Source organism: Bacillus sp. A1 (genome assembly GCF_042296235.1).
Taxonomy (GTDB): Bacteria; Bacillota; Bacilli; order Bacillales; family Bacillaceae; genus Bacillus; species Bacillus velezensis.
This window is the reverse complement of sequence record NZ_CP141181.1, coordinates 360,515-591,200: the sequence shown is the minus strand read 5'-3', so window position 1 is coordinate 591,200 and position 230,686 is coordinate 360,515. Positions and strand designations below refer to the sequence as shown.

The window sequence follows — 230,686 nt, the reverse complement described above, 5'->3', positions numbered from 1 at the left end:
GCTGATTATCAGCGTCTTTTTCGAAAAAATACCTGCTGAAAAAATGATTCCGTTTCGTGAGCAGATCAAGACGATCGGGACCGCCAAAATTGCCAGCGCACATCTTGTCACCTTGTTTACATTGGCGGGGCATTACACACTCTATGCCTACTTTGCGCCTTTTTTGGAAAGAACGCTTCATTTGAGTTCCGTTTGGGTCAGTGTATGCTACTTTTTGTTCGGTCTGTCAGCGGTATGCGGCGGCCCGTTCGGAGGCTGGCTGTATGACCGTTTAGGAGCATTTAAAAGCATCATGCTTGTGACCGTTTCTTTCGCTCTGATCCTGTTTATTCTTCCGCTGACAACGGTTTCTTTAATCATTTTCCTGCCTGCGATGGTGATCTGGGGATTGCTCAGCTGGAGCCTTGCGCCGGCGCAGCAAAGCTATTTAATCAAAATTGCGCCTGAGTCTTCCGATATTCAGCAAAGCTTCAACACGTCCGCTTTGCAGATCGGCATCGCGCTCGGGTCAGCCATCGGCGGCGGCGTGATCGGACAAACCGGTTCTGTCACAGCAACAGCCTGGTGCGGCGGTTTGATTGTCATTATCGCTGTCGCTTTAGCTGTATTCTCTTTAACGAGACCTGCCTTGAAAAGAAAATCCGCATAAATGTGAGACCGCAAAAAAGCCAAAGGAGTTCCTTCGGCTTTGGCGGTCTTTTTATTTTGCGGCAGCAAGCTCGTCTTCTGTCACCCATTTATGATTGGTTACTTTTTGGCCGCCGTCAGTCGGTGTATAGTCGACCATATAAACGGTTGTCTTTTTGGCTGAATCAATAACGGCTTCGGCACCCTTCATGCCTTTCATATGGGATGCCTCGATCACGGCCTTGTCACCCGGTTTTAACGTTTGATCACCGGCGCCCTTCAGCTCTTCCTGAATGACCCATTTGTGATCTTCGACGCGCTTTCCTCCCGTTTCCGGAGTGTAAGATACACTGTAAACCGTTGTATCATAAGCACCTTTTACGGTTCCTTGCGCATTTTTCATGCCTTTCATATGAGAAGCTAAAATCATGACGTCACTGCCGACTTTATAAGTCGGATTTTCGGCCTTCTTTAAACCTTTCGGCACCTCGGATGAACCTGAGTGATTCATGTCTTCGTGAGAGTGCGTTTCTTTGTCTTTCGCTTTTTCGCTTCCTCCTGAAGATTGGCTGTTGCATCCGGCAAGCGCCAGAACGGGGATCAGGAGAAACATGCTGAATAAAAATAGTCTCGCTTTCATTTCAAGAACTCCTTTGCCTTTTTGATTTTTCATTTTCCCTTTCGTTTCTTCGGTAAAACAAAAAGATGGCCTGTCATTTCTCCTAATTCTTCAACTCTCTCTTTATTGCCTTTTATCAGGTGAAATTGTTCACAAAATGTACACATTAATGGAGATGCAGTATAATTCAATTATCAGATAATAGGGGGAACTCATCATGAAAACGAAGGTTTTTGCGGTGGTATTGGGCGCTGTTTTAATGATTGCGGGGTTGGTTTTGGCAGAAGTTTCGCTTTATATGGAATACATCACAATGGTCGGAGCTATGATTTTTTCTTCTATATTTATGTCAGAGCCGAAAAGAAAATTTCGCGTCATCAAAGGGGTTTGACTTTTCTATTACCGCCGTCTTCTCAGGACGGCGGTTTTGTTTTGCATGTCACTCAGTCTATCCGCAAAGCCGTTTCTTCTGTGCCGTCCTGATATAAAACGAAATGCGGGGCTGTTTGTGCTTTATCACCTGCAAATTCAATTTCAAGCGGCAGCGCCCTGACAAAATAACGGGTTTCCGTCATTGGGAATAATTCGAATGGTGTCTGCCCGTCTATTGTAAGATACAATCGGTTTTCTTTTACCGTCACCGATGCATGTGTGTCATCCTGAAATGAGTAATTGCCGGTAAATCTGCTGTAAATCGCAGGATCGATATCTGCTTTTTTCTGATCCGCCGGACGTTTCGGAATCACGTATGGCTGATCAAATAAGATGTTTACGGCCGCGGCAATCACAGCTTGTTCAAATTGATACGATTGTTCCATATTGCTGAGATAAATCAGTGTTTTGTTCTGGTCAATATACCGGATCATCAGAGTTGAATAGCCCGGCCAGCCTCCGTCGTGACTGATAACCTTCCCTTTTTGGCGGCTGTTTTGAATCATCCAGCCAAATCCGTATCCGAATTGCTCTTCTTCATTCCAATAGCCCGGCGTAAACGCTTGATCTTTAGACTCTTTGCCGATGATTTCTTCCGTATAAAGAGCCTGATCAAACAGATATAAATCTCTAATAGTGGAGTTAACGGTTCCGTCACCTTGAATCCCGTCAAGAAAGACGACATAATCGGTTTCCTCAAGTTCATCCGGCAGCACATATTCTCTGGAATGAACATCATACACATAGCCATATGCATAGTTCGGAATGTTTTCTTTACTCAGCCTTCTGTTATAAATCCGCGTATCGTGCATACGAAGCGGATGAAATACGGCTTGTTTCATAAATTCAGCAAAACTCATGCCCGATACAATTTCTATAATAACCGCTAACACCGCATACCCCGTATTACTGTAAAGCCACTCCTTGCCCGGCGGGAAATAAGCATCCGGTTTATGCTGCTTAAGCATATCGATCACATCTTGATTAACGGCAATTCTGTCCCGGTCCCAATGTGTTAAAAATAACTCCATATAGTCCGGCAAGCCTGACGTATGATGGAGTAAATGCCGAATGGTAATGCCCGGATAAGGAAAATCAGGAAGCCACCGCTCTATCATATCGTCATAACGCAGCTTCCCTTGCTGCTCTAAAATGATAACGCCTAAAGCTGTAAACGGCTTCGATACTGAGGCCAATTCAAAGACCGATTGGTCATTCAGCATCCTCTTTGTTTTCAGTTCCGCAGCGCCGAATGAACCCTGATATAAGATGCGGCCGTTTTCCGCTGCCAATACAGCGCCGTTTATTTCATCTCTTTCGTCTAAAGTGCTGAAAAGCTGTTCAAAAGCTTGTTTTTTCTTATCGTTCATTTCACGAACCTCCATATACAAGCTGATTTACTCTTTTATACGAACGGCCGCTATAGAAGTTTCAATATTTTCCCTTCTCGAAACACCAGTCAGTATACTGCCGCTTCAGGCAGCCGCGGAGGTTTGATGAATGTCTTTTATTCACACAATACTGTGCAGGCTTCAAATTCAACATGCTTCTCGTCTTTATTTGCACCGGCAATTTCCATGGTCGAAAACATCGCGCAGACGACGGCTTTGTATTCGTTCATGACGGTTTGAATTTCAATCAGGAACCGTTCGGATGAAGCCGCGTATTCCGTTACGTACTCTTTCATTTTGCCGATAATATCATCTGCCTGACGGCTGAAGCCGGCCGCCTCCAAGTCACTCTCAAACTGGTTTTTGTTGATCATATGAATATGCATTTTTTAAAGGCTCCTTTCAGCAGCATTTTGTGGTTAGATCTACTGTAAAGGACAGGCTTGGATAAACTTTTAATAAAATATGAACAAAATATGAATTGGCTCATCGGCCTGACCGGCGGGCTTTCGGCTGTGCTCCGTTTCATTTGGACTACATGAAATAATGACTTCTTTACTCTGTTAAAAACAGCTCATATATGATCTAATACCAGTAAAATGTTTAGGAGGCGGCCTATGTCAGCAGCAGGAAATCGGCAAAAATTTTGGGTCATGGCGATGCTTATAGCGGTCTTTGCCGTGTTCGTTTTCTCTTTTTCTGAGAATCATTCACAAAAGGACTGGCACACGGCGGTTGACCAGGCGTCTGTGAATGTCTTCGGCCAGCAGATCTTTGAAAAAAACCGTCTGGCAAAAACACTCGACGCACGTGAGGCAGAATCTCTTCTGACTCTTGTGAAACTTGCAAATGAAGAACATCACATCATCTAAAAGCCATTATAAAAAGCCTGTTTCCCTTTGGCAGAGGAAACAGGCTTTTTCCATGTATTATTGAGCATGTTTTTGTTCAATAAACCGGTCGATCCGGGCGAGAACATCCTTCATGTTCGTACATTCTTTAAAGCTTTCATTAATGGCTTGAATGCCTTGTTTGTATTTTCCGTTATGCAGCACTTCTTCCGCGGCAAGCTTTACCTTTTCAGCGCTTACTTCATCTTTTTGCACGGTATAGCCTGCATCCAATTCAGTCAGGCGGCGCGCAACCATCGGCTGGTCTTTATCGTGCGGGATGACGACCAGCGGCACTTGATAATGAATGCCTTCATTTACACTGTTCATTCCGCCATGCGTGACAAACACGTCGGCCTGCTCCAGCACTTCAAGCTGCGGCACGTACGGTGCGATGATAAAGTTTTCCGGCGCCTGTTTGATTTTTGACAGATCGGCTTTTTCCCCGGCGGCAATGACTACTTTTCCTTCAAAATCTGAGAACGCGTCTATGCACAGATTGAAAAACGCTTCCGTGTCCCCGAGCACCGTTCCCATTGAGATATAAATGACTTTTTCATTCTTTAATGCGTCAATCGGGAAGTCGACGCGCCCTTTTCTCTTCGGAAAACTCGGACCGATAAATAAATACTCATCTCCGAATGTCTCACTTTCGGGCTGAAAATATCTGCTTGTATAGACGACGTTCAATTCACCTGTGTTGTTCATAAATTGAACCATGCTGTCAGGGGCGACACCGTATTTGTCTTTCATCTCGGCCAACAGCTCTTCACATTCCCTGTCCGGCTGAAACGGCACGGCCGATTCCGGGTGGAGCGGCAGTATTTTCAGACGGTCTTCATTGAACAGGAAGGACGCTGAAGAAGAGATGCCGGGAATGTTGAGATAATCCCGCACCAGCTCTCCCGCACCGAATTTATCATAATAGACGGCGTCGAATTGAATGTCCTCTGCCAGCCGCTGCACAATATGTAAAATCTCCAGTGACGTTTTGATATGAACCTTTAAAAATGCAAGTATGCCGGACGGACTGCCGGGATCAATGGGTGTCATTCTGAGCAGATCGCTGTGAAGATGAACTTTCGCCCCTACTCCTTCCAGTCTGCTTTTGTATTTTTCCGTTGAGATATAATGAACGTGATCGCCCCGTTCGCTGAAGGCCTTTGTCATACCCAATGTCGGGTTTACGTGTCCTTCTGCAGGAAAATTGATCATCAGAATATGTTTCGCCATTTTTCAAACTCCTTTGCCTTTTTTGCGTCTCTTCCATATCCATCATAAATGACGCGGAAAAAATCATGCAAGGAACATCCGTCAGGTCTTTATGACGGTTCGATGACATCGGCAAAAAAAAAGACAAGGCTTTTCACCTTGTCTATCGTGATGATTCGTCTGTTTCTTCCGCTCTCAGCACGCCTTTCAGATGTTCTTCATCATGCTTGAGATGCTCCGTCATATATTGCACGGCTTTTGTTTTGTCGCCCTTTTTTATTTCTTCAAAGATTTTTCGGTGCTCATGCAGAATAACCTCCGCACGGTCATCGCCTTTAAAATTAAGAACTCTGCAAAAATGAATCAGCACATTGACATGCTCAAGCAGCATGGCCAGCCGGCTGTTATGGCTGAAATCCACAAGGAGCTGATGAAACGTCTCGTTCAAGGAAATAATCTCAGTCTCTTTGACGCCTTTATTGATGGCTTCTTCCGTCTTGCGCAGCTGTTTTTCAATGAGGTCAATTTCACTCTCAGCCGCTTCATCAATAACCAGTTCGACTGCCAGTGATTCAAGTGACATTCTGATTTTATAAATCTCTTCAACATCCTTAACGGACAAAGAATAAATGACAAAGCCGTTTCGATCGTCTGCCGTCAGAAGCCCGTCCTTTTCAAGGAGCCGCATGGCTTCTCTGACCGGCGACCGGCTGACTCCGAAATCCTTGGCCAGCTGAGTCTCATTCAGCCGTTCACCCGGTTTAAAAATCCCGTCAAATATCATTTTTTTCAATTGGGAATAAAATTGCAGATAATACGGGATTGGCTTATCTAATTTAAAATTATCCATCTTTCCTACCTCTTCATACAATTTAGGCCTTATTGTTACCAAGATCATATAACAGTTTATCTATGGAAGCAACATTCCCGAGCTTGTCAGCATATCGGAGGTGGCGTAATATGGAATTATAATGAACGACGGTCGACGGTCTGCCGTAAACCGAAAACAATTCATTCAGAGGTGACGGAAACATGAAAACATACAAGATTGCCAGCATACCGGGGGACGGTGTGGGGAAAGAAACAGTCCCTCAAGCGGAGCGGGTGTTGAATGCGATTGCCGAATTACATGGAGGCATTGCCTTTGATTTCACTTCTTTTCCGTGGAGCTGCGAGTATTATTTGGAGCACGGGACTATGATGCCGGATGATGGATTAGAAAGGTTACAGCACTTTGATGCTTTGTTTTTGGGGGCGGTGGGGAATCAAAAACTCGTCCCCGATCATGTTTCGCTGTGGGGGCTGCTCATCAAGATACGCCGGGAATTTGAACAGGTGATTAATGTGCGGCCGGCAAAGCTCCTGCCGGGAATCACTTCCCCCCTCGTTAACCCGAAGGATTTTGATCTGATAGTCGTCCGCGAAAACAGTGAGGGCGAGTACAGCTCTGTCGGCGGCAGAATCTATCAGGGTGAGGACGAAATCGCCATACAAAACGCGGTCTTTTCCCGACGGGGTACGGAAAGAGTAATGCGGTATGCTTTCGAACTGGCGGCAAGTCGGCGGAAACACGTCACAAGCGCGACGAAATCAAACGGTATTGTTCACTCGATGCCGTTCTGGGATGACATCTTTAAAGAGGTCAGCCGGGAGTACGCCGGGATTGAGACGGATTCCCAGCACATCGATGCACTGGCGGCCTTCTTTGTCACGCAGCCGGAACGCTTTGATGTCATTGTCGCTTCGAATCTGTTCGGAGATGTGCTGACAGATATCGGTGCGGCGATTATGGGAAGCATCGGAATCGCTCCCGCAGCCAACATCAATGTAAACGGCAAATATCCTTCCATGTTTGAGCCTGTTCACGGCTCCGCCCCGGATATTGTCGGAAAAGGAATTGCCAATCCTATAGGCCAAATATGGACGGCGAAATTAATGCTCGATTCATTCGGAGAAGAGGAACTGGGCCATCTCCTCTTACAATCTATTGAAACGGTCACAAACAGCGGCATTCTGACTCCTGATGTCGGCGGAAAACATTCAACGGAAGATGTCACTTCCGCTATTATTTCTCAAATCAAGAACAGATAATACGAAAAAACCGCGGGCAGAAAAACTGCACAGCGGTTTTTTTCGTCTCAGACGGGACGGATCGCGCAGAAACAGGCCGATTCACCTGTGAAGCCCGCAATACGGCCTGATTGATCCTTTTCTACAGAAAAAAACCGCTGTATATCATGAGGAGCATCCAGCATCTGTTTTTCCAGTAATGCGGCTTTCTCTTCAGTCAGGCCTGCCCGTTCACACCAGACGGTAAATTGAAATGGTTTCAAAAAGCAGACAGCGGATTCAATCCGGAAGCCGGCTGTCTCCAGAAAACGGAGCCATTCTGTTTTTTTCCACGCCCGAAAGTGGCTCTGATCCCGTCTCTTCTCAATGTCATTATAAAAATGGTCATATTCATCCTTTTCAGGTGCGGTATTGTCAATGAGAAGCAGTCTGCCGCCCGGTTTGACAACCCGAAACGCTTCATGAACAAAGGCTCTGACATCGGGAAAATGATGCGCCGCGATTCTGCATGTGACGATATCGAAAGCAGCATCGGAAAACGGCATCTTTTCAGCATCGCCTTTTTCGAATGAAACGTTCGTCCATCCGTTTCCGGTTATAAATGCTTCAGCGGCTGCTAACATTTCTTCCGTGAGGTCATAGGCGATAACAGAGCGTACGAGAGGAGCGAGAGCGTTAGCCGTATGTCCGCCTCCCGTCGCGATATCCAGCACGTCCATATGCTTTTCGGCACCGGAAGCTGAAACGAGATACGCCAAATCCTCTCCTGCGGCGTGTCCTGGACTAGTCACATATTTCGCGGCGTTTTTGGCAAATTGCCGCTGCGCCTGCTGTTTAATTGAATCCTCCATTATACTCGGGCCCCCTTTTCTTTCTGATTGCTGCCTTAATCAAAATAAACGGGTTCGTCCGGATGTTTGAGATATGCAAACATCCTATCAATCTGACTTTTTGTATTGCGGGCTTCAGATAGCGGCGGCAGTTCCGTTTCCGCAAAAAAGCCGGCGGCGCTTGTTTCTGTTCCCTCCCTGATCCGGCCGCCGATGATCTCGCATTTGATAAACACTTTGTAAACGTGGGCGGCGGACGGCGGATGGGAATGGCATTTCTTATCCATTACAGCTAACAGTTTAACGGGCTTTACGTCGATTCCTGACTCCTCTTTTACTTCTTTGACAGCGGTCTCGCCCGGAGAAATCCCGATATCAGCCCATCCGCCCGGCAGCGCCCATCTGCCGTCGCTTTTCTCTCTTACCATTAATATGCTCTGATCTTTAAAAACTGCCGCTCTGATATCAACTTTCGGAGTGGGATAGCCCGTGTCACCGGCGAATACGTCTTTGATGACCCTTTTATCGATGCCGGTATGATGCGCCATGATATCCACGCTTATTTTTCTTATTTCTTCAAATCTCTCAATATCATATATGTCTTTGGAATAAGCCAGCCCCGCTTGCGCCGCGGATTGAAGCTGTTTTGCCCATTCAAGCCATTTTGGCTCCATTTTTTCACCGCCCGTTATGTTAATTGACGAAACCCTGAGGGTCCGAGTATTGCACCTTGAGAGTACCGGTGCCCATGATCCGTTTCTGCTCCTTGTTTTCTGTTTATGGAGGGGCGAATCCTGCCGGGAAAACAGAAAAAAGCCATTCATTTGCTGAATGGCTTTTTTTCATTTTCTATTTTTCTTTCATGACGAGAACGACGCCTGAAACAATAAGGGCCGCCCCGATCCAGAAGGTTCCTCCGATCGTCTCTCCCAGCAGCAGCCAGCCGAGCAATGTCCCGGAAAGCGGCTGAAAGAAGAAAAACAGACCGCCGCTTGCCGCATTCAGCAATTGCAATCCGCGATTCCAAAGCATGAACGCGCAGGCGGTTGAGATCACACCCAAATATAAAAGTCCGCCCCATATCTCAGGCCGGGCAAGCTGAGACAAAGGAATCTCCTGAAGCGGGCCCGCTGTAAACGGGGTCAGGATGACAAATGCGACGCAAATGGAATACGTTGTGACGACAAGCGGTGAGTAATGGCCGGGAACCCGTTTCATCAGCACGGACATCAAAGCCCATGTCAGCGCCGCAGCCAGAAGCGAGAGACCGCCGAGCTGGCTCGACATATCGAGATCTCCGTTCCCCACAATGAGCAATACTCCGATCGTCGCCAGCCCTGTCGATATTCCTTTTTTCAGCGTTAACCGCTCTTTCAACATCAGCCGGGCAAATACAACCATAAATGCGGGAGTGGATGCCGTAATAATCGCACCCATCTGCGCGGTTGATAATTTCGTGCCGATTTCCTGCGTGACGATCGAAATCGTGTTGCCGATCAATCCGATCGCAGCGATCAGTAATAAATCACGTTTATGAACTTTCCAGGATTGGCGTGTAAACAAACTGAGAATCAAAAGCGAAAGAAGCGCCACCGCATATCTCAGCCATACCAGTTCAAGCGGCGGAATGACCGCTACCACAACTTTTACAACGACATACATACCTCCCCAGATACTGGCGGCCAATGTCAAATAAATCGAACCGAACAATGTATTTTTCAATTTGATGCACCCTCCGTTATCATATTAGGTCACGTCATATGCCCTAACGGAGAGAAGCGCAGTCACTTTCCTCCATTAAGGGCGGAGAAGTGCTGCCGGTACATCATGTTCAAATAAGGGCGCTAGAAACATATCGTGTTTCACCTCAATTGCAATCTGATTTTTCTCATTATACAAGGTTTGTTAGAAGACGTAAACGAACGGCGGCACCGGCTTTATCGATTGCGGACTTGCAGCTGGATTCTTGTGATCTGATTGTCAAACCCGTCCGCCACAACCTCATCAAACATATATTCTTCATATGCATAATCGCCCATTTCCAGCCCATACTCTTCAATAAACTGCATGATGCTGCGGTAAGCCGCTTCCGCTTCATCCCCTATTTGGTACCCGACGGCATAAAGCCCTTTCGGCTTGATATGGAGGTCTCTATTCTCTATGCCTTCTTCTGTCTTCATATAAAAATGGGTGTAGTTGTAGAATTCTTTTTTCAGAATCTGCTCCCGCGCAAACAGTCCGCCGACCGGATGCCCCTGATCGAGTTCATGTACCCGCATATAGCGGATCAATTCGGAAATGGCGGCAGTGTATTGCCGTTCTGGCAAATGGAGTACGGGTCGTCCTATCATAAGTGTCTCTTCATCTAATCGCTGCAATGAGACGGAGGAAAAGTCTGTCTCCAAGGCTTGTTCGGTCAGCTTCACCTTTGTCTGAATCATCCTTTGCAGGTGCTCCAGCTTTTTGATTTTGCTTTCGATTTCTGAAGATTTCTCTTTTAAAAGCGTGATGATACCTTCAGGAGTTTTGTCTGTTAAGAGCGGTTTGATCTGCTTTAAGGGCACGCCGACCTCCTTAAACAGACCGATGACCTGGAACAGTTCGAATTGATGATAGGAATAGTATCTGTATCCATTCGCTTTTTTGATTTCCGGAGAAAGCAGGCCGATCTCGTCATAATGGAACAGGGTTTGTTTTTTTACGTGGCACAGTTTTGCAAATTCACCCGTTGTGAAGTATTTTCTGACGTCTTCGCTCATAATGCCTCCTTGACTATACGGTAACCATATCCTTTATGATGATCATTGTATCCGAGAGAAAGCTGATTCACAAATGGCTTACGCAATGAAAGCTTTACCGTCTCAAAAAAAGCGGAAGAGGAGTAACAAGTATGACGATTGAAATCAGAACAGTCACGGAAGAAAACCGTGCCGATATACTGGCGCTTCATGTAAGTGAAAGCCAGACTTCATTTATTGAAACCGCGGAAGAGTGCTTACAAGATGCTGAGGATTGCCGGCATTATCAGCCGGCCGGTCTTTATGTTAACGGGGAATTGGTCGGCTTTGCCATGTACGGATGGTTTCCGGAATATGATGAGGAAAATGAAAACGGCAGAGTGTGGCTTGACCGTTTTTTTATTGATGAACGTTATCAGGGACGGGGATTGGGCAAGCTGTTGCTTGATGCCCTAATCCGTCATCTCGCTCAAATATATGATTGCAGACGGATTTATTTAAGCCTGTTTGAAGATAACGTCCACGCATTGCGGCTTTATCAAAAATTCGGCTTCTTATTCAATGGAGAGCTGGACTCAAACGGGGAAAAAGTGATGGTGAAAGAGCTGTAAACCCTCTGTATAAAAGCGATTCGGCTTCTTGCCAATACCTTAAATTTGAGGTAACATAAAGATATTAGACGACGGTCGACGGACTACGGTCGATTATTAGAACCTGATACAGCGGAGCGGAACATGGTGATCAGGCATCTAAATGGAGGAGAAGATTGTGCTTATTATACTCGTTATGTTTCTTCTCGGGATTATTCTCGGGTTTATCGGCGCCGGGGGAGCCGGTTTTGTCATTGCACTTTTAACTATACTGTTTCACGTACCGATTCATACGGCTTTGGGCACCTCCCTCGCCGGAATGGCTTTCACAAGTTTGTCGGGGGCTTTCAGCCACTACCGTGAAGGCAATATTCAGATGAAGATCGGCCTCATCGTCGGCGTTTTTGCGGCATTCGGTTCGTTTTTCGGGGCAAGGCTTACTTCCCTTATCCCCGCAGATTTGCTGCATTACTTGACGGCGGGCATGCTGTTTTTATCTGCTCTGCTTATTTTAGTCCGGTTATTTATTGTAAAAGAAACACATGAAGATTCCGGACGGCAAAGCAATCTGAATATATGGGTGAAAGCCGTTGTACTCGGTGTCATCGCAGGAATCTTGTCCGGAACATTCGGGATCGGCTCTGCCCCTTTCATCCAAATCGGCTTAATGATTCTTTTGCGCTTATCCATCCGCCAGTCGGTCGGCACCACCATGCTTGTCATTATCCCGCTTGCGGTCGGCGGAGGACTCGGTTATGTGACGGAAGGATTTGTCGATTATATGCTGTTGGTCAAAGTGCTGATCGGAACGATGTGCGGCGCATATGTCGGAGCGAAATTCACCAACCTCGTGCCGAAAGTCATTCTGAAATCAGCCATCTTTTTAACACCGGCCATCGCCGGTCTCATGCTTTTATTTTAAACTGAAAACGGGAGGCGGCCGCCTCCCGTTTTTTTCTGTTCTTCACCTGTTTTCGAAGAGCTTTTTCAGCTTTGCTTCCGTTTCGGTATGATCTACCGGCGTATACACACTGCAGCGCAGATCACTGTTGCCCTGAACCTGAAATGAAGTCAGGTTAAAGACCATTTTTCCCGCCTTCGCGTGGCGGAACTCAATTAATACTTCGGGTGCCGAGCTGACTTCGCTCTCATTCCACAGCGTATGAAATTCCGAATACGTTTTCTCCATTTCTTCTATAAACTGAGAATACCACGTATCAGCTACATACTGGCCGTAATACGTTCTGAAAATGGCGATGAATCCTTTCACAAAGTGCTCCCAGTTCACGGCTAAACTTCTTAATTCTTTTCTGGAAAACAATAGCTCTATGAGATTCCGTTTTTCAGGAGGAATTTGTTCAAAATCTAAAAACACGTGAGCCGCGGCCTGGTTCCATCCTACGATATGACACCGCCTGTCCGAGATAATGGTGGGACAATAACGGAGCTCCTGCAGGATTTTTGAAAGCGACGGGCTGATAACCGCTTCTTCCTCCGCGGTAAACGGCTGCTTCACGCCCTCCTCAATGGCAAGCGCGTATAAATAATTTCTCTCATCTTTGTTGAGCTGCAGCGCATCGGAAACGGCGTCCAATACGGCTGCGGACACTTTAATATCTCTGCCCTGCTCCAGCCACGTATACCACGTGGTGCTTACGCCGGCTAATTGCGCGACCTCTTCTCTTCGTAGTCCGGGCGTTCTTCTCCGTGTGCCCATCGGCAGCCCGGCCATCTGCGGAGAAATTTTGGCCCGCTGCGTTTTTAAAAACTCTGAAAGCGCCTGCAATCTTCCTTCTGGTATCATACCGAATCTCTCCTCTCTTACCCTGGTATTCATTATACTAGGATAATCAACAACTTGTAATAGGATAATTGCGAGTTACAATAAATACATACCGAAGGAGGAATGACCATGAAAAGAGTTGTGATCACCGGAATGGGAGTGATTTCACCTCTCGGCAATGATGTGCATACATTTTGGAAACACCTGACGGAAGGAAAATCGGGAATCTCTTTCATCGATTCGTTTGATGTCTCCGGTTCAAAGACAAAAATAGCCGGCACCGTCCGTGATTTTGACGCAGAAGAAAGATGGGGCAGAAAAGAAGCGAGACGACTTGACCGTTTCAGCCAGTTTGCTTTAGCGGCAGCGGAACAGGCGCTTGAAAGCTCCGGGATTCAGCTCGATCAGATTGACCGTGAACGCCTCGGCGTGTACGTCGGTTCGGGAATCGGCGGCATCACGACTTTGGTTGATAACGTTCATACTTTAAATGAACGGGGAGCGCGAAAAGTGAGCCCGAGCCTTGTCCCCATGATGATCTCAAACGCGGCCGCCGCTCAAATCAGCATCAGATTAGGCGCGCTCGGCCCCTCACTTTCTCCCGTCACCGCGTGTTCCATCGGCAATACGTCGATCGGGGAAGCATTCAACGCCATTCGGAATGATGACGCAGATATCATGTTTGCCGGGGGAGCGGAAGCGGCGATTACGAATTTGTCATTAGCCAGCTTCGGCAATGCCCACGCGCTGTCAGCGAGAAACGAAGACCCCGCCGCGGCAAGCCGGCCGTTTGACGCGGATCGCGATGGGTTTGTCATGAGTGAAGGCGCGGGCATCTTAGTATTGGAATCATTGGATAGCGCAATCGGCAGAAATGCCCCGATCCTTTGTGAGGTGCTCGGCTACGGCGCAAGCTCTGACGCCTATCATATGGTAGCCTCCCATCCGGAAGGAACGGGCGCATACCTGGCGATGAAAAACGCTTTGAAAAAGGCGAACGTTTCAGCGGAAGACATTGATGTCGTAAGCGCCCATGCGACAAGCACAAAAGCCGGAGATCTTTCTGAAACATTGGCCATCAAGACATTATTCGGGGAGCTTGCCTATGACATTCCAGTTACGGCCAACAAATCAATGCTCGGCCACATGCTTGGCGCGGCAGGCGGCGTTGAAGCCATCGCTCTGACAGAAAGCCTGAGACACGGCATCATTCCGCCGACGATCAATCTGCAGCACCCTGATTCGGCATGTGATTTGGACTATGTAGCAGACGGACCCCGCCAGCAATCGTTAACGATCGGCCTTTCCAACTCATTCGGCTTTGGGGGGCATAATTCGGCGATCGTGCTGAAGAAATATGAATAGCGGGCATCAAAAAAAGGAGTGAATCATTTCACTCCTTTTTTGCTTTCTCCGGTTTTGTTGTTAAGGCGAAAAAAGCGATGGAACCGATAACGGATGTCGTGAACATTATTGCCCCCATCGGCACGGCCGTCGCTTCATTCATCCCCACAAGCGGCGACACGATGGAACCGAGAAGAAGCGGAAGCATGCCGAGCAGTGCGCTTGCGCTTCCCGCGCGGTGTCCCTGCTTTTCCATCGCCAATGTAAAGGTGCTTGTCAGCGTCATGCCGATCGTAATCATATAAATAAAAATGGAAATCACCAGTGCCGCCAGCGGCCCGTGAATGATTGTCATGACGAGCAGAACGGCAGTCGCCGTCATCGCTGTAATCACGCCGATTCTCAGCAGGCTTTTTTCGTGAATGATCCCGCCGAAACGCCCGATGATAAAGCTTCCGGTAATGATCGCCAGACCGTTTATGCCGAATAAAACACTGAATACCTGAGGCGTTACTCCGTAAATATCCTGATACACGAAAGGCGTTCCGGAGACATACGCAAAGCTCCCGCCGTGAATAAAACCGACCGTCAGCGCATAGCCGATAAATGACCGATCCTTCAGCAGGCTTCCCATTGTCCGCACGGAATTTCCGATGGAGCTCGGAATCCGCTTTTCCGGCGGCAGGGTTTCTGTCAGCTTGAGCGCAATGATGATTACAAGCAAAAAACCGATAAACGTTAAAAAGAGAAAAATCGTATGCCATGATGCAAACGGAAGCAGTAAAATCGCGCCTCCCGTCATCGGCGCCACCATCGGCGCGACGGCGGTAATGACCATCAGCAGCGAGAAAAATTTAGAAAGCTCTCTTCCCGTAAACACATCTCTGACGATTGCACGGGATAAAACGAGTCCTGCCGAAGCGGTGAACCCTTGAAGAAAACGGGCAATCACTAGTGTTGCAATGTTCGGTGCAAGCGCGCAAAACAGAGAAAACAACGCAAATAAAAAAATACATAGTAATAACGGTTTTCTTCTTCCCTTCGCGTCACTTAACGGGCCGACAACAACCTGTCCGATTGTCAGCCCGATCAGACATGCGGTTAAACTGAGCTGGACAAGCGATGCGCGGGCGCTTAAATCTTCAGCGATTTCAGGGAAACTCGGCAGATACATATCTATATTGAGCGGCCCCAGTATCGCAAGCATGCCGAGAAGAAAAGCAAGCGCAAGCCGCTCCTTACCGGTCGGATTATGCAGCATATCGTTCCCACCTTTCCTTTGTCAATCTCTCAAAACATTTGTATATTGTATCATAATTTTTTCTTTATTTTTAAAAGTTTTCAAAGGGCACAAAAAAACCAAGGGCTGTAACAGCCCTTGGTTCCGGGTCACGCGGTAAAAGGTTTTACGCGTGTTTTTCTTTAAATGCTTTTGCGTATTGATCAGCCGCTATAATGGCATCCGCCACGTCGTCAGCCGTCACGTCAAAAGCGGCATGAATCGTTTCTTCTTCAATCGTCGCGGCTTCTGCCACTTTCATAATGTCCTCTTTAGATGCGTCTTTCAATTTGATGTCTTCAAGTGTGACAGGCAGCCCCAAGCTGATATAAAACGCGGTATACCGCTCAATTTCCTCAAGCGAACGTTTTTCCAGCGCCAATTGAACGAGCGTGCCGAATGCCACTTTTTCACCGTGGGTCAAGTGATGGATTTCACCTTCAAGCGCGGTAAATCCGTTATGAATGGCATGTGCCGCAGCTAAGCCGCCGCTTTCAAATCCCAGTCCGCTCAGAAGTGTATTGGCTTCAACCACCGCTTCCAATGCGGGCGTAACGGCTTTCGCTTTCACAGACTCATAAGCGAGACGGCCGTATTTGAATAACACCGCTTCACATTTTTCCGCGATAGCTTCTCCGGCGATGGTAGGAATTCCGCCTGCCATCGTTTTACCGCCATTGGCGATGACACTGCGCGCCTCTATCCACGTCGCCATCGCATCGGCAATCCCTGATGCTAAAAAGCGCGGCGGAGCTTCCGCGACGATTTTCGTATCGACCAGAACCAAGTCAGGATTCTTATGATAGAAACGATAGTTTTCGAACGCGCCTTGTTCAGAATATACGACAGACAGCCCGCTTGTCGGAGCATCCGTTGAAGCGGCCGTCGGCACGATAACGGTGTAGCCGTTTATTTCATCTGATACGGCTTTGGCGGTATCAAGCGTTTTACCGCCGCCGACTCCGATGACAATAGTCGCGCCTGCTTTTTCTGCGATGCCGGCAATTCTTTTCATTTCTTCCTGGGAGGCTTCGCCGTTGAAAACCGCCTCTTCAGAAGAAATATTGCTTTTCTTTAATTCAGCCGTCACCTTGTGGCCCGCGATATCCCATACGGTTTTGTCCGCAATGACGACGGCTTTTTCACCAACGCCCTCCAAATGTCCGCCGATCGTTTCAATGGCGTTTTTTCCCTGCACGTATTTGGCCGGACTGATAAAAATTCGTTCCAATGTCATCATCCCTTCTTCGTTGTCTTTCATTACATTTCTCTTATTGATAGAGCAGAAATGAAAACTCTTCTGATATAATTCCTCGTTTTAACTTGATTTAAACCTCATATACACTGCAGAAAAATCAATTTTCACGGCATTGACAAGATGTGAAGGTGTCTATATAATCTTCGATATTGAAGCTGATCATTCTTTACTGAATGAACAAACGAAATTGCGAATGTTTCGTCTTAAAAATTATTTAGTTCTGCTGGATAATTTTTGAGGCGTTTTTGTTTTTTATATATTTTTGACTGCAGAGGAGGTTTGCACATGAAGAACATTTGCAAGGATATACTGATGATTATGGCCGGAGCCTTTCTTATTGCAGCGTCCGTGGAATTTTTCGTCATCCCGAATCATTTAGGGGACGGCAGCACCGTGGGAATCGCTCTCGTGTTATATTATCTTTTCCATATACCTGCAAGTATTACGACTCTGGTTGTAAATTTGATTTTTATCGGGCTGGCTTATAAATTTTTAACGAAAAAAACGATTTTATACACGATACTCGGTACGGGGATGACTTCTGTTTTTCTCAGCATCGTCAGCTTTATTCCGTTCGGCGTGCACGACATGGTGCTAGGGATTGTATTCGGCGCTCTGCTGATGGGAGCGGGGCTGGCATTGATCTTTATCGCTGACGGATCTACCGGCGGAACCACGCTTTTGGCGTATTTATTAAATTACACAAAGGGCTTTAACATCTCCAAAAGCATGTTTTATATGGATTGTGTCATCATTTTCGCATCCGTTTTAGCGATCGGCATCAATCACATGCTGTATACGTTTATATTCGTATATCTGTGCGCCAAAATCGTCGATATTGTCATTGAGGGTTTCCATAATAAAAAAGCCCTCACCATTATGTCTGACCAATACGAAGAAATCGCCAAAGCCATCACCTCCGAGTACGGCAACGCGGCGACGATTTTTTACGGATACGGGTATTACGGCAGCAAAGACAAGCGCATTATCTATGTCGTCATTAAAAAGAACGAATTGCTGAAAATCAAAAAACATGTTCAAAAAATTGACCCGAAATCATTTATCGTTATTCATGAAGTAAAAGAAGCTGTCGGAGGGCAATTCGGATTTACAAACCTGCCCGCCGCCGCGAATGAAAAATAACCGCCTGCAGTGTATAGCTGCAGGCTTTTTTTATTCGGCTCTTCTCCGCTCAAAGGTTTTTACATCTTTCAATCGAAGTAGTAAATGAAACCTTTTTTGATGGAGGAACATAAAAAATGAATATCAAAACTGACAGGCTCGTCATTCGGACATTTGAGCCGGAAGATTGGCAGGATGTCTATGCGTACACGTCAAATCCGAATGTCATGAAATATATACCAGAGGGTGTCTTTACCGAAGAAGATGCCAGGAAATTCGTTACTGAAAACAGCGGTGAACATGCCGGGAAGTTTCCCGTTTTATTGAAGGATGAGAAAACGGTCATTGGCCACATTGCTTTTTTTCAGTATTTTGGCGATCATACGTATGAAATCGGCTGGGTGTTTCACCCGGAATACCAGGGCAAAGGATATGCTTCAGAGGCGGCGCGCGCCGTGCTGGCATTCGGGTTTAACAAGATGAACTTACACCGGATCATTGCGACATGTCAGCCGGAAAACACGGCTTCGCACCGAGTGATGGAAAAGATCGGGATGAGACGGGAAGGCTTTTTTAAAAAATGCATCCCCCATGATAATGAATGGTGGGATGAATATTATTATGCCGTTTTAGAAGAAGAGTGGGAAGCCTCCAATCTGGAATAAAAAGGCTTATACCCTTTGCTTTTACAGATAAGTGTGTGCTACACTGGTTGTAACAAATACGAAGGGATGATGGGTGGACAATGATTAACTAATCTTATTTTGACCGTTTGAAATCAAATATTTCAAATCAGAAAAAATAGGATTAGTCTGCCCATTTTCTATACGATACGAAAGCTATGTGAAAATAGCTTATTTGATCATGCACAGGTACGGCTAATCCTTCCAAATCAATTGGGAGGATTTTTTTGTCCTCCCTTTAAAGCGAGGGATTGACATATGAAAGAAATGTTAAAAATAAGCGGCATCAGTTATGAAATCAACAGCGTTCCCCTTTTTGAACAGATCAGCGCGAGCGTTCAGCAAGGTGACATCATCGGCGTTATCGGTAAAAACGGCGCCGGCAAATCGTTATTGCTGCAATTGATCTGCAATCAAAAAGCGCCGTCACAAGGACAGATTCAGATGATGCAAGATGTGAACATATATATGGTGGAACAAGAAACGGAAGCTTATGATTCCGGCCATCCGGAGCCTGCGGAGGCAGCCTTGTTAGAAAAGTGGAACGTGCCCGCACGCGCCTTTTCGCAATTGAGCGGCGGAGAAAAACTGAAAGCCCGTCTTGCCAAAGGTTTCTCCTCCTCAAGCAGCCTTTTGTTATTAGATGAGCCGACGAACCACCTCGATCAGCACAGTTTAGAAATACTGCTAAATCAGATCAAGAATTACAAAGGCACCATTATTTTCGTTTCGCATGATCGTGCTTTTATAGATGCAGCGGCGACAAAAATCTGGGCCATCGAAGGAAAGAAACTCATTGAACATAAAGGGAATTATTCAAGCTATATGGAGGTCCGCAAACAGAGAAGGCTGACACAGCAGCGGGAATATGAGAATCAGCAAAATATGATCAGACGGATTGAAGCTCAAATGAACGAGCTGAGCGCCTGGTCGAAAAAAGCCCATGCCCAATCAACGAAAATAGAAGGATTTAAAGAATACCATCGCGTAAAAGCAAAACGCACGGACGCCCAGATTAAATCAAAGCAGAAGCGTCTTGAAAAAGAGCTTGAAAAAGCGAAAGCAGAACCGGTTGAAGCGGAGTATGAAGTCCGTTTTTCCATTGAGCACCGCAAAAAAGCGGGAAAGCGTTTTTTAGAAGTAAGTGATGTCACAAAGTCATATGACGGCCGAACGCTTTTCAAAAACGTGAATTTCACTGTGATGCACGGTGAAAAGATCGCGATTACAGGCCCGAACGGCAGCGGGAAAACAACATTATTGAAGGTCATCCTCGGTCAGGAAAAAGCACAGGACAGCAGCATATGGATTTCTCCGTCTGCAAACGTCGGATATTTAACCCAGGAAGTATTCGACCTCCCGCTTGATAAAACCCCCGAACAGCTTTTTTACAAAGAAACGTTCGAAGCAAGGGGAAATGTTCAATCCCTCATGAAGCATTTAGGATTTACCGCAGCGCAATGGACGGAACCCATCGGCAAGATGAGCATGGGAGAACGGGTCAAATGCAAACTGATGGCGTTTATTTTAGAGGAGAAAGATGTGCTGATTCTGGATGAGCCGACAAACCACCTTGATCTGCCGTCACGCGAGCAGCTTGAAGACACTTTGGCCCGATACGACGGAACGCTTATCATCGTATCTCATGATCGTTACTTTCTCGAAAAGACGACGGACATCCGGCTTGATATCTCAAATGGCAGCGTCCGAAAACAATGGAAAGAATCCCCCTCTGTCAGGGACGATGCTGAAGAACTGCGATTAAAGCTTGAAACCGAACGGCAGGAAGTCCTCGGAAAACTCAGCTTCATGACTCCGGCTGATAAACAATATCGTGAGCTTGATCAAAAATTCAAAGAGCTGACGGAAGAAATCAAGAAATTGAAATGAATGTAAAAACCCGTGATTGTCACGGGTTTTGTTTTGGAAAGTTCACGTATCATGAAGAATAATTTCAAACTGATTTGTACAACCTACGTTCAGATTTATTATGAGCATGGTTCAGGGGGGCAAAGAATGGCCAAACGCATCGGAATTACGGGAAACATTATGGCTGATCAATCCGGTCCTTTCCCGGGTTATAATCGGGCATATGTCAATAATGATTATATTCAGTCTGTTTCTGAGGCCGGCGGTGTGCCGTTTATACTGCCGGTGATTCAAGAGACGGCGCTTGTAAAGGAACAGGTCTCTCATGTTGACGGGATCATTCTGTCCGGCGGCCAGGACATAGACCCGCTGTTTTACGGCGAAGAACCTTTACAGGCTTTAAGAAAGACCTTTCCTGATCGGGACGCCTACGAGAAGGAGCTGATTCTCACGGCGGTTGCTTTAGAAAAGCCGATTCTGGCCATCTGCCGGGGGATGCATATGTTAAACGTCACTTACGGGGGAACTTTATATCAGGATCTGACACACGCTTCGTTTGCTGACATTAAGCATGACCAAGAAAAAGACCCGCCGTTAAAAACCCATCATGTTTCCTTTGAAAAAGGGACACGTCTCCATTCTTTGTTTGGCGATTCAGCGCGGGTGAATTCATTCCATCACCAGATCATAAAAGAGACGGCGCCTTCGTTTAAAGCCGCGGCTTATGCGAAAGACGGGGCCATTGAAGCGATTGAACGGACGGGTGAATTATTTGTCGTCGGCGTGCAATGGCATCCCGAAATGCTGACAAAAAAACATGAAGACATGAAAAAGCTTTTTTCTCTTTTCATGAATGCGATCAGCACATAAAAAAAGCAGATCATAACGATCTGCTTTTTCATTTTATTCTTCCGGTTTCTCCGGTGTTTTGCCTTGTGTCAGCTTATGGCCTTCGATATCCACATTCGGAATGATCTTATCCAACCACTTCGGCAAGTACCAGGCCGCATGTCCCATCAGCTTCATGACACTCGGAATAATGGTCATTCTTACAATGAACGCATCAAAAAGAACACCGAAGGTCATTGCCAAGCCCATGGATTTGATCGTAGCTTCTCCCGCAAAGATGAATCCCGCAAAGACGAAAATCATGATCAGTCCCGCCGCTGTTACGACAGGTCCGCTATGTTTCAATCCGGCATGGATGGCTTGTACCGGATTTTTTGTTTTGACATATTCTTCTCTCATTCTGCTGACAAGGAATACTTGATAATCCATCGCCAGTCCGAAAAGAATACCGATCGCTAAAATAGGCAGGAAGGCGAGAATCGGGCCTTTTTCCGGAATGCTGAGCAAGCCGGTGAAATTCCCATCCTGCAGAACGAATACCGATAAGCCGAGTGTAGCGGTCATCGTCAGCAAAAAGCCGACGACGGCGGCAAGGGGCACGAGAAGCGAGCGGAAAACAACGGTCAGCAATACAAACGCAAACCCGACAATGAGAATGGCGAATTCCGGAATGGCATCGTTTAACCGGTCTGAAATATCAATGTTCACCGCGGTTGACCCGGTGACGAGCAGGCGGATGCCGTTTTTGTCTGATCGTTTCCGTATATCCTGCACTAACTCTTTCGTTGCCTTATCATTCGGCCCGGTTTCAGGCACTGCCGTAATAATGGCATAGTCCCCTTTTTCGTTCGGCATGGCCGGTGTGACGCTCGCCACATTGTGCAAGTCCTTCATTTCGTTCACGGCGTCTTGAAATGCTTCACTTTTGTTCCCCTTGACCCCTTTTGCATCGGCAACAATTGTCAGCTTGCCGTTAAAGCCTTCGCCGAATCCTTTAGACAACAGATCATAGGCGCGGCGATCCGGGCTGTCTTTCGCTTTCATTCCCGCATCAGGCAGCCCCAGCTCTAAATGCATGGCCGGCAGACTGATGACGGCTAAAAGAATAATGCTGAAAATGCTTAACAGAATAGGCTTCTTTGTAACGAAGCGCCCCCAGGCATTCGTGTCGGCGCTTTTCTTTTCTTTCTTCTTGTTTGATTTCGGAATCATCCGTTTTCCTGCGATTGACAACACCGCAGGCACCAGCGTAACAGAAGCCGATACAGCCATCAGCACACTGAGTGCCGCAGTCAATCCCATGGCAGACATGAACGGAATGCCGACAACGGTCAATCCGCAAAGCGCGACGATCACGGTCAGTCCCGCAAAAACGACGGCGCTGCCAGCCGTTCCCGCGGCTTTAGCGATCGATTCATTTTTTTGTACACCTTCGCCCAAAAACTGACGATGCTTCGTAAAGATAAACAGCGCATAATCAATCCCGACGGCCAGTCCGATCATTCCGGATAATGAGAGACTGACCGAGGCTATCGTAAAGAACTGTGTCCCGATTAACGTCAGCGCGACGCTTACGCCTAACCCAATCAGGGCCGTGACAATCGGAAGCCCCGCTATGACTAATGAACCAAACGTAATAGCCAGTACGACGAATGCCAGCACAACGCCGACAATTTCAGATACACCGCCGATTTCAACACCGGCCCCCGGCACATCGCCGCTGAGCTCCGTCTGCAGACCTTTGTCTCCTGCGGCGGACAGACTGTGTTTAATATGTGAAACAGACGCATCCGTAATGTCATCCGCCGCTTTTTTGTACGTAATATCGGCATATGCTACTGATCCGTCTTTAGAAATGGTTCCTGTCTCAAAAGGACTTGCAATCGAAGCGACTGAATGATCTGTTTTGATCTTCTTTAATGTCTCTTCAATCGCTTGTTTTTCCGGTTTTGACGTCAATTTCTTCCCGTCTTCAGCTCCGAAAATAACCCGTATGCTTCCTTTATCGGGACCCTTTGAAAATTCTTTTTGAATCATATCCATCGCCTTTTCAGAAGGTGTGTCGGGAATTGACATATCCTCAGAAAAAGCAGGTTTTAACGAGATGGCGATCACAATCGAAGCGATCAGTATCACGAGCCACGCACTGATCATTTTTAATCGATTGCGGGCAGACCATCCCCCTAATTTATATAAAAAACCAGACATCGAATACTCCTCTCCAATCATTACTTTCTGCCTAATTGTAGTTCACATTCACATAAAAAAAACGTACATAGGGGCATGTACGTTTGGGCAGTTTTTCATTATATATTCAGTTTCAGAATGCCTTTTTGCATGGCAATGGTGACGGCTTCCGTCCGCGAATCAGCGCCTAATTTGTTATAAATTGATGTTAATCTCGCTTTTACCGTCCGCTCTGAGATTCCTAAATCGAAGGCGATCGCTTTGCTTTTATGTCCTTGCGCAACGGCTTGCAGAACTATGATTTCCTTGTCCGTCAGCTGTGTTTCATTGGCATTTGCCCGTTCCATTTTCATTTCCCGGAAACGCCGCAAGATGTCCGGCTGCAGAAGCACTTCTCCCCTGACTGCCGCATCCATCGTATGAAATAAGGTTTCTGAGCTTGTGTCCTTCAGCAGATAACCGTTCGCGCCTGATTCGATGCCTTCTATCATCAGATGATCTTCATTATAGGTCGTCAAAATAATGATCGGCACATCAGAATGCTCTTTTATCTGTTTAATGGCTTCCAGCCCGCTCATTTCCGGCATGTACAGATCCATGAGAATGACATCGGGCTTTAGTTCCTCTGCGAGGCGGACGGCGGTTTTCCCGTTTTCCGCTTCTCCCGTTATGGTGTAATGGTCATTTGTTTCTATCAAAAGCTTCAGACCTTCTCTGACGACAAGATGGTCATCTGCTATTAACACTTTATACATGTTCCGCCTCTCCCTGAATTGGTATGATGATCTCAATTTGAGTCCCCGCTGATCTGGCGCTTGTTATACGGAAAGTACCGTTCATCATATTGACGCGTTCTTGTATCCCAAGCAGCCCGTAATGTCCGCTTTTTCTCATTTCTGTTCCGGCATCAAAGCCTTTCCCGTCATCTTTGACGGTTATGCGGATCTGTCTCTCTTCTTCCCGAACGGACACCCAGACATTCTTTGCTTCTGCATGCTTGGCGGCGTTTGTCAGGCCTTCTCCGATCATGTAATGGCAATTCTCCGCCGTATGAACGTCAAGCACATGATGCACGCTGTAATCTAAAAAACAAGACAGCCCGGAGGCTTCTGTAAAATGGTTGATTTGTTCAGTGATGCTTTCTTTTAAGAACCCGATCTCTTCTGATTTGCTGCGAAGGTTGTCAATGGCCGAGCGCGCATCAGCCAATGTGCCCTTCACTCTGTCCATTGCCTGGCTGATGATGTCTTTCGCTCTGTCAGTGTTATCTTTCGAAAGATGAACTTGCACCGCTTCAAGCTGCATATGCAAGCTGACCAATCCTTGGGCAAGCGTATCGTGCAAGTCTCTCGCCATCCGCTGTCTTTCATTCTGAAGCGTCAGCTGTTTCACTTGCCGGTGAGCGAGCTCTAATTTTTCAAGCGTCATCTGTGTTTTTATTTTTTCATCAACTTGCGCGAAAAATGTGGCCGCATACGTGATAATCACGATCATGATGGGAGCGGCGATAACGATGAAACGCAGCAGATGATGCGGATGCTCCTGGTGCAAGGCTGTTATGGACATTAAAATGAAAAGATAGAGTATGAGCAGCGTTTTTCCCTTATCCGCCATTCCGATAATCTGCCCGATTAAAAAGGCATAGAGACCGATCACCAGCGCGATATAGCCGCCGGTCATCAAGTTAGCCGATGTATATATGATAAATCCCTGTATGATGAAATAAAGAAACGTCTTTTTCTTCACCCAGCGATGGGAATGCCAGTGCAGCACGGTAAAAATGACGATCAATATCGTGAATAACAGCTGCAAAAAAACCGTCCAGCTTTCATAAATGTACTGCAAAGAGACTGATGCGGCATATACCATTAAAATAAACGCCAGACCGGGCACCCGAAGCGCAAGCATATGCAATGAGCGTCTGTCACGGGAGACGTAGTCTTCTTGATGTTTTGTACCAAACAATCTCTGTCCACTTCCTTTTAGCCGACCGGCCTCACGAGGTTTTATTCTATTTGTCATCATACCATATGTGCCTTCTTCTCACCTTCCCCTTCTGTCCCTGCATGACGGGTGAAAGAAAAAACAGCCTGCGGGATTGTTCGCAAGCTGTTTTTGTTCATATCTTTTTTATGACCTTCCCCGGGTTTCCAGCCATGACGGGATTTGGCGGGACGTCTTTCGTAACGACTGTACCGGCCGCAATGACGGAGTTTTCGCCGATGGTGACGAAAAATGACACAGCTGCCTCCGATCGTAATCGGAATGCCGTAACCGCTTTTATTTCTTCCTCCCGGCTGTATAGATCCCGACATTCGGCCGTATCATACAGTTATCGCCTATTCGCACGTCAGCCATGTCTAAATGGTGCAATTACAGCCGGCATAAAAATGATCACCGACATGAATATTGGTTCCGATATCACAGTGAAAGTTATGCTCGATGCCCGGTTTTTCCCCTGCCGTCCCGAACAATTCTCTGATGAGCGCTTCTTTTGTTTCAAACGCTTCCGGATCGGCGTCGTTTAATTCCCGGACAAGCCTATGCGCCCGGATGTTTTTCTTCCTCAGCTCTTCCGTTTCGCGTTCATAATAGATTTTGTTATCAGAACTCATGTGTCGAGCCTCCATTTTCAGCAAGGATATTCTGTTTATTCTCCGCTTGAAAACAATGTTAACCCGTCTTGACTGATTCGGTAAGTATATTTTAAACTACTTTTAATAAGTCTTTTAAAAAGTGATTAATAAAGGGGTGCGGAATCATGGCAAATACCATTAATAATACATCCATTGTAAAAAAAACGAATGAAGAAACAATCATTGAAGCGCTGCTGAAAACGGATGCGGCCACCATTTCCTTTCTCTCTCAACAAACAGGGCTCAGCGCCGCCACGTGCGGAAACATTTTACATGAATTAAAAGAACGCGGCGAAGTTATGGAACTGGAACCGAGCGCCTCAACAGGCGGAAGAAAAGCAAGGCAGTTTACGTTAAATGCGGACAGTCATTTGGTACTCGGCATATCCGTTAAAACAGAAGGCGGCGTCCATTCGATTGACGTCGCGCTGGCAGATTGGCACGGTGACTATATTGAAAAAGACAGCCACTTTTATGATGTCATCAATTATGACGTCATCGAACGGCTTACTGACGAATGGATAAGGCGGTTTCCCAATATAAAGGCGATCGGCATGGGGGTTCAGGGTGTGGTCAGCCACGGCATCATCGGCATTTGTGACACTGAAGAGCTGTGTGATATCCCGATGCAGGAAAGACTTGAAGCCAGACATTCTGTCAAGGTCAATGTAGAAAACGAGATGCATTACGCTTTGTACGGATTTTATCGCGATCAGCAATATTCCGTCCCGAAAACCATCGCCATGGCCGCATTTGTCAAAGACAACCCTCCGGGAGCGCGCTTCGTTATAGACGGGCGCTTAGTCAAAGGCAATACGCAATTCGCCGGAGAAATTTCTTATATTCCATTTGAAACGACACGGAAGCAGCAGCTTGAAAAGCTCTATTCACCTGATTCTTTTCCGGAACTGGCTGTTAAGATGACAAGCGCCATGATTTCAATCATCAATCCGCAGGCCATTGCGTTTATCGGAGAATTATCAAAGGGATTGGATATGGAACAGGTTTATGAAGCATGCTCCGCTTTTGTCCCGAAAGAACACATGCCCGAGCTGATTCTCATAGATGACATCCAGCCCTATTATCAAAAAGGATTGATTGCCATCACATTAAAATCTCTGCGTTTTCCGCTTCATTTGGCAGAGAGGGAACTGATTTCATGAGTAAACAGGGCATTCAAAAATGGAAACTTTCCCTTTTTATTATTTTTTCGCTGCCCGGACTTGCTTTCTCATCCTGGATTTCCCGCACGCCTGAAGTCAGAGAAACGCTGAAAGCCTCGACTTCAGTGATGGGATTGATTATTTTCGGCCTTGCATGCGGCTCATTAATCGGTCTGTTAAGCGCCAGCCGGATCATCTCGCGGAAGGGAACCAGATTCGCAGCTCTGATCAGTGTTCTGATTGTCATTATCGGGATATTCGTCATCAGCGCAGGTGTTTTTGCCGCTTTCAAAAGCATCGTATTTGCCGGACTGATCATCTTCGGGCTCGGCTACGGACTTGCGGAAGTGGCCCTTAATGTAGATGGTTCCGCCCTTGAACGCGCCGCCGGGAAAACCATGATGCCCGCATTGCACGCATCGTTCAGCGCCGGCACATTGATAGGCGCGGGACTCTCCTCTCTCGCTATTTTATTCAAGGTTCCCGTGCTCGTTCACCTGCTGCTCATTGCCGGAATTGAGTTTATCCTGATTTTTACTTTCTTCCGGTTTCTGCCGGAGGACACCGGGAAAGAAGATGCCGTCTCAAGGCGGCAGGAAGTCTCAAGCGAAAAGCCGGTAAACGTCTGGACAGAGCCGCGCACACTGCTGATCGGGCTCATCGTGCTCGGAATGGCTTTCGCAGAAGGGTCGGCCAATGACTGGCTTCCGCTCACCATGACGGATGGTTTTCACGTGACGCACGCGCAAGGCACGGCGGTTTACGGGGTCTTCCTCACCGCTATGCTGATCGCCCGCATCTTTGGCGGGGCATTTTTGGACCGGTACGGACGCGTGCCCGTTCTTCGTCTCTGCACCGCCGTCAGTGTCATCGGACTTTCCCTTGTAATTTTCAGCGGAAACCTCACAGCAGCCGTAATCGGCGTCTTTCTTTGGGGAATCGGCGCCTCCCTCGGCTTCCCGGTCGGCCTTTCCGCAGCCGGCGATGACCCAAAAGGAGCAGTTAAGCGGGTCGGAGCAATCTCCTTCGTCGGCTACTGCGCCTTCTTAGTCGGCCCTCCCGTTCTCGGACTGCTCGGTGAAGAATTCGGCCTTGTTAAAGCACTGATCATCGTACTGATCGGCATCGTGCTCAGCAGGCTCGTCTCCCGCGCGGCAAAACCGCCCGCGCATCAGAAAAACGTTCATGACACCAACAGCCATTCCATGTGAACAAGAGGAAGCGATTATGCTTCCTCTTTTGCACCGTCAGACTTTTTCTCCGCTTTTTCTGATAAACAAAATTTGTAAGACTAGACCTCTTTTCTCAGGGGAAATTAATTACGTATTTTTAGAAAGGGAGGTTTCAGACGATTATGGATAAGCGTGAATTAGCGGCTCACGAGTCGCTGGACTTACATGAAATCATTAACTTCAAGACGCTTTGTGTAGCGAAATCCAAGCTCATGCAAGGGCTTGTGTTTGATCAGGATCTGAAAACGTTAATGGAAAAAGACGTTCAGCAAGCCTCTCAAGACCTGGCTGATCTGCAGGCGGTTTATGAACGGGCAACGTTTCAGGCTCCCGTTCCTCAAAACCGGCCGACTTCGATCATCAATTGAAAGGAAGGTAAGCATCATTGAATCATGACCATTTAGATCCGATCAATTCATTACATGTCCCTGAACTCGCGGATATGACATTCGCAATGGATTTTCTCATACGCGCCAAAGAAGGCGTCAGAAATACCGCCGTCGCTTTAACAGAAACCGCTTCACCTGATGTAAGAGCTTTGCTGCGCAAACAGCTCATGCAGGGAATCGCGATGCATCAGGAGATAACAGACTTGATGGTCAGCAAAAAGTGGTTTCACCCGCATGATTTGAGCGAACAGTATAAATTGGATCAGCTCTCTGCAAAAAATACCCTCATGGTCGGAAGCATGAACCTGTTTCCCGTTGAAACAAACAGAAAAGGGATGTTTGACCGCACACCTGATGAACACTAACACTGGAGGTATTACAGCATGAAGGCCGTAACGTATCAAGGAGTGAAAAACGTCGTTGTCAAAGACGTGCCTGATCCGAAGATTGAAAAACACGATGACATGATTATAAAAGTCACAAGTACGGCAATTTGCGGATCAGATTTACATTTAATCCACGGACTCATCCCGAATTTGCAGGAAGACTACATCATCGGCCATGAACCGATGGGCATCGTGGAAGAAACCGGTCCCGGCGTGACGAAAGTCAAAAAAGGCGACCGCGTCATTATTCCTTTTAATATCGCCTGCGGAGAATGCGTTTATTGTAAAAATCATCTGGAAAGCCAATGTGATCAATCAAATGAGAACGGCGATATAGGCGCTTATTTCGGCTATTCAGGAAATGCCGGCGGCTATCCGGGAGGCCAAGCCGAATATTTGCGCGTCCCATTTGCGAACTTTACCCACTTTAAAGTTCCCGAAACATGCGAAGAACCGGATGAGAAACTGAGTGTTATTTCCGATGCGATGACAACCGGCTTTTGGAGCGTCGACAATGCCGGCGTAAAAGAAGGCGATACAGTTATCGTTCTCGGCTGCGGGCCCGTGGGCCTTTTCGCTCAAAAATTCTGCTGGTTAAAGGGAGCGAAACGCGTAATAGCCGTAGACTATGTCAACTACCGTCTCCAGCATGCGAAACGGACGAATAAAGTAGAAATCGTGAACTTCGAAGACCACGAAAATACAGGCAGCTACCTGAAGGAAATCACCAAAGGCGGCGCCGACGTTGTCATTGACGCCGTCGGCATGGACGGAAAAATGACGGATCTCGAGTTCCTCGCCAGCGGATTAAAACTTCAGGGCGGGGCGATGAGCGCATTGGTCATCGCGTCCCAAGCGGTGCGAAAAGGGGGAACGATCCAGATTACGGGTGTGTACGGCGGCAGATACAACGGGTTTCCCCTTGGCGATATCATGCAGCGGAACGTCAATATCCGATCAGGACAAGCTCCGGTCATCCACTATATGCCGTATATGTTTGAATTGGTGTCAACCGGCAAAATTGATCCGGGCGATGTTGTAAGCCATGTCATTCCGCTCAGTGAAGCGAAGCACGGCTATGAGATGTTTGACACGAAAACAGATGATTGTATTAAAGTTGTACTCAAACCTTAAAGAACGGAGGCTACAGAAATGGCCAGCGCCTTACATGAATTACTTGAAATTCAGGAGATGGCTTCTTTTAAGTCCCTTTGCCTGACGAAATCCAAAACCATGAAAGCGCTCGTATCCGATCCGCAGCTGAAAGAAATCATGCAGCAGGATGTGGATACATCAACAAGGCAATTGCAGGAATTTGCCTCGATTTTATCTGATGCACAGCATGAAATGAGGAGATGAATCACGAATGAATCCGATTATTGAATACTTGACGGGAATGAATGCACTGACAGACCAAATTGTCGCAATGGATTTATTGAATTCGGCAAAAAGCGGTGTCAGAAACTATGCGATGGCGGCGACGGAAGCCGGAACGCCTGAAGTGAAAGCGATCCTCACCCGGCACTTAGAAGAAGCCCTTGACATGCACGAGCAAATCTCACGCTATATGATGGAAAAAGGCTGGTATCACCCGTGGAACACAAACGAACAAGTCCGGCTCAATTTGCAAAATATTGATACTGCGCTCCGCCTGCCCGTCCTATAAATTGTTTTGCTGCTGAGACAGCACCCCTGACTCAAGCTTCAGTATTTCAAACTGTGAGCTGCCTTTTACAGCGCCCAGGCGGCTCTCAGTTTTTTTATACCTTCTTGTATATTGGTTTCAGAAACCCCCGCGAAACCGAGAGAAACTGTTTTTTCAGGGAGCTGTTTTTGATAGGTGAGAGACACGGGATAGATTTTGACTCCTTGTTCCTCCGCCTTTTCAATCAGCTCTTTTTCACTGAAAGGCAGCTGAACGTCAAGTAAAATCCGCAGCCCGGAATTTTCTCCGCGAATCCTGACGTATTGTCCCAGCTCGCGCCGCACGGCCTCTAATAATACCGCTCTTTTTTTCCGGTACAGCTTTCTCATTCTGTTAATATGTTTCTGCCACTCTCCGCTTTTGATAAATTGAGCCAGCGTCAGCTGACTGTGGCAGGAGACGGTCTGCTTATATAAAGAAGCGATTTCCCTGCCTTTTTCGATAAGCGGCAAAGGAAGAATCATATAGCTGATGCGCAGCGAAGGAAGCAGAGATTGGGAAAACGTTCCCATATAAATAACACGGTGATGCTGATCAAGCCCTTGCAATGATGGGATCGGCTGGCCGGTGTATCGGAATTCACCGTCATAATCATCTTCTATAATGAACGATTGATGTTCCGCCGCCCATTTCAGCAGCTGAATCCTTCTGTTTACCGGCATAATCGTTCCTAACGTAAATTGATGAGAAGGCGTGACATATACAAGACGCGGCCGCTCTTCATTCAGCTTCCGGATACAAACTCCTTCATCATCGACGGGTATCTGAATGATCTTCATGTGATTGGCTTTAAAAATCTCCCTCGCTCTCGGATAACCCGGATCTTCATATCCGATGGATAGATTTGCTTTAAATATTATGCACAGCATTTGCAAAAGAGCAGGGTTTCCGGCGCCGACTATCACTTGTTCAGGAAGACAATTCACGCCGCGCGACTGATATAAGTATTCTGAAATGAGCGTTCTCAGTTCAAGCTCGCCCAAATCATCCCCGGGCCGATACAGCTCGTGCCCGTATTGATCTAAGCTTGCAACCATGCTTTTGCGCCATGCCGAAAAAGGAAAATGAGCGGCATCCACAGTGCCGTAGTGAAAATCAATCCATTGGCGGTCTTCCTTCGCCTTTGTTTGAACAGGCGAAGCGCCCGGCTTTTTCACATAGACGGCGTCCGAGTCATAATCGGCAAACCATCCGCTTCTCGGCTTACTGACAATATAGCCTTCGGCGGCAAGCTGTTCATAGGCACGCTCCACAGTCGTCTGACTGACGGAAAGCTGACTTGACAAAAGCCTTTTTGAAGGAAGCTTCAGTCCTTTAGGAATACGGCCCTGATGCATATTTTCCTTAAAATGCCGATAAAGCTGCTGATAAAGCGGAATATCCAGATCTCTATTTAAAAATGGCGTGATATCCATTTTTACTCCCTCCAAACTGGCATTCTTCTTTTTATAAAAACTGGCCATTTGTATAAGGCCAATTTCAGTTTATAGTCATTATAAACTTTGAAAATGGGTTTAGAAATATATATTGGAGTGATTGGAATGAATAAGGCCGCAAACGGCTGGATTAACGGATTTATCGGCGTGCTCATTTTCAGCGGCTCGCTCCCTGCGACCCGCTTGGCTGTAGCGGACTTTGATCCGGTATTTCTCACCGTATGCCGCGCCGCGATAGCCGGTATATTGGCAGGCGCTCTGCTCCTCATTTTTCAGGAGAAATGTCCTGCCAAAAGCGACATCATTTCACTACTAACAGTAGCGCTCGGCGTCGTGATCGGTTTCCCGCTGCTTACAGCATTAGCGCTTCAGCATGTCACATCCGCTCATGCCATTGTCTACATCGGGCTTCTCCCGCTTGCGACGGCGATCTTCGGCGTACTGCGAGGAGGCGAACGGCCCAGACCGGTCTTTTGGATTTTCTCGGCTGCCGGCAGCATCCTCGTAGCCGGATATGCTCTGCTGCAAGGAGGGGAATCCTCTCCGCTCGGTGATACGTACATGATCGCTTCGATTATCGTGTGCGGTCTCGGTTATGCTGAAGGCGCCCGCCTCTCCCGGCGGCTTGGCAACTGGCAGGTGATCTCTTGGGCTCTCGTTTTATCGCTTCCCCTTATGTTCATCCTGTCTTTCTGCTTCATGCCGGACTCATGGTCAAACATCGGCGCGCCCGCACTGCTCAGTCTTGCATATGTCTCAATATTCAGCATGCTGATCGGCTTCGTATTCTGGTATCGCGGACTCGCCCAGGGAGGCATCGCCGCGGTCGGACAGCTGCAGCTTCTGCAGCCTTTCTTCGGGCTGTTACTGGCCGCCATGATTCTCCATGAAAAAGCAGGATGGGAACTTGCGGCGGTAAACGTCGGCGTTATCGCTTGCGTGGCGGCCGCCCGGCAGTTCGCAAATCAATCAGAAAAGGCCGAACAATGAACTTGTTCGGCCTTTCATTATATTCCGCCCATAGGCAGCAGAAGTCTGCATCTCTTTCACATGATCCGAGTATTTTTCAGGCAGGCTGAACTCCCTTAAACGCACTCATCACCAGATCATGCACATAGGAATCATTCACCTCATCACCTGTGATCAACAGGCGATAGAAAATCGGTCCGTAAATGAGATCGATGCTTACGTCAATATCAAGATTCTCTCTTAATTCACCTTTTTGAATTCCCTTTTCCAGAAGGCCTTTCGCTTGGAGGCGGCGGGGCTGGAAAAATCGCGTGCGATATTCTTCCGCCAATTTTGCATCCAGCTGCCCCGCACCGATTAATTCCTTAATAACGGTTCCTTCCCGGCTCGTCAAAAACCTTGCTAAATTCGTGGCGTGGGTCAATATATCTTGCACTGTTGATCCTGTATCGGGCACAGGCAGTCTGTCCGTAGCGGTCGAAAGAAAGCTGTCCATGATAACGGCAGCCTTGTTTGACCACCATTTATAAATCGTTGCCTTACTCACTTTGGCACGCTCAGCAATTTTATCGACTGTCACCGCGTCAAAGCCATTTTCCAACAGTAGGTCATAGGCTGCAGAAAGAATCGCCTTATGTGTTCCTTCATCGCGTGGCCGTCCTCGTTTACTCTGCACATGAATCATTCCTTCCCGAATTATAAACGATACGTTCAGTATACTTAACCTGTATAAAAAAAGAAAACAGAAACCCATTTACAAAACTGAACGTTTAGTATATTATTTGCTTATAACAAAACTGAACGTTTAGTATATTATTTGCTTATAACAAAACTAAACGTTTAGTTCACAAAATAACTTGAGGGAAGTCTTGATGAAATGCAGACTCCAAAAGCCTCTGCGTAAAGGAGATGAATCAGCAAATCATTTATCAAGCATTATAAAAACCACTTAAAAAGGAGTTCATTCATATGGCTAAAGAAAACAAACAAACAGCAGATCAGGGAATTTCACCTGGTTTAACCCTTCTTCTCGCAACGGCATGCGGTATCATTGTCGCTAATCTTTATTATGCACAGCCCTTGGCAGGATTCATTAGTGCGGCAATCGGGCTTTCTCCAAGCAGCGCCGGACTGATTGTCACGCTGACTCAAATCGGATACGTTGCCGGCTTACTGTTTCTCGTCCCTTTGGGAGACATTATCGAAAACAAAAAACTTGTCGTTGTATCGCTCCTTCTAAGCGCAGCTGCTTTGACACTGACAGCATGTGTGAAGCATGGAACACTGTTTTTAGCCGCTGCGTTTTTCATCGGACTGGGATCCATCGCAGCCCAAGTGCTAGTTCCGTTCGCATCATACCTTGCACCAGATGCCGCACGAGGCCGGGTTGTCGGCAATGTGATGAGCGGCCTGCTTCTCGGTATTATGCTTTCCCGTCCGATATCCAGCCTGGTCGCTGATATATGGGGGTGGAATGCCATATTTGCTTTATCCGCCGCGTTAAGTGTTGTCCTGGCAATCGTCTTATCAAAAGTGCTTCCTGCCAGAAAACCAACAGCAAACACAAGCTACACCGTCTTACTCGGTTCAATGTGGAAGCTGCTGCGCACGACTCCGGTCTTACGCCGCCGTGCCATTTATCATGCGTTTGTATTTGGAGCTTTCAGCTTATTCTGGACGACTGTGCCTTTATTATTGTCCGGTCCTGCTTTTCATTTTTCTCAAAAGGCAATCGCGCTGTATGCATTAGCGGGCATTGCGGGTGCAGCGGCTGCACCGATAGGCGGCCGTCTGGCTGATCTCGGCTTGACCCGGCTTGCCACCGGAATCGCTCTCGGTGTTGTCATCGTTTCTTTATTACTCCCGCTCATGATTCAGAGCAGCTCCCCCGTCGGAATAGCAGTTCTGGTGGCCGCTGCTATCCTGTTGGATATGGGGGTATCTGCCAATCTCGTACTCAGTCAGCGTGCCATTTTTTCGTTGGCACCTGAATTTCGCAGCCGATTAAACGGATTATTTATGGCAATCTTCTTTCTGGGCGGTGCTATAGGATCATCAATCGGAGGATGGGCATACGCCTCAGGCGGGTGGAGTATCACATTATGGATTGGAATCGCTTTTCCGGTCATAGCATTGCTTTATTTCACCACAGAGAAATAAGCCTTTCACCAAAAATAAGCCGTCAGGACCAAGCTGACAGCTTTTTTTGGTGTATTCTTCTTTACATCCAGCCGAACAAAAAACGGATTCATAAAAAGATGATATTGATTCTTTACGCCCCGCTCACATATCAGAAACGGTAAAACCATGTCATAATATGTTAAGAAATAATTGCGCCATAGGCAGGTGAACACATGAAGAAGTATTTATATAAACACCTTTTGTTAGCTCTCGTTTCGTCCGTTTGCTTTTTATTGGTCTTTTACGTGAGTTTAAAAATGACACAAGAGGACACACCGCCGTTGTCTTCTTACCCGTTTTACCTTTTTATTTATCTCTACATAGCAGCCGGATATTTGACGGTCGGCCTTATTTTAGCTTGTATGACTGATATCTTGAAAAACCGCTGGACATTGAATAAAACGTCTTCCATTCTATTGAAACTTATCGTTTACTTACTCATACCGTATGCTATTTTTCATTCTTTCTTCATTTTAATGGCGCCGTTGATTTATGTGCTGTTTGAGTCGTTATTCATCCTGAGAAAAGCTTCGTAACCTGAAAAAACATACCGCATGCTGCCGGTATGTTTTTAGTATGCTTGTCAGTTGTTCACAGTGATCCGTTTGATGTTTTCTTCCATCAAGCCGGAAATGAGCTGTTCGTTTGTATGAGGAATCTGTTTGAGCTGTTGTACGACCAGCCCTTGTCTTGCGGCTGAATGATTTTGACTCAGCTTTGCTTTCCCCTCTATTTTGCTGATTTTGATTTTAAAACCTTTTACCCCTTTGTTCATGCCTGCCAGCAATTTCGCATCGACATCCTCTAATTTGTACGGGCTGTCGGGGCTTTCGTATTTCAATACGAGATCACTCATCGACTGCACGGTTTCTTCCTCATCCAAAAGCTCCGCCTCTCCGTAAACATGAACCGCCACATAATTCCATGTGGGAACAGCCTGATTCGTCTCATACCATTTGGGCGAGATATAACAATGAGGCCCTTGAAAAACGGCTAACACGTTTTGGCCATCAATCTCTTTCCATTGGGGATTCGGCAATGCAAAATGACCGTATAAGCATTCGTTATCCTTACTCATCATCAATGGCAGGTGGGTTGCATACGGCATGCCTTCCGCCGTTGAAAACAATGCTGCGAAACCATACTCTTTGATTACATCGCACGCTTCAGCTTCACTCAGCTGAAATGGAGCGGGAATATACATACAAAACTCTCCTCTCTGAACATGGATTGATAAAGCGCTTTCCGCTATAATAAGATATCAACTGACATTTAAAAAGGTACAGTTTTGAATAAATATACATGTCAGAGGAGAACATCTGATGAAAAATATGATTTTCGCTTTCGAAAGCGATACCCCGAAATACAAACAAATTTATGAGCAATTTAAAACATTGATTGAGCAGGGAAATATTCAGGCAGATGAGCGGCTGCCTTCAATTCGGGAGCTGGCAGATTCTCTGCGGGTAAGCCGTAATACAACGCTGATGGCCTATGATCTGCTTTTAGCGGAGGGATACATTCGCGGAGAAACACGCAAAGGATATTTTGCTAATGAAATAGAACCCTCTTTATTTCAACAAGAAAACGATGTTGTTTACGCTGAGAAAACCGAATCAACTCAGCCGATCCTGATTGATTTTCGTGCCGGAGCCGTCGATCAAAATCATTTTCCTCTGAAAACATGGAGAAAATTATACAATCAAGTTTTGACATCAGAGAAAAGCTTCCTTTACGGTGAACCGTTCGGCGAGAGAGACCTGCGTGAACAAATTGCCGCTTATCTCTTGGAATCCCGCGGAGTGAAAACAGATGCGGATTCCATTATCATCGGCAGCAGCACGCAGCAGATGCTGATATATCTCAGCCGGATTCTGAAAGAGGATTTTTCGGGAATGATCGTTGAAGACCCGGGATTTGACGGTGCCAGAGCGGCTTTTCAATTTCACGGGCTTTCTCTGGAGACGATGCCTGTCTATGAAAACGGAGCTGATTTTTCTCAATTACATGCAATGAAAGAAAAATTAATCTATGTGACCCCTTCCCATCACAGCCCTTACGGCGTAAGCATGTCCATTCAGCAGCGCCAAACTCTGATCAATTGGGTGAATCATAGAGAGGGTTATATTCTTGAGGATGATTATGACAGTGAATTCCGTTATACACAGCAGCCGTTTCCCGCTCTTGCTTCCATTCAATCAGACCGGGTGATTTATTTAGGGAATTTCTCAAAATCCTTTCTTCCTGGCATCCGCATAAGCTATATGGTTTTGCCGCAACGCCTTTTGCACCGGTATAAAAGACGGTTTATTCATTTCGAAAGCACCGCTTCTTCGCTTAACCAGCTGACCATGGCTGAATTGATGAAGGCCGGTGAATGGACCCGCCATATTAAGCGCATGCGCATTGTTTACAAGCGAAAAATGCAGCACTTGATTTCACATGTAAAGCAGCAGTTCGGCGATCATGTGACGATCATCGGCGAGCAGTCGGGATTGTATATATTGGTGAGAGTTCACCTGAACTATACAGAAGAAACATTAATCGAACGCGCTTTTCAGTACGGAGTGAAGGTGTACCCTACCGCCATTTATTTCGTTGCCCAAAAACCCGAACCGCCGACTATAAAGCTGGGTTTCGCCCATCTCGATACGGATCAGATCACACAGGGCGTACAGCTTTTGAGAAATGCTTGGCTGACATGAAAGAAAAAAGGCGCCGTTCGGCGCCTTTTGTTATCTTTTATTTCGTATTTCTTGTGAATTTCGGCAGTCCAAATATGATGGCGGCGATGCCGCAGATTCCGATGAAAACGGGATAAAAAGAGTATGGCAGGATGCTGACTGGTGAAATATTCCCGAATTTTCCGGCCGATAACAGCTGCGCGCCGTAAGGAATCAATCCTTGTATCATACACGAAAAGATATCCAGAATACTTGCCGATTTTCTGTTGTCGATGTTGAATTTATCAGCGATATTCTTTGCAATCGGCCCGGCTGCAATAATGGAGATCGTATTATTGGCCGCAGCCAGATTCGTCACGCTGACCAGTCCGGCAATGCCGGCTTCGGCGCCTTTTTTCGAACGGATTCGTTTCGTGATGAACTCCAGTAAAAAGTCGATCCCGCCGTTTTGTTTCATCACGCCGACCATCCCTCCGATCAGCATGGACAGGATGATCAGATCGCTCATTCCGGCAATTCCATCCGTAATCGCCTTAAAATAAGAGTCAAGCGTCAGGCTGCCGCCCGCTAATCCGATGATTCCCGTCAAAACCAATCCGCCGAATATGACAGCCATCACATTAATACCGATTAACGCAAAAACCAACACGGCGACATAAGGGAGCACCTTAATCCAGTTGTAAGATTCAGCACCCGTATGGCCGGCGTGGCCTGCCGGAATAAAAAATAAGATAATAACAGTCACAATGGCAGCAGGCAAAACAATCAGAAAGTTCGTTTTGAATTTATCCATCATTTGTGTTTTTTGCGTCCGGACTGACGCGATGGTCGTATCGGAAATAAAAGAAAGATTATCTCCGAACATAGCTCCGCCGACCACAGCCGCCATTGCAATCGCGCCGGAGATGCCAAGCTCTCCGCTCAAACCTGCGCTGATCGGCGCAACCGCCGCAATCGTGCCCATTGATGTTCCCATCGATATAGAAATAAAACAAGCAATGATAAACAGCCCCGGCAGCAAAAACTGCTGCGGAATAACGCTCAAAGCAAGGTTGACAGTTGAATGCACCGCTCCCATTGCTTCAGCCGCTGAAGCAAAGGCACCTGCCAATATAAAAATCATAACCATAATGATAATATCAGGATGTCCCGCACCGGAAGCGAACCATTCTATTTTTTGATTGAGCGATTTCTTCCGGTTAAATAACAGCGCAAAAGCTGACGCAATGATCGCGGCAATCAAGATCGGCAATTTATAAAAATCTCCGGTCACCAGACCAGAGCCGACAAAAAGCCCTACGAATAAGACTAAAGGCAATAACGCCCAAGGGTTCTTTTTATTGTTCATCTGGGTAAACCACCTCTTTTCAGCATTAAAGTCGCTAATCACAGTCTAAGCAACATTTCACACTTTAAAAGTCTGCAGTGAAAAAGTCAAGCTGAAAAAAGGATAAGTAATGATTGATAAGATAGAAAAAGCTGTTTTGTTTCCTCTCTTTAAAAAATAAAAAACCAAGGCTCGTTTCCCTTGGTACATTTCATGCGGCCCGGCGTCCGGGACACCTTCTCTTCATTCAGAAATACATTCAGCTTTCAATCTGTTTTTAAGTTTCGCTTCATTTTCAAGGATATCTTCGTAATCCTCAATCTTCCTGTTTAATCGTTTTATGGTTTCATCAATTTCCCTCTGTTTCTCCGTCAGCCTTTTCCTTTCATTTATCAGGATGTTTTTTCGGGGTTCGATCGTATGATCGGCTCCTTCAATAAATAAAGCGGTATATTCAATCAGCGCCTCAATCGACAGCCCGGCACTTCTCATGCATTTTATAAATTGAATCCAATTCACATCATCTTCGTCATAATCGCGGATGCCGCTTTCATCGCGTTTTACCGGAGGAATCAGTCCTATACTTTCATAATACCTAAGCGTTGCGGCTGATAACTCAACCTGCTTTGCAGCCTGCGCAATCTTCATATTCTTACCACCCGTCCTTCATACCTTTCATAAGCGTGCCATTATAGAATATCATTTCATAAAAAAATAAACCAAACTCCTTGACTTAAAGTCCGCTTTAACATTTAAAGTAAAACCGAACAGAGGATTCATCACTTTATCTTGGAAAGGAAGATAACCATGTGTAATAATCATCCGACTCGTGTATTAAGCGCTCCGCATGCAAAAGCTAAATTTGAGCGGACGACGATTGAGAGAAGAGCATTACGGCCGCACGATATCCTGATTGATATTAAGTACAGCGGGATTTGTCACTCAGACATCCACAGCGCATTCGATGAATGGGGCGGCGGAATCTTTCCGATGGTTCCCGGGCACGAAATTGCCGGAGTTGTGGAAGCCGTGGGTGAAGACGTCACCACATTTGCCGTCGGCGACCGTGTGGGTGTAGGCTGTTTTGTAGACTCCTGCGGGGAATGTGAATACTGCCTTAACGGAGACGAACAATATTGCACAAAAGGCGTTGTTCAGACTTATAATAACCTGGACTACGACGGAAACCCTACATACGGCGGCTACAGCCAGAAAATAGTTGTCACTGACAGATTCGTTGTCCGGATTCCCGATCAGCTGGATTTGGATGCTGCCAGCCCGCTATTGTGCGCGGGCATTACCACGTATTCTCCGCTGAAACACTGGAATGCCGGCCCCGGCAAAAAAGTGGCGATTGTCGGAATGGGCGGGCTCGGACATTTAGCCGTTCAATTCGCGCACGCTTTAGGCGCAGAGGTCACCGTCCTCAGCCGCTCAATGAACAAAAAAGACGAAGCGCTTGAATTTGGAGCCGATCATTACTTTGCAACAAGCGATCCGGATACATTTACTGAGCTGGCCGGACGTTTTGATCTTATTTTAAATACAGTATCCGCGAACCTTGACGTAGATGCCTACTTATCTCTGCTTCGCATTGACGGTACATTGGTAAATGTGGGGGCGCCCGCTAAGCCGGATTCATACAGTGTGTTCTCCTTAATCACGGGCCGCCGCAGCATTGCGGGTTCACTCGTCGGCGGTATTCCGCAGACTCAGGAGATGCTTGATTTCGCCGCCGAGCACGGCATTGCTCCTAAAATTGAAGTGATACCGGCCGATCAAGTCGACGAAGCGTACGAACGGGTTCTCCAAAGCGATGTCCGCTACCGTTTCGTCATTGATATTGCAACTTTATAATCGATATAAAAAACATACCACTATTTGTTGGTATGTTTTTTTCAGTTTAAATTATTTTTTATTTCAGCAGCCATCCGGGCACCGCTTTTATATAAACCAATTCGCCTATCAGCTCAACAATCGTCTGTGTGACGATAACAGCGGCGGCCAATGAGGCCCAAGCATCCGGCAAAGCCAGCGCTAACGGAAGGACTGCGAGTGAATTTCTTGTGCCTGTGCTGAAGATCAATGCTCTTCCTTCACCTGTATCCAGACAGAACGCATTTGCGATAAACCGGGAGACATACGGCATAATGAGCAGGAATAACAGATAGATCGGGATCACACGTATAATGATGTCAGCATCACTGATGACCTTGCCGATTTGTGTGGCGACGACCGCCAGTAAGACCAGAGCCATAAAAGGAACAGGCAGCCACGCCGTCCATTCCAGCACCTTTTCTCCCGCCGGCTTCTTATCAGCCCATAATTGAGTCATCACCGCCGCCAGCAGCGGCACTGCTATTAACAATAAGAATGCTTCCAGAAACGGTCCCGCATGAACAGCTCCTATCACTTCTTTCCCGATAAACAGCCGCAGGTATAACGGAAGCAATACCATCTGAACGGCGAACAAAACCGGCGTGGAAGCCAGTATTAATCTCTCATTTCCTTTGCCGAGCTGAGTAAAGACGATGACGTAATCAATACAAGGTGTAAGCAATACCAAACAAACCCCTAATAATATAGGAGGAGATTGAGGAAAAATGGCGGTTAACACCCATACAACGACAGGTACAGCTAAGAAATTACCGATCAGTAAAGCCGACATAAACTTGAGGTTTGACAAGGCTTCCCTCAGCTTCAAGAATGGGATTTGGGCAAACATGGCATACATGAGAACAGCGATAAACGGTGATATCGTCCATCCCCAGCGAAGTCCTGAATCTTTCCCGGCGATCCCTGCTATTCCTCCGATCACAAGAGTCACACCATATATCCAAATTTGCTGTTTTTCTAATGTCTCTCTGGTTATTTTCATTGGCTGACACCTCTTCTCCGCCCATTATACCTTCTTTTCTGCCGGAATTAAAAAACACCAAGGGTCTGTGACACTTGGTGTTTTTGGAACGCGGCCGAGAGTTACGGGTTGAGAACCGTTAATTCTTGTAAATAACCCCCAAAAAGTATTTTTAGCGTACTGTTCCTTATCGAATAAAAGCATCCTCTTTCATTTCCAAAGCATCATCCAGCCATCTCGGGTGCATCGGCAAGAGATGTTCAGGTAATTCATGGATATCAAAATATCTGATTTCCATGGCTTCCTCTGTGGACTTTTTCAAAGTGCCGCCGATGATGTCACATTGAAAACAATTGGTAATAAAATGGCTGACTCTGCCGTCAGGGTATATAAAGGTTTGTGAACTCGGATCAGAATAAACGCCTATCATTTTAGAGACTTTCACCACTAATCCAGTTTCCTCTTCTATTTCTCTTATAATTGCTTGTTCAACTGTTTCACCAGGTTCCACATGTCCTGAAGGAATGCCCCATAAACCATTATCAGCACGCTTCATTAATAAAACGGAACTTGATTCTTTCATTATAATTCCAGCGACTCCGGCTTTCACTTGTTCTGTCCATTGGAAATCCGGTTTTTTCCGTACTTCTGCCTTTATTTCATTATCGAACAAGTCTTTCAGATCGCGGATCACAACATCCGGATTTCTAAAATCATGTTTTGCAGGAAATAAAGTATTTTGATCAGAAACTAATACGGAAGTTATGCCTATTTGGTTTGCTCCGACAATATCTGTTTCAGGCGTATCCCCGATCATAACGCATCTCTCTTTATCCTCAAAAGGCTCTAGTACTTTTTCAAATATTGAAGACGCCGGTTTTCCAATTATCATCGGCTCTTTAGCAGCTGCTGTTTTAACAGCCGCGACTATAGCGCCTGTCGCGGGAGCTGGTCCGTTAGCGGCAGGAAATGTTTTATCCCCGTTTGCAGCGATAAATGAAGCTCCGCAACGGATGAGGTTTACTGCCTTATGCACATCCTGAAATGTAATATTTTGATCCCATCCAATGACAACAGCCTCCGCCTGATCTTCCGTAAGATCAATACCGGCCTTTTGAATTTCACTTTTAAGTTGGTCATTTCCCAATATATATGCCTTCTTTATTCCTTCACTGACAAGGTAATCAGCTGTTGCCCACCCCGCAGTAACGACTTCATCAATACTTGCTGAAATCCCCAGTTTATGAAGGCATTTCACAATCGTTTCTCTTGTAACACAAGGATCATTCGTTAAAAAGCGAATGGCTTTCTTTTCTTCACGGAGTCGTTTTAAAGAGGCCACAGCTCCTGGTAAAGCTTTATCTCCTATATATATCACTCCGTCTAAATCAAATAAAAATACATCATAATTCTTGGAGATCATCATAACACTCCTTAAGCGGTTGTCTCTTGGTTAATAGTTGAGCGATACGCAAAATGATTTGTAGGGCCTTGTCCTTTCCCGATTCCTAAGGGATGTTTAATGGCTGCTGAAATGAATTCCTTTCCAGTTGCCACTGATTCCGGTATGCTGTGCTGCTTTGCCAGCTCTGCAGTTATCACAGCTGAAAACGTACATCCTGTTCCATGAGTATGCTTTGTATCAAAGCGGGGAGAAACAAATTCCTCGAAGTCCTCGTCAAAGTACAAAATATCACGGGCTTCTCCATTCAGGTGCCCCCCTTTTACGACAGCACTTTTCGCCCCGTATACCTCCACCATTTCTTTCGCCGCATCACGCATCTGCTGTACAGTCTCGATTGATTTGCCGATGATTACTTCCGCTTCCGGAATGTTCGGTGTAATAACAGTTGTTTGGGGTATTAATAATTTCTTCAAATGATCAATGGCGTCCTTATGGAGCAGATGATGTCCGCTTTTAGCAATCATAACCGGATCCATCACATACGATTGAATATTTGCGTCTTTTAACTTTTCTGCCAGCAATTCAATAATTCCTATACTTGCAAGCATACCGGTTTTGACAGCATCAGGTTTTATATCATCCATGACACAGTCTATTTGCTGAGATATATTCTGAAGAGACATCTCCTCAAAACTTTTCACACCAAGTGTGTTTTGTGCAACAACTGATGTAATAACAGCCATTCCATATACCTTTTGTTCCTGAAATGTTTTTAAATCCGCATGAATTCCCGCCCCTCCGGAAGGATCAGTCCCAGCAATCGAAAGCGCTTTATAAATATCCGTCAATTTACACTCCTCCTTCAGGCAGGTTTCACTGCTTTAAAAATGACAAAAGGCGGATATTCCTTTTCACATTTCCAATTATTAAATTGAAACTCTTTCTCTATGGCTTTTACATGCTCTTGGTCAATATCGTTTAACGTTGGTTCTGATAAAGTTACATTTTCAAAACCTGCATGAGTTAATAGTTTATAATACATTGACTTCGGCCAATGAAAATCATTTAAAATTAAATCTGCTTGTCCCGGAACATGGAGCCATTCATTTCTTTCTTCTCCGTAAGAATATTCTTTCCCCGGTATTCCATTGCGGAAGGTTGAAAATTCAATTCCGGTTGAATCAGGATTCGTATCGAGTATGACAAATGAAGCTCCTGGTTTTAACACACGAAAAATTTCATTTATGATACCTTTGATACGCTGGTCACTATCCGTATTAATAAAAACATAACAGGCCATTGCAGCATCAACCGAGTGATCTGGTAAGAAGGAAAGATTATCGTGTTCAATTAAATGATAGTCCACATGAGGATGTTGTCTTTTTGCCTTTGCTATATCTAACATCTTCCTTGATTCATCGACTGCGATCACATTGCAGCCTATTCTGTCAGCCAGCCTATAAGCTACCTTTCCCGGACCGCATCCGAAATCGAGCACCTTTTTAATCTCCGCTTTATCAAAAGTACGAAAAACAAACTCAAAACCTAACGTTTGTTCTAAAACGTCATTATAAGCATCGAATTTACCAGCAACACTGTCTTCTTTCCATGAAGTTTTCATTGAATTTCCTCCTTTTGCTCAATTGAGAAATAATGAAACCACTTATTCCTGACGAAAAATTGATATATAGGAAGTAAACTTTGAAATAGAGAATGATCCATATCCCGTTTATATGCAATATGCTGGTATATACTGAAAAGGAAAAGAATCTGTTTCCAGTAATCAGGTAAATCAAGCATTTCAATATCGTTTTTTGTCATAGAAATTTGATCTTTCCTAAGTAATTCTTCATACTTTAAGACTGTTTCAATGGACGGCCAGTTATTTCCCTCAGGCATTTTCGGAAATTCAAATTCCCGAATATCATGGTGATTTTCAGCTTCCTCAAGCACCGTTTTCGCCCATTCATGATCTGAATCATAAATATGGATTGATCCCGCATTATGAAAATATTCTCCGACTTCTAAACGCAGTTCTCTGGCCATTAATTCCTGCATGAAGGTAAATGAGAAAAGATCACTGATCATCCCGCGAAAAGCATCATTTGCACGCATGACAGAAGACATGTATAATTCGCCTTCCCTCACAAAAAACTGCAAACCGATTGTGCAGGAAACATCTATATTTTCTGAAACGAAGAGTTCCGAAGCATCGAATATTTGAATAAATGCCCTTTTTGAATCAATATCTTCTTGTGTCAAAAGATTTTTTATTCTATTCCATTGATTTAGTTTTGCATTTCCGAATTCAAATATTTTAGGCCCATACGCAGTGCCTGTTAATGTTTTTTTATTCATTGAATATGAAGGCATTTTTTTATTGTAATAACTGATAAAATCTAAGTCGTTACTCCCCGATAAATACCATAACACTTCAGCAAAATTAAACACGATATTGGTTTTTCTTGAGGATAAATAAGTGACACGTTCTATTGGATTTTCCAGAGTCAGATGGTAGTTCAATTGTTCTCTGCTTTTTTGTCCGCGCGGTGAATTGAGAAATTCAGGGTTGTGATAGATGTCATACAGCGTTTCCGTATATGCTTCATGAAAAGTTCTCTTTCTCATTGAGATTCCGCCTTATATGCTGCAAAGATATTTTTAATGTTCTCTAATAAATCATCTGTATCTTTATAGCTGATGTACTCAACATCCGCCACTGAATTTAACCCTTGAATTAAGAAAGCATAATCCTTGTCCTTTTCTAGAAATAGCACGATCTTTTTTTTCAAGGCAGAAGCCCATCCAATTTCTATATGTGTTCCGGGAGAAGCGGGTGATCCGGGGAATGCTGCAAAAAGGTCGCAAGTGCTTATTTCATCAAAATCAATTTTAGTGCATTGAAGGGGTGTCATGAAATCCTTCCCCCACCCTTCCCGCTTGTGAGCATTATGAACCAGCCATCCTTCATTCTCAAAAAAGGAAATTAATGATTCCAGCTTTCCCCTCTCATACGTACTCATCAATCCAGTTTTCTCATCTACTAAACTTTTAAAAGGCCCTGCCAGAAAAACTTTTTTCGTCGCCACTTCATATCACCCTTTCAAAATAAATAAAGCCACTTTCCTCTATGGAAAGTGGCTTAAATATAGATAAGATAAAGAATCTCTCTAATTTTTCACTTCCCTACGCTGGTATTAACCAAATCAGGTTCAAAGGGTCAGGACGTATTGTCTCTTCTCAGCTATTAAAGCTCCCCTAGTGACTTTTTATAAATATTTACTTTAATTCTATGCTATTCCATATAAATAGTCAAACAATGACCGGCAAAAAGCGCTGCGGATATCACTGGGATTCCCCTTCAATATTGCAGCTTACCCACTAGTTTTAAAACCTTCCGGCCTCTTTTTTCCTGCCAACGAATAAGGTCACGGCAACACTCGCTGAACTGACCAAAGTCCCCAGAACGGCAGCAAGAATTGTCAAAAAGCCATGGGGAATCAGAAATCCAATCGGAATGAGGCCCGCAAACGTGAGAACGATAAAACATTGATAGACGCCGGATATGATTCTCACAACCAAGCTGCTAAAAAAGGACATGACGAATGGCGGAATGAACAAACATAAAATGATTCCGAGTGAGATCAATAAAATCATAGGCTCGTCAAAAGAAATGACACGATCGCCGGGAGACTCTTCAGCCGCCGCGAATACAGCAAATATAGACATCATCAGCGTAAGAAAAACAAGAAAAAACCTTTTCAGCAACGTTATGACTCCTTTTTATAAAAACGGGTATCCTTTTTTTTAAGACGATAACCATTTTATGTTATCAAATGAAATAATATGAAGTCAATTGATGAATGAATAACGTAATAAACGGCTTGCTGCTGTGTCGGTCTTATATCAGGAGGAAAAACAATCCGTACAGAATCTATATTGGTTTTCTCGATGTGTTTCATCAGTTTGACGGCATCACTGGTTCTTACGGCTGAAACCCCGAATATCAGTTCAACATCTTCAAATTTTCGCTGATTAACATACTCAATGATCTGAAGGCGCTCATCTATGCTGAGTGGATGCTGTTCACCAGTCGTGCCGCATATGAGAACGAATGGATACCGCTGTTTTTCAAATGTTCGACAATAGGATCAAATCCTGCTGAATATAAACGTTCATCTTCATGAAAAGGCGTAGGGATAGCAATAAAATTTGCATGAGAATGTCCTCCAAGTACATATTCTTGAATATCTGCAGAGTATCATATAACACTGTCTGACATTTAAAAAGGTACAGTTTCAGATAACTTAACATGTCAGATGTAAAGGCCGACACACAAAAAAAGCAGGCAAAGAGAGCCTGCTTCATTGCTTCGTCTTACAGCGGCCCATTCCCCGGATGGCTTGACAAATATGAGTAATAAGGCAAACTGATATAAAAATTGTGCTAATGAGGCGGGGTTAATAATTTTAGATTTAAAAGGTGAAACGCACATGGATCATCTTGTGGGAATGCTGTATTCTGCCGTTAATGAAAATGACAGCCGCTTAATATCCATTGTGTCAGACATGTCACAGCAGGAGATCGATTATAAAGGACCAAATCAAACATACAATAGTACAGCTCAGCTAATAAGACACTTAGCATATGTTGATCTCAACTGGATATTCAGAATAAAGGGTGAACCGATACCAAAGCAGCTTGAAGAGAAGTATGGACCAATGTTAGATCAGAACAATAAGATCCCTTTCATTTCCGGTGTTTCATTAAAACAAATCTCACTGATTATGAAAAAGTATTCAGCATGTTTAAGTCTGTTTGTTATCAATTAACTGACGATCAGCTGAATCATACAGTAGATTATGAAGCAGAAAAACAAGCAACCATTCAATGGGGAATATGGCATATGGCAGACCATAATAGATATCATCAAGCTCATATTCATCAGCTTCGCAAATGGTTTGAAGAGAAACAGAAACTTGGCAGTTAAAGCCGCTTATTAGGAGGAGCAAGGATAAATTCATTACAAATGTCTATTTTCACTGACTGCCAATCAATTAAAATGGTCAGACAAAAAAACCACATTTGCTGTTGAAAAGTTGTGGAATAAAGCATCGCATCAACTGCACTATGACAAGCTGAACCCGTTAATTATTTTGTGTTTCAGCCATTCAATCGCTTTATTTCATCATGCTGTCCCAATACCATTTTTTCTATAGTCTTTGCAGCAGCAAAGTCCTCTGGAATCCTACTAATCTTCCGCAGCCGCTGCATCTGCCTTTGTCACATGAACTGTACCAAACGGATGGTTGGGAGGAGCATAAATTGAATATAGTTTTAACGGCGTATTACCCGTATTAATAACATTGTGCCAAGTGCCGGCAGGGACAACAATGGCATAATCATCATAGACATTTCTTCGGAAACTTAAATTATCTTTACTCTTGCCCATTTTAACTATCCCTCGGCCTTGCTCAATCCGTAAGAATTGATCTACGTGAGGATGGATCTCCAAACCGATATCTTCTCCAATACCAAGACTCATCAAAGTAATTTGAAAATGCTTTCCTGTCCATAGGGCCGTACGGAACGTATTGTTTTGTTTTGCGGCTTTATTAATATTCACAACAAATGGTTTTGGTCCATAATCTTTCAAGAGGAGGTTTCTATCTTCGTATGAAGGATCATAGTTATTTGGAACAGTCCAATAAACAGATCTTCCATCGCTATACATCGGTACATTCACACAATAATAACATTGATGCGAAAAAGGTATATAATACATTTTTCATCCCCGCAATTTTAAATTTTTGTGATATTATCCTATGCTTTTTGTATGAGAGTGTGCCGCACTAAGGAATTCCCTTGTTCAGCCTAAAAGACTTAAGTTAGCAGAAACGTTTTGGCCACAAAATCCGTTTGCATAAAAAATACCAACTGAATATGCGCGGACTAAAATAGTTGCACTGATGGATTCATTTAGGCACATGCCCTTATCAAAAACAATCTGGGTGCATATCCGGCTCCTAAAAGTCATTCATAAAGGGAGTTTAGATATGTATTATGATTATTATCCGTATTATGTATATGATTACAGACAGCAGCCTGATTTAAGTCAGGTAAATCATAAAATGCGAAGCCATTTATCTGCGATTCAACAAATTCTAATACACTCGTCCTCCTTTCAACAATCAATGGCTGCGGTAGTGAAACACTTGCAGGCTGTCAGCAGAGCACTCGCTCTGGGATGCGGTATGAGTTCAGAATTCAGATTTCTTCCAGACACTTGGGGATTACGAGAACTTCATATTGTACACGCGAAATATCTTACTCCGTTGAGCTATCACGTTTATTCCGCTTTAGGCGCAGCAGAGCTTCTCGCCTCCGGACAAGGCCGGGCTCCTCATTTTCCTCTTATGGTTGGCTGCATGAATTCAATACTTCGTCTATGGTCAAACTTCCCCGCAGCGATAGCAGACCTGCGAAGAGCAGCCGGTCACCAATACGCGTCATCTGTAGACGAGGCGGAAAATCTCCTAAGACCAATGGTTCCAGCCACACAACAGGCATTATCCATCAGTCAATCTGCAGTGAGTCCGGCTATTTGGCAGGCTTCCTTACGTGCCGCGCAGTTAGCTCGGGAAGTACGTCAGAATGTTGCACAATCAATGAGTCAGGGATCTTCTTATTAATGATTTTTTCGGCTTTACACAGTCACATAACCGGACTTATTCAACACAAAAAAAGAGCAGGAAACCCGTAAGTTACTGCTCTCCTCAGTCTATCCGCCGTTCATTTGTTTTACAATGTATTCAGCATCATTTCCTACACCTTGAAGCAGCGCTGAACCTCGCCTATGCTGCCAAGGCAAACCAATAAAGTACAATCCCTCCGCAGCTGAAACACCCCGGTGATGTATAATTCGGCCTTCCTTATCCAAAACACCTTCTATTTTCATCCAACAAAGCGGATTCTTAAAGCCAGTTGCCCAAATGATATTGTTTACTTCTAATGAAGATGAATCTTTAAAAATGATTTCATTTTGCTTTCCGGCTATGACTCTTTGTTTTAAGATGATCTTCTTCTGTCTTATTGCATGTTTTAATTCATACCCAAATATGGGGTCGCCTTTCTTTTGAATGAACTTGCCTACTATTGATGTATGACTTGCATGTAAAACTCCTAATTTATCAAACCACCAAAAGATGCTTCTTTTTCCAATCCATAAAGGGAAATAAGCCGGTTTATTACTGCAAGCCAAATATGTAACTCTTTCTTTGGATAATTCAACAGCTATCTGAGCTCCGCTATTCCCGCCGCCGACTACCAGTACATTCCCGGGCGCCAGTTGTTTTGAATGTTTATATTGTGAAGAATGTAATTGATGAATATGATCGGCTACATCCCTTGATATTGATGGAATGTTAGGGGTATGAAAAGGACCTGCGGCCATCACAAGATTTTTCGTTTGATATTCTTCCCGGTTTGTTTTTATTAAGAAATCGTTGTTTAATTTTTGGACACTTATTACTTCTGTCCGTAATTGGATCGGGATATCAAATCTTTCTACATATTTTTTCAGATAAGCAGCAATTTCATTTTTTGAAGGGAGTCCATGCTTGTCTCCTTCAAGAGGCATTCCAGGCAAAGAGCTGTACATTCGAGAAGTAAATAAAACCAATGAGTCATACCGCTTGTTCCAGCTTTCTCCCACTTCATGACTTTTATCCAAAATGATAAACTTTTGTTTCGACTTCTTTAGATAATATCCTACTGAGATTCCTGCCTGACCGGCTCCGATTACTATCGTGTCGTACATATGAATCCCCCCTCCGGTTTTATCTTAATTGTCAGCAGACAAGTGAGTCCCTATTTCCTCCTTTAATGATGATGATGGTCACGCGGATTCTCAGTTTGGGCCTGACAAAGAATCGTATTGTCGTGATTATGCGCTGCTGTTTCCATTTGAATGGTTACATGTGTAATGCCTTTATCTCCAAGTTCATGTTCAATTTTGCGTAAAATACTTTCACTTTCAGAAATGGTCAGTTGATCGTTAACAACAGCGTGGCAGGAAAGAGCATTCAATCCGCTTGTGATAGACCATATGTGCAAATCATGAATGCTTTGAATTCCTTCTGTCTCTTCAGTTGTATGAATGATGTCAGTGACATTGATATTTTCCGGAGTTCCTTCCATTAATACGTGAATGGAGTCTTTCGTCACATGGTAACCGCTTCTCAGAACAAGAATAGCCACAATGACACTGGCCGCTGGATCTGCCCAGCTCCACCCGAAGAAGATGATAAGAATCGCAGCCAGTATGGCACCTACAGATCCGAGCATGTCACTTATCACATGTAAGTAAGCCCCTCTTATGTTCAGGTTATTCTTTGTATCTCCGCCGTTCAGCATAATCTAAGCGACCAATATATTCACAGCTAACCCGATGATACTAATCGTCAGCATGCCGGTTGTTGCTACCTCCGGCGGATGAGAGAAACGTTTGATTGCTTCATAAATGATATAAAGGGAAATCACTATTAATGCAACACCGTTTATCACAGCTGCGAGAATCTCAAATCGTTTGTAGCCGAATGTCTTATGATGACTTGCCTTTTTTTCAGCCAATTTAAAAGCAATCAGAGCAACCATTAATGAGATCGAGTCACTCAGCATATGGCCTGCATCTGACAAAAGCGCTAAACTATTGGTTAAAAATCCGCCTATCGCTTCTATTATCATATAACCTGTAATCACGATAAAAGAGATCAATAAAACCTTCTTATTGGACCCGCCAGCGTGATTGTGATTGTGACCCATAAAAATCTCCTCCTTATCTCATACACTGCATTTATTATTTCTTTTCTGTTATGAAGCATTCTAACACGGACACAAAAATAACCGTATATGATTATGTGCTCATATATGAATATATAGGTTCTTTACTGAAATGTCAAAATCTTTTCAATGAAAATTCCCGATACTTTATATTGCTCTTAATCAATGATTGCTATGAAGCCGCGGATTACAGTAATTACTTCAGGCGCAGACAATTTAGAAAAATCGCTGCACTTCTATCGGGATGGCTTGGGTCTGCCTACAGAAGGAATAGCCGGTACAGATTTGAACATGGCGCAGCTGCTTTTTTTGACTTGCAAACGGGACTGAAACTTGCCCTTTGGGACCGCAAAAACATCGCACATGAAACAAACGTTACGTTAACTGCGCCAAGCCCTGCAGAATTTACATGAGGACATAATGTTGGCAGTAAAGCTGAAGTCGATAAAGTCATGGAACAGGCAAAACAGGCAGGAGCAACGATAACTGATCCCGCTCATGATACTTTTTGGGGCGGATACTCCGGGCACTTCCAAGACCCCGATGGACACTTATGGGAAATCGATATAAGTGAATAACCACATTTCAGAAATGAATACAACAAATAAAAACACACCTGAATGTTCTGGTGTGCTCCAATAATAATGTAAATTTCGCTTCATTAACAGCTAGTATATCCCCAATTTCAACTTCCAGCCCTGTTTCTTCATATACCTCACGTACAGCTGCTTCTATTAGATTTTCATTAAGCTCAACTTTTCCGCCTGGAAGTGACCAATGCCCCTCATGATTATCTACCATTACTATCTGATTGAACTCATTTCTAATCAATGCGTATACAACTTTAACTTCTTCCATATGACTCTCCTTTACTAAAAATATTTTTTAACCGCTTATTTATATATTTACTGTAAAGAATATAAAGGGATATAACAGCTGTTTTTTTGTAATACATCAAACTTACAACCGTTCAAGCGCATCATTTGTATCGTTTTAGAACCTTTTTTAAAAACGACAGTCTATTGAGCAGAGCAAATAAGAGTAAACTTTAAAAATAAAAGAGAACATAAAAAATACCAAAGGCTGTTACACCCTTGGTATCATTGAGATGCAGCCGGGAGGACTTACGCTTCATGGGTTTTTCAACCACAGGAGCCTCGCACTGCTTTTAAACATAAGATACTATTCCCTACTTCCAAGCGACCATATCACCACCGGAATTAATAATAACGATAATATCCCTCCGCCAAGTGATAATGTCAGGTAATTGGCACCTGCTACGACCATTCCGGACAAGGCTCCGCCGGCGGCTCCGGACAACGCAATCAAAACATCCACAGTACCTTGGGTTTTAGCCCGTGTTGACGTTTCAGTTGAATCAACAATCAGTGCCGTTCCGCTTATCAAACCAAAATTCCATCCTAACCCGAGCAAAGACAGAGCAATGACCATAAGAATCATAGAATCTCCCGGTGCAAATGCCGATATAAGCCCTGCCAAAAGCAGCGTCATTCCGGAAGATACAGCCATTACAGTACGGCCTAATTTATCCGCAAGCACACCTGTCACCAAAGAAGGGAGATACATGGCGCCTATATGAAAACCGATAACAAGACCTACCGCTCCTAAGCCATGGCCGTGATGTCTCATATGGACCGGTGTCATTGTCATAATAGCAGTCATTACAATTTGAGTAAGAATCATAACCGCCGCGCCCGCAATAATACCTTTTTTGTTCTCTGTGTGTTCGTCGGCGGTCACTTGTCCTCTATCATCAGGTGTTTGGCCGGCCATTTCTATTGTTCTTGCTATGACTAAAGGGTCAGGACGTAGCATGATGAAAAGAGTAACACCTGCCAACATATATGCTGCCGCCGCTAAAATGAATGGACCCGCCAGTGACGGAACACCAATGGAGCGAGCGAAGTTCCCCATTACATTCACTAAATTCGGGCCTGCAACGGCACCGAATGTGGTAAAAACCATAGTCATACTGACAGCAGTCGCCCGCTGTTTATGATTTGCCAAGTCCGTACCCGCATAACGGGCCTGCAGATTTGTCGCTGTTCCCGCACCATAAATAATCAAAGAAGCAAACAGCAGAAACACACTATTTAAAATAGCCGCAATGATGACTCCTATCGCTCCCAGTCCGCCAATCATAAATCCGGCTGAAAGACCTGTCCGGCGGCCGTAACGCTGAGAAAGCCTCCCCACAAATAACGCGGCGCCTGCTGATCCTAAGGTAAATAAAGCAGAGGGCACACCGGCAAACGCATCTGTACCAAGCATTTGCTGTGCAATAAGCGCACCGACAGTCACTCCGGCCGCCAACCCTGCGCCGCCGAAAATTTGTGAAAGACTGACGACAAACAAAGTACGCTTATATAATCTTTTTTGTTTATCAGGAGAACCTATGAATTGCTCCAATAATGCCGATTGAGTATCTGACCCTTTTGCACTGTCTTTGTGAAGCATAATCCGACCTGCCTTTCTATAACCTCCAACAGATTTGGATTATCATAACACGCACAAAAAAACCATACAATATAATAATTGTATGGCGGACAATATTAGATGTGCTCATCCAGCAGGCGTTTAAGAATCAGCAGTCCCTGCTCAAGCTCCCCAAGCGTTTTCGGTGCACAGACAGACACCCTTACAGCCTTTTCCGGACAACTGTTCCCGACGACAAAACGTTCAGCCGCGTATACTTGCACTCCATGCTGTGCGGCTGATTTTTCAAATGCAGCACCTGTCATATTTCCGGGTAACAGTAACCATCGAAAGATTCCCGTCTCAGCACCTGCACACGTATAGCCGGTTAAATATTGATCGACCATTTTGTTTCTGCGAATAGTCTGTTCACGATGACTGTCAATTAAGATTTCAAATTGATTCGATACGATCGTCCGTGCAGTGAGTTCTGCTAACAGCGGGGAAACGGTTATATTTAAATTGTAAAGCGCCTTTGAAATCGACTCCTTATATTGACTCGGGACGGCGACATACGCCATCCTTAACCCTGGTGCCAGTGATTTTGATAAACCGGCAATGTGAATGACCTGTTCCGGTGCAAATGATGCGATGGCCGGAAGCGGATTCTTGCCAAGAAGATGGTACGAGGCATCTTCAATAATGAATTGGTTATATTTTTTTGCAATTTTCGCGATCATTTTTCGATTCTCAACAGACATAAAGGACGCTGTCGGATTATGATAATCCGGGATGAGGTAGATGCCTTTAATATTTTCATTTTTACACGCATATTCAAATGAGGCAGGGCTCATCTCATTGTTCTCTGATTTGATCGGCACAATCTGCACACTCAGCATCGAAGCGGCAGTTTTCAAGCCTGGGTATGTATGGTGATCAACTCCAATGCGGTCTCCTGGTTTACAAAGACTCGCCAATGCCGCGGCAATCGCATTTTGCCCGCCGTTTGCAAATAAAATGTGATCAACGGACGTTTCAAATCCGCCTCTTCGAATCAGCTTAACAGCCGCATCTTTCTGCCAAAGACTTTCACCCGTCCGGCCATAGCCAAACCACTTTTCATAATCTTCCTCTTGCAGCATACTTTTCAGCTGGAGCAGCAGCGGCTCATAAGAAGCCTGATCCGGAAGCGTCGCCCCCATTTCAATCAGATGCTTCGGCTTTGTATCTTCCAGCAGATACGCATTCGATAACGCATCATAAGCAACAAAAGTCCCGCTCCCGACAGAGGCACTCAGCAGACCCTTTAACTCGCAGACTTTAAAAGCCTTTGAAATGGTGCTTACATTTAAATCCAAAAAATCAGCCAGTTCTCTCTGAGGAGGCAGTTTGGTTCCGGGTAATAAAACTTCTTGTAATATATCCTGTTCTAATTTCTCTGCAATCGCTTTATAAATGGGTTTTTCCGTTTTATCAATCGCCGGCTTCCAGCTCATCGGATAATTTTCAAAAGAATTGATCGGCATGATATGCATCCTTTTTCATTCAATTATATGATCACACCGTTTATAAAACAATTTTCACTTAACAGACGCAAAAGTTGACATAAAAAAAAGCCAAAGGCGGTTAAACCTTTGGCATGATTGATACGCCAGGGAAAAATTGAACTTTCATCAGAGATATCAATGATGAGAAGAGCTTTTCTGTACGACACTCTCTATCTTCACTCTTTATCTCGATTTGTATTCCTTGATGTTCCCGTTTCCTTATTTAGAAGAAAGATCACTAACGACATCTAATAATACATTGACACCTGCAGCCAAGTCATGATCTTTCGTGTATTCTTCAGGATTATGGCTGATCCCCTCTATACTTGGAACGAAAATCATAGCCGTCGGACAGATGCGGGCCATCATTTGTGCATCGTGCCCGGCACCGGATGTCATCCGTTTTGATTCCAGTCCCCGTTTATTTGCAGCCCGCTCAATTAATGCAACAATGTTTTTATCAAATACAACGGGATTGAAACGGACTAATGGTTCAGATGTGATAGATACGTTTTCAGCCTCTTCCAAATCTTTCAGGTAATCGGCCAGTGCTGATTCTTCTTCTTGAAGTCTCTTTTCGTCCGGATCTCGCAAATCAACTGTAAGTGCTGCCAATGATGGAATGACATTGATAGCATTTGGCTCAAAACTGATTGTTCCGACCGTGGCGACAGTTTGGCCGTTAGACATATTGGCACGTTTGCGCAAATACGTTATGATTTGTGCGGCTGCATGCCCGGCATCCTGACGCATATCAGTCGGAGTTGTCCCGGCATGATTTGAAACGCCTTGAACCGTTATACGCTGCCAGGAAATCCCTTGCAAATTCTCAACGGCACCGACCGGAATGCCTGTTTTGTCTAAAATCGGCCCCTGCTCAACATGAAGCTCAATAAAGGCGTGCGGTGTTAAAAAGCCGGGCTTTTCTGTTCCCTCATATCCTATACGCTTAAGTTCTTCACCCAGTTTCGTCCCATCCGTACCGCGGGTCTGAAGCGCCTTTTCTAAAGAAAGTCCTCCGGCGAATACGAGTGATCCCATCATATCTGGAGTATATCGCACACCTTCCTCATTGGTAAAAGCCGCAATGACAATCGGACGCTCCGGTTTGAAGCTGGACTCCTTTAAAGTGTTTATGACTTCAAGTCCCGAAATAACCCCGTAACATCCATCGTAAATACCCGCGTTGATGACCGTGTCGATATGAGAGCCGATCATAATGGGCGCATCATTATTCTGATCAGAACCATACCATACCCCGAAAATATTTCCGATTTTATCAATCATAACCTCTAAGCCTGCTTTTTTCATCCATGTTACCAATAAGTCCCGTCCCGCCTTATCTTCATCGGAAGCAGCTAACCTTGTGAGTGTGTCATTGCGGTCACGTCCGATTTCACCAAGCTCCTTAAGACGGCTGAGTAAACGTTCAGAATTCATGTAAAGGTTCACATGTTCAGATGCCATTTTGCATTCCTCCCTGTACTGAGTCAATCGCTTCATTGATATAACAATAATGTTATGATATATAAGAATTCATCATCTTAATACCAATATTGGATTTAAAAATATAAGTATATTGAGGTGTTTAACATGCAAACGCAAAACTTTCTGATGGATGACAGTCTGCAAGATTTGACGAAACACCATACAATTGTTATGCCGGTTGCTTGCTATGAAAAAACCATTAAGAACCATTTGCACGGATATATTCCCCTTCATTGGCATGATGAAATTCAATTCGTGCTTATAATAAAAGGAGAAGCGCTGTTCCAAGTAAATGAGGAATGGGTGGTTGTCCGTCAAGGCGACGGGCTGTTTATTAACAGCGGCTGCCTGCATATGACAAAGGAGCATGGCAGTTCAGATTGTCTTTATATCTGTTTAAATGTCTCCCCGCATTTCGTTTTATCACAGGAACTCTACACGACCTATGTAAAACCTTTGATTCACGCAACAAATGTCCCTTACTTATATATCCACGCAGACGACCCTTTAGAAAAAAACATTCTGAATGCTGTATTAGAGATCCACAAATGCATCGAGCAAAAATCCCTCTTTTATGAAATAGATATCACGATGAAACTTACGTCTGTTTGGAAACACTTAATCGCCAATTGCTTCCACCTTGAATGTATCGAAACAGAATGGTTGAAGAACCAAAGGATGAAGAATATGCTGAGCTGGATCCATCAGCATTATGCTGAAAAAATCACATTGGAGGATATTGCGAAAGCCGGGCAGCTAAGCCGTTCTGAGTGCTGCCGCTATTTCAAGCGCTTTTTAAAATGTTCTCCGTTACACTACGTTATAGATTACAGAATTCAAAAAAGCTTATATTTATTGCAGCAAAGAGATGCGAGTGTGACAGACATTTCTTATCAAGTTGGTTTTAACAGCACAAGTTATTTCATCAGCAGGTTCAGACATGCCATGAAGATGACGCCGCTGGCTTATAAAAAACAAAAAAACAAAGAAAGACAGCACTGACTGATTCAGTAATTGCTGTTTTTCTTTGTTTCATGTGTTTTAGGATAAGCGAATTTTAACTAATTCCGCAAAATACGCTGCACCGGTTAAAAGAATGTCATCATTAAAATCATATGACGGGCTGTGTAATGGAATATGGCCCTTTTGATCATGCTCATCACCATTGCCAAGAAAAACAAATACACCGGGAACCTTCTCTAAAAAAGCCGAGAAATCTTCTGAAATCATCATCTGATTTATGTTAGAAGTGACATTCTCTTTTCCGGCTGTTTTAGCAGCAGCTTCAACAGTAAACCCGACATATTCTTCCCAATTCGTCGTTGGAGCAAATTCATGTGTATACTCAAACTGACACTCCGCACCATGCATCTCACAAATCCCGGAACTGATAGTCCTCATTTTTTCTTCGAGAAAACGTCGGGTGTCAGGAGAATAACTTCGCGTATCACCTTTGATTTCCACATAAGTCGGAATCGCATTCCTCACCCCGTCTGTTACGATTTCCGTACAGGATATAACGGCAGGAACGCTTGGATCTAAATTTCTGGACACAATAGTCTGTAAGGCGAGAATAATTTGCGACGCTATGACCAATGGATCAATACTCATATGAGGGCGGGCTGCATGAGCGCCTTTTCCTTTAATCCGGATGACAAAGTTATCTTCACCGGCCATAATTCCCCCGGGGCGGGTTGCAAAAGTACCCGCCGGCAATCCAGGCATATTATGCAATCCGTAAATTTCATCGAGCGGAAATTGTTCAAAAAGTCCATCCTCAATCATGGCCCTCGCACCCTTGCCCGGTTCTTCCGCCGGTTGAAAAATAAAACACACGGTGCCGTTAAAATGTTGTCTTTCACTCAATATTTTAGCTGTCCCAAGAAGGATTGCCATATGTCCGTCATGACCGCAGGCATGCATTTTCCCTTTATTTTTAGACACATACGAATGATCTGCTGCTTCAGTGAAGTGTAATGCGTCCAGTTCCGCTCTGATTCCTATAACCTTTGAACCTTCTCCCGCTTTTAAGGTGGCGACTATACCTGTTCCGCCCAGACCCGAACAAACGCTTACTCCCATTTTTTTTAATTCTTCAGCAATATACACTGAGGTCATGTGTTCTTCAAAAGCTGTTTCAGGTATCATGTGGAGGTCATGTCTCCATTTTATTAATTGATCTTTCATTGTGATATCATTCATAAAGACCACTCCAATATAATCATTAAATAGAAAGCGTTTACACAAATAATTAAAATAAAGCAAAAATAATTGCCGAAACAGTGATGACACCAATAATCGCAACAAAAACATTACTGATTTTATTTCGATACATTTTTAATACTGGCAGCTTACGAATGGCATACATAGGGAGCAGCAATAGAATAACAGCCCCTATCGGTCCGCTGATGCTTTCAATGATGCCTAGAATACTTGGGTTGATATAAGCTATTAGCCAGCAAGTGACAAACATAAAAAACAGAATGATAAAATCTGTTTTTTTCTTATTATTTCTTGATGGAAAAACCTCAACAATGATATCCCGCATGGCCTCATAGGCTCCTATATAATGTCCTAAAAAGGATTTCGTAATTGCGACAAATGCGATAATCGGGGAAAGACAAGCAATAAACGCTGAATGAAAATGGTTGGCGAGATAAGTGAGAATTGAGATGTTTTGTTTCTTTGCCATAGCAAGATCTGCCGGCGACAAACTGAATACACAGCTGTATACAAAAAATAAAACAGTAAGTATCATCAATATATAACTGTATTTTTGTATTTGGGCACATTTATCATCAGCAAATTTGTCTCCATAACACTGCCTTTGAGCTACAACGAATGGTGAAATCATTGAATAATGATTAAATGAAAGCACCAGGACAGGGAATGTCATCCATACCGTCATGAACATCCCTTGTCCTGATCCGGATAATGATAGGTGTGTGACATCCAAAATGGCTGTATTCCATTTAGGTATCAGATAGATCCCCATCAAACATAACGAACCTATAAATGGATAAACTAACAAACTCATAGTCTTCATGACCGCATCCTGACCAAAACGCACGATAAACAGTAATCCTGCTATCAGAAATCCGGCAGTTAAACCCCTTGGCGGCTCTGGCATGTTCATTTGATTCACAATAAAGCTTTGAGCTGTATTTGTAATGGCAACTGAATACATTAACAGGATGCTGTAAATCGCAAGAAAATAAATGACAGTGAATACTCTTCTTGCTTTCGCCCCAAAGTATTCTCCTGTCACCGCTAAAATCCCGTCTGTTGCAGAACCTGCCGATAAAACAAATCTGGCCAAAGCTCTGTGAGAAAAGTACGTAATCGGAAAAGCCAGAACAGTGATGATCATCAGAGGCAGAATGCCCCCTATTCCCGCATTAATTGGCAAAAAAAGCACGCCCGCGCCTATTGCTGTGCCAAACAGGCCTAAGACCCAAATTGTATTTTGCCTGCACCATTTAGCCGGATCTTCATAAGAGGCATTATTCGATGAAGAACTCCGGCACCGCACATCCACATCCTGTTCTATAGACATATTTATCCTCCCGAAAAAAGAATGTCATGCTCTGGAACATCACGAATTACCATGAAGCCGGGCAGCTTTTCACTCGTATATATTTATCCGGAATACGCGATGACTTCAATTTCAATCTGTACATCTTTAGGCAACCGGCTTACTTCAATTGTGGATCTCGCAGGACGATGGTCTCCAAGATATTTACCATATTCCTCGTTAACAGCTTTAAAATCACCTAAATTTTTAAGGAAAATAGTCGTTTTCACTATATTTTCAATTTTTAAATCCTCTGATTTCAGAATGGATTCAATGTTTTTTAAAACTTGAATCGTTTGTTCCCTAATATCAGCCGGAACTTCATCCGTGTTTGGATTAACAGGAAGCTGTCCTGATAAAAATAAAAAATCTTGTACTTTAATGCCTTGAGAATAAGGTCCGATCGCTTTTGGTGCTTTTTCTGTAAAAACTGTTTTTAACATAATAATCACCTTCTCCTTATTGATGTAAAATTCTAAATATTCTTCACAAAAACTGAATTGCTTTCAGTTAAAAGTAATATATCACATATCTCATATTAGTCAAACGAAAAATTCATACAAAAAAGCCTGACGAGTTGTCAGGCTTTTAATTGGCTGTTTAAAATGATTCGAGTCAGACTGTTTTCCCAGTTACTCCTTATGGCTTTCAGTCCTTGTTTAAGATCTTTATTCTTCATTGCGTCTAATATTTGATTGTGTTCACTGCAGGATGCATTCATTGCGTGATTTTGACTGAAATACCGAATTTCAATTCTCTGTATTTTCGTTTTTTGTCCTTGCAGTAATTTCTGCAGTTCAGTATTATTTGAGACTTCAATGATCTTTTGATGAAAGGCATTATCCAATTTCAGCGCTTTTACCTTATCATCCGTCTCCATTATTTCATTCATTTGCTTATTTAATTTTTCCATCTCGTCTATATGATCTTGTGTAAATCTTGAAAGTGCCTGTTCAAAAGCGAGACACTCGAGAGACCAAACGACCGAGTAAACCTCTTTCGCATTTTCCAGGTCAATAGGTGCTACCACTGTCCACCGATTGGCTTTCGTTATGACAAGACCTTCATTTTCAAGCTGAAGCAGCGCCTCCCGGACCGGCGTGCGGCTGATTCCGAGTGTCTCAGATAGATCTTGATTTCTCAGTCTTTCTCCCGGCTCAAGCTTACCTGTTATAATCCACTCTCTCAGAAACTGATAAGCTTCAACTTTCATAAATGTTCGTTTTAATTGGTGCTGTTGGTTCATTGTCACGTTTTCACCTCTTTAAAACATCATTTTACATGTAATATACCACATTTCAGTATATCGTTTGCGAAAAAGAAAAGTTGCTTTACATTCCGATCCATGTATAATGTGATATATCACATATTGGAAGGATGAAGAAATTTGTTTGCGAATATTGATTGGGTTTCGAATCATTTCAGATCTGATACGTTACCTCAGGAATCTTCCTATTTCTCTGCAGAGGAAACAAAAAAAGCGCTTCATTTTCATTCCGGCATTCCCGGCTATCAAGCAACACCGCTTCACTCGTTAAGAAGTCTCGCACAATATCTCGGCATAAACAGCCTTTATGTCAAAGATGAATCTAAACGCTTTAGCCTTAATGCTTTTAAAAGCTTGGGTGCTTCATATGCGATTGCTTCTTACTATAGTAAAAAACTTAAAATCGACCTTAATTCCATTCATTTTAACGAATTGGTTGAACTTGTAAAAAGCGCTCCTTCTGCTACATTTGCTACAGCTACCGACGGTAATCACGGAAAGGGACTGGCATGGGCGGCTTCCCTTTTTGGACAGAAAGCAAAGGTATATATGCCGAAAGGTTCTTCTCCCGCGAGATTGGAAGCCATTAAACATTTAGGTGCTGATGCGTACATTACAGATTTAAATTATGATGACACTGTTCAAATGGCGGCAGATTTATCTGAGAAACATCATTGGATTTTAGTTCAGGATACGGCTTGGGAAGGATACCAGCAAATTCCTCTCTCTATCATGCAAGGATATACAACAATTATTGCAGAAATATACAAACAAAATGAAGATTTCTTCAATACAATCAGTCATGTTATCCTTCAGGCTGGAGTGGGATCTTTCGCTGCTTCAATGGCAGCTTCCCTATTAAATGTAAAAAGCGGGAATAAGCCCAAAATCTCCATAGTTGAACCCGAAAGCGCAAATTGTCTGTACCGGTCAGCCCAAAGCGCCTCTGGATCACCTGTCCGAGTATACGGTGATCTTTCTACAATGATGGCTGGGCTTGCCTGCGGCGAACCCAACCCATTCGGTTGGAACATTTTGAGAACATGCAGTGATTATTTCTTTTCCTGTAATGACAAGATAAGCGCATTGGGGATGAGAATATTGGGTAATCCTATTGATCCGGATCCGAAGATTATTTCTGGTGAGTCAGGTTCCGTACCATTAGGTTTGCTGCATGAGTTAAGTAAGAATACTTCAATGGAACAGATAAAGAAGAAATTAGAATTAGATCAGTCATCTAATGTGTTAATGATTAATACAGAAGGTGATACTGATCCGGAAAATTATCGGAAAGCGGTTTGGGGAACAGATCATTAAAACAACGGCAACATGTTTGTTTTAATGATTTATAAAAAGCCTTAACTTTGGGTGAAGTTAAGGCTTCCGTTATTTCCCCTTCCCATGTAAAACTCAATCATTTAACTAGTCCCAAATTAAAGGCCTGTCAACCTCAGCAGTTCTGAGATAGTCTAAAAGCTGACCGGTATGTACGGACTCATGGTAAGCGATTCTTAATAACATGTCTCCTAGTTCGCGAATATATCCAACATCAGACCTGTCAATCTTTATATTTGTTAAATCTGTTTCGTTTAACGATTTGATGAATGTCAAAAACTCGGCCCGATACGGTTTTGCAAATTCTAATTCTTCGGTTACTGTGGTAAACGTTTTTGATTCATATGGGTTTTTAGATTCCTCTGAAGACTCATTCATTTGTTTTAGTAAAATGTGATGATAAAGAAATTCCGCTTCTAATACATGTCTTATCATTTCCTTACACGACATTGCTTCGGAATCGGGGCGCCAGTCCATTTTTTCCTCAGGTATAGCTGTCCATAACTTGATGCTTCGCCGTCTTACTTCTTCAAAATGTAAAACAATAAGGTCAATCGTATTCAAGTGTTTTCCCCCTTTTATTTTTAAATAATTCTCCTTTTTCCCGGAAAAAACCTCTTCAAATAAAAAACATATTCTTTCCCGACTCGCTGGATTGATAATCAAACCATTTTTAAGATAAGGAGATATTCATTCATCCATACAATAGACTCTGGCTGAACATATACTGAATGATAGTTTTCATCAGAAAGGAGAAATCAGCTTTGGCAAAATATCGGATCATGACATTTGACGGGGGCGGTACCCTAGGTGCTCTAAGTTTACAACTATTGAACAGACTGGCTGAAGAAAATCCAGCATTAATAAGTCGAACCCATGTATTTTCGGGAAATTCAATCGGTTCATTTACTGCCCTTGCATTAGCAAGCGGAAGATCTCCGAAGGAAACACTTCAGTATTTTGAGGATGAAATCCTGCCCGCATTCAGCACTTCCCGGCCGGGCGGACCTGTTTTCAATCAACAATTGCCCTATTCCGGTTTTATTAAAGCGGTACGAAACTTTTTCCCGCCAGGCCTTCGTCTTAAAGATCTTAGAAAACGAATTGTTGTCCCTTCATTCAAATTATACTCCCCAGCACTGGATCGTTGGACGCCCGTATTATTTCACAACTTTCCCGGCTCTCCCTATTTAAATGAGAAAGTGAGCGATGTCATACTGCGGAGCAGCGGTGCTCCCGCGACGCAGCGAGCCTATCAAAACTACGTGGACGGATATGTAGTGGCAACGAACCCCAGTACGGCCAGTATCGCGTTTGCGGTTGGTAAAGCCAACGTGCCACTGGATCAAATTGCGGCGCTATCCATCGGTACAGGTGAAGCCCCGACTCGGTTAAGAAGAGATACGAGGGGATGGGGAATGGTGAGTGCGGATAACATACGTCCCGAAAATCTGAAGAACCTTCCTCCAAATTGGGGAGTCCTTTTGGACAGGTCGCCTAATGAACCTTTACTGCCATTTCTTCAGATGATCTCCGGCGGAAATGGCTACTATGAATCCATGGTCAGCGCGAATCTGCTGGGAGATCGCTTTTTCCGGTTAGATCCGCGGATTCCTAACTTCTCCAAAACAGACCCTTCCGTGGTTCCCGCTGTCATTGAAATTGCGAACAAAACCAACTTACAGCCTGCTAATACTTTTATAGAGAAAAACTGGAACGACAGCCACTAAGTAAGTCAGAAGTTTACGTCATCATACAATGAACAAAAAATACCAAGGGACTCAAAACCCTTGGTATTATTAATGCGGCCGAGAGGGTTTGGACCTTCCTGGGGTATTTATACGCTGGGCATTCGATAAAGTGAAATCTTATTACCGCCCGACATTTCAAACACTGAAGTTAAGCATTACATCCAACAATCGGGCCATTTAATTGAATAGGACTACTCAGAAGTCGCTTCCCATTACGTAAGAAAAGCGACTTTTTAGATTTGATTTTCAAGTTCCTTTGACAAATTTTGAAAAGACCATTGACTATTCAGTTGAACTGTATTAAGTTTAACTATATAGTCAGACTGAATAGAGGATGAGGATATGAAACATAAATTATTACCGCTGTCTGAAACCATGCATTATATTTTATTAGCTTTGCGGGAGCCGCTTCATGGCTATGCCGCCATGCAGAAGATCGAAAAGATGAGTAACGGAACTGTTATTTTAGCAGCCGGCACATTATACGGCGCGATTGAAAACTTGAATAAGCATGGCTGGATTGAACCTGTTGGAGAGTCGGGCCGGAGAAAAGTTTATATGATAACTGCGGAAGGAAGCGCCATTTTGAAAATGGAACAAAACAGGTTACTGCATATTTTATCCCTGCACGAAGGAAGTGAATCGAATGAAGAAATTTAAGATGTTTTTTGATATTGAAAAAGAGGAGCAATGGCTGAACGAGCAATTACAAAAAGGCTATCGCTGTACAAATATCAGCGGATTAGGAATATACACTTTCGAAAAAACCGACAAAAAATATGTGATGAGACTGGATTATCAAGATTATTTATCAAAGAAAAAATTCGAAGATTACAGAGAGATATATGAAGACTTCGGCTGGAGTTATATAAATGGCCCTTGGGGGCTTGGAACTCGATATTGGCAAAAAGAAGATGATGATCAAAATGAAATCTTCTCGGATCGCCAATCAAAGAGTAATTATTATAAAAGACTAATGAGTTTTTCATCTTGTTTTGGGTTACTGTGCTTGTTTTATTGTAAGATGATTTACACGAATTCAGGTTTGTATTTAGCTGAAGGTCTGTGGAGTATGGAAGGCGCAATGTTTTGGAAAGCATTTTTATTTGAAACTCCATTTGCCCTTTTAAGGTCGCTTCCCGCTCTTATGGCCGTTCTCTTTGGCTGCAGTTTCTATAAAGCGTATCGAAAATATTCAATGTTAAAAGAACAATAACGCGGGGAAGTTACATTTAAAGAAGTAATCGAGGATCATGTATCTGCCGAAGCCGGGCGCTTTAACGGAAAAAAGCGCCCTGAATTTGCTGATTAATCAGACGGCTTATTTTGTTAATGATACATACTTATTTACAATGGCTTGAGCGAGACAAGCTGATGAATCAACAAAGGTAAGTTCGCTGCTTTTTTGATCCGTGACCATATTTAAATCCGTACATGCAATGATAACCGTATCAACCTTTTCTGCTAATTCACGGTGTAATTCATCATATAATGTACCAGCCTCATCGGTTTGACCTTGTTTAATCTTTTCTATTATGTGATCGACATAGATTTGCCAACTATCTTGATGTAAAAAATCATAACCTTCTCTGTTTAACGCTTCTTGAAATATTCCAGATTGAACCGTAGGAACGGTGGCTAAAAGAGCTGCTTTTTTTGAGCCTTTAGGTATTTTTTTTATGGTTTCATCAACCATGTTTAGTAAAGGGACTGAAAGCGATTTTTTTATTTGATTAAAATAAATATGTGCGGTATTACATGGGATTGCAATAAAATTAACACCCGTTTTTTCAAGCTTTACAGCCCCCTCAATAATTGCATTTTCCATGTCCGTATGATTGAGAGGTTTATTCATGTAGAAAGGAGTCGGACAGGAATAAATCATCATATGAGGAAAATCCATGTCGTGTATTGCTCCATATATTTTTTGGCACTCGTCTACTACTTTATCTACAAATGGCCCAGTAGATTTTGGCCCCATTCCTGCCAGTATTCCAATCATAATTGTCCTCCTCTGTAAAAATGTGTACGAATACGATCACGATGAGTTATTCTTGTGTTTCTCATCTGAATTTGCTCTCATTTCTTTTTGGCTTTCTTCTCCTATTTTATCATTTCATTAATCGAATTATCATATCTCATTCCGCCGCACGCAGTCAGCAGAATAACCGATACACTAAGGAAAATAAAAAGACTCTTCAAAGGATGGCTGGCAAACCGGACGACTTCCTATAAGCAGCGGACTCTTTTGGCCACAAAACACATGTTTTAAAAAGAAATAAAAAATACCAAAAGTTATCAAAAACCCTTGGTATCATTGAGATGCGGCCGAGAGGACTTGAATCTCCACGGGTTATTCACCCGCTGGGCCCTCAACATTTCATTGGTTATGAAAGCCGGAATCCCACAGGCTCCCTCTTGTTTTGATGCTGTTTCTTCAAAAAGTTATTGACACCAATAAACGACCATGTTATCATTAAAAATTTGATATCTCACTCCATATATGATAACCTTAAGTTAAGTTCCTATATATGGAGGTGGATGATATGTTTCAAATTGGCGATAACATTGTTTATCCAATGCACGGAGCAGGTACAATTGAAGCCATAGAAGAAAAACAATTCTTAGAGGAAAAACAACAGTATTATGTCATAAGAATGTCAATCAGTAATATGACAGTTATGATTCCAACGCGTAAAATATTGAGTTCAAATATACGGCCGGTTACTGATATACGTGCATTAAAACACATTATACACATTTTTCAGCATGGAGAATCAGATAGGTTACTGCCGTGGAAGCAAAGGTATATAGTAAACACGAACAAAATAAAAACGGGTGAAATACAAGAAGGCGCTGAAGTTGTACGTGATTTAAGGCGGATGAAGAAAGAAAAAGCACTTAATTCAAGCGAAAAAAAAATGTTGGATCATGCATATGAATTTTTGATTAGTGAACTGGAATTCATTAAAGGAATCACTGAAAAACAAATAAAAAGTTTTTGCTAAGGTTAATTTTAAATAATGTTTTGCATTCCAAAAAGCACCCGAAAGTTTTCGGAATATTACGATTAGATGTTTAACTTCTTCAACTTACTTTTAAAACATTAACCCCTTTTATTACCCCAACAATCTAATCTGTTTTATTTTTTTCTTCAACGAACATTTGAATTTTTATCAAAAAACTCGATGAAATAGTCACTTGATTTTTGTAATCCTGATTCACACTGGCACGGACAAGGAGCCGTAAGGATGGAAGAGAGGCAGGGCTTTCATTGTTTTAGGTCTAAGTGATTATTTCCAGAAGAAAAAACAACCACTCTCCTCTTTATCTTTAAGAATTTCTTACATCTGCTTCCACAGTGAATAGCAGTTGTTTATCTTCTTTTCATATTAGAGATATGCGAAATGTAACAAAGAATAACATACAGATATATTGAGAACATAAAAACAATTCATTTATATATATATTCCACATATCGTCAATCCGGTATGTTATACTGTAAACAATCCTTTGAGGTTTTAAACCTTTTTCTTACCTTGTAGCAACTGTCCCTACTCGAACGTTGAGTAGGGTTTTTTTATTCAGTATGATACAGAGAACATAAAAAAACAGGCCCTGCATAAAGAGCCTGTTTGTATAAACGATTAAAGATTAAGCAGTTTTTTGAACGTTAGCAGCTTGAGCTCCACGAGCACCTTGCTCAACGTCAAACGTTACTTTTTGACCTTCGTCTAAAGATTTGAATCCGTCACTTTGGATTGCAGAAAAGTGTACGAATACATCGTCTCCATTTTCACGTTCGATAAATCCAAAACCTTTTTCTGCATTAAACCATTTAACTGTACCTTGTTCCATTTTTGTTGCCTCCTAGTGTGTTACACATTGTATTACTATCCTTGCCCAAAGTATCATCAAGACGAAAAGTCGATATTCATACTATCCTTTACACGAACAAAAATAATTCTCCTTTATCATAGCACGAAACGGAAATAACTGCAAATTAATAATGTGTTCATTCATGTTTTATTTGTTAAACCTGTCGATACGAGTGCAAAATAAGATGCCTGTTAATAGCTATGGTTTGAAAACACCGTGAAAATGAATCACGAGTGTCTTCAAACCCAGTACTTCATATTGATTGTTAAAGGTTTCTTTAAAAAGCTCAGCTGTTTCTTGTTCAAGTACAAGATATTCTTGACTGTTCACTGGTATAGCTTTGTTTCTGCACAAGTTTCCAAACGATCACTCAAGTATACCCTTATTTTAACGGTATTAACTTGTCATGTTTGTTCCTCAAACAATCAAAGTTTACGGTCTAAATAAACTGATTCACATAGGGGAGCATGGAGAGAGTTTGGCCCGATAAAGAGCTGGGTATAATCTTCATACGCTTTTTGTATCCCGGCTGGCCATTGCTAATAAAGATTTAATCGAGATGGAGAACAGTTTCTGACCTTCAATAATTTTACATAGGATTAGGAAAGATACTTATCATACATGGAGTATGACAGCTGGGACTTCAAAGGCAATAAAACGTTTTCTATACGCAGATTAAGAACATCAGGGAAGGGGAAGCTTTTAAAAATGAATGAACAAAACCTAAGGACTTTGAGAAAACTGGTTACCCCTTATGAAAAGTCCGATTTACAAAAAAGTATTTATCAAATCATTAACACATTGGTGCCATTTTTCCTGTTATGGTGTTTGGCCTATAAGAGCTTGTCGATTTCTTATATCCTTACATCAGCGATTTCTGTCGTTGCGGCAGGTTTTTTAGTGAGAACCTTCATCATCTTTCATGATTGCTGCCACTATTCCTTTTTTAAGAACCGAAAGGCGAATCGAATCCTTGGAACAATTACAGGAATTCTGACTCTGCATCCGTTTGATCATTGGGCACACGATCATTCTGTCCATCATGCGACAAGCAGCAACCTGGACAAACGCGGTACGGGCGATATTTGGGTACTGACTGTTGAGGAATATAAAGAAGCCTCAACTAAGACAAAAATAATGTACCGTTTGTACAGAAATCCGTTTGTTATGTTTATTATCGGACCGATTTACGTCTTCGGGATTACCAATCGTTTTAATCGTAAAGGGGCAAAACGCAAAGAACGGATGAATACATATGTAACGAACCTGGGGATCGTCGCTTTGGCAGCACTTTTATGTTGGGCTATCGGCTGGCAAAACTTTCTGCTGGTCCAGACGCCAATTTTTATGATATCGGGATCCCTCGGAATTTGGATGTTTTATATTCAGCATACGTTTGAGGATTCATATTTCGAAGAAGATGAGCATTGGGAATATGTAAAAGCAGCCGTTGAAGGAAGCTCTTTTTATAAGCTTCCAAAAGTCATGCAGTGGCTGACAGGCAATATCGGTTTCCATCATGTTCATCATTTAAGCCCAAGAGTCCCAAACTATAAGCTTGAAATCGTGCATAACAACACTGAACCATTGCAAAACGTTCCGACCATCACACTGGCAAGAAGTTTTAAGTCGTTAAAGTTCCGTCTATGGGATGAAGAAGGCAAAAAATTTGTTGGTTTTAACCACTTAAAAAAAACTTCTAAAAGCCAGGTATCAGCTCGGCTAAGAACGGATTAAATAAACTCCCGTAATCGGTGATAATGGGCAGTGTATCTTGCAGAATAAAAGTGCAGACTCGCGCAAAGATTTTGTGCAGAGGTCAGCACTTTTTTAATGCCACATGCACTTACAACAAAAAAATACCAAAGGTGTCAAAACCCTTGGTATCATTGAGATGCGGCCGAGAGGACTTGAATCTCCACGGGTTATTCACCCGTTGGGCCATCAATAAAGTAAAACTGTGTTTTCTGTTATAAAACCTTTGAATATTCATATTGTGGAGTAAAAATGGAGTAGTTTTTCATTTCCAAAAAGTTACATGACATATCATTGGTGCCATGTATCTTAAAATAGCCACCGTTTTAAAGAAAAAAGATCCTTTTGAAACTGATCTTTCCCAATCTTAGATTGACCCCATTTATGACAAAAGGACAGGATCGTTCTAAAGATAAGAAGAGGAATGGATCATAATTATTCTTTACCGATCGTTCTCAATATGTTATGATTACCATCACAAGGAGGGGAATTTAGTGGCTAGAACCAAGGAATTTGATGAAGATGCAGTACTGCTTAAAGCTGTTCGTTTATTTTGGGAACAAGGGTATGAGAAAACTTCCATGACAGACTTAGTTAACCATATGGGAGTGCACAAGAGAAGTTTGTATGATACCTTCGGAGATAAGCATTCGTTATACATTAAGGCTTTAAACCGTTACACTCAATTGCAGTCGGAGAAAAAAATCAATAAAGAGAATCTTACTGCAGTTGAAGCAATCCGGCAGTTGTTCGATAGAGTCATTACTAGAGGAGAAGGCGAATACCCTAAAGGATGTTTGATCGTAAACACAGCAGTTGAACTGGCTCTGCATGATTCCGAATGTAAGGATTGGGTAGATCAACGATTAACCGATACAGAGCGTCTAATCCGTGAACTCATTGAGGCAGGTCAGCAGTCCGGAGAACTCGATAAGAGGCAAAACGCGGAATTACTATCCCAATATATAAATAATGCTTTAATCGGGCTTCGAGTGATGATCAAGACAACAGATAACAGAGATAAATTAGAGCAGATCGTGGATACGACATTATCCATTTTAAAGAAATAATTTTTTACCCTATTAAGAACGATCATTCTCAAATAAAACGGATTTACTAATAAAGTGCGAGGAGAACGAAAGATGAAGAGAATGTTTTGGATTATTCTGATGATGTCTTGCGGAGCCACTTATATTTCATCATTATTCCCTATATACGGGAGTCACTATCAAATGAGCAGCCTAGAGATTACAATGTTGTTTGCTGTTTATGCCGTTATCTTGGTTCCGACCTTGCTAATCGTAGGAGCCAAGGGGAGCTCCTGGGGATTAAAGAAGGTCCTTCGCATCAGCATCTGGCTATCCATCGCGTCAACGTTGCTTTTCATAGGGAGCCAGAACGTCTGGATGCTATTTGCGGCACGGATTTTGGAAGGCATTGCATATGGCGCTTTTACAGGAACGGCCACCACATTTTTATTATCACAAACCTCTCGCCAGCATCTAAGTACTGCTATTAAGTTATCGGGAGTATTCGTAAACGTTGGATTCGGCATGGGTCCGGCTATATCCGGTCTAGTGTTGCAATATGTGCAGGTTCAGCCGCTTCGAATGCCATTTTGGCTTTTGCTTGCCATGCTATTGAGTTCTTTGGTACTTCTGGAAATGTTACCGAGTCTTAAAGAAGAACCAAAACCGCTGAATACAAAAATTTCGCTCGGTATACCGGAAAATATACGAACCCATTTTATTTCATTTATTGGACTTCCGGCTTTTACATTCTTCATGTTAGGCGGAATCGTATTTTCCGTCATTCCTTCCTATGTCAAAAACGTCATTCACTCCTCTAATCTCTCATTAGCAGGTGTGTTGGTGTTCATACTCTTAGGCGTGGCTGCCTTGATACAATTCTTCCCGTGGGTACAGAATCCAGTTAAGCGAATGCGCATCGGAATTGTATTGCTGGCCATCGGTCCGTGGATCATTGTTTTCTCCGGACAGACAGGCGATTTATGGATGCTCTGGATTGGAATGCTTATCCAAGGGGTCGGCGCCGGTTGGTCGTTCCAAGCAGCATTAAGGTTTGCCGGACAGCTGCCTAAGCCGGAAGAACGACCGAGAGTAATATCAGCATTTTATTTGTGCGCTTATTCCGGATTCATTATCCCTCCAATTGGAGTCGGCATTTTGACCAGTTTCTTTAGCTTGAATCACTCATTAATTGTTCTAAACACATTTGCCGCACTAATCGTTATTTATGTCTTGATCTATTCAATCAAGTTTAATCAATATTATTCGAAAGTGACATTATGATTAAACTACCATGAAAATAAACTTCTGTAATTTAGAAGTTTTGACGGACCCCTTACCGTACTTAATAATAAATATCATGTTGATAGATGTATTTTAAAAAAGCCCACTCACGAAAACGAGTGGGTTTACAAAAGCTCTAACTAACCCACAAAGGTTTTAGTCAGAGCTATTTATACATATTTTTTTGGTCCAACTCACTAAGCACCTACTCTATCCTCAACTCGAATAAATCAGCTGCTCTGATTGCAAAGTTTTCAATGTCTCCGTACATTCTTAGAAGGAAGATACCATTAGCGATGACACTAATGGTACCCTTTGTTTCTACTCAATCACTTATTCAGCTTCTCCAACAACTGTAAAGCGTTCATTTATATGTTTTGGATTTTCAATTTCATCCAATACTGCAATTGCATAGTCTGCATAGCTGATATAACTTTCGCCTTTCGAATTCACAAGAAGATGATCTTTTCCTGACTGATAAAATCCAGTTCTTTTCCCGTCTGGGTCAAATACCGCTGAAGGACTGATAAATGTCCAGTTAATATCAGAAGTTTCCTTTAGTTCTTGCAAGTTACGACCTTGGCCTTTAGCTGTTGGAATAAAAATCTCCGGGAAATCAGGTGTATCCATTACACTGACAGTTTTATTTTCGTCTACATAAAGACTCCCTGCTCCACCTACAATTACGGCTCTTGTACCCGTTCCTTTTAATGCCCTAATTAATGCCCGGCCAGCATCTACATGTGCCTGTTCTTCTCCTAATGGAGCACCGAAGGCATTAACTATTACATCTAACTTTTTTAGATCATCCGATGTAAGATCAATTATATTTTTTTCAATGATTGAAATCTTTTCCTCTTTAAGTTTTGCAGCATCTCTTACAATTGCAGTTACTTCATGTCCCCTGCTTACCGCTTCTTTCATGATAAGACTTCCAGCTTTTCCGGTTGCACCAATGATTCCAATTTTCAATTTAAAGTCCTCCTAATCATTCAAAATTTTAAATGTAACCATATTGATTACATGTAATAATTTTAGTTACACCTTATTTATTTGTCAATACTTTTATCATCTTGTTAATTGAGCATATTAGAGTAAAAGAACTTGTAATACATTCAGTTACAAGTGTACTATAAAGAGTGTAACGTAATTAGGATGGTGAAGAAATCATGTCTATTAGCAGCCGTTTTGCTGTAGGAATTCATATATTGGCTCTTATTGAAATAAATGAAGACGGAATTAGCACTTCTGAATTTTTAGCTGGAAGTGTAAATACAAATCCCGCCTTCATAAGAAAAATTATGGGGATGCTGAAAAAAGCAGGTTTAGTAAAAGTTCGGCCAGGTATTGCAGGAGCTGAATTAGCGAGGGATTTAACTGAAATCACCTTACTTGATGTTTATAGAGCAGTTCATGTTGTTCAAGATAAAGAATTGTTTAGTATACATGAAAATCCCAATCCTCAATGTCCTGTAGGCCGGAACATTCAAAGTACAATTGGTCCAATATTTGAAATCGCCCAATCTGCCTTGGAAAAAGCTCTTGGGCATATCACAATTGAGGATGTGGTAAAGGATATTATTGAAAAAGAAAAATTGACCAATAATTGTTAAATGATTTCACAGAAAATCTTTTATCAGACTGAGGATAAGAAAAATGGCTTTTTCATGAACAAAAAAAGAGCAGACATAAAGTCTGCTCCTTTTGATGAAAGATTTAGATTACGGTAAGGGATATAAATATGCTTATGATACAGAGGAGAAGTTAACGACAATGCAGACGATGCCAGATTCTTTAATAGGGCGTGAGTGTTACTATCCAACAACTCAAGGTTCAGAAGCTAAGTTCAAACAAAGACTTGAGGAAATCTCGGATTGGTATAAAAGAAACCGCAAATCTTAGTTTGAACGAATATGTTCTGTATATAAAAATAATGAGGTATGGAGTGAATTGATAATGAATTATGATGAAATAAAAGATTACTGCCTAACCTTTCCAAACTCTTATGAAGACCATCCTTTTGGGGATGGTTGGACTGCAATTCGTCACAAAGGGAATAAGAAAATATTTGCACTTATCTTCACTCGCGACGAACACTTATATGTCAATCTTAAATGCGAGCCTGAAAGGGCTGATTTTCTACGTGGTCTTTTTGAAGAGATCAAGCCCGGATACCATATGAACAAGGAGCATTGGAATACTCTTACCTTAGATGAGGGACTCCCAGAGCACCAAATCCATGACATGGTAAAGTACAGCTTTGAACTGACAAAACCAAAAAGTAAAAAGGAAACATAACATCGAGGGATAGAACGCTCATTATAGATATTCATCCGGTGCAATGATACAGAGAAATATGCAAAAAACCTCAAGGCAGCAATGTTTAAATTCGTATTTACAAGATGATTTTTTCGTTATTGTTAGTCCTTTGTTTCTTGACATAGGTTGAACAAATAAAAAAGAGCAGACTCAAAGTCCACTCAATTCATTAAGATGATTGCTTATTTCATCCAGACACCTATAAAAAATGAAAGGTGACGATGATATGCCACAAAAGTCATTTAGCGTTTCATTAATACTGATAACTCACCTTCAAACACTTTTTCTTCTTTCTGATTATAGGTAGATAACAATACAGTAAGTATCCCCGTCTGGCTTTTATTTGGTTTTTTATCAATAACCTTAACAATAGTGTGCAGTTTATCATTAGGGTAAACGGGTGCTAGGAATTTTATATTATTCATTCCTGTCCCAGCAATAATATCGTCTTCATGACACCCTTCTTCAATCCAAAGCTTAAAAGTAATAGATAACGTTTGTATTCCAGAAGCAATAATTCCATTAAATCTGCCCATTTTTGCTTTTTCTTCATTTAAATGCATGTATTGTGGGTCATACACTTCTGCAAAATTCATTATATTCTCTTTTGTTAATTCAAAAGATTTAGTTTGAAAAACCTGCCCGATGGTGAATTCATCCAACTTCATAAATAAATCTCCTTGAATCTAAACTTTATTATTAAATCTACGTAGCATTTTAACATACTGGCTCTCACACAACAACTTAACGGTGAAACAATTGTTCCCCTATCAGGAATGAACAAGCACATTGTTTTTGTTTCCTTGCTTTTAACCTCTTTATAATCAGGTGTTTTCTTATAAAGACCAAGGCGGTCGCCATCACTATCACCCGGCATATGTGTCATTTTCTCATAAGAATCTCCAAGCTTCTCATAATAAGAATAAGCAGTAAGCTTGCGAGAACTTTCTTCTGGCTGATAAAACGCAAGTTGAATATACTTCCCGTCATCATATACACGAATTATGGCGTTATCTCTTTTGTGCTCATCTGAATCTGCTCGCATTTCTTTTCTGACTTTCTTCTCCTGCTTCATCACTTCATTAATTGCATTATCATATTTACTACCGCCGCACGCAGTCAACAGAAGGATGAAGGTGACTGACAAATCATACGGCCTACTATACAGTAACAGATGAATTTTCCGCAAAAAAAAATACCAAGGGCGTCTACAACCCTTGGTATCATTGATGCGGCCGAGAGGACTTGAACCTCCAAGGGTTATTCACCCGCAGGGCCCTCCATCTATATTCATAAAACTATTGCTCAGTTGTCAGCATGTTAAGTAAATTACGAATTTCCTTGTTATAACTTTTAATTTCTTCTTCATTTCAACCGGTTTTATCAAATACTGCATTAGGTATCATTCACGATTTCGTGATGCTCAACGCCTTAGCTAAAACTGAAGCTGCGCGCGGAGCAATTGATCTTGCCGCAACATGGCTGCGTAAAGGGTTTTAATTCATCTATTGTTTCGTCACTTAGAGACTGCTGCAAATAAATAAATAAAAACAAACAGATCCACTCAAATAATTGAGTGGATCGTATATTGATTCAATAACTTATCGCAAATATATTAACGTTGGAATAATGGAACTTTTGATGAGCTTTTTAATCGGGCTGGTTATTATTTTGTTGTTGAGATGTCCCTAATTGAAAAGCTAACTCCACAACAAACTCCATTTTTTCACCAGTTCACCCTCTTCATATCCAAAAAACCTTTGTTGATAAAAACAATAGGATTATTAGTTAGCGTACAAGTTCTCGTTTTCTGCTTTGGGCCCCATATAGAAAATAAAAAGCCAGCTCTCCTTCGGGAGAAGAACTGGCATAACAAAGCTTCTTATTTCTTATTTTGCTGTATTGCTCGGACCTTTTAATTTCTCTTCGTTCTTGCGTCAATGTTTTATTATTAGGACACAACCAATAAAATAATGACGATCGAGAATAGCAACGCTGCTTTTGCAAAGCAGTAAGCCCTCCAGAATATAAAAGAGCTGCAGTCATTGCTGCTCGGATAATCCCAGCTTACTCTGAGTCTGTATTTCGAGTAGCCGGTCAATTAAATGGATGTTTTTTTTATTCCTTTTCTGTTTGTTCCATTTTCCACCACAGTGAATCTTTTGGATTTTCAACAGCTTCTTGAAACTCAGCTTTAGAAGCAACTGTTGGGTAAGAACCTTTTAAAGATTTACCTGAAGTATCTTTAAATAAGGTTAACACAACTATTAAGCCAATTAAACTAACTGCTAATAAATAGAAACCCGGCGCCAAATTGTTTCTTGTCACATGGGTTAACCAAGAAGCAACTAAAGGTGTTGTTCCGCCAAAAATAGAAACTGATAAATTGAATGTCCAGGATAATGTTCGATATCTAATGTCAGTATGGAACAACGTAGGTAAAGATCCTGGCATAGTACCTTCGTATACAGATAATACAATACCTAACATTAAAAGTCCTATAAATAAGAATATTAGACTCCCCATATTAAGAAATTGAAAAGAGACAATCGAAAATACAATTCCTAATACTAATCCAATTGTTATAACTTTTTTATTTCCTAATTTATCTCCCAATTTACCAAAAGTTAAAGCGAACGGTACCATAATAATCAATACAATTGCTGTAACCGGTGTACTTATATTATCACTTATACCAAGGTTCTCATCTAAATAAGAAGGCATATAACCTAACAATAGGTAATTGGTTATATTGAAAAATGCCACAAATACGATACATAAAAAGATATCTTTTTTATATGTTTTAATGACTTCTAATAAACCTGGTTGTTGTTCTTGGTTTTCAGAGATGTCATTTTCAAAGATTGGTGATTCATCTAAATGACTTCTCAAATATAAACCAAATAATCCTATTGGAATACTTAAGAAGAAAGGAATTCTCCATCCCCAACTATTCATTTGAACATCAGATAAAGTCCAGAAAAGTACTGTAACTAAAACAGACGCTACTATATAACCAGATAATGTGCCGATTTCTAAACCGCTGCCTAACCTTATACGTTTATTATCTGGAGAAGATTCTGCGATATATACCATTGCACCAGCGTACTCTCCACCCACAGAAAAACCTTGCAGAATACGAGCTAAGAGTAATAATATAGGGGCCCATACACCAATCTGGTCATAGGTAGGAAGCACACCAATTATTAAAGTAGATAAAGCCATCATTAAAATAGTAATTGTTAATACTATTTTCCGACCAAATTTATCACCCACTTTACCAAAAATAATTCCGCCTACCGGTCTAAGTAAGAAGGCAATTGCAAATGTAGCAAAAGTAAATATTAACTTTAATTCATCGTTTTGAACCGGACTGAAAAAGTTTTTACTAATAATAACTGCCAAATAAGAATATAAAGCAAAATCAAACCATTCCATCGCGTTTCCTATCCCTGTAGCAAACACGCTTTTCTTCGCTTTTTGAATGTCTACAACGTTAATTTTTTTCTTGTTAAACTTCATTTAATAATATCGACTCCTTAATTATCAAATCCACATTATACAAGCGTATAAACGGTCCAAGCATGCAGTCCCAGAATGTATAGCGTAATGCTTCTCTAAAAGTCTGGGGGTTTCTGTTTCACCTGATGGAGAGCTAACGGCATAGTGGATGATTGGTTCAACTGTACCTTAAAAGACTAGACGAATATCCATATCAGCGCCAAATAACATTGTAAACCAGGAAAGAAGGATGAAATTCAGTTTTTTCGCTGGTTTCCTTAACTTATTTTTGCCGATTGGACTAAAAATAATACAAAAAGCAACAAAAAGAGAAACATCCAACAGATAATACCAGCCAAAGCGGTTAGTGATATATCCGTGGGCTGTGGTTGGTATTTTCTGCAGACTATTTGGAGAAATGATTCCCCTTCATACAGCTCTATTGTGAATATTATCACAATCGAAAAAAAACTTTTATTTCTTCAAAGGATCCTAAACCTATATTTTAGTTCTTCCATTACGTCTTTATTTACTGATTCTATCTTTATTACCCCGCAATCAGGTGAAACAAAACACTATAAACGTAGCATACCTTTTTAAAATCTGACAAGCCCAACAGGGTGATAGAAACCCGGCTAAAGCCAAGCTAGTCAATGGATAGAAGAAATTTTTTTGTTTTTCCCAAGGAATAACCGTCTGCGTTTAATCTAGCCCAATTAGAAAGAAAAAGAGCAGGAGTAATCCTGCTCTTTCATTCAAAACTTTAATTTGTATGAAGAATTTCGTATACCTTTTCGACTTTCTTTACCTATTAATCAGTATACAGACTACAACAGAAATAAGTAGCACCGGGTATGAAATAATGGATGCATTTAAACAAGCCAATCACCGACAATTGAATTTATTGCATGACATCTAACAAAATTATTTTTTAAATCCAGCTGTAAATAAAGAAACATTTCTTAGGTAATGGTTTTATTTTTGGTAAATCGACATGTATTTGTTTCCCCTTCCCTGTAATCCAAATGTTTCGATATGAACATTTAATCCTTTCATACATTTATCACAATTTTAACAATCTTTTAACTGAACTGGGTAAGTTGAACAAGGATTAAACATTGAATTTTGACAATCACAAACTGTCATATGTGTCCGTCATATCAAAAGAATCTCTTTAAGGTGTTGTTTAGTGCTTTCGTTACGGCGACTATCGACAAATAAGAACCAAGCAAAGTATTGTCCAGATAGTTTGAGTATTTTGATCACTTTGCAAATAAGTTATTGAAAATACACTACCTAAAATCACTGCAGCCAATAGACACCGGCTGATTTTCATCAATAATCTCCCCTTTTTTATTTTTCGTAGAGAGCATTAAGCTTCCTCGTTCATGAAAATAATCAGCGACTTCAATCGAAAAATTTTCAACATCAGCAAACATTTTCCTCGAAGTCTTGGTATTCTTCCTTGCTTAGCAGCACTTTCTCTGCTTTGGCAAATTGGAGTTTGAGGCATTAGTAACTACCTATAAAGATGAAAATATTTGTGCGATGTCTACTGCAGATGACTTACTTTAGGTAAGTGGGCAGTTTGTGGGCAGTAGATCATTTAAAAATAAGCACAAGAAAATACCAAGGATCTCTCTATTACCCTTGGTAACATTGATGCGGCCGAGAGGACTTGAACCTTCACGGGTCATTCACCCGCTGGTCCCTCAACCTAGTAAAAGCCTATCATGAGTTACAAAAGCTTTTATTCAAAGCATCTGTTTATTTTATTTATACTTATTTTCATCATTTTTCATGAATTCTGAGCACAAACTGGGCACCTATTAGAGACCAAGGAAATCTACATTTCATCAAGAAATATGTACTCATCGCCTTGCTGTAATTAGTTTCACATCATTTATTTCAGCTTTCCTCGCGTATACCGGATCAATGCTCAGCTTTAAGATAGTCAACCAATTTCTCCGCACTGTTCTTAACATCTTCTTTTGAAAGATGAAGTGTCCCATATTGTGTAAAGGCAGGAAGAAAACGCATTCCTATATAGTTAGCAGTGACTTGAAACGGTCTGATAAGCTCGCTGATCGTGATATTATATTCTCCGCCTGCTTGATAATCAGATTCCTGTGCGCCTAAGGAGATAGCTAAGAGTAGTTCTTTTCCATGCAATTTAGTACCTCCAGTTCCATAAGCCCAGCCATGTGTTAACACATCATCTTCCCATTGTTTGAGTAACGCGGGACTGCTATACCAATACATTGGGAACTGAAAAACGATACGCTCATGATCTAACAGGAGCTGCTGCTCTTTTTCTACATCAATGATAAAATTAGGGTATTCACCGTACAGGTCATGAACCGTAATGTCATTCTCTTGCTTTAAACGATTCATCCAGGTTTTGTTGACAACAGACGTTTCCAACTTAGGGTGTATAACGATAACTAATGTTTTCATTTGACTGTTATCCTTTCTTCGCCGATTAGTTATTATTGCTTTGTGATAAAGAATTGGTTCTAATTTTAAAATAACAACTTATTTACACCTATTTTATCCTTTTTCATGAATTCAGGGCAACTAATTGGACACCGATTACATTTATAGCCAAAAAAAGGCTTAACCTTTTAAAAAAGATTAAGCCTTTTCAGTACCTTTATGCCCCTGCCCTATTATCTCGTGTCTAAATTCTAATAGCTGATCATATAACAAGGCATCTTTGTTTTCCTCCATGCTTAGCAATACTTTCTCTGCTTTTGCAAATTGGAGTTTGAGGCATTAATAACTACCTATAATGATGAAAATATTTGTGCGATGTCTACTGCAGATGACTTACTTTAGGTAAGTGGGCAGTTTGTGGGCAGTAGATCATTTAAAAATAAGCACAAAAAAATACCAAAGGTGGTTAAACCCTTGGTATCATTGAGATGCGGCCGAGAGGACTTGAACCTCCACGGGTTATTCACCCACTAGGCCCTCAACCTAGCGCGTCTGCCATTCCGCCACGACCGCGTGTTATGAAGCTGTTTTTCCACTAAGCATGTAAGCTAGTGATCAGCACTTTGAAAAGAAAGTGCGGGTGAAGGGACTCGAACCCCCACGTCGTAAGACACTAGATCCTAAGTCTAGCGCGTCTGCCAATTCCGCCACACCCGCGTGACAAGTGGTGAGCCATGAAGGACTCGAACCTTCGACCCTCTGATTAAAAGTCAGATGCTCTACCAACTGAGCTAATGGCTCGCTCTAAAAGTGATTCAAAAATTTTAAATAAAATGGCTGGGCTAGCTGGATTCGAACCAACGCATGACGGAGTCAAAGTCCGTTGCCTTACCGCTTGGCTATAGCCCAACGAAGGTAAATGGTGACCCGTACGGGATTCGAACCCGTGTTACCGCCGTGAAAGGGCGGTGTCTTAACCGCTTGACCAACGGGCCGTCTGGTTGAGAACTTATCTGGCGGAGAAGGAGGGATTTGAACCCTCGCGCCGCTTACGCGACCTACACCCTTAGCAGGGGCGCCTCTTCAGCCACTTGAGTACTTCTCCATATGGCTCCACAGGCAGGATTCGAACCTGCGACCGATCGGTTAACAGCCGATAGCTCTACCACTGAGCTACTGTGGAATAATCAGACTTTCTTTATTATAAATGATGCGACATATTGTGTCAAGAAGCAACATTTATTTTTTTAAGAAAGTGTCATTGTCTCTCAACGACTTTTATAATTTAACATAGAACATTAAAATGAGTCAAGCCTTTTTAAAAAATTCTTTTGATTTTTCCTCTGCACTTTCCGCAGGCATATCTTTCCGGGTTCATTGCCCGCTTCTTTATATACTGTTGGCCGCAAGCCGCGCATCTATACATATATGTTTTCTTTTGTGGCTTTTTGGTTTGCAGCGGCGTGCAGAATCTCGGCGCTCCGACTTTCTGAAGCAGGTCTCTGAAGTCTTTGTCTCTGTGCTTGTACCCTTTTCCCTCAAGATGAAGATGATAATGGCACAGCTCGTGTTTGATGATTCCTACCAGCTCGCTCTGCCCGTGTTCGATCAGATATTTGCGGTTTAATTCGATGTTATGGGAAGACAGCATGTACCGGCCGCCTGTCGTTTTCAGCCGGTCATTGAAGAAGGCTCTGTGACGGAACGGCTTTCCGAAATCTTGTGCAGAGATGTCTTCCGTCAGCTTTTGAAGTTGTTCGTTATCCATAAGTGCACCCCGCTTTAAAAACATTGAACGGGACAATTCACCGTTCGCATACAATGAGTTAAAACCGACCTCTAACTAAAAGCTGAGGAGGAATGAGCCATGCCGAATTGGCTGATGAAACAAATGCAAAAAGCGTTTTTAGAAAAGGACAATTACCAAATCAAACTGCTGAATCAGTGCTGGTATTTCTACAGAAAAAAACACTGCTCGTAAGCAGTGCTTTTATTTTACCATAGACAGCGACACTCTGCCTTTTTGCACGTCCACCCCTTCGACCCATACGGTGACGATGTCTCCGACCGATACGACGTCGAGAGGATGTTTGACGAATTGATTGCTCAGTTTTGAAATGTGCACAAGCCCGTCCTGTTTGACGCCGATATCGACGAAAGCGCCGAAGTCTACAACGTTGCGGACGGTGCCCTGCAATTCCATTCCTTCCTTTAAATCCTCAAGCTGCAGAACGTCTTTTTTCAGCAAAGGCTTCGGCACTTCGTCACGAGGATCTCGCTCCGGCCTTGTCAGCTGCCCGCAAATATCCGTAAGTGTAATTTCCCCTATACCGAGCTCTTCAGCCGTTTCAGACAGCGGCAGTGCGCTTATTTTCTCTTTTACGTCCGCGCTTCCGATCTGATTCGCAGTGAGCTGCAGTTTTTTGAGCAGCGCCTTTGTCTCTTTATAGCTTTCCGGGTGTATCCCGGTGCGGTCGAGCGGCTCCGGTCCTCCGGGCACTCTCAAAAAGCCGATGCACTGTTCATATGTTTTTGCGCCGAGACGCGGGATTTCTTTCAGCTCTTTGCGGTTTGTGAATTTGCCGAGCTCTTCCCTTTTTTTAACGATATTGCCGGCAACGGTTTTGGATAACCCGGCTACATATTGAAGAAGCGCGGCTGATGCTGTATTGACATTCACCCCGACTTGGTTGACGACGGTCTCTACGACAAAACGGAGTGATTCATTTAAATGCTTTTGGCTCACATCATGCTGGTATTGCCCGACGCCGACGGATTTAGGATCGATTTTTACAAGCTCGGCCAGCGGGTCTTGCAACCTCCGCGCGATGGAGACGGCGCTGCGCTCTTCGACCTGAAAATCCGGAAATTCTTCACGGGCGATTTCTGACGCGGAATACACGCTTGCTCCGGCCTCATTGACGATGACATAATAAATGTCACGCTCTGTTTCTTTCAGCACATCAACGACGAATTGCTCTGTCTCCCGTGATGCCGTGCCGTTTCCGATCGCCACAACCTCGACTTCGTACCGGTCCAGCAATTCTTTGATTTTTTTCCGGGCTTCCGCTGTCTTTTTTACGGGAGCGTGCGGGTAAATGACGTCGATTTTCAACACTTTTCCCGTCTCATCAACAACTGCCAGTTTGCACCCCGTACGGAAGGCCGGATCGACGCCGAGCACGACTTTTCCCTTCATCGGCGGCTGCAGCAGGAGCTTACGCAGGTTTTCAGCGAAAATATGAATCGCCTGCGCGTCTGCTTTTTCTGACAGCTCTTTGCGGATATCGCGCTCAATAGCCGGCTGGATCAGACGTTTGTAACTGTCCTCAATGGCTTCTTTCAGCGTTTCTTTCACAGGCGTTTCACGGTGTTTGATGATTTGCTTTTCTAAATAAGTTTTTATCTGATCGGCGGGCGGTTCGATCGCAATCTTTAAAATGCCTTCTTTTTCACCGCGGTTCATCGCAAGCACTCTGTGAGGAACGACCTTTTGGATCGGCTCTTCGTACTCGTAGTACATTTCATAGACGTTTTTCTCGTCATCTGCGGCTGACTTGCCTGCCGCGGAAGTGAGAATTCCTTTTTTATACGTTTCCTGGCGAATCCACTTTCTGAAATGAGGATCATCCGAGATTTGTTCGGCTATGATGTGCTTCGCGCCTTCAATGGCTTCCTCTCTTGAAGCGACTTCTTTTTCTGCACTGATATATTGATCAGCGATGTCGGGAAGGCGGTTTTCTTTCGGGAGAGAAAGAATATAGTCCGCAAGCGGTTCAAGGCCTTTGCTTTTGGCGACGGTGGCTTTTGTTTTCCGTTTTTGTTTGAAGGGACGATATAAATCCTCGACTTCCTGAAGCTTGACCGCTTGTTCGATTTTTTGCTTCAGCCCTTCCGTCAGCTTGTCCTGCTCAGAGATCAATCTGATGACTTCTTCTTTCCGCTGCGTCAGGTTTTGTATGTATTGCCACCGCTCGGAGATTGCCTGAATCTGCACCTCGTCCATTGAGCCGGTCTGCTCTTTTCGGTACCGCGCAATAAACGGGACGGTATTGCCGTCTTCCAGCAGGCGGATGACACTTTCGACATGTTTTTGGGATAACGCTGTTTCTTCAGCAATTTGTTTTTTCAAAAGGGCTAACGTTTCCATATCACAAAAGCCTCCATCTCTTCATTCTTTCTCTAGTGTATCAAAAAACGGCGGAACATAAAAAAAGCAGCCTTACGATAAAAGCTGCCCTAGAATATAGGTCAAATCATCACGTCTGGATGTTGTGTACGGATGAAGTGATTTTGATATATCTTCTATTGAGTGTCCCTGCTTTAAGCAGGTGCGGATATGCGGGACCTCAAGCCCATCCGTGTAGATGATGAACCTCGCCCCTTTTTCGTATGATGACGTATACGTTTTGTATCTTTGCGGTTTGCCTGAGAGGTAACCCGAAATCGGCAGCGGATGAAAGACTTCGCCTGATGGGGAGTGCAGGAAGAAACGGACATTGCCGATCGAGCAGTATGTCAATTCCCTTTTGATGAAATTGATTTTTAAGATGGAGGCAGTCGCCCCTCTTTTGTTTTTCATCGCTTGATTGCAGCGCTCAATGATGCTTTCCACATCCTCATCCGCATACGTTTCCACGATGTCTTTAATGGCTGACGAGGATTCGTTGGCAAGAGATCCGCTGCCGAGACCGTCCGCTACCGCGCAAACTAATTCTTCTTCATTCGCCTTCATAAAAAAGCTGTCGCCGCATATGGACTTGCCTTCTTTATTTAATTGGTATACAAGAGTTTGAACATGTTCATTTTCTTCAACCTGAATCATTACATTAGCTCCATGGAGGGATCTCCAATCAAGGCCTCTCTCAGTTTTTTCACCGCTTTCCGCTGCAGGCGCGAGACGTGCATTTGAGATATTCCGAGAATGTCCCCTGTTTCTTTTTGGCTTTTATTTTGCACAAATGTTAGATCGATAATCTGTTTTTCGCGGTCGGACAGCACATGAAGCACGCTTTTGATCATCATCTGCTGGTTGACGCGTTCGTATCCTTCCTCCTGCGAACCGACGATATCTAAAATCGTGACGGTGCTTCCGTCCGCATCCGCTTCGATGCTGTGATCGACAGAAAGCGCCTGATAGCTTTTTCCCATCTCCATCGTTTCAAGCACTTCCTCTTCTGACACATCGAGAAAGGCTGCGATTTCTTCGACTTTCGGCGACCGCTGCGTCTCTGTCGTCAGCTGATCCACCGCCATTTTAATGCGCGGCCCGAGTTCTTTAATCCGTCTCGGGACGTGTACGCTCCATGTTTTATCTCTGAGGAAGCGTTTGATCTCGCCGATGATGGTCGGAATCGCAAATGCTTCAAAGGATTTGCCGACCTCGGGATCATACCGTTTAATGGCTCCGAGAAGTCCGATCATTCCGACCTGGCGGAGGTCTTCGTGAAAGCTTTTTCCTTTTGAATATTTCTTTGCCAGCATTTCGACGAGATTGGTATACACCTCGACGAGTGTTTCCTGGGCTTCTTTATTATCACGTGTTTGAAAGTCGCGTATGAGCCGATCAACTTCATCTTTAGTTAGTTTCGTAGTTTTTGATGGTTGTGCCATGATCAACTCGCTCCCCATTTAAATACTTTGTCATCGCCACGGTTACGCCAGAGTTGCTTTGAACTTTGACTTCATCCATGAGCGTTTCCATTAAATACAGACCGAGCCCTCCTTCTGACAATTGATCGACTGTGTGCGAAGGTGTGTACGGCCCGAGATCCTGCTGCTTCTGATCAAAATCAAAGCTGTCTCCCTGATCGGCGACAATGACCTCCAGCCGATCCTCAAACACACCGAACCGCACGGATACTTCTCCCTTATTTTCATCGTTGTATGCATGCTGGACAGCGTTTGTACAAGCTTCGCTGACAGCGATTTTTAAATCTTCAATGTCATCATAGGTATAGCCCATTCTGCTTGCGACCCCTGATAACGTAAGCCTGACGATTCCTACATATTCCGGTTCGGCCGGAATTTTCATCTCTATATAATCAACTGATGTACTCATTGCACGCCACCTTCTGACTTTGCCGAAATGTCGATGATGTCCTTAAGCCCCGTAATTTCAAACAGACGGACGAGCCGGTCGGAAAGATTCTCAAGCTTCAGAGAGCCGCCTTCCTTGCTCACCGTTTTAAACACGCCTACAAAAACGCCTAAACCCGTACTGTCCATATAGTTTACATCTTTTAAGCAGATTCTCATGTCCTTCCCCTCGTTTGCCAGGGGCATCAGCTTTTCACGAACCACCGGAGCTGAGTATACATCGATTTCTCCAGCGATATTGATTTGTATATCTGAAAGATTCTCCTTCATATCTACCGTTAAATTCATCGTATCACCTCTGAAAGTTATCCTTACTCGTGCTAATGGCTTTTTACCCGTGCTGCTGTTTTTTTAAACCTTTCTTTTCAAAACAATTAACGTAAAATCGTCATGAAGCTGAAAGTCCTGGAGTCTCAGCAGGCTGTCGTAAATATTTTTGACCATATCCTGCGCGGAGCAGTCCATATGTTCTTCCAGCATGCGCTGAATGTCGCTGCGCTCTAAGAAACCGTTTTCGGTACGGCATTCGGTGACGCCGTCAGAAAAAAGAACGATCATGTCTCCTTCGTCCATGTGCTGTTCATATTGGCTGTAATCAAAATCCTGAGAAATTCCCAGCACCAATCCTTTTGCCTCCAGATCATAAAACTTTTTTTCTTTTTCAGAGTAGTAGAAGCCCGGTTCATGCCCCGCAGAAGCATATGTAAATTGGTGATTTTTCGTATTGTAGTTTGCGTAAAACATGGTGATAAACATGCTTGAGTCCACGTTCTGTTCTACAACGCGGTTAAGATTTTTCAGCACTTGGGAGGGGTGAATGCCGGTCTCCGGAAGAGAGTCCATGGCATACTTGATCATCGACATGCACAATGCGGCGGGTATTCCTTTTCCGATGACATCGGCTATCGCGATGTTAATCGATTCCTTGTCTTTGACAAAGTGATAATAATCCCCGCTCATCTGTTTGGCGGGGACGCTGATTGCCCCGATATCCAGATCTTCTTCTTCAGGAATTTTTGTGCCAAGCAGCGTCTGCTGAACATTTGCGGCAATTTCAATTTCTGAACGAAGCTCCTGCTGGATATCTCTCAGACTTTGATGTTCCTGATAAGCCATCCCGTAGCCAATCATGACTTCTATTAAAAAATCCAGCGAATGAAAAACATCTTCCGGCAGATCCGGATACAGTTCCTTTACTACTTTTCGGTGGATGCTGATGATCTCCTCCGGAGGAACCTGATGTTCAATCGTTTTTCGGCTGAATTTTTGGGCTTGATATAAAGATGTTTCTGTTAATTCGGCTATATATCGGCTAAGCAGCTGATGATACCGCTGCTCTATAACCTCCCTGAAATCCACGTTCTAACCTCCTACCGAAGCCATTTCACGGCTTGAATCTCTGTTCCTTCCTCTGCAACAGATTGCAGGCTGAATTCGTCCATCAGCCTTTTGACGCCCGGAAGTCCCGCTCCCAGTCCGCCTGACGTTGAAAAGCCGTCTTCCATCACTTTACGGATGTCGGGGATTCCGGGTCCTTTGTCTTCTGCTATAATTTTAAGGCCTTTTTTCCCTCTGTCGTTTACTTGTTCTATGCTGACCTGGCCCTTGCCTGCATATAAGTAAATGTTTCTGGCCAATTCTGAGATAGCCGTCGTGATTCTGGCCTGGTCCACCGTGCCGAAGCCTAATTCCTTCGCAACGTTGCGGCCAAGCTGTCTGGCGGCTACGATATCCCATTCTGTCATGATTTTCACACAGGATTGGTCGTTCATCGCTATTCCCCCAATTCCCGCTTCAATGTCTCAAGCCCTTGCTCTAAATCGAGCGCCGTTTCAATTTCCTCAAGTGAGATTCCGAGTTCAATCAATGTGACCGCCACAGCCGGCTGAATTCCCGTCAATACGACATTTGCGCCCATCAATTTAGACATGGTGATGACATCGCCGAGCACTTTCGCGATAAATGAATCGATCATGTCAACGGATGTCAGGTCAATGACGACCCCGTTTGCGCCGGTTTCATAGATTTTGTTCAGCAGATCTTCTTGAAAATGCAAAGCTGTCTGGTCGTCAAGTTCCCATTGGATGGATACCAATAAGCAGTTATACAGTTTCAGGATCGGGATTTTTGGATGTCTCACAATGTTATTCCCCCAATGAAACGATTTTTCGATTTGTCATTTCAAGCGCTGTTTGAATTCCTTTTTGAAGGGTATTCTTCGTAATAACCTGCGACAAATCAATTCCCAGATTAACGATCGTCTGCGCAATCTCCGGACGGATTCCGACGAGCAGGCATTTCGCGCCGACAAGCCGCACCGCTTCTGACGCCTGGATAATATGGTGCGCCACCATCGTATCAACGACCGGCACGCCCGTGATATCAATTAATACAACCTGTGAACGGTGCTTCACGACGCCGTTTAACAGATTTTCCATAATGTGCTTTGCACGCTCCGTATCAATCGTCCCGACAAGCGGCATGACCGTTACATGCTCAAATACCGGGATCAGCGGAGCCGACAATTCCTGAAGCGCGATTTTTTGCAAAGTAACCGTTTTTTCCCAGGAGATAGAATACTGATTTAAAATTTCCGTGTTGATCGGATTGAAAAAGCTGTCTATTTCCAAAATCAAATCTGCTCTGTCCTGATCGGCCATATTAAGGTCGACCATCGTTTCGTAAAGCAGTTTCCAAAACTCTGACAGGGTGGCTGAAAGAAGTTTCAGTGACAGACCGAGCTGAACGGCTCGCAGTGCGAGCTCACTGATCTGCTCTTCCGTAGCCTCGTCATTTTTAGTCGATAATAAAAGAATGTCTATATAGTCTTTACAAATATTTTCACATATGTGATTCGTAAGCTGATAGTCTTCCTGATTGCCTACTTCTTTTAGTTTGGCTGTCCAAGTATCAAGCAGTTCATCATGCTGATCAATGATGAACTGATACACTTTCTGATTCGACATGGGTTTCACTGACCTCCCGACACAAAACAACAAATTTTGTTTGATTATCTCTTTATTATAGCGCTTATGTTTTTCGAAAACAAAAAAAGTTGCTCTATATGAGCAACCAAAATATGACTAAAAATCAATGAGTGCCAAACTGATTTGCAGGGCTTCATCAACCTTATCCATCATTTCATCATCCAGATGAGTTATTTTATCCGTTAATCTTTGCTTGTCAATCGTCCGAATTTGCTCCAGCAAAATAACGGAATCTCTTTCAAAACCGTAGCGTTTTGCATCAATTTCGACGTGGGTTGGTAATTTCGCTTTCTGTATTTGGGCTGTTATGGCTGCAACAATAGCAGTCGGGCTAAAGCGATTTCCGATATCATTTTGGATCACTAAAACCGGGCGTACGCCGCCTTGCTCTGAGCCAACAACAGGAGATAAATCAGCAAAATAAACATCGCCGCGCTTTACAATCAAAATGATTATCCTCCGCTGACTAAGCGCTCAACGGTCGTTTCTGCTTCGCACTCAGCATAGTGAGCCTCAGAAGAGATATTCAAGTTGATTTTCGCCATTTCCATATACCCGCGTCTCATCAAATCACGGTTATGGCGAGTTGTCCGTTCGCTGACATACGCTCTCACTGCTTGTGATATCAGTTCGTTTCTGCTTCGTTTCTCCCGCATCGCTACACCATCCAATTCAGCTACTAAGTTTTCGGGCAAGCTGATTTTCATTTCGGTTCTTGCGCTGGATTCAGACAAAAAACATACACCTCCACCAAACTTACGGATACGACCAATTCATCCATCCAGACATAATGATACCATTATTCAAACGTCAAGCAAAGCTGTTTTATAAATTCTCTTTTTCCGGATGACGGCTACTTGCTTGTATTATCTTGCAGTAAAGGATTTCTTACTTCCATTATACTCTCATTTTCCAAAAACATACGGGGAACGCGGGAACTAATGGTACAAGGGACCTCGTAATTAATCGTCCCAAGCCGCCCTGCGATTTCATCCATCGTGATCGTTTCTCCCTTCTGGCTGCCGATCAGGGTGACTTTGGTGCCCGGCGGATAAGATTGATCTAATTCGACCATCAATTGATCCATGCAGATTCTTCCCGCGATGTTCATCCGTTTGCCGCCGATCAGCACAGACGTGCCGCTCAGCTTGCGGAGCCACCCGTCTGCATAGCCGATGGGAACCGTTCCGATCCATTGATCCTTCTCTGCCGTATATGTTGCGCCGTAGCTGACGCTTTCCCCTTTGCGGATCTTTTTCACATGGGATAAAACAGAGTGCAGCGCAAAAGCCGGTTTTAATTGAAACGGAATTTCGCTTTGGATGTCAGCAGAAGGACGAAGCCCGTACATACTGATGCCGAAACGAACCGCGTTAAAAAAGCCTTTTTTAAGACGAAGTCCGGCAGCGCTGTTCGCGCAGTGCACCATCAATTCTTTTAAAGGAAGCGGAGCGATCAATTTTTTAAAGCGGTCAAACTGAAAGAGGAAATAATCTCTGTTTTTCTCATCCGCGGTAGCAAAATGGGTGAATACGCCTTTACAGACTAAACCGGGATTTTGATCGAGGATTTTTAACACGCTTTGGATTTCTTCCTCCGTTTTGACTCCGAGTCTGTTCATGCCGGTGTCGACTTTCAGATGAAACGGCACTGTTGCACTTCCGAGGTGGCGCGCAGCTTCCTGAAGCCATTCAACAGAATATCCCGTGAGTGTTACGTCATACTCGGCAGCTGCTTGTACATATTCGGGCGGCACGGCGCCAAGCACGAGAATCGGCGCTGTAATGCCCCGTTTTCTCAATGAAATCGCTTCATCCAGTATGGCTACGGCAAGACAAGAGGCACCCGCTTCAAGCGCGGCTTTCCCAACTTCCAAATCTCCGTGACCGTAAGCGTTCGCCTTTACAACCGCCATGAGATGGACGTTTTGCCCGATGTGTTTTTTCATATGCGTGACATTTTCTTTAATCGCGGACAGGTTGATTTCCGCCCACGTTTCTCTGTAAAAGGATGCTGTGTTCATTCGATACACTTCCTAGCATTATTTTCAATTCATATTTTTATTATCATACTAAAATTATTCTGTAAAGTGAAATGGAATCAAAAAAGAGACCGACAGCGGCGGCCTCTTTTTTGACGTTATTTTGACGACTGTCCCTGCATGCTTTTGGCGGCGGCCACCATTTCATCTTTTGTCAGATCCTGTGATGACAGAAGATAATCCACTCCGTCATATGTCCACGTTAAAGACGTATCAGATAATGCGGCCACCGTGAAGCCGAGATTAACCGGTTCGCCTTTCAGCGTGACGGCAGAGGCGGCTTTTGCGATATGGGCTTTTTCTTGAATAAGGGTGAATGATTTTTCTCCGCCGTAAGTCATGACGATCCGTTTGCCGTCCGCCGTTGAAATATCTTTCTCTTCAAGCTTTTTGACGCCGGCCGGCACTTGAAGCGGTGTTTTGACCGCAAATGAATCAGACGGCTTGGCGCTTGTGGCGACGTCCATCTGGGAAAGCGTCATATTTTTCTTCTCGTCAAAAGAGTCTTTATCAAACGGTTTGTTGAATTCAAAGCTTTTGAATTCGACTTTTACCATCACTTTCCGGTCTGTATCCATAACTTTAACGAGCGACGGGCTCATGTCCTTTTTGTTGAAAGTGATTTCCTGAGTCGGCAGCATTTTGTTGTGCTGATAGTTTGTTTTTGTTTCAAACGTGTACTTTTTATCTTTGGCGGAATAGACGGCGTCTTTGTCATGCTGCACGTCCTTTACAAGTGACTCAAACAAATATACTTGGCTGCTGTTATTCGGCCAGTCGCTTTGGAATCTGAAGCTCTTATTTAAAGACGGCGTGAGGACAAAGACTCCGTTGGCGTTCCGTAAAATGACTTGGTTTTGGTCTTTTTTCGGATTTTCCAAATAGACCCGGTACAGGGAAGGTTTTTTATGCCAGATTTCCACATTGTATACTTGCGGATCACTCCCCGTTTCGATGGTCATTTTGGCTTTCGCTTTGTACGAGGTGTATTCTTTCGCCTTCTTATCTAAACCGTTCACGATATCTTCCTGTGATTTTTGGCCGCAGGCCGAAAGAATAAGGACGGCAAGCAGTCCCGTTAAAAGCAAAACAAAGCTTTTTCTCACCTTTTTTCAACCCCTTCTTCTCAATTGATGTAAAGGGAAGAAATCGCTTGTTTGACTTTAACGGTACGCCCTGAACGGACGGACGCGTACCATAAAAGCCTCAAACAACTTGTCTCCCTTAATGCACTATCAAATATATGAAGGGGTTTCGGCTAATATGCAGACTAGCGTGACAACCTTTCAATCACGACCTGTGCCGCGGCGTATTCTTTTGTATGGGTAATGGAGACGTGAACCGCCGCGCCGTCCAGCTTGGCGCAGGTCAGCACTGGTTTTCCCGCCGTGTCGTTTCCGGTTTCAATATCCTGAAAGCTGAGCTCTTTGCCGATACCTGTGCCGTATGCTTTCGAAAAGGCTTCTTTTGCCGCAAATCTTCCCGCGAGAAATTCAATTTTCCTTTTGTCCGACAGCAATGTAAAACGGGCGTATTCAGCCTCCGTCAATATTCTTTGCGGAAACCTCGCCTGCCGGCTGAGCATGTTTTCAATTCTGTGCAGTTCAACGATGTCGATTCCGATTCCGAAAATCATGTGAATTCCTCCTAAAAGTCCGTACTAAAAAACGGTTAATGTCATAAACGTGTTACTATATATGTAACAAATCAGATGCAAAGGGGCTTGCGATGTTTATACGAACGGAAAATTTCCAGACTTTTATCAGACGTTATCCGGCCGTCAGCTGTATCTTGGCGCTGCAGGGCTTCTTATGGCTGTTTTTCAGTATGCCGCTTCATTCCGTCATGATGTGGTCAGATGCTGTGACCGGCTATAATTACGGCGTTTCCTCGGGAGAATGGTGGCGGCTGGTGACACCGATGTTTTTACACGCGAATTTCACTCACCTTTTGTTTAACTCCATGTCTCTCTTTTTATTCGCGCCCCCGCTTGAGCAGATGCTCGGAAAAGTCCGTTTTCTGATTGTGTACATCGCATCGGGCATTATCGGCAATATCGGCACGTATCTTGCCGAACCGCTTGATTATGTGCATGTCGGCGCATCCGGCGCGATCTTCGGACTTTTCGGCGTGTATGTGTTTCTGACTGTTTTCCGCAAGGAGCTGATCGGCCGGGATCAGTCGAAAATGATTATGACCCTGCTTATCATCGCGGTGCTGTCGACGTTTATCAACTCTAATATTAACATTATGGCGCATTTGTTCGGACTGGCAGGCGGATTTTTGCTTTCCTTTTTATGCGTGCAGCAAAAAAAGCGGCGGTATTAACCGTCCGCTTTTTCATATGAATACCAGCGTCCGATGCGTTCGGCATCTTCCTCGCTGACATCCTTCAGCATGACATGCTCCATGTGGTGAGCTGATTTCACTGCGGTAGCCACAGATGCGAGCCGCCTTCTTTTTTGCAGAAAGGAGCGGCTGACTTCAAACATCTGCATTCTTCTTCTCAGCATAATCGTGGTCGTCTTCCCGATCAGCCTCGTGGTGATCTGAAGCCTGCCGCCGTTTATGCACCATGACGCTGTCCTAAACGAGGCATATCCTAGCACCAGTTCGACAGGAAGCACGAGGAGCGATGCATATCCCCACGGCTTAAACAGAATACAAAGCGGGATGATCACGAAAACCGAGAAGATTATGGATCGGAATAAATACCGGCGCAGCGCCCTTTTCGGCAAATGATTCCGGTTTTCTTCCAGCACGTAATCCGGTGTGAAACCGTTCAGCATCACTCCGAGCTTTGATTTGCGGATGATCGGAAACAGAATCGTCTGTGCTCCTTCTTTCTCATTCCCCGCACTGCCGGCGCTGACAATCGCAACCGTCGCGTATCCGAATAATTGCCTGATCACATTTTCTTTCATTTTAATGGCTTGGATTTTACGGAGCGGGATTGTCACTTGATGCTTTTCAATAATTCCTCTGGTAATGACCAATTCGTGTTCCTTTTTTTCTATTTTAAAGTTGGCATGCTTGATCATCATACCGGCGATGCTTAACAGCCAGGCGATGAACAATCCTATGAAAATGATCACGGCGTATATGCCGATGCTCGCATGCTTGAGAAAGGAAAACCTGTCATAGAGCCAGTCCATCGGAAGTACTTCATCAATCTGAGAAAAGAGGGCGAATACCGCTGAGATGATGACACCGATTCCCCCGGATGTTGAGGCGGCCATAAGCAGCTCACCTACAGACAGGCGGTAAACGGATTGCACATCTTCCCCGCGCATCGGTTCCTGCTCCGCTGCGGTCTCCCCTCGTTCTTCTTGCTCCGCTTTTTGCTGAAAAACAGCCGCTCTGATCCGTTCCGCCTCTTCCACAGTAATGGCGGATAAGACGGCTTCAGCGTTTTTCCCGTCGCCGGCCGTTTCGATTTGAAGCTTAACAAGCTTAAAAAGCTGCTGAATGATGCCGGCACTCGTATTCATTGATTGAATCCGGTCAATGGAGATGTATCTCTTTTTCGTAAAAAACAAGCCTTCTTCAATTCTGAATTCTCCGTCCTCAATCCGGTATGTAAATTTTCTCCACTCAATCACACTAGCCGTAATCAGCCAGATAAGCAGGACGGCGAGCGCAATGCCTCCGTAAAAGCGGATGAAGTGGTTGGAGTTTACAATATAGACGAGAAAAAATGGCAGAATAATGTTTTTAATGGTTTCGATAATAATATGGAATAAGTTCAAAATCACGGCCGCCGGATGCAGACGTTTCGGCTCAGACATCATCTTCCGTCACCCTTGCCAGACGGGAAATGGAATCCCTCAGCCGGTCAGCTTCCTCCATATCAAGCGCCGGAATGGAATGAACGGTTGCCGCCGTGGAGATTTTGACTGAGGCCAGACGGTACTTTCTGAGGAGCGGGCCTTGTGAAGTATCTACGTGCTGCACCCTCACCATCGGCACAATGACCCGTTTGACAATAAAAATGCCGGATTGAATATCAATTTCATTTTCATGGACTTCATAGCGCCAGATCCTGTGCCTGATTTTCGGTATGGCATAGACGGATATTACTGAACCGATAACCCAAATGATGCCGAGGACTCCGGTGATCCAATACGGCCAATGGAAGAAATGGCTTAAAACAGCTGCTGCTATAACGGCCAGAAGACAGAAGGCGGACAGGATGATTTCCTGAAGACGCCAGACTTTTAAGCCGCTTGGACTGATTCGATTTTTTGGCTGTGCTCTCAACATACCTACCTCCCATTTTTTATCATACATACAAATACGGCTGATTTGCAAAAAAGATTCACTTTCCGGCATATCAAAAAAAAAGCGGACCCCGTAAAAGGGTCCGCTTCCTGTGTTTTAGTATGATTTTTTCTGGCGTCTGTCACCTGAAGAACGGCGGTCGCTTGAGCGTTTTTTATCGTAGGAAGAACGGTTGTTGTTTTTCCCTTTGCCGCCGCGGTAGCCGCCGCCTTGGCCGTCTCTGCGCTTAGAAGTACGCTGGTTTTTATAGCGTTTGCTGACCATAGGCGCTTCATCAGTGAGGCGTACAGGCGTGCTGTCCGGCTCTTTTGTCGCCATTTTAATGGCTGCAGCCACAACTGTCACTGCATCATGATCTTCTAACAATTCCGCAGCTGCCGTCATGTAGAAGTTCAGGTTGTTTTCGCTGATCGCCGTGCGCAGACGGTCAACCGTCACCTGCTGCTGTCCTTCTAATGCTTCGTCAAGCGTCGGCTCTTTCATGCGGTCCATTTTGCGTTTTGTCGTTTGTTCAATCGCGCGAAGCATGCTTTTCTCACGCGGTGTGATAAACGTCATCGCCATACCCGTTTTTCCTGCACGGCCCGTTCTTCCGATACGGTGAACGTAACTTTCAGGATCTTGAGGCACGTCAAAGTTGTAAACGTGGGTAACGCCTGAGATATCAAGTCCGCGGGCGGCAACGTCAGTCGCTACAAGCACTTCGATCGCACCTTCTTTAAACTTGCGGAGCGCAACCATACGTTTCGCCTGCGTTAAGTCGCCGTGAATTCCTTCAGCCGCATATCCGCGAAGGTTCAGGGCTTCAGCAAGCTCATCGACACGGCGTTTCGTACGTCCGAATACGATCGCAAGTTCCGGAGACTGAATGTCAAGAAGACGAGTCAGCGTATCGAATTTTTTGCGCTCCTGCACTTCCAAGTAGAACTGCTGAATGTTGGACACAGTCATTTCTTTCGCTTTTACTTTTACGTGTTCCGGCTCAGTCATGAAACGCTCTGCGATCCGTTTGATCGGCGCAGGCATTGTTGCTGAGAATAAGAGCGTTTGGTGGTCGCTCGGCACGTTTGAGAGAATGGATTCAATGTCATCAATGAATCCCATGTTCAGCATTTCATCAGCCTCATCCATGACAACCGTGTTCACGTTATTTAAACGGATCGTGCGGCGGTTGATATGGTCAAGAAGACGCCCCGGCGTACCTACGATGATATGCGGGTTTTTCTTCAATGCGCGGATTTGACGTCCGATATCCTGGCCGCCGTAAATAGGCAGTACTTTCGCACGCTTATCTTGTCCGATTTTATATAACTCTTCAGATACTTGAATGGCTAATTCACGGGTTGGCGCGATTACGATTGCTTGAATATTAGGAGACTCGGGGTTCATTTTTTCAACAAGGGGTATACCGAACGCAGCTGTTTTACCTGTACCTGTTTGCGCTTGTCCGATGACATCTTTATTTAAAAGTCCGAGCGGAATCGTTTGTGCCTGGATCGGTGTTGCTTCTTCAAATCCCATACGATTGATTGATTTCATGAGATCAGAACTTAATTGGAAATCTTGAAACGTTATAGTCAAATTATTCAAACTCCTTCTGATTGCTGTTTCAGTAATGTCGTGATTTACCACTAAAAACCGCCCTTTCATCCAAAGGACAGGATCATACGTATACAAAGCCCGAATTACTTTACGTTTAATCTTACCATTACACTATGTGTTTTTCAATAAGGCGAGATGGTCAGGCGGCCGGAAGCGGCCTGACCGGATTCTTCCCGCGAACGGGGCCGGACCCCGCGCCGGACGGGATTTCCCAGCCGGCGGTCTTTCTTTTTCATACGGACAGAATTATTTCACCCTGAATTAGTTTCTTCATTTTTGTATATTTTTATGATGCTGATCATTATTTTTTCAGTGCTTCTCTAATAAATCTTTAACGATTTCTTCGAGCTTCATACCTCTCGATGCTTTAAACAGAAGGAGATCGCCGGAAGCGGCCATATCCTGTATGGCGTGAAGCAGTTCTTTTTTGTCAAGATAATGGCTGACGCGCCCTTCTTCAAAATGCCGGCGTGCTCCGTCAGCGATGAATGCGCCGAGTGTGCCGTAAGTAAATACATGGTCGATTTCCGCCGGATTGACCGCAGCACCGCATTCTTCGTGGAATGCTTTTTCTTCATCACCAAGTTCAAGCATATCACCGAGCACGAGCATTTTCTTCCGATAGCCTTTCATCGTTTCGATTAATTCGACCGCCGCTTTCATTGACGTCGGGCTCGCATTATATGCGTCGTTTACGATCGAGATGCCGTTTTCCGTTTTGACCAGTTCCAATCTCATCCCCGTCACCTTCAGGCGGCTCAGTCCCAGAGCGGCATTTTCCGGCGTAATGCCGAAATAGATGCCGGCGGCGTATGCGGCCATGGCATTCATCACATTATGTCTGCCGAGAACGGGAATAAAGAAAGAACGGTCGATCCCGTCGATATTAAAGTACGTGCCTTCTTCCGCCTGTTTTATTTCTTTCAGGCGGAGATCATTGTCCGCGCCTGCGCCGTATGTCGTTGTCCGGCAAGTGTACGTCTTTTCGCGAAGCAGCGGCTCATCCCCGAAATAAAACAGAACGCCGTCTTCCCGAAGTCCGTTTATAATTTCAAGTTTTGCCTCCGCAATTCCTTCTCTTGAGCCTAAATCCTGCATGTGGGATTCGCCGATATTGGTAATGACGGCAGCTTCCGGTTCAGCAAGACGGCTCAGAAAATCAATTTCGCCTCTCGCGCTCATTCCCATTTCTAAAACGGCGATTTCTGTATCTTCAGGCATGGCAAGCACGGTCAGCGGCAGGCCGATATGGTTGTTGAAATTGCCGGCGGTTTTGTGAACGCGGTACTGCGTGCCGAGAACGGCGTGAAGCATGTCTTTCGTTGTCGTTTTTCCGTTGCTCCCAGTCACCCCGATAACCCGTGTGCCGAGCTCTTTCAAATAAGCTTTTGCCAATGTTTGCAGCGCCTCCAGCGTGTCATCGACCAGGATGACAGCACGCTCTTCCGGCGGATTCGGTTCAGAGCGGTCCCACAACACCGCGGAAACGCCTTTTTCAAATGCTTGCGGCACAAAGGTGTGGCCGTTAAAATGCTCGCCTTTTAAAGGAATGAACAGCTGATTTTTTTCCAAAGTCCGCGTATCGGTTGCGGCGCCCTCAATCATTGTTTGTTCAAATACGGGATTTGTCAGTGTGCCTTTGACCATATCTGCGATTCGTTTTACAGTTCGCTTTATCAAAGGTGGCACCTCGCTTTCTGAAAATGTTGTCTGTTACGGGAAAAGACACTGCCCCTTCAGGCAGTGTCCGTCTTCATTAAAATGTATGTTTAATCAGCTGTTTTTCGGCATGGCGTTCTTTTGCCAGCTCAACCAGCTGTTCGATCAGATCACTGTAATCTACGCCTGCTTCTTTCCAAAGCAGCGGGAACATGCTGAATGGCGTAAAGCCCGGCATTGTGTTCACTTCGTTAATGAGCACTTGACCGTCATTGGTCAGGAAGAAATCGGCGCGGACAAGGCCTGATCCGTCAATCGCTTTGAAGGCTTTAATCGCCATCTCGCTGATTTCCGCATATTGTTCATCCGTCACTTGCGCGGGAATCATTAAATCCGTGTCGCCGTCTTCATATTTCGCCTTGTAATCGTAAAAGTCGGTTTTCGGCGCGATTTCACCGACGGCGGAGCATTTCGGTTCGTCATTTCCGAGTACGCCGATTTCGATTTCTCTGCCGGCGATTCCTTCTTCCACCACAATTTTCCGGTCATACTCAAAAGCCAGTTCGAAGGCTTTTTCAAGCTCTTCACGGTTTCTGCATTTGCTGATTCCGACGCTTGATCCGAGGTTCGCCGGTTTGACGAAGCATGGATACCCAAGCTCCTCTTCAACCTGCTGTAAGCAGCTGTCCGGCGTCTGTTTCCAGTCCTTTTTTAAGAAAGCGGCGTACTTCGCCTGCGGAAGCCCCGCTTGAGCGAACAAATGCTTCATGATGACTTTATCCATGCCGGCTGATGATGCAAGCACCCCGTTGCCGACATAAGGAACGTTCAGCAATTCCAGCAGACCCTGAATGGTGCCGTCTTCACCGTTCGGTCCGTGGAGAAGCGGAAATACGACATCGATCGGCGCCTTTTCGTCAGGCGACGCTTCAGGAAACATTTCCCGGTTCAATGCTGATAGAGCGAAACTTTCACCGTTTTGTTCCAGCTGAAGCATTTTCACGTTGGAAACCGGCTCAGTCAGCAGCGGGCCTCTTTGCCATTCTCCTTTTTCAGTGATGTAAATCGGATGTATATCAAACTTCTCAGTATTAAGCGCTTTTGTTACAGCTAATGCTGTCTGCAGCGATACATTGTGTTCGGCTGACTTTCCGCCGTACACCAATCCTAGACTTGTTTTCAATGGATATTCCCCCCACAACAATTCATCTTTACTATCTTATCACTTTCCTCAGAAAATGATCTAATTATTTTTGGGCATTCTGAATATGAAAGCATTTGTATGTAATTCCTTTTTATTTTATATTAAAATGGCATGGAAAAGGAGATGTGTCATATGAAAAAAATCAGTACAACAGAACAATTTAATGAACTTATTCAATCCGACAAGGAAATCATCGTGAAATTTTTCGCTGACTGGTGCCCTGACTGCACGCGCATGAATATGTTCATCGGCGATATTTTGGAAGAATATAATCAAAATGATTGGTATGAGCTGAACAGAGACGAGCTCCCTGAGCTTGCCGACAAATATCAGGTAATGGGCATACCGAGCCTTCTGATCTTTAAAAACGGCGAAAAGAAAGCGCATCTTCACAGCGCAAACGCGAAAACGCCCGAAGAAGTCACAGAATTTTTATCACAGCATATTTAATTCGTTTCACGATCTTTGTTTATGACTTCAGGCTCTACATGAACATGGACATGAGTCACATCATGTTCATGTTTTATTGCATATTCGACCTCATCGGCTACTTCGTGGCCTTCTTTCACAGACAGTCCCGGATCTACCGTAATGACCATTTCCACATGAACCGTGCTCCCCAAATACCTTGCTTTCACATCCTTCAGCCTGCTGACCTCTTTTATTTCTTTCACTGTGTGTTTATACGGCTCCAAATCTTTCAGATCAAATCCGTCCGTCAATGAGTGGGATGCATCTTTGAAGATGTCCCATGCCGTCTTACAGATGATGATTCCGATCAGAAAAGCAATAACCGGATCAATCCACGGCAGATGAAGCCGGGCCGTTAAGACACCTATAAACGCCCCAATACTGACATAGGCGTCAGAACGGCTGTCTTTCGCCGCCGCATGAAGGGCAGAACTTTTAACCCGATCCGCAAGTCGGCTGTTATATACATACATGCCGTACATTACAATCGCGCTTCCGAGCGCCGTCCATGCCGCAATGAAGCTCGGCTCGGCCTCCGTTCCGCTGACAATCGCCTTTGCTCCTCCGATCAGCACTTCAATACCGACCGCCATCATAATAAAAGACGCAATTAATGAAGAAATTGTTTCAGCCCGATAATGTCCGTAAGCATGATCACTGTCCGCGGGGCGCTGGGAAATCCGGAGCCCGATCAGCACAGCCAGTGATGCGACAATATCCGTGGCATTATTTAACCCGTCCGCTCTGAGCGCTTCGGAATGATAAATAAGACCGATCACCAGTTTGACGGCGGCAAGGATGAGGTACGCGGCGATATTAAGAATCGCGCCTTTTTCGCCCCGTTTTAAGTTTGCCGTTTGATCATTCATGTAAGGACTCCTCCATTCTCATTCATAGTATGGATGGAAAAGCGGAAAAATAGCAGCTTTGATCTGACAGAAACACAATCAATTCGACAGCATTATTCCCCGGGAAACTTTTTGTCGAAAAATTGGCGGTATTTTTCCTTTACATATGAATATGCCCATTGTATACTTTCATTAACTGATAATGATTCTCAATATCATTTGATTAGGAGGGTAATCATGAGGTCTTCTCCTCAGCTCAGATCATCAGTTGAAGGACGAAAAAAACATCTGATCCATTTGCTGATCAATAACGGAATATACAAAAAGTCGGAACGGCATTTATATGAATTATCGCTCGGAGAATTAGAAAGCGAATACAAATATGTAAGGAAGGTGCGGGCTCATGGCGAAACGTAAAATAAAAACATACGAACAGCTGATAAAAGAAAACAAGGCGGCCATTATGAATAATCAAAAGCTGATGAATGTGATCTATGACAGAATTGACCGCAAGCATCAAAAACTGCTCCGGCACAACAGCCATACATAAAAAGAGCCTTTTTCAGGCTCTTTTTTTATTGCTCAAAGGCTTCCGCCGCTAATTTGCCGATGACCGCATCGTCCATCGGCGGATTGTGAAGGCCGGCCCGGGCATCCCGATAATACCGCTGAAGCGGATTATTTCGCTCCAGGCTTTTTGCGCCGGTGATTCTCATTGCTTTATCAACAACAGAAAGGACGGCATTTGTCACAATATGTTTTGCGGCGCCGAGCTCGCTTTTGATGAAAGGGCGGCGTTTCGGGTCATCATACATTTGCGCCGCCGTGAAGAGAAACTGTCTCGCTTTTAACAATTCAAGCTCCATTTCCCCGACACGCTGCCCAACGGCCGGCACGTCTTTAATCGGTCCGTTCAGGCTGTTCGGCGAATATTCGGATGCAAACCGGACGGCATAGTCCCTTGCCGCTTGAGCGATACCCAGATAAGCAGCGGGAATGTGAAGCAGCCAGCCATTCACTTTCGCCGCTCTCGGCCCGCTGATAAGCTCCACAAGCCGCTCATCACTGACCGTGACATGATCTAAAAGGAGATCATGGCTTCCGGTCGCCTTCATGGCAATCATATCCCATGTTTCTTCGACTGAAACGCCTGCCTGATCTTTATGAATGAGAAAAACACCGGTCGTTTGTTTTTCTTCAATCCATGCCGTCACAAGCATATAATCCAAAGTCAGCGAAAGGGTTGTAAAGGTTTTTCGGCCGTTCAGCACCCATTTTCCGTCTTTTTTGACAGCGGAGGTGCCGGGTCTTCCTCCCCTCGTCGGACTGCCGGTCTGCCGTTCCGTCGCTGCCCTGTTCAGGACAGCTCCCTTTTTCACCTCTTCTGTGATAAATGAAAAGACACCTTCATCCCAGCTGTTTCCTTCTCCGAGCTCACCCATGACGGATAAATGCCAGCCGATTCCGAGAGCAACGGCCGCGTCTCCCCGCGCCAGCCGTTCCTGAAACAGCACCATATCATAAACGGAAATGCCTGCACCGCCGAATGCCTCAGGTACCGTTAACGCCGTATATCCTGCGTCGCGCAGTCTTTGAATTTTCTCAGCGGGAAAACGGCCCGCCTCATCATCAAGCGCGGCTGTTTTTTGAAATTCGTCTGCAAGCAGGTCGATTTTTTCCATCCATTCCCTCTGCCGTTCATTCTGTATCCATAAAGACACTGGAATCCCCCCATTATAATTCCTATAAAGTTAATAAGTATTATAGAGATTCAAGTCTCGTTTCGCAACTGTGAGGCTGTACAAAAAAACACGCTATTCCATGGAATAGCGCGTTCAGACTGCTTCCGGGCCGCGGTCCTGCTTGAGCCCGAGATAAATCAGCATATATGTGAGATAACCCATCGTCATCACAAGCCCGCCAAAGAAAAAGCTTGAAAAAATCGGCTCTTCAAACGCGGTAACCGCCGCAAGCACGATCCAGCTTGCATACAGGTAGATGATGAAATAACGGAATCCCGACTTCATTTTATATAAGAGAAACAGCCCCACTGTAGAAAACAAACCCAGCGCAAGCCTGAAATAAACAAGATGTTCGAATTGGAACATGAATGACACAAAGGAAAAACCAAGCAATAACACAATCGGTAATGCGGTAATAAAATTTCTCAAGTGAGCACCTCCGTCATTACCTTTATTATAAATCAAAATAGCATAAATTATTGATTTATCGTGATCTTTTTCACAAAAATGTCATTCCTTTACTTTATACCCGAACATCGCGTTTGCAAAAGCTCCACCAAGCGACGGCTAAGAAGAATACGATATGGATAATGATAATGCCTGCGGAAAATAACGGCGTCATTCCCGCAAACAGCGGTTTCGCCCCGCTCATATATTGCGTCAGGTCAGTATTTGCGAACAGCAGAAAACTTCCCCATTTGTTTTGGAAGAGCGACATAATCGTCACGAGTGATTTTGCGCCGTACAGCACGATAAATGACAAAATGACGGCCATTGCGCTGTTTCGGAATACAGAAGAACACAACAAGCCAAAGCATGCCATCGCAAACGCCTCGACCCAGTTCGTGCCGATTACTTTCAGGGTGTTCATCAGAAGCGTCCCTGATTCAGATGTCACCGACACGCCGAAGAAAGCCATGCCGAACAGCAGAGACAGAATATAGTACGCCGCATACAGGTACAAGCTGACCAAAAATACGGTAATGAGTTTAGATACAAAAATCCGCTCCCGCTTTACAGGGCGGATTAACAAAAATTTGATTGTTTTTTTATCAAATTCAGCGGAAATGATCGTTGCCGCGATCACGATTGTTAACGCCTCAAGCAGAATATTCAGCCCGGGCGCGTACGCCATATAGCCGATGAAATTCTCATCCGTTCCGGAACTGATGACAAGCCGTTTAATGACAAGCGCCATAATAAATTGGAGAACGGCCATCAGAATCAGCGCCACCAATGAGACTTTTCGGTTAAAGAGTTTCATATGCTCATTCGCTGTCAATTTAAACATTCGTCTCCCCCTCCTCTTGAAGCGCCGTCGTCACTTTCATGAATTCATCCTCCAGCGATTCCGCATACGGCATGATGGAATACACGAGGAAGTCTTGTCCGACGAGCGCACGGTTTAATGCCGGGATGTCCTTCTTCGCTACGGTGACGGTAATGCCCCCGCCGTTTTTCTCCGGAGCAAATTGCTGTTGGGACAGCCATTCAAATGCTTCGTCAGCCGGCTGAATGTCGAGGACGGCTTTTTCTTCTTTTTCCTCAGCGCCGCGCAGAACAACCTCTGTTTTGATCTCACCTTTTTGAATGATGATGACACGGTCGCAAAGGTCCTCCACTTCACGCAATAAATGCGTCGCAAAAAGGATGCTCGTCCCTTCAAGCTCCGCGAGTTCCTTTAAGTGATCGCGGAAATCCTTCATTCCGCCGGGATCAAGCCCGTTTGTCGGTTCATCTAAAATGAGCAGATTCGGACGGTGAAGAATGGCCTGTGCAATCCCGAGACGCTGACGCATACCAAGGGAATACGTTTTAACTTTGTCATGAACGGCATTTGTGAGCCCGACCCGCTCGATGACTTCCTGAAGCCTGTCCTCTTTGATGTTTTTGTGCATGTTGGCAAAGTGCTTCAGATTTTCCCACCCCGTCAGGTACGGGTAGAATTCAGGATTTTCCACGATCGCTCCGACGGATTCAAGCGCTTTTTCGAAATCAGCATCGTGCTGAAAGCCGTTAATTGTAATCGTGCCGCTGTTTTTCTTTAAAAGACCGACGATGATTCGGATAAGTGTGGTTTTTCCCGACCCGTTCGGACCGAGCAAACCGATGATCTCGCCCTGCCTGACATCCATGCTGATGTTTTTTAAAATGTGCTTTTTGCCTATTGTTTTGTCAAGGCCCTCAATATGTAAAATCGGCTCAGTCATACAGCCTTCCTCCTTTTTCACAAAAAATAAACAGTGCCCGTACATAGGCACTGTCTGCATTATAACATTAGTCATATATTCGTGAAGAGCCGGAGCCGACGTTATGTCTTATCCGGGACCGGTCCGTTTTTTTCCTTCTCTTCATTATTGACGACATCCAGAATATCAAGCAGGAACACAAAAATCGGAATTCCGATAATCAAGCCCCAAATGCCGAAGAAATGTTCCGAGAAAATCAGAACCGTAAAGGTAAAAAAGATCGGCAGTTCCGTTTTCGCTGACATCAGTTTCGGATTAAGGAAGTACGTCTCAATCGCATGGATGACGAAAATGACCAGCACGATGTAGATGACATACGCAGCGCCGCCCGTCGTATACGCGATGATGCTGAGCGGAATGAGCGAAATCACCACACCCGCCACGGGAATGAGCCCGAGGAAAAAGACCATGATTGACAGGCCGAACAGCTGCGGAAAATGCAGAATCGCCAATGCGATCAAGGTGAGGATACAGTTCACCAGCGCGATAATAAATTGGGCTTCAAGCACTTTGCCGAATGTTCTCGCAAATTTGCTGCCGAAAAAAGCAAGTTCGTAGTAAAAAACAGACAGCTTGCTGTGCTGAAATTTTTTCATAAACTCCGTGAGCCGCTTTTTCTCGAACAGGAAAAACATGCTGAGAATCAGTGACATCACGACCTGCAAACCGAAAGTGCTGATATCGGCCAAGTATGTATACAGTACATTAAAACCTTCTTTTACATAGGAACCGATATTGATATCGCCGAACACGCTCGATATCTCATCATAAAACGGAATGACATCGGGATGATACGCGATGTGCTTGATCTGCTTAATCAGCTGTTCAATCTGCTTGGCAACAATCGGGTAAAAGACAAAGCCTCCGACAGTCGCCCCGACAGCCAGCGCAATATATAAAATGGTGATGACCACCCTCTGGCTGATCCGGAAAAAATGGTTCAACACGTGCCGGATGACAGTCTCCAGCCGATCCATCAGAAAAGTAAAAATAAACGTAAGCAAAATCAAATTAATCATACTTCGGAATACAACTAACACCCCAGTCAAAACAAGAAAAACCGAAAAACGTCTGACACCCGGATGCTGAAAAAATTTAAAAATAGCCGCCATTTATACACTCCTGCTAGGACAAAAAGCCCTTAGATTTCATCTTTCACTCTCTAATTGTAAATTATATAACAAAATGACGCTAAGGTCTTTGTCCACCTCCTAATAAATTTGAACAAATTTATCTTTTTTACTCATGGCGGCCGAAAAAAAGAACGGCATGCCCGATGCATGCCGTTCCTTTCCTTTTATACCGCCGTTTTCATTTCTTTTACGGCCTGTGTGCTTTTCACTTCGTCAAACTCATTTTCACTCTTGGCTACGATGATGGTGGCGATTCCGTTTCCGATCAGGTTGACGATCGCCCTTCCTTCACTCATAAAGCGGTCGACGCCGAGGAGCAGCGCCAGCCCCTCCAGCGGAATAACCTGAAGCGCCGATAAAGTGGAGGCGAGCACGATAAATCCGCTTCCGGTTACGCCCGCCGCGCCTTTTGATGTCAGCATCAGCACGAGAATGATCGTAACCTGCTGGCCGATGGTAAGGTCAACGCCGAACACCTGCGCCAGAAAAACCGTCGCCATTGAAAGATAAATCGAGGTGCCGTCCAGGTTAAAAGAATATCCCGTCGGAATGACAAGGCCGACAACCGATTTGGAACAGCCGTAGCGCTCCATTTTATCCATCATCCGCGGAAGGACGGACTCAGAAGAGCTTGTGCCGAGAACGATGAGCAGTTCATCTTTAATAAAACGGAGATAGTTCCACAAGCTGAAACCGAATAGTTTGCAAATGATATTCAAAGCGACAAATACAAACAGGAACATCGTAACGTATACAGACAGCATCAGACTCGCCAGCGGCTTGATGGAATCAAGGCCGAAGTGCCCGATCGTATAGGCCATGGCCCCGAATGCGCCGATCGGCGCCGCGCGCATGATGTAGCCGATGATTTTGAAAAAAACATGCGACAGTTTATCAAAGAAATCAATAATGCTTTTGCCTCTTTCACCGAGCGCCGCCAGGCCGACACCGAATAAAACAGAAAAGAATAAGACCTGAAGAATGTCGCCTTTTGCGAAAGCGTCAACCATATTTGACGGAACGATGTGAGTGATAAATTCAATCCAGTCAATCCCCTGTCCCCCGTTTTGCGTGTACTGGGAGACATCCCCTTTTTCAAGCTTGCTGTAATCAAGCCCCTCACCGGGTTTCATGATATTGACGACCAGAAGTCCGATAATAAGGGCGATGGTGGTCACGACTTCAAAATAAATAAATGCTTTTCCCCCGACTTTGCCGACTTTTTTCATGTCTCCCATCTTGGCGATGCCAAGCACGATCGTCAGGAATATGATCGGTGCGATAATCATTTTTACCGCATTGATAAATGTATCGCCGAGCGGCTTCATCTGCTTCCCGGCCTCAGGCCAAACGAGTCCGACAATGACGCCGATGATCACCGCCGTGATGACCTGCACCGTAAGATTTTTAAAAATTTTCATCCCTGCTCCCCCTTGCTTCTCGCTGCGTCTATACGAAAATGATAGCGTTTTCAAACGAAGATGGGAAGCTTATGATCATAACGGACATTTTGGTCTTTTTGGTCTCGGCTAGCGGACGAATTTGTAGCGGTTAACCGGCCGGCCCACTCCCCCGTATTGAATGTCGAGCTTAATCTGGCCGTCTTTCTCAAGAAAATCAAGATAACGCCGCGCCGTCACCCTGGCGATTCCGAGCGCTTTGGCGGCTTCTTCAGCTGAAAGCGGCTCCGTCTGCTGTTTCATATAGGTCAAAATTTCATTCATCGTAAAATGATTTAACCCCTTCGGCAGATCCCGGGACGGATTTTGCGGAATTTTAAGCAGCATGTCAAGCTGCTCTTGCGACATGGTGTCATGCTCTTCAATTTTCCGTTTATATTGTTTATAGTTTTCGAGCGCCTGTCTCATCCGCTCCAGCTTAAACGGCTTCAAAATATAGTCGGCCGCACCGTTTTGCAGCATAAGCTGGATTGTTTCTTTGTCTTTTGCGGCCGAGACGATGATGACGTCCACTTCGAGCTTTTGTTTTCTGATTTCCTGGAGCGTTTTAATTCCGTCTTTTTTCGGCATATATACGTCTAATACCACGAGCCCGGGCCGCAGATCTTTAATAAGCCTGATTCCCTCGTCTCCGTCAGCGGCTGTGGCGATGACGCTGAACCCCGAAACACCGGTGATAAATTCTTTATTCACCTCCTGCACCATCGGATCATCTTCAATAAGCAGCACCTTGATGTCCATCGAATGATTCCTCCCCCTTCATCGGAAATAAAATAGAAAATGCCGTTCCCTGTCCCTGCCGTGTGTCGACTTCAATAACGCCCATCCCTTTGTCGACGATTTGTTTGACGAGGTACAAGCCGTATCCCGTTCCTCCCGTTTTATTGACGGTAAACCCTTTTTCATAAAGGCGCGGGATGTGCTGATCGGAAATCCCGCTTCCGTTGTCTTCTATTAATATAGCAAGCACTTCATCATTTTGCTCGATACTGATGTCAATATGTTTGTCCTCCGTGTCCGCTGTTTCGAATGCGCCGAACGCATTTTCAATTAAATTGCCGAGCAGGACGACAATGTCATGCTGGTCGACATGCTCCGGAAATGCCGAGAAACTGCTGTTTTCATCAATTTTCACAGAAATGCCAAGCTCTTTTCCTCTTTTGATTTTGCTTAACAGCAGCCCCGCCGCAGCGTCATTCTGAATGGCCTGATGAAGAAAATCGGTGACGCTTTCTTGTTCTGATGATTCCTTAAAAGCAAGCTGGAGCGCTTTTTCTGATTTTCCGAGCTGAATGAGTCCCGCGATGGTGTGAAGCTTGTTCATATGTTCATGATTTTGGACTCTGAGCGCATCGACAAAATTTTTCACACCTGTCAGTTCTTCCGCCATTTTCGCCGCTTCCGTCCTGTCCTGAAAAATGGCGACGGCTCCGATGACCTTCTTTTTCATGACGATCGGAATTCTGCTGCTCATGATCACCTTTCCGCTGACTTGGATTTCTTCATTATATACGGCTCGGTTCCGCTCGACGATCTCAGGGAGCCGCGAATCTTTTAACACGTCCCAGATCAGCCTGCCATCGGTCTCTTGTCTTACATTGAATATCTGCTTCGCTTTTTCATTAAAAATGGTGATGTGATGCTGATTATCGATCGCGATGACGCCCTCATTCATCGAATGAAACGTAGCGGTCCGTTCCTCATACATTCTCACGATCTCATGGGGCTCCAGCCAAAACATCTGTTTTTTGATGTGGCGGGCCAGCAAAAAGGAGCCGGCCAGTCCGAACCCTAGCGCCAGCAGAACGATAAACAGTATTTCATGTTTCAGCTGAAGAAGAATTTCACCGAATCCGGGCAGCGTTTTACCGGCCAGAACGACGCCGATCTGATTCAAATCCCGGTCTTTGATGGGATAAAAAGCGCGAACGGCGGTGCCGATCTCTCCCTTTGCTTCGGAAAAATAAATGTGCTCGGCGAACGCCGCGGCTTCGTCCTCACCCCTTGAACGCTTTCCGATCATTGTGCTGACGGGATGTGAATAGCGAATATGATCCATATCCATGACGACGATGTAGTCCGCTTCATTGATGATCCTTATTTCTTCGACCGCATGGCGCACGTCTTCCCTTTGTTTTTTCTGCTCGAGGGCGCGTTTGACATCGGTCATCTCAGATACCGTCCGCGCGGTATTCATCAGCCGTTTTTTCAGCTCGCGCTCCTCTGTATGCTGAATATTGCCGATCAGCACGATGCCGACGATCAAAAAGGTAAAAAGCACGACGATATACGAAAGTATGGTGATTTTCCAGCGGATGGTGAGCTTTTTTTTCGTCATTGGCCTCTTCCTTTCCGTCTCTTTACGAAAACGGCCCGCCCGATTATGCTTGTTATAGAAAATGGCGGAGGGGGTTTTCGATGAAAAGCTTGCTGACTTGTCTCAGCCTGATGGTACTCGGTATCGGAACCGCTTTATTCATCGGCTTTCATGATCGTTTCTCAACGGAAGAACCGTATTATGATGACGAACAGGAAGGCCTGAAAGATCAAATCGTTTTCAAATTCAGCCATGTCGTTGCTGAGAACACGCCAAAAGGGCGGGCGGCGAATAAGTTTGCCGACCTTGTCTATCAAAAGTCCGGCGGCACCATTAAAGTAGAGGTGTTTCCAAACGGGAGCCTCTATTCAGATAATGAAGAAATAAACGCCCTTCAAAACGGGGACGTGCAATTCATCGCTCCCTCCACCTCAAAGCTCGGATCACTGTCTCCCGAATGGGGTGTTTTGGATCTGCCGTACGCGTTTACAAACTATAAAGCCGTGCAAGAAGGCCTCAACGGCAAAATCGGCACACGCCTGTTCGCTTCATTAGAAAAGCATCATTTGAAAGGACTGGCGTACTGGACGAACGGGTTTAAACAGCTCACGTCAAATAAAGGACCGATCTTCACTCCGGACGATTTGAAAGGACAGGCGCTCAGGATCATGCCGAGCAGCGTGATCGAAGACCAATACCGCCTGCTCGGCGCGCACCCGCGGCAGGATTCCTTTAATTCCACGTTTCAGCTGTTGGAAAGCAATCTCGTAGACGGAGAAGAAAATACGATTTCAAATATCTATTCTAAAAAATTTTATAATGTTCAAGATTATTTGACAATCAGCAATCACGGGTACCTCGGTTATGCCGTGATGACCGACGAGCATTTCTGGAATTCGCAGACAGAAAAAACGAGAACCATCTTAACGGAGGCGATGCGAGAAACGACGGAGTGGAACGAAGCCTCCGCTGAGAAAATGAATAAAGACCAGCTTGAAGAGATAAAGAAGAATTCATCCATTCATATTCATGTGCTGAGCAAAGCGGAAAAGAACACATGGATGAAACGCCTCGACCCGATTTACGAACAATATGAACAGGTGATCGGCCGCGGGCTTGTGCAGGATTTGTTATCCTTGCGCCGCGAGCCTTAGCAGGACCAATACGCCCATCTCCGTTTCATCCCTTTTCCCGCCGGGGAAGTAAATAGGGACAGATCAAAAAAGGAGATGGAGACATGTTTACACATACGAAAAAACTGCAGCATCCGGCTAAACCGGATCGTCCTGATCCGCTGTTCGCAAAAAAGATGCAGGAAATTTTAGGGGGACAATACGGGGAAATATCCGTCGCCATGCAATATTTGTTCCAAGGATGGAATACACGGGGCAATGAAAAATATAAGGATCTTCTGATGGATACCGCGACGGAAGAAATCGGCCATGTCGAAATGATCGCGACGATGATTGCGAGACTGTTAGAAGACGCCCCGCTGGCAGAGCAGGAAAAAGCGGCTGATGATCCGGTCATCGGGTCCATTTTAGGCGGCATGAATCCGCATCATGCGATCGTGTCAGGACTCGGCGCAATGCCGGAGAGCAGCACGGGCGTTCCGTGGAGCGCAGGCTATATCGTCGCAAGCGGAAACCTTCTGGCAGACTTCCGCGCCAATCTGAACGCCGAATCACAAGGAAGGCTTCAAGTCGCACGCCTGTATGAAATGACCGATGATAAAGGCGTGAAAGATATGCTCAGCTTTTTATTGGCCCGCGATACCATGCATCAAAACCAATGGCTTGCGGCCATTAAAGAATTAGAAGAACAGGAAGGTCCGATCGTTCCTTCCACATTCCCGAAGGCGCTGGAAAAACAGTCATTCTCCCATAAGCTTATTCATTTCTCAGATGGCGGACAAAGCGCTGAACAAAATTGGCTGAAGGAAACAGCGCCGGACGGAGAACCATTCGAATACGAAAAAGAACCGAAAGCGCACGGCGAAATAGCTAAGCTGGATCCCGTCCCGCCGTATGTCCACAACACGCTTCCCGGACGCGAGTAAAGACACAAGCCCAAAACAAACTGTTTTGGGCTTTCATTATGCCTTCAGAACCGTCCAGTCCGGTTCGTATCGGATGTCCGGATGATGTAACAGCTTATAAATGACAGGTTCATCCTCTTCGTACAGCATCACTTCTATTGAAAGAATCGCAGCCTTCTGCTCGTTTTCTTCGTATATGCGGTCATGTTCGTTCTCTATAAAATCATCATAGGCCTGTCTGTTCTCCCAAACGCTGATGATCTCTGCAATGAACAGGCCGTCTGCGTTTTTCCGCCAGCCGCCGGCCTGTTTGACGAAGCCATTTACACATGATAATGCTCCCCACTGTGACTGTGCTTGCGCAAATGCTTCAGCGTTTGCAGCGTCTGTTTCACATACAATCTTTTTGATCAGCATGACCGTTCCTCTGTGATGACTGTTTTCGCATGCGCATGCTCGACACAGAGATTCACGGTTCTGACGTAAGAGCGGGTGCGGTGAATCGTGCCTTTCGGGATGAGCAGGCTGTCATTTGCTTTGAGCACTGCGGTTTCTTTGTCCTTAAAATCAATCAGCAGCTCCCCCTCCAGAACGATGAACCATTCATCTGAGTCAGGGTGATGGTGCCAGTCATATTCTCCCGTAAACACTGCGAGGCGCACACAGTGGTCATTGATCTCCGCGATTGAAAAATTGTCGTGTTTTTCTTTGACTTTATTGGCGATAGCGAGCAAATTCAGCATGTCAGACACGAGTGAAAAACCCCTTTTTCATTTAATTGTATCGCAACGGCGGCTCAGATCAAGATTTTCCCAAAATAAAAGCGATCCAGCTGATGCGCCGGATCGCTTTTGATCTGCAGGTTGTCTGCCTTTATGCTTTTATTAGCTGCTTCGTCTGTTTCCGCCTTTTTGGCCGATTTCTTTATAAAAATCTTTGTCATGATTTTTGCTTGTGGCTTCTCCGCCTTTTTGGCCGATTTCTTGATAGAATTCCTTGTCATGGTTATTGCTTGTGACTTCTCCGCCTTTTTCACCGATTTCCTGATAGAATTCTTTGTCGTGATTTTTGCTTGTGGCTTCTCCGCCTTTTTCACCGATTTCCTGATAGAATTCTTTGTCGTGATTTTTGCTTGTGGCTTCTCCGCCTTTTTGACCAATTTCCTGATAGAATTCTTTGTCATGGTTATTGCTTGTCGCTTCTCCGCCTTTTTTACCTGCTTCTTCTCTGCTCATTTTGTTATTATCTTGTGCCATTTTTGAATTCCTCCTTTAATTGGTGTTGGTTGTTGGTTTCCCGATTTCAGAACTGCTAAACAAAGAAAACACATTGAATGTGTTTTCGGGTGGTTTTTTATTATTCTGTATCCTTCATGCGTTTTAGAATCCGGCGTTTTTTATAAAGCATGATGCCTGTTTCCGCGATGCTTTCTAAAGCTGAACGGTTGGCGGACGCGCCGAAGATGATGCCTGCGGCCGGAACCATTTGCAGCAGTTTTTTCGCGGCGAACGTATCGCGGTAGCTGTAAACGACTTCCCGCCAGCCTTGGATTTGCGAGGCGACGCGCTGATAGGCGCTGTCGTTTTGATCATATTGCCGTAAATCTTGCAGGATCGCTTTTTTTCCGATGACGTCACTGGATGCAAGCTGAAGCAATTTGACGATAAACACGCGTTCTTTTTTGTCTTTCGGATCAAAGCCGTAAGCAACCGCGATATCTTGCAGCGTCTTTAAGGACAGGCCGAGCATCGCCGGAATGTCTGCCGCCAGCGTGAATACACCGCCGACTCCCGTTGCGGCTCCCTGCACCGTCGCGGCCTTTACGCTTGTACGCGCTATGCCTTCTGCGATTTCGTCCATGACGGCAAGCGGCGCATTGCGGATGTCGTGAAGCGTTTGATATGTACCGTGCGGCAGCCTTTTTTGAAACTTTTTCATGATGCGCTTTTCTGATGTAAGGTACTGTCCGCCTGACTGAATAAACGTTCCCGTTTCATCGAGAATGAGTCCGATTTTCCTCTGAATAAATTGCGGTGTCAGCTTGTCCAAAAGCTGAAACGGCAAGCGGGTGAATGTTTGCCAGAACATCACCCTCTGCTGCGCCTTTTCCCATTTTTGAATGTCTCTCAGTTGTCTTTCCAGGTCTGTCCGCTCTTCTGTCACCCGTCCTGCACGTCCTTTCTGATTTCTTTGTTCATAGTATACCTTTATGGCGTTTTCTTTTTACACCCGGCCGGATTTTTTATCCGGAAAACATTTCATTGTTTAATTTCCTTCAAATTCTATATATTGTATAATTCTGAATAATACGATTGAAGGAGAATGTTGAATGCAATGGATTTATTTAAGTTTAGCGATCATTTTTGAAGTATTGGGTACGGTCAGCATGAAATTATCAAATGGATTTACAAAACTTGTCCCAAGTATTTTATTATTATTGTTTTATATCGGCAGCCTTTGTTTTCTTACTTTGACTTTGAAATATATAAGTGTCTCCATCGCGTATGCGGTCTGGTCGGGAATGGGGATCGTGCTGATTTCCATGATCGGAATTTTTTTCTTTCATGAACAGTTCTCTGTCATAAAAGCTGTCTCTGTTCTTCTGATCATCATCGGTGTCGTTTCCTTAAACTTTATTTCTGAAAGTGAAACGTCATCAAACGGCATCAGCGTTCATACGGACAGAAACAGATGATGAAAGGGTTAAAGGTTCTCTTTCTCATTACAGATATTGGATTTATCGTTTATTGGATTGTTACTTTTTTTGAGTGGATTCCAAAAAACATGGTGTTTAAAGATTATGATAACGCCATGATAATGGCCTGGAACTGGTCATTCTTTCCCTTAGATATTTTCATTTCGATAACCGGGCTGTACAGCTTGTTTCTTTATAAACGGAAACATGCGTTATGGCGCCCTTTCGCATTAATATCACTTGTGCTGACCTTTTGTTCAGGCCTGCAAGCGATTGCCTTTTGGGTATTTATCGGTGATTTTGATCTTATGTGGTGGGCATTCAATCTGTACTTGCTTCTTTATCCTTTATATTTTATTCGGAAATTGCTGGTCTCTCATAAAAATAGCTGTCATTCTTTTTGATGAGGCGGTTTTCTTTTTCTTCAGGCGGGAAACACTTTTCATAAAGGAGTGATAGACATGCCTTGGTCTATGAAGGATTATCCGCAATCATTGAAGAATCTCGAGGAACCTGTGAAGAAAAAAGCGATTGAAATCGCGAATGCGATGATAGATGAGGGTTATGAAGAAGGACGGGCCATTCCCATTGCGACAAGTCAGGCGAAAGAGTGGAAAAAAAACGCTTCTAAGGAAGAAATCGATCAGCTGATGAAACACGATGATGAAACGAAACGCGGAAATTGAATCGGAATAAAGGAAAAACCCCGCTCTCAAGAGAACGAGGTTTTTCTGATTATAAACCGTAATAATAAGATAGTGTGGTGACTGAAACGTAGCCTGTCGCTCCTGCATACGTGACTTTCAGCCATTTATTAGAATTAGTGTAGTGGCCTTGAACATATTCTCCGGTTACCCAAGAACCTGTAATTTTTTTACCGCTTGAGAATGTTGTGATCGTTGAACAGCTGACCTTAGAGCATGAGCGCATATTAGCACCGTAAATACCGACTGTACCCCCGCTGGCTAAAATGGAAACGTCCGGTTCAGCTTTAGGTTTGAAAGCTGCTGCTGATGCAGAGCCGCCAAAAGCGAATAAAGAAACAGCAAAAATCATGGCTAAAGAAATGATCGACAAACGACGTACCAAGAAAATTCCCCCTCTTTTATCATATGGCTGGAAAGCTTTCCTGACGTTATTATACTTTTTTGCCCGGGAGACTGAAATAAGTCTAATGCTCCAACTTCTTTTCTTCGCAAGTGGCCATGCCGATTCTTTATTTGATAGATAACAGCGGTTTATTGGACTGGAATCACTGATATATCGTTGATTCAAACGTTTATTCAGAGCGGCCGGAGTTTTTCCGGAGGTCATTTGAATGGTACAGAAAGGTTTTATCTTCCAATGGAAAGAAACATTATTATTCTATTTACCCGGGAAAACGGAGGAAATACAGCGTCTTTTTCTCAAATCAGTTGGGCGGACAGAAAGTTGTGAAGTGATATGGGCAAGTGTCCTCTTTTCACCTTTTTAAAAGAACGCTCCACACATTCGCGCATGATCGGACGCGGAAACACGCTTTGCGAACGGCATCGCTTCTTTCCCGGAACGATGCCGTTTTCATTTTCGGACCTTTCTTCGGCGGGATACATATCATAGATAAAACAGGGCATCAATGTGCCGGTTTATTGAACATAAAGAACTTGACATCTCATAATAGCGGATTTATGATGTAGATAAAATAATTTGCATCTAGGAAACTTTTTGTTATTTAGCTAAAAATCTATCGGAATTTAGGTGAGACATAATGAGCAAAGACATCTCAGCACAATCACTGCAATCAAAAGCCGTGCAGGATGCACTTGACGGCAAAAGCAAGGGATTCAAGCGGCTTCTGCCTTTTTTAGGCCCCGCCTTTATCGCGGCGATTGCCTACATTGATCCGGGAAACTTCGCTACGAATATCTCAGCTGGTTCGAAATATGGGTATATGCTGCTGTGGGTCATCCTCTTTTCAAACTTGATGGCTTTTTTAATTCAAGTTCTTTCCGCGAAGCTCGGTATTGCCACGGGTAAAAACCTTCCGGAAATCGCCAGAGACCGGTACCCGAAATGGGTATCCGCCGGGCTGTGGATACAGGGTGAACTGGTAATTATGGCAACTGATCTGGCAGAATTTATCGGGGCGGCGCTCGGGCTCAACCTGCTGTTCGGCATACCGATGGTTGAAGCGGCCATTATCGCGGCGATCGGATCATTCGCGATTTTAGAGCTGCAGCGCAGGGGTTACCGGGCGCTGGAAGCGGGCATCGCCGGACTTCTGTTTGTCGTGGTGATCGCCTTCGCTCTGCAAACCTTCTTTGCCAAACCTGACGCCACTTCCGTTCTCGAAGGGCTGTTTATCCCGAAAATTGACGAAATGGACAGTGTGCTCTTGGCAACCGGGATACTCGGCGCAACCGTGATGCCGCATGCCATTTACTTACATTCCGCACTGACACAGCGCCGTGTCGTCGGAAAAACGGATAGTGAGCGGAAAAAGATTTTTAGATTCGAGACGATTGACATACTTATCGCGATGGTGATCGCCGGGGCGATTAACGCAAGCATGCTCATCGTCGCTGCCGCGCTTTTCTTCAAGAACGGGCTGTATGTAGAAGATTTAGACGTGGCTTATCAGCAATTCGGCCACTATATCGGACCGGCTTCAGCCATTCTCTTCGGGATCGGGCTGCTGGCCGCAGGGCTTTCAAGCTCTTCTGTCGGCACATTGTCAGGCGATATTATCATGCAGGGCTTCATCCGTTACCGTATCCCGCTTTATTTGCGGCGTTTCATTACCATCATTCCGCCGATGATCATCATTATCTCGGGGATCAACGCCACAGAAGCGCTCGTATGGAGCCAGGTCGTTCTTTCATTCGGCATCGCCTTTGCGCTCGTGCCGCTGATTATGTTTACAAGCAACAAACGCCTGATGGGCGCCCTGACGAACCGAAAATGGGTGACGGCTCTCGCCTGGCTGATTGCGGTTTTGGTGATCGCGCTTAATCTGTTTGTGATCTACGATTCATTCCGTTAGAAAAAAACCGGCCATAGCGGCCGGTTTTTCTTTTGGCGCCGGGTGCCGTTCGTATCTTTTTCCGGGCGTTTTTGGTATGATAGAAGAAAAATCGGAGTTTTGCTTATGTCAGTATTTATCCTTTTTTATCTGTGGATTGTGCCGATTGTCATCGGCATCTTCTGTTCTCTTTTTGCTTATCGGACAACGGGTAAGAAACGTCTGATTCCCGGCTTTTTGATGATCGCATTAAGCATCGTTTCCTTAATCACGGGGCTTTGGATCGGCGGGGTGAACTATCATGTGTTCATCGGGGGCATGTTTTTATTCGGTACGTTATTGGCCGGCTCCGCCTTCCCGTTTTTCTTCGCTCTTTCACGCAAACGAAAATAAACAGGCATGCCGCCTGTTTATTTTTATTCATTAACCCTGAATTATAAACCGCTCCGATAATGTGATTCCGCCTCAATCAGCCTGTACATGTGTTATATAGGCTTCAGCACATGTCCCATCGTCGAAACTGCAGCCAAAATGAATCCTGCTAAAGAAGATTTTGAATTATAAGAAAAATACTGTATGAAAATCCTATTTACCCCAAAAATACCTATTGATAGAATGGTATCTGAGAGGGGAAAATGTTCAAAGCGGATAATAAAGGTCCCGCCTAAATACATAGTCTTTCATTTCTCTCTACACTACATTTCTAAAGGAGGATTTCCCATTAGACACGCAGCTAAAGGCATTCTGTTTGCCGCATCTTTAGCCCTTGTAACTACTACTTTTGTCCCCGCATCCTTAGCTAAAGAAAATCATAATAATACTGCCAATGCCACTGGAACGACCAAATCATTTTTTTATCAGACTGATACGCAATTTTCCTACGGACTTAAAGCACAAAGCGATGCATCTGTGTCAAAACCAGTCAAAGATGTAATCAGAGAAGTGCTGAAAAATAAAACAAAATTATTCAATCTTGTTGAAAAATTAGCAGGAAAGAAAATAAGAAATGAACTTGAATCCGTTTTCAATCAACACATAGAACCGGTTTTAAAGAAAATGCTGAACGAGTATGTCGCCTTAAGCTGGACTGACGTGGAAAAGAATCTTTATCTTTCACTTAAAAAGTCCGGACTTTCTGACATCCAGGCTAAAAACCTCGCTCATTTGACAACTTTAGCAATGAAAGCATTTTAAAATCATTCATAAATGATCATCAGGAAAATACGTATGAAGTAAATGCAAAGTGCTGTTAGATTCACTCTAATAGCACTTTTTCATTGGAGATGTCACATGACTGTCTTTTTTACTGTTTTGCTCACTTTCTTATGCTGCCTTGTGATTTCATCTCTTATTTTTATGATTCTATTAAAAAAAGAGATCGTGGATACACCGCCAAACCGTTTAGCTCATGCAGCATTCATCATACTTATTGGATTCGCCCTGTTCTTCGCTATAACTGTACCTAGCCTAGTTATTTATTTTGTAGCTATAACTGTAAATCATTTTTTCGGAGAGTATATCATCTATGGTTCACTTTCAGACTTATACATATTTTCTGTCGTCGTCAGTATTTTAGCTTTAGTTTATATGCTTATCCTTACGGCAATTGTAAAAGGAATGACTCATGTTTTGACATTGCCTGCTTGGTTAGCCTATATACTTGAATTCATTTTTGCATGGGCTGCTGTTTACTTCTCAGTTCAATACGTTTCCAATCATATCATTGAGAACATATCTATATTTCAAGGTGGAGAAGTGCTTCTTTCATTGTTCATCACTTTCTTATTTTCGGGATTGGATATCCTTTTCACTAATTTGGATAAGATCACAAAAGAGAAATTAGGTTAAGGGGGTAACAGATATGAGGATCATGACATATATATCCTACTTTTCTATTTCTTTAGTTTTGCAGGTGGTATGGCTGCTATTAATAAAAGATACTCCTAATATATTTCTGATAGATATGATTACGGTGTCCTTCTTATTCACCCTCTTTATGTTCATCTTAGATCAAATTTTCAAAAAAAAGCGGACACATTAGGGACTGTTTTTTAATAATCCTCGGGCTTCTCTTTCGTTTTGAAATTGTTCTGGAGATGTTACGGTGAGCCATTCATTAATGAATAACACCAGCCTCTGTAAAATACTTCTCCTTTTATATAACATCCTGACTTTTCCGTCATATATTCAAACGAAAAAACTGCAAAAGGGAGTAATGAAACATGATATTGTTTATTGGCAAGTTCATGTTGCTCTTTTTACTCTGTTCGCTGGCATATTATTTGTTTAAAATTGTTTATTACAATATAGGGAAGAACATTGCGCTTAAAACCCCGAAAGGGACACAGACAAACCGGACGGCACATGTGTTTGTCAAAAATGGAACTACACTGAATGAGGGAGATTACTTTATGATCGCTTTTGTGACCGCTCTCTGGCTGTTCTTGAGATGAATTGCACTGGTCCTTCATAAGTTTCTTGATCAGCCATCGCTCGCCAGCTGTGGTTTTTCACAATCTCCGTTTCCGTTTAGGGCGGCTATATGCAAGCCAAGTCGCTCAACAAACAAAAAAAATAAACAGGCATGCAGGCTGTTTATCAAGGTCGAAATCTTCTCGATAGCTCCTTTGTTTTTCCTTGAATGATTGAAGAAAGGCTTAAAAATGGACGGCGTCTTTCTCATGCATGCATAGTTCAAGAAAACACTTCACAGCAAAACGGAAAGGTGAACGCAATACACTCAGCGGTTAAGAACCATATGAGGCTGCGTATGTTGATTACTGGATAAGAAAAAGAAATCCCCCAGTCTTAAAAGGTGGAGGTCAAAAATTGGAGAACACTTAAATATTTATAGCTTTTTCAGCGATGTGGAAAGTTCCAGAATCACTCATTTCAGCAGTATAAACATTTGTTACACTTAATAATCCAGTAAAAAGAATACCGATTAAAGCGGAGCTGATTATAACCTTCTTCATGATATAGCCTCCGTAACCTTAAGTATTTGTGTTTGGGCATGTATGGTTTTCTTTAAAAAGTTTCTTCCCTCTGCATAGTTTCTCTTCTCAAAATGAAAGTCACCTAATTGTTCAGTTAGCTCTGCGAAATCAGACCAAAGGCGTTTCTCTTCTAAGTAGCCTAAGCTTTGTTTCACTGCTGTTTCATTATATTCTTCGTATAATGAATTAATGATTTTTAATTTCGCCAAATATTCTTCTTCATTAGAAGTCCGAGCACGATTTAAAGCCGTTTGTATCAATATGTTCTTTCACGTCTATTGCCTTTTTGAAATTCTCTTCAGCAGCAATCAAATTTTCCCCTCTTAAATAAACTAAGCCTAAGTTATGAAAGATCACCCGATAATCCTTTTCACTTTTTCCTCTTCCAACCCACGGGCGATACTTAATGCTTCCCGATAATATGATTCTGCTTCCGTCAGCCTGTACATATCGTACATGTTAGCACCGACCATCATATTACAGCCAATCACTTTCACTTTGTATAATTGATTTTTTTCAAACAATTGCTTGGCTTTTTTCAAATGATTGAGGGAAACAAAGTGCTGATCAATTTGATAATAGGCATCAGCTATTTTGTAATGAAATTCAGCTTGCTCCATTTCATCTGATACAGCATTCAACTCTCTCTCTGCTTTGCGATAATAGCCTATCGCTTCAACATACTCTTTATGATCAAATTCATACATTCCACGAAAAAATAATGAGTAATACTTCAAGAGGCCTGTAAGTCTTTTTTGCGGCTTTTCTATTTTTTCAAGTAGTTCGTCGACTGTGGGGCGATCTCGATATCTGTCTTCCGGCTCCAAGGAATCTAACATCAATTGGTGACGAAAGCACATCAATGAATAAAAGACAAGCAAATCCTGATCCTCTTCCATCTCCTCTATTTCCTGTTCGACTTCAGCCTTTAAAATCTCAGCATCAGGCACACTGAACTGGCGAATCATTTTGTACCATTCATTGATCTTGACACCAACTTGGGACGACGGCAAAACTTGATCCATATATACCTCTCCCTCTAATCACTATTTTTGTAATATTATAACTATTTGAACATAAAGTGAAAACGAAAAAAAACCGCAATTTACTTTTGCGTCATACTCACCTGATTAACTTGTTTTTAAGACACAGGGAAATTATACCTCAACATAAAGATACTATTTACCCAAAAAATACCTATTGATAGAATGGTTTCTGAAGGAGGTGGAAAAATATTCAAAGCGAATAATATAGGACTATCCTAAATACATAGTCTTTCATTTCGCTGGCAGATTACATTCCTAAAGGAGGATTTTTCATTAAACACGTAGCTAACGGTATTCTATTCGCCACATCTTTAGCCCTTGTAACTGCTTCTTTTGTCCCCACATCCTGAGCTGAAGAAAACCGAGATATCACTACTAATGCCACTGGAATTACCAAACCAATTTTTTATAATAATTGATAAGCCGTTTTCCTTTTAGCTTAAACTGGTTTTAAAGAAGCTATTAAACGAATATGTTGCCTTGAGTTGTATTGACGTGGAGAGAATTTTTTCTTTCACTTAAAAAGTCTGGACTTTCTGACAAGGCTAAAAGCCTCGCTCATTGGACAACGTTAGCGATGAAACATTTTATTGTTATTCATAAATTATTAGGAGGAAAATATATATGAAGAAGAAAGTAATCCCTGTAGTTTTAAGCGCAACTCTACTTACATCATTCTTGGGTACTTCAGGTGCTTTAGCAGCTGAAAACAGAACCACAACTCCTGTACCGGTAACGAAAACTGCACCAGGTACTATTCCAACTGGAATGCCTGGCACTATTCCAACCAAAGCGGCTCTCAATGGTGACTACCAAACCCAAGGTGTAGTTTCGTGGTCCTATAAGGCTTTCAGAGCTGCCTGCCGTTCAGGTGGATGGCTTTTATCAAAAGCCTTAAAGCCATTCTCCCCTAAAGCTGCGGCATGGATTAGAAAAAACTCTAAGAAGGTTGCCGACATTATGGATAAAGGTGAAAATTGGGGTGTAAAACAATTTACAAAAGCTTTTAAAGCTATCGGAGCTCCTACAGATGTAGCTACCACTTTAGCTAAATTCATTGTTGCTTTGATTTAACATATTTAAAATTTAAAGTGCTGTTAGATTCACTCTAATAGCACTTTTTCATTGGAGGTTAACATGGCTATCTTTATTACCGTATTGCTCACCATACTATGCTGTCTTGTTATTTCATCTCTTATTTTTATGATTCTATTAAAAAAGGAGATTGTGGATACACCACCCAACCACTTAGCTCATGTAGCATTCATAGGGCTTATTGGATTCTCCCTGTTCTTCGCTATAACTGTACCTAGCCTAGTTATTTATTTTGTAGCTATAACTGTAAATCATTTTTTCGGAGAGTATATCATCTATGGTTCACTTTCAGACTTATACATATTTTCTGTTGTCGTAAGTATTTTAGCTTTAATTTATATGTTAATCCTTATGGCAATTGTAAAAGGAATTACTCATATTTTTAAATTACCTGCTTGGTTAGCCTATATACTTGAATTCATTTTTGCATGGGCTGCTGTTTACTTCTCAATTAAATATGTTTCCAGTAATTTCATTGAAAACATATCTATATTTCAAGGTGGAGAAATTCTTCTTTCATTCTTCATAACTTTCTTATTTTCGGGCCTGGATATACTTTTTACTAATTTGGATAAGATCTCAAAAGAGAAATTAGGCTAATAAAAAGAAAAGCAGGCAATTTAGAGCCTGCTTTTTTATTCCCTTTTTAACATTTCTCCAAGCCTTGCTTTCGTTTTCGGCCCGTAAATGCCGTCAGCAGGCAGTCCATACATGGACTGGAATCGTTTGACCGCGTTTGCTGTTTTCGAACCGTAATAGCCATCTATTCCGTTGTTCTTTGCCCCTTTGTCCGGATAATAATAGAGAGCCGCCAAAGCTGTCTGGATCTGTTTCACGGCCGTTCCCTTAGTTAAGGGGCTTGTCACTTTAAAAACGCCCGATGGCAGCGTGTAAGATGATTTTTTTCCTTTTGTTGGAGAGCTGGCCGAGTCCGTCAGCTTTAATACTTGGCCGACTTTGATAAAATTCGGGTCCTTGATACTGTTCAATCTCTGGATGGTGGCCATGTTTACGGCAGTTTTCTGTGCAATTACAGGGAGGACATCTCCCTTCTTGACGGTGTACGTCGCCACGCCAGTCTTTGTTCCTGTTTTTGCTGATAAGGGCTGTGCGATGCTAATGTGCGAACCACGTTTGTTATGAACTGTCCTGGCCCTCCAAAAGCTTTTTTATCAGCCATCGCTTGCTAGCTGCAGATTTTACGATTTTCTTTACCGTTTCCGCAGATTTTAATACGATATACTTTCGGTTACGGTTCCCGTCCTCTAAGCTTCCAAGCGGGTTCAAACTGCTGACCACTTCCTTACCATGGAAGGGGTCAGTAAAGAAATAATCATCAATAAGAAAGCCTAAAAAAATAAACAGGCATGCTGCCTGTTTATTTTTTTATAACCGCCGGCTTCTTAAAACAGCCGTTTTAAGCTTTTCTTGAGTGACGGCATTTCGATTTTTTGGTTTTCAAAGAAGTTTTTCAGCATGTATTTGCTGAAGCCCTTCGCTTGGCCGTAAGTGATTTTTCCCGGAAGCGGCGGCTCGTCGCCGATGACGGCGTCGATGACGACCGGCTCATTTGAGTTGAGCGCTTCATGAAAAGCGGGAGCCAATTCCTCGTGTTTCGTCACTTTGATGCCTTTTGCTCCGCAGCTTTCTGCAAAAGCGGCGTAATCCATATTTTGCAGCTGGGTGACGTAGTCAATGTTGCCTTTGACCCGCTGTTCATATTCAATCATGCCTAAATTTTCGTTGTTTAATATGACAACCGTAATCGGCAGTTTATATTTAACAGCCGTCGGCAGGTCCTGCATCACCATTGAAAATCCGCCGTCTCCGCAAATGGCGATGGACTGCCGTTCAGGTTCGGCAAGGCTTGCGGCAATCGCTCCCGGAAGCCCGCATCCCATCGTGGCGAGCCAGCTTGAGACGATAAAGTCCTGCTTCTTCATCTTAAAATGGCGGGCCATCCACACCGTAACCGTTCCGACATCCACCGACAGGACGGCGTCCTCTGCGGCGGCATCCTGAAGCCGGGCAATGACCTGCTGCGGCTTGAGCGGATGAGTCGCTTCGGTTTCATCCTTTTCGATTTCCTTCCACCAATGCTTCATGTGCTCGGTGCAGGCGTCCAAAAATCTTCTGTCTTCTTTATATTCAATGTATTCCGTCAGCTCTTTCAGTCCCAGAGCCGCATCACTGACGATTCCCGCATTGACGGGATAGCGCTTCCCGATTTTCGCCGGATCCGAATCAAGCTGAATAGCAGGCGTATCATCCGGGAGATAATCCCTGTATGGGAACGACGTACCGAGCATGATCAGCAGATCGCATTCCTCCATTGCTTCGTAGGCGGGCTTTGTGCCGATTTGCCCGAGATTCCCGAGAAAGTGGGGATGGCTGTCAGGCACGACGCCTTTTGCCGGAAGGGTAATGACAATCGGAGCGGCCGCTTTATCGGCGAATGCGAGCAGCTCCTCTTTTGCTGATTTTAACCCTTGGCCGGCGAGAATGACCGGTTTTTTTGCGTTGTTAATATATTGCGCGCATGTCACGAGATGTTCTTTTTTCGGCTCTATATCAGCTTTGAGGTATATCGGCGATGTGTAAACCGGCTCCCGTTTGATTTTTTGCGCGAATAAATCATCAGAAACGGTTAAAACGGCAACGCCTTTTTTGCTGTAAGCCGTGCGGATCGCCTGATTCAGAAGATCGGGCAGCGCTTCTGCCGTATGTACTTGCTGGTTGAATACCGCCACGTCCTCAAACATTTGCTCTAATTTGATTTCCTGAAAGCTGTCACGGCCGATTTCATCGGAAGCCACCTGTCCCGCAATCGCCAGCACCGGAACGCCGTCCGCTTTGGCGTCGTATAAACCGTTCAGCAGATGAACGGCCCCCGGTCCTGCGATTGAAAGGCAGACACCGATCTGCCCGGTCAGTTTTGCCTCAGCCGCGGCGGCCAGGGCTGCGACTTCTTCGTGCCGGGTTTGGATGAATGTCAGGTTATTTCGTTCATGTCTCAGTTCTTCGATAAATTCATTAATGCTGTCTCCGGGAATGCCGTATATATGACCGACTCCCCATTGTTCAAGCAGCTCCGTCATTACGTGTCCTGCTGTTTTACTTGGCATACTGCATCCTCCTTTTACCTGTATTCATCCCCTTTTTCATACGGGTTGAAACACGGGCTATACTCTCAGCTTTTTTCTCAGCAGATCAAGGATGGATAACAGATTTCGGTCTTTAAGGACTGCCTTACGATTTGCCGCCCCATTGAGTCCGTCTTTTATTTGGAGTTTCCTGTTCGGCACCATGAACAGCGGCAGCCGGTTTGGGGAAAACCAGCGTAATGCGGCGGTTTCCGGCCCGTTCATCAGCGGTGTTCCTCCGGTAATGGCTCCGATGAAGACATGTTGTGTATCTTCAAATGCCGGCCTTTCATACTCACCGGCTTTTTTTATGATGGTCACGTTATAACCGGTTTCTTCGAAGGCCTCTCTTACGGCTGCGGATTCAGGTGTTTCACCTTCTGCGATCCTGCCCCCGGGCAAATCCCATAAGGGAATGTCTTTTCGTTTTACGAGCAATATGTCCCGCCCGTCATTTTGAATGATGACAAAAGCGCCTTGAGCCATGGCGTCCTCCTTTACAAAAAAGACCGCGGCATTTCAGCCTGCGGTCTTTGCCGTTACTTTTTAAAATGATACGGCAGGGTGGCGACGATGATGTCCTTCTTCCAAAACAGCCGGACTCGGAGTAAAAAGGCTGATTGGTTGTGAAGGATGGTCTGCCAGCGTTTTTTCGTAATGAATTGCGGAAACAGCACCATCACGGAGAACTGTTCTTTTTTCGCTTTTTGTTCGACCGTTTCTAAAAACTTATCAAACGGGTGAACCAAACTGCGGTATGAGGAATGCAGGGTGACGAGGCGGACGCCGTTATGAAGTTCTTCCCAGCGCTTTTCCACCTTTTTTTCGTTTTCTCTGTCAAAGGAAACATGAACCGCAATGACCTGATCCGATAATGATTTCGCATACTGAATCGATTTTTGGACGACGGTGGTGACACCGGCGACAGGCACGATGACGACGGTTCCCCTGATTTCCTCAGGCTGCTGATCAACGACCCGCAGCTGTTCGCCGACCGCGGTGTAGTGATTTTTAATGACGAAAAACAGCATGACGACAGCAGGCATGAATAACAGCACCGGCCAGACAAGATTGAACTTCGTCGCGAATAAAATACACAGCACCATAAATGAAATGGCGGCGCCGCATGAGTTGATCAGCATTTTTACCGCCCAGCCCTTCGGCTTCTGCCTGATCCACTTGATGCACATTCCCGTCTGCGACAGCGTAAACGGAATGAACACGCCGACGGCATAAAGCGGAATTAAATGTTCCGTGCGGCCGCCGAATAAAAGAATGAGCAAGATGGATGCGATACCGAGAAAGATGATTCCGTTTGAAAATCCTAACCGGTCGCCTCGTACCGTAAACATTCTCGGCATATACTGATCGCGCGCTAAATTAAACGCCAGCTGCGGAAAAGCGGAAAAGCCCGTATTCGCCGCAAGCACGAGAATCAAGGATGTAACGCCTTGAATGAAATAATACACCGTATGCCGTCCGAAAGTTTCCGCGGCGATTTGCGAAATAACGGTCTCGTCATGCTTCGGTCCCGTGCCGTATCCGTACGCCAGCACCGTAATCCCCGTAAATAAGATCGCCAGCAGAATCCCCATCATGGCCAAAGTGCGGGCCGCGTTTTTTGCCGGAGGATTTTTAAAGGCCGGGATCGCGTTTGAAATGGCTTCCACACCGGTCAGTGCCGAACAGCCGGATGAAAAGGCCTTCAGCAGCAAAAACAGCGTGATGCCCGCCACGGGTGTGCCGATCGGCGTGTGTTCGGCCGGATGAACCTGGCCCGTCATGAGCTTAAACAGTCCGACGACGATCAAAAGGACAAGCGCCGCCACAAACAGATAGACGGGATACGCCAAAATGGACGCCGACTCTGACAGTCCTCTCAAATTTAAAATCATAATCAGAATTACAAGCAAAACAGCAATGAGCAAATGATACGGGTGCAGGGCCGGAAATGCCGATGTAATGGCGTCAGTTCCGGCAGAAATGCTTACCGCCACCGTCAGAATATAATCAACAAGCAATGAGCCGCCCGCAATCAGACCCGGCTTCTCACCAAGGTTTTCTTTTGAAACCATATAAGCGCCCCCGCCTTGCGGATAAGCGTAAATAATCTGTCTGTAGGACAGAATCAAAGCAAGCAGCAAAATGAGAACGCCGGCTGCGATCGGAATGGAATACCAAAACGCGGCCGCGCTTACCGCAGCCAAAATGATCAGAATCTGTTCCGTTCCGTAAGCAACTGATGACAGCGCGTCTGAAGAAAGCATGGCGAGCGCCTTGAGTTTCGTGAGTTTCTGCTCTCCGGCCGCCTGTGATTTCAGCGGTTTCCCAATCAAAAATCTTTTGATTGAATGGTACATTTGTTGTTTTCCCCTTTTTTTCATTTTCCGTTTGATTTACAAACCCTTACTGCTATGATGTCTCCGAATAACGATTGCATGCCATATTTCAGCACAGCAAAAAGACACAGAGGCAAACGGATGCCCCTGCGCCATAATCGTGCACAGGTTTCATTCATCTCCTCTCATGAACGCTTACGAGGTTAGCTGTCGGATTCGGGCTGATGAGAGTTGGCCCTACCTGAAAAAGGATTCACCCCAAGCGGCATGACGCGCCGCAAATTGGTTCCCCCGCTCTGATTACAGATTAAGCGATATAGATTATAAAAGAGATCATACTCCCGTCCCGTTCAGTTGTAAAGGGGCTTTTATGCTGTTTCAAAAATAAAAAAATCACCGCCAAAAATGGAAATAAAAATACAAAAAAAGAGGCCTGTTAACGGCCTCTTTTTCCTTCATTACTCTTCGCTTTTTTCATGATCCGTTTTTCTTTTTTTCCTTCTTGCCGTCAGCCAGATCAGACCGGCCGCAATAATTATAAGCGCCGCGAAAACAGCGATATACGTGACGTTCAGTGCTGCGGAACGGCTTTTCGTATCAGGCGATGGACTGCTGTCGTCGGATTTGATTTGCTGATGGTTTGAAAACAGCTGCTTGCCGGCCGTTTCGTTGACGACGGTTGCGGCATCGCTTGTGCTGTCTAAAAAGCTGATCAGCTCTTTTGTGACAGCCGCGCCGCTGCCTGATAACGGAGCAAAAACAGCGATGCTCCGGCCGGAGTCCCAAGGTGATTCCTGGGTAAACGCGACTTGTTTCGTTGTCTCATTCAGCATCTGAAACGAAGAAACATCGTACGCGCCGCTGCGGTCTGACGGCACGAGAAGCTTAGATGCGTTTGACTTCAAAAGCGGAATTTGCGGCAGACTTCCGATAAACACAACATTCCGGCCTTTGGCATCCGCTTCCTTCATGTCTGATGCCGTCTTTACGGTAAAGCCGTTTCCAAATGAATCCGCCACCAGAGAAAGTTCTTTCAGTGTCTGTATGTTTACGTCATCCGGGATGACGATTACTGTTTTCTCTTTCACGCCGCCCGCAAACGGGAGCGGCCATTGCCCGAAATCCGCTTTCTGCGCCGCATCGCTTACCGGATACGTCAGCATGCTGCTTTTATCAATATAGACCCATTTATTTTCGTCACGGTCGATACACGGGTTGTTATGTTTCAAACCTGACGTGACAAATTGCAGATCAATGTACCTGCTGCTTCGCAAAAGCTTCGGATCAATCGGGATTGAGACGTGGTAAAAGCCGTCTTTATCTTGATTGCCGAGATCATCAAGACGCACCGCATTCGGCTGTCCGTTGACCATGACGTTCAGCTCCGCTCTCTCGGCGTCATTAGCTGAATCCGCCTTCGTCCGGATCGTTTCAGACGTCTTTAATGTAAGTGAAAGCTTGACCTTACCGTCTTTATCAACAGCGGCCGCCGCAGGGTAAAAGAAGTGCTCTGACGCCGTTTTGTTTGATCCGACCGTTACATTTCCCGCGCCGAAGTCCTCTAATGTCAGTTTATTGCCTGTCTTTTCCGCAGCGGGCTGAAGGCGGCCGATTGTCAAAGTATCTCCGCCCAGCTGGCTTGAATAAGCGCTGTCTGTGATGACGCGGATTTTATCCGCCAGCGTTTTGTCTGATTGCGCCGTGACAAACAGGACGGGCTGCCGTTTGTCCCCTGATGTCAGAACCCGTTCAGCGAGAAGAATTTTGTTGTTTTCGGCTTTGATGTTCCCGCGATCTAAAAGCTCTTTTATTTTCCCGTTCCAATGCTGATCAGCGCCGATGACAATTGACGGATTGCTGATTTTGCCGGCGTCGGATTCTTTTACAAAGGATACCTTCAGCCTGCTGTCTGCTGTTTTCAGAAATGCTTCTGTTTTGACTGCGGCTTCAGCTTCCGCCGAGGTCGGTTTGTCAGGAAGGATAATATCGGTTTCTTCACCCGTATTGCCTGATTGGGCAAACGGATACGGGAAATGGCCGAGATCCGCTCCCTTTGACTTGCTTGCTTCTGAAAGCACAAGGCGGCTGTCCGGATAAATTTTTATCCAGTTGCCTGACGTATCCTGCCTGACGCAGACGCCCTCTTTTAATACGCCGTAAAACCGTAATGATACATTGTGATAGCCTTGGGCGGATTGGCTTTTGCTGAGATTGAGCTTCACCGTTTTCCGCTTGGAGCTGCCGTCAAGCTTTATGGATTTGACGGGTTCATCATCAATGGCGATGGTTAAAGAAGACGGGGCAATTAATAAGTTTGACGCCTCGTAATCAATCAGAAGCGACTGATCGGCATTCGAAGCTCCCGCAGGAATCTGATAGGTCAGCTCTGAGCTGTCTTTCGCCCCGTACAGTGTCATCAGATCGCCAGTCAGCGCCTGCTGCTCTTTTGCGCCGGCGCTTGTCCCGAGGGCGGAACCGTCCGTTTTCAGCTCCAGGGCCGCGGCCGCCTGCCCGTTATACATCAATAGCAAAAGGCCGGTTATCAATATGATCGCTTTTTTCAAAAAGGTCACCCGCTTTTATTTTGATTGTATCGCTCCGTTTTGTACCACTTGACTTCCTGCTTGAACAAGCGGTGCTTGATCTCTGTGAATAATGACCAGATGACGAGCACGATCCAAGCCTGGGAGTATGTAAAGTACATCAGAAATACGATAAAGAAGTTTTGTTTGTTCATTTCTGTTTTTTCAATGCTCAAAGTAATCATGACCTCAGTCATAAACAGGAAAAAGGCCAGTATCCACAAAATCATCGCCAAAAACCCGACTGCCAGATGCAGGTCGTAAAAAAGATTGATGATAAAAATCGTGTTTGACATGATCACACCGAAGAAAAACAAAAAATACGTAAAAAAGAAATAAAACAGATCGAAGATGATCCGCTTGCGTTTCAGCTTGAAAAATTGGGATAAAAACTTGAGAACGACGTATTGGTTGCCGCGCGCCCATCTTGTCCGCTGACGCCACCAGACCTTCCATGTCTCAGGCTCCTGCTCCCATGTCACAGCCGCCGGGAAAAAGCGGATATGATAGCCGAGATTATACACGCGGATGGTCAGCTCGGTATCCTCCGCCAGCGCCTTATCATCCCAGCCGCCGAGCTGTTCGATAATGCTCCGCCTGATCGCGAAGTTCGTTCCCGGGATGGTGGCGATTTTGAACCATTTCCATCTGCCGCCCTGCGCCATCCACTGAAAGCAGATGGTTTCAATATTGATAAACTTCGTCAGGATCGTTTTGGCCGCATTGATGACACGGAATTTCCCGACAACCGCTCCCGCTTTCTCATCATTCATCAGACCGAGAACCAGGTAGTACACCGCCATTTTTTCCGGCGTATTGTCCGCATCATACACGCAGATCACGTCTCCGTTCGATTCCGCGAACCCTGAGTTCAGCGCCGAAGATTTTCCTTTTCCGGCGTTCGGGGGCTTTGTGATGACCATTTTAATGAAGTCATACTGACGGGAAAATTCATTGACGATGTCTCCCGTCCGGTCGGAGGAATTATCATTAACGACGATGATCTCAAGCCTGTCTTTCGGATAATACAGATTCACCATCGCCTTCAGCGTCTGCCTGATGACGACCTCCTCGTTATGCGCGGGAATGAGCACGCTGACCTTCGGGAGCTCCCCCATCTTTGCGCGCCATTTCGGAATGTTCCGTTCGAAGGTCATATAATGCCTGAATCCGCCCTGCATCAGAAACATGTGATAGAGAAGCATCACCCATATTAAACTTAATGAGATAAAAAACAGAATGTTACTCAAGGCTTCTTCTCTCCTTAAAGATTCGTTTTTTTAATGTGGCGCGCAAATAAAGAACGTAGCAGGCGAACATGATGATAAACAATAACACCACGCCGGAGAGAATCCAAAGCGCTTTTTCCAAAGGCGTCTGCTGGTGATGATTGAAAAAGGCCGTTACCGGATGAATCTTGTTCTCCACATGAATGGTTCCGTCTCCGTCCGTTTTGATCCTGACGCTGTCCGACGTTACCGTTTGCTTCGTTTTCTTCAGATCGAGCCACTCGCCTCCGGGAATCCGCTCCATCTGATTGACGAGCTCGGGGAGGTATTTCATGCCGAGATACGGATGGTAGAAACCGCCCGCCGTTCCGCCGCCGAAATCAATCATCTGCGAAATATGATTCTCCATATCTCCGAGCGGATTTTCCTTTGAGTTATCGGCATAACCGATTGTTTCAGGGTACAGCGTCATCCCGTCCAGCATAGCCGGCTTTGAGACGAACGGAGGGGCGCCCGAGGTTTTCCACGTCGTGCCGCTGAGCTGCACTTGTCCGAAAATACTGGAGAAATAAGAAGATGCGATTTTGTAGCCTTCTTCAGACATCGTGTAGTGCGGCGCTTCGAATGACAGCGGGTAAAGGCCGAGCTCTGTCAGATCGTCAATCGCCTGCTCCAGCTTCGTTCTCGTGTAGATGTTTTCTTTTTCACGGAAAGGCTTCACATACGCCCGGTACGCTTTTTCATTCGGAAAATCCTGTTCCTTTTCAAGCTTGACCGGAGTATCATCCGCATTTTCTGACGTAATCGGCTGATCCGCTTTGGCATCCCAAAATTCAAAGCCTTCTCCCGTTTCGCTGTATCGGTATGCGTGCGTGTAGCCGTGAATAATGATGCTGCCGCCCATTTGCTGAAGTTTTTTCAGGACTCGGACCATTTTCGGCTTGTCCGCCAGGTATACTTTTTCTCCGTTTTCCGGATTGAGATAGACCGGAATGACCGCCAGAATAAACGGAATGTGTCTTTTATGCAGGTAAGCGCCCGCTTCGTAAAGCAATGTTTCATCTGACATCGGACTGATGTCTTCAAGCCGTAAATAAAGGAGGGTGCCGCCCTGTGATTCTCCGAATGCGTTGCGCAGCGCTTTCGCCGTCAGAAACGAATCATTTAACAGGCTCGTCACACCGAAATAATAGTCAGAGCGCGCCGTTTTCCACATAAAAGGGCGGGTGCTGCCGTCACCGGACCGGTATGTATAAAGGGACTTTCCTTTTACTCCCGATACGCCGAGCACGGACATCCCTTTTTCAAGCGGCATGTCTGTTTTTTCTTTCTTGCCGTAAATGCGGTATACTGTTTCTTTTTCTGTCAGGGACAACCCCGCAAATTGGCGGAACTGTCCGGCGTTATAGCCGATGCTGATAAGCTGCTGCGGCATGCTGCTGATCAGTGACACAAATGATGTGCTGAGCTTTTTTTTCGTGACGCCGTAATAGATGACGCGCCGATTCTTTTTGAGGTCCGCGGCTGTGATGTCTCCGTCGCTTTTCACGGTCACGGCGGATGAGAAATGGCCCGCGGTCAGATCAAGCATTTTGACCTCAGCGGTTTCTTTGCCGTCCGTGCTTGTATAAATAATGAGAATGCCGTCCTTTTTGTCTTTTGCTTCCGCCGGACGGGGAACATAAACCGCCGAAATCATGAAGAGCGCCGAGAGTAAGAGACGTATCCATTTAGAGTTCATTCATCATCATCTCGTTTTCCAGTTCGTTTAAAAATTGCTCGGCCGTTTGTAAATCTTTTCGGTACGGCAAGTAACATACACGGAAGGTGATGGAGACGTATTTACCGTTTTGCAGCCGGTACGTATCCAATTCCTTTTTCAGCTTCGCCAGAACGGCCGGCATGTTTTCTTCAGGCGTATGGGTCAGCACGATGCCGAACCGTTCGGCGGACGGCCTGAATTTTTTGTCTGTTTCCCGAACGCTTGACCGGATTTGGCGGCTGATAAACGCCAGCAGCCGATCGGTCTCTTTTTCTCCGTACAGGGATTTGAATTCCTTGAAATAATGCATGTGCAGCAGCAAAAAGACGAAGGAATTGCCGTAGCGTTCCGCCCGCTTGATTTCCTCGGAAAGCTCCAGCTTCATCCGCAGATGGTTGTCAAAGCCGGTCACCCTGTCGACGGCGACAAAGCTCGTAATCTCTTCACGCAGCTGTTTCACTGAGCGCTCAAGCCCCTTCGCCAACTCGTGAATCCTTCCCGCTATTTAAGAAAAGAGCAGCAGCGCAATCCCCCAAATGACCAGCACCTGCAGACTTTCGGCACCGGCAGACGCCATAAAGCTCCCGGTCTGAAACCACAGGAGCAGGCTGCCGAGAACAAATAAGACGAGTAAGGTCATGACGAGCGCGTAGATTGCCCCGAACCATATGCCGGCTCCCGCAACAAGCAATGTGATGCAGGTTATCAGAAGCCCTGCGGATTGCTGAGACGCATAGTAAATAAAAAAAGACAGCAGCACCAGCATAACTGCTGTGTAGCTGCACAGTTTTTGTGATTCATTGAATGATATTTTCATTAAACAATTTCCTTTCAGCCAGAAGCGGCAGCAGGTTATCGAAAGAATGTGTATCGCTCCCGCTCATATAGCCGCCGTAATCGGGTTTCAGCGTGTCCAGTGTTTCAAATGAAGTCATTCTTTCATAAAGCGGCTTGATGACAGCCGGATCAGCTTTTTGTTCTGCTAAAAAAAGAACGGCCAGGGCGTAAACGGACGGTGATTCGTACTGAACCGCCGGCTCCTTCGTGTCTGCGCTGTATCGTCCGTACAGCTGTCCGCGCGACTTAAATTCCTCTATCATCCATTTTGACAGCGCGGCAGCCTTGCCATCGCCCCGCTTCAGATTCACGGCGGCGTACAGCTGGTCGATGACATTCACTTCGCTGTCATATTTGTATTCCTTTGTTTCGGTATTGAATGATTTCGGCAGAAAACCATTTTTCAGGGGCGCATGATTGAGAACATCAAGGTTCCGGTTTTCCGTTTTCTCATCGATAATCCCTTTTTCTCTGAGCATCTGTAAGGCGCCGGGGTCAACATAGGATAACGTCACGGTCTTTGATGCGGCATTTGAAGCGGCATCATAATAATCCGTAAAATACCCGTCATTCGTATTGTATTTTTCCAGCGCCTTCCCGATCTGCACCGCTGTTTTCCCGTATTCACTGTTTCCCCACAGGGTTCCGGCCTCATTCAGACAGTTCATGATTCTGAAATCGTCAATTAAGGCATTGGTGCCGCTCGCTTTATTCCCGTCAATCTTCCACGACACGAGCCCGTTTTTCGTCAGAAACGAATCGGTGAGAAGCTGATATTGCGCTTGAAACTGCCGTTCATCTTTCCTGTTCAGCAAAAATGCCATCCATAGTCCGAGAGACTCAGATAAATATTCCGGCTCACCGGATATGTTCGTCCGGATCATCCCCCGCCCGTTCATCAATTTATGATAAATAAAATGCTCTGCGGGCTGAAGCGGTCCGGACGGTTCGGCTGCCGCCTGTTTTTCAGTGCCGGCCTCCGCGCACCCCGCCGTCAGAACGATCGAAATCAAAAGGAGCATCAGACGAAAAACGATTTGCTTCACAGCCCATCCTCCTATTTTATAAATCCTTTTTTAGACCCATATCTTATTTTTTCACAAAGTATTTTTACTATAAAGGAAACGATAAAAGAATACTAGCATTTTTTCACATTGGAAAATTTTAAATGGGAGCGCCGCCTCTCACCTTTTCCCTCTTCGTCTGGATCGTATTCCCATTACAGTAAAAAACACAACAAAAGGCAGCATTTCTTTACAAATGCTGCCTTTCTCTGATCTATTTATCCAGGCCGAGTTTTTTCAGCTGTTCTGCCAGCGCGTTGTTCATCGGCTCCTCTTTGTTTTGGCTTTTCATATAAGAGTTGATGTCCCGCTTGGATGCGCGTCCGGATTTATCTTTCGCCTTCCGCTTTTCAAAGACGGACAGTTTCTCCCGGTGGCCGCATACACATGCGAAGGTTTGGCCTTCGCCCTGGCCGCGAAGCTCCATTTTCTTATGACAGTTCGGACAGCGGGCGTTTGTTTTTCTTGCCAGCGTTTTCCGGCTGCCGCACTCACGATCCTGACATACGAGCATCGTGCCGCGTTTGCCGTTGACTTTAAGCATCATTTTGCCGCAATCAGGGCAGGCGGTGCCTGAAATGTTGTCATGTCTGAAAGTCTGGCTGCTGTTTTTGATTTCCTTCACCGTTTTGCCCGCATATGTTTTCATGTCTTTAATGAACACGGCGGATTTCAGTTTGCCCGCTGCGATGGCGGAGAGCTTTTGCTCCCACTCAGCGGTTAAGGCCGGCGATTTTAAATCTTCCGGGACGAGCTGTAAGAGCTGCTTCCCCTTTGACGTAATGAAAATATCTTTTTCTTTTTTCTCGATCAAGAAACTGTTGAACAGTTTTTCAATGATATCAGCGCGGGTGGCGACTGTTCCGAGTCCGCCGGTTTCACCCAATGTTTTCACAAGGTTCTTCTCTTCTCCCTGCATAAAGGCGCTTGGGTTCTCCATCGCGGATAACAGCGTGCCTTCATTAAAGCGCGCCGGCGGTTTCGTCTGTCCGCTCGTTTCTTTCAATGATGAGACAGTGAGGCGCTGACCCTGCTGAAGATCCGGGAGCGTCTGGTCTTTGTCTTCCTCATGATCGTCATCATCCTCGTACATATCATACACGGCTTTCCAGCCAGGCGATTGAACCGTTTTCCCTTTTGCGGTAAATGTTTCGCCGCCGATATCGGCTGTGACCTTTGTTTCTTCGTATTCGAACGCCGGCATTAACACGGCGAGAAAACGTTTGGCAATCAGATCGTAAAGCTTTCGTTCTTTGTCGCTGAGGCTTGAAAGGATCAGCGGCTCCTCTGTCGGAATGATGGCATGGTGATCCGATACTTTCGCATCATTGACGAATCCTTTATGCGCTTTGACGCCCCGCTTCAGTATTTGATTGACGTACTGGGCGTACGGCTTAACTTCCATGCCGTTTAAACGGTCTTTTAAAGTCGGCACGATGTCTGCGGAAAGGAATCTGGAATCCGTCCGCGGGTAAGTGACAAGCTTATGCTGTTCATACAGCTTTTGAAGAACGGACAGCGTCTCTTTTGCGGAGAAACCGAAGCGCTTATGAGCGTCCCGCTGCAATTCCGTCAAGTCGTAAAGACCGGGAGCGAAGCTTTTCTTCGCCGTTTTTTTCAATTCTGAAATGACTGCCGGCTTTCCTTGCAGGCCTTTTGCCAAACGGCCGGTCACCGTCTGATCGAACGTTCTTGTCTGCTTTGTTTTTTTATCCTGCCATGTCAGCGTCATCTGATCAGCCGCCGCGCGGAGACCGTAATAAGGAACGGGTTTGAACGCCTGAATATCCGCTTCGCGTTTGGCGATCATCGCCAGTGTCGGAGTCTGGACGCGTCCGCATGACAGCTGCGCGTTAAATTTCGTGGTCAGGGCGCGGGTCGCGTTGATGCCGACGATCCAATCCGCTTCCGCTCTGGCAACGGCGGAATGATACAGGTTTTCGTACTCTTTGCCGCTGCGGAGCTTTTGAAATCCTTCTTTAATCGCCTTATCCGTCACAGAGGAAATCCACAGCCGCTTAATCGGTTTGCGGACGTTTGCCTTTTCGATAATCCAGCGGGCCACAAGTTCCCCTTCCCGTCCTGCGTCTGTAGCGATTACGATCTGGCTGACGTCTTTCCGGACAAGCTGAGCTTTGACCGCATTGAACTGTTTTCCTGTTTTTTTAATGACGACGAGCTTTAAAGGCTCCGGAATAATCGGCAGATCCTCAAGCCGCCATGATTGAAATTCTTTGCCGTATCCTTCAGGGTCAGCGAGCGTTACCAGATGCCCGAGCGCCCATGTGACGATGTAGCGGTCGCCTTCAAGATATCCGTTTCCTTTTTTATGACACTTCAGAACGCGGGCCAAGTCCCGGCCGACTGAAGGTTTTTCAGCTAATACAACTGTTTTTGACATGCTTTTCACTTCTCTTTCTTTCACACTCATCCTGTTATTATAACAGACTTCCTCACGCTCTCTCTAATCGAGGACGTTTTTTGTGTCAATTTCTGAGAAAATGACGTGGGTCACGGTTTGGGCATACGGAGAGGTGCGGTTGATGAAGTGTTCGATCGTTTCCAGACTGTCCGCGTTAATCTTCAGCATATAACACGCCGCCCCGGCGACCCGAAAACAAAATTCAATGTTGGGAATGGATTGAATGTAGGTTTTGAATTGATCATATTTTCCGTTTTTCACCGTCGCTTCGACAATGCAGGAGACGGGGAGCCCGATCTTTTTTTGATCAATGTCCAATGTATAGCGCTTAATAACGCCGAAGGATTCAAGCTGTCTGACACGCTCTGTGACGGACGGGGCTGACAATTTGATTTTTCTGCCCAGCTCCCGCATGGACAGGCGGCTGTCCCGCTGCAGCTCTTTAATGATGCTCAGATCCACATTATCTAGTTTCATGACTGTAGTCCTTCCTTACCCTTTTGGCTATATTATCAAGAGAAATCCGAAAAATGACAAGAACAACAGGCTGAAATCATGAAGGTTTTTTCAGGAACTGACGCGAAATGGTCATATTAGGACTGCCCTTTGCTTATAGTATAGAGGAAAAAAGATGTCCGACAGGAGGGAGCTGTATGTTACACACGCCGATCGGCAGACTTCGCACGATGGGGTTTATTGAAGGAATGTCGCTTTTGGTGCTGCTGTTTATCGCGATGCCGCTGAAGTATTGGGCTCATCATCCGCTCGCCGTCACCATTGCCGGTTCCATTCACGGCGGTTTGTTTATCATTTATCTGGCGGTGCTGGCGTATGCGGCATTTACTGTCAAATGGCATGTGAAATGGTCAGCCGCCGGTTTTATCGCGGCCTTTATTCCGTTCGGTAATTTTATTTATGATCGCGGCCTGAGACATTATCAATAAAAAAGCTCCTCTTCTGCAGAGGAGCTTTTTTCATGCGTTACATCCATTTCGTCACCCAGGCGATATAATAAGCGCCGGGGAGGAATACGAGCTGGGCGAGAAGCGTGCCCGCGACCCTTGATGTGACCATCGTCAATGATGTCCATTTTAAGGAGACGTAGCTGCGCTTGCCCTTCGCCACATCGTCTGCCAGTACGGAGACTTTCGGATCAACAAACACGGCCAGCAGCATAGTCGCAACTCCGTTGATTAAGCCTGATGCCATCACGGCGGTCGTGCTGTGCTCAGGCGCCAGAAGGCCGGCATACAGAGCGGACAGAACACCGATCGTGTAAATAGACGTAATGACCATATTAATGACAAACAAGCGTTTCGGGATCATTCGGAATTGAAGCCCCTTTAAATAGGAGACTGACGGCAGTCTGATATAAGAACGCGCATGCTTCAGCCCGTTCAGTGAAAATCCTTTTTTAAATACCTGCATGACGGAGCCTCCTCCGTCCGCCAAGTGTATAATCGCCCTGGAGAATAACGCGACGAATGTCGGCAAAAGACAGATGCCGAGCATCGTTCCGACCGTGGAGCCGAATATTAAAAATCGAAACTGGGCGCCCACAAGAGACAGGGCGTTTGATCCGGCGGCATCAATCAAATGTCCGGTAAACGGCTGCTGAACCATGTTTGACATGCGCGACACGATGACCATGACATTAAATAATGACAGCGCGGACGCGATAAATCCGACTCTCGCGCCGGAAAGCCGTGTTGCATAGGCAAGCGTTTCAATCGAATGTATCAGCAGCAGAAAACAGAAGATAAACAGTACTTGTGAAGTAATAACGTGCAATGTATGATTCCTCCAAATCTTTTCTACTGATTAGACTCTGCAGACTGCGGCGAGGTTTCGGCCGGTTGCATAAAAAAACCGCCCGGATGCCCGGCGCGGTTTTGTCTTATTCTTTTCTTACGCAAATAAATAATATATGGTTGCCCGCCTTAGCCCGCGGGTGATTCGTATTAACAGTTCCGATAGAATCATTCTTCGAAAGTAAACACCATGGAAGTTCTTGAACACAAGACAACGAAAGCCCTACCTCTCAATCGTCACTGCGGCTCCGAAGCCGCGCCGGTGTGAATTGTAAAACAAAAAGTCTTTTTTCCATCTCTTCGTTAGGGGCGAATGTCAGAAGGAAAAGAATAAGCTCAGCTTTTTTCAAGCTGTCCTTTGAAGCCTGAAGCTTCTATATCAAAACAGAAAAAAGAAGTTTACTTTCTTTTTTATTTGCATGTTGTCACTTAGCAATTAAGTATAACAGATTGCCCCTGAATGATCAAATGATTTTTAAAGTTCCAGCTCGGCCGGCGTTTTTTCACCCGCGTTCATGAGCTTGATCTGCTTCGGTTCAATTTCAAGAATCACCAGGTTCGGATCGTCTTTTCCGTCAAACCAGCGTTCCAGTTTCGGATCCCACAGCTTTTCTTTTAAATCGGCTGAGTTGTTCAGTTTGGCGGTTCCGGCCACTTCCACATAAGCGTCTCCGAATCCTTCACAGTCATACCCTAACAGAATATGAACATTCGGATTGTTTTCAATTTCTTCCGCTTTATGAGTGTCTTTGCTCGTCGGCGTGTAAATCGTTAAGCCGTCATGGAAAAATGTCATGTAGCGTGAATGCGGTTTGCCTTGCTCTACCGTCGCAAGCGAACCGACTTTATGATGATCCAGTACTTCAAGCACTTTTTCTTTGATTTCATTTTGATTCATGAAGAATCACTCCTTTTTAACGTCTCCGCTGTTACTTTTCCACATTGGGGAGACATTTAAACCAAGAAATGTGCTCTTCTGCCGATCTTCGCTCCATTCCCGCTTCAGCATGCTGTAGGTCACCGTGTCATGATAGGCGCCCTGTACGAAAATGCCTTCTCTCGTCAGTCCTTCTTTCTGAAATCCGAGCCGCTCCGCCACCGCCCTGCTTTTCGTGTTTTTTTCAGCCGCGCTGATCATGATGCGGTTCAGGCCGAGATCCTGAAATGCATGGGTGATGACCGCCCGGCAGCTTGCGGTGATAATGCCGAATCCTTCATGCTCTCGATCCAGCCAGTAGCCGATCTCTGCTTTTTGATTGACTGTATCGGCATTATGGATGCTGATCATGCCGCAAAACCGGCCCTTCACAAAAATTCCGGCGTCAAACCCATTCTCTTCCGCGTATTTATAGCGCCATTCGGGGATGATCACATCGCGGTACGTATCGATATCAGCCAGTTCTTCCGCCCAGCTGAGCCATTCGCTGAGATGGTTTTGATTTCGCTTCATAACAGAATACAATTCGTCCGTATCTTCTTTGGCAAGCAATCTGATCGTCAGATGTTCCCGGATTTGACAGGAAAACACGACCACACCTTCTTTCCTTTATTAGCCATTATACAGGTAAATTCATTTTTTTCCATACAAAAAAAGATGAGGCGTGCAGCCTCATCCTTAAATGCGCGGGTCGGTGAAAATATCGTGATCATCCGTGCTTGTCGATGACATTTCCGTAATGACCGCCCCTTCTTCTCCCGCTTGAAACCAATGCTTCGTATCCGGCGGAATGGTGTATTGTCCGCCCGGCTCAAGCACAATCTCATGCCAGACGGTGTAGTATTCCTTGTCTTCTTCCGGCGGGAGGACGCTTGGGTTCTCTGTCTTTTCACCTTCCACGTAGAGGTACACCTTCCCCCAGCGGCAGCGGAATGTCTCTTGTTTTCCCTTCTCGCCGCCGACCGGCGGATGGCGGTGTTCCGGACACGTCTGGCCCGGGAAGAGCACCAATTCTTTCGAACAGTAGCGGTCGGTATTCACGTAAATAAACAGCTGAAGCCCGGTTTCCTCAAGCTTGTCTAAGCCGTAATCCATGATTTGAATGTCTTCGACTTCATCATCAGTCAGAACGATTCCCGCTTTTTGATAGTATGCATTCACGTCATGTTTCGATATCGTCATGCTTCAGCCCCCTTATGTGGTCACAAATTTGCCGCCGTTGACATGCAGCGTCTGCCCGGTCATATAAGATGATTCATCTGAGGCCAAGAGCACATAGCAGCCGACATGTTCAACAGGCTGGCCTGCCCGGCCCATCGGCGTAGTCTGACCGAAGGAAGCGACTGTTTCTTCTGAGAATGTCGCCGGAATAAGCGGTGTCCAGATCGGCCCCGGCGCCACGGCGTTGACACGGATACCGTCGTTGACGAGCGCTTGCGCCATGGATCTCGTAAAACCGTTAATCGCGCCTTTCGTAGCCGTGTAGTCAATCAGCTGCGGATTGCCTGTGTAAGGATTAATGGATGTCGTATTGATAATCGCGCTGCCCGGCTTCATGTAATCAATCGCTTTTTTAGTCAAATAAAATTGTGAGTAAAAGTTTGTCTTAAAGGTTCTGTGAAGCTGCTCGCTTGTGATGTCTTTAATGCTTTCTTTCGGATGCTGTTCCGCGGCGTTATTCACGAGAATATCAAGACGCCCGAATTCTTCAACCGTTTTTTCAACGGCTTCATTACAAAAGTCTTCCTCACCGACATCGCCAGGGATTAACAGACATTTTACGCCTTCTTCTTCCACTCGTTTTTTTGTATCTTCCGCATCACCATGTTCATCAAAATAGACGATCGCGACATTTGCGCCTTCCTTCGCGTAAGCAACCGCTACGGCGCGTCCGATACCGCTGTCGCCCCCTGTGATAAGTGCGGTTTTCCCTTTTAATTTATCAGCGCCTTTATATTCTTTGTATTCGTAAACAGGCGCCGGATTCATTTCGCTCTCAATGCCCGGCTGGCGGTTTTGTGATTCCGCCGGGAATTCCTTCGGATAGTTTTCCATGTCAAGTTCCTCCTTCTTGTTCGATCTCATATTTCTTGTCTACCTCGGCTGTCTTTTGGATAAACATGAATGAGACAGTTCAAAACGTTTTCGGAGAAAAATGTTTCACATGGAACGCAAGAAAAAAACCCGGCTGGCAGCCGGGTTTTTATTTTCTATTATGAACGTACCGCTTGTTTGCGGAGCACGTCTTTTCTCACTTTTCCAAGGTTGTTTTTCGGAAGTTCGCTGACGAACTCAATTTCAGGAATTTTAAAGGCGGCAAGACGTTCTTGAAGGAATCGGGTCACTTCTTCTTCTGTCAGGCCTTCTCTGCCGTTTGTCACGATGAACGCTTTCGGCTTTTCGCCGTAGAGCGGATCAGGGATGCCGACAACCGCCGTTTCGAGAATGCCCGGCACTTGCTGAATGACCTCTTCAATCTGGTCGGGATAAATATTGTCCCCGCCGTAGATGATGACATCTTTATAACGTCCGGTGATAAAGATAAATCCGTCTTCATCCACATAGCCGGAATCGCCGGTATGGAACCAGCCGTCTTTCAGCACTTTTCGTGTCGCTTCTTCGTTACCTTCATAGCCTTTGAATAAAAACGGACTTGTCACAACGACTTCTCCGATTGAGCCTTGCGGAAGGACTTCGCCTGTTTCCGGATCTACAACGCGGACGTCCACTTCTTCCATCGGTTTACCCGCGGAAGCGGCTTTATCCATTCCCATTTGCGGATTCCAAGAGCTGATGCCCCACGCTTCCGTGCTTCCGTATCCGTGCATGAGCGGGATGCCGATGTCGAGATACTGCTGGATCAGACTGCTTGGCACCTTTGTGCCTCCCGTCATCATATAAACGATAGAAGACATGTCAGTCTGATGCGTTTCCCATGCTTTCAGCAGGTATGTGTAATAGACAGGCAGCGCCATCACGGTTTGAATTTTCTCTTTTTCGATGAGCTTCAAGTTTTCCACAGGGTCCTGATTGTCTGTCATAATGAATGTCGTTCCGCTCATCGTGCCGACCATCTGGCAGATAATCGCGCTCGTATGGTAATTCGGATGGCATGCTAAGAAGCGGACATGCTGCATTCTCCCCGTGTATGCCAATGTCGCGTTTACGTAGTTGTATATGCCGCCGTGAGTGATCATGCAGCGTTTCGGATTGCCGGTTGTACCTGAGGTAAACATCAGCAATGCCGTATCGTTTTCAGACACCGTTTCGACATCCGGTGTATCACCGGAGCCTGTCAATAAAGCGTCAAACTCAGGCGTTGTCTCCGCAGCTGTTCCTGTTACGACCTTCAGTTTAAGAGAAGATGCAAGCGCAGGAAGCACTTCTTCCATGATCTCTTTAAATTCAGTGCTGTAAAAAACAGCTTTCGGTTCACAGGCTGCTAAAATGCCTTTCATTTCGTAAGGTGTTAATTGCCAGCTGACCGGCACAACCACCGCGCCGATTTCGAGTGCCGCAAACATGACAATGGATGCCGCGTGGCCGTTTTTGCAAAGCATCGCCACTCTGTCGCCTTTTTTTATTCCTTTATCAAGAAGCGCTTGTGCAAGCTGGTTGATTCGTTTTCGATATTCCGCGTAGGTCAGGGTATGCGTACCGCTTTTTACAGCTTCGATCTCTTCGCTATTTGAAATGTCATGCAGAATCAGATGCTGTAATGTCTCCATATTTTCATCTCCCATAATGATAAATCACAAAAAAACTCTGTCAGATTTTCTTTCTCACGCAACCCATTTTAAACCAAAAAATATAACTTGTAAAACTATTTTGTTTTAGAACTATTCCATCAGTGAATGATACAATAGTCCCGTGTTTTTAGTTTCTTCCCTTCCCCTTACCCTCATACATGTACAAAAAAACACACCCCACATGAGGTGTGCGCTTCCTGTTTACCGCTGTCCTTTCTCCTGAACGAAATGATAAAACAGCTTGTTTAAACGTTTGTATAAATCGGCCTCATCCTCCGTCTGGAAGGCTTTTATACTATCTTCAGACTCGATAATGGCCGAGCTGACCGCACTTAGTATTTCCGACCCTTCTGCGGGCATATCAGCCGGCGCCATCATCACCAAAGCGCGGTCGACGGTCAGGGAATTTCCGTCCATGCCTTTGACACTGCATGGAGCTGTCAAATCATAAATTTTGAAAAAAGGCGTGACAATTTCTTCATTTTTGAGATGGTACAGGGCCATCGCCGTTCCCGGAATGCCGAGTCCGCCCTGTCGTTCACGCTCAGCAAGGCGCTGTGCGGTTTTTTGGGCATTATGAACCAATCCTTCTTGTTCCAGCATGTCAAACATACGGTTCAAAAACAGCTCATACGCCGTGTTTGAATCAATGGATTTGATCGAAAAGTTCCGCAGCACGCTTTGGATAACCGCCGCGTAATGCGCCATACGTCCGGCCGCTTCCAGCATATCAGGCGTCTCCGGCTGCTTCTCTTCTCTTTTGCCGTTTCTTTTTTTGTCAAGAATCAGCGGAATTTTTCTTTTGATGTACTGCTTGACCTGATCAGCGTCTTCTTCGTTTAAAAGCGGACTGACCATGACGTAATCAATGTTTTCATACGGGATCGGAACAGTGGATACGATCATGTCATACGCGGCGGTGTCTCGGTCCTTCAGTTCGATGAGGGAAGACATATCAAAGGAACGGATTTCCGTAAGCTCTTTTTTCAGCCTGGATGCGAGCATTTTGGACGACCCGATGCCGCTAGAACAGACGATCAGTGCTTTGATCTTCGCTTCTTCCCGTTTGATTTCCAGAGCGGAGCCGAAGTGAAGAACGATGAAAGCGATCTCATCATCAGAGAAAAGAAGCCCCGGAAAGAATTTTTCCATTCCTTCTTCTACGGCCATGTACAGCAGAAAGTAATCGCGTTTAATTTGCTCGGTCATCGGGTTGTACAAGTCGATATTTTCTTTTACCCGGTTGATCGCAGGCTCCAGATGGGCGATTAAACCGTCGTATAAAGAACCGTTTTCCGTCAGATCAATTTTAATTTTTTCAGAAATGAAGCCGATCAGCTGCTTCGTTTGCAAGGCCGTTTCAACCTCTATGTCTTCCGGTTTGAATTCCGTTTTGTATTTGCGGTTGGCGCTCCGCAAATGAATGGTGATATAACCGATCTCAGCTTCCGGAATTGAAACGCCGAACGCTTTTTCAAGCTCTTTTGCCATTTCCAGCGCAGAGCCGTACTCCTTCGTCTGCTGCAGCGCTTTTAGTTCCGAAGCCTCCATCGTGATGGTTTCTCCGAGCCTGATCCGGTCCATCGCAAAGGTTAAATGAACCGCAAGCGCCATGTATGAGCTGTCAGATAAGGCGATCGCGATTTTTTCCTTGAGCTGAATTAAGAGCCGGTCCATTTTCAAAAGTTCCGCTTTATTTACGACGCCGAACATTTTTTCAGCATCGTCCGGTTTTCCTTTAATATTCAATTCAACCGCTTCCAAAAAGCTTTGAATATCAAGGCGGTTGACGATGAGATTGCCGACGATTTTCCGTTTCGCATTTTCCGGCCCCGTCAGCTGAATGCCGAAGCCCCTTTTTCGGATCAGCGTCAAGCCGAAGGGCGCAATCCAAGTCTCCAGCTCATCCAGGTCATAGCTGATCGTCGCGTTTGTCACTTGCAGTTCGTTCGCCAGACTGTAGAGCTTGATCGGCTCTTGAGACTCTAATAGTGAACATAGAATTAAAAGTTTCCGCTCCTCAGCGCTGTATTCATGCTGTTCATAGGACAGGTCTGACAGGAGTTTTTGTTTGTCCTCCGGGTTTCCTACCGCTTTCAGTCCTTTGCCGGGCTGTTTATCAAGTGCCAGACCGAATGATTCCATCATCGGTTTGATTGTTTTCAACTCGCGGTGAACGGTTCTTGTGCTGACTTGTAAAGCTTCCGCCAGTTCATGCACTGTCTCGTACCGGTTCTGCAGTAATAGATGTTTCATTAATTTTTGTTCTCTCGCTGTCATATACATGAAACGCGCCTCCAGATTTTCTAGTTGTGAGAAGTATGGCATATGGGGAGTGCTGCCGGGGAAAGTGGTGTAAGTTATAATATAAAACGCTTTCAATGATTATTCAACCATTTTCAAATGGCAATTTGGCACTGGGCCGTGTGACAGTATTGAAAAAGAAAAATGTGTCAGATAATATGCCATGACGCTTGTTACTCTTGATCCGCACGGCTATACTTCAAAGTGACCTTACTTGTTTTTAGACATTGCACACCACATAAACAAACGCCCGGAAGATAGCTTCCGGGCGTTTGTTCTGTTTATGGAATATCGCAGCCTTGGACACCGGTATAAATCCGGAACCACTGATCATGGCTGAGTTTGTACGCGGAGGCACGCACCGCGGCGGAAATGCGGTTCTTTTTTCCGCTGCCGACAATCGGCATGATGTCCGCCGGGTGGGTGAACAGCCATGCGTACATGACTTCGTCAATGGAAGCGGCGCCGATTTCTTCCTGTACGGAACGAAGCGCGGCACGGATACGGACGTCCTTATCTGATTGTCCGGTAAAGACGCTCCCGCCCGCAAGCGGTGACCACGCCATCGGCGGAATGCGTTTTTCCTGACAGAAATCCAGCGTGCCGTCATGAATATTTTCCAGCTCGTACGCCGAGATTTCAATTTGGTTTGTGATGAGCGGATCATCCAAATAGGATTCGAGCATTCTGTACTGGTGCGCTTTAAAATTCGACACCCCGAAATATCTGACCTTTCCCGAGCTTTTCAGCGCGTGAAACGCTTCAGCCACAGCCTCCGGGTCCATAAGCGGGTCCGGTCTGTGAATGAGCAGCACATCCAGATAATCCGTATTCAGATTCAAAAGCGACTGCTCCGCCGACGCTAAGATGTGAGACTTCGACGTATTATAATGATGCGACTTGTTTCCGGGCCGTTCCGGTGATTCAATGACAATCCCGCATTTTGTGACGATTTCGATTCGCTCCCTTATTGAAGGCGAAAGGGACAAAGCGCCGCCGAACAGCTTTTCACACGTATAACCGCCGTATATATCGGCATGGTCGAAGGTGGTGATGCCTTGGCTGATACACCATTCAATCAGATTCAGCAGCTCTCCGTCTGAAACATTCCATTCGTTCAGACGCCAAAGCCCGTGTATCACTCTTGAAAATTCCAGGTCTTCAGCCAATTGAATGCGCTGCATGTGAAATCCCCCTTTTTCTTAGAGCCTCTTGTATCTCTGTTTTCAGGAATTGCCCATGCTGTTTCATTCTGCTTCGGCGGCCGATTTTCCTTTCAGCCCGCAAAAAATCGTCATTTAATGATTCTGAAACTGCTTTTTCGCTTTTTCAACGACGTAATGGCTTCCGCCGCGTTTTTTGACGTCTTGAATCATCATCGCGATCAAGAGGTCTTTCTTTTTATAATCGTAACCGACAAACCAGCCGTTTTCTTTGCCGTCTTTATCTTCTTTAGACGTTTTCAGCTCGGCTGTACCGGTTTTCCCGGCTACGGTAATGCCGCTTACGGCCGGCTGATATGCAGAGCCGCGCGGATCTTCAACGACGCCTCTCAGCCCTTTTGTGATTTCTTCGGCATTGGCTTCCGACACCACTTGCTTATGCCAGATTTGCGGTGTTTTTTCTCCGTCTTTGATCAATGTCGGTTTGACGAGATTTCCGTCTGTTACAAATGCGGTATAGTCAGCCGCTAAGTGCAGCGGAGACATCAGCATCTGCCCCTGGCCGTAGCCCGTATCTCCGAGAAGGATCTCGGAATCAAGCTTGCCGTTAGCGATTGAAGACTTTTCAATCGGAAATTGGTACGGAATCTCTTCATCAAAGCCAAATGTTTTTAATCCTTTTGTAAACGCGTCCGCTCCGGCATCTATGGCATTTTGCGCAAAGTAGATGTTGTCCGATGTGATCAGCGCGTTTTCGAGATCCACTTCATTCAGGCGCTCTGATACGCGTGTGACATGGTAACCGCCCCAGCTTGAATCTTTCTGCCACTCTTTTCCGGTGATTTTTTTCTTTTCTGACGCTTTCAAAGTGCCGTTTGTCAGGCCGACTGCCGCGGCAATCGGTTTAATCGTTGATCCCGGCGCATAAAGTTTGTTGAATTTCGCTGAAAACGGATTGTTTTTATCTTCATTCAGCTTTTTCCATTCTTTGCCGCTCCAGCCGAAAATAAAGCCGTTCGGGTCATAAGACGGTGCGCTGACGAGCGCGAGTGTCTCTCCCGTTTGCGGTTCGAGAGCGACTGCCGCTCCGCTGTCATCTTTCATAGAATCATACAGCTTCGTCTGCGTTTTCATGTCAATCGTTACATGAATATCCTGCCCGCTTTCGGCTTTCTTTTCAGCAATGACCTCACCTGTTTGCGGGACGTAAATTTTCCAGCCGGTCGTGCCGCGCAGCTTGTCTTCATATACATTTTCAAGGCCGGCGATGCCGATTTTGGAAGTATCGCTGTATTGGCCGTCTTTCGCTTTTTTCAGCTGCTCCGCTGTGATGGTTTTAATATAGCCGGTCAGATGGGCCGCTTTTTCGCCGTACGGATAGTAGCGGGAGCTGACCTTCGTTTTCGTCACGCCGTCTAATGCGAGCAGGCTTTTGACCTTGCTTTCATCATCCGGTCTGATTTTTTGAATCGGGACATAGGAGTCGTCTTTTACCCAGCCCTGGTTCAGTTTGCTTTTGATATCGTCTTCAGAAAGGTCCAGTTTTTCAGACAGTTTTTTGATCACGCTGTCTTTATCCTTGCCGAGTTTTCCAGGGATAATGCCGATTTCCGGCACCTCAGTATTCACGGCGAGACCTTTTCCGTCTTTGTCGTAAATTTGTCCGCGCTTCGGTTCTTCATTTGCGATCTGCACGGTTTTGTCATCGGAAAGCTGTTTGAAAATAAAAGAAGGATTCCAGTCGATGTTCCATGATTCTCCATCGTCTGTTTTTTCTTTTTTCAGGACGGCCGTGTTTTCAAAAGCGACCTTCCCTGCTTTTGTATCCATGCTGACCTTATAATCGATGTGCTGGAGGTCATCTTTTTTCTTGTCGTCTTCGTCCTGTTTTTCGGCAGTGACTTTCAGATTTTTAACCCCTGCTTGTTCATAAATGGTTTCATATCGCTTTACAAAATCCTTTTTGGATAGTTTTTTCTTTTCATCCTGGGTGAGGCTTTGGTACATCTTATCGTAATGACCGCCGTTCCAGTCTTTTACGAAATCTTTCATTCTGTCTTCGGCCGATTCCGTTTTCGAGCAGCCGATCAAACCTATGATTCCTGCGAGTAAAAGTAATAGGTATAACCCTTTTTTCACTGTCTATTCCCCTGCCTTCCAACTGTTATTTTCTCCTAAACCAAATCAGGCTGGCAAGGATTTTTTTCTCATAGTGTTTAAAATTTTTTTGTTTTTCCTGCCGTCACGGGCCATATTCTTATACAATGTATCTATTAAAAAAAGGGGGAATTTCAGATGATCAGAGAAGCAGCCATGCTGTATGTAAAAGAAGGTCTTGAGGGGGAATTCGAAGAGGCATTCCGCCGGGCGGAGCCGATTATCGCGGGCATGAAAGGTTATCTGTCCCATTCCTTGTCCAAATGTATGGAAAAGACGCATAAATATTTGCTGCTCGTGGAATGGGAGACATTGGAAGATCATACAAAAGGCTTTCGCGGATCGCCGGAATATCAGGAATGGAAAGCCTTACTGCACCGTTTTTATTCACCATTTCCCGTTGTGGAGCACTTTGAGGATCTATCAGACTCAGATCGCGTGAAGCGTAAAACCGATTAAGGAGATCGACCATACAAAAACGGCGGTATAGATATTGAATTTCCCGGAACCGTCGTTTTCTTTCCGTTTTTCCTCCAGCCCCTGAATGAACATGACCGCACCGAGAAACACGAGCATAACCGGCTGTATGACAGAGGTATGTTCCGCATACGTAAATGCGGCGGCCGCAAGTATAATAATCAGCATCGCGAGTGACAGTTTTAAGGCGCGCAGCAAAGCAATCCATCCTTTCTGTTATCATTTTTTGAACACAATTCTATTTCTGTCTTTATCCCCCATTATTCTAGCGTATTTTTTGCGCGGATAGAACGAAAGTCGGACAATTTTAAGTTTGTTTTAAGGAGCACGAAAAGCGCGCTCCCGATGAAAAGGAGCGCGCGTTATGAGCGGGCGAGGCTTCCGTATCCGAGCCCCCGCAGGACGCATGCCATGACTTCATATCCCTTGCTGTTGGGGTGTACGCGGTCATGAGAGAGATATTCATTCATTTTTCCTTTGAAAGCGCTGTGGACGTCGGCGATTTTGACGTGCTGCGCCGATGCGAGTGTGCTGAGGTGCGCATTATAAGAGGATATCCATTTTTCTGCAATGGAGATTCCCGGGAAAGGATTGTATAAATTAAAGACGCGGATCTCATAAGGAGACGGGTGCGGTCCTTTTAAGGCAGCGATCTTGGCTATCATCTTTTCAAAGTTCTCATGGCAGTGACTGGACACGCTGGTGAACACCGAAGCGTCCGATGTTTGCTGATATGCCTGAACCGAATCGATCAAATCGTTGCCGCAGCCTGTAATCGTAATCATATCAGCAGCCTGAATCCGCCTCTGAATGTACGGCAAGGACATAAGCCCGAGAATTTCTCCCGTCTCAAGGCCTGATTTGGCAAAGATGGATACGTCGGTTCTTGTCTGTAAATCTTCTGCCATCATACGCCCGAACCGCTGGACAAAACCGGCGGAAAACGGCCCGGATCCCCTTCCCGTCGTCAAAGAATCCCCCAGCGCCGTATAAACAAGTCCCATTTACTTTCCTCCACTCGTTACTATCGATATTGTAATGTACGCGAGTGAAGAAAAATTGGCTCGGTCAATAACCCAATTTCTCAGAAATATGCTGTGCGGCGTTTTTGACCTTTTCGGTTAAATACGGCAGCCTGTCCTCTGAAAACCGGGCTTCGAAGCCGGCGATGCTGATTCCGGCAGCCACCTTACCTTCGTGATTGAAAATCGGCGCCCCGATCGCCGCCGTGTAATCTTCTAATTCCGAATAGCTGATCGTAAAACCTGATTGTAAGGATCTTTCAATAGATTGAAGCAGTTCAGCCCGATCCGTCATCGTGCCTGAGGCGATTGCGGCAAGCTTTGTCTTCTGAATGTATGTGTCAATCTCCTCTTTTGGCAGAAACGATAAAATGCTTCTGGCGCACGCTCCCGCGTACAGCGGCGACCGGCGGCCGATTGCCGTATACAGGCGGACGGTTTGGGTGCCTTCAATTTTTTCGACGTAAATGGCTTCATCCCCGTCCCTCATGATCAGCTGAACGGCCTCATCCACTTCGCTGCACAGCTCTTCCATAATCGGTTTGGCTATTTTCCTGATGTCCAGACGTTCAGAGACGAGCTGGCCGAATTGTAAAAAGATCAGACCAAGCTGATAACGGCCGTCCGCCGCCCGGGTGAGAAACCCCGTTTCCTCCAGTGAGCTTGCCATCCGGTGAACCGAGGTCTTCGGCATTTCCGATAGAGAAACCAGCTCATTTAAGCTCAGACTCGGTTCAGTCAGAAACAAATGAAGCAGTTCCATTGATTTGATGACGGTTTTGTTTTTGTTTTCCATGGTCTTTAGCCCCTTTGTCAGATCAGCCATTCCATTTTGAGCCTTGCTTTCAGCTCCTTCAGCTGCTGTTCCTTCTCCAAAAGCAGCATTTCCGCTTCCTCCAGCGAAACGGCTCGGAACGTGATATGTTCCCCCGGCATCGTTTGGGCGACGAGAGGAAGATCGGCGGATATGATATGCGCCATCCGCGGATAGCCCCCCGTCGTCTGTCTGTCAGCCAGCAGAATAATCGGATTGCCGTCCGGCGGCACCTGCACCGTTCCGAACGTCACGGCCTCAGATACCATCTCCAGCGGCTCCCGCAATTCAAGCGGAGCGCCCTTCAGCCGGTAGCCCATTCGGTCGGATTGAGGCGTGACCGTATATGACTCTTGATAAAAACGCAATTTTGCTTCTTCTGTAAAAGCGTGAAATTGAGCGCCTTCAAGCACTCGTATGACCGGATTTTTTTTCAGCGGCAGAAATCCCCTGCTGCTGACAGACCAATCAGGCGCTGAGAAACCATGCTGTCCGAAAGAATCGCTCAGACGGTACGCGATTGATTCCGAACATGGCGTCATACGGCCGAGCGGCAGCTCATCATCTTTTTGCAGCGCTCTTCCGCAAAAACCGCCGATCCCCGCTCTGACATACGTGCTTTTGCTTTCCATGACGGCGGGCACGTCAAATCCCCCCGCGACGGCGAGATATGCGCGGCTCCCCATCTTGCACGGCCCGAACGAGACGACGCTGTTTTCCTTTATCAAAACCGGTTTCCACAGAGGAGCGGGCTCCCCATTAATATGAAGGGCAAAATCAGCTCCCGTGACGGCAATAACCGCAGGTTCTGAAAATTCAAAGGAAGGCCCGGGCCCCATGAGCGTAATTTCCAGCCCCGCCTCTTTTTCTTGATTTCCGGCAAGAAGATTGGCGATGCGCAGAGAGATCGTATCCATTGCGCCGCTTCCCAGTACACCGTATTTCTGATACCCCGTCCGCCCCGTGTCCTGAACCGTCGTCAAGAGACCGGGTTTTACCACTTTCATACTCATTCGGCTCCCTCCTTGATGCGGCTGTATTCCTCTGCCGTGATCCGGACGAATTTCACCGTATCGCCCGCTCTCAAAAGACTCGGCGGATGTTCTTCCGGCCTGAAAAGCCGGAGCGGGGTGCTGCCGATCAGCTGCCAGCCGCCGGGAGTGGATATCGGATACACACCGGTCTGCATTCCCGCGATTCCTACTGAACCGGCCGGGATGGACGGCCTTGGCGACGCCTTTCTCGGCGCTCTGATCCGCTCAGACATTCCTCCTAAAAACGGAAATCCCGGCGCAAATCCGAGCATATAAACGAGATATTCGCCTTCAGTATGAATGCGGATGACGTCTTCCGGGGTCAGATCGTTCATCTCAGCGACCTCTTCTAAATCGGGACCGAAATCACCGCCGTAGCAAACGGGGATTTCCATCACCCGGCGCTCTTCCTGGCGGTCGGTCATTATATGACTGAGACGTTCTGTCACTTCTTTCTTGACCAGGGCAAAAGGAGAGACGCCTTTTTTTATGTTTGAGACGGCATACATATCATAAAAGATCGTTAAGCTTGTGAATGCCGGAATACATTCAACGAAGCCCGGAAACGGCCGTTCTTCCATACAGGCTGCCGCCGCATGCACCCGGCTGTTGACCTCTTCGCTGATGTGCCCGCCAAAGCGGATGATAACGGCGGAATCACCGTACGGCTGTATATCAAGCGCTGTATTTCCGCTATACTGCATCATTGTCATCACCTCGTTGTATTCTTTCTCACTTACAGGACAGCAAGCGATTCATTTCGTATATCGGTGATCAGCATGTGCCCCGGTGAATGTGTTATTACGATGTCAGGCTTTGCTTCCATGATCACCGCCTGGGGTGTAACGCCGCAAGCCCAGAATACGGGAACTTCACCTTCCCGCACCGTTACGGCATCTCCAAAATCCGGCTGATGCAAATCGCTGATACCGATGCTTTGCGGATTTCCGATGCGGACGGGGGCGCCGTGCACGGCGGGAAAACGTGACGTGACCTGCGCCGCGCGGACTGCAAGCCTTTCCGGAATCGGTCTCATGCTGACGACCATCTTTCCCGAAAACGGGCCTGCGGGAACACAGTCAATGTCTGTTTTATACATGGGGACATTCACACCCTCATCGATGTGCCTGATTGGAATTTGCTGATTGATAAGGGCTTGCTCGAATGAAAAACTGCAGCCGATCAAAAACCCGACATCATCATCCTTCCAATACGGCGTAATATCCGTTACCTCTTCAGTAAGCACGCCATGCCGATAAATCCTGTATTTCGGCAAGTCCGTCCGGATATCAGCTCCCGGCGCCGCTATTGCCGGAACGGGTGAACCCGCATCCGTCACGTCAAGCACCGGACAAGGCTTTTGATTGCGCTGGCAGAATAAGAGAAAATCAAAGGCAAGATCCTTTTGCAAAACGACGAGATTGGCTTGTGCGTAAGAAGCGGCCACCCCCGCCGTCGGCCCGGTCATCTGCCCCTTCCTGATCAGCTGTCTGATTTCTTCGGGGCTCATGTCTCTCATATGTTTTTTCATATCATCAGCTCCATAGCTGCGGCATCTGCGTGAATAATGTATAGATGCCCATAACCGCCATGACAACCACTACGATCGCCCCTGCAATCGTGAGCCAGATCGGATGCTTGTAATCGCCGACGATTTTTTTCTTATAAGCGCCCAACAGAATCATCGCTAATGCAAGCGGCAGAATTAAGCCGTTAAGCGAACCGACCGCGACCAAAATTTTGGCAGGCTGGCCGATCGTGACAAAAATAAGAGTGGATACGATGATAAAGCCGATAATTACGCCATGTGAGTGCTTTTCGATTTTTGTTGAAAACGATTTGAAGAATGACACCGATGTATAGGCGGCGCCGATGACAGACGTGATAGCGGCAGACCACATGATGACGCCGAAAATTTTATAGCCTACATTTCCCGCCGCAAGCCGGAATACAGAAGCTGCGGGATTATCAGGATCAATGCTCAGGCCCTTTGAGACGACGCCGAGCACGGCGAGAAACAGGGCAATCCGCATAATCGATGTAATCAGAACGCCTGTGATGGAGCTTTTCGTGACCTGGGGGATGACTTCTTTCCCTTGGATGCCTGAATCAAGCAAACGGTGGCCGCCGGCAAATGTAATGTACCCGCCGACTGTGCCGCCGACAAGCGTCACGATCGCCAGCACACTGATATGATCAGGCATAAAAGTTTTCACAACGGCGTGTCCGACCGGCGGAGCCGTCGTTACGGCAACATACACCGTCAATACGATCATGACGATGCCGGCGATCTGCATAAAACGATCCATGACTTTTCCGGCTTCCTTTATGACAAAAATCAGCACCGCGACCGCTGCGCTGATTAAAGCGCCGATCTCCGGTTTGATCCCGAATAATACTTGAAGACCGAGACCCGCGCCGCCGATGTTTCCGATATTAAACGCAAGTCCGCCGAGCACGACCAGAAAAGCAATGGCATAACCGGCGCCCGGAAGCACCATATTGGCAATCTCTTGGCCGCGCTTTCCGGAAACCGCGATAATCCGCCATACATTGGTTTGCGCGAAAATGTCCAAAATAATAGAAATTAAAATGATAAAGCCGAAGCTTGCCGCCAATGTATTGGTAAACGTGGCCGTTTGCGTCAGAAAGCCGGGCCCGATTGATGATGTCGCCATCAAAAATGTCGCGCCTAAAAGAAGCGACCATCTGCCGGAAGCCTTTCCGGCTGTTTTTTTCTTTTGCTCCATGCTGTCTTCCTCCCTCTGCTGCTCAGTCTTTTGCAAGCGCGCTGATTTGAATGTCTGCCGCTTTTAATTCTTTTTTGATTGTTTTTGCGAATGTGAGGGCGTGGGCTCCGTCTCCGTGAATGCAGACCGTGTCCGCTTTCAGGCTTACAGCTTGTCCCTTACGTGATGTCACCGTGCTGTCTTTCACCATTTGAATCACTTGACCGACCGCTTTTTTGTCATCCTGAATCAGCGCATCCGGCTCTGAACGCGGCGTCAGCGTGCCGTCTTCCTGATAGGTGCGGTCCGCAAACACTTCGCTTGCCGTCCTCAGTCCGATTCGATCTCCCGCTTTAATCAGCTCGCTTCCGGAAAGCCCGAAAAGAATAAGCCCGGGATCAAAATGACAGACCGCCTGAGCGATGGCTTCTGACAGGCCGGGATTGACGGCGGCCATATTATATAAAGCGCCGTGCGGCTTCACATGCTGCATCTCGACACCTTCTGCTTTTAAAAAACCTGACAGCGCGCCGATTTGGTACAGCGTCAGATCATACGCTTCCTCGGGTGTAATCGCGATCTGCCGCCGCCCGAATCCCTGAAGATCGAACAGTCCCGGATGAGCGCCGATTTTCACGCCTTTTTCCGCCGCAAGCGCAACCGTTTTGCGCATCACGCTGGGATCACCCGCATGAAAGCCGCAGGCGATGTTTGCAGATGTCACATAGTCCAAAATCTCTTCATCCAGCCCGATTTTATAAGCACCGAAACTCTCTCCTAAATCACAATTGATGTCAATCTGAAACATAAGATCCCTCCTGTATTGTAAACGTTTTATATTATTATCATTCCGCTATTCGGAATGACTATTCCGAATTGTTGGATTTCTCTTCATTATATTTAATTCTGACAGGTTTGAACATCCTTTTGTCAGAAAACCTACCATGGACCTAGTCACAAATCTGACAAAACAAAAAAGAGAGAGTCTCATACTGAGACTCTCTCTTTTTTCTATTATAACACCCAGTGGCGGATCGCTTTGGCGACCCCGTTTTCCGTGTTGAGATCAGTCACCCAGTCAGCTGTTTCTTTCACAATGTCCTGCGCATTCCCCATGGCGACGCCGACACCCGCTTTTTCAATCATGGCAATGTCATTCAGACTGTCACCCATGGCCATCACATTTTCCATCGTGAAGCCGAGTTTTTCCGATACCTTCGCAAGCGCAGCCGCTTTGTTGATACCGAGGGCATTGACTTCGATGTTGATCGGACTTGAGTTTGTGATCTCGAGCTCCTTGTATTCTTTGAGCTCTTTCAGCACCTCATTCCGCACTTCGTCATCCTCGATTTCGAATCCGAACTTAAGCCACTGATGATCCGTAATCGTTTCCGGGAATTCCCCTCTCCACACTCTATCGACGGTAGAGGCCCAGAAATTCGTGTTGTGCTTATTCCGCAGATCCCATAATTTTTGAATATGATCGGTATGAAGAAGCTTGCGCTCAACCAGCTCAAAGTTGGAATCCCAGATTTCGCTGCCGTTTGCCGTGATTAAAAAGGATGACAGCTCGAGAGACTCAGCCAGTTCGCGGCAGGTCATCAGCGTGCGTCCTGTGCTGATGACGACGTGAATTCCTTTCGCCTCCGCTTCCTTGATCGCCCGCCGGTTTTCCTCCGGGATGAGCTGCTCGTCATTGAGCAGGGTTCCGTCCATATCAATCGCGATCAGTTTAATATCTGCGTCTTCTCTTTGTATCGGCATATATGTACCTCACTTTTTATAATGTAGTCATCTCTATTTTAATACATATGACCCGCAGGAACAAAAAACCGCTTCCTGCGTTTGGCGGGGAGAACGTTGAGGAAAAGAAATATTGAGGTGATGGAGGATGAAAGAAAGAAAACAAAAGAACAAACCGAATGAAAATCCTGAACATCATGATTTAACCGATCCGATTCCGCTGGAAGAGCTGAAAGAAAACGCCAATGACGAAAAACACAAACATGACCAAAGGGACAATTCACAGAGTGAAAGAGATTATGATACAAAATAACAGACTTGTCCGAAAGCCGCCGCTGAAGGCGGCTTTTTTTACGATGGCTGGATAAATATGCCAAGCCCAGCTTCCGCCACAGGCTTCCCGGCAACGGACGCTTTCGCCCGGCCGAACACAAAACCGCGTCTGATTCGCGTGACCTCAAAAAAAAGATCCAGACGGTCTCCCGGCAAAGCGGCACCTAACCTTTCCGCTTTCTTCACCGCGGATAAAAGACCGAGGCCGTCACCGCCGGTAATTCCCGCGCAAGCCGCCGTTTGGGCCATTGCTTCAACGACGAGCGAAAATGGCATCTCTCTTTGGGATTCAGTTATAAACCAGTCATTTTCACTGATGTTTTTGTAAGCAGCCGCCCATTTTCCGGCTTCACTGTTCGTCGTGCCGTCAATCAAAAGAAACGGAAAACGATGGGGCAATAGCTTCTGATTCATCACGCAGCCTCCCTTCCCTCTCATTATAACGTAAGAAAAAACCCGCGTCCCCCGACGCGGGTTCATTTTTATTGATTGAGCTTTTTGAGCACGATGCCGTGCAGCGGCTCATGCGGCTGAATACCGCAAATGTCTTGAAGAACGCCGCTCGTGCCTTTTTCCGCGATAAGCTTTTGCAGCTCAACCGCTTCCGGATCATCCTGATAGTCAAAGCGCAGGGCGGCGGCGATGCCTTCTGCCAGCGCGTTCGGTTCTTTTATTTTTTTGGCCGGCCCTACTAATCTGTCATTCGCTCCGAGTTTTCTAAGCGGTGATCTGGCGACTCTTGTCACATCATCCGTGATGTATTCATTTTCAAAGCGGCCGATGATTTTCTTCATGTACTGCTCGTGTTCGGCTTGCTTAAAGCCGTACGCTTTCACCAAGTACTCGCCCGTTTCTGAAAGTGCATCGTACACGACACGCCGGATTTCCGGATGGCCGATGGCCTCTTTGACGGTTTTTAATCCGCGCTGATAGCCGACGTACGCCGTAACGGCATGGCCGGTATTGACGGTAAACAGCTTTCTCTCGATGAAAGGCGTAAGATCATCCGTAAACAACGCACCTTCCAGTACCGGCTGGCCGCCGGCAAAGCCGGTTCTGTCTATGACCCATTCAAAAAACGGTTCTACGGATACTTTCAGCGGATCTTCATGGTGCTGAATCGGCACGATCCGATCCACCGCAGAATCCGGGAAGCCGACCGTCCGGTTCACGAGTTCCCGCTCCGCTTCCGTCAAATGTCCGAAAACTTCTTTTTTCAGAAAACTGCTGCCGCCGATCATATTTTCACAGGCAATGATATTGAGAGGCTCAGAGGACGTTCTGCGCTTCAGCCCTTCCGCGATGGACGGGGCGATGAGTCTGAGAACGTTCGGGCCCACCGCCGTCGTAATGATCGCTGCTTCATTGATCAGCCCGTACAGCTCTTGTTCTTGCACCGCGCTGTTGATGGCTGAAACGGGGCCGATGATTTCGGTCTGCCGGCCGCCGTCGGCAAGCTCCACGGTATATTCCTTCTTTTCATTGAGAAGGCTGACCATCGTTTCATTCACATCAGCGAAAACTACGTCATAGCCGGAATGATGGAGCAGGGCGCCGATAAAGCCCCGCCCGATGTTTCCCGCTCCGAAATGAAGGGCAATCATGTCAGTTCACCTCGCTGAAAATAGCGGCCAGTTCTTCTTCCGTCTTTGCACTGATCAGCCGTTCGATGTTTTCTTCCTCTGAGCAGATGATGGCGATGTTTGACAGGATGTCTAAGTGTTCATTGTTTTTTCCGGCGATACCGAAAACGACCTTTGCCGTATTGCCTTCACCGTATTCAACACCGTCCGGAATCTGGATGACGGAAATGCCTGAATGAAGCACCTCATCCTTTGCATCTTCCGTGCCGTGCGGGATCGCGATGAAATTCCCCATAAACGTGGATGATGTTTCTTCACGTTCGAACATTTTTTCCACATAGCCGTTCTTCACGTAGCCGTTATCAATCAATGTCTGTCCCGCGAGGCGGATGGCATCCTCTTTTGAGTTCACCGTCTGGTTCAGTTTGATGTTCGCTTTAGCCAATACTTCCATGATGAAGATCCCTCTTTCTGTTTGATTAGTTTTTAAGCTTTTCAATCAGTTCATCGTATTTCGGACTGTTCAAGAAATTATCAACCGAAATGTGCACCGCCTGCGGCAGCTTCGCTTTCGCGCGGTCAGTCAGGTCCTTATGCGTAATGACGATATCCGCGTCATTCGGCAGATTATTGATCGACGTATTTGTCACATCAATATCCAGGTCTGCTTTTTTCACTTTGTTTCTTAAAATGGAGGCGCCCATTGCGCTCGATCCCATACCTGCGTCGCACGCGAAGATAATGCGGCTGACTTGGTCGGCGGAAATATCAGCGGCGCTGTTTTCCGGCTCTTCCTCTTTGTCTGCCAACGCGGCCGCCGCTTCGCTTTTCCTGCCTTTCATTTCCTGCATTTTTTCCGCCGCGGCTGTCAAATCTTCTTCACCCGCTTTAGACGATTTCAGAATAAGCGCCGAAACGATAAACGATACGGCCGCGGCAACGATGACGCCCGCCAGCACGCCGAGATAGCTTCCTTTCGGCGTCAGCGCCAAAATGGCGATGATGCTTCCCGGAGATGATGCGGCGACAAGACCCGCGTTAAAGATCGAGAATGTAAGCAGTCCGCTCGCTCCCCCGGCGATCGCCGCGAGGATCAGCATCGGTTTCATTAAAATGTAAGGGAAATAGATTTCATGAATCCCCCCGAAGAAATGAATGATCGCCGCTCCCGGAGCCGTCGATCTTGAAGAGCCTTTCCCAAAGAACATATATGCCAGTAAAATACCGAGTCCCGGCCCGGGGTTCGCTTCCACTAAGAACAGAATGGATTTACCCGCTTTGGCGGCCTGCTCGATTCCGATCGGACTTAAAATGCCGTGGTTGATCGCGTTATTCAGGAACAGGACTTTCGCCGGTTCTACGAAAACGCTTGCAATCGGCAGCAAATTCGCGTGGACAATGACTTCCACACCCGCCGCCAGCAATTTGTTAAGAGACAGGACGACCGGGCCGATCGCATAAAACGCGATAATCGTCAGCACCGCGCCGATAATTCCCGCCGTGAAGTTGTTGATCAGCATTTCAAAACCCTGTCTGACTTTATCTTTAAACACACGGTCTAATTGTTTAATGAGATAACCGCCCAAAGGCCCCATAATCATTGCCCCTAAGAACATCGGAATGTCCGCTCCGACAATGACTCCGATGGCCGCCGTCGCTCCGACGACTCCCCCGCGGTGATCGTAAATCATTTTTCCGCCCGTATATGCGATTAAAAGCGGCAGTAGATACGTAATCATCGGGCTTACCAATGTATTCAGCTGCGGATTCGGAAACCATCCCGCTGGAATAAACAGCGCGGTGATAATTCCCCATGCGATAAATGCGCCGATATTCGGCATGATCATACCGCTTAAATAACTGCCGAACCGCTGTATCTTCACTTTCATGCCAGCTTGCTGCATGTTCATTCCCTCCCTGTTTGCTTGCCTTCAGATGAAAATAAATAAGACACGGGGTTTCTCTCTCCCCTGTGCCTTCATCATAAAACGCTTACAATCCCCATTCAATGAAAAGTAAAGAGGAGTTTGGCACAGAGACTGTGACAAATCCTTAACAAAAAAAAGACACCTCATCAAAGGTGTCTTACCGCTTTCTGTATATAATGTGTCCTTTTGTGACAACGAGTTTGGCAATGAGCCGCTCACTGACAATAAACACCGGATACGCACATACGAGCGCGAAAATGGCGGCCGGCACATACCGCGCTGCCGGAAACATCGGCATGACGGCGGTTCTGGCCATCTGCACAAGATAAATCAAAAGCACCGTGATCGCAATGGCCGCAGCCATAATCGGAGCGGATACTTTATATTCACGCAATTTCACATGGCAATGCCCGCACTGAAACTGGCACGGGATCATGGATGATCTGACCATGTCGCCTGTAATCGGCTTGCCGCAGTTCGGGCAGGTCGTTTCTTTCATGTTTATTCCTCCATTCAACTCTTCTATTATAACAGAGTCTGACTACGTCTTTTACATTTGTGATTGTTCAACATTTTTTCACATATTTTATCATCAGGCTCTTGTGTGCATTTGTGAAAACATCTACTCTTAGAGGGAGGTTCATCACTCATTCGCATAAAAAGGAGGATGCAGAATTGCTTCCGATTCACAGACAGCAAACCTTGCTTGAATGGCTGAAAGAAGAGGGCGCGCTGAAAATCTCTGACATAAGCGAGAGATTCGGCGTCTCCGAGATGACCGTGTACAGAGACGTCAATCAGCTGGCGGATGCAAACCGGATTATCCGGACACCCGGCGGCATTACGCTCCCGCCCGCTTCAGAACGAAGCGCCAATCAATGCGGCTATTGCCTGCGGCCGATTCAGCATTCGTATTCTGTTCAGCTTATTACCGTTTCACAAGCCGTTGAGCAGATGTGCTGCATTCATTGCGCGATTTTGCGGTATGAGGATAAAAAGGAAGAAGTGTCCCACGTCATTTGTAAAGATTTTCTTCTTCAGACGACGCTGACGGCCGCTTCCGCATACTTTTTAGTCCATGCCGATATTGACCTTCACTGCTGCCGGCCTCAGGCGATTCCCTTCTCAACGCTTGATTACGCAGAACGGTTTCAAAAAGGATTCGGCGGGGTCATTTGCACCTTTGACGAGGCGGCGGACATCATCTTACACGACAGGCAGAAGGGATGCACCTGCAGCAAGACATAACAACAACCAACCGGAAGGCGGTGTCATCATCCATGAGACAGAACAAACGCTGGCTCATCTTTTTGCTGTTCCTTGTTTTGATTCCGAAAACAAGCTTCGCCCACGCCTACATCACAAACTCAAATCCGGGTGAGAACAGCGAATTAAAACAAGCGCCGAAGCAGATTGAAATTGAGTTTAATGAACAGATTGAAGAAGGCTTCCACTCCATTAAGGTCTATAATTCATCCGGCGAACGGGTTGACGCGGGCAAAACGGTGATTCAAAAAAATGATGCCCGCATCATGACCGCGGCATTGAAAAAAAACCTGCCGCATGATATTTACAGAGCGGAATGGAACGCGGTATCGGCCGACGGACATCCGGTATCCGGCGTCATCCCTTTCAGTATCGGAAAAGCCGGCGGAGAACTTCAGGAGCAGACATCATCGCAAGCGGCGCTTCATCCCGAAGCGGCCATCGACCGCGGTATTTTGTACACCGCTCTCTCCCTGTTTATCGGCACGGCTTTTTTCCATCTGTTTTGGTACAGAAATAATAAAGATTCATCAAAAGCAAAACGAACTGTAAAGCTGCTCGTGATTTCTTTGTGTTTAACGGGGCTCGCGCTTATCTGCCAGCTCCCGATCCAGACGAAAGAAAACGCGGGCGGCGCTTGGAGCGCCGCGTTTCAGCCGGACTATGTAAAAGAAACGCTTCTGAAAACGGCAGGCGGGTACGTCTGGATGATCCAGATCAGCTTATTTATCCTGCTCGCCCTGTCCATGATCCCGCTGTTGAAGAAGAAAGCATTCCGGTCATTTGCGTACTGGACGGCGCCGCTGTTGTTCTTCTTCGCTTCGCTTTTGGCAAAAGCATTCGCCGGGCACGCGGCGGTTATCGACGAAAAAGCGGTCGGCATCGCAATGGACTTTCTCCATTTATCGGCCGCGTCTGTATGGATGGGCGGTATCGCCGCGCTTGTGCTGCTTCTTTCATCAGAGTGGAGAAAACCCGATAAAACCATCGCTTGGGAAACGGTCAGACGGTTTTCTCCTTGGGCGTTCGCCTCTGTCGGCGTGCTGTTATTTTCAGGTGTACTGAACGGATTTTTCATTATCCGCACGTTTGATTCACTCTTTCACACCGCTTACGGTAAGACGCTCCTTTTGAAAATCGGACTGTTTGTCATCATGCTTGCGCTCGGCGCCGTTCACGTATGGATGACGAAGTTCAGCAGAAAAAGGAGCATCAGCGCAACGATAAAGGCCGAATGGGCACTAGGCATCGCGGTATTATTCACAACCGCCGTCTTCACAAGCCTGCCCAGCCCGCCGCCGCCTGCGCCATTGCCTTTTAACGGCTCAGAAACGATCGGAAACGGGGAAACCCTGTCCTTGCACATTACGCCGAACCAGCCGGGTAAAAATGAATTTCAAGTCATTGTCAACGATCACAACGGCAGCTTGGTAAAAGACATTCAGCAATTTACGGTCACTGTTTACCAGACGGGCTTCAGCGGCAAACAGCATGAAAGCACCTTTGATTTGAAGAAGACGAAGGAAGGCACATTTGAAGCCGCCAACCTATCCATCACCGAAAAGGGAAACTGGAAGATCAAAGTCCACGGGCTGACAAACGATTTTAATGAAATCAACCAAATATTCTCAACGACAAACTAAGGAGTGTATCTCATGTTGAAAAAAAAGGCTTTATTATTCATATCCGCCGTGACCCTGTCACTCGTCGGTTTTACGGCGACAGCAAGCGCCCACGTCTCAGTCAAACCCGCGGAATCCGCGGCCGGTTCTTGGGAAACGTACACGATGAAAGTGCCTGTGGAAAAGAATGAGCCGACAACGAAAGTCGTGCTGAAAATGCCCGCAGGCGTTGAATTTCAGCAGTATCAGCCGATTCCGGGCTGGAAAACATCCGTATCCAAACATGATGACAAAGCGGTCTCCGTCACTTGGGAAGCAAAGGACGGCGGCATTCAGCCCGGCCAATTCCAGCAGTTCACGTTCGTTGCGAAAAATCCTGAAAAGAGCGGAGATGCCGCTTGGGACGCTTACCAATATTACAAAGACGGCAGCATTGTAGAATGGACGGGTGATGAGAAAGCCGACACGCCTCACTCAATTACGAAAATCACGAAATCGGCCAGCGTGACGGATGCGCACGGAGCTGAACAGTCAAACGAAGAAAGCAAATCCGGCGTATCAGCGCTTGATATTGCGGCCATCGTTCTGTCAGCTGCGGCGATTATCCTTTCCATCGCGGCGCTTGTAAAGAAAAAACGCGCGTAAGCAAAAAGCGATCCGGCTCTAAAGAGCCTGCGATCGCTTTTTTTCTTATCCGCGTCCTGCCTGGAATGACGGATATTTTGTCATTCCGCCGTCAGCAAACAGCGTAATGCCGGTTACGTAGCTTGATTCCTTTGAAGCAAGCCAGACGGCGACAGCCGCGATTTCTTCCGGCTCACCGATATATCCCATCGGAATCATGCTTTCCACATCTTTTCTCTGAACGGGATCCGCAAATTTTTCCGCGTTGATCGGCGTATTGATGGCGCCCGGTCCGATATTGTTAACACGGATGCGCTTCGGCGCGTACTCAAGCGCCAGCGTTTCCGTCATCAATTTGATGCCGCCTTTACTTGCCGCGTAGTGAACAAACAGCGGCCATGGAATCATTTCATGTACGCTTGACATGTTAATGACGTTTCCTTGAATATCATTCTCTACGTAATATTTAATGGCTTCGCGGCTTCCTAAGAAAGCGCCGGTCAGATTGGTATTGATGACTTTGTTCCAGTCTTTGAGCGGCATTTCATGCGACTGAACCGGATTTTCCATGCCGGCGTTATTGATCATGACATCCAATGTGCCAAATTCCTTCACTGCGGTCTGCACGATGTTTTTGACATCTTCTTCTTTTGTGACGTCTCCTTGAATGATGACCGCTTCGCCTCCCGCTTTTTGAATCTCTTCTTTAACGGTTTGGGCGTCTTTTTCATTACTATAGTAGTTAACCACGACTTTCGCCTGCTCCTGTCCGAAGCGGATCGCCATCGCTTTTCCTAATCCTGATGAAGCTCCCGTAATGGCAACGACTTTTCCTTTTAAATCCGTGTACATGTTCAAACCTCCTGCATATGTTATGAATTTGATTTCGCAACGCCTAAGAATACCGCGGCCACAATGATCAGGATAATCCCGATGGCAATGGCGACGAGCTGACGCTTCGTTTTGCTCTCACGGAGAATGAAGATTCCGCCGAGCGTGCTGATGACGATCCCCATTTGAGAGAGGGAAAAACTTGTCGCAACTCCGACGCGCGGCTGTGAGATGAACAGAAACATATTCCCGAGCGCCCAGATGATTCCCGGCAGAATGTTCTTGAGGGCGTACTTATTAAACGGTTTATGCTTGTACGTCAGGAGCAGTCCCCCGATGACCATCCCGATCGCCTGCGGCAGAAGCGCTGACCATCCGGATACGCCGAACAGCCGGGCCACAACGACATAGACCAAATAACCGAGCGTGGAGATCAGCAGGATGACAATGCCTTTTTTAAAGTTTCCCGGTTCTCCGTCCGCCCGCCCCTTTTTATCTTCTAAAGATGTGAGCACAATCCCGATGATGATAAAAATAAGGGCGAGAATACCCAGCGTAATCGCGATCGGGGTTGACCATTCTTTGAATACGATCACACCGAACAAAGAAGTCGAGACGAGCTGCATTCCCGTTGATATCGGCATCGTTTTTGAAACGCCCATCAGCTGTATGCTTTTAAGCTGATTGCTTTGGCCGAGCGACCAAAACAGTCCCGAGATGATGCCGACAATAAAAATGCGCCCAGACAGCACCGGGTGGACAAACAGATACAGCACAAACGAAACGATGAGCGCCCCGATTGTCGTTCCCAGCGTCTGGCTGTAAGGCCCGCCGCCTAATTTGACGTTAAATAACACGATGCTCCCCCAAAATAAAGCCGGGAGAAGAGCCAGTAATATATCCATGATGGCGACCTTCTTTCAATCGTATTTGCTGTTATTTTGTCTGGAATCGAACCGATTATTCCCGCAAGATCAAAAAAGCCTGCCGGCGATATTCACCGGCAGACTGCTCAATAAAAACAGCCCCGCTTAGAAGCGGGGCTTTCTTTTCGGCTCATTAAAGTCCGATAGACATGTATTTGGTTTCCAGGTACGGTTCAATGCCTTCCGTACCGCCTTCACGGCCGATGCCGCTTTCTTTCATTCCTCCGAACGGCGCTTGAACCGCGGACGGACCGCCGTCATTCCAGCCGATGATGCCGTATTCAAGCTGTTCAGAAATATAGATGCCGCGGCGGTAGTTTTCTGTGAAGAAATAAGCCGCAAGCCCGAACGGCGTATCGTTCGCAAGCTTGATCGCTTCATCAATATCTGAGAACGTAACGATCGGCGCAACCGGGCCGAATGTTTCTTCATGCATGATGTTCATGGATGTATCTACGTTTGACAGCACGGTCGGCGTCACGAAATAGCATCCTTTTTCATCGTTTTGGTCATACGTTCCGCCCGTCAGCACTTTTGCGCCTTTTTCCACGGCGTCATTAATTTGGCCGACGATTTTATCGAAGCCTTTTTTGTTGATGACAGGGCCGACGTTTACGCCTTTTTCAAGACCGTTTCCGACTTTGAGTTTCGCAGCTTCTTCACTCAGTTTTTTCGCAAACTCGTCTTTTACGGATTCGTGTACGATCAGCCGGTTCGCACAGACGCAGGTTTGGCCGGCGTTTCTGAATTTAGAGGCCATTGTTTGGGCTACCGCCAGATCAAGATCAGCGGCTTCATCCACAATCAGCGGCGCATGTCCGCCAAGCTCCATTGACATATGTTTTACGGTGTCGGCGCTGTTTTTCATCAGGATTTTGCCGACAGGCGTTGAGCCGGTAAAGGTAATTTTGCGGATTTTCGGGCTGCTGGTGAAGACGTTTCCGATTTCAGCTCCGTCACCGATCACCACTTGCAGCACGTCCTTCGGAATTCCCGCTTCATATGCGAGACGCGCAAGGGCGTAAGCGGAAAGCGGCGTATCCTCCGCCGGTTTGATGATGAACGTACAGCCTGCCGCCAAAGCGGGCGCGGCTTTTCTTGTAATCATCGCATTCGGGAAATTCCACGGCGTGATCGCGGCTACCGGGCCGACCGCCTGACGGGTGACGACAATCCGTTTGCCCGTTGTCGGCGCAGGTACGGTTCTGCCGTAAATCCGTTTTGCTTCTTCGGCGAACCATTCAATATAGCCGGCGCCGTATAAAACTTCTCCGACCGCTTCTTCGTACGGTTTGCCGTTTTCTTTCGTAATTAATTCCGCAAGTTCTTCTTTATTTTCAACAATCAGCTCATACCATTTTCTCAAAAGTGAGGCTCGTTCTCCCGCTGATGTTTTGGACCATGATTGAAACGCTTGATGTGAACGTTCAATCGCTTTTTCAACATCATCGGCCGTCTGCTGGGGGATGCTTTCGATCGCCTCTCCCGTTGCCGGGTTGTACACTGTTAATTGTTCTGGCATATTGAACATTCCTTTCTCTGCTATAGTAAAGCCATTGAATGCTTGTTGATGTATCTCACACTTTCATGATAGCAGACACATCCGCCGGCATTCCAATAATTGAACTCACAGAGCTGCTTCGATAATGGAAAGGCCTTCTTTGAGCTGCTCATCCGTCACGACAAGCGGCGTCAGGAATCTAATAATGTTGCCGTTAATGCCGGCCGTCAGCAGCAGCAGTCCGTTCTCGTTCGCCGTTTTAGCGATCGCCGCGGCTTTTGCTTTGTCCGGTTCCCGCGTGTCCGGATCTTTGATAATTTCGATGGCCGCCATCGCACCGAGTCTGCGCACTTCTCCGATACAGGCATGCTCTTTTTTCCACTCGAGCGCTTGATGCTCGATGATCCGGCCGATCTCCTCGGAACGCTGATTCAGCCCTTCTTCTTCAATAATATCCAAGACCGCGAGCGCAGCCGCACAGCCGAGCGGGCTTCCCGCATATGTGCCCCCGAGTTCACCCGGCGCGGCGGCATCAAGCATTTCCGCCCGGCCGATGACGCCGCTCAGCGGCAATCCGGCCGCAAGTGATTTGGATACGGTGATCAAATCAGGAACGGCTCCGAAATGCTCAATCGCAAAATACGTTCCCGTTCTGGCAAAACCGGTCTGGATCTCATCCGCTACAAAAACGATGCTGTGTTTTTTACAAAAAGCGGCGACGTGCTGCACGAAACGTTTTGACGGAATGATGAAGCCGCCTTCTCCCTGAACCGGCTCCATTACGACACAGGCGACGGTTTCCGGTGCAACTGCGGAGATAAAGAAATCCTCAAAAGCGCTGATGATAAAGTCGTCATACTGCTCGTCGCTCATGCCGGCCGGCTTTTGATAATAGTAAGGAAACGGCGCCTGATACACCTCTGAGGCAAATGGGCCGAAACCGAATTTATAAGGCTTCACCTTGCTCGTCATGCTCATCGTCATGTTCGTGCGGCCGTGGAACCCTCTTGTAAATGACACGACAGCCTGGCGCTTCGTATATTTTCTGGCGATTTTCACGGCGTTTTCCACCGCTTCCGCTCCCGAATTGAGAAAAATCGCTTTTTTCGCATGATCTCCCGGCGCAAGGGCGCAAAGTTTTTCGGCCAGCTCAATATAAGACGGATACATCATGACGTTAAATCCCGGGTGAATCAGATCCTCCGCCTGTTTCTTCACGGCCTCCACCACTTTCGGATGGGAATGGCCGACATTCAGCGTTCCGATCGCTCCGGCAAAATCAATGAATCGTCTGCCGTCCAAATCGTACAAAAGCGCCCCTTCCCCTTTTACGGCCATGCCGCGGTTTCCGTTGCCGACCCCCTTGGAAACGAATTGATCCCGTTTTTGCTGCCACTGGGCAGTTGTCACTTCCGTTGATGCTGTTCGACTCATAGATTCCATCCCCCTGCATTGTTTTCTTATCATTCTGACTTCTTTTTGGTATGATGAAAAGTACCAAAATCAATTTATCCATGGTATCAGAAAGGGGCAGGGTCTGGATGCTGACGATTTCCATTGATCATTCGGAAACGGCGGATTATATCTATCAGCAGATCTATCAGCACATAAAAGCGGCCGTTTTGAAGCGCAGCCTGATGCCTCATACAAAGGTGCCGTCTAAACGGGAGCTTGCCGAGACGCTGAAGGTCAGCGTGAATTCAGTGAATTCAGCTTATCAGCAGCTGCTTTCGGAAGGTTATTTATATGCAGTCGAAAGAAAAGGCTTTTTCGTGGAGGAAATTGATACGGTTTATCATGAAGAAGCGCCTTCGCTTCTATTGCCTGATGATTTGAAAGAGCGGGAGACGGATAAGAGCGGCTGGATTTCGTTTTCTCATATGAGCGTGGATACGGCGCATTTCCCTCTGAAAAGCTGGTTTCGCTGTGAGCATAAAGCAGCCGCCCGTTCATTTCATACACTCGGAGAACTCGTCCACCCGCAAGGTTTATATGAAGTCCGTGAAACAATTTCGCGGCTTATTTCCCTGACAAGGGGCGTTACATGCCGCCCGGAACAAATCGTGCTCGGGGCGGGCACGCAATTGCTGGTGCAGCTGCTGACGGAACTGCTGCCCGAAGACGCGCCCTACGCCATGGAGAACCCGGGATATATGAGGATGTACCGGCTGCTGCAAAACCTCGGGAAAAAGGTTGCAACGATCAGCCTTGATGAAAAAGGCATGTCCATGGACGAAATCGAAAAACGCCGGCCCTCTGTATTGATCACTACGCCTTCCCATCAATTCCCCTCAGGCGTGATCATGCCCGCTTCCCGGCGGATTCAGCTTTTAAACTGGGCCGCCGAACAGAACGGCCGCTTCATCATTGAAGATGATTATGACAGTGAATTTAAATATGACGCCGATACGATACCGGCGCTTCAAAGCCTTGACCGGTTTCAAAATGTCATCTACATGGGGACCTTTTCAAAATCCCTTTTCCCAGGTCTGCGCATCAGCTATATGGTTCTGCCGCCCGGGCTTTTGCGGACGTTCAAAGAGAGAACGTATGACCTGCATACGTGCAGCACGCTTGCCCAGCTCGCGCTGAAAGAATTTATCGAATCAGGTGAATATCAGAAACATATTAAAAAGATGAAGCAGCATTATAAGAACATGCGGGAACGCCTCATTTCGGCTTTGGAAGAAACATTCGGAGATAGAATCAGTGTAAAGGGCGCCAATGCGGGGCTTCATTTTGTCACTGAGTTTGACTGCGCCCGTTCAGAAAAAGAGATATTGGCACGGGCGGATGCAGAACAGCTCGATCTGTTTGCGATGAGCCGGTTCCGTCTGAAAACGGGAAGCGATTCAAATAAGCCGCAGCTCATTCTGGGATTCGCCCGCCTGAAGGAGAGCGATATTCAAGAAGGCGTCTACAGACTTTACCTGGCAGTTTTCGGCGCATAAAAAAACCCCCGGAATTCGGGGACTTATTTACCAGCGGTCCGGCTCTGTCTGCAAAATCGCCTCCAGCAGGCCGGGAAACGCCGCTTGTAAATCATCTTTGCGCAGGGAATAATAACGGTGCTTCCCGTCTATGCGCACTTGGGCGATCCCCGCTTCCCGCAGCACTTTGAAGTGATGGGACAGCGTTGATTTAGCGACCCGGACATCAGCGCAGGTTCCGCACGTTTTTTCTGTTGTTTCCGCCAATTGTTTGACCAGCTCTAAGCGGAGCGGATCACTCAGAGCATGAAGAACCTTTGTCAGCTGTAAGCGTTCGGTTTCAGGATGGTTTGGAATGTTCATGAGTCAAATGTAACACATAAAAGCGGCGGGTGACAATTTAGGCGGTGAGGGTTTTTCCTTTACCATTCGCAGCGAAACATGTTACAGTTAGTTCGATAATATTCGAACTATAACAAATTAACCCAATCAGGAGGAATAACAATGATCGTCTTACAGGCTTACATGAAAGTAAAAGCGGATAAACGCGAGGAATTTTTAGGAGAAGCGCAATCACTTGTTCAGCATTCACGCGCGGAAGAAGGAAATGTGCAATACGACCTTTTCGAAAAAGTCGGTGAGGAAAATACATTCGTCATGCTTGAGCAATGGAAAGATGAAGAAGCGATGAAATTCCACAACGCAACTGACCATTTCCAAGGATTTGTGGCAAAAGCAAAAGAACTGCTGAGTGCGCCGCTTGACGTCGTCCGCACAGAACTGTCAGAGTAACGAAAGGATGAATGACATGAACGAAGTCCTTCAATTATTAACAGACCACCGTTCCATCCGCAGCTACACAGATGAACCCGTATCGGATGAACAGCTGGACCTTATCATCCAAGCCGCTCAAGCAGCGCCGACTTCCATTAACGGCCAGCAATTTACCGTTATAGCGGTGAAAGATAAGGAACGGAAGAAAAAAATATCCGAATTGGCGGGCGGCCAGCCGTGGATTGACCAAGCGCCGGTTTTCCTTTTATTCTGCGCTGATTTTAACCGCGCCAAAATTGCGCTTGAAGAATATAATGATACACCGCTTGAGATCACGAACGGTTTAGAGTCCGTACTTGTGGGAGCCGTAGATGTCGGGATTGCGCTGGGTACGGCAACGGCTGCAGCTGAATCAATGGGACTCGGCACTGTGCCGATCGGCGCCGTGCGCGGCAAGCCGGACGAACTCATTGAATTGCTGAAACTTCCGAAATACGTTTTCCCGGTTTCCGGTCTCGTCATCGGCCATCCGGCAGACCGCTCCGCGAAAAAACCGCGTCTGCCGCAAGCAGCCGTTCTGCATCATGAAACGTATCAAGAAGAAGATGTAAGAACACATATCGAGGCCTATGACAAGCAGATGTCCGAATACATGAAAAAACGCACCGACGGACAGGAAACGAGAAACTGGTCACAAGGCATCACCTCCTACTATAAGCAGCTTTATTATCCTCACATTCGTGAAATGCTTGAAAAACAAGGATTTAAGACGGATAAATAAGCGGATCAGCCTGCCGGAACACTCCGGCAGGTTTTTTCTATTTCTCAAACAAAAGCGTTGACACTATGTAAAAATTTTTGTTAATATTTTCATCATATACTCATTGGTTTTCTGTGAACCGATGGGTTTTCTATTGTGACGAAAGAAGGAATCTGGGCTTATGAATGATAAGAAAACGGATATTCTGCTGGCGGCAAGAAAGCTTTTTTCCGGGAAAAGCTTTTCGTCAGTTTCGATGCAGGCGATCGCAGAGGAGTGCAAAGTCTCCAAAGCATCTTTATATAAGCTGTTTGAATCAAAGGAAGACCTGCTCCTGGAGCTGCTCGACTTTAACCAGAAACAGATGGTAGCCGCGGCTTCATTATTGAATGAAGAAACAAGCCTCTCCCCTGAGGAACGGTTTGCCAAAAAACTGATGGCTGAGCTTGAAGGCTTCAGGCGCAATCAGCAGTTTTTTAATATGCTGATGTACGGAAGCCCCTCTTCCATTAATGAGCGGGTAAAACGGCATATTCACAGGGCCCGCTCCACCTTTATCTGCTGGCATCGCGATTCACTGATTCAGACGTACGGCGAAGACATTATTCCTTATGTATGGGAGCTGGTGATCGTCCTGCAGGGGCTCCTGAGAGAATGCATCACGCTGATTAAGCTGGAAAAAGAACCGCTCGCCCTGGAGCCGCTCACGGAGTTTATCATCCGCCATCTCAATCTCATCGTCGAAAACAGGACAACCGAAACCGCTTTGCCTCAGGAGATGATTGACCTTTATATCGCCTCCGCTTCCTCATTTGAGCCGAAAGGCAAAACCGTATTACTGGCTGAAAGCCTGAAGGAACTGAAAGAAGCCGTCTCAGCCCTTCCGGAGGAAAAATATGACGCCGCAGGACTCGCTTCCGCGGCGGCTATGTTGGAGAAAGAATCAGCGGACAAACAGCCGCGGGATTTTCTCATCAAAGCGCTCATCGGTTATTTGGAGCAGGCCGGACCGCTGCACCAGCCGCTTGCAGCCGTTAAAACATTGCTCAAACTATAAAGAAAGAAGGAATCAGCTTGAATAAGAGTATTAAAACTGCACCATACAACCGCTCTGTCATTGTCGGGATTCTTTTGGCGGGTGCGTTCGTCGCCATTTTGAACCAGACACTGCTTATCACGGCGCTGCCGCACATTATGAATGACTTCAATATAGACGCCAACAAAGCGCAATGGCTGACAACGTCGTTTATGCTGACGAACGGGATTTTGATTCCGATTACCGCGTTTTTAATAGAGAAATTCACAAGCCGCACCCTCTTGATTTCCGCCATGAGTATTTTCACGGCGGGCACCATTGTCGGCGCATTCGCCCCGAACTTTCCGGTGCTCTTAACGGCCCGGATTATTCAGGCGGCCGGCGCCGGAATTATGCTGCCTCTCATGCAGACGGTATTTCTCACGATTTTCCCGATGGAAAAGCGCGGCCGCGCCATGGGTATGGTCGGCTTGGTTATTTCGTTCGCGCCGGCGATCGGCCCGACGCTTTCCGGTTGGGCGGTCGAAACATTCTCTTGGCGGTCTTTGTTTTATATTATCTTCCCGATCGCAGTCATCGATTTGCTTTTAGCGATTATTCTGATGAAAAACGTCACGACATTACGAGAAACACAGATTGATATTTTATCTGTGATCTTATCGACCCTCGGATTCGGCGGTCTGCTTTACGGCTTCTCAAGCGCCGGTTCATCAGGGTGGACCAGTACTGAAGTGCTGACTTCACTGCTTGTCGGAGCGGCCGCGCTGATTTTCTTTATCGCAAGACAGATGAAGCTCAAAAAACCGATGCTGGAATTCCGCGTGTTTTCTTTCGGGATTTTCAGCCTGACCACCCTGCTCGGAACGCTTGTTTTCGCGCTGCTGATCGGAACGGAAACCATTCTCCCGCTTTACACGCAAAAAGTCCGGGGCGTATCCGCGTTTGATACCGGATTAATGCTTTTGCCGGGCGCGATTGTGATGGGGATGATGTCTCCGTTTATCGGCCGGGTGTTTGACAAAATCGGCGGAAAAGGCCTTGCGATGACCGGATTCTTCATCATCCTGCTCACGTCCCTGCCGTTTATGAATCTCACGGACTCGACGTCTCTCATTTGGATTGTCGTCGTTTATACCGCGCGGCTTTTGGGAACAGCCATGATTATGATGCCGGTAACGACAGCGGGAATCAACGCCCTGCCGCGCCACTTAATTCCGCACGGCACAGCCATGAACAATACCGTCCGCCAAGTCGGCGGTTCTATCGGTACGGCGCTTTTAGTTTCCGTGATGAGCAGCCAGGCCGCGCACGCAAATGCGTCAACTCCGGCAAACGCCGCCCTGCACGGCATGAATGCGGCATTTGTCGTAGCCGCCTGCATCGCGCTGGCCGGCTTCCTCCTATCTTTTATATTGAAGAAAAAACCGCGTCAGCCCGAGCAGCAGCAGGCCGTTACGCGGTAAACCAAAAAGAACCCGATCACGTATGTGACCGGGTTCTTTTTTTACTTCTCGATTCCGTCTTTTACTTCTTTCACCATTTGCGCCATGGATTCCAGGCCGCCTCCTGATAAATACCATGTAGCTGAATCAAGGTAGACAACATGGTTGTTTTTCACGGCTTTCACCGATTTTACATAATCATTCTCAACCACTTGTTTTGTTGAAGATTTTGTGCCGATCGCTGTTCCGCGGTCAACGACAAACATGTAATCAGGGTTTGTTTTGGCGATATATTCATAGGAAATGCTTTGTCCGTGCAGTGAGGCTTCAATGTTTTTGTCAGCCGGTTTGACGCCGAACACATCATGAATGAAGCCGTATCTTGATTTAGATCCGAACGCGCTGATTTTGCCGTCGTTCGCCATCACCACTAACCCGTTTTTATCCGTGCTGCTTGTCTTTTTCTTCAGATCCGCAATAGATTTGTCAATTTTCGCTAGCTTATCTTTCACTTCATTTTCTTTGTTAAAGATTTTGCCGATCACTTCGGTGTTGTGCTTGAATCTGTCAACGTAGTTTGTATAGTCATCATCAAGATAAATCGTCGGCGCGATTTTTGAGAACTCTTTATAAGAATCAGATTGTCTGTGGGCGATAATGATTAAATCCGGATCAATATCCGCGACTTTTTCAAAATCCGGTTCTTTTAAACCGCCGGTATTGGCGTATTTATCACTTTTATATGAAGATAAGTATTTTGGAAGGTTTTGTTTCGGAAGTCCCGCCACGTGATCCTGTAAACCGAGTTCATCCATCGTGTCCAGCATTCCGAAGTTGAATACGACGACTTTTTTCGGATTCTTCGGCACTTTGACTCCTTCTTTGTTCAGGTCATCTTTGATTGTGATTGTTTCTTTTGATTTGCCTGATGTTTTGTCCCCGTTTCCGCATGCAGAAACAACAAAAATCGTAACTAGCGCAATGAATAGCAATGCGATTTTTTTCATGGTTTTCACCTCATCTGGTTTTTAAGAAAAGTACACACCGATCCGCTGACTGTCAATCTCTTGAATCGGGATGGTCATATCATAAATATCTTCAAGCACGGAGGTTTCAATGATCTCCTCCGCCGGCCCTTCTTTGACGATCCGGCCGTTTTTCAGTGCGACGATATGGTCTGAATATACGGATGCGAAGTTGATATCGTGAATCACTACGACGACCGTTTTTCCGAAGTCTTCCACAAGCCGCTTCAACAGCTTCATCATTTCAACGGAATGCTTCATATCTAAATTGTTCAGCGGCTCATCGAGAAAAATATAGTCGGTATCCTGAGCGATGATCATCGCGATAAATGCCCTCTGGCACTGGCCTCCGCTGAGCTGATCGAGGTATTTATCCTTTAAATCATCCAGCTTCATATAACTGAGGGCCTGGTTGATATGCACCCAATCTTCATCCGTCAGTTTCCCTTGGGAATACGGAAATCTGCCGAAGCTGACCAGGTCTTTAATTGTCAGTCTGATATTGATTTGGTTCGTCTGCTTCAAGATGCTGATTTTTTTCGCCAGATCGTTGCTTTTACAGGCCCCGATCTCTTGCCCGTCGACCGTGATTTCCCCGGAATCCGTCTTAATCAGCCGGCTCATGATAGACAGCAGCGTGCTTTTTCCCGCGCCGTTCGGACCGATAAATGAGGTGAGCCTGCCCTTTTGAATGGATAGAGACGTTTTCTCAAGGACGACTTTCCCTCCGTATTGTTTGCTTACATTTTTGACCTCTACCATGATTTATTCTCCTTTAACAGCAGATAGATAAAATAAATCCCGCCGGCAAAATTAATGATGACGCTCAGCGTCGTGGAAAACGTGAACACTTTCTCCACGACGAACTGGCCTCCGACGAGCGCGACGATGCTGATCAGGACAGAACCCGCGATTAAATACGTGTGCCTGTAGGTTTTTAAAAACTCTCTCGCCAGATTGACGACAAGCAGTCCTAAAAACATAATCGGCCCCACAAGAGCCGTAGAGACAGACACAAGAATGGCGACGACAATGAGCATCTGTTTCACAAGCTTATCGTAGTCAATCCCCAGGTTGACGGCGTGCTCCCTGCCGAGCGACAGCACGTCAAAAAACCGCGTGAACCGCCAGACATAAATGCCCGTCAGAAGAAAGACAGCACCGGCAAACCATAAAAGATCGGTGTTGATATTGTTAAAGCTGGCAAACATTTTGTCCTGAACAACCTGGAACTCATTCGGATCAATCAGCATCTGCATAAAGGATGACAGACTGTTGAACAGCGTGCCGAACACGACGCCGACAAGCAGAAGGAAAAACACGTTCCGCCCCTCGCCTTTAAACATGAGCTGATACAAAACGAGTGACAAGAGCACCATCAGCCCGACGGAGATGACGAAATTAAGATTTTTGTTCATCATGACGATATTCATTGAACCGAACAGGAACACGATGACGGTCTGAATGAGCATATACAGGGAATCGAGGCCTAAAATGCCCGGTGTCAGTATGCGGTTATTTGTAATCGTCTGGAAGATGACCGTTGAAAACGCGATCGCTCCTCCGGTAAGCATCATGGCAAGCACTTTGAAGCATCGTCTCGGCAGGGAGTATTCCCAATTGCCCAGTCCGTAGAACAGGAAGAATCCGATACATATCATGGCGAGCGCCGCCAGCAGCGTAATTTTTTTATTATGACTCATATGCTTTTCTCCTTAACAGCATATACAGGAAGATGCCGCTGCCGATAACACCGACCATCAGGCCGATGGAAATTTCGTACGGGAAGATGATCACCCTTCCCAAAATGTCGCAAAACAGCACAAAAACAGCGCCCAGCAGAGCGGTGTGAGGCAAGCTGCTCCTCAGGTTGTCCCCTTTGTAAATCGACACCATATTGGGAATGATCAAACCGAGAAACGGCAGCATCCCGACGGTCAGGATCACCAGTGAAGCGATGAGCGACACGATAATCAGACCGATATTAACGACGCGTTTGTATTTCAGGCCGAGATTGACGGAAAAGCTCTCTCCCATTCCCGCCACCGTAAATTTATCCGCATACACATAAGCGATGATCACCAGCGGGATACTCAGATATAAAAGCTCATACCGGCCTTTGACGACCAGTGAAAAATCTCCCTGCAGCCAAGATGACAGGTTTTGGATCAGATCGTATTTATATGCGATAAACGTGGCGATTGAGCTGACGATGTTCCCAAGCATTAAACCGACGAGAGGAATAAAAATCGCATCATTGAACTTGATTCTCTCGAGGATTTTCATGAAAAGGAAATTTCCCGCCAACGCGAAAACGAAAGCGATAGACATTTTCACAAGCGGACTCGCTGACGTAAAAAGCATTAATGAAATCAAAATTCCGAGCCTTGCCCAGTCCATCGTTCCCGCAGTCGTCGGCGATACAAATTTATTCCGGCTGATCTGCTGCATGATTAATCCGCAGATGCTCAGGCTCATGCCGGCGATGATAATGCTCACCAAACGCGGCAGCCGGCTGTCAAATAATGTACCTGCCTGTTCTTTATTTAAATGAAAAATATCCAGCGGCGACAAATCTTCTACACCGATAAATATAGAAGTACACGCCAAAACCGCCAGTAGCAAAAGTAAGTAACGTAGCTTCATGCTGCCTCCCTGCACCCATCACAAACGGTATGACTGATTGCCAAACAACTCCCATATATCCCACTCGTAATGATTATCATTATCAACGACAATTATAATCTTATCATCTTTCCAAGCGCAGTCAATACAGTTTTGCTTTCAAAAGCGGTCATCCGCGGGCCGTACACTAAATTGTCTTACAATCAGTCTATCAAGAATTTGCAGGATTTTCTATAACCTTCATTTGGCTGCTTATCATTTTTTGCACATGATGACACGCTTAAGGGAAACAAATCTGACAAACAGCGGCAAAATTCCTCCATGAAAATACAAATGTTCTCCCCACGTAGAAAAAATCCTTGATTTACATGTTTGAAAGAGAGATAATAAAAATTAAATTTGTGAGAAAATTTAAATATTAGGGGATGTAAATCATGAAAGTTGTAAAATTCGGAGGCAGCTCTCTTGCGTCAGGAGCCCAGCTTGAGAAAGTGTTTCAAATCGTGACGGCTGATCCCGCGCGGAAAGCCGTCGTCGTATCGGCACCGGGAAAACGCTTCTCGAACGATACAAAGGTGACGGATCTGTTAATCCGCTGTGCGGAGCATTATTTGCAAAAAGGTGCAGCACCCGAGCTTGCCGAAACGGTCATTGAACGGTACGCAGCCATCGCGCGGGAGCTGAACCTGGATTTCTCTATTATAGAAAGAATCCGCAGTGACCTATTCGCTCTCTTAAACAGCTGTAAAACCAATCCCGAACAATATATGGATGCGGTGAAGGCGAGCGGCGAGGACAACAACGCGAAGCTGATCGCAGCCTACTTCCGGCGCCAGGGCGTTAAAGCGGAATATGTAAGTCCGAAAGAAGCGGGGCTGTTTGTGACGAATGAACCCGGAAGCGCGCAGGTGCTCCCTGAGTCTTATGATCATTTGTACCGTCTGAGAAACCGTGAAGGCTTGATCATTTTTCCGGGATTTTTCGGTTACACGAAGGAGCATGAGATTGTGACGTTTTCCCGGAGCGGTTCTGATATTACCGGCTCCATTCTCGCCAACGGCTTAAAAGCTGACCTGTACGAAAACTTTACTGATGTGGACGCCGTCTATTCCGTCAACCCGTCAATCGTGCGGCATCCGAAAGAAATTAACGAACTGACGTATCGGGAAATGCGTGAGCTCTCCTATGCCGGATTTTCCGTTTTTCATGATGAAGCGCTGATTCCCGCATTTCGGGCCGGCATCCCCGTTCAGATTAAGAATACGAATAATCCGGATGCGAAAGGAACACGCGTCGTCAGCAGCCGTGACAATACGAACGGGCCAGTCATCGGCATCGCAAGCGACACGGGCTTTTGCAGCATTTACATAAGCAAATATTTAATGAACCGGGAAATCGGTTTCGGCCGCAAAGCCCTTCACATTTTGGAGGAAGAAGGATTGACGTATGAACACGTTCCATCCGGCATTGACGACATCACAATCATCCTTCGGCACAATCAGATGGACTCAGAACTGGAACACAGGCTCGTCACCCGTCTGAAGCAGGAGCTTCAAGCAGATGAAGTCACAGTCAGGCACAATCTGGCGCTGATTATGGTCGTCGGGGAAGCGATGCGCCATAATGTCGGCACAACCGCCAGGGCATCCAAAGCACTGTCGGAAGCCGGCGTCAACATCGAGATGATCAATCAAGGGTCCTCGGAAGTCAGCATGATGTTCGGAGTGAAAGAAGAACAGGAAAAACACGCGGTGCGGGCGCTGTATGACGAATTTTTCGCCGGAGTCTTACTCTCATAGGACACCGCCTCTTTTTTCTCTTGTCCACTAATATCCCTTACAAAGCAGCTTCTTTTACATATTGTATGGTATAGACAATATGGAGGTGAAGCTCATGTCAGGATATTCAGGAGTCAGCTCTTTCGCTTTGATCGTTGTTTTATTTATCCTGTTGATTATTGTTGGTACTGCCTTCGTTGGCGGTTTCTAAGCATCACTCCGTCTATATGAGGACGCTGCGGGTTTTGACCTGCGGCGTTTTCTTTTGTTTTCCGCCGCTGTCCGAGTCCGGCCGCGCAAAAAAAAGACTGCCGGGAACATTCTCGGGCAGTCTTTTCCTTTGTTCAGGTTATTTTCTTCTCACGTCATTCCTCTTTCAGCTACATGGAATTCAGACTGATTTGTCTGGCCTGCACCTGTCACTGTAAAAATCGCGGCGGCTGCTAAACAAATAACAAACCATTTAGATTTCAATTTCATACAAACCCTCACTCCTTTGTATTTGTTTCCTTGCCTCTTCGACTTTCAGAAAATAGTCAGAAGAAATTTTAAAGCAATTTTGTTCATAGTAATATTTAGCTGCTTCTAGTGCTAAATCCTCTATATCGGCGTATAAATTTTTATCTTCCAGGTAACGGAAACACGCGCTGATTGTTTCCTCATCCGGTTTCGCCTGATACAGAGCCTGCAGCCATTCGAATTTTACCGTGTAAACGGGATCGTCTGTTTCTTTAGCATATTCATATCCCCGCTTGTGATATTCCGACGCTTTTTCTTTTTTTCCGAGTTTAAAGTAAATGAGTGTGATTAGAAAATATGCTTGAGGAAGAGAATTGACGATTCTTTGTGATTCAAATGTATCGACCGCCCGTTCAAAGTACGGAATCGCTTCACCGATGCGGTCCTGATTGTAGTAGCACAGTCCGAGGTTATACAGCGCCCTCCCGACAAGCTGCGCTTTTTGTTCTTTTTCGGCCATTTGCAGAGCGTGCTGAAAATGTTTGGCCGCCTGTTCAAAGCGCCTTTCATCCATTAAATTGACGCCGAATACAAAATGGCATTGAATGATCCGGACGTTATATGTGTCCTGCTCTACGTAAATTTCATAAGCGTTTTTTATATGTATCAAAGAAAAATACGTTTGTTTCATATGATAATAAGCTTCGGCCACTTTAAAATAAAACTCCGCCCGTTCCACGTGGTCCGATACGAAGGCCAGTTTTTTCTCAGCTTGTTTATAATATGTAATCGCTGAGATAAATTCTCTTTTATCAAATTCAAACATGCCTTTGAAAAAGTTGACGTAATAATCGAGAAGCCCTTTGAGGCCGGCCTGGCTGTTATCAATGTTATCAAGAATTTCCGACAGGGTCGGCTGGTCTTCTATCTTCAGTTTTTCCAGCGGCTCCAAGTAGTCCAGCATCAGCTGATGGCGAAATTCCATGAGGGAATAATAAAGCACTAAGTTCGAATCAGGCTCCATACGGTCAAGCTCTTGTTTGATCTCGGCTTTCAAGATCTCCGCATCCGGCACGCTGAATGTTCTGATGTATCGATACCACTCGTTAATTTTCTGCCCGACTGCTGAAGAAGGAATTAACCCGCTCTTCATTCCTTCACCCTCCCCATCCAAGACCTGTTTACCAGTTATTTTATCACGTTTCCGTCTCTTTCCATCCCGAAAAACACGCAAACTTTGTTTCGGCAGAGCGCAATTTTCCGAGTGGAGTTAAAACAGACGGCGGCCAGACGGGACCGCCGGTTTCAAGATTATTCATTTTTCGTATTCAGCGGAAGGCGGATTGTAAAGGTCGTGCCTTTTCCTTTTTCGCTGTCAATATCTATCGTGCCTTTGTGCATTTCGACGAGCTGCCTGACGATGGACAGGCCGAGTCCGTATTCGCCGTATGCCGTATTCCTCCGGGACACGTCCGCCTTATAAAACCGCTCCCATATATGCTCAATTTCCTCTTTGGAGATGCCGATCCCGGTGTCTTCGATTTCAATCACCGTTTCTTTATAGCCTTCATACCCGCGCAGCGTGATGTCTCCCTTTTGCGTAAATTGTATGCTGTTTTTCGTGATGTTGACGAGAATCTGGATCAGCCTGTCATAATCGGCGAACACTTTGACGCCGTCCTCCACTTGAATCCGCAGCTGATTTTGTTTTTCCTCCGCCTGCTGATTGAGATGCTCTTTAATAATTTCAAACACCTCGATGAGCGGCAGGCTGAGCTTGTCCAGTTTGATTTGCTGGGATCTGATTTTTTCATAATCCAGATTTTCTTTCACGAGCCTGAGCATCCGCTTCGTTTCTTCGCTGATCAGCGAGAAGCATTTCTCTTTATCTTTTTCCGGGATGGTGTTGCTGTTAAGCCCCTCCACAAGTCCGTTAATGGTCGTCAAAGGCGTTCTCAGCTCATGGGAGACATCGGCGATAAATTGGCGCCTCCGTTTTTCCAGGCGGTCAATCTGCTCTCTTGATTGCTTTAGATTTTTGGCCATGGTGTTGAAATCGGACGCCAGCATGCCGATTTCATCGCCGCCGCTGTTCTTGAGCGAAATATCGTAATCACCGGATGCCACTTTTCCGGTCGCATCCCGCAATGTCTGAATCCGCTTGACGTGAAATTTAGATAAAAGCCAGCTCAGCAGAATCGTGATGATAAGGGTGCTGATGATCGCGTAAATCATATAGCGGTTGACCTGGCTGATCATCTGCTCGACCCCTCTGACGGGAGACACGAGCAGCACCGCTCCTTTAAATTGATCGTTGATAAAAAGCGGTTTTGCAACAAGCGATACTTCCAAGCCTTCCGTATTAAAACGGTTCATCTCCGCTCTGATCTGAACGGTTTTCCCTTGCTTCAGCATGTGCCACTCTTTACTTTTCAGCTTCTCGCGCGGCGGCATATCGTCAGGAAAAAAGTAAGGCTGCTGATGTTCATCAAAAATAATAAATCTGGTCTCGCGCGTTTTTAACATGTCCTGATACGGATACAGGCGGCGCAGATCAAGATCGCGGCTGTTCAGCTCACTTGTGATCTGTTGGGCGTAAGATGACAGCTCATCCACTTTATTTTGATACGCAAAATCTTTCACAAAGTGCGAAAACAGGGAAATGATGATGAAAAAGGCCAAAATCAAAATGCTGACATGGCTTAACAGCAGCTGATATAAGTATTTAATCCTCATCAAATTTGTATCCTACCCCCCACACCGTGTATAAAAACGGTTTTTCGTCACTGGACAGTTTTTTGCGCAGCCGTTTAATATGAACATCAACCGTACGTTCATCGCCGTAAAATTGATAGCCCCACACCTGCTCAAGCAGCTGCTCTCTCGAAAAAACCTGGCGCGGGTTTTGTGCGAGATAAAAGAGCAGATCGAATTCCTTCGGCGTCAGATTCTCGACAGGTTTTCCGTGCAGAAACACTTCCCGCGTCTTCTTATTGATTGAAAAACACGCCGTTTCGATCAAGTCGTCGCTTTTTACGGCCTGCCCCGTCGCCCGGTATCTTCTAATCACCGCTTTAATCCGCGCTACTAGTGTCAGCGGGCTGAACGGCTTGGTGACATAGTCGTCGGCCCCCATTTCAAACCCGATCACCTGATCAGACTCCGTGTCCTTTGCGGTCAGCATAATAATCGGCACACTGCTCGTCTCTCTTATTTTCCGGCAGATCGTCACTCCGTCCATGGATGGGAGCATAATGTCCAGAATGACCAAATCCCAGTCCTCTTCCGTGAACCGCTGATAGCCTTCCACTCCGTCATGGACAAATTCGGCTTCAAATCCTTCTTTAAAAAAGAACATTTCCGTCATGGTGCATACGCTTATATTATCTTCTATCATTAATATCTTCATTTGTTCCTCCGCTTATCTTGACGCTTTTTCTTATAATAGCACCATTTTACCCGGATGTTTTCGGGTTTCACAAATGTTAGTTTTTATTTCATCACCCGGAAATAGTTTGTTCATATTTTTTTCATACATTTCTCCTACTATATACATATCGGATGGCCGGTGCTAAAGAAGGCCGGTTTTACAAGATCTGACATCCATACGGAGGAACAGACATGAACTTTATAAAAAGAGCCTTTTGGAGCATGAAGGCAAAAAAGGGAAAAACATTTTTGCAGCTGGTTGTGTTTTCAGTGATTTGCATTTTTGCCCTGTCCGGTCTTGCGATCCAGTCAGCGGCAAAGAAATCAAGCGAACTGGCAAGGCAGCAGCTCGGCGGGAGCGTCACACTCCAGGCTGACCGCCAAAAGCAAATGGCGCAGCAGCAAAAAGACGGTGAAAAGAGGACGTTTGAATCAACACCGATTTCCGTCTCAGATGCCAAGAAGCTTACATCTTTACAGCATGTTAAAAATTACAACTTCCTCACGACAGCGTCAGCAAATGCAGAAAGCTTTGATGCGATAAAAAGCTCAGGCGAATCAGCCGATAACAGTTCCGGCGCCGGCCGTTTTCAAGGTGGCGGAAGACAGATGATTTCAGCGAATATCTCGATCGAAGGCGTGCTCTCTACGGCATTGCTTGATGATTTCACGGACGGGAGCTCAAAAATCACTGACGGACGCGCCATCACAAAAACAGATGCGGACGCAAAAGTCGCCGTGATTAATGAAACGCTGGCAGATCAAAACAAGCTGAAGGTCGGCGGCTCCATTACCGTTTCCTCAGCAGCGGATGATTCTGTGAAAACGAAGCTTAAAATTGTGGGAATCTATAAAACAACATCATCAGGAGACGATCAGGCACAGCATTTTTCATTCTTAAATCCTGACAATAAAATCTATACGCCTTACACCGCCGCGGCGGCGTTAAAAGGGTCTGATAACAAAAACAAAATCAGCTCAGCCGTTTATTATATGGATGATGCCAAATATATTGACTCATTCGTTGCGGCTGCGAAAAAAACATCTGTAGATGATAAAACCTACGCGCTGACGACAAATGATCAGGTGTATCAGCAAATGGTCGGCCCGATTGAAAATGTCGCGTCATTTTCTAAAAACGTGGTATACCTTGTATCCATCGCGGGCGCGGTCATTCTTGGGTTGATCGTGACGATGTCGATCAGGGAACGCAAGTATGAAATGGGTGTCTTGATGGCGATCGGCGAAAAGCGCTGGAAGCTCATCGGACAATTCTTAACGGAAATTCTGGTTGTCGCGGTTATCGCCATCGGGATCGCATCCGTCACGGGCAGCCTTGTGGCGAATCAGCTCGGAAATCAGCTTCTTTCCCAGCAGGTCAGCTCAGCCGATGATTCGCAGCAAACAAGCGGCTGGGGCGGAGGAGAAATGCCGCGGGGAGGCGGCATGTTCGGTCAGCATTCATCCGGCGCGGATGTCATCAGTACAATGCAGGTAAACGTCTCGCTGAATGACCTTCTGATTCTTAGCGGGATCGGCGTCGCAATTGCCGTCATTGCCACATTACTGCCGTCTGTATCAGTCATGCGGCTTCACCCTAAAACGATCCTGACCAAGCAGGAATAAGAGGAGGCAGCATAATGAGCCTATTAACCTTTCAACAGACCGGCTACTGGTACCAAGACAAATCACAGCCGCTGTTTCAGGATATAACGATCAGCTTTGAAAAAGGGAAGTTTTATACAATTGTCGGTGCCTCCGGAACGGGAAAAACAACGTTTCTGTCTCTGGCGGGCGGCCTTGACACACCTAAAGAGGGAAGCATCCTTTATAACGGAGAAGACATCTCCAAAATCGGATTAACCAAATTCAGAAATCAATATGTCTCTATCGTCTTTCAATCTTATCATCTGATCCCGTATATGACGGCGCTCCAAAATGTCACAACGGCGATGGAGATCACCGGCTCTAAGGAGAACAACAAAGATGCGTTCGCGCTCAGCATGCTGAAAAAAGTCGGCTTCACCGAACAGCAGGCCCGTCAGCGGGTGCTGACATTAAGCGGCGGACAGCAGCAGCGCGTTTCAATTGCGCGGGCTTTCTGCTGTGACACGGATTTGATTTGCGCGGACGAGCCGACGGGAAATCTCGACGAGGATACGTCAAAGGAAATCGTCCGGCTCTTTCAGGACTTGGCGCATAAAGACGGCAAATGCGTCATCATGGTTACGCACGACGAACAAATTGCCAAAGTTTCGGATATCAACATCCGCTTATCAAGAGGAGGTTTCACGGTAAAAGAAAACGGCACGGCCGTTTCCTGATACCGCGCCCCTGCCAGCGCAGACAGGGGCGCACCCTATATCCCCCTATTCAGCAGACAGGGGCGCACCCTATATCCCCCTATTCAATAGAAGTGAACGTAAAAAGAGCGAGGGCTGCATCCCCCCGCTCTTTTTATTTATATCAGCTGTAAATAACGGTCCATATTTGATTGTCCGGCTGCTTTGATCAATTCTTCCGCCTTTTCCTCTTCCCCCGGCAAAGCGAGCCGGAGTTTGTCTTCAATGTCTTTTTCAGAAAGGCCGTTTCCCGGCGCTCCCTTCGGACAGTCGATACGTGTTTCATAGACATGACCGCCGGAAGCCGTAACCCGTACAATTGTAAAACGGCCCTTCGGAACGGCGTTTTCAGCCGGCAGAATTTGGTCATCGGAGCTGCGGTGAATCCGCTCAAATCCTTTTTGAAAGGATTCCGGAATCGGCTCGGATGTGAAATGTTCAACTGAAAAATCCTTACCGTGCAAAGCTAAGGTGATCACATATTCCACGCTGAACCGTCCCGCTTCGCCTGTTTTCGGGCGCCGTTCTGTCAATGCGGCGTCCCCGCCCGGCGGATAAATCACGTCGATCCGTTCCGTTTGGCCGAAAGTGAGACCATGTTCGGCCTTCAGCTTGAGAATGGCGTCCGCCGCATGATGAGCCGCCGAGCAAAACGGATAAACCTTAAACCAAAGTCCCGGGCTCACAATCCGCCAAGGTTTTCCCCACCCGTTTACAAGCAGGGTTTCTGCCCGTTCAAGATCGCCGTACAGTCCGAAAAAACCTTTCTCCCCGTCGAGCGCATGAACTGAGCCGCCGAAACCGGCCTTTGCAAGCGTTACGGCGAACAACCCGGCTTGAGCAGCCAGTCCGGCGTGGAGCGGCTTCATTTCTGTCCCGAATTGCACTCTCATGCCTCCGGAGCGGGCAGCCGCAAACCCGATTGCTTTCTGCAATTGGGTTTGATTCAGATTCTCCGCGAATCCGACGGCGCATGCGGCCGCAATGGCACCTAACGTTCCTGTATTGTGCCAGCCTTTCTCGTAATGATGCCTTCCAGCTGACTCACCGAGCCGCGCCATCACTTCGATTCCCGTCACATAAGCACCGAGAAAACGGCTTTTGTCTATACGGCCGGCTGATGCGGCTGCAATCAAAGCCGGAAGGATGACTGCGCTCGGATGTCCTCTTACATCAGAATGAACATCATCAAAATCAAGCGCATGTGCGATGAAGCCGTTAATGAGCGCGGATTGGGACGGCGCGGTTTTTTGATTTCTGCCGATAAGCGGCGCTATCGGCACCCCGCCTTCTTCTTCGGCCAGTTTTACCAGCTTTTCAACTCCTTTATCCCGTCTCCCCGCAAAGGCTGCCGCTGTAAAATCAAGCAGTCCTTTGCGCGCTTCTTTCATCGCTTCAGCGGATGTTTCCGGCACAGACGACATGACGGCCTGAGCAAGCCCGGCCGTCAGATTTTCCGTATTCAATCCGTCTGCTCCAATACGTTGACGGTCAGCCGGGCGAAAAACTCAGCCGCTGCCGGGAGCGCTTTTTCGTCGAGTGTGAAGGCGGGATGGTGCCATTCTTCTGTTCCGTTTGTTCCCATCCAGACGAAGAAGCCGGGGATTTTTTCTTGATATAACGCGAAGTCTTCGCCGCCGGGCGACTGTTCTGCCCGAACGGTTTGAAGCCCGAGATCTTCAGCCGTTTGTTCCGCCGCCTGAATGAAACGGGCGTCGTTCATCACTGACGGAAGGTAAGGATACCAGCGGAATTCGGCTTCTGCCCCGAACCCTGCCGCGATTCCTTCGGCAACCCGCTTCATATGTTTCGGAACAGCGTCACGCGCTTCCTTTTGAAACGTCCGGACGGTGCCTTCCATTTCAACATGGTCCGGGATGACATTCCAAGAGCTGCCGCCCTGAACTCTTGTGATGCTGACGACGGCATTGTGAAGCGAGCTGATATTTCTGCTGACAACTGATTGCAAGCCGCCGATGATCTGTCCTGCCGCCTGAATCGGATCAATGCTGTTATCAGGGATTCCGGCGTGGCCGCCTTTTCCTTTAACAGTGATTTCAAAGCGGTCGACACTCGCCATCAGCGGGCCTTCTTTCAGACCGACCGTGCCGACGGGGAGGTCAGGTTTGTTATGCATGCCGAATATCGCCGATACACCGTCAAGCGCGCCGGCTTCAATGACCTGTCTTGCTCCGGCGGCGATTTCTTCCGCGGGCTGAAAAATAAACCGCACCGTTCCTTTCAGCTCATGCTTTCTCTCATTTAATAAAAAAGCCGTGCCGAGAATAGATGCCGTATGGAAATCATGGCCGCAGGCGTGCATCACGCCGCTGTTTCGCGAAGCAAACGGAAGGTTTGTTTTCTCTTCGATCGGCAATGCGTCGATGTCCGCTCTGACGGCGATGACGGGGCCGCTTTTGTCTCCTTTGATTTCAGCGATCACTCCGGTTTGAAGTTTCGGCACATCAAGAACCGTGATTCCTTCTTCCTCCAGCCAACGGCGGATTTTATTCGTCGTTTCGTATTCCTCGCCTGACAGCTCAGGGTGTTCATGAAGGTCGCGGCGGATATTGATTAAACGTTTGTTTAATGATTCATACGTTTCATTTGCCATTTCTTCTTCTTCCCTTCTTAGACAAGTTCGGCAGGCTCTCCCACTTGCTTAATGAATTTTTTCGTCCGTTCGTTCTGCGGATTGTCAAACAGCTCTTCCGGCGTTCCCTGTTCGATGATGCGTCCGTCTGCCATAAAAATAACCTTGTCGGCCACTTCACGAGCAAAAGCCATCTCATGCGTGACAATGATCATGGTTGTCTGTTTTTCGGCAATTGATTTGATGACTTGGAGCACTCCGGCTACAAGCTCAGGGTCAAGGGCCGAAGTCGGTTCATCCAGTAAAATCGCGTGAGGATCAACGGCCAAGGCGCGCGCAATCCCGATCCGCTGCTGCTGCCCGCCTGACATCGTAATCGGGTAGCTGTCCGCTTTGTGTTCTAAACCGACTTGCCGCAGCAGATCCATACCGATCTGTTCCGCTTCTTTTTTCGGTTTCTTTTGCGCGGTGATCAGCGCCTCTGTCACATTTTGCAGGGCGGTTTTGTTTTTGAACAGGTTGTAATTCTGAAACACCATCGCCGTCTGCTGGCGAAGCTTATGAACGTCTTTGCGCGAATAGGACGAGGCATTCAGCTTTGCATCACCGATTTCAATGATGCCGTCATCCGGGCGCTCCAGCAGATTCAAACAACGGAGGAGCGTTGATTTTCCCGAGCCTGACGGGCCGATGATGGCCGTGACTTCGCCGCTTTTGATCTCAAGATCGATCCCGTCAAGTACGGTAAGGTCTTTAAATGCTTTTCGAATATGTCTGACTTGTATCATCCTGAGCCTCCTCCTATGTGCGATAAGGCTTGCTGATCGCCCGTTCGAGCAGATCCTGCAGCACACTGTAAATAATCGTAAGAATCCAGTACATGACCGCGACGGCTAAATACGTCTCAAAATATTTGAGGTTGCCTGATGCGTACATTTTTCCTTGGGCGAACATTTCCATCACTCCTAATGTAAAGGCGAGCGATGTTTCTTTTAACAGGCCGATAAACGTATTTCCCGTCGCGGGAAGCGCGTTTCTGACGGCTTGCGGGAAAATGATCCGTCTGTACGCCTGGGATTTTGTCATTCCGACAGACAGACAGGCTTCAAGCTGCCCCTCATCGACTGAGTTGAGCGCCGCGCGGAAGATTTCAGCCAAGTAGGCGGCATTTTTCAGGCTTAACCCGATAATCGCCGCAGTTAACGCCGTCATCTTGCTCATTCCGGGAAACAGCTGAGGCAGGCCGTAATAAATTAAGAAAAGCTGCACGAGCGTCGGCACGCCCCGGAAAAATGAAATATACACCTTTGACAGCTGGTGAAGCACAGGAACACGATTTTTTGTGATAAGCGCTAATATAAGGCCGCCGATCACGGCAAATACCATGGCCGCGACGGCCATAAGTAATGTGATCGGCAAGGCTTCGATTAACGCGGGAAAAGCTGAAAACATAAATCCCCAATCAATGCTGTTCATTCTCGATTTTCACCGCCGTTTCTTAATGCTTTGCTTCCGTTGTGATATCTTCGTTAAAGTACTTTTCAGACAGCGTTTTCAGAGTGCCGTCTTTCCGCAGGTCTTCAATGGCTTTGTTTACTTTTTTGCGGATTTTATCGTGAGCCGCATCTTTCGCAAACGGGAAAGCGACTTTTTCATAGACAATCGGGTCTCCTGCTAATTTCAGAGGCAGACCGGTCTTTTTGATCTGGGCGATCAGGACGCTGCGGCTGTTTACATAAGCGTCAACCCGTCCGTAAGCCACGTCTTTCAGCGTGCCTTCTTGTGTTTCATATGTTTTAATGTTGATTTTTTTATCCGGGTCCTTGCTCTCAAGGTTTTTCGCGTGGTTTGAGCCCAGAACGGCCGCCACTGTTTTTCCTTTTAGATCGTTGACTGATTTGATGTCTTTGTTATCGTTTTTGACGACGATTTGAGTGCCCGCATACGAATACGGTTCTGTGAAGTTATACGTTTTCTTGCGTTCGTCCGTGACAGCGACCTGGTTAGAGATGGTATCGAGTTTGCCGGTCTGGAGCTCTCCCATCAGACCGCTGAATTCAAGCAGCTTCCAGTCCAGTTTCATGTTGATTTTTTTCGCGACGGCTTCCATGACATCCACGTCAAAGCCGGTCAGCTTGCCGTTTTCTTTATATGCGAACGGATAGCTTTGTCCGGTGGCGCCTACATGCAGTACGTTATCGCCGCCTTCGCTTTCTTTTCCGTTTCCGCATGCTGATAAGACCGCCAAAAGCGCGGCAGACAGCAGCAAAGCCCATGTTTTCTTCTTCATTGAAATCCCGCCTTTTCCTATTAAAATGTTAATCCTGCAATTGTTTTTTTAAATAAATGGTGATGTGCCCTTTTCCTAAATCCTTTTCGCCTGCACGGACGTAGCCTTTCCGCTCGTACATGCCGATCAGCCACGGATGCTTGTCCGCTGTGCCCAGTGACACGAAAGGCGCTTTTAATGTATCGCGGAGCACTGTATTCTCCAGCCACTCCAGCATGTCCGAGCCCGTCCCTTTTTTTCCGGTTTCAGGATCGACGGCGAACCACCAAATATGAGGGACACCATACGGCCCGGGATTCGGCCCCCACGGCATCCGCAGAGAAATCGTCGCCAGAATCCGTCCGTCTTCTTCCAAAACGTAACAGGCGTTTTTTTGTATGTTATTCAAAACGAGCTCCTTATCCGCCGTGGCAGCGGCAAAGTTGATGCCGAGCTTGCGGATCGGTTCATACGCCCGCAGTGTCAGTGAAAGCAGCTCATCAGCGTCTGCCTCCGTTGCGAGCCGGTATTGTCTTGACATGATGAGCCCTCCTTTAGCCGGCATATCGGTTTGCCGGTTTTTCCAGTCCGAAATGTTCTCTGAGCGTCGTTCCTTCATACTCTTTTCTGAACACGCCCCGTTCTTGTAAAATCGGAATCACTTTGTCTACAAAAAGAGTGAGACCTTCAGGCAAAAGCGGCGGCATGATGTTAAAACCGTCACAAGCTTGTTTTCCGACCCATTCTTCCATCTTATCGGCAAGCTGTTCCGGCGTTCCGACAAAGATATGATGGCCTCTTGAACCCGCCACATATTTGTAAAGTTCGCGGATGGTCATGTTATCGCGTTTGGCCATCTCCTGAACGAGCTTGAACCGGCTTTTAACGGCATTCGACGCATCCGCATCCAATTCAGGCAGCGGGCCGTCAAGCGGGAAGGCGGAAAGGTCGACGCCGCCCAGATAGTTTTGCAGAATGTTCAGGCCGACAGACGGAATGATGAGGTCTTGGAGCTCTTCATATTTTGCCTTTGCTTCTTCTTCGGTATCGGCGATAACGGGAAAAATTCCCGGCATGATCGCGATTTTTTCAGGATCACGGCCGAAAGAAGCCGCTTGTTCTTTAATAGATTGATAGAATTCCTGCGCGGATTCCAAATGATTTTGCGCGGTGAAAATGACCTCCGCCGTTTTGGCGGCCAGCGCTTTTCCGTCTCCTGATGATCCGGCCTGAATAATGACCGGGCGCCCTTGAGGTGTGCGGGCGACATTTAACGGCCCTCTCACGGAGAAATATGTTCCTTTATGGTTCAATTCATGCATTTTGTCTTTATCGAAAAATGCTCCTGATTCTTTGTCACGGATAAAGGCGTCTTCCTCCCACGAATCCCATAATCCTTTGACGACTTCAACGAATTCTTCCGCGCGCTGATATCTGAGATGGTGCTCAAGATGCTTTTCGCCGCTGAAATTAAGCGCGGTCGATTCAATCGAAGATGTGACGACATTCCAGCCCGCGCGGCCGTTGGAAAGATGATCAAGCGATGCAAATTGTCTCGCGATATGGAACGGTTCGCTGTATGTGGTAGACGCGGTCGCCGTCAGACCGATGCGGGATGTGACCTGAGCGAGCGCCGACAGCAGCGTAAACGGCTCAAAGCGCGTCAGCACATTCGGATGTGATTTGCCGTCTATTGATAAACTGTCCGCCAAAAACAGCATGTCCAATTTCCCCCGCTCAGCCGTTTTCGCCAGTTCTTTGAAATAATCCAAATTCATGCTCGCGTCCGCCGGTGCCTGAGGATGTCTCCAAGAAGCGACATGATGGCCGGTGCCCGCGAGAAACACACCGAGTTTGATTTCTTTTTTCTTTGTCATGATGGATCTCCTTCTATTCTGAAATACGGTTCGGAAAATATTAACACCACTAAACCTATATTTCCTAGTAATTTTATAAGAATAAATCAAAATGTACAATTGTCAGGCAAGTTTGTCAATGCATTAAGACAAAAATCATGATATTTAAAAAAACCCGGCGCACCGGCCGGGTTATTTCTTCGAAACTGTATAGACGGTCCCTTTGACCTTTTTCTTAATAACGGCAATGATAAGCAGCAAAACGGGGAACAGCACTTGAAATGGAAGATGAATATAGATCGGCACAATGTTTAAGCCTTCATTCATGTGTTCCGAAAAATTGCTTGCGATGCTGATGGAGAGAATCAGCACCCCCAATCCGACCGGAAAGGCCAGCTGGGACGGATTTTTTTCTTTAAACAGCGTGGACACGCCCACGACAACCGCATATGTAAAAAGGCTGACTTTGAAAAAACCGCCGATGACGAGCACGAGCATGAAAAAGACATCCAGCCGGTCTAAAAACTCTTCCACTTTAATTGTCTGTATGGTGCTCAGCAGCGGAAATTGAGAGCGGAGCATTAAGTTGACGTCCAGCACACAAATATTAATCGCCACTGACATTGCCAAAATCAGGCCGCTGATGATAATCGCCAGAAATCCGGTTTTCTTCACCTTTTTCCGATCTTTTAAATAAGGGAAAATCATGACAAACACGATTAATTCACCGAACGGGATGAACATCGTCTGTTTAAACACGGAATAAATGACCGTTCCTGCACCCTCCGCTAAAACGGGCTGGAGAAATCTGAGGTTTATCGTGCCTGAGCTGATAATGAGGATCAGCCCGACGGCTGTCAGGAAATACATAATGCCAAACAGCAGCTCGCCGGCTCTCGCTATCACTTCAATTCCCTTTCTGACCGCAAATATCGCGGCGATCATCAGCATGGCATTCACAATTAAAAGCGGCGTGTCCTGGTAGGCGAAGGTGACAAGCATTTCGCCAAAATCCCGCAATACGCGGGCCGCGATATAAGCAAAATAGAGAATATAAAGAAGGGAGACAGCCCAGCTCAGATGTCTGCCGATCAGTTCGTTCATGTAATCTCTCGGAGAAGACTCAGGAAAAAATTGATACAGCGCCTGATAAACGTAGAAAAGTCCGAGACCGATAACGCACCCGAGAAGCACGGACAGCCACGCATCCCGCCCGGCCATCGTGCCCGGCGGGATCAATAACGAACTGCCCAATTCAAACAAAATGATCATAATAAACAGCTGACGCGTGCCGATTTTCGCATTTTCCATACGCTTCGCTCCTTTCTCCTCAAATCAATCATGCTCAAGCTTGTCTGAGAGAGGATTATTCCGCAAGCCCGTTCTTCTGATAATGACTTCCGTTTTGACATCTACGGGGAGATTGGGGAAATATTCTTCATCCCACTTCCCTTTGAACTTTTTCCATTTGTCCGGATGCTTCCGATAGATCAGGTCTCCGAAGCCGACGAAGTCATTCTTATGGGCTTTTATATCTTCAATCGATTTGGTGATATCTTTCTCAAGCTGCACGCTGAGCGCCTTTTGCATCGTCATCAGCACTTGCGGATCAGACAGATGGAAAGGGTATCTGACAGCGTCCACCAGCCCCTCGACCTGAGCATGCACGTGAATATACGGTTTTCCGTTCGGAAAAGTGGCCGTCACCTTTGTATTCTGGCGGGTGACCTGCAGACTGATTGCATGCTTCACGTTCTTCCAATCCGCATTGATGAACGTATGTTTGATCCTATTGAGCAGCCATACAGCCCCCACACTGTCGTCATCCTCAATCCAGTAATCCAGCCTCCCATCCTTTTTGAACACCGCCAGTCCGTCCGCTGACAGCACTGCTTTCGGTTCAGTCGTCTGCGTATTTTCCATCGTAGGACCGGCTTTATCGTCTCCGTGCATTTCATAACCAGGAATAAACGGCGACCCGGTCGGAGAAGCGAGATCAATCAGAACGTCCTGAAGGCTGGTTTTAATGACTCTGCCGTATTGTTCCTGCGTGAAGCTGAGCGTCTTGTTCACTTTATTGGAAGGGATTTTATCAATCGGCGTCAGCACTTTAATAATGTCTTCAGCCTTGCAATTATGCGCGATCACAACGGTTGCAGTCGTCCTGAATTCGGTGTCGCGGTCAAGATTGTCCAGAATAAAACTGAGCCCTTCCTCTTTCGCCAGTTTTTCACTGAACACCACGAGATTCGTATGCGCAAAATAGAGCCTTCTGGACACTTTCATCGAGCCTTTTCTCAAAGCTTCCGTCATATTGTCTCCGGACACCGAATAGACGGAAACCGGAGGCCGGTCTCCCGCTCCGCCGCCCTGCAGACCGCCGGCCACATTTCCCGGATTGATAATTTGAAAATGAAGGACATATTTTCCCGTTTCGGTCCGGTCAATACCGATGGCGGAGATCACCGCCAAATCGGTCAGCTCCCTTTTATCCCAGCATCCGGATACAAACATAAGGGAAACCATCGTACAAAGGATAAGCATCCATTTACGTCTTTTCATTACCGTCGCCCTCTTCTAGATCTTTATTAACCATTCCTCTGGATGTCTCCGGTTTCGGTCTTTGATGTTCCCCTTGGCGCCTGTTGTTTTCCTGCACGAGCAGTCCCGGCCTTTTTTCATCCGCCCATAACGGAGCGCGGAGGAGGGAATCTTTCAGCCCGCCCGGGGTTAAAGGAGCGAGCGGGGACATATACGGAAATCCGAATGAACGCAGGCCGCACAGATGGACAAACATCATGATAATGCCCAGAATCAGCCCGTAAAATCCCATAACCGCCGCCGACAGAATAAAGAGAAACCGGATCAGCCGCGCAGATATCGCCATGTCAAAAGCCGGGGTCGCAAAGCTGGCAATCGCCGTCAGCGCGACGACGATAACCATGGCCGGGGAGACGATGCCGGCCTGCACGGCGGCCTGGCCGATGACAAGCGCTCCGACGATGGAAACAGCGGAGCCGACAACTCTCGGAAGCCGGACACCCGCCTCCCTGAGAATCTCAAAGGTCACTTCCATCGTCAGCGCTTCAATCACGGCCGGGAACGGCACGGTCTCCCGCTGGGCCGCGATGACAATCAGCAGCTGGGTCGGAATCATTTCCTGGTGAAAGGTCGTCGCCGCCACATAAATCCCCGGCGCCACCAGTGAAATGAAGAAGATCAAAACCCGCAGCACCCTGATGCTAGTGGCGATATCAAATCGTGAATAATAATCCTCAACGGATTGAAAAAATTGAATAAATAATGCCGGCGCGAGGAGAACGAACGGCGTTCCGTCCACGACAATCGCAAATCGTCCTTCCAGCAGATTCCCCGCCACAACGTCCGGCCGCTCTGTATGATATACGGTGGGAAACACAGAAAACGGCGCGTCTTCAATGAGCTGTTCAATGTAGCCGGATTCCAGAATGCTGTCGATGTCAATGTGCTTCAGCCGCTTGCGGACTTCCTTAATCAGCTTTTTATCGCAAATTCCGTTAATATACATCAGCGCGACATCCGTATTCGTTTCGTGTCCGATCTCCATTTTTTCAACCCATACATCAGGCGTTTTTACATACCTGCGGATCATGGAAATATTGGTTTGCAGAGATTCAGTGAATCCCTGCCGCGGGCCGCGGAAAGAGACCTGGGTGCTCGGCTCTTGAATGGACCGGTGCTCCCCCCCTTCCGTGCTGGCGATCAGCGCCTTGTCAGCCCCGTCGACAAAAATGAGCGTGCTGCCCGCCACCAGCCCGGCATAAAGACTTTTCCATTTTTCTTCCTCTTTCACCCCGCCGATCGCAAGCGTTTTATCGTATATCAGGCAGACTGCTTGTTCCGGCTGAACGGACGGGATGTCGATTAAATCCTCCAGAAGGGATTGGCTGACGAGCTGTTCGTCTACCAAACCGGCGATATACACAATTGCGGCCGGAAGCTCTTCTTTTCCGATTTTCAGCCGGCGGATGACGACATCGGCACTGTTGCCGAACCTCTCAGACAGTTTCTTCATATTTTGCTTTAAGCTGAGGGAGATCGGCTCATCCCGCTCTTTGTCCGGCTGGCTGTCCGCTTCTTTTCTGCCTTCATTGTCACGGTCGTTTTGATCGGCTTTTTTTTGTTTCTTCTGCTTAAAAAATGGCGGCATATCGCAAAAAACCTTTCCTCGTTTTTTTCATATTCTTCCTTTACGGCAAAAGATTATGCACGGCGGAAAGTCTGTATAAGTTCTGCGTAATCGAAAAGGATAAAAAGGGAGAGTGATGCGCATGAAAATATTGGGGGTTTCATTTTTTTTGCTTGCTGCCTGTCTGATCATTTCAGTAACGATGGATATGCTGCAAGGTTTCAGTTTCTATGGAGCGGTCCAAAACAACCTGTCCGCTTTTAAATTGACCACCTTCTCAGAATGGCTGATGCTGTTTTTATTCGCCCTCTTTTTAATCAGAGAAATGATCGTTTTATATAAATCAGGTAAAAAAGATGCCTGACAGGCGCACGGCTGTATTGTGTCAAAAAAGAACACATCCCTCCTTCTTTCGGAGTTCATGTGTTCTTTTTATGTTTCCGGCGCAGATTGTTTTCAGATGACGATATTTCCGCTTTCCGTATCTGTCGTGTGTTTCACAATGACGCCTTTGATAATGCGGTTGCCGATAATTTTAGTACTTGCGGAGGAATTGGTTTGGATGGCGGAAGCAGAAGCGGCGGAAAGGTTGTTGATGGTATTGCCCGACACGAGGGAATTGGAGGCTCCGTTCAGATAGATGCCGATCGGGCTGCCCGCCGTTCGGTTGATCGTAAGCGTATTGTCTATGACTTCATGCGTGCCTGAGTTCAGATACACGGTAACGATAAGCGGTGATGATTCAAAGCGGTTGCTGATGACAGAGGTTCCCGAGGATGTTGAACTGAATACGGGATAGTTTTTATAGTTCTTAAAGAGATTGCCTTTGATGACAGCCCTGGCGTCATTTGTCACAGATACGGCATAGGACTCCGCGGCGCCCTGATACGCATTCGGAATCAGCGTATTTCCTTCAATAACGGCATTTCCGCCTGTGACCCATATGCCCCGGCTGAACGATGTCAGCACATTTTGTTTTACGGTGATATTGCCGGCCGACATGCTGATTCCGTCTGTCACCTGATTCAGAGTGTTATTCGTAAAGACGGCGTTTTCCGACAGCGTCGCCCGCATCCCCGTGCTTCGTCTCGTTTCGGAACGTCCGTTTTCAATGACATTGCCGTCAACGGTCACATCTTCTGCCTGATAGACGGAAATGCCCGTATTTTCAAATTGATTGATTTTGTTATGGGTGACGAGGACGCTTTTTCCCCTTACATCTATTCCGGTGGAAAAACCGGTAATCAGATTGTTGGAAATGACGGCATTGCTGCTGTCCTGTCCTTGTGACACACCTTGTCCGGCAACTGCGGTCCTTGAGCCGCCGTCTGACCGAAAGAAAACATTCCCCGAAATGACGGTATGTGCCCCATACCCGTAGCTGATTGTGTTATCGGAATGATTTCCTTCAATTAACACATTATATCCGTTAAAGTTGGTGACTGAGCTTGCGGCGTTTCCGGAAAAAAAGTTGTTGCGGACCGTAATATGAAGAGCTTCTTCATAATCAATATCGCCTTCTCCGTACGATTCAATATCGATTCCGAATTTCGGAGCCGTTCCGTTCCCTTGCCCGGCGTCTTCAATTACACATTCTTCCACCGTAACGGTATTGCAGCCGGTGATTGAAATGTTGTTCCGCCTTGACTGCCTGATCTCACAGCGGCGGATGGTCACCTGTTCTGAAGTTTCGTAATCACTGTTTGTTTTTAACCCGAGCGGGCTGACAATAATGCCGTCTCCCGTAAAATCGGAAATCTTCACATTTTCGATCAGCACATTGCTGCTGCCTTCAATACAGATTCCAAACCCCCATTCATGGGTCGACCGCAAAGGGACATTGGTATACGTGTGTTCATCCCGTTCCCCGATGATCCGGCCGCCGGTGATGGTGACATTTTCACGCCTGCCTATATAGAAAGCCGAGTAGCCCCAGGAGCTGTTCGGCGCCACTTTAATCGTGCATTCCGGATCTAAAACGATGGTGAGATGGCTCGGCACGTTAATCCCGGCGTTCCGAAACGGCTGGCTTCTGTCCCCGCCAAGCGTGCCGTTGATTTTATACGTTCCGGGCGGAAAAAACACCGTATGACAGCCTTCGCTGACGGCCCTGGCCAAGCATTGGTTGATGGCGCCCGTCACGTCGGTTTTTCCGTCTGCCGCCACACCGCAATCCGTAATATCCAATATACGATTCGGCAAGTGATAATCTCCTCCTTCCTCTCTTATTGTCATCTTATTCCGCCATATCCCGCTCCGCCTGTACATACTTTAAATTTTATTAAAAAAGTTTATAAAGATAGTTTAGTCAGATAATATAACAAAATAAGTCATTGGAATTAGGAAAATTCGTCTATATTCAACGTTTTAATATCTTTTCATTCTGGAATTTTTTGAATTCAGTATAAATTATATTGACACAAGTATTATATAAGAATATGATTTTTGTAATACACTTTTTTAAGAAAGGGTTGGCTCAGGTGGCATCTATTGATAAGGACTCTATAACAGAAACTGTGCCGCAACGAGGCTTTTTCGGTCATCCCCGCGGCTTGTTCACACTGTTTTTCACCGAATTTTGGGAGCGTTTCTCCTACTATGGTATGAGAGCCATATTGCTTTACTATTTATACACGGAAGTCGCTCATGGCGGTCTCGGCTTTGATAAAACGACCGCAGTTGCCATCATGTCCATATACGGGTCTCTCGTATACATGTCGAGCGTCATCGGCGGATGGCTGGCCGACCGGGTATTCGGCACGGCAAACACCGTATTTTACGGCGGAATTTTAATTATGTTCGGGCACATCGCTCTTGCCTTCCCTGGCAGCACGGCGGCGTTTTTCACCAGCATGGCTCTGATCATTATCGGAACCGGCCTGCTTAAACCAAACGTATCCAGCGTTGTCGGAGATTTATATACGAAGGAAGACGAGCGCCGCGACTCAGGTTTCAGCATCTTTTACATGGGCATCAACCTCGGCGGATTGCTTGCGCCGCTAATTGTCGGAACACTCGGACAGAAGTACAACTACCACTTAGGCTTCGGATGCGCCGCGGCCGGTATGTTCCTCGGACTGATTGTTTTCGCTCTTACGAGAAAGAAATACCTCGGCAAAGCAGGCTCCAATGTACCGAATCCGATTTCTAAATCATCAGTGATCGGCACGGGAATCGGAGTGGTCATCGCAGCAGCCGTTATCATCGTTCTGATCCAAACCGGCTGGCTGACGATCCAGCGTGTGATTGACACCGTCAGTATCCTCGGCATTGTCATTCCGGTCATTTACTTTATCGTGATGTTCACGAGCAAAAAAGCGACGAAAACGGAAAAATCAAGGCTTGCGGCTTATGTTCCGCTGTTTGTTGCAGCGGCAATGTTCTGGGCGATTCAGGAGCAGGGCGCGACGATTCTTGCTTTATATGCGGATCAGCGCACGAGACTTTCCTTTGCGGGCATGCATCTTGAGTCTTCATGGTTCCAGTCTCTGAATCCATTATTCATCGTTATTTTCGCGCCGGTGTTCGCCTGGATCTGGATGAAGCTCGGCAAACGCCAGCCTTCAACACCGATTAAATTCGCGATCGGCATTATCCTTGCCGGATTATCATTTTTAGTCATGGTGCTTCCGGTTATGGGCGGAAGCGGCGAGCTTGTGAGCCCGCTTTGGCTTGTGCTCAGCTTCCTTTTGGTTGTGCTTGGTGAGCTTTGCCTTTCACCGGTCGGTTTATCCGTCACAACGAAACTTGCGCCTGCCGCTTTCTCAGCGCAGACGATGAGCATGTGGTTTTTAACAAACGCCTGCGGTCAAGCCCTGAACGCAAAAGTAGTCGGTTTGTTTGATAAGATTTCTGAAGCGGCCTACTTCGGCTCAATCGGTCTTGTTTCGATCATTCTCGGTATTATTTTGATTCTTCTGTCTCCCGTCATTAAACGGGCGATGAAAGGCGTACAATAAAAGAAAAGCCTGCGGAATCGTCCGCAGGCTTTTTTTATGCGTCTATCGTTTTAACTCCTCAAGTGCTTCTCTCCATCTCTTCAAGACATCTTCCGGTTCGTGGAGCTGGATGGCCGGTCCGGATGTCAGATCCGCGTATTTCGCCCGATCTTCCTTGACGGTGATCACGCGGCAGCTGAACCGTTCCCGCTCGTGTTTCGCCTCTTTCAGCGGCGGAAGCGCCTCACATTCCAATGTGACATAATATGCGGCTCCTCCGTTCCAGGCGATGAAAAGCGCTTGTCCCGAATGCAGCAGGCTGCTTACGGTCGTCGTGTTTTTCCATAAGGCGAGCCGGAGATTCGTTCTGCTCACGGCCACGATTTCACCGGCACTGATCATGGCCGCGTGCGGACGGCCTTCTTTCGTCACAGATTGGAGCACAAACGCGTCGTGCTGCTTTTTTTCAAGCTCCGTCCCGTCTAAAAGCGTGTAAAGCGCCTCCGGCAGCTGCTCCGGCAGCATTACGCTTTTCTTTCCGGAACAGCGGGAACATGTGCGGCCGTCTCTGTTTCTTTCGGATCGATTTTAAATGCCGGGTTGAATGCCGCCGGATTCGTGATGCTTTCCGGTTCACAGGATCTCCATGTGAAAAAGCAGGTTTGGCATTGGTATATTTCCCAAGCGCCTTTGACCGGCGATTGGCTGACGGTTTCTCCTTTTTTCGATTCACAGCGCGGGCATGTTTTCATTGCAATCTCATCCTTTCTTATTGATTCATCAAGTCCATCAGTTTTTGTTCCCACTCTTTCGTTGTCAGCGGAGAATCAAGCGGCTGAGAATAATGGCCTCTTGTTTCCGGCGCGACAGGCGTTGTCGCGTCAAGAATCATTTTGTGTGTCATCCCTGCCGGATCAGACCCCGGGTCAAGCGGAAGGACGGACAGGTCAGGAATGATGACTGCATCGTGTTTCGGATGCATTTTCGTTGAGAGCGCCCACATGACTTGCGGGAGGTTAAACGGATCGACATCCTCATCCACGACAATGACCATTTTGCAGTAGCCGAGTCCGTGCGGCGTGGTCAGGGCGCGCATGCCGACCGCCTTGGCAAAGCCGCCGTAGCGCGTTTTCGTGGAAATAATGGCGATCAGCCCGTGCGTATACATCGCGTTCACGGCGACAATTTCGTTCGGATAAGCTTCCTTGAGCTGCTGGTAAAGCGGCACGCACGTATTAATGCCGATCATATAATCGCACTCCGTCCACGGCATGCCTAAGTATAAATGTTCAAAAATCGGATTGTTTCTATGATATACCCGTTTGATTTTGATCACCGGCATGCTGCGGCCGCCGGAATAATGGCCCGTGAACTCACCGAAAGGTCCTTCGTATTCCCGTTCTCCCGCAAGGATCTCTCCTTCCAGAACGACTTCAGCGCCCCAAGGGATGTCTAAATCAGACAATTTAGATTTGACGATTCTGTAGGGCTCCCCTTGAATTGCGCCGGCCATTTCATACTCGGATTGATCGTATAACAGCGGAGTTGATGCAGCTGTCGTAATCACCGGCTCACAGCCGAGCGCGATCGTAACGGGAAGATTCACGCCGCGTTCTTCAGCTTGGCGAAGATGAATCGCAATATCATGCTGAGGCACGGGCTGAATGCCGAGGCGGTCTTTTCCCTTTACCTGCATTCTGTAAATACCGACATTCTGCTTGCCGAAATTGTCCGGATCTTCAAGATCGCGGGAAATGACACACGCTTTATCCAAATAGTAGCCGCCGTCCCCCTGGTTGATTCTGAATAGCGGAAGGATGTCAAATAGATTGATATCTTCCGTTATTTCATTTTCATGAAACGGCGCGGTTTCTTCCCGTTTGACCGGCACCGGAAATGCATCGTACCGTTTGGCAAACTCAAAGAATTGTTCTTTTACAGGCGTATCTTTCGGCATGCCGAGCATCATCGCGTGATTCGGCCACGAGCCGATGACATTCAGAGCCACCTGCGCATCGTGATGTCCGTAAATATTGTTAAACAAAAGCGCAGGGGTTTTATCCCCGAGATTGCTGGCTGCACGCGCGGCGGCGCCCAGATCCGGCTCCGGTTTTACCTCTTCGTTGACTGTTAAGAGCTGCCCTTCTTTTTCAAGAGCGGCGAGAAATTCCCTAAAATCCTGATAGGCCATTATCAGATTCCTCCTTTTTGTTTTTCAATTCCGTACCACCGTTTCGCTTCCGGCAGACGGATGCCGAACTGATCGAGCGTCCGGAACACAATATGGTCGATCAATTCATCCATGTCAGCCGGCTTGTTATAAAATGCCGGCATCGGCGGAAGAATGACGGAACCCATTTTTGTAAGCGCTAGCATATTTTCTAAATGGATTTGGCTGAGCGGCGTTTCTCTTGTCAGCAGTACAAGTTTTTTCCGCTCCTTCAGAATGACGTCAGCCGCTCTGGTCAGCAGATTGTCAGCCATTCCGGTGCGGATGCTTGCCAGTGATTTCATGCTGCACGGAGCGATGATCATCCCGTCCGTTTCAAACGAGCCGCTTGAAATCGCCGCTGCCTGGTCTTTGTGAGAATACGTATAGGATGCGAGTTTCTCGACATCTTTTAACGTATAATCGGTTTCATGTGTAATGGTGACATTTGCCCAAGGAGACACGACAAGATGGGTTTCGATCTCCGCGGCTTTTAAATATTCTAAAAGCCTGATCCCGAATATGGCTCCCGTTGCCCCGGTCATTCCGATGACGAGCTTCATATTGACCCCTCCTTTACGCTTGAAATGTGGTGTCAAAACCATCATACTCCTGATATATCCATATGAAAAATATTCGTTAAATCTATGTATCATACCTTAAAGGTATAAAAGAAAGGAGCGCGTTCTCATGGATATCCGGCAATTGCGTTATTTCATCACCATTGCCCAAGAGCAGAAAATCACGACGGCCGCCAAAAAGCTTCATATGGCACAGCCGCCTTTAAGCAGACAGCTGAAACAGCTCGAAGAAGAATTGGGCGTCATTCTGTTTGACCGCCATAAAAAGAAACAAATGACCCTTACATATGAAGGAAATGTCTTTTTGAAAAGAGCGAAAGAGATTCTTCATAAGTTTGAGGATGCCATAATCGAGGTACAAGAGCTGAAGGAAGAAGTGGCCGGCACACTTGCCGTCGGGTCAACCATTTACTGCGCAGCGTTCATGCTTGAGAAAGTGTCACAGATGAAAGAGCGGTTTCCGCATCTCACCTTTAACATTTGGGAAGATGAACCCGTCTCACTGCTCGAGCTTCTGGAAACCCGGCAGATTGACGCCGCCGTGACCACCACCTTGATTAAAAACGACGGCATTGAATCGAAGGAGCTTGAAGACATTCCGTGTGTATTGGTGCTGTCCGAGCATTCAAAACGACTGTGCGGTGAAACGATTAAACTGAATGACATCGCCTCTTTGCCTCTGATCCTTTTGCGCACCGTCAATGGAAGAGGTGTGTATGACCAAGTCCTCCAAGTTTGTGAACAGTACGGTCTCGACCTTCAGGTTGTCTGTGAATGTCATGACTCCGCGACGCTTTTGAGCCTCGTATCGTCAGGGTTCGGCGCCACGATTCTGCCTTTGACGATGATTCCCGTCCATATGCGCTCGCATGTCAAAACGGTTATCATCGAAGACAACCCGTTTGTCATGACACCGGCCGTCATCTGGAGGAAAGACAGCTACCTGCCGAAGCCTGTCAGACAGTTTTTGGAATTATTTTGATCTCAGAACACGAAGAATTCCCGCTTATGAAAACCAATTACTTGACTCATACTAAAAAAAAGTTATCCTTTACAATTGGGAGCTATTTTTTCTCAATAAAACTACTCAGAAAAGTGGGGAATAAAGAAGATGAAAAAAGCATTATTCGCTTTGTTCATGATGGTCAGCATCGCGGTGCTTGCAGCCTGCGGAAACTCACAGGACAGCGGATCTAAGTCAAAAGACGGCGATCTTTGGGCTTCTGTCAAGAAAAAAGGCGTACTGACCGTCGGCACAGAAGGAACGTACGAACCGTTTACCTTCCATGATAAAAAGAGTGACAAACTGACCGGATATGATGTTGAAGTGATTCAAGAAGTCGCGAAACGCCTCGGTCTGAAAGCTGACTTCAAAGAAACGCAATGGGACAGCATGTTTGCCGGATTAAACGCGAAACGGTTTGACGTCGTCGCCAACCAAGTCGGCAAAACAGGCCGTGAAAACCAATATGATTTTTCTGATAAATACACAACGTCAAATGCAGTCGTCGTGACGAAAAAAGACAGCACGATTGCGAAAGAGGCTGATGTCAAAGGAAAAACAGCGGCTCAGTCATTAACAAGCAATTACAATAAATTAGCGAAAGAAGCCGGCGCGAAAATTGAAGGCGTTGAAGGCATGGCTCAATCCCTTCAGCTCATTCAGCAGGGCCGCGCTGATCTGACTTACAACGATAAGCTTGCCGTACTGAACTACTTAAAAACGTCCGGCAATAAAAACGTGAAAATCGCGTTTGAAGCAGGCCAGCCGCAGCAGACGTATTTCGCATTCCGAAAAGGAAGCGGCGAACTTGTGACTCACGTCAACAAAGCGTTAAAAGAAATGAAAGAGGACGGGACTCTTTCTAAAATAGCGAAAAAATGGTTCGGCGAAGATGTTTCTAAGTAACATGCCGGAACCCGTGATTGCAACAGCCATTCCATGGGATTTGGTGCAGCAGTCATTCTGGCCGATTCTTTCCGGGGGAATCTATTACTCGATCCCCCTTACCATTCTTTCCTTTATTTTCGGAATGATCATCGCGCTGATTACGGCGCTCGCCAGAATGTCAAATATGAAACCATTGAGATGGGTGTTCAGCGTATACGTATCAGCGGTGCGCGGCACTCCTCTTCTCGTTCAATTGTTCATCATTTTTTATCTGTTCCCGACATTTAATATTACGCTGGACCCTTTCCCAAGCGCAGTCATCGCGTTTTCATTAAACGTGGGCGCCTACGCTTCTGAAATCATCCGGGCATCTATTTCATCCGTGCCGAAAGGGCAATGGGAAGCCGGTTATACGATCGGCATGACCTATCGCAAGACATTGTTCCGCGTGATCCTGCCGCAGGCGTTTCGCGTGTCCATTCCGCCATTATCAAATACATTTATCAGCCTGATCAAGGATACATCTCTCGCGTCACAGATTCTCGTCGCGGAGCTGTTCAGAAAAGCGCAGGAAATCGGCGCGCAAAACCTTGATCAAATCTTGGTCATCTATATTGAAGCCGCCTTTATTTATTGGATCATCTGCTTCTTGCTGTCAATCGTACAGCATGTGATCGAACGGCGTCTCGACCGTTATGTGGCCAAATAAGGAGGTTTCGATATGCTTTCCGTCAAAGGATTAAATAAATCATTCGGACAGAATGAAATTTTAAAAAAGATAGATATGGAGATAGAAAAAGGGAAAGTCATCGCCATTCTGGGGCCGTCCGGTTCAGGAAAAACGACGCTTCTGCGCTGTCTGAACGCGCTTGAGATCCCCAATCGCGGCGAGCTGGCATTCTCAGATTTTTCAATAGATTTCTCCAAAAAAGTGAAGCAGGCTGATATTCTTCGCCTCCGCCGCAAATCAGGCATGGTCTTTCAGGCGTATCATCTGTTTCCTCACCGCACGGCGCTTGAAAACGTCATGGAAGGACCCGTTCAAGTGCAAAAGCGCGACAAGGAGCAAGTCAGAAAAGAAGCGATGGAGCTTCTGGAAAAAGTCGGACTGAAAGACAAAATGGATTTATATCCGTTCCAGCTTTCCGGCGGTCAGCAGCAGCGGGTCGGCATCGCCCGCGCGCTTGCGATTCAGCCCGAGCTGATGCTGTTTGACGAACCGACATCAGCGCTTGATCCGGAGCTGGTCGGCGAGGTGCTCAAAGTGATTAAGGATCTGGCGAACGAAGGCTGGACGATGGTCGTCGTCACCCATGAAATCAAATTCGCGCAGGAAGTGGCCGATGAAGTCATCTTCATTGACGGCGGCGTCATTGTGGAACAAGGACCGCCGGCCCAGATTTTTTCCGCGCCGAAAGAAGAACGCACGCAGCGGTTTTTAAACCGTATACTGAATCCTTTGTAGGAGCCGTAGAAGAAGCGAAACACTGATTTCGCTTCTTCTTTTTTTTGGCGGTTATGCTACAATGACAATTAATGAAATTTTATGAAAGAAGGGACCTCTTTGAAGCGGGAATTCTTGATGCGCTGGACGTTTTATTTTGCCGGTCTGTTGATTTTGTCTTTCGGGGTATCGTTAACCATTAAAGGAAAAGCTCTCGGCATCAGCCCTTGGGATGCCTTTCATTATGGGCTTTTTCAGCATTTCGGGCTATCTGTCGGCCAATGGTCCATCTTGGTCGGCGCGGTCATCGTGGCTTTAACCTGCCTGTTCACGAGGACACTCCCGAAAATCGGCGCTATCTTAAACATGGTGCTGATGGGAATGTTTATTGATTTCTTCTCGTTTCTGCTTCCTGAGGCGCACGCTTTTTCCTTAGCGGCCGTGTTTTTTTCTATCGGATTGCTGCTGATCGGCTCCGGCGTCGGTATTTACGTATCGGCTGGGCTCGGCGCGGGCCCCCGGGACTCTCTGATGATGCTGATATCTGAAAAAACGGGCTGGAACGTGCAATGGGTGCGGAACGGCATTGAGCTCACGATTCTTGCCGCAGCCTGGATGATGGGCGGACCGATCGGCGCCGGAACCATTATTACGGCTGTTTTGACGGGGCTGATTCTGCGTTTTTCTTTGCCGCAGTCCTCTAAACTGTTAACATACGCGATCTCCGGGCGGGCAACGTCCGTTCATTAAAAACAAAGCCGAAACGGTTTTGTTTTTTTATTTTCGGACAGCTTTCGTCTGATATGATAGGATGGTTTTGACAATATTTTCAGACGGAGGATCTGGACATGAAGATTTACGGAGTATATATGGACCGCCCGCTTTCTGCAGGGGAAGAGGATCGGATGATGGCAGCCGTGTCCGCCGAAAAGCGGGAAAAATGCCGGCGCTTTTACCATAAGGAGGATGCTCACCGCACCTTGATCGGCGACATGCTGATCCGCACCGCTGCGGCGAAGGCTTACGGACTTGATCCGGCCGCGATTTCATTCAGCGTCCAGGAATACGGAAAGCCGTACATCCCCGCGCTTCCGGACATGCACTTTAATATTTCCCACTCCGGGCGCTGGATCGTGTGTGCCGTTGATTCAAAACCGATCGGCATTGATATTGAAAAAATGAAGCCCGGCACGATTGATATCGCCAAACGGTTTTTTTCACCGACGGAATACAGTGATCTGCAAGCGAAACACCCCGATCAGCAGACCGATTATTTTTACCACCTGTGGTCGATGAAAGAAAGCTTTATCAAGCAGGCCGGAAAAGGGCTTTCCCTGCCGCTTGATTCATTCAGCGTCCGCCTTAAAGACGACGGCCATGTGTCCATTGAGCTCCCGGACGGACATGAACCTTGTTTCATCCGCACATATGAGGCGGACGAGGAGTATAAGCTGGCCGTTTGTGCGGCGCATCCCGATTTTTGTGACGGGATTGAGATGAAAACGTATGAAGAGCTGCTGTAAGCATAGAAAAAGGAGGGTGTCCCCCTCCTTATTTGTCAGCCTGATATTTCCGCCTGTTTCTGCAGCTGCTTTGCTTCTTGATAAATTTCTTCGAACAGATCCGCGATGTGTTCTTCTTCAACACATGAAAATGCGATTCGCAAATCGGTTTCATTAATGGATATCGTTCCGATTCCTCTCTTTTCAAGCAACGACACTCTCAATTCGCCGGCGTTTATGTCTTTCAGCCGGACACACATGAAATAGCCCGAGTTAAACGGATAAGGCGTCCATACGTCTTCATAATGCTTGTTTTCTGCAAGAACGGCTTTCACTTTGTCAGCCCGTTTTTTCATGATGTTATATTTCAGCGATTTTTCTTTCTCGTATTCCGGTGACTGCATCGCCCGAAGCATGAATGTTTGGGACGGGTGCGGGGCGCTTGAAATCGTTCCCCTGATAATCCCTTTTGTTTTTTCCTCGAGCACGCGCAGCGCTTTTTCGCTTTTTGTGCTGTACGTAATAAAACCGACGCGGAATCCCCATGCGTAATTTTCCTTCGTCGCGCCGTCTATTTTCACGCAAAGCACCCGGTCGTGCACTTGGGCGAGTTTGCTGAAGATGGATTCCTGAATGGCCGTTTCATCGTAAAACAGATTGTAATACGCATCATCTACGAGCACGACAATCTCTTTGCCGGCCTCCGCCGCCTCCAGAATCACGCTGACGATTTCTGACGCTTCCTCTTCCCCCGGCGTATAGCCTGTCGGATTATTCGGGAAATTCAGCACAACAATCGCCTTTTCTTTCTGCTTTTTCAGCAGCTCGGACAGCCCCGCCGCATTAAAACGCCCATCCTGCTGAAAAAGCGGGTACGTCTCAATGGATGCCTTGCGCCGGACACCGAAAATGAAATTGTAATTTCCCCAATATTTATCAGGCAGAAGCAGCGCATCCCCTTCATTGACGAACAAGTCGGCGGCAATGCTCAGCCCGTGTGTTAAAGCGTTTGTCACGATCGGCGTGCTGATGTCTTTGCCGGCTAATGAAGGATTTTCGAGACGCATTTTTTTCAGCCATTCCTGTCTGAGCGGCTCTTTTCCCTGCGGCGGAGCATAATCGTAGATATCATCGGGGTTATAGGCGGACAGTGTCTCTTGAATATGGGAAAAGTGCATGGACTCGCCTTGTGAGGTGGCAATCCCGATCGTGGCGTTATACTTTCCGGCCTTGGCTTTCGCTTCCGCCGATTGTGTCAGCACCCCTTTCGGATAAAACAACTCTCTGCCCAAATCAGATAGCATATGAAGCACGTGCGGGTTTTCTTCAGATAATGTTCTGTTCAGCTCTTTTGCTGCATCATTCATGTACGACAATCCCTTCAAAATTATATTCCATCAAATCATAACATAAAATTTTTGATAAATGAGAAAACTCACGGGCAGATTTTGTTACAAAAAACAGACAGCGAATGCTGTCTGTCATATCCTATAACAATTGGCCTGCAGTGCTCCTGTTAATAATCTCATAGATTCGTTCCGCCACTTTTTCAGTTTCACTTAATATGAACATGTGGCCGTCCGAAAACTCATGAAATACGGGATTGCCGGCCCATTTTTTCCATCCGTCCGCATCTTTGATACATTTTTTATCTTTCCGCCCGTTAAAAATATGGACGGGTGATTGAATGATGTGAGAATCAGACGGACGGAAGCTTTCAAGCGCGCGGTAGTCGGATCTGAAAGAAGGCAGGAAAAATGACATGACCTCCTTATTCTCCACTAACTCCTGCGGCATTCCGCCCAGTTCAATAATATGGGCGAGAAATTTTTCATCATCAAGATGAGACACTTTTTTCCTTTCCACATGCGGCGGCTGAATGGCTGAGATGATCACGGCCTGCGGGTAAATCCCCTCCCGCTCCAGCTTTTGCGCCAGCCTGAAAGCGACCATGCCTCCCATACTGTGGCCGAACAGCACAAACGGGCGGTCAGGATGGAGATTCAACTCCTGCTTGTATAAACTGACAAGCTGTTCAAAATCCTCAACGGGGGACATTTGATTTGTTCCGTGTCCCGGCGGTTCCGCGGCAAGCATCTCACACTCACCTTGAAGATAGGTGTGGAGCGGGCGGAATGATGCGGAATAGCCTCCTGCGAACGGAAAACAGATAAGCTGCGTTTTTTCCGTGGTATCGAACGATTTAAAGAGCTGGACCATTGGCGGGCTTCCTCCTTTTCTATCGTGAAGTTGTCAGCTTCAGATGTTCCTCCCTTAGGAATTCGAGCAAATATGCCGCATTCCTTTCGAGACATTCTCCCTGAAGCATTTCTGCGTGAGTGCCGCAGCCTTTTTTCACACGGTATTCACCTGTCGTGGCTTCCTCCCACGCAGCGAGCCACGGCGGCATCGCAAAGTCCGGTTCTGACGTTAATAGATCTATATCCGCATTAACCGTGCCGGTACTGACGGTATGCACGAAATAAGAATAAAACGCGTTTGTTTTTTTGGCGAGACCTTCTTTGACGGCTTCGTTATTCAGCGCTTCATTGTCCCGGTTTACCTTCATCAGCGCCTGGACATCACTTTCTACGGTGCGGCCTTCTAAGTCGCTGACGCCTTGTTTTTTATAGGAATCGACCATGATCAGCCGCTCCACTTTACGTCCTTCGGCTTCAAGCTGTTTGGCCGTTTCAAAGGCGAGCGTGCAGCCTGCCGAGTATCCGAACAGCTTGACCGGTCCTTCCGGCTGGAGCTGATTGATCAGCTCTGTGTAGCGTTCGATGCGGTTGTCTTCTTCGATAAAATCAAACGCGCAGATTCGATAGCCGGACAGCTGTTTTGCCAGCGGCTGGTACATCAGCCCGTAACCGAGAACCGGCGGGAACGCAAACAGTGTGTCAGACTGATTTTTATTCATGATGGTGAGATCTTTCATTCCTTTTTCTTCACCGTGAAGCAGATAACCGGCAATGTCTGCGATTGTCGTCGCTTCGAACAACAGCTGCACCGGGATATCAGCACCGAGCTCTTTTTTAATGCGCGACGCTGCCGTCATCGCTTTTAAGGAATGGCCTCCGAGCGCGAAGAAATCATCATGAATCCCGATCTGCTGTCTGCCGAGAATGTCGGACCAGATGTGCGCAATTGTTTCTTCCGTCGCGTTTCGAGGCCCGATCCATTCTTTCGCCGCCTGAGCCTGATCCGGTTTCGGCAGCTGCCGTTTATTGACCTTCCCGTTTGTCGTTAACGGAAGCTCCTCTAAGAAAGTAAAGGTTTGCGGCACCATGTAAGCAGGAAGCTGTTTTTTCAAGTGCCTCTTTACGTCATCAGCTGAAAGCGGCGTCCGGTTCACGAGGTAGGCATTGATTGATGCATCTCCGGACTCATGGCGGTCTGCAACAACGACCGCATCTTTCACACCCGGGTATTCCTGCAGCTGCTTTTCGATTTCTTCAAGCTCAATCCGGTGTCCGCGTATTTTGACCTGGTCGTCAATACGCCCGGCGTATTCAATTGTTCCATCCGGCAGCCAGCGTGCTAAATCCCCTGTGCGGTAAAGCGTTTCTCCCGGCTTGAACGGATTTGGGATAAACGTTTGCTTCGTCAGGTCATGACGGTTCAGATACCCTTTTGATACACCCATTCCGCTGATGCACAGTTCACCGACAGCCCCAAATGGCTGAAGCTGATTTTGCCCGTTCAGAATATAAACACTGGCATTGCTGATCGGCTTTCCGATCGGCAATGAGGAAATGGAATCCGGTATGTCGTGCACGACGTGAGCTGTCGCAAACACCGTGCCCTCAGTCGGCCCGTAGCAATTAATCAGCTTGCCAGGCCCCATGATCTCAAGCGCCTTTCTGACGTGAGGCACTGACGCGCGCTCACCCCCGAATAACACACAGCGAAGCCCCTTCAGCCACTCCTCTCCCGCATCGGTGAGAAGATTAAAAAGTGCGGTTGTCGCAAACATGACATTGACATTCTCCTGCCGGATCAGATCAGTGAGCCGTTCTGTATCAAGCAGTGTATGTTCATCTGCGATAATGAGCCGTGCCGCATTCAGTATTGATGCGTAGAAATCAAAGGTAAATGCGTCAAAGGCGTAATTGGAAACAGATAAGAACGTATCTTTTTCAGAAAATGCCATGTAATCTACATGCTTGACCAATCCTTGAATATTGGCATGAGTGGTGATATTGCCCTTCGGCTTTCCGGTTGTGCCGGACGTATACATAATATACGCCGGATCATCGGGATCAATTGCGGCTGCAGGATCGCTTGCCTGTTCCTCAAACCGTGCCCGATCATCGATGATGAGTGTTGTTCCTGTATACGGCAGCTGAGCCGCTTTTTCTTTCATCTCCTGATGTGTCAGCAGACAGGCTGCCGCACTGTCAGCCAGCATATACGAGATTCGGTCTTCCGGCAGCTTCGGATCAACCGGCAGATAAGCCGCTCCTGCTTTTAATACGCCGAGAATGCCGATCACCAGTTCAAGCGAGCGCTTCGTGTACAACGCGACAACGGAGCCTTTGCCCGCACCTTGCTTTTGCAAACGGCGCGCAAGACGGTTCGCTTCCTCATCTAATTCACGATAGGAAAGAGTCTGGCCGGAATACGTAAGCGCCGGCGCATCAGGATTTACATTCACCGCTTCCTTGAACCAATCCGTCAGAGGCTTCGCCTGATGAGTCTGAGCCGGCGGGTTTAAGCCGGTAAGCAGAAGCTCTCTTTCCTTTTCATCAACAAGTCTGATCGTATTGACAGGCTGATCCGGCTTCTGGATGAGCTGCTGAATCGCTGTGAGAAGCTGAGATTTTAAGCGCAGGATAAACGCCTCATCAAACACATTCCCGTTATAGGCAAGCTTAATCAGCATCTCATCACCTGGAGAAGCCATCAGGTTGAGATCATAATTCGATTTCTCAAAAACGTGTACATCCTCCATATCAAAGCCGTTTTCACTGTTCTCTTCATTTTTTGCATCCTGAAGCGGATAATTTTCAAACACAATGATGTGGTCAATCAGCTTTGGCTGATCGGCCTGGCTTTGGATGTCATAGAGCGGCACATATTGATGCGGCTCAGACTGCAGCGATTGCTCCTGCAGCTGCTTGAGCAAGCCGTTAAATGTGGTATCCCGAGACAGCTTCACCCGCCTCGGGACAGCATTGATAAACAGCCCGACCATATGTTCAACGCCTTTGATTTCTGCGGGACGCCCGGAAACGACTGTGCCGAAGATCAAATCGCCGGTCTGCTGGTAGCGGCTGATTAATACACTCCAAACCGCCTGCAGCGCCGTACTCAAAGTGGTATGCTGCGATTTTGCAAGCTCGGTAAATGCTTTTGTTTCCTGCTTCGGCAGTGAGAAGAGCAGCTCTTTCGGATCGTAGCCGTCCTTTTGTTTCTTTCTTTGCTCCGCAAATGTCGTTTGTCCTTCAAAATCTTCTAAGTACCCGCGCCAGTAATGCAGTGATGCTTGTTTATCCTGCTTTTCAAGCCACTTGATATAGTCTTTATACGGTTTGACCGGCGGCAGGCTGTACGGCTTTTGTTCGCGCAGGGCATTGTATACCTTAAACAGATCCTGCACGACGATGCCGAAGCACCAGCCGTCCAAAATGATGTGGTGGTAGCTCCACACCCATTCAAAGCTTTCTTCCGATTTTTTAAAAATGGCTGCCCGCATCGGAATATCCCGCGTCAAATCAAAGCCCTTGATCTTATCCTGTTCTTTGTATTCATTGATTTTGGCTGTTTGCTCGCTGTCCGTTACATGTGTCAGATCGATTTCTTCTATCTGAAACTGACGTTTTTTCAATACGACTTGGACCGGTCTTTTTACTTTTTCGTGAATGAACACGGTACGAAATACATCGTACCGGTCCATGATCACATTCATGCTTTCTTCAAGGCATTTGATATTCAAGCTGCCTTTTACTTTCATTGTCATTTGTTCGATATAAAAGCTTTGGCCGGGATTCAGGAGAGTATGAAACAGCATTCCCTCCTGCATCGGCGACAAATAATACATGTCCTGAACCTGATCTTTGCTGAATTGGCTCATCTGCTCCGCTCCCCCCTTCTGTGATCTGTTTTTGTCACGTTAAATTCTCCTCAAGCATGTCAAAGATGTCTCCCATTTCATCCATTTCAAGATCCTGCGCGCTGAAATCGCTCGGCGTAAATTCTTTCTCTTCTTTGGCCGTGCAATGGCGGATGATCATTAAGAGATTGTCTTTAAACCGCTGCATCTGTGTTTCGACGGTGCTTCTTTCATATTCTTCCTGATTGTATGAGCAGGAAATGACGAAGCGGCCGCCTGTAACCATCCCGCTGAAGCTCAGTGCGTATAACGCCTCTGACTCTTCGCTGACTTGACGTCCCATATCATATGGAGACGGCTCAAACCATTCCGTTTTCACTTCATTGTCAAACTGCCCTAAGTAGTTAAAACTGATTTCAGGCGCGGCGCCTTGTTCTGTTTCATCGGATGACAGATACCGGAGAATCCCGTATCCTACACCTTTATCAGGAACGCGCCGCACCGTCTCTTTTACCGTTTTAATGACGGAAGAGACGCCGTCTTCCTTGCTGATTTGCAGAATCAAAGGATATTGGGCAGTAAACCAGCCGACCGTCCGTGAAATATTGACATTCGGTATGATTTCTTCCCGGCCGTGTCCTTCTAAGTTGATGCCGACTTTGCCGTTTTCCGTCCATTCACCGATCGTTAAGCCGAGCGCGCTGAGCAGAATGTCGTTGATTTCCGTTCCGTACGGATGATGAACATCTGTAAGCAGCTGTGCCGTTTCTTCCTCAGTTAATTCACATTTCACGGCCGCCGTATGTTTGACGAGCCGTTTGTTCGGATCATGGTCTTTCGGCAGCGGCCGGAGTTCTTCCGCATCTGCCTGTGCCCAATAATCCGCCTGCTTTTTCAGCTCTTCTGATTGCGCAAATGTGTTCAGCGCCTCCGCCCAATCTTTAAAGGAGTGGGTTTTTTGCGGGAGGACGATGCTGTTTTGCTGCTGCGCCTGTTTATAACCTGAAGCGAAATCCTCAAGCAGAATTCTCCATGAAACCCCGTCCACGACGAGATGGTGAACCGCGATTAACAGATGATCGCCTTGTTCTGTCCGGTATTGCTCCGCTTTTAACAGCGGGCCGTTCTCCAGATCCAGACTTCCCTGAAGATGATCGGCAAGCCGCTGAATCTGGCTTTTCAGCATATCCTCGTCAGTTCCGTACAGATCAACGATGTCAAAGCTTGCCTTGCATTCTGTGACAGGGAGGTATGTCTGAATGATGCCTTCCCTTTCTTCACGGTACACCATGCGGAGCGCATCATGGTGTTCAATCAATGCTTGCAGGGTTTTTTCCACCAGGTCCGGATCAAAGCCGTCTTTCGCGTGAAGCATGACGGATTGGTTCCAGCGGTGTTTGTCCGTGAAGTTTTTCTCAAAGAACCAGCGCTGGATCGGCGTTAACTCCGCTTCGCCTTCGACAGGTCCCTGGTCGGCCTGCTTGCCTTCCGTCCGCTCCACATAAGAGACGAGTTCTTCGATGGTCGGGTGCTGGAAGAGGTCTTTCATCTCCAATTTGTAGCCGTGCTGGTTCAGGCGGCTCGCCATTTGGATGCCTTTGATCGAGTCGCCGCCGAGCGTGAAGAAATTATCGCTTACGCCGATCTGATCAAGACCGAGCACTTCCTGCCAAATGTCGGAAAGCAGCGTCTCCATCTCCGTTTCCGGCGCTTTGTACGCGGCGCTTCCCGCTTCAATGTCAGGCGCCGGCAAGGCTTTTTTGTCAATCTTTCCGTTTGCGGTGACCGGAAGCTCGTCCATCTCCACCCAGAACGCCGGCACCATGTAGTCAGGCAGCGTGTCTTTCAGCGCGGCTTTGAGCGCTTCAATATCGTCCTGCTGAGGCGCGACATAGGCGCAAAGCGCGGTATTGCCCGCTTTGTCTTCCACCGTCGTCACCGCTGCGTCATGAACGTCCGCAAGCTGGGCGAGGCGGACTTCGATTTCTGAAAGCTCGATCCGGTAGCCCCTCACTTTGACCTGCTGGTCGATACGGCCGATGTATTCAATGCCGCACTGCGCGTTCCATTTGACGAGATCGCCGGTCCGGTACATGCGCTCGCCGGGCACGAACGGATCTGCGGTAAACCGCTTCGCCGTTTCTTCCTCACGGTTCAGGTATCCGCGCGCCAGACCGCGGCCGGCCACGCACAATTCACCGGCAATGCCTTCCGGCTGCACCTGATCTCCGCCGCCGAGAATATAAACTCTCGTATTGGCAATCGCCCGTCCGATCGAAAGCGACCCTTCCTCCGGATTGATGACGCCGCTTGTCGCGACGACGGTGTTTTCCGTCGGGCCGTAGTTGTTGACGATCGTGTACGGCTGTTTCACCGCCCGCTTCAGCTTATCGCCGCCGACGAGAAGCATGCGGAGAGAGGTATTTTCCATCTCCATAAATTGTTCGGCCAGCTGCGTCGGCAGGAAGGTGATGGTCACGCCGTGCTCTTCGAAATAGTGATTTAAGCGGGTGATATCCAGCCGGATCGCTTCGTCAATGACATGAAGCTCCGCGCCGATGGTCCATGCCGGGAACATCTCCCAGATGGAGGCGTCAAAACCGAAGCCCGCGTATTTGGCGCTTTTATCATCTGCCGTCATGGCGAATGCGTCGTGATGCCAGAAGCACAGGTTCACCAGCGCATGGTGTTCGACCATGACACCTTTCGGCTGTCCGGTCGTTCCTGATGTGTAAATCATATAAGCGAGATGATCCGCCGTTGTTTCCGTCTGCGGGTTCGCTTCATCGTTTTCATCAAGCGGCAGGCTCAGAATGGAGCGTCCGCCGTCAAGCAGGATCGTTTCTCCGTTGTAGCTGTCCGGCACGCCCAGCGCTTCCTGTGTGAGAAGAAGCTTGGCGCCGCTGTCCTGCAGAATGTAGCTGATCCGCTCTTCCGGATAGTCGGGGTCAATCGGCACAAATGCCGCGCCCGCTTTCAGGACGCCGAGTACGCCCGCGGCCATTTCCAAGGACGGTTTCGTCAGGATGCCGACACGCTCGTCAGCCGTGACGCCGCAGTCCATGAGAATGCGCGCGATGCGATTCGCCCTTGCGTTCAGCTCGCCGTACGTCCATTTCGCGCCGTTATATGCCGCGGCCGGCCGGTTCGCGTAGCGGGCGGCCGTTTCTTCAAAGAGACGGTGAACCGTTTTGTCCTGCGGCACAGAGAGTGTTTTTCCTTTCCATGTGTTGAGGAGGGCTTGTTTTTCAGCATCGCTGATCAGTGAAAGCTCAGGCAGCTTTCTGTCCGGACTTTCTGCCGCTTGCTTCAGAATCCGCAGGAACCCGGCGCTCCACTTTTCAATTGTTTCTTTTTTAAACAGATCAGTCGCATATTCAAACTGAAGGCCGAGGCCTTCTTGATCCGTAAACCCGCCGAGTGTCAGATCGAATTTCGCCGTGCCTTGGTTTGACTCATACGGAGTGATGCGCAGGTTCTCCAGTTCCAGTGTTTCTTTATCCGGATCTTCTGTCGTCACCATCACCTGGAACAACGGGTTGCGGCTCATGTCTCTCGGCAGGTCAAGCTTTCCGATCAGATCCTCAAACGGGTAATCCTGATGCGCCAGCGCGTCGAGATTGGTTTGTTTCACCCGTTCGAGCAGCCCGGCGAAGGTCTGCTCTTTGCGCGTTTCATTGCGAAGCGCAAGCGTATTGACAAACATCCCCGGCATTTCCTGAACTTCGGCGTTCGTTCTTCCGGCGGTCACCGAGCCGATAATGATATCGCGCTGCCCCGTGATTTTGCTCAAAAAGACATGGAACGCGGCGTGAAGCACCATATGAAGAGTCGCTCCTGATGATTCCATTAATTCACGCACCGCTTTTTCCGTTTCACGCCCCGCTCTGAAACGGACGTATTGTCCTTTAAAACTTTGAACCGGCGGACGGGGAAAATCGGTCGGCAGATTCAATTCAGGAAGCTCGCCGGAAAATGCGGAGAGCCAATAACGCTCATGGTCTTTCATCCGTTCGGCCTGCTCAGGTTCATTCTGCCAGACGGCGAAGTCTTTATAGTGCAGGTTCGGCGACGGCAGACTTCCCCCTTTATAAAGATGAGCGAGCTCTTTGACCAGCATGCTTCTGGATACGCCGTCGGCAATAATATGATGCATATCCATCAGCAGCAGGTGTTTCTTTTCGTTCAGTCTGACAAGAGCGGCCCGAATGAGCGGAGCCGCGCTCAGATCAAACGGCTTAATGAATGCCTGAATGATAAGATCCGCTTTCTCCTCGTCCGCTGCTTCAAAGATGTGCAGGTCAATGTCAGCCTGTTCTGCGATCTGCTGCATCGGGCGGCCGTTTTGATCGATAAAGGACGTCCGCAAAGACTCGTGGCGATTGATCATCTGATTGAGCGCTTCCTGAAGCCTTGAAATATTGACTTCTCCTTCCATCAGAAGAACGGACGGCATATTATAGCTGATTGTCTCCCGGTCAAGCTGGTTCAGGACGTACATCCGTTTTTGGGCGGATGATAACGGGTACGCGTCTGCACTGTCTGCCGGTGAGATCATCCGATATCCCTCAGATACCGCTGATTTTTCGATATATGCGGCAAGCAGGCGGACAGTCGGCTGTTCGAACAGCGCTTTTAACGGAACCGTTTTGTCCAGTTCAGCCTGAATATTGGCGAGGAGCATCATGCCTTTTAAAGAGTGCCCGCCGTAATCGAAGAAATTATCGTCGATGCCGAGCGTATCCGTACCGAGTGTCTGTTTCCAAATGCGGCACAGTTTTTCCTCCAATTCCGTTTCCGGCAAGGCTGAAGCTGTTTGCGCCGTTTGGCTGACGCCCGGTTTCGGGAGGGCGTTTTTATCGGTTTTTCCGTTGGCTGTGAGCGGAATGCGCTCTACCTGCACGAAATAAGCCGGAAGCATATGAGACGGCAGGGTTTCGGAAAGCCGTTTGCGAAGCTCAGAGCCTTTCAGCTCACTGTCGGCTTTATAGTACGCGCACAGTTCCGGCAGCCCGCCTTCGCTGACTGCGAGAACGACCGCCTCCTGAATGCCGTTTACGCTTAACAGCACGGTTTCAACCTCTTTTAATTCAATGCGGTAGCCCCGGATTTTCACCTGATCATCCGCACGGCCGATAAATTCAATCGTCCCGTCAGAAAGCCTGCGGACGACATCTCCCGTTTTGTACATCAGGCTGTCCGGTGAAAAAGGATTTGAGAGAAATTTCTCCGCCGTCAGCTGCGGACGGTGAAGATATCCTCTGGCAAGCCCCTTTCCGGTAATATAAAGCTCGCCGCTTGCGCCCGGAGGCACGAGCTGCATTGCTCCGTCCAATACAAGCGCGCCGGTATTCGCAATCGGGCGGCCGATGACGGGACGCTGCTCATATTGATCAAGGCGCTCCATATTGATCCGTCCGGCAATGGCACCGATCGTCGTTTCCGTCGGCCCGTAGTGATTGATGAAGTCGGTATGGGCGTATACGTCATGAAACTTGCGGACATCGGACGTGATGATCTTTTCTCCGCCGAGCACCACTAAACGAAGCGGGCTGAAACGGCGTTCTGCCGCAAAGCGGGCTGTATTGACGATCATATGGAACAATGACGGCGTCAGTTTCATATACGTAATGCCGTTTTTCTGTATATACTCACCAAGCTGATCAGGCGCGGTGTACGTCTCTTTCGGCACAATGTGCAGCTCGCCGCCCGCCTGAAGAATCGGGAATATAGCCGTATAGCCGAGATCAAATGCGTAAGAAGACAGCAGCACAGATTTGTCAGCTTCGGTCAAACCGGCTTCACGGCTGAACCATGTGACATAATTGATTAGATTGCGGTGCTCCAGCTGGACGCCTTTCGGTTTGCCCGTTGTTCCCGAGGTATAAATGATATATGCAAGCTGGTCGGCGCCGGGCTCCGTTTCAAGCCGGCCGGCGCTTTCGTTCTGCCATTCTCCGTCTTCCATTACGACCGTTTTTCCTTTATAAACGGCGGCCGCGGTCATGTTTCTCTCATTGACGACCAGAAGCTTCGTTCCGCTGTCTTCAAGAGAGTAGCGGATTCTCTCTTCAGGAGTCTCCGGATCAATCGGGAGAAATGCCGCTCCGGCTTTCATGACGCCGAGAAGCGCGGTAATCAAGTCCGCCGAACGATCCATCATAATGGCCACGATGTCCTCACTGCCCGTTCCGCAAGCCTGAAGGTGGCGGGCAAACCGGTTCGAGCGTTCATCAAGCTCACGATATGTCAGACTTGTTCCGCCCGCAACCGCCGTGAGATCAGGCGTTTTTTGCGCTTGCCGTTCAAACAGCGAAACAAAAGTGCCCTCAGGCAGATCCGCTTCCGTACGTTTTTCATCAGAAAGGAGCGCTTCCCGTTCAGGAGCGGACAGCAGGCTTGCGTCGGACAGCTGAATATCCGGATTTTCAGCGCAGGCTTTAATCAGATTGACAAAATGAGCGCTCCAGCGGCGGATGGTTTCGTCCGCAAATAAGGCTTTCGCGTAATCAAAGCTCAATCCGACCTCTTCTCCGCGTTCAGCCGCTTCTAAGGAAAGATCAAATTTAGCGACATGATGATGCATGGAGTATGAAGAAATCTCCAAATCTCCGAGCCGCAGGGCCGGGATCTCCATGTTCTGCATATTAAATAACACGCTGAACAGCGGACTCCGGCTTGTGTCCCTCGTTAACGGCAGTTTTTCAATTAATTCTTCAAGCGGATAGCTTTGATGCTCAAAAGCTTGAAGGCTCGCCGTTTTCACCTCATCCAAAAATTGTTTGAACGTTTTTTTGCCGGCAGGATGCGACCGAAGCGCAACTGTGTTGACAAACATGCCCGGCACGTCTTGGAGATCAGGATGCTGTCTTCCGGCCGCCGGAGACCCGACTATGATGTCTTCCTGCCCCGAATATTTGGACAGCAGCACTTGAAAAGCGGCCAACAAGAACATGTACATCGTCGTATCCGTATCAGCCAGCAGCTTCTTAATCTGCGCCGTCACCTGTTTATCAAGCCCGAAGATGACGCGTTCCCCTTCAAAACTGCGCTCGGCAGGACGCGGGAAATCAAGCGGCAGATCCAGCACCGGCAGATCGCCTTTGAACGTCTCAAGCCAGTAGGCTTCGTGCTGATCGAGATTTGCTTTTTCACGCTGCCAGACTGAAAAATCCTTATAATGAATCTTTGGCAGCGCAAGCTCCGTGCCTTGATAAAGCTTCGCAAGATCACCGATGAAAATGCCCATTGAGCTTCCGTCCGTAATAATGTGGTGCATGTCAATCAGCAGAAGATGCCGGTCTTCTTCAAGCCGGATCAGCTTCGAACGGACAAGCGGCGCGCGGTTGAGCGCAAAAGGCCTGATAAAGTCTTTTGTCAGCTCTTCTGCATCTTCTTCCCGGCCCTCGGCGGTTTCAAGCTCAAACGACACATTTTTATGAATGGTCTGCACAACTTCTCCATCTGCCATGTCAAACGACGTACGCAAGGTCTCATGACGGTTGATTAATGCCTGCATGGCCTCCTCAAGACGCTTTTTGTCTACTGATCCTTCCAGCAGAAGTACAGCAGGGACGTTGTAGCTCGTGCTGGCCTGTCCGAGCTGATTAAGGATATACATCCTGCGCTGTGCTGAGGAAACAGGATAATGCTCCTGATAAGGCGCTTGTCGGATCGGTTCAAACTGCTGCTCCTCCTCGCTCTCATGCTGCAAATAATGCGCAAGCTCCTGAATGGTCGGCTTTTCAAATAACACTTTAATCGGCACTTCTTTTTGAAAGTGCTCCTGAATTTTAGCGGTCATCATCATGGCTTTTAAAGAATGTCCGCCAATCGTGAAGAAATTGTCAGTCACACCCGCTTTTACACCGAGAATGCCTTCCCAAATGTCCGCGAGTTTCTGCTCCGCTTCCGTTTTCGGCGCTACGTATTCTTTTTGAACGGCTTCAGCCTGAGGCTCAGGCAGCGCTTTTTTATCAATCTTTCCGTTCGCCGTCAGCGGAAACTGATTCATCTGGATGAAGTGCGCGGGAATCATGTATTCCGGAAGTGATTCCGAAAGTGTTTTGCGCAGGTCTTCCGGTGAAAGGGCTTGGTCTGCGGTAAAGTAAGCGCAGATTTCATTTTCATCCGCTTTATTTTTCCGGATCACAGCCGCTGATTCCGTCACATTCTCCGCCTGGCTGATTTTCGCCTCAATTTCACCGAGCTCGATTCTGAAACCGCGGACCTTTACTTGGTTGTCAATTCTGCCGAGAAACTCGATCGTGCCGTCCGGAAGCCATTTCGCCAAGTCCCCCGTCCGGTATATCATTTCATCCGGTCTGAACGGATCGCGTACAAACTGCTTCTCCGTTAATTCAGGCAGATTCACATAGCCTCTTGCCACTCCGCTTCCGCCGACGCACAGCTCACCGGGCGCGCCGATCGGCTGGAGGCTGCGGTTTTCATCCATAATGTACGCAGTGGAATTTCCTATCGGCTTCCCGATCGGGATCGAACCGTCGTAGTCCTGATCAATGAGAAAACTCGTCGAAAACGTCGTATTCTCAGTCGGCCCGTAGCCGTTCCAAAGCGACAGCTCCGGTGATGCCTTCCTCACTTTGCTGACGATATGCGGCACAAGCGCGTCACCGCCGATGATGAGGTGCCGGAGCGTGTTAAACATGCCGGCATGCTTTTGGGCAAGCTGATTAAACAGCGGAGACGTCAGCCACATGGTCGTGATCCGCTGCTCTTTCAGAAATTGGGCGAATTGTCCGGCGTCAAGCAGCGTCTCTTTTTTCACCGGATGCAATGACGCTCCGTTCAGCAATGCGCCGAAGACTTCGAAGGTTCCGGCATCAAAGCTGACGGCTCCCGTTTGCGCCATCCGGTCTTCTTCATGAACCGGCACGTAATTCGAATGTTTGACGAGCCTGATGATATTTCTGTGTTCAATCATGACGCCTTTCGGTTTGCCGGTCGATCCGGATGTATACATGATATACGCCAAGTCGTTGCCGCCGGCCGGAAGATTCAAGTCTGTTCCGCTTACCGTTTCATCCGCGCTTTCATCCAGCATGATGACCGGGACTTGCAATGCGCCCGCTTGTTCTTGATAGTCCTGAACTGTCAGCACGAGCCGAATCGAGCTGTCTTCCGCCATAAAGCGGAGACGGTCCTCCGGAAAAGCCGGATCAATCGGCACATATGCGCCGCCTGCTTTTAAGACGGCAAGCATTCCGATAACGGTTTCCGCAGACCGGTCGTTCATAATAGCGGCGGTCCGGCCTTTTTCCAGCCCGCTCTTCACAAGGCGCCTCGCCAGGCGGTTGGCCGCTTCGTTCACTTCACGGTAGGTCCATTCGCGTCCCGCTTCTTTTATCGCGATACTTGCAGGCGTCCGGTTTGCCTGTGCTTCAAACAAACGGTGAACGGCCTCCTCTTCCGGAAGCGCCGTTTTCGTATCATTGAATACCTCAACAATCTGCCGCTCTTCTTCGCCTGAAACAAGGCCGAGTTCCCGCACGGGCGCGTCAGGCGTTCCGACCGCGGCTTTCATCATGCGGGTCAGATGGTGCGCCGTTCGTTCGATGGCATCATGGGCGAAAGCCGCTCCGTTGTATTTGATTTTGACAGTCCACGTTTTTCCCGGATACACGATGAGATTGAAATCAAAGCTCGTCTGCTCAAAAGCATGTTCCACTTTAATGGAAAAGCCGAGTCTTTCCTCCATGCCCCCGTTTTCCAGCTCTTTGTCCAGCGGATAGTTTTCAAACGCGACCAAATGATTCAAGAGGCTGCCGTCCAGGGCGGAGCGCTTTTGAATGTCATAGAGCGGCACATAATCATAGCGCTCGGCTTCCACGGCGTTTTTCTGAACTGCCGCCATCACGTCCGAAAAGGCTGCATCTTTGTCAATCTTGATTCTGACGGGAATCGTATTGATGAACAGCCCCGCCATCGTTTCAATGCCGTTGATTTCTGAAGGACGGCCTGATACGACGGTGCCGAACACCACATCGTCTGTATAGTTGTATTTGCTGAGCACCGCACCCCAAACGGCCTGAAACAGGTTAGGCCCCGTGACTTGATGCCGGTTGGCGGTCTGCTGAATCTGCGCGACCAGCTCCTCATCCCAGACAAAAGAATATTCTTCATTTTGGTAGTCTTTCTTTTCTGCTGCCAGACGGCCCGGGAGCAGGCTCGGCTGTTCGAAATCCGCCAGGCGGCTGCTCCAATATTGTTCCGCCTCCTCATAATCCCGGCCTCCGAGCCATTTGATATAGTCAGAGTAAGGTTTGCCCTGGCTTCCCCCGGCGGGCCGGCCGGCACGAAGCGCTTCATAGTTTTGGAACAGGCTTTTCATCAAAACGCCCATACTCCAGCCGTCCATGACGATATGATGATTGCTCCAGACGAGATACAGCTCCTTCTCACTGAGTCTGAACACCGCCGCTTTAAAGAGAATATCCTTCGCCAGATGAAAGCCCTGCTGCTGCACGCCGCGTTTATAGCGTTCAATATATTCGGTTTGGCGCGCTTTATCTAATTGACTGATATCTTCATAGTGCACCTTCGTCTTCCGCTCCGCCAATACGACTTGGCGCGGTTTTTGAAGCTGCTGGTGCACGAATACCGTACGCAGGATGTCATATGTCCGGATCAGCTCATTGACGCTTTTTTCAAAAAGCTCCAGCTGAAAGCTTCCGTGAATCCTAAGCTCTAATTGTGTGAAGTAGGAGGAAGAATGCGGATCAAGCAGCGCATGATACAGCATTCCCTCCTGCATCGGTGTGAGTGCATACACCTTTTGAATTGATTTTTTGCTCATATGTCACCTCTGTCTTTTCTGTTAGAGAATTTCCATTAATTTATCAAGTTCATCAAGCGTCAGATCATCATCGCCAAGATCGCTAGGCGTAAGCTCAGGTCCGTCTTGGGCCAGGCAGTGATCTATGATTTTCAAGAGGTGCCCTTTAAAGCTGTCACTGAACGATTGAATGGTTTTTTCATGAAATTCGAGAGAATGATAGGCAAACGTCATCGTCATCTTCCCATTTTCTATAAATCCGACAATATCAAGCGCATTCGGCTTCTCTGTGTCAGGGCTCAGCGATTGTCCTGACGGCATCCCGGATCTTGTAAATAAGCCGGAATCCGACATCTCATTAAACTGGCCTAAGTAGTTAAAGCTGATATCCGGATCAATCTCAAATGAAAGATTCTCTTTATGCTCAGGCGCCGTTACATAACGCAGAATACCGTAGCCGACTCCTTTGTTCGGGATGTGTCTGATGTCTTCTTTCATTTGTTTCAGCTGATATGAAAGATCGTCGGCGTGCTTCATCTCAAGGATCATCGGATACATGCTCGTAAACCATCCGACCGTCCGGGTGATATTCAAGCCGTCAAGAATGTCTTCGCGCCCGTGGCCTTCCAAATGAACGCCGATCGTGTCTTCACCCGTCCACTCTTTCAGCGCCAGTCCGAGCGCCGTGAGCAGGATGTCGTTCATTTCGGTGTGATAGGCTTCATGTACGTTTGTCGTCAGCTGTTCAGTTTGTTCAGGCGTCAGAGAGAAGCTGACCGTTCTCGTATGTTTCATGCGCTGATCACCAGACTGCCTGTCTTTCGGAAGCTGAGTGCATACCTCTTTTTCCTCAAGCTCTCTCCAGTAATCCGCTTCTTTCAGAAACGCCTTCGTATTTGCGTATTCTTTGATTCTCTCAGCAAATTCGGCGAATGAATGTGTTTTCGGCGGCAGCGCCGGTTCATTGCCTTGCTTCAGCTGCGTATAAACGGACGTGAAGTCCTCCAGTAAAATCCGCCAAGATACACCATCCACGACTAAGTGATGGATTGCGAGAAGAAGGTGGTCTCCATCTTCAGCCCGGAAGAGCCCGGCTTTCAGCAGATGTCCTGTTTCCAGTGAAATACTGCTTTGAAGACGGTCTGCTTCCCTTTCGATACGGTCCTCATGGTCTTCAGCAGGTCCGTTCAGCTCAAAGACGTTCAGTTCAACAGACACATCCTCAAGTCCTCTGTAATACGGTTTTTGTTCACGATAAATCATCCGGAGCGCATCATGGTGCACCGTCAGGACATGTAATGTTTT

At 46.3% G+C, this 230,686-nt stretch carries 225 protein-coding genes, 7 tRNA genes, 15 pseudogenes and 2 riboswitches (2 of these 249 cut by a window edge); of the genes and pseudogenes, 79 read left to right on the top strand and 168 right to left on the bottom strand.

Annotation, left to right across the window (positions count from 1 at the left end; all coding sequences use genetic code 11):
- Positions 1-649: the 3' portion of an MFS transporter gene (locus U2H13_RS03120; protein ID WP_103527111.1), read on the top strand. 512 nt of this gene lie to the left of the window's left edge; 649 of the gene's 1,161 nt are visible here — the last part of the coding sequence; the start codon falls outside the window, past its left edge; it ends in the stop codon at positions 647-649.
- A 51-nt stretch (positions 650-700) separates the two neighbouring features.
- Here the strand turns inward: U2H13_RS03120 and U2H13_RS03115 are convergent, their stop codons facing one another.
- Entirely contained in the window at positions 701-1,267 is a 567-nt protein-coding gene (locus tag U2H13_RS03115) for a YdhK family protein (protein ID WP_070082687.1), read from the bottom strand.
- A 196-nt stretch (positions 1,268-1,463) separates the two neighbouring features.
- On the opposite strand from U2H13_RS03115, the gene U2H13_RS03110 reads away from it, so the two are divergent.
- Positions 1,464-1,637, top strand: coding sequence for a hypothetical protein (locus U2H13_RS03110; protein ID WP_003156030.1), 174 nt, complete (start codon positions 1,464-1,466; stop codon positions 1,635-1,637).
- Between the two features lie 52 nt (positions 1,638-1,689).
- Here the strand turns inward: U2H13_RS03110 and U2H13_RS03105 are convergent, their stop codons facing one another.
- Positions 1,690-3,048, bottom strand: a complete 1,359-nt coding sequence (locus tag U2H13_RS03105; protein ID WP_103527112.1) for a serine hydrolase — start codon at positions 3,046-3,048, stop codon at positions 1,690-1,692.
- A gap of 137 nt (positions 3,049-3,185) precedes the next feature.
- Positions 3,186-3,455, bottom strand: a complete 270-nt coding sequence (locus tag U2H13_RS03100; RefSeq protein WP_007409303.1) for a hypothetical protein — start codon at positions 3,453-3,455, stop codon at positions 3,186-3,188.
- Between the two features lie 231 nt (positions 3,456-3,686).
- Here U2H13_RS03100 and U2H13_RS03095 point away from each other — a divergent pair, with 231 nt between their 5' ends.
- Entirely contained in the window at positions 3,687-3,941 is a 255-nt protein-coding gene (locus tag U2H13_RS03095; protein WP_031378602.1) for a hypothetical protein, read from the top strand.
- Between the two features lie 57 nt (positions 3,942-3,998).
- Here the strand turns inward: U2H13_RS03095 and U2H13_RS03090 are convergent, their stop codons facing one another.
- Positions 3,999-5,192, bottom strand: coding sequence for a macrolide family glycosyltransferase (locus U2H13_RS03090; RefSeq protein WP_061890450.1), 1,194 nt, complete (start codon positions 5,190-5,192; stop codon positions 3,999-4,001).
- Positions 5,193-5,334: 142 nt separating this feature from the next.
- The gene (locus U2H13_RS03085) at positions 5,335-6,021 is read right to left on the bottom strand and encodes a GntR family transcriptional regulator (protein ID WP_039252541.1); all 687 of its coding nucleotides are present in this window, start codon (positions 6,019-6,021) and stop codon (positions 5,335-5,337) included.
- Positions 6,022-6,203: 182 nt separating this feature from the next.
- On the opposite strand from U2H13_RS03085, the gene U2H13_RS03080 reads away from it, so the two are divergent.
- Positions 6,204-7,262 carry a tartrate dehydrogenase gene (locus tag U2H13_RS03080; RefSeq protein ID WP_053573706.1) on the top strand — a complete coding sequence of 353 codons (1,059 nt, stop codon included), beginning with the start codon at positions 6,204-6,206 and terminating at the stop codon, positions 7,260-7,262.
- 47 nt (positions 7,263-7,309) lie between these two features.
- On the opposite strand, the gene U2H13_RS03075 is transcribed toward U2H13_RS03080, so the two are convergent.
- From U2H13_RS03075 to U2H13_RS03060, 4 genes are all read right to left on the bottom strand, one after another.
- Positions 7,310-8,092, bottom strand: coding sequence for a class I SAM-dependent methyltransferase (locus U2H13_RS03075; RefSeq protein WP_015416930.1), 783 nt, complete (start codon positions 8,090-8,092; stop codon positions 7,310-7,312).
- Between the two features lie 35 nt (positions 8,093-8,127).
- Positions 8,128-8,745, bottom strand: a complete 618-nt coding sequence (locus tag U2H13_RS03070; protein WP_015416929.1) for an NUDIX hydrolase — start codon at positions 8,743-8,745, stop codon at positions 8,128-8,130.
- A 175-nt stretch (positions 8,746-8,920) separates the two neighbouring features.
- Entirely contained in the window at positions 8,921-9,793 is an 873-nt protein-coding gene (locus tag U2H13_RS03065; RefSeq protein ID WP_014417048.1) for a DMT family transporter, read from the bottom strand.
- A 215-nt stretch (positions 9,794-10,008) separates the two neighbouring features.
- Positions 10,009-10,830 (bottom strand): MerR family transcriptional regulator, encoded by an 822-nt coding sequence (locus U2H13_RS03060; RefSeq protein WP_014417047.1) that lies wholly within the window; start codon positions 10,828-10,830, stop codon positions 10,009-10,011.
- A 131-nt stretch (positions 10,831-10,961) separates the two neighbouring features.
- On the opposite strand from U2H13_RS03060, the gene U2H13_RS03055 reads away from it, so the two are divergent.
- Together U2H13_RS03055 and U2H13_RS03050 are read left to right on the top strand one after the other, a co-directional pair.
- Positions 10,962-11,420 (top strand): GNAT family N-acetyltransferase, encoded by a 459-nt coding sequence (locus tag U2H13_RS03055; protein WP_021495023.1) that lies wholly within the window; start codon positions 10,962-10,964, stop codon positions 11,418-11,420.
- Positions 11,421-11,577: 157 nt separating this feature from the next.
- Positions 11,578-12,321 (top strand): sulfite exporter TauE/SafE family protein, encoded by a 744-nt coding sequence (locus U2H13_RS03050; RefSeq protein WP_021495024.1) that lies wholly within the window; start codon positions 11,578-11,580, stop codon positions 12,319-12,321.
- 42 nt (positions 12,322-12,363) lie between these two features.
- Here U2H13_RS03050 and U2H13_RS03045 read toward each other — a convergent pair whose 3' ends face one another.
- Positions 12,364-13,203 carry a helix-turn-helix transcriptional regulator gene (locus U2H13_RS03045; RefSeq protein WP_014417044.1) on the bottom strand — a complete coding sequence of 280 codons (840 nt, stop codon included), beginning with the start codon at positions 13,201-13,203 and terminating at the stop codon, positions 12,364-12,366.
- 108 nt (positions 13,204-13,311) lie between these two features.
- Between U2H13_RS03045 and fabF the strand changes: the two genes are divergently transcribed.
- The gene (fabF, locus tag U2H13_RS03040) at positions 13,312-14,547 is read left to right on the top strand and encodes a beta-ketoacyl-ACP synthase II (protein WP_376700667.1); all 1,236 of its coding nucleotides are present in this window, start codon (positions 13,312-13,314) and stop codon (positions 14,545-14,547) included.
- A gap of 28 nt (positions 14,548-14,575) precedes the next feature.
- On the opposite strand, the gene U2H13_RS03035 is transcribed toward fabF, so the two are convergent.
- Positions 14,576-15,787: a Bcr/CflA family efflux MFS transporter gene (locus U2H13_RS03035; protein ID WP_014417042.1), complete on the bottom strand. Its 1,212-nt coding sequence runs from the start codon at positions 15,785-15,787 to the stop codon at positions 14,576-14,578.
- Between the two features lie 145 nt (positions 15,788-15,932).
- Positions 15,933-17,066 carry a glycerol dehydrogenase gene (locus U2H13_RS03030; protein ID WP_021495026.1) on the bottom strand — a complete coding sequence of 378 codons (1,134 nt, stop codon included), beginning with the start codon at positions 17,064-17,066 and terminating at the stop codon, positions 15,933-15,935.
- Positions 17,067-17,348: 282 nt separating this feature from the next.
- On the opposite strand from U2H13_RS03030, the gene U2H13_RS03025 reads away from it, so the two are divergent.
- From U2H13_RS03025 to U2H13_RS03010, 4 genes are all read left to right on the top strand, one after another.
- Positions 17,349-18,206 carry a YitT family protein gene (locus tag U2H13_RS03025; RefSeq protein ID WP_003156057.1) on the top strand — a complete coding sequence of 286 codons (858 nt, stop codon included), beginning with the start codon at positions 17,349-17,351 and terminating at the stop codon, positions 18,204-18,206.
- Between the two features lie 116 nt (positions 18,207-18,322).
- Positions 18,323-18,850: a GNAT family N-acetyltransferase gene (locus U2H13_RS03020; RefSeq protein ID WP_110124544.1), complete on the top strand. Its 528-nt coding sequence runs from the start codon at positions 18,323-18,325 to the stop codon at positions 18,848-18,850.
- A 276-nt stretch (positions 18,851-19,126) separates the two neighbouring features.
- On the top strand, positions 19,127-20,758 hold the full coding sequence (abc-f, locus tag U2H13_RS03015) for a ribosomal protection-like ABC-F family protein (RefSeq protein WP_376700666.1): 1,632 nt from the start codon (positions 19,127-19,129) through the stop codon (positions 20,756-20,758).
- A 126-nt stretch (positions 20,759-20,884) separates the two neighbouring features.
- The gene (locus U2H13_RS03010; protein ID WP_014417037.1) at positions 20,885-21,607 is read left to right on the top strand and encodes a gamma-glutamyl-gamma-aminobutyrate hydrolase family protein; all 723 of its coding nucleotides are present in this window, start codon (positions 20,885-20,887) and stop codon (positions 21,605-21,607) included.
- Positions 21,608-21,640: 33 nt separating this feature from the next.
- Here U2H13_RS03010 and U2H13_RS03005 read toward each other — a convergent pair whose 3' ends face one another.
- From U2H13_RS03005 to U2H13_RS02985, 5 genes are all read right to left on the bottom strand, one after another.
- The gene (locus U2H13_RS03005) at positions 21,641-23,794 is read right to left on the bottom strand and encodes an MMPL family transporter (RefSeq protein WP_022552671.1); all 2,154 of its coding nucleotides are present in this window, start codon (positions 23,792-23,794) and stop codon (positions 21,641-21,643) included.
- A gap of 98 nt (positions 23,795-23,892) precedes the next feature.
- The gene (locus U2H13_RS03000) at positions 23,893-24,528 is read right to left on the bottom strand and encodes a response regulator transcription factor (protein ID WP_053285505.1); all 636 of its coding nucleotides are present in this window, start codon (positions 24,526-24,528) and stop codon (positions 23,893-23,895) included.
- Complete coding sequence (locus U2H13_RS02995; protein WP_032860620.1) at positions 24,521-25,738, bottom strand: sensor histidine kinase; 1,218 nt, start codon at positions 25,736-25,738, stop codon at positions 24,521-24,523. The genes U2H13_RS03000 and U2H13_RS02995 overlap by 8 nt, the downstream gene beginning before the upstream one ends.
- Before the next feature lie 154 nt (positions 25,739-25,892).
- Complete coding sequence (locus U2H13_RS02990) at positions 25,893-26,015, bottom strand: maltose O-acetyltransferase (protein ID WP_014417033.1); 123 nt, start codon at positions 26,013-26,015, stop codon at positions 25,893-25,895.
- 118 nt (positions 26,016-26,133) lie between these two features.
- Entirely contained in the window at positions 26,134-26,388 is a 255-nt protein-coding gene (locus U2H13_RS02985) for a maltose acetyltransferase domain-containing protein (protein WP_014417032.1), read from the bottom strand.
- Between the two features lie 146 nt (positions 26,389-26,534).
- Here U2H13_RS02985 and U2H13_RS02980 point away from each other — a divergent pair, with 146 nt between their 5' ends.
- The 7 genes from U2H13_RS02980 to U2H13_RS02950 all read left to right on the top strand — a co-directional run bounded on the left by U2H13_RS02980 (position 26,535) and on the right by U2H13_RS02950 (position 31,245).
- A complete protein-coding gene (locus U2H13_RS02980; RefSeq protein ID WP_014417031.1) occupies positions 26,535-27,572 on the top strand; it encodes an ROK family protein in 1,038 nt (345 codons plus the stop codon).
- Positions 27,569-28,783: an MFS transporter gene (locus U2H13_RS02975; protein ID WP_376700665.1), complete on the top strand. Its 1,215-nt coding sequence runs from the start codon at positions 27,569-27,571 to the stop codon at positions 28,781-28,783. The genes U2H13_RS02980 and U2H13_RS02975 overlap by 4 nt, the downstream gene beginning before the upstream one ends.
- Before the next feature lie 143 nt (positions 28,784-28,926).
- Complete coding sequence (locus U2H13_RS02970) at positions 28,927-29,172, top strand: hypothetical protein (protein WP_015416919.1); 246 nt, start codon at positions 28,927-28,929, stop codon at positions 29,170-29,172.
- A gap of 17 nt (positions 29,173-29,189) precedes the next feature.
- The gene (locus U2H13_RS02965) at positions 29,190-29,558 is read left to right on the top strand and encodes a spore coat protein (RefSeq protein ID WP_014417029.1); all 369 of its coding nucleotides are present in this window, start codon (positions 29,190-29,192) and stop codon (positions 29,556-29,558) included.
- Between the two features lie 18 nt (positions 29,559-29,576).
- Complete coding sequence (locus U2H13_RS02960) at positions 29,577-30,713, top strand: zinc-dependent alcohol dehydrogenase (protein ID WP_014417028.1); 1,137 nt, start codon at positions 29,577-29,579, stop codon at positions 30,711-30,713.
- Positions 30,714-30,731: 18 nt separating this feature from the next.
- Positions 30,732-30,938, top strand: coding sequence for a hypothetical protein (locus U2H13_RS02955; RefSeq protein WP_014417027.1), 207 nt, complete (start codon positions 30,732-30,734; stop codon positions 30,936-30,938).
- Positions 30,939-30,945: 7 nt separating this feature from the next.
- On the top strand, positions 30,946-31,245 hold the full coding sequence (locus tag U2H13_RS02950) for a spore coat protein (RefSeq protein ID WP_014417026.1): 300 nt from the start codon (positions 30,946-30,948) through the stop codon (positions 31,243-31,245).
- Positions 31,246-31,310: 65 nt separating this feature from the next.
- Here U2H13_RS02950 and U2H13_RS02945 read toward each other — a convergent pair whose 3' ends face one another.
- The gene (locus U2H13_RS02945) at positions 31,311-32,699 is read right to left on the bottom strand and encodes a PLP-dependent aminotransferase family protein (protein WP_376700664.1); all 1,389 of its coding nucleotides are present in this window, start codon (positions 32,697-32,699) and stop codon (positions 31,311-31,313) included.
- Positions 32,700-32,825: 126 nt separating this feature from the next.
- On the opposite strand from U2H13_RS02945, the gene U2H13_RS02940 reads away from it, so the two are divergent.
- Positions 32,826-33,710: a DMT family transporter gene (locus U2H13_RS02940; protein WP_022552666.1), complete on the top strand. Its 885-nt coding sequence runs from the start codon at positions 32,826-32,828 to the stop codon at positions 33,708-33,710.
- 76 nt (positions 33,711-33,786) lie between these two features.
- On the opposite strand, the gene U2H13_RS02935 is transcribed toward U2H13_RS02940, so the two are convergent.
- Complete coding sequence (locus U2H13_RS02935) at positions 33,787-34,365, bottom strand: TetR/AcrR family transcriptional regulator (protein ID WP_021495037.1); 579 nt, start codon at positions 34,363-34,365, stop codon at positions 33,787-33,789.
- 293 nt (positions 34,366-34,658) lie between these two features.
- On the opposite strand from U2H13_RS02935, the gene U2H13_RS02930 reads away from it, so the two are divergent.
- Positions 34,659-35,849, top strand: a complete 1,191-nt coding sequence (locus tag U2H13_RS02930; RefSeq protein WP_121984499.1) for an MFS transporter — start codon at positions 34,659-34,661, stop codon at positions 35,847-35,849.
- A 194-nt stretch (positions 35,850-36,043) separates the two neighbouring features.
- A complete protein-coding gene (locus U2H13_RS02925) occupies positions 36,044-36,406 on the top strand; it encodes a hypothetical protein (RefSeq protein WP_376700663.1) in 363 nt (120 codons plus the stop codon).
- A 47-nt stretch (positions 36,407-36,453) separates the two neighbouring features.
- On the opposite strand, the gene U2H13_RS02920 is transcribed toward U2H13_RS02925, so the two are convergent.
- Positions 36,454-37,074, bottom strand: coding sequence for an FMN-binding negative transcriptional regulator (locus tag U2H13_RS02920; protein WP_103527117.1), 621 nt, complete (start codon positions 37,072-37,074; stop codon positions 36,454-36,456).
- Positions 37,075-37,192: 118 nt separating this feature from the next.
- Here U2H13_RS02920 and U2H13_RS02915 point away from each other — a divergent pair, with 118 nt between their 5' ends.
- Positions 37,193-38,575 (top strand): PLP-dependent aminotransferase family protein, encoded by a 1,383-nt coding sequence (locus U2H13_RS02915; protein ID WP_376700662.1) that lies wholly within the window; start codon positions 37,193-37,195, stop codon positions 38,573-38,575.
- Between the two features lie 37 nt (positions 38,576-38,612).
- On the opposite strand, the gene U2H13_RS02910 is transcribed toward U2H13_RS02915, so the two are convergent.
- Both U2H13_RS02910 and U2H13_RS02905 read right to left on the bottom strand, forming a co-directional pair.
- Entirely contained in the window at positions 38,613-39,902 is a 1,290-nt protein-coding gene (locus U2H13_RS02910) for a Na+/H+ antiporter NhaC family protein (RefSeq protein ID WP_022552662.1), read from the bottom strand.
- A 222-nt stretch (positions 39,903-40,124) separates the two neighbouring features.
- Entirely contained in the window at positions 40,125-40,529 is a 405-nt protein-coding gene (locus U2H13_RS02905) for a MerR family transcriptional regulator (RefSeq protein WP_007409338.1), read from the bottom strand.
- 159 nt (positions 40,530-40,688) lie between these two features.
- On the opposite strand from U2H13_RS02905, the gene U2H13_RS02900 reads away from it, so the two are divergent.
- Positions 40,689-41,738: an NAD(P)-dependent alcohol dehydrogenase gene (locus U2H13_RS02900; protein WP_021495045.1), complete on the top strand. Its 1,050-nt coding sequence runs from the start codon at positions 40,689-40,691 to the stop codon at positions 41,736-41,738.
- A gap of 58 nt (positions 41,739-41,796) precedes the next feature.
- Here U2H13_RS02900 and U2H13_RS02895 read toward each other — a convergent pair whose 3' ends face one another.
- From U2H13_RS02895 to U2H13_RS02860, 8 genes are all read right to left on the bottom strand, one after another.
- A complete protein-coding gene (locus tag U2H13_RS02895) occupies positions 41,797-42,759 on the bottom strand; it encodes an arsenic resistance protein (protein ID WP_376700661.1) in 963 nt (320 codons plus the stop codon).
- Between the two features lie 166 nt (positions 42,760-42,925).
- A complete protein-coding gene (locus U2H13_RS02890; protein ID WP_042893846.1) occupies positions 42,926-44,164 on the bottom strand; it encodes an HAD-IIA family hydrolase in 1,239 nt (412 codons plus the stop codon).
- An 8-nt stretch (positions 44,165-44,172) separates the two neighbouring features.
- Entirely contained in the window at positions 44,173-44,991 is an 819-nt protein-coding gene (gene thiD / locus U2H13_RS02885) for a bifunctional hydroxymethylpyrimidine kinase/phosphomethylpyrimidine kinase (protein ID WP_021495048.1), read from the bottom strand.
- Between the two features lie 14 nt (positions 44,992-45,005).
- On the bottom strand, positions 45,006-45,764 hold the full coding sequence (locus U2H13_RS02880) for a class I SAM-dependent methyltransferase (protein WP_014417013.1): 759 nt from the start codon (positions 45,762-45,764) through the stop codon (positions 45,006-45,008).
- Positions 45,761-46,771, bottom strand: coding sequence for a thymidylate synthase (locus tag U2H13_RS02875; protein WP_021495049.1), 1,011 nt, complete (start codon positions 46,769-46,771; stop codon positions 45,761-45,763). Before U2H13_RS02875 ends, U2H13_RS02880 begins: the two co-directional genes overlap by 4 nt.
- Entirely contained in the window at positions 46,768-47,232 is a 465-nt protein-coding gene (locus U2H13_RS02870) for a hypothetical protein (RefSeq protein ID WP_021495050.1), read from the bottom strand. Before U2H13_RS02870 ends, U2H13_RS02875 begins: the two co-directional genes overlap by 4 nt.
- Before the next feature lie 77 nt (positions 47,233-47,309).
- Positions 47,310-47,413, bottom strand: a riboswitch (TPP riboswitch).
- A gap of 117 nt (positions 47,414-47,530) precedes the next feature.
- A complete protein-coding gene (locus tag U2H13_RS02865; protein ID WP_014417010.1) occupies positions 47,531-47,911 on the bottom strand; it encodes a hypothetical protein in 381 nt (126 codons plus the stop codon).
- Between the two features lie 56 nt (positions 47,912-47,967).
- The gene (locus tag U2H13_RS02860; protein ID WP_232489758.1) at positions 47,968-48,195 is read right to left on the bottom strand and encodes a hypothetical protein; all 228 of its coding nucleotides are present in this window, start codon (positions 48,193-48,195) and stop codon (positions 47,968-47,970) included.
- Positions 48,196-48,636: 441 nt separating this feature from the next.
- On the opposite strand from U2H13_RS02860, the pseudogene U2H13_RS02855 reads away from it, so the two are divergent.
- Positions 48,637-49,133, top strand: a pseudogene (locus U2H13_RS02855) (DinB family protein).
- A gap of 261 nt (positions 49,134-49,394) precedes the next feature.
- Here the strand turns inward: U2H13_RS02855 and U2H13_RS02850 are convergent.
- Entirely contained in the window at positions 49,395-49,928 is a 534-nt protein-coding gene (locus U2H13_RS02850) for a cupin domain-containing protein (protein WP_060675329.1), read from the bottom strand.
- A 271-nt stretch (positions 49,929-50,199) separates the two neighbouring features.
- On the opposite strand from U2H13_RS02850, the gene U2H13_RS02845 reads away from it, so the two are divergent.
- Positions 50,200-50,835 carry a hypothetical protein gene (locus U2H13_RS02845; protein ID WP_109566725.1) on the top strand — a complete coding sequence of 212 codons (636 nt, stop codon included), beginning with the start codon at positions 50,200-50,202 and terminating at the stop codon, positions 50,833-50,835.
- A gap of 89 nt (positions 50,836-50,924) precedes the next feature.
- Here U2H13_RS02845 and U2H13_RS02840 read toward each other — a convergent pair whose 3' ends face one another.
- Both U2H13_RS02840 and U2H13_RS02835 read right to left on the bottom strand, forming a co-directional pair.
- Positions 50,925-51,962, bottom strand: coding sequence for an NAD(P)/FAD-dependent oxidoreductase (locus tag U2H13_RS02840; RefSeq protein WP_021495052.1), 1,038 nt, complete (start codon positions 51,960-51,962; stop codon positions 50,925-50,927).
- Between the two features lie 62 nt (positions 51,963-52,024).
- A pseudogene (locus U2H13_RS02835) lies at positions 52,025-52,966 on the bottom strand (cation diffusion facilitator family transporter).
- 192 nt (positions 52,967-53,158) lie between these two features.
- Here U2H13_RS02835 and U2H13_RS02830 point away from each other — a divergent pair.
- Positions 53,159-53,562, top strand: a pseudogene (locus U2H13_RS02830) (VOC family protein).
- A 7-nt stretch (positions 53,563-53,569) separates the two neighbouring features.
- Here U2H13_RS02830 and U2H13_RS02825 read toward each other — a convergent pair.
- From U2H13_RS02825 to U2H13_RS02810, 4 genes are all read right to left on the bottom strand, one after another.
- A complete protein-coding gene (locus tag U2H13_RS02825; RefSeq protein WP_236661498.1) occupies positions 53,570-53,842 on the bottom strand; it encodes an NUDIX hydrolase in 273 nt (90 codons plus the stop codon).
- 324 nt (positions 53,843-54,166) lie between these two features.
- Positions 54,167-55,465 carry an MFS transporter gene (locus tag U2H13_RS02820; protein ID WP_103527118.1) on the bottom strand — a complete coding sequence of 433 codons (1,299 nt, stop codon included), beginning with the start codon at positions 55,463-55,465 and terminating at the stop codon, positions 54,167-54,169.
- Positions 55,466-55,557: 92 nt separating this feature from the next.
- A complete protein-coding gene (locus tag U2H13_RS02815) occupies positions 55,558-56,946 on the bottom strand; it encodes a PLP-dependent aminotransferase family protein (protein WP_021495056.1) in 1,389 nt (462 codons plus the stop codon).
- 240 nt (positions 56,947-57,186) lie between these two features.
- Positions 57,187-58,434 (bottom strand): Zn-dependent hydrolase, encoded by a 1,248-nt coding sequence (locus U2H13_RS02810; protein ID WP_110124534.1) that lies wholly within the window; start codon positions 58,432-58,434, stop codon positions 57,187-57,189.
- Positions 58,435-58,560: 126 nt separating this feature from the next.
- Here U2H13_RS02810 and U2H13_RS02805 point away from each other — a divergent pair, with 126 nt between their 5' ends.
- On the top strand, positions 58,561-59,457 hold the full coding sequence (locus U2H13_RS02805) for a helix-turn-helix domain-containing protein (RefSeq protein WP_014416996.1): 897 nt from the start codon (positions 58,561-58,563) through the stop codon (positions 59,455-59,457).
- A 39-nt stretch (positions 59,458-59,496) separates the two neighbouring features.
- Here U2H13_RS02805 and U2H13_RS02800 read toward each other — a convergent pair whose 3' ends face one another.
- The 4 genes from U2H13_RS02800 to U2H13_RS02785 all read right to left on the bottom strand — a co-directional run bounded on the left by U2H13_RS02800 (position 59,497) and on the right by U2H13_RS02785 (position 63,275).
- Positions 59,497-60,657, bottom strand: coding sequence for a M20 aminoacylase family protein (locus tag U2H13_RS02800; RefSeq protein WP_014416995.1), 1,161 nt, complete (start codon positions 60,655-60,657; stop codon positions 59,497-59,499).
- Between the two features lie 49 nt (positions 60,658-60,706).
- Positions 60,707-62,017 (bottom strand): septum formation initiator, encoded by a 1,311-nt coding sequence (locus U2H13_RS02795; RefSeq protein WP_198863959.1) that lies wholly within the window; start codon positions 62,015-62,017, stop codon positions 60,707-60,709.
- Positions 62,018-62,094: 77 nt separating this feature from the next.
- Complete coding sequence (locus U2H13_RS02790; RefSeq protein WP_014416993.1) at positions 62,095-62,472, bottom strand: RidA family protein; 378 nt, start codon at positions 62,470-62,472, stop codon at positions 62,095-62,097.
- Positions 62,473-62,609: 137 nt separating this feature from the next.
- Positions 62,610-63,275, bottom strand: a complete 666-nt coding sequence (locus U2H13_RS02785) for a GntR family transcriptional regulator (RefSeq protein ID WP_014416992.1) — start codon at positions 63,273-63,275, stop codon at positions 62,610-62,612.
- Between the two features lie 141 nt (positions 63,276-63,416).
- Between U2H13_RS02785 and U2H13_RS02780 the strand changes: the two genes are divergently transcribed.
- The gene (locus U2H13_RS02780; RefSeq protein WP_014416991.1) at positions 63,417-64,613 is read left to right on the top strand and encodes a diaminopropionate ammonia-lyase; all 1,197 of its coding nucleotides are present in this window, start codon (positions 63,417-63,419) and stop codon (positions 64,611-64,613) included.
- A gap of 105 nt (positions 64,614-64,718) precedes the next feature.
- On the opposite strand, the gene U2H13_RS02775 is transcribed toward U2H13_RS02780, so the two are convergent.
- Positions 64,719-65,195: a DinB family protein gene (locus U2H13_RS02775; protein ID WP_021495063.1), complete on the bottom strand. Its 477-nt coding sequence runs from the start codon at positions 65,193-65,195 to the stop codon at positions 64,719-64,721.
- A gap of 200 nt (positions 65,196-65,395) precedes the next feature.
- On the opposite strand from U2H13_RS02775, the gene cotR reads away from it, so the two are divergent.
- The 3 genes from cotR (at position 65,396) to U2H13_RS02760 (ending at position 67,598) form a co-directional block, all read left to right on the top strand.
- The gene (cotR, locus tag U2H13_RS02770; protein WP_029974191.1) at positions 65,396-66,361 is read left to right on the top strand and encodes a sporulation hydrolase CotR; all 966 of its coding nucleotides are present in this window, start codon (positions 65,396-65,398) and stop codon (positions 66,359-66,361) included.
- 363 nt (positions 66,362-66,724) lie between these two features.
- Positions 66,725-67,042: a PadR family transcriptional regulator gene (locus U2H13_RS02765; protein WP_014416988.1), complete on the top strand. Its 318-nt coding sequence runs from the start codon at positions 66,725-66,727 to the stop codon at positions 67,040-67,042.
- Positions 67,029-67,598, top strand: coding sequence for a DUF2812 domain-containing protein (locus U2H13_RS02760; RefSeq protein WP_029974193.1), 570 nt, complete (start codon positions 67,029-67,031; stop codon positions 67,596-67,598). Before U2H13_RS02765 ends, U2H13_RS02760 begins: the two co-directional genes overlap by 14 nt.
- Before the next feature lie 105 nt (positions 67,599-67,703).
- Here the strand turns inward: U2H13_RS02760 and U2H13_RS02755 are convergent, their stop codons facing one another.
- Positions 67,704-68,384 carry an aspartate/glutamate racemase family protein gene (locus U2H13_RS02755; protein ID WP_014416986.1) on the bottom strand — a complete coding sequence of 227 codons (681 nt, stop codon included), beginning with the start codon at positions 68,382-68,384 and terminating at the stop codon, positions 67,704-67,706.
- Between the two features lie 544 nt (positions 68,385-68,928).
- On the opposite strand from U2H13_RS02755, the gene U2H13_RS02750 reads away from it, so the two are divergent.
- A complete protein-coding gene (locus U2H13_RS02750) occupies positions 68,929-69,390 on the top strand; it encodes a CarD family transcriptional regulator (protein WP_014416980.1) in 462 nt (153 codons plus the stop codon).
- A 646-nt stretch (positions 69,391-70,036) separates the two neighbouring features.
- On the opposite strand, the gene cspC is transcribed toward U2H13_RS02750, so the two are convergent.
- On the bottom strand, positions 70,037-70,240 hold the full coding sequence (gene cspC, locus U2H13_RS02745) for a cold shock protein CspC (protein ID WP_003156143.1): 204 nt from the start codon (positions 70,238-70,240) through the stop codon (positions 70,037-70,039).
- Positions 70,241-70,686: 446 nt separating this feature from the next.
- The gene (locus U2H13_RS02740) at positions 70,687-70,785 is read right to left on the bottom strand and encodes a molecular chaperone TorD family protein (RefSeq protein WP_074534332.1); all 99 of its coding nucleotides are present in this window, start codon (positions 70,783-70,785) and stop codon (positions 70,687-70,689) included.
- A 184-nt stretch (positions 70,786-70,969) separates the two neighbouring features.
- Here U2H13_RS02740 and U2H13_RS02735 point away from each other — a divergent pair, with 184 nt between their 5' ends.
- The 3 genes from U2H13_RS02735 to U2H13_RS02725 all read left to right on the top strand — a co-directional run bounded on the left by U2H13_RS02735 (position 70,970) and on the right by U2H13_RS02725 (position 74,328).
- Positions 70,970-71,998 carry a fatty acid desaturase gene (locus U2H13_RS02735; protein ID WP_240680150.1) on the top strand — a complete coding sequence of 343 codons (1,029 nt, stop codon included), beginning with the start codon at positions 70,970-70,972 and terminating at the stop codon, positions 71,996-71,998.
- A gap of 512 nt (positions 71,999-72,510) precedes the next feature.
- Positions 72,511-73,086 carry a TetR/AcrR family transcriptional regulator gene (locus U2H13_RS02730; RefSeq protein ID WP_017419210.1) on the top strand — a complete coding sequence of 192 codons (576 nt, stop codon included), beginning with the start codon at positions 72,511-72,513 and terminating at the stop codon, positions 73,084-73,086.
- A 72-nt stretch (positions 73,087-73,158) separates the two neighbouring features.
- Entirely contained in the window at positions 73,159-74,328 is a 1,170-nt protein-coding gene (locus tag U2H13_RS02725; RefSeq protein ID WP_025650271.1) for an MFS transporter, read from the top strand.
- Between the two features lie 333 nt (positions 74,329-74,661).
- Here the strand turns inward: U2H13_RS02725 and U2H13_RS02720 are convergent, their stop codons facing one another.
- On the bottom strand, positions 74,662-75,300 hold the full coding sequence (locus U2H13_RS02720) for an NAD(P)-dependent oxidoreductase (protein WP_071181554.1): 639 nt from the start codon (positions 75,298-75,300) through the stop codon (positions 74,662-74,664).
- A gap of 197 nt (positions 75,301-75,497) precedes the next feature.
- Here U2H13_RS02720 and U2H13_RS02715 point away from each other — a divergent pair, with 197 nt between their 5' ends.
- The 3 genes from U2H13_RS02715 to U2H13_RS02705 all read left to right on the top strand — a co-directional run bounded on the left by U2H13_RS02715 (position 75,498) and on the right by U2H13_RS02705 (position 76,626).
- The gene (locus U2H13_RS02715; protein WP_021495071.1) at positions 75,498-75,941 is read left to right on the top strand and encodes an Rrf2 family transcriptional regulator; all 444 of its coding nucleotides are present in this window, start codon (positions 75,498-75,500) and stop codon (positions 75,939-75,941) included.
- 94 nt (positions 75,942-76,035) lie between these two features.
- Complete coding sequence (locus U2H13_RS02710) at positions 76,036-76,230, top strand: hypothetical protein (RefSeq protein WP_236661502.1); 195 nt, start codon at positions 76,036-76,038, stop codon at positions 76,228-76,230.
- Positions 76,231-76,284: 54 nt separating this feature from the next.
- Positions 76,285-76,626 (top strand): MmcQ/YjbR family DNA-binding protein, encoded by a 342-nt coding sequence (locus tag U2H13_RS02705; RefSeq protein WP_095061566.1) that lies wholly within the window; start codon positions 76,285-76,287, stop codon positions 76,624-76,626.
- 263 nt (positions 76,627-76,889) lie between these two features.
- Here U2H13_RS02705 and U2H13_RS02700 read toward each other — a convergent pair whose 3' ends face one another.
- Both U2H13_RS02700 and U2H13_RS02695 read right to left on the bottom strand, forming a co-directional pair.
- Positions 76,890-77,315, bottom strand: a complete 426-nt coding sequence (locus U2H13_RS02700; RefSeq protein ID WP_017419214.1) for a MaoC family dehydratase — start codon at positions 77,313-77,315, stop codon at positions 76,890-76,892.
- A gap of 125 nt (positions 77,316-77,440) precedes the next feature.
- Positions 77,441-77,815, bottom strand: a pseudogene (locus U2H13_RS02695) (cystatin-like fold lipoprotein); the annotation flags it as partial.
- A gap of 227 nt (positions 77,816-78,042) precedes the next feature.
- Here U2H13_RS02695 and U2H13_RS02690 point away from each other — a divergent pair.
- Positions 78,043-78,147 (top strand): annotated as a pseudogene (locus U2H13_RS02690) (esterase); the annotation flags it as partial.
- Positions 78,148-78,765: 618 nt separating this feature from the next.
- Here the strand turns inward: U2H13_RS02690 and U2H13_RS02685 are convergent.
- The 15 genes and pseudogenes from U2H13_RS02685 to U2H13_RS02615 all read right to left on the bottom strand — a co-directional run bounded on the left by U2H13_RS02685 (position 78,766) and on the right by U2H13_RS02615 (position 84,352).
- Positions 78,766-80,169 carry an MFS transporter gene (locus U2H13_RS02685; protein WP_103527125.1) on the bottom strand — a complete coding sequence of 468 codons (1,404 nt, stop codon included), beginning with the start codon at positions 80,167-80,169 and terminating at the stop codon, positions 78,766-78,768.
- 38 nt (positions 80,170-80,207) lie between these two features.
- Positions 80,208-80,574, bottom strand: a pseudogene (locus U2H13_RS02680) (BCCT family transporter); the annotation flags it as partial.
- 706 nt (positions 80,575-81,280) lie between these two features.
- A pseudogene (locus U2H13_RS02675) lies at positions 81,281-81,399 on the bottom strand (IS1595 family transposase); the annotation flags it as partial.
- Positions 81,356-81,484 (bottom strand): hypothetical protein, encoded by a 129-nt coding sequence (locus U2H13_RS02670; RefSeq protein WP_223204396.1) that lies wholly within the window; start codon positions 81,482-81,484, stop codon positions 81,356-81,358. The pseudogene U2H13_RS02675 and the gene U2H13_RS02670, both read right to left, overlap by 44 nt.
- Positions 81,441-81,596 (bottom strand): annotated as a pseudogene (locus tag U2H13_RS02665) (tetratricopeptide repeat protein); the annotation flags it as partial. The pseudogene U2H13_RS02665 and the gene U2H13_RS02670, both read right to left, overlap by 44 nt.
- Positions 81,597-82,080: 484 nt before the next feature.
- Positions 82,081-82,605 carry an NAD(P)H-dependent oxidoreductase gene (locus tag U2H13_RS02660; protein WP_095061570.1) on the bottom strand — a complete coding sequence of 175 codons (525 nt, stop codon included), beginning with the start codon at positions 82,603-82,605 and terminating at the stop codon, positions 82,081-82,083.
- Positions 82,606-82,815: 210 nt separating this feature from the next.
- Positions 82,816-82,902 (bottom strand): annotated as a pseudogene (locus U2H13_RS02655) (hypothetical protein); the annotation flags it as partial.
- A 171-nt stretch (positions 82,903-83,073) separates the two neighbouring features.
- A tRNA-Leu gene (locus U2H13_RS02650) sits at positions 83,074-83,157 on the bottom strand.
- A gap of 62 nt (positions 83,158-83,219) precedes the next feature.
- A tRNA-Leu gene (locus tag U2H13_RS02645) sits at positions 83,220-83,301 on the bottom strand.
- A gap of 8 nt (positions 83,302-83,309) precedes the next feature.
- A tRNA-Lys gene (locus tag U2H13_RS02640) sits at positions 83,310-83,385 on the bottom strand.
- Between the two features lie 33 nt (positions 83,386-83,418).
- Positions 83,419-83,493: transfer RNA gene (locus U2H13_RS02635), tRNA-Gln, on the bottom strand.
- An 11-nt stretch (positions 83,494-83,504) separates the two neighbouring features.
- Positions 83,505-83,579, bottom strand: a tRNA-Glu gene (locus tag U2H13_RS02630).
- A gap of 19 nt (positions 83,580-83,598) precedes the next feature.
- Positions 83,599-83,689, bottom strand: a tRNA-Ser gene (locus U2H13_RS02625).
- Positions 83,690-83,692: 3 nt separating this feature from the next.
- Positions 83,693-83,767 (bottom strand) — tRNA-Asn (locus U2H13_RS02620).
- A 135-nt stretch (positions 83,768-83,902) separates the two neighbouring features.
- Entirely contained in the window at positions 83,903-84,352 is a 450-nt protein-coding gene (locus U2H13_RS02615) for a SprT family protein (RefSeq protein ID WP_021495077.1), read from the bottom strand.
- 99 nt (positions 84,353-84,451) lie between these two features.
- On the opposite strand from U2H13_RS02615, the gene cmpA reads away from it, so the two are divergent.
- Positions 84,452-84,565: a cortex morphogenetic protein CmpA gene (gene cmpA / locus U2H13_RS02610; RefSeq protein WP_003156164.1), complete on the top strand. Its 114-nt coding sequence runs from the start codon at positions 84,452-84,454 to the stop codon at positions 84,563-84,565.
- Between the two features lie 9 nt (positions 84,566-84,574).
- On the opposite strand, the gene U2H13_RS02605 is transcribed toward cmpA, so the two are convergent.
- The 14 genes from U2H13_RS02605 to acpS form a co-directional block, all read right to left on the bottom strand.
- Positions 84,575-86,734, bottom strand: a complete 2,160-nt coding sequence (locus U2H13_RS02605) for a Tex family protein (protein ID WP_121984504.1) — start codon at positions 86,732-86,734, stop codon at positions 84,575-84,577.
- A gap of 72 nt (positions 86,735-86,806) precedes the next feature.
- Positions 86,807-87,409, bottom strand: coding sequence for a PP2C family serine/threonine-protein phosphatase (locus U2H13_RS02600; RefSeq protein ID WP_007410234.1), 603 nt, complete (start codon positions 87,407-87,409; stop codon positions 86,807-86,809).
- Entirely contained in the window at positions 87,409-88,197 is a 789-nt protein-coding gene (gene sigB, locus U2H13_RS02595) for an RNA polymerase sigma factor SigB (protein WP_029974100.1), read from the bottom strand. Before sigB ends, U2H13_RS02600 begins: the two co-directional genes overlap by 1 nt.
- Positions 88,163-88,645: an anti-sigma B factor RsbW gene (gene rsbW / locus U2H13_RS02590; RefSeq protein ID WP_007609591.1), complete on the bottom strand. Its 483-nt coding sequence runs from the start codon at positions 88,643-88,645 to the stop codon at positions 88,163-88,165. The genes sigB and rsbW overlap by 35 nt, the downstream gene beginning before the upstream one ends.
- Complete coding sequence (gene rsbV, locus U2H13_RS02585) at positions 88,642-88,971, bottom strand: anti-sigma factor antagonist RsbV (protein WP_003156176.1); 330 nt, start codon at positions 88,969-88,971, stop codon at positions 88,642-88,644. The genes rsbW and rsbV overlap by 4 nt, the downstream gene beginning before the upstream one ends.
- A 63-nt stretch (positions 88,972-89,034) precedes the next feature.
- The gene (locus U2H13_RS02580; RefSeq protein ID WP_007609589.1) at positions 89,035-90,042 is read right to left on the bottom strand and encodes a PP2C family protein-serine/threonine phosphatase; all 1,008 of its coding nucleotides are present in this window, start codon (positions 90,040-90,042) and stop codon (positions 89,035-89,037) included.
- An 11-nt stretch (positions 90,043-90,053) separates the two neighbouring features.
- On the bottom strand, positions 90,054-90,455 hold the full coding sequence (locus tag U2H13_RS02575) for an anti-sigma regulatory factor (protein WP_003156178.1): 402 nt from the start codon (positions 90,453-90,455) through the stop codon (positions 90,054-90,056).
- 2 nt (positions 90,456-90,457) lie between these two features.
- Complete coding sequence (rsbS, locus tag U2H13_RS02570; protein ID WP_007609584.1) at positions 90,458-90,823, bottom strand: RsbT antagonist protein RsbS; 366 nt, start codon at positions 90,821-90,823, stop codon at positions 90,458-90,460.
- Between the two features lie 4 nt (positions 90,824-90,827).
- The gene (locus U2H13_RS02565) at positions 90,828-91,649 is read right to left on the bottom strand and encodes an STAS domain-containing protein (protein WP_003156182.1); all 822 of its coding nucleotides are present in this window, start codon (positions 91,647-91,649) and stop codon (positions 90,828-90,830) included.
- A gap of 117 nt (positions 91,650-91,766) precedes the next feature.
- The gene (gene ndoA / locus U2H13_RS02560) at positions 91,767-92,117 is read right to left on the bottom strand and encodes a type II toxin-antitoxin system endoribonuclease NdoA (RefSeq protein WP_003156187.1); all 351 of its coding nucleotides are present in this window, start codon (positions 92,115-92,117) and stop codon (positions 91,767-91,769) included.
- A gap of 5 nt (positions 92,118-92,122) precedes the next feature.
- Positions 92,123-92,404 (bottom strand): type II toxin-antitoxin system antitoxin EndoAI, encoded by a 282-nt coding sequence (gene endB / locus U2H13_RS02555; RefSeq protein ID WP_003156188.1) that lies wholly within the window; start codon positions 92,402-92,404, stop codon positions 92,123-92,125.
- Between the two features lie 119 nt (positions 92,405-92,523).
- Positions 92,524-93,693, bottom strand: coding sequence for an alanine racemase (gene alr, locus U2H13_RS02550; RefSeq protein WP_021495079.1), 1,170 nt, complete (start codon positions 93,691-93,693; stop codon positions 92,524-92,526).
- Between the two features lie 116 nt (positions 93,694-93,809).
- On the bottom strand, positions 93,810-94,817 hold the full coding sequence (locus U2H13_RS02545) for an outer membrane lipoprotein carrier protein LolA (protein ID WP_007410230.1): 1,008 nt from the start codon (positions 94,815-94,817) through the stop codon (positions 93,810-93,812).
- 164 nt (positions 94,818-94,981) lie between these two features.
- Positions 94,982-95,347 carry a holo-ACP synthase gene (gene acpS / locus U2H13_RS02540; protein WP_014304402.1) on the bottom strand — a complete coding sequence of 122 codons (366 nt, stop codon included), beginning with the start codon at positions 95,345-95,347 and terminating at the stop codon, positions 94,982-94,984.
- A gap of 92 nt (positions 95,348-95,439) precedes the next feature.
- Between acpS and U2H13_RS02535 the strand changes: the two genes are divergently transcribed.
- On the top strand, positions 95,440-96,039 hold the full coding sequence (locus U2H13_RS02535) for a rhomboid family intramembrane serine protease (RefSeq protein ID WP_128496462.1): 600 nt from the start codon (positions 95,440-95,442) through the stop codon (positions 96,037-96,039).
- On the opposite strand, the gene U2H13_RS02530 is transcribed toward U2H13_RS02535, so the two are convergent.
- From U2H13_RS02530 to U2H13_RS02510, 5 genes are all read right to left on the bottom strand, one after another.
- Positions 96,036-97,502 (bottom strand): PH domain-containing protein, encoded by a 1,467-nt coding sequence (locus U2H13_RS02530; protein WP_021495081.1) that lies wholly within the window; start codon positions 97,500-97,502, stop codon positions 96,036-96,038. The genes U2H13_RS02535 and U2H13_RS02530 overlap by 4 nt on opposite strands.
- The gene (locus tag U2H13_RS02525; protein WP_025649968.1) at positions 97,492-97,971 is read right to left on the bottom strand and encodes a PH domain-containing protein; all 480 of its coding nucleotides are present in this window, start codon (positions 97,969-97,971) and stop codon (positions 97,492-97,494) included. The genes U2H13_RS02530 and U2H13_RS02525 overlap by 11 nt, the downstream gene beginning before the upstream one ends.
- 117 nt (positions 97,972-98,088) lie before the next feature.
- Positions 98,089-99,573, bottom strand: a complete 1,485-nt coding sequence (gene cshA, locus U2H13_RS02520; RefSeq protein WP_014416963.1) for a degradosome RNA helicase CshA — start codon at positions 99,571-99,573, stop codon at positions 98,089-98,091.
- 330 nt (positions 99,574-99,903) lie between these two features.
- The gene (murF, locus tag U2H13_RS02515; RefSeq protein ID WP_014416962.1) at positions 99,904-101,274 is read right to left on the bottom strand and encodes a UDP-N-acetylmuramoyl-tripeptide--D-alanyl-D-alanine ligase; all 1,371 of its coding nucleotides are present in this window, start codon (positions 101,272-101,274) and stop codon (positions 99,904-99,906) included.
- A 76-nt stretch (positions 101,275-101,350) separates the two neighbouring features.
- Positions 101,351-102,436 (bottom strand): D-alanine--D-alanine ligase, encoded by a 1,086-nt coding sequence (locus U2H13_RS02510; protein WP_003156199.1) that lies wholly within the window; start codon positions 102,434-102,436, stop codon positions 101,351-101,353.
- Positions 102,437-102,589: 153 nt separating this feature from the next.
- On the opposite strand from U2H13_RS02510, the gene U2H13_RS02505 reads away from it, so the two are divergent.
- Positions 102,590-102,907, top strand: a complete 318-nt coding sequence (locus U2H13_RS02505) for a thioredoxin family protein (RefSeq protein ID WP_003156200.1) — start codon at positions 102,590-102,592, stop codon at positions 102,905-102,907.
- On the opposite strand, the gene U2H13_RS02500 is transcribed toward U2H13_RS02505, so the two are convergent.
- Positions 102,904-103,797, bottom strand: coding sequence for a cation diffusion facilitator family transporter (locus U2H13_RS02500; protein ID WP_007410221.1), 894 nt, complete (start codon positions 103,795-103,797; stop codon positions 102,904-102,906). The genes U2H13_RS02505 and U2H13_RS02500 overlap by 4 nt on opposite strands.
- A 216-nt stretch (positions 103,798-104,013) precedes the next feature.
- On the opposite strand from U2H13_RS02500, the gene U2H13_RS02495 reads away from it, so the two are divergent.
- Positions 104,014-104,193 carry a Fur-regulated basic protein FbpA gene (locus tag U2H13_RS02495; RefSeq protein WP_003156203.1) on the top strand — a complete coding sequence of 60 codons (180 nt, stop codon included), beginning with the start codon at positions 104,014-104,016 and terminating at the stop codon, positions 104,191-104,193.
- Positions 104,180-104,326, top strand: a complete 147-nt coding sequence (fbpB, locus tag U2H13_RS02490) for a Fur-regulated basic protein FbpB (protein ID WP_003156206.1) — start codon at positions 104,180-104,182, stop codon at positions 104,324-104,326. Before U2H13_RS02495 ends, fbpB begins: the two co-directional genes overlap by 14 nt.
- Positions 104,327-104,351: 25 nt before the next feature.
- Here the strand turns inward: fbpB and U2H13_RS02485 are convergent, their stop codons facing one another.
- From U2H13_RS02485 to U2H13_RS02450, 8 genes are all read right to left on the bottom strand, one after another.
- Complete coding sequence (locus U2H13_RS02485) at positions 104,352-105,497, bottom strand: acyl-CoA dehydrogenase family protein (protein WP_029974092.1); 1,146 nt, start codon at positions 105,495-105,497, stop codon at positions 104,352-104,354.
- Between the two features lie 114 nt (positions 105,498-105,611).
- A complete protein-coding gene (locus tag U2H13_RS02480) occupies positions 105,612-105,947 on the bottom strand; it encodes a hypothetical protein (protein WP_007410218.1) in 336 nt (111 codons plus the stop codon).
- 94 nt (positions 105,948-106,041) lie between these two features.
- Positions 106,042-106,809: an ABC transporter permease gene (locus U2H13_RS02475; protein ID WP_128496461.1), complete on the bottom strand. Its 768-nt coding sequence runs from the start codon at positions 106,807-106,809 to the stop codon at positions 106,042-106,044.
- Positions 106,802-107,728 carry an ABC transporter ATP-binding protein gene (locus U2H13_RS02470; RefSeq protein ID WP_012116860.1) on the bottom strand — a complete coding sequence of 309 codons (927 nt, stop codon included), beginning with the start codon at positions 107,726-107,728 and terminating at the stop codon, positions 106,802-106,804. The genes U2H13_RS02475 and U2H13_RS02470 overlap by 8 nt, the downstream gene beginning before the upstream one ends.
- Before the next feature lie 101 nt (positions 107,729-107,829).
- The gene (locus U2H13_RS02465) at positions 107,830-108,879 is read right to left on the bottom strand and encodes an AI-2E family transporter (protein WP_017419231.1); all 1,050 of its coding nucleotides are present in this window, start codon (positions 108,877-108,879) and stop codon (positions 107,830-107,832) included.
- A 185-nt stretch (positions 108,880-109,064) separates the two neighbouring features.
- Positions 109,065-110,321 (bottom strand): C4-dicarboxylate transporter DctP, encoded by a 1,257-nt coding sequence (gene dctP, locus U2H13_RS02460; RefSeq protein ID WP_007410214.1) that lies wholly within the window; start codon positions 110,319-110,321, stop codon positions 109,065-109,067.
- A gap of 108 nt (positions 110,322-110,429) precedes the next feature.
- Positions 110,430-111,101: a response regulator gene (locus tag U2H13_RS02455; protein WP_003156219.1), complete on the bottom strand. Its 672-nt coding sequence runs from the start codon at positions 111,099-111,101 to the stop codon at positions 110,430-110,432.
- Positions 111,076-112,698: a sensor histidine kinase gene (locus U2H13_RS02450; RefSeq protein ID WP_021495084.1), complete on the bottom strand. Its 1,623-nt coding sequence runs from the start codon at positions 112,696-112,698 to the stop codon at positions 111,076-111,078. The genes U2H13_RS02455 and U2H13_RS02450 overlap by 26 nt, the downstream gene beginning before the upstream one ends.
- An 80-nt stretch (positions 112,699-112,778) precedes the next feature.
- On the opposite strand from U2H13_RS02450, the gene U2H13_RS02445 reads away from it, so the two are divergent.
- Both U2H13_RS02445 and U2H13_RS02440 read left to right on the top strand, forming a co-directional pair.
- Positions 112,779-113,831 carry a TRAP transporter substrate-binding protein gene (locus tag U2H13_RS02445; protein WP_021495085.1) on the top strand — a complete coding sequence of 351 codons (1,053 nt, stop codon included), beginning with the start codon at positions 112,779-112,781 and terminating at the stop codon, positions 113,829-113,831.
- Between the two features lie 83 nt (positions 113,832-113,914).
- Entirely contained in the window at positions 113,915-114,736 is an 822-nt protein-coding gene (locus U2H13_RS02440; RefSeq protein ID WP_065180970.1) for a manganese catalase family protein, read from the top strand.
- A 36-nt stretch (positions 114,737-114,772) separates the two neighbouring features.
- Here the strand turns inward: U2H13_RS02440 and U2H13_RS02435 are convergent, their stop codons facing one another.
- The 4 genes from U2H13_RS02435 to U2H13_RS02420 all read right to left on the bottom strand — a co-directional run bounded on the left by U2H13_RS02435 (position 114,773) and on the right by U2H13_RS02420 (position 116,878).
- A complete protein-coding gene (locus U2H13_RS02435) occupies positions 114,773-115,132 on the bottom strand; it encodes a DUF4937 domain-containing protein (RefSeq protein WP_065180969.1) in 360 nt (119 codons plus the stop codon).
- The gene (locus U2H13_RS02430) at positions 115,126-115,467 is read right to left on the bottom strand and encodes a cupin domain-containing protein (protein ID WP_017419234.1); all 342 of its coding nucleotides are present in this window, start codon (positions 115,465-115,467) and stop codon (positions 115,126-115,128) included. The genes U2H13_RS02435 and U2H13_RS02430 overlap by 7 nt, the downstream gene beginning before the upstream one ends.
- A 132-nt stretch (positions 115,468-115,599) precedes the next feature.
- A complete protein-coding gene (gsiB, locus tag U2H13_RS02425) occupies positions 115,600-115,971 on the bottom strand; it encodes a glucose starvation-inducible protein GsiB (protein ID WP_146282675.1) in 372 nt (123 codons plus the stop codon).
- Between the two features lie 100 nt (positions 115,972-116,071).
- The gene (locus tag U2H13_RS02420; protein ID WP_065180967.1) at positions 116,072-116,878 is read right to left on the bottom strand and encodes an EcsC family protein; all 807 of its coding nucleotides are present in this window, start codon (positions 116,876-116,878) and stop codon (positions 116,072-116,074) included.
- Positions 116,879-117,044: 166 nt separating this feature from the next.
- Here U2H13_RS02420 and U2H13_RS02415 point away from each other — a divergent pair, with 166 nt between their 5' ends.
- From U2H13_RS02415 to U2H13_RS02405, 3 genes and pseudogenes are all read left to right on the top strand, one after another.
- Positions 117,045-117,410, top strand: a complete 366-nt coding sequence (locus U2H13_RS02415; protein ID WP_017419236.1) for a multidrug efflux SMR transporter — start codon at positions 117,045-117,047, stop codon at positions 117,408-117,410.
- Positions 117,407-117,814, top strand: coding sequence for a DUF5360 family protein (locus U2H13_RS02410; RefSeq protein ID WP_014720748.1), 408 nt, complete (start codon positions 117,407-117,409; stop codon positions 117,812-117,814). The genes U2H13_RS02415 and U2H13_RS02410 overlap by 4 nt, the downstream gene beginning before the upstream one ends.
- A 57-nt stretch (positions 117,815-117,871) precedes the next feature.
- A pseudogene (locus U2H13_RS02405) lies at positions 117,872-118,087 on the top strand (DUF2188 domain-containing protein); the annotation flags it as partial.
- A 58-nt stretch (positions 118,088-118,145) separates the two neighbouring features.
- On the opposite strand, the gene U2H13_RS02400 reads toward U2H13_RS02405, so the two are convergent.
- Positions 118,146-118,499: a hypothetical protein gene (locus U2H13_RS02400; protein WP_007410203.1), complete on the bottom strand. Its 354-nt coding sequence runs from the start codon at positions 118,497-118,499 to the stop codon at positions 118,146-118,148.
- Between the two features lie 655 nt (positions 118,500-119,154).
- On the opposite strand from U2H13_RS02400, the gene U2H13_RS02395 reads away from it, so the two are divergent.
- From U2H13_RS02395 to U2H13_RS02375, 5 genes are all read left to right on the top strand, one after another.
- Positions 119,155-120,432, top strand: a complete 1,278-nt coding sequence (locus U2H13_RS02395) for an Nramp family divalent metal transporter (RefSeq protein WP_376700802.1) — start codon at positions 119,155-119,157, stop codon at positions 120,430-120,432.
- Between the two features lie 105 nt (positions 120,433-120,537).
- Positions 120,538-120,804: a hypothetical protein gene (locus tag U2H13_RS02390; RefSeq protein WP_014416946.1), complete on the top strand. Its 267-nt coding sequence runs from the start codon at positions 120,538-120,540 to the stop codon at positions 120,802-120,804.
- Positions 120,805-120,987: 183 nt separating this feature from the next.
- On the top strand, positions 120,988-121,605 hold the full coding sequence (locus U2H13_RS02385) for a hypothetical protein (protein WP_223204395.1): 618 nt from the start codon (positions 120,988-120,990) through the stop codon (positions 121,603-121,605).
- Positions 121,606-121,701: 96 nt separating this feature from the next.
- A complete protein-coding gene (locus U2H13_RS02380) occupies positions 121,702-122,259 on the top strand; it encodes a hypothetical protein (RefSeq protein WP_065180965.1) in 558 nt (185 codons plus the stop codon).
- A 374-nt stretch (positions 122,260-122,633) separates the two neighbouring features.
- The gene (locus U2H13_RS02375; RefSeq protein WP_121984508.1) at positions 122,634-122,864 is read left to right on the top strand and encodes a hypothetical protein; all 231 of its coding nucleotides are present in this window, start codon (positions 122,634-122,636) and stop codon (positions 122,862-122,864) included.
- Between the two features lie 387 nt (positions 122,865-123,251).
- On the opposite strand, the gene U2H13_RS02370 is transcribed toward U2H13_RS02375, so the two are convergent.
- From U2H13_RS02370 to U2H13_RS02360, 3 genes and pseudogenes are all read right to left on the bottom strand, one after another.
- Positions 123,252-123,386 carry a hypothetical protein gene (locus tag U2H13_RS02370; protein WP_254926347.1) on the bottom strand — a complete coding sequence of 45 codons (135 nt, stop codon included), beginning with the start codon at positions 123,384-123,386 and terminating at the stop codon, positions 123,252-123,254.
- Entirely contained in the window at positions 123,383-123,616 is a 234-nt protein-coding gene (locus U2H13_RS02365) for a hypothetical protein (protein ID WP_233662573.1), read from the bottom strand. Before U2H13_RS02365 ends, U2H13_RS02370 begins: the two co-directional genes overlap by 4 nt.
- Before the next feature lie 359 nt (positions 123,617-123,975).
- A pseudogene (locus U2H13_RS02360) lies at positions 123,976-124,432 on the bottom strand (aspartate phosphatase); the annotation flags it as partial.
- Positions 124,433-125,077: 645 nt separating this feature from the next.
- On the opposite strand from U2H13_RS02360, the gene U2H13_RS02355 reads away from it, so the two are divergent.
- Both U2H13_RS02355 and U2H13_RS02350 read left to right on the top strand, forming a co-directional pair.
- Positions 125,078-125,527: a hypothetical protein gene (locus tag U2H13_RS02355; RefSeq protein WP_025649977.1), complete on the top strand. Its 450-nt coding sequence runs from the start codon at positions 125,078-125,080 to the stop codon at positions 125,525-125,527.
- 63 nt (positions 125,528-125,590) lie between these two features.
- A complete protein-coding gene (locus U2H13_RS02350; RefSeq protein WP_025649978.1) occupies positions 125,591-126,148 on the top strand; it encodes a hypothetical protein in 558 nt (185 codons plus the stop codon).
- A gap of 35 nt (positions 126,149-126,183) precedes the next feature.
- On the opposite strand, the pseudogene U2H13_RS02345 reads toward U2H13_RS02350, so the two are convergent.
- From U2H13_RS02345 to U2H13_RS02295, 11 genes and pseudogenes are all read right to left on the bottom strand, one after another.
- Positions 126,184-126,642 (bottom strand): annotated as a pseudogene (locus U2H13_RS02345) (peptidoglycan-binding protein); the annotation flags it as partial.
- 309 nt (positions 126,643-126,951) lie between these two features.
- Positions 126,952-128,673, bottom strand: coding sequence for a pyruvate oxidase (locus U2H13_RS02340; RefSeq protein ID WP_014416943.1), 1,722 nt, complete (start codon positions 128,671-128,673; stop codon positions 126,952-126,954).
- A 57-nt stretch (positions 128,674-128,730) separates the two neighbouring features.
- A complete protein-coding gene (locus tag U2H13_RS02335) occupies positions 128,731-129,177 on the bottom strand; it encodes an NUDIX hydrolase (protein ID WP_017419242.1) in 447 nt (148 codons plus the stop codon).
- Between the two features lie 53 nt (positions 129,178-129,230).
- A complete protein-coding gene (locus tag U2H13_RS02330) occupies positions 129,231-131,051 on the bottom strand; it encodes an APC family permease (protein ID WP_025649980.1) in 1,821 nt (606 codons plus the stop codon).
- Positions 131,052-131,207: 156 nt separating this feature from the next.
- Positions 131,208-131,354: riboswitch (cyclic di-AMP (ydaO/yuaA leader) on the bottom strand.
- A 134-nt stretch (positions 131,355-131,488) separates the two neighbouring features.
- A complete protein-coding gene (locus tag U2H13_RS02325) occupies positions 131,489-133,594 on the bottom strand; it encodes a cellulose biosynthesis cyclic di-GMP-binding regulatory protein BcsB (protein WP_376700656.1) in 2,106 nt (701 codons plus the stop codon).
- Between the two features lie 5 nt (positions 133,595-133,599).
- Entirely contained in the window at positions 133,600-134,862 is a 1,263-nt protein-coding gene (locus tag U2H13_RS02320) for a glycosyltransferase (protein ID WP_017419244.1), read from the bottom strand.
- The gene (locus tag U2H13_RS02315) at positions 134,855-136,582 is read right to left on the bottom strand and encodes a DUF2334 domain-containing protein (RefSeq protein ID WP_376700655.1); all 1,728 of its coding nucleotides are present in this window, start codon (positions 136,580-136,582) and stop codon (positions 134,855-134,857) included. Before U2H13_RS02315 ends, U2H13_RS02320 begins: the two co-directional genes overlap by 8 nt.
- Positions 136,572-137,420 (bottom strand): annotated as a pseudogene (locus U2H13_RS02310) (diguanylate cyclase domain-containing protein). The gene U2H13_RS02315 and the pseudogene U2H13_RS02310 overlap by 11 nt, the downstream one beginning before the upstream one ends.
- Positions 137,401-138,486 (bottom strand): lipoprotein YdaJ, encoded by a 1,086-nt coding sequence (locus tag U2H13_RS02305; RefSeq protein ID WP_121984514.1) that lies wholly within the window; start codon positions 138,484-138,486, stop codon positions 137,401-137,403. Before U2H13_RS02305 ends, U2H13_RS02310 begins: the two are co-directional and overlap by 20 nt.
- A 232-nt stretch (positions 138,487-138,718) precedes the next feature.
- Entirely contained in the window at positions 138,719-140,905 is a 2,187-nt protein-coding gene (locus tag U2H13_RS02300; protein ID WP_121984541.1) for a DNA topoisomerase III, read from the bottom strand.
- Positions 140,906-140,968: 63 nt separating this feature from the next.
- A complete protein-coding gene (locus tag U2H13_RS02295) occupies positions 140,969-141,403 on the bottom strand; it encodes an Lrp/AsnC family transcriptional regulator (protein ID WP_003156263.1) in 435 nt (144 codons plus the stop codon).
- A 176-nt stretch (positions 141,404-141,579) separates the two neighbouring features.
- On the opposite strand from U2H13_RS02295, the gene U2H13_RS02290 reads away from it, so the two are divergent.
- Positions 141,580-141,870 carry a DUF3817 domain-containing protein gene (locus U2H13_RS02290; RefSeq protein WP_007410179.1) on the top strand — a complete coding sequence of 97 codons (291 nt, stop codon included), beginning with the start codon at positions 141,580-141,582 and terminating at the stop codon, positions 141,868-141,870.
- Between the two features lie 37 nt (positions 141,871-141,907).
- Here U2H13_RS02290 and U2H13_RS02285 read toward each other — a convergent pair whose 3' ends face one another.
- The 9 genes from U2H13_RS02285 to U2H13_RS02245 all read right to left on the bottom strand — a co-directional run bounded on the left by U2H13_RS02285 (position 141,908) and on the right by U2H13_RS02245 (position 153,029).
- Positions 141,908-142,717 carry a lipid II flippase Amj family protein gene (locus tag U2H13_RS02285; RefSeq protein ID WP_121984515.1) on the bottom strand — a complete coding sequence of 270 codons (810 nt, stop codon included), beginning with the start codon at positions 142,715-142,717 and terminating at the stop codon, positions 141,908-141,910.
- Positions 142,718-143,212: 495 nt separating this feature from the next.
- On the bottom strand, positions 143,213-143,635 hold the full coding sequence (locus tag U2H13_RS02280; protein WP_003156270.1) for a pyridoxamine 5'-phosphate oxidase family protein: 423 nt from the start codon (positions 143,633-143,635) through the stop codon (positions 143,213-143,215).
- A 6-nt stretch (positions 143,636-143,641) separates the two neighbouring features.
- The gene (locus U2H13_RS02275) at positions 143,642-144,265 is read right to left on the bottom strand and encodes a GNAT family N-acetyltransferase (RefSeq protein ID WP_115940450.1); all 624 of its coding nucleotides are present in this window, start codon (positions 144,263-144,265) and stop codon (positions 143,642-143,644) included.
- 87 nt (positions 144,266-144,352) lie between these two features.
- Positions 144,353-144,856, bottom strand: coding sequence for a D-lyxose/D-mannose family sugar isomerase (locus tag U2H13_RS02270; RefSeq protein ID WP_121984516.1), 504 nt, complete (start codon positions 144,854-144,856; stop codon positions 144,353-144,355).
- A 12-nt stretch (positions 144,857-144,868) separates the two neighbouring features.
- Positions 144,869-145,729 (bottom strand): SDR family oxidoreductase, encoded by an 861-nt coding sequence (locus tag U2H13_RS02265; protein ID WP_007410307.1) that lies wholly within the window; start codon positions 145,727-145,729, stop codon positions 144,869-144,871.
- A 158-nt stretch (positions 145,730-145,887) separates the two neighbouring features.
- Positions 145,888-147,402 (bottom strand): class I adenylate-forming enzyme family protein, encoded by a 1,515-nt coding sequence (locus U2H13_RS02260; RefSeq protein ID WP_115940448.1) that lies wholly within the window; start codon positions 147,400-147,402, stop codon positions 145,888-145,890.
- A 222-nt stretch (positions 147,403-147,624) separates the two neighbouring features.
- Positions 147,625-149,709, bottom strand: coding sequence for a BglG family transcription antiterminator (locus tag U2H13_RS02255; RefSeq protein ID WP_160216731.1), 2,085 nt, complete (start codon positions 149,707-149,709; stop codon positions 147,625-147,627).
- A 299-nt stretch (positions 149,710-150,008) separates the two neighbouring features.
- On the bottom strand, positions 150,009-150,911 hold the full coding sequence (locus U2H13_RS02250; RefSeq protein WP_021495104.1) for an aldo/keto reductase family oxidoreductase: 903 nt from the start codon (positions 150,909-150,911) through the stop codon (positions 150,009-150,011).
- A gap of 114 nt (positions 150,912-151,025) precedes the next feature.
- On the bottom strand, positions 151,026-153,029 hold the full coding sequence (locus U2H13_RS02245) for a penicillin-binding transpeptidase domain-containing protein (RefSeq protein WP_021495105.1): 2,004 nt from the start codon (positions 153,027-153,029) through the stop codon (positions 151,026-151,028).
- 156 nt (positions 153,030-153,185) lie between these two features.
- Between U2H13_RS02245 and U2H13_RS02240 the strand changes: the two genes are divergently transcribed.
- Entirely contained in the window at positions 153,186-153,506 is a 321-nt protein-coding gene (locus U2H13_RS02240) for an antibiotic biosynthesis monooxygenase (protein ID WP_088461421.1), read from the top strand.
- On the opposite strand, the gene U2H13_RS02235 is transcribed toward U2H13_RS02240, so the two are convergent.
- From U2H13_RS02235 to U2H13_RS02195, 9 genes are all read right to left on the bottom strand, one after another.
- Positions 153,477-153,692, bottom strand: coding sequence for a YczI family protein (locus U2H13_RS02235; RefSeq protein ID WP_369719110.1), 216 nt, complete (start codon positions 153,690-153,692; stop codon positions 153,477-153,479). The genes U2H13_RS02240 and U2H13_RS02235 overlap by 30 nt on opposite strands.
- Positions 153,693-153,886: 194 nt before the next feature.
- Positions 153,887-154,528 carry a GDSL-type esterase/lipase family protein gene (locus tag U2H13_RS02230; protein WP_160216729.1) on the bottom strand — a complete coding sequence of 214 codons (642 nt, stop codon included), beginning with the start codon at positions 154,526-154,528 and terminating at the stop codon, positions 153,887-153,889.
- Between the two features lie 64 nt (positions 154,529-154,592).
- Complete coding sequence (locus U2H13_RS02225; RefSeq protein ID WP_160216728.1) at positions 154,593-155,342, bottom strand: IclR family transcriptional regulator; 750 nt, start codon at positions 155,340-155,342, stop codon at positions 154,593-154,595.
- 17 nt (positions 155,343-155,359) lie between these two features.
- Complete coding sequence (locus tag U2H13_RS02220; protein WP_014720726.1) at positions 155,360-156,367, bottom strand: biotin-dependent carboxyltransferase family protein; 1,008 nt, start codon at positions 156,365-156,367, stop codon at positions 155,360-155,362.
- Positions 156,368-156,369: 2 nt separating this feature from the next.
- Positions 156,370-157,101, bottom strand: a complete 732-nt coding sequence (pxpB, locus tag U2H13_RS02215; protein WP_021495106.1) for a 5-oxoprolinase subunit PxpB — start codon at positions 157,099-157,101, stop codon at positions 156,370-156,372.
- Between the two features lie 29 nt (positions 157,102-157,130).
- Positions 157,131-157,925, bottom strand: coding sequence for a putative hydro-lyase (locus U2H13_RS02210; RefSeq protein WP_021495107.1), 795 nt, complete (start codon positions 157,923-157,925; stop codon positions 157,131-157,133).
- Positions 157,926-157,929: 4 nt separating this feature from the next.
- Positions 157,930-159,144: an NRAMP family divalent metal transporter gene (locus U2H13_RS02205; RefSeq protein WP_014416919.1), complete on the bottom strand. Its 1,215-nt coding sequence runs from the start codon at positions 159,142-159,144 to the stop codon at positions 157,930-157,932.
- A gap of 22 nt (positions 159,145-159,166) precedes the next feature.
- Positions 159,167-159,931, bottom strand: a complete 765-nt coding sequence (locus tag U2H13_RS02200; RefSeq protein WP_007609444.1) for a 5-oxoprolinase subunit PxpA — start codon at positions 159,929-159,931, stop codon at positions 159,167-159,169.
- A 206-nt stretch (positions 159,932-160,137) separates the two neighbouring features.
- Positions 160,138-160,887 (bottom strand): Cof-type HAD-IIB family hydrolase, encoded by a 750-nt coding sequence (locus tag U2H13_RS02195; protein ID WP_014416918.1) that lies wholly within the window; start codon positions 160,885-160,887, stop codon positions 160,138-160,140.
- Between the two features lie 127 nt (positions 160,888-161,014).
- On the opposite strand from U2H13_RS02195, the gene U2H13_RS02190 reads away from it, so the two are divergent.
- Positions 161,015-161,179 carry a hypothetical protein gene (locus tag U2H13_RS02190; RefSeq protein WP_003156294.1) on the top strand — a complete coding sequence of 55 codons (165 nt, stop codon included), beginning with the start codon at positions 161,015-161,017 and terminating at the stop codon, positions 161,177-161,179.
- A gap of 38 nt (positions 161,180-161,217) precedes the next feature.
- On the opposite strand, the gene U2H13_RS02185 is transcribed toward U2H13_RS02190, so the two are convergent.
- The 5 genes from U2H13_RS02185 to U2H13_RS02165 form a co-directional block, all read right to left on the bottom strand.
- Positions 161,218-161,613 (bottom strand): 3-hydroxyacyl-ACP dehydratase FabZ family protein, encoded by a 396-nt coding sequence (locus tag U2H13_RS02185; protein ID WP_022552599.1) that lies wholly within the window; start codon positions 161,611-161,613, stop codon positions 161,218-161,220.
- Positions 161,614-161,681: 68 nt separating this feature from the next.
- The gene (locus U2H13_RS02180; protein ID WP_160216727.1) at positions 161,682-162,803 is read right to left on the bottom strand and encodes a mannitol-1-phosphate 5-dehydrogenase; all 1,122 of its coding nucleotides are present in this window, start codon (positions 162,801-162,803) and stop codon (positions 161,682-161,684) included.
- Position 162,804: 1 nt separating this feature from the next.
- Positions 162,805-163,236 carry a PTS sugar transporter subunit IIA gene (locus U2H13_RS02175; RefSeq protein ID WP_012116817.1) on the bottom strand — a complete coding sequence of 144 codons (432 nt, stop codon included), beginning with the start codon at positions 163,234-163,236 and terminating at the stop codon, positions 162,805-162,807.
- Positions 163,237-163,261: 25 nt separating this feature from the next.
- Positions 163,262-164,692 (bottom strand): PTS mannitol transporter subunit IICB, encoded by a 1,431-nt coding sequence (locus U2H13_RS02170; protein ID WP_222885071.1) that lies wholly within the window; start codon positions 164,690-164,692, stop codon positions 163,262-163,264.
- A gap of 175 nt (positions 164,693-164,867) precedes the next feature.
- On the bottom strand, positions 164,868-165,209 hold the full coding sequence (locus U2H13_RS02165; protein WP_003156306.1) for a hypothetical protein: 342 nt from the start codon (positions 165,207-165,209) through the stop codon (positions 164,868-164,870).
- A gap of 176 nt (positions 165,210-165,385) precedes the next feature.
- Between U2H13_RS02165 and U2H13_RS02160 the strand changes: the two genes are divergently transcribed.
- From U2H13_RS02160 to U2H13_RS02150, 3 genes are read left to right on the top strand one after another with little or no spacing between them, the layout of a single operon-like run.
- Positions 165,386-165,958 carry a DeoR family transcriptional regulator gene (locus U2H13_RS02160; RefSeq protein ID WP_007609432.1) on the top strand — a complete coding sequence of 191 codons (573 nt, stop codon included), beginning with the start codon at positions 165,386-165,388 and terminating at the stop codon, positions 165,956-165,958.
- Between the two features lie 32 nt (positions 165,959-165,990).
- Complete coding sequence (locus U2H13_RS02155; RefSeq protein WP_103527250.1) at positions 165,991-167,619, top strand: copper resistance CopC/CopD family protein; 1,629 nt, start codon at positions 165,991-165,993, stop codon at positions 167,617-167,619.
- Between the two features lie 12 nt (positions 167,620-167,631).
- Entirely contained in the window at positions 167,632-168,243 is a 612-nt protein-coding gene (locus U2H13_RS02150) for a YcnI family protein (RefSeq protein WP_007410287.1), read from the top strand.
- Between the two features lie 45 nt (positions 168,244-168,288).
- Here the strand turns inward: U2H13_RS02150 and gdh are convergent, their stop codons facing one another.
- The 4 genes from gdh to gabT all read right to left on the bottom strand — a co-directional run bounded on the left by gdh (position 168,289) and on the right by gabT (position 172,914).
- Positions 168,289-169,074 (bottom strand): glucose 1-dehydrogenase, encoded by a 786-nt coding sequence (gene gdh / locus U2H13_RS02145; protein WP_015416819.1) that lies wholly within the window; start codon positions 169,072-169,074, stop codon positions 168,289-168,291.
- Positions 169,075-169,094: 20 nt separating this feature from the next.
- The gene (locus U2H13_RS02140; RefSeq protein ID WP_060563085.1) at positions 169,095-169,958 is read right to left on the bottom strand and encodes a RhaT/GlcU family sugar-proton symporter; all 864 of its coding nucleotides are present in this window, start codon (positions 169,956-169,958) and stop codon (positions 169,095-169,097) included.
- A gap of 154 nt (positions 169,959-170,112) precedes the next feature.
- Positions 170,113-171,501, bottom strand: a complete 1,389-nt coding sequence (gabD, locus tag U2H13_RS02135) for a succinate-semialdehyde dehydrogenase (protein WP_100261603.1) — start codon at positions 171,499-171,501, stop codon at positions 170,113-170,115.
- A 105-nt stretch (positions 171,502-171,606) separates the two neighbouring features.
- On the bottom strand, positions 171,607-172,914 hold the full coding sequence (gene gabT, locus U2H13_RS02130) for a 4-aminobutyrate--2-oxoglutarate transaminase (protein ID WP_014416911.1): 1,308 nt from the start codon (positions 172,912-172,914) through the stop codon (positions 171,607-171,609).
- A gap of 107 nt (positions 172,915-173,021) precedes the next feature.
- Here gabT and U2H13_RS02125 point away from each other — a divergent pair, with 107 nt between their 5' ends.
- A complete protein-coding gene (locus U2H13_RS02125) occupies positions 173,022-174,431 on the top strand; it encodes a PLP-dependent aminotransferase family protein (RefSeq protein WP_014416910.1) in 1,410 nt (469 codons plus the stop codon).
- Positions 174,432-174,458: 27 nt separating this feature from the next.
- Here U2H13_RS02125 and U2H13_RS02120 read toward each other — a convergent pair whose 3' ends face one another.
- Positions 174,459-174,773, bottom strand: coding sequence for a helix-turn-helix transcriptional regulator (locus tag U2H13_RS02120; protein WP_012116810.1), 315 nt, complete (start codon positions 174,771-174,773; stop codon positions 174,459-174,461).
- A gap of 141 nt (positions 174,774-174,914) precedes the next feature.
- Here U2H13_RS02120 and U2H13_RS02115 point away from each other — a divergent pair, with 141 nt between their 5' ends.
- From U2H13_RS02115 to U2H13_RS02100, 4 genes are all read left to right on the top strand, one after another.
- On the top strand, positions 174,915-175,202 hold the full coding sequence (locus U2H13_RS02115) for a putative quinol monooxygenase (protein ID WP_014416909.1): 288 nt from the start codon (positions 174,915-174,917) through the stop codon (positions 175,200-175,202).
- A gap of 16 nt (positions 175,203-175,218) precedes the next feature.
- Positions 175,219-175,965 carry an oxygen-insensitive NADPH nitroreductase gene (gene nfsA, locus U2H13_RS02110; protein WP_014416908.1) on the top strand — a complete coding sequence of 249 codons (747 nt, stop codon included), beginning with the start codon at positions 175,219-175,221 and terminating at the stop codon, positions 175,963-175,965.
- A gap of 160 nt (positions 175,966-176,125) precedes the next feature.
- Positions 176,126-177,001, top strand: a complete 876-nt coding sequence (locus U2H13_RS02105) for a TetR/AcrR family transcriptional regulator (protein ID WP_014416907.1) — start codon at positions 176,126-176,128, stop codon at positions 176,999-177,001.
- Between the two features lie 17 nt (positions 177,002-177,018).
- Positions 177,019-178,443: an MDR family MFS transporter gene (locus U2H13_RS02100; RefSeq protein WP_121984532.1), complete on the top strand. Its 1,425-nt coding sequence runs from the start codon at positions 177,019-177,021 to the stop codon at positions 178,441-178,443.
- A gap of 41 nt (positions 178,444-178,484) precedes the next feature.
- Here the strand turns inward: U2H13_RS02100 and U2H13_RS02095 are convergent, their stop codons facing one another.
- From U2H13_RS02095 to U2H13_RS02080, 4 genes are read right to left on the bottom strand one after another with little or no spacing between them, the layout of a single operon-like run.
- A complete protein-coding gene (locus tag U2H13_RS02095; RefSeq protein WP_021495116.1) occupies positions 178,485-179,429 on the bottom strand; it encodes a siderophore ABC transporter substrate-binding protein in 945 nt (314 codons plus the stop codon).
- 21 nt (positions 179,430-179,450) lie between these two features.
- A complete protein-coding gene (locus U2H13_RS02090) occupies positions 179,451-180,209 on the bottom strand; it encodes an ABC transporter ATP-binding protein (RefSeq protein ID WP_022552588.1) in 759 nt (252 codons plus the stop codon).
- Positions 180,203-181,150, bottom strand: coding sequence for an iron chelate uptake ABC transporter family permease subunit (locus tag U2H13_RS02085; protein ID WP_014416905.1), 948 nt, complete (start codon positions 181,148-181,150; stop codon positions 180,203-180,205). Before U2H13_RS02085 ends, U2H13_RS02090 begins: the two co-directional genes overlap by 7 nt.
- A complete protein-coding gene (locus U2H13_RS02080; protein WP_015239156.1) occupies positions 181,140-182,093 on the bottom strand; it encodes an ABC transporter permease in 954 nt (317 codons plus the stop codon). Before U2H13_RS02080 ends, U2H13_RS02085 begins: the two co-directional genes overlap by 11 nt.
- A 413-nt stretch (positions 182,094-182,506) precedes the next feature.
- Here U2H13_RS02080 and U2H13_RS02075 point away from each other — a divergent pair, with 413 nt between their 5' ends.
- Together U2H13_RS02075 and U2H13_RS02070 are read left to right on the top strand one after the other, a co-directional pair.
- The gene (locus tag U2H13_RS02075; protein ID WP_014416903.1) at positions 182,507-183,871 is read left to right on the top strand and encodes an aspartate kinase; all 1,365 of its coding nucleotides are present in this window, start codon (positions 182,507-182,509) and stop codon (positions 183,869-183,871) included.
- Positions 183,872-183,950: 79 nt separating this feature from the next.
- The gene (locus U2H13_RS02070) at positions 183,951-184,061 is read left to right on the top strand and encodes a YjcZ family sporulation protein (RefSeq protein ID WP_369878517.1); all 111 of its coding nucleotides are present in this window, start codon (positions 183,951-183,953) and stop codon (positions 184,059-184,061) included.
- 149 nt (positions 184,062-184,210) lie between these two features.
- Here the strand turns inward: U2H13_RS02070 and U2H13_RS02065 are convergent, their stop codons facing one another.
- From U2H13_RS02065 to U2H13_RS02050, 4 genes are all read right to left on the bottom strand, one after another.
- Positions 184,211-184,330, bottom strand: a complete 120-nt coding sequence (locus tag U2H13_RS02065) for a PhrC/PhrF family phosphatase-inhibitory pheromone (RefSeq protein WP_103527149.1) — start codon at positions 184,328-184,330, stop codon at positions 184,211-184,213.
- Positions 184,314-185,462, bottom strand: a complete 1,149-nt coding sequence (locus U2H13_RS02060; protein ID WP_014304340.1) for a Rap family tetratricopeptide repeat protein — start codon at positions 185,460-185,462, stop codon at positions 184,314-184,316. The genes U2H13_RS02065 and U2H13_RS02060 overlap by 17 nt, the downstream gene beginning before the upstream one ends.
- 158 nt (positions 185,463-185,620) lie before the next feature.
- Positions 185,621-187,048, bottom strand: a complete 1,428-nt coding sequence (locus tag U2H13_RS02055; protein WP_103527150.1) for a HAMP domain-containing sensor histidine kinase — start codon at positions 187,046-187,048, stop codon at positions 185,621-185,623.
- Positions 187,035-187,718: a response regulator transcription factor gene (locus tag U2H13_RS02050; RefSeq protein ID WP_014416901.1), complete on the bottom strand. Its 684-nt coding sequence runs from the start codon at positions 187,716-187,718 to the stop codon at positions 187,035-187,037. Before U2H13_RS02050 ends, U2H13_RS02055 begins: the two co-directional genes overlap by 14 nt.
- Positions 187,719-187,930: 212 nt before the next feature.
- Here U2H13_RS02050 and U2H13_RS02045 point away from each other — a divergent pair, with 212 nt between their 5' ends.
- A complete protein-coding gene (locus U2H13_RS02045) occupies positions 187,931-189,364 on the top strand; it encodes an ABC transporter permease (RefSeq protein ID WP_121984533.1) in 1,434 nt (477 codons plus the stop codon).
- A 14-nt stretch (positions 189,365-189,378) separates the two neighbouring features.
- Positions 189,379-190,062: an ABC transporter ATP-binding protein gene (locus tag U2H13_RS02040; RefSeq protein ID WP_022552585.1), complete on the top strand. Its 684-nt coding sequence runs from the start codon at positions 189,379-189,381 to the stop codon at positions 190,060-190,062.
- Positions 190,063-190,199: 137 nt separating this feature from the next.
- Here the strand turns inward: U2H13_RS02040 and U2H13_RS02035 are convergent, their stop codons facing one another.
- The 10 genes from U2H13_RS02035 to gerKA form a co-directional block, all read right to left on the bottom strand.
- Positions 190,200-191,546: an MmgE/PrpD family protein gene (locus U2H13_RS02035; protein WP_109566693.1), complete on the bottom strand. Its 1,347-nt coding sequence runs from the start codon at positions 191,544-191,546 to the stop codon at positions 190,200-190,202.
- Positions 191,543-192,694, bottom strand: coding sequence for a M20 peptidase aminoacylase family protein (locus U2H13_RS02030; RefSeq protein ID WP_053285475.1), 1,152 nt, complete (start codon positions 192,692-192,694; stop codon positions 191,543-191,545). Before U2H13_RS02030 ends, U2H13_RS02035 begins: the two co-directional genes overlap by 4 nt.
- A gap of 17 nt (positions 192,695-192,711) precedes the next feature.
- Complete coding sequence (locus U2H13_RS02025) at positions 192,712-193,461, bottom strand: amino acid ABC transporter ATP-binding protein (protein WP_014416896.1); 750 nt, start codon at positions 193,459-193,461, stop codon at positions 192,712-192,714.
- Between the two features lie 13 nt (positions 193,462-193,474).
- On the bottom strand, positions 193,475-194,149 hold the full coding sequence (locus tag U2H13_RS02020) for an amino acid ABC transporter permease (RefSeq protein WP_007410261.1): 675 nt from the start codon (positions 194,147-194,149) through the stop codon (positions 193,475-193,477).
- Positions 194,150-194,171: 22 nt separating this feature from the next.
- Positions 194,172-194,963, bottom strand: coding sequence for an amino acid ABC transporter substrate-binding protein (locus U2H13_RS02015; RefSeq protein WP_121984534.1), 792 nt, complete (start codon positions 194,961-194,963; stop codon positions 194,172-194,174).
- Positions 194,964-194,991: 28 nt separating this feature from the next.
- The gene (locus U2H13_RS02010; protein WP_003156352.1) at positions 194,992-195,483 is read right to left on the bottom strand and encodes a GNAT family N-acetyltransferase; all 492 of its coding nucleotides are present in this window, start codon (positions 195,481-195,483) and stop codon (positions 194,992-194,994) included.
- 13 nt (positions 195,484-195,496) lie between these two features.
- On the bottom strand, positions 195,497-196,822 hold the full coding sequence (locus U2H13_RS02005; RefSeq protein WP_121984544.1) for an LLM class flavin-dependent oxidoreductase: 1,326 nt from the start codon (positions 196,820-196,822) through the stop codon (positions 195,497-195,499).
- A gap of 168 nt (positions 196,823-196,990) precedes the next feature.
- Complete coding sequence (locus tag U2H13_RS02000) at positions 196,991-198,109, bottom strand: GerAB/ArcD/ProY family transporter (RefSeq protein ID WP_109566691.1); 1,119 nt, start codon at positions 198,107-198,109, stop codon at positions 196,991-196,993.
- Between the two features lie 24 nt (positions 198,110-198,133).
- Positions 198,134-199,360, bottom strand: coding sequence for a Ger(x)C family spore germination protein (locus tag U2H13_RS01995; RefSeq protein WP_021495126.1), 1,227 nt, complete (start codon positions 199,358-199,360; stop codon positions 198,134-198,136).
- Entirely contained in the window at positions 199,347-200,987 is a 1,641-nt protein-coding gene (gerKA, locus tag U2H13_RS01990; protein WP_103527156.1) for a spore germination protein GerKA, read from the bottom strand. The genes U2H13_RS01995 and gerKA overlap by 14 nt, the downstream gene beginning before the upstream one ends.
- Positions 200,988-201,108: 121 nt before the next feature.
- Here gerKA and U2H13_RS01985 point away from each other — a divergent pair, with 121 nt between their 5' ends.
- Positions 201,109-201,330 (top strand): hypothetical protein, encoded by a 222-nt coding sequence (locus U2H13_RS01985; RefSeq protein WP_014720711.1) that lies wholly within the window; start codon positions 201,109-201,111, stop codon positions 201,328-201,330.
- A gap of 92 nt (positions 201,331-201,422) precedes the next feature.
- On the opposite strand, the gene U2H13_RS01980 is transcribed toward U2H13_RS01985, so the two are convergent.
- Positions 201,423-203,168 (bottom strand): right-handed parallel beta-helix repeat-containing protein, encoded by a 1,746-nt coding sequence (locus U2H13_RS01980; RefSeq protein ID WP_014416887.1) that lies wholly within the window; start codon positions 203,166-203,168, stop codon positions 201,423-201,425.
- A gap of 278 nt (positions 203,169-203,446) precedes the next feature.
- On the opposite strand from U2H13_RS01980, the gene U2H13_RS01975 reads away from it, so the two are divergent.
- Positions 203,447-204,925, top strand: a complete 1,479-nt coding sequence (locus U2H13_RS01975; RefSeq protein ID WP_012116786.1) for a peptide MFS transporter — start codon at positions 203,447-203,449, stop codon at positions 204,923-204,925.
- Between the two features lie 42 nt (positions 204,926-204,967).
- Here U2H13_RS01975 and U2H13_RS01970 read toward each other — a convergent pair whose 3' ends face one another.
- The 4 genes from U2H13_RS01970 to U2H13_RS01955 are packed head-to-tail and all read right to left on the bottom strand — an operon-like array spanning position 204,968 to position 207,712.
- Positions 204,968-205,429, bottom strand: coding sequence for a hypothetical protein (locus U2H13_RS01970; RefSeq protein ID WP_094296372.1), 462 nt, complete (start codon positions 205,427-205,429; stop codon positions 204,968-204,970).
- The gene (locus U2H13_RS01965; protein WP_007410250.1) at positions 205,429-205,656 is read right to left on the bottom strand and encodes a non-oxidative hydroxyarylic acid decarboxylases subunit D; all 228 of its coding nucleotides are present in this window, start codon (positions 205,654-205,656) and stop codon (positions 205,429-205,431) included. The genes U2H13_RS01970 and U2H13_RS01965 overlap by 1 nt, the downstream gene beginning before the upstream one ends.
- Before the next feature lie 17 nt (positions 205,657-205,673).
- Positions 205,674-207,095, bottom strand: a complete 1,422-nt coding sequence (gene bsdC, locus U2H13_RS01960; RefSeq protein ID WP_003156369.1) for a phenolic acid decarboxylase BsdC — start codon at positions 207,093-207,095, stop codon at positions 205,674-205,676.
- Positions 207,096-207,097: 2 nt separating this feature from the next.
- Entirely contained in the window at positions 207,098-207,712 is a 615-nt protein-coding gene (locus U2H13_RS01955) for a non-oxidative hydroxyarylic acid decarboxylases subunit B (protein WP_088005476.1), read from the bottom strand.
- A 91-nt stretch (positions 207,713-207,803) separates the two neighbouring features.
- On the opposite strand from U2H13_RS01955, the gene U2H13_RS01950 reads away from it, so the two are divergent.
- The 6 genes from U2H13_RS01950 to U2H13_RS01925 all read left to right on the top strand — a co-directional run bounded on the left by U2H13_RS01950 (position 207,804) and on the right by U2H13_RS01925 (position 212,552).
- Positions 207,804-208,676 (top strand): LysR family transcriptional regulator, encoded by an 873-nt coding sequence (locus tag U2H13_RS01950; RefSeq protein WP_014416884.1) that lies wholly within the window; start codon positions 207,804-207,806, stop codon positions 208,674-208,676.
- Positions 208,677-208,805: 129 nt separating this feature from the next.
- A complete protein-coding gene (tcyA, locus tag U2H13_RS01945) occupies positions 208,806-209,603 on the top strand; it encodes a cystine ABC transporter substrate-binding lipoprotein TcyA (protein ID WP_014416883.1) in 798 nt (265 codons plus the stop codon).
- Positions 209,590-210,294, top strand: coding sequence for an amino acid ABC transporter permease (locus U2H13_RS01940; protein WP_003156375.1), 705 nt, complete (start codon positions 209,590-209,592; stop codon positions 210,292-210,294). The genes tcyA and U2H13_RS01940 overlap by 14 nt, the downstream gene beginning before the upstream one ends.
- Positions 210,295-210,306: 12 nt before the next feature.
- A complete protein-coding gene (gene tcyC, locus U2H13_RS01935; RefSeq protein WP_129092000.1) occupies positions 210,307-211,050 on the top strand; it encodes a cystine ABC transporter ATP-binding protein TcyC in 744 nt (247 codons plus the stop codon).
- Positions 211,051-211,131: 81 nt separating this feature from the next.
- Positions 211,132-211,779, top strand: coding sequence for a YitT family protein (locus U2H13_RS01930; protein WP_376700652.1), 648 nt, complete (start codon positions 211,132-211,134; stop codon positions 211,777-211,779).
- A gap of 98 nt (positions 211,780-211,877) precedes the next feature.
- Positions 211,878-212,552, top strand: coding sequence for a 4'-phosphopantetheinyl transferase family protein (locus tag U2H13_RS01925; protein WP_376700651.1), 675 nt, complete (start codon positions 211,878-211,880; stop codon positions 212,550-212,552).
- A gap of 35 nt (positions 212,553-212,587) precedes the next feature.
- On the opposite strand, the gene U2H13_RS01920 is transcribed toward U2H13_RS01925, so the two are convergent.
- The 7 genes and pseudogenes from U2H13_RS01920 to srfAA form a co-directional block, all read right to left on the bottom strand.
- Entirely contained in the window at positions 212,588-213,898 is a 1,311-nt protein-coding gene (locus U2H13_RS01920) for an aminotransferase class I/II-fold pyridoxal phosphate-dependent enzyme (RefSeq protein ID WP_021495134.1), read from the bottom strand.
- A 121-nt stretch (positions 213,899-214,019) separates the two neighbouring features.
- Positions 214,020-214,751, bottom strand: coding sequence for a surfactin biosynthesis thioesterase SrfAD (gene srfAD, locus U2H13_RS01915; protein WP_014416878.1), 732 nt, complete (start codon positions 214,749-214,751; stop codon positions 214,020-214,022).
- A 19-nt stretch (positions 214,752-214,770) separates the two neighbouring features.
- Positions 214,771-218,607: a surfactin non-ribosomal peptide synthetase SrfAC gene (gene srfAC, locus U2H13_RS01910; protein ID WP_376700650.1), complete on the bottom strand. Its 3,837-nt coding sequence runs from the start codon at positions 218,605-218,607 to the stop codon at positions 214,771-214,773.
- A gap of 34 nt (positions 218,608-218,641) precedes the next feature.
- Positions 218,642-226,183, bottom strand: a pseudogene (srfAB, locus tag U2H13_RS01905) (surfactin non-ribosomal peptide synthetase SrfAB); the annotation flags it as partial.
- Complete coding sequence (gene comS, locus U2H13_RS01900; protein ID WP_269194677.1) at positions 226,129-226,293, bottom strand: competence protein ComS; 165 nt, start codon at positions 226,291-226,293, stop codon at positions 226,129-226,131. The gene comS and the pseudogene srfAB (U2H13_RS01905), both read right to left, overlap by 55 nt.
- Positions 226,294-226,309: 16 nt before the next feature.
- Positions 226,310-229,402: pseudogene (srfAB, locus tag U2H13_RS01895) on the bottom strand (surfactin non-ribosomal peptide synthetase SrfAB); the annotation flags it as partial.
- A gap of 21 nt (positions 229,403-229,423) precedes the next feature.
- Positions 229,424-230,686, bottom strand: partial view of a surfactin non-ribosomal peptide synthetase SrfAA gene (gene srfAA, locus U2H13_RS01890; RefSeq protein ID WP_154817978.1) — the 3' end only. The gene runs 9,492 nt beyond the window's last position; the window shows 1,263 of its 10,755 coding nt (coding positions 9,493-10,755); its start codon lies off the right edge, out of view — the gene reads right to left on this strand; its stop codon occupies positions 229,424-229,426.

Bases quoted from the DNA above. Each gene is read 5' to 3' on its own strand.
- U2H13_RS03115 (WP_070082687.1), bottom strand. From the start codon at position 1,267: ATGAAAGCGAGACTATTTTTATTCAGCATGTTTCTCCTGATCCCCGTT.
- U2H13_RS03110 (WP_003156030.1), top strand. From the start codon at position 1,464: ATGAAAACGAAGGTTTTTGCGGTGGTATTGGGCGCTGTTTTAATGATT.
- U2H13_RS03105 (WP_103527112.1), bottom strand. From the start codon at position 3,048: ATGAACGATAAGAAAAAACAAGCTTTTGAACAGCTTTTCAGCACTTTA.
- U2H13_RS03100 (WP_007409303.1), bottom strand. From the start codon at position 3,455: ATGCATATTCATATGATCAACAAAAACCAGTTTGAGAGTGACTTGGAG.
- U2H13_RS03095 (WP_031378602.1), top strand. From the start codon at position 3,687: ATGTCAGCAGCAGGAAATCGGCAAAAATTTTGGGTCATGGCGATGCTT.
- U2H13_RS03090 (WP_061890450.1), bottom strand. From the start codon at position 5,192: ATGGCGAAACATATTCTGATGATCAATTTTCCTGCAGAAGGACACGTA.
- U2H13_RS03085 (WP_039252541.1), bottom strand. From the start codon at position 6,021: ATGGATAATTTTAAATTAGATAAGCCAATCCCGTATTATCTGCAATTT.
- U2H13_RS03080 (WP_053573706.1), top strand. From the start codon at position 6,204: ATGAAAACATACAAGATTGCCAGCATACCGGGGGACGGTGTGGGGAAA.
- U2H13_RS03075 (WP_015416930.1), bottom strand. From the start codon at position 8,092: ATGGAGGATTCAATTAAACAGCAGGCGCAGCGGCAATTTGCCAAAAAC.
- U2H13_RS03070 (WP_015416929.1), bottom strand. From the start codon at position 8,745: ATGGAGCCAAAATGGCTTGAATGGGCAAAACAGCTTCAATCCGCGGCG.
- U2H13_RS03060 (WP_014417047.1), bottom strand. From the start codon at position 10,830: ATGAGCGAAGACGTCAGAAAATACTTCACAACGGGTGAATTTGCAAAA.
- U2H13_RS03055 (WP_021495023.1), top strand. From the start codon at position 10,962: ATGACGATTGAAATCAGAACAGTCACGGAAGAAAACCGTGCCGATATA.
- U2H13_RS03045 (WP_014417044.1), bottom strand. From the start codon at position 13,203: ATGATACCAGAAGGAAGATTGCAGGCGCTTTCAGAGTTTTTAAAAACG.
- fabF (WP_376700667.1), top strand. From the start codon at position 13,312: ATGAAAAGAGTTGTGATCACCGGAATGGGAGTGATTTCACCTCTCGGC.
- U2H13_RS03035 (WP_014417042.1), bottom strand. From the start codon at position 15,787: ATGCTGCATAATCCGACCGGTAAGGAGCGGCTTGCGCTTGCTTTTCTT.
- U2H13_RS03030 (WP_021495026.1), bottom strand. From the start codon at position 17,066: ATGAAAGACAACGAAGAAGGGATGATGACATTGGAACGAATTTTTATC.
- U2H13_RS03025 (WP_003156057.1), top strand. From the start codon at position 17,349: ATGAAGAACATTTGCAAGGATATACTGATGATTATGGCCGGAGCCTTT.
- U2H13_RS03020 (WP_110124544.1), top strand. From the start codon at position 18,323: ATGAATATCAAAACTGACAGGCTCGTCATTCGGACATTTGAGCCGGAA.
- abc-f (WP_376700666.1), top strand. From the start codon at position 19,127: ATGAAAGAAATGTTAAAAATAAGCGGCATCAGTTATGAAATCAACAGC.
- U2H13_RS03010 (WP_014417037.1), top strand. From the start codon at position 20,885: ATGGCCAAACGCATCGGAATTACGGGAAACATTATGGCTGATCAATCC.
- U2H13_RS03005 (WP_022552671.1), bottom strand. From the start codon at position 23,794: ATGTCTGGTTTTTTATATAAATTAGGGGGATGGTCTGCCCGCAATCGA.
- U2H13_RS03000 (WP_053285505.1), bottom strand. From the start codon at position 24,528: ATGTATAAAGTGTTAATAGCAGATGACCATCTTGTCGTCAGAGAAGGT.
- U2H13_RS02985 (WP_014417032.1), bottom strand. From the start codon at position 26,388: ATGAGTTCTGATAACAAAATCTATTATGAACGCGAAACGGAAGAGCTG.
- U2H13_RS02980 (WP_014417031.1), top strand. From the start codon at position 26,535: ATGGCAAATACCATTAATAATACATCCATTGTAAAAAAAACGAATGAA.
- U2H13_RS02975 (WP_376700665.1), top strand. From the start codon at position 27,569: ATGAGTAAACAGGGCATTCAAAAATGGAAACTTTCCCTTTTTATTATT.
- U2H13_RS02970 (WP_015416919.1), top strand. From the start codon at position 28,927: ATGGATAAGCGTGAATTAGCGGCTCACGAGTCGCTGGACTTACATGAA.
- U2H13_RS02960 (WP_014417028.1), top strand. From the start codon at position 29,577: ATGAAGGCCGTAACGTATCAAGGAGTGAAAAACGTCGTTGTCAAAGAC.
- U2H13_RS02955 (WP_014417027.1), top strand. From the start codon at position 30,732: ATGGCCAGCGCCTTACATGAATTACTTGAAATTCAGGAGATGGCTTCT.
- U2H13_RS02950 (WP_014417026.1), top strand. From the start codon at position 30,946: ATGAATCCGATTATTGAATACTTGACGGGAATGAATGCACTGACAGAC.
- U2H13_RS02945 (WP_376700664.1), bottom strand. From the start codon at position 32,699: ATGGATATCACGCCATTTTTAAATAGAGATCTGGATATTCCGCTTTAT.
- U2H13_RS02940 (WP_022552666.1), top strand. From the start codon at position 32,826: ATGAATAAGGCCGCAAACGGCTGGATTAACGGATTTATCGGCGTGCTC.
- U2H13_RS02930 (WP_121984499.1), top strand. From the start codon at position 34,659: ATGGCTAAAGAAAACAAACAAACAGCAGATCAGGGAATTTCACCTGGT.
- U2H13_RS02925 (WP_376700663.1), top strand. From the start codon at position 36,044: ATGAAGAAGTATTTATATAAACACCTTTTGTTAGCTCTCGTTTCGTCC.
- U2H13_RS02920 (WP_103527117.1), bottom strand. From the start codon at position 37,074: ATGTATATTCCCGCTCCATTTCAGCTGAGTGAAGCTGAAGCGTGCGAT.
- U2H13_RS02915 (WP_376700662.1), top strand. From the start codon at position 37,193: ATGAAAAATATGATTTTCGCTTTCGAAAGCGATACCCCGAAATACAAA.
- U2H13_RS02910 (WP_022552662.1), bottom strand. From the start codon at position 39,902: ATGAACAATAAAAAGAACCCTTGGGCGTTATTGCCTTTAGTCTTATTC.
- U2H13_RS02905 (WP_007409338.1), bottom strand. From the start codon at position 40,529: ATGAAGATTGCGCAGGCTGCAAAGCAGGTTGAGTTATCAGCCGCAACG.
- U2H13_RS02900 (WP_021495045.1), top strand. From the start codon at position 40,689: ATGTGTAATAATCATCCGACTCGTGTATTAAGCGCTCCGCATGCAAAA.
- U2H13_RS02895 (WP_376700661.1), bottom strand. From the start codon at position 42,759: ATGAAAATAACCAGAGAGACATTAGAAAAACAGCAAATTTGGATATAT.
- U2H13_RS02890 (WP_042893846.1), bottom strand. From the start codon at position 44,164: ATGATGATCTCCAAGAATTATGATGTATTTTTATTTGATTTAGACGGA.
- U2H13_RS02880 (WP_014417013.1), bottom strand. From the start codon at position 45,764: ATGAAAACTTCATGGAAAGAAGACAGTGTTGCTGGTAAATTCGATGCT.
- U2H13_RS02875 (WP_021495049.1), bottom strand. From the start codon at position 46,771: ATGAGAAAGAGAACTTTTCATGAAGCATATACGGAAACGCTGTATGAC.
- U2H13_RS02850 (WP_060675329.1), bottom strand. From the start codon at position 49,928: ATGTATTATATACCTTTTTCGCATCAATGTTATTATTGTGTGAATGTA.
- U2H13_RS02845 (WP_109566725.1), top strand. From the start codon at position 50,200: ATGTATTATGATTATTATCCGTATTATGTATATGATTACAGACAGCAG.
- U2H13_RS02840 (WP_021495052.1), bottom strand. From the start codon at position 51,962: ATGTACGACACGATAGTAATCGGAGCCGGTCAGGCAGGAATCTCAGTA.
- U2H13_RS02825 (WP_236661498.1), bottom strand. From the start codon at position 53,842: ATGGAAGAAGTTAAAGTTGTATACGCATTGATTAGAAATGAGTTCAAT.
- U2H13_RS02815 (WP_021495056.1), bottom strand. From the start codon at position 56,946: ATGCCGATCAATTCTTTTGAAAATTATCCGATGAGCTGGAAGCCGGCG.
- U2H13_RS02810 (WP_110124534.1), bottom strand. From the start codon at position 58,434: ATGGCATCTGAACATGTGAACCTTTACATGAATTCTGAACGTTTACTC.
- U2H13_RS02805 (WP_014416996.1), top strand. From the start codon at position 58,561: ATGCAAACGCAAAACTTTCTGATGGATGACAGTCTGCAAGATTTGACG.
- U2H13_RS02800 (WP_014416995.1), bottom strand. From the start codon at position 60,657: ATGAATGATATCACAATGAAAGATCAATTAATAAAATGGAGACATGAC.
- U2H13_RS02790 (WP_014416993.1), bottom strand. From the start codon at position 62,472: ATGTTAAAAACAGTTTTTACAGAAAAAGCACCAAAAGCGATCGGACCT.
- U2H13_RS02785 (WP_014416992.1), bottom strand. From the start codon at position 63,275: ATGAACCAACAGCACCAATTAAAACGAACATTTATGAAAGTTGAAGCT.
- U2H13_RS02765 (WP_014416988.1), top strand. From the start codon at position 66,725: ATGAAACATAAATTATTACCGCTGTCTGAAACCATGCATTATATTTTA.
- U2H13_RS02760 (WP_029974193.1), top strand. From the start codon at position 67,029: ATGAAGAAATTTAAGATGTTTTTTGATATTGAAAAAGAGGAGCAATGG.
- U2H13_RS02755 (WP_014416986.1), bottom strand. From the start codon at position 68,384: ATGATTGGAATACTGGCAGGAATGGGGCCAAAATCTACTGGGCCATTT.
- U2H13_RS02750 (WP_014416980.1), top strand. From the start codon at position 68,929: ATGTTTCAAATTGGCGATAACATTGTTTATCCAATGCACGGAGCAGGT.
- cspC (WP_003156143.1), bottom strand. From the start codon at position 70,240: ATGGAACAAGGTACAGTTAAATGGTTTAATGCAGAAAAAGGTTTTGGA.
- U2H13_RS02735 (WP_240680150.1), top strand. From the start codon at position 70,970: ATGAATGAACAAAACCTAAGGACTTTGAGAAAACTGGTTACCCCTTAT.
- U2H13_RS02725 (WP_025650271.1), top strand. From the start codon at position 73,159: ATGAAGAGAATGTTTTGGATTATTCTGATGATGTCTTGCGGAGCCACT.
- U2H13_RS02715 (WP_021495071.1), top strand. From the start codon at position 75,498: ATGTCTATTAGCAGCCGTTTTGCTGTAGGAATTCATATATTGGCTCTT.
- U2H13_RS02710 (WP_236661502.1), top strand. From the start codon at position 76,036: ATGAAAGATTTAGATTACGGTAAGGGATATAAATATGCTTATGATACA.
- U2H13_RS02705 (WP_095061566.1), top strand. From the start codon at position 76,285: ATGAATTATGATGAAATAAAAGATTACTGCCTAACCTTTCCAAACTCT.
- U2H13_RS02700 (WP_017419214.1), bottom strand. From the start codon at position 77,315: ATGAAGTTGGATGAATTCACCATCGGGCAGGTTTTTCAAACTAAATCT.
- U2H13_RS02685 (WP_103527125.1), bottom strand. From the start codon at position 80,169: ATGAAGTTTAACAAGAAAAAAATTAACGTTGTAGACATTCAAAAAGCG.
- U2H13_RS02670 (WP_223204396.1), bottom strand. From the start codon at position 81,484: ATGAAAATCAGCCGGTGTCTATTGGCTGCAGTGATTTTAGGTAGTGTA.
- U2H13_RS02660 (WP_095061570.1), bottom strand. From the start codon at position 82,605: ATGAAAACATTAGTTATCGTTATACACCCTAAGTTGGAAACGTCTGTT.
- U2H13_RS02615 (WP_021495077.1), bottom strand. From the start codon at position 84,352: ATGGATAACGAACAACTTCAAAAGCTGACGGAAGACATCTCTGCACAA.
- cmpA (WP_003156164.1), top strand. From the start codon at position 84,452: ATGCCGAATTGGCTGATGAAACAAATGCAAAAAGCGTTTTTAGAAAAG.
- U2H13_RS02605 (WP_121984504.1), bottom strand. From the start codon at position 86,734: ATGGAAACGTTAGCCCTTTTGAAAAAACAAATTGCTGAAGAAACAGCG.
- U2H13_RS02600 (WP_007410234.1), bottom strand. From the start codon at position 87,409: ATGATTCAGGTTGAAGAAAATGAACATGTTCAAACTCTTGTATACCAA.
- sigB (WP_029974100.1), bottom strand. From the start codon at position 88,197: ATGGCACAACCATCAAAAACTACGAAACTAACTAAAGATGAAGTTGAT.
- rsbW (WP_007609591.1), bottom strand. From the start codon at position 88,645: ATGAGTACATCAGTTGATTATATAGAGATGAAAATTCCGGCCGAACCG.
- rsbV (WP_003156176.1), bottom strand. From the start codon at position 88,971: ATGAATTTAACGGTAGATATGAAGGAGAATCTTTCAGATATACAAATC.
- U2H13_RS02575 (WP_003156178.1), bottom strand. From the start codon at position 90,455: ATGAACGACCAATCCTGTGTGAAAATCATGACAGAATGGGATATCGTA.
- U2H13_RS02565 (WP_003156182.1), bottom strand. From the start codon at position 91,649: ATGTCGAATCAGAAAGTGTATCAGTTCATCATTGATCAGCATGATGAA.
- alr (WP_021495079.1), bottom strand. From the start codon at position 93,693: ATGAACACAGCATCCTTTTACAGAGAAACGTGGGCGGAAATCAACCTG.
- acpS (WP_014304402.1), bottom strand. From the start codon at position 95,347: ATGATTTTCGGAATCGGAATCGACATCGTTGAACTGCACAGAATTGAA.
- U2H13_RS02535 (WP_128496462.1), top strand. From the start codon at position 95,440: ATGTTTATACGAACGGAAAATTTCCAGACTTTTATCAGACGTTATCCG.
- U2H13_RS02530 (WP_021495081.1), bottom strand. From the start codon at position 97,502: ATGATGTCTGAGCCGAAACGTCTGCATCCGGCGGCCGTGATTTTGAAC.
- U2H13_RS02505 (WP_003156200.1), top strand. From the start codon at position 102,590: ATGAAAAAAATCAGTACAACAGAACAATTTAATGAACTTATTCAATCC.
- U2H13_RS02500 (WP_007410221.1), bottom strand. From the start codon at position 103,797: ATGAATGATCAAACGGCAAACTTAAAACGGGGCGAAAAAGGCGCGATT.
- U2H13_RS02495 (WP_003156203.1), top strand. From the start codon at position 104,014: ATGAGGTCTTCTCCTCAGCTCAGATCATCAGTTGAAGGACGAAAAAAA.
- fbpB (WP_003156206.1), top strand. From the start codon at position 104,180: ATGGCGAAACGTAAAATAAAAACATACGAACAGCTGATAAAAGAAAAC.
- U2H13_RS02475 (WP_128496461.1), bottom strand. From the start codon at position 106,809: ATGTTTAAATTGACAGCGAATGAGCATATGAAACTCTTTAACCGAAAA.
- U2H13_RS02470 (WP_012116860.1), bottom strand. From the start codon at position 107,728: ATGACTGAGCCGATTTTACATATTGAGGGCCTTGACAAAACAATAGGC.
- U2H13_RS02465 (WP_017419231.1), bottom strand. From the start codon at position 108,879: ATGGCGGCTATTTTTAAATTTTTTCAGCATCCGGGTGTCAGACGTTTT.
- dctP (WP_007410214.1), bottom strand. From the start codon at position 110,321: ATGAAAATTTTTAAAAATCTTACGGTGCAGGTCATCACGGCGGTGATC.
- U2H13_RS02455 (WP_003156219.1), bottom strand. From the start codon at position 111,101: ATGGACATCAAGGTGCTGCTTATTGAAGATGATCCGATGGTGCAGGAG.
- U2H13_RS02450 (WP_021495084.1), bottom strand. From the start codon at position 112,698: ATGACGAAAAAAAAGCTCACCATCCGCTGGAAAATCACCATACTTTCG.
- U2H13_RS02445 (WP_021495085.1), top strand. From the start codon at position 112,779: ATGAAAAGCTTGCTGACTTGTCTCAGCCTGATGGTACTCGGTATCGGA.
- U2H13_RS02440 (WP_065180970.1), top strand. From the start codon at position 113,915: ATGTTTACACATACGAAAAAACTGCAGCATCCGGCTAAACCGGATCGT.
- U2H13_RS02435 (WP_065180969.1), bottom strand. From the start codon at position 115,132: ATGCTGATCAAAAAGATTGTATGTGAAACAGACGCTGCAAACGCTGAA.
- gsiB (WP_146282675.1), bottom strand. From the start codon at position 115,971: ATGGCACAAGATAATAACAAAATGAGCAGAGAAGAAGCAGGTAAAAAA.
- U2H13_RS02415 (WP_017419236.1), top strand. From the start codon at position 117,045: ATGCAATGGATTTATTTAAGTTTAGCGATCATTTTTGAAGTATTGGGT.
- U2H13_RS02410 (WP_014720748.1), top strand. From the start codon at position 117,407: ATGATGAAAGGGTTAAAGGTTCTCTTTCTCATTACAGATATTGGATTT.
- U2H13_RS02390 (WP_014416946.1), top strand. From the start codon at position 120,538: ATGTCAGTATTTATCCTTTTTTATCTGTGGATTGTGCCGATTGTCATC.
- U2H13_RS02385 (WP_223204395.1), top strand. From the start codon at position 120,988: ATGAAAATCCTATTTACCCCAAAAATACCTATTGATAGAATGGTATCT.
- U2H13_RS02380 (WP_065180965.1), top strand. From the start codon at position 121,702: ATGACTGTCTTTTTTACTGTTTTGCTCACTTTCTTATGCTGCCTTGTG.
- U2H13_RS02375 (WP_121984508.1), top strand. From the start codon at position 122,634: ATGATATTGTTTATTGGCAAGTTCATGTTGCTCTTTTTACTCTGTTCG.
- U2H13_RS02370 (WP_254926347.1), bottom strand. From the start codon at position 123,386: ATGAAGAAGGTTATAATCAGCTCCGCTTTAATCGGTATTCTTTTTACT.
- U2H13_RS02355 (WP_025649977.1), top strand. From the start codon at position 125,078: ATGAAGAAGAAAGTAATCCCTGTAGTTTTAAGCGCAACTCTACTTACA.
- U2H13_RS02350 (WP_025649978.1), top strand. From the start codon at position 125,591: ATGGCTATCTTTATTACCGTATTGCTCACCATACTATGCTGTCTTGTT.
- U2H13_RS02340 (WP_014416943.1), bottom strand. From the start codon at position 128,673: ATGCCAAGTAAAACAGCAGGACACGTAATGACGGAGCTGCTTGAACAA.
- U2H13_RS02335 (WP_017419242.1), bottom strand. From the start codon at position 129,177: ATGGCTCAAGGCGCTTTTGTCATCATTCAAAATGACGGGCGGGACATA.
- U2H13_RS02330 (WP_025649980.1), bottom strand. From the start codon at position 131,051: ATGTACCATTCAATCAAAAGATTTTTGATTGGGAAACCGCTGAAATCA.
- U2H13_RS02315 (WP_376700655.1), bottom strand. From the start codon at position 136,582: ATGAACTCTAAATGGATACGTCTCTTACTCTCGGCGCTCTTCATGATT.
- U2H13_RS02300 (WP_121984541.1), bottom strand. From the start codon at position 140,905: ATGTCAAAAACAGTTGTATTAGCTGAAAAACCTTCAGTCGGCCGGGAC.
- U2H13_RS02295 (WP_003156263.1), bottom strand. From the start codon at position 141,403: ATGAAACTAGATAATGTGGATCTGAGCATCATTAAAGAGCTGCAGCGG.
- U2H13_RS02290 (WP_007410179.1), top strand. From the start codon at position 141,580: ATGTTACACACGCCGATCGGCAGACTTCGCACGATGGGGTTTATTGAA.
- U2H13_RS02280 (WP_003156270.1), bottom strand. From the start codon at position 143,635: ATGAATCAAAATGAAATCAAAGAAAAAGTGCTTGAAGTACTGGATCAT.
- U2H13_RS02270 (WP_121984516.1), bottom strand. From the start codon at position 144,856: ATGACGATATCGAAACATGACGTGAATGCATACTATCAAAAAGCGGGA.
- U2H13_RS02265 (WP_007410307.1), bottom strand. From the start codon at position 145,729: ATGGAAAACTATCCGAAGGAATTCCCGGCGGAATCACAAAACCGCCAG.
- U2H13_RS02260 (WP_115940448.1), bottom strand. From the start codon at position 147,402: ATGGAGACATTACAGCATCTGATTCTGCATGACATTTCAAATAGCGAA.
- U2H13_RS02255 (WP_160216731.1), bottom strand. From the start codon at position 149,709: ATGTATATGACAGCGAGAGAACAAAAATTAATGAAACATCTATTACTG.
- U2H13_RS02250 (WP_021495104.1), bottom strand. From the start codon at position 150,911: ATGCAGCGCATTCAATTGGCTGAAGACCTGGAATTTTCAAGAGTGATA.
- U2H13_RS02240 (WP_088461421.1), top strand. From the start codon at position 153,186: ATGATCAGAGAAGCAGCCATGCTGTATGTAAAAGAAGGTCTTGAGGGG.
- U2H13_RS02235 (WP_369719110.1), bottom strand. From the start codon at position 153,692: ATGCTGATTATTATACTTGCGGCCGCCGCATTTACGTATGCGGAACAT.
- U2H13_RS02230 (WP_160216729.1), bottom strand. From the start codon at position 154,528: ATGGGACTTGTTTATACGGCGCTGGGGGATTCTTTGACGACGGGAAGG.
- U2H13_RS02225 (WP_160216728.1), bottom strand. From the start codon at position 155,342: ATGGAAAACAAAAACAAAACCGTCATCAAATCAATGGAACTGCTTCAT.
- U2H13_RS02220 (WP_014720726.1), bottom strand. From the start codon at position 156,367: ATGAAAGTGGTAAAACCCGGTCTCTTGACGACGGTTCAGGACACGGGG.
- pxpB (WP_021495106.1), bottom strand. From the start codon at position 157,101: ATGATGCAGTATAGCGGAAATACAGCGCTTGATATACAGCCGTACGGT.
- U2H13_RS02210 (WP_021495107.1), bottom strand. From the start codon at position 157,925: ATGAAAAAACATATGAGAGACATGAGCCCCGAAGAAATCAGACAGCTG.
- U2H13_RS02205 (WP_014416919.1), bottom strand. From the start codon at position 159,144: ATGGAGCAAAAGAAAAAAACAGCCGGAAAGGCTTCCGGCAGATGGTCG.
- U2H13_RS02200 (WP_007609444.1), bottom strand. From the start codon at position 159,931: ATGTTTCAGATTGACATCAATTGTGATTTAGGAGAGAGTTTCGGTGCT.
- U2H13_RS02195 (WP_014416918.1), bottom strand. From the start codon at position 160,887: ATGCCGATACAAAGAGAAGACGCAGATATTAAACTGATCGCGATTGAT.
- U2H13_RS02190 (WP_003156294.1), top strand. From the start codon at position 161,015: ATGAAAGAAAGAAAACAAAAGAACAAACCGAATGAAAATCCTGAACAT.
- U2H13_RS02185 (WP_022552599.1), bottom strand. From the start codon at position 161,613: ATGAATCAGAAGCTATTGCCCCATCGTTTTCCGTTTCTTTTGATTGAC.
- U2H13_RS02180 (WP_160216727.1), bottom strand. From the start codon at position 162,803: ATGATTGCCCTTCATTTCGGAGCGGGAAACATCGGGCGGGGCTTTATC.
- U2H13_RS02175 (WP_012116817.1), bottom strand. From the start codon at position 163,236: ATGGAAGTATTGGCTAAAGCGAACATCAAACTGAACCAGACGGTGAAC.
- U2H13_RS02170 (WP_222885071.1), bottom strand. From the start codon at position 164,692: ATGAACATGCAGCAAGCTGGCATGAAAGTGAAGATACAGCGGTTCGGC.
- U2H13_RS02165 (WP_003156306.1), bottom strand. From the start codon at position 165,209: ATGAAAGAAACGACCTGCCCGAACTGCGGCAAGCCGATTACAGGCGAC.
- U2H13_RS02155 (WP_103527250.1), top strand. From the start codon at position 165,991: ATGAGACAGAACAAACGCTGGCTCATCTTTTTGCTGTTCCTTGTTTTG.
- U2H13_RS02150 (WP_007410287.1), top strand. From the start codon at position 167,632: ATGTTGAAAAAAAAGGCTTTATTATTCATATCCGCCGTGACCCTGTCA.
- gdh (WP_015416819.1), bottom strand. From the start codon at position 169,074: ATGTACACGGATTTAAAAGGAAAAGTCGTTGCCATTACGGGAGCTTCA.
- U2H13_RS02140 (WP_060563085.1), bottom strand. From the start codon at position 169,958: ATGGATATATTACTGGCTCTTCTCCCGGCTTTATTTTGGGGGAGCATC.
- gabD (WP_100261603.1), bottom strand. From the start codon at position 171,501: ATGCCAGAACAATTAACAGTGTACAACCCGGCAACGGGAGAGGCGATC.
- gabT (WP_014416911.1), bottom strand. From the start codon at position 172,914: ATGAGTCGAACAGCATCAACGGAAGTGACAACTGCCCAGTGGCAGCAA.
- U2H13_RS02125 (WP_014416910.1), top strand. From the start codon at position 173,022: ATGCTGACGATTTCCATTGATCATTCGGAAACGGCGGATTATATCTAT.
- U2H13_RS02120 (WP_012116810.1), bottom strand. From the start codon at position 174,773: ATGAACATTCCAAACCATCCTGAAACCGAACGCTTACAGCTGACAAAG.
- U2H13_RS02115 (WP_014416909.1), top strand. From the start codon at position 174,915: ATGATCGTCTTACAGGCTTACATGAAAGTAAAAGCGGATAAACGCGAG.
- nfsA (WP_014416908.1), top strand. From the start codon at position 175,219: ATGAACGAAGTCCTTCAATTATTAACAGACCACCGTTCCATCCGCAGC.
- U2H13_RS02105 (WP_014416907.1), top strand. From the start codon at position 176,126: ATGAATGATAAGAAAACGGATATTCTGCTGGCGGCAAGAAAGCTTTTT.
- U2H13_RS02095 (WP_021495116.1), bottom strand. From the start codon at position 179,429: ATGAAAAAAATCGCATTGCTATTCATTGCGCTAGTTACGATTTTTGTT.
- U2H13_RS02090 (WP_022552588.1), bottom strand. From the start codon at position 180,209: ATGGTAGAGGTCAAAAATGTAAGCAAACAATACGGAGGGAAAGTCGTC.
- U2H13_RS02085 (WP_014416905.1), bottom strand. From the start codon at position 181,150: ATGAGTCATAATAAAAAAATTACGCTGCTGGCGGCGCTCGCCATGATA.
- U2H13_RS02080 (WP_015239156.1), bottom strand. From the start codon at position 182,093: ATGAAGCTACGTTACTTACTTTTGCTACTGGCGGTTTTGGCGTGTACT.
- U2H13_RS02075 (WP_014416903.1), top strand. From the start codon at position 182,507: ATGAAAGTTGTAAAATTCGGAGGCAGCTCTCTTGCGTCAGGAGCCCAG.
- U2H13_RS02070 (WP_369878517.1), top strand. From the start codon at position 183,951: ATGGAGGTGAAGCTCATGTCAGGATATTCAGGAGTCAGCTCTTTCGCT.
- U2H13_RS02065 (WP_103527149.1), bottom strand. From the start codon at position 184,330: ATGAAATTGAAATCTAAATGGTTTGTTATTTGTTTAGCAGCCGCCGCG.
- U2H13_RS02060 (WP_014304340.1), bottom strand. From the start codon at position 185,462: ATGAAGAGCGGGTTAATTCCTTCTTCAGCAGTCGGGCAGAAAATTAAC.
- U2H13_RS02050 (WP_014416901.1), bottom strand. From the start codon at position 187,718: ATGAAGATATTAATGATAGAAGATAATATAAGCGTATGCACCATGACG.
- U2H13_RS02045 (WP_121984533.1), top strand. From the start codon at position 187,931: ATGAACTTTATAAAAAGAGCCTTTTGGAGCATGAAGGCAAAAAAGGGA.
- U2H13_RS02040 (WP_022552585.1), top strand. From the start codon at position 189,379: ATGAGCCTATTAACCTTTCAACAGACCGGCTACTGGTACCAAGACAAA.
- U2H13_RS02030 (WP_053285475.1), bottom strand. From the start codon at position 192,694: ATGGCAAATGAAACGTATGAATCATTAAACAAACGTTTAATCAATATC.
- U2H13_RS02025 (WP_014416896.1), bottom strand. From the start codon at position 193,461: ATGATACAAGTCAGACATATTCGAAAAGCATTTAAAGACCTTACCGTA.
- U2H13_RS02020 (WP_007410261.1), bottom strand. From the start codon at position 194,149: ATGAACAGCATTGATTGGGGATTTATGTTTTCAGCTTTTCCCGCGTTA.
- U2H13_RS02015 (WP_121984534.1), bottom strand. From the start codon at position 194,963: ATGAAGAAGAAAACATGGGCTTTGCTGCTGTCTGCCGCGCTTTTGGCG.
- U2H13_RS02010 (WP_003156352.1), bottom strand. From the start codon at position 195,483: ATGTCAAGACAATACCGGCTCGCAACGGAGGCAGACGCTGATGAGCTG.
- U2H13_RS02000 (WP_109566691.1), bottom strand. From the start codon at position 198,109: ATGGAAAATGCGAAAATCGGCACGCGTCAGCTGTTTATTATGATCATT.
- U2H13_RS01995 (WP_021495126.1), bottom strand. From the start codon at position 199,360: ATGAAAAGACGTAAATGGATGCTTATCCTTTGTACGATGGTTTCCCTT.
- gerKA (WP_103527156.1), bottom strand. From the start codon at position 200,987: ATGCCGCCATTTTTTAAGCAGAAGAAACAAAAAAAAGCCGATCAAAAC.
- U2H13_RS01985 (WP_014720711.1), top strand. From the start codon at position 201,109: ATGAAAATATTGGGGGTTTCATTTTTTTTGCTTGCTGCCTGTCTGATC.
- U2H13_RS01970 (WP_094296372.1), bottom strand. From the start codon at position 205,429: ATGCTGCCGGAGCAGCTGCCGGAGGCGCTTTACACGCTTTTAGACGGG.
- U2H13_RS01965 (WP_007410250.1), bottom strand. From the start codon at position 205,656: ATGAAAACATGCCCGCGCTGTGAATCGAAAAAAGGAGAAACCGTCAGC.
- bsdC (WP_003156369.1), bottom strand. From the start codon at position 207,095: ATGGCCTATCAGGATTTTAGGGAATTTCTCGCCGCTCTTGAAAAAGAA.
- U2H13_RS01950 (WP_014416884.1), top strand. From the start codon at position 207,804: ATGGATATCCGGCAATTGCGTTATTTCATCACCATTGCCCAAGAGCAG.
- tcyA (WP_014416883.1), top strand. From the start codon at position 208,806: ATGAAAAAAGCATTATTCGCTTTGTTCATGATGGTCAGCATCGCGGTG.
- U2H13_RS01940 (WP_003156375.1), top strand. From the start codon at position 209,590: ATGTTTCTAAGTAACATGCCGGAACCCGTGATTGCAACAGCCATTCCA.
- tcyC (WP_129092000.1), top strand. From the start codon at position 210,307: ATGCTTTCCGTCAAAGGATTAAATAAATCATTCGGACAGAATGAAATT.
- U2H13_RS01930 (WP_376700652.1), top strand. From the start codon at position 211,132: ATGAAAGAAGGGACCTCTTTGAAGCGGGAATTCTTGATGCGCTGGACG.
- U2H13_RS01925 (WP_376700651.1), top strand. From the start codon at position 211,878: ATGAAGATTTACGGAGTATATATGGACCGCCCGCTTTCTGCAGGGGAA.
- U2H13_RS01920 (WP_021495134.1), bottom strand. From the start codon at position 213,898: ATGAATGATGCAGCAAAAGAGCTGAACAGAACATTATCTGAAGAAAAC.
- srfAD (WP_014416878.1), bottom strand. From the start codon at position 214,751: ATGGTCCAGCTCTTTAAATCGTTCGATACCACGGAAAAAACGCAGCTT.
- srfAC (WP_376700650.1), bottom strand. From the start codon at position 218,607: ATGAGCCAATTCAGCAAAGATCAGGTTCAGGACATGTATTATTTGTCG.
- comS (WP_269194677.1), bottom strand. From the start codon at position 226,293: ATGAGAGCGAGGAGGAGCAGCAGTTTGAACCGATCCGACAAGCGCCTT.